This is a genomic window from Selenomonas sp. oral taxon 920, from assembly GCF_001717585.1.
Classification (GTDB): Bacteria; Bacillota; Negativicutes; order Selenomonadales; family Selenomonadaceae; genus Centipeda.
In genome coordinates this window covers 519,277-749,962 of the sequence record NZ_CP017042.1, presented here as the reverse complement: position 1 = coordinate 749,962, position 230,686 = coordinate 519,277, and the positions used below count along the sequence as shown (strand labels likewise).

Sequence of the window (230,686 nt, the reverse complement as noted above, 5' to 3'; positions counted from 1 at the left end):
CGAGGATTTCAAGGCAAAGGGTCTTTCGGTACATGCGCTGCGCGGCAATCTTCTCGATCAGAATGCGGTGCCCTCCATCTACACGCGCGCACGCGATATGCTCAACGGTCGTGTCGATATCCTCGTCAACAACGCAGGTATGCAGCGACGTCATCCGTGCGAGGAGTTTCCATTATCCGACTGGACGGACGTGCTCAATCTCAACCTCAATACCGTTTTTCAGCTGTGTCAGCTTGCGGGGCGCGATATGATTGAAATTGGCTACGGAAAGATCATCAATATGGCATCGATGCTGAGCTTCTTCGGCGGTTACACCGTACCGGCATATGCTGCCAGCAAAGGCGGCGTCGCTCAGCTGACCAAAGCACTCGCGAATGAGTGGGCAGGCAAAGGGATCAATGTCAACGCGATCGCTCCCGGTTATATGGAAACAGAAATGAATACGAATCTGATCAATGATGAAACGCGCAGCACCGAAATCATCGCGCGCATTCCCGCAAAGCGTTGGGGGACACCGGAGGATATGAAGGGGGTTGCCGTCTTCCTTGCCGGCTCCGCTTCCGACTATATCAACGGTGCGGTCATTCCTGTAGACGGAGCATATCTCGTTCGATAACATCATAAATTCAAAAAGTGGAGTTGCTGCACGTTTTCCATGTAGCAACTCCACTTTTTTCAAGATGCAATTGTTATACTCGCCCTTCCCACCAGTGCGGAAAGTCGGCGGGATGCTCGATGTCCACCACCTCACCGATTAGCGGCGTCACCATACGATAAGGACGTCGTGCGCTCTCCTTGAGAAGGCCCTCGTAGGGCGCCTGCCATGTGTGCAGAGCGAGTGCGAATTTTCCGCCGTGCGCGGGGAGCAGGATGCGTGCGCCGACATCTTCCGCCGCCTGTGCCGTTTCGTTCGGCAGCATATGGATCGCATGCCACTGCATATTGTACTGCCCGTTTTCCATCATCGCGAGGTCAAAGCCGTCAAAGCGGCGTCCGATGTCCTTGAAGTGCTTCCCATAGCCGCCGTCCCCGCTGATATAGACGCGGCGATGCGGCGTTATGACGGCAAAGCCGCACCACTGGGTATTGTTGCGCGTGAGGAAGCGCCCCGAGAAATGCTGCGACGGCAGAACATGAATGTGGAAATCGTCGGCGAGTGCGATGTCCGTATCCCAGTCCTCCTCATGCAGATGTGCAAGATCAAATCCCCACTGCTCAAAGAACTCACCCACGCCGAGCGGACAGACGACATCCTTCACCTTTGGTTTCAGTGCCATCACGGTCGCATAGTCGAGATGATCCCAGTGATCGTGCGTCATCAGAAGCACATCCAGCTCCGGAATGTCCTCCGCGGTATAGACGTTGCTCCCGCGAAATGCGCGGTTGATGAAGAAGATCGGCGAACCGTAGTCGGAGAATACGGGATCGACGAGCATGCGCCGCCCGCCAACCTGCAAGTAGAAGGTCGAGTGCCCCATCCAGATCGCGACATCCTGCTCGCGCGGTATCACATGAAGATCGGTCTTGTGACTCGGAATAAGCGCCTTCGGCACGCGTCCGTCATCGCCGCCGAAGAGCACGCGATAAAGGGTTTCGATGCGGTTCGGCTTCTCCTCATCGGGCAGATCATCCATCATCACCTCGACCGACTCGAGGCAGACGAACTGGCCGTTTACGTAGTGCGGCGATGCCTGAATGCGTTTCAGGCGTTCCCCCGATGGTGCGCGCCCGAATTTCTCCTGCCGCACAAAGAGTCCCGCGCCGCCCACGAGCGCTCCAAGCCCCGCCAGCGCGCCAAAAATGAAATTCCGTCGTTTCATAAAGTCCCCACCATAAAATCAGCATTGCTATTGGAGTATCATTGTATCATAAATTCCTTTGCATTCAAGTATTGAGTGAACTTCATGCAAAAAGCCTGTCCGAAGACAGGCTTTGCAAACATAGCATCGTTTAGAGTGCTGCGACCTCTGCAGCGACACGAAGGAACTGTGTGATCTCTGCAGGTGTGTTGACATGCAGCGGTGAGAGACGCACAACGCCCTCCGAATCGAACTCGCGCACCATGCGGTTGGAGTAGCTGCTCTCTGCCGAGCGTTCAAAGGCAACAATGCCGCGTTTCTCGAGCTCTTTTGCAGCGGTCTTGACATCCATTCGGTCAAACTCCGCACCGACGATGAGGTCGCGCTGTACGAGATCCGGATCGTCCATCTTGACCGTAATGCCCTTGATGTGCCGAAGTCCGGGAGCCTCGCCCGTCCCCTCGAGCATCAGCTCGAGCAGAGCACGCTCATGCGCCGCAATGCGCTCCATGCCCGCGACAAAGGAGGAGCGGCGATCCGTGGATGCGCCGCCAAGACCGCATACATAGTCGACGACAGCGGACACGGAGGCAAACTGTCCCGTTGCGGGGCTGCCGATCTCCCAGTCATCCGCAGCCCTTCCGATGAGTTTATGATGCGGGTACTCCTTGATGCGCGCAGAGAGATACATGAGGACGAATCCACGGCACCCGAAGAATTTATACGGCGCAATATTCATCGCGTCGACGCCGATCTCCTCCGGATTGAGGACGCCGTGCGGAGCGTGCTACACCGCATCGCTGATGATATACATATCCGGATTGATGTGCCGTGCCTCCTTCGCAATGGTTGCGATATCCATGATATGTCCAGAGATATTCGATGCAGCCATGACGCTCAGGATCGCCGTGTTCTTATCCACGAGCGCGAGAATTTTTTCCACATCGGCACCGCCCGTCGCCGGATTTGCTCGCGCAACGCGCAGCTCTCGTCCGTACTTTTCGGCGTACATGGTCATGGCGTCAAAGGACGATGGATGCTCTAGGATTGTGGTCACACAGTTCGTTCCCTCAGCATGCTCGCTCAAGAGGCGTACAATATACATCATGAGCTGAGATGCTGTATATCCCGTTGCAACCTCTCCATCACGGCAGTTGAAGATCATGCGGATATCCGCACGCGCCCGGTTCTCGAGCTCCGCAAGTTCAAGCGCGAGACGGTTGGAATGCTCCGAGGCATCCGGCATCAGATCCGCGTCATAGAAGGCTTTCTCCGCCGCCGTAAGCCGCAGAGAACCTCCGGCATTATCGAAGAACAGGCGTGCATCCTCGTTCCGATCGCGATCCACATACGCAAATTGCTTCCGAATTTCTGCAAGCTCTGCCTCTGTAAACAGCTGTCCAAACTTTGTTTCCATGTCAGCATCTCCTTTTCCCGCGTCAAATAACTAGGGAAGCACTGATAGATTCAGCACCATCATCTTGGCGATCTTTTTTCCCGCTTTTCGCCCTCGATCCTCCACAGAGCACCACTCTGCGTCCGGTTTACCTCTTCAATCGGACGAAAAAATCTACGCCAATCGGAAGGTCTATTTTGTCAGTGATTCCCTCTATGATTTTCTCTAATTATATAGCAGTTCCTAGGAAATAGAAAATTGATTATCTGACTATTAAATATAGAATTCACTTATATTGTGCATGACAACAGAAAAGACCGTATCGCAGAAACTTCCGCAATACGGTCATTTTTATTGATGTTTCTCAGATGCCGAGCGCTGCGATCCATGAGTTGATCGCCATCGGTGTCTCACCCATCTCGAAGCGGCGGCCTTCCTTCACCAGAGCCCCCTCTGCCGAGGGGCGCAGATACACCGTCGTCTGCCCCATCGAACTGCCGCCCGAGGTCGCAAACGGAACAATCGTCTTGCCCGTCCAGTCATAGCTCTCAAGAAAGGTATTGATGATATGCGGCGCAACATACCACCAGATGGGGAAGCCGACAAAGATGATATCATACGCCGCAACATCCAGAGGTTCTCCCGCGATGGCGGGACGACTGTTCGGATCGCGCATCTCCACACTCGAACGGCTTGCACTGTCATTCCAGTTGAGATCATCCTGCGTATAGGGCACATCAGGCACGATCTCATAGAGATCGGCACCGATCACATCGGCAATCTTATGCGCCACCGTCGCTGTCCGCCGTGAAGGGGATGCAGAGAAGTAGGCAATCAGCGATTTCCCGTGCATATATTATCTCCTCCTCGCGAGATACTCATTGGCGAACCCCGTATCCTCCGAGAGAATATCCGACTCAAACATCCGATTCCACGGGAACGTGACCGTAACGGTATTGACCTCCGCAATCGGCGGCAGATTCTCCTCAATGAAGCGGTTCATCATGCGTGACGAGCGCATGGAGACCGCATCCATCTTCGTCCCGAGACTCCCGTAGAACCCATCGCCGCGCAGCCATGTCAGCTGGCGCGCAATCGTATTGCGGACGTTCGCCTGATATGCCCAGTCGTCGAGATAACGCGTGGTCAGCAGATGATCCACCGAGTCCCCGTCCATATGGCGGACGAGCATGCCCTCGCCGAGCGCAAAGCCGGAGCTGTTCGTCGGCGTATTCCACCCTGCATACGCCTGAATCTTATAGAGGAGCCCGCGGCGCTGCAGCTCCGCCATCAGCGCATTGTCTGCGCCGTTTGCAAACGCAATATCGGCAATGGCGACCGGATAGCCCTTTGCCACATAATCCGCGACAAGATCCGCAAAATACATCGTTCCCTCGCGCGGCGTGCCGTCGTTCAGCACCGCATTTGCCTCGTAGGTGCGCCCATCCGGATTCGTATTCACCGTGAGCACGACATCCGCCTTCTCCGGTGCGCGGACCACCATGCCGCCCGCCGCGAGAACTGCATCCGAGATCGAGGTGCTGATCTTTTCATCCGAATACGCCGGTACGGTCTCCGCACCGCGTCCCCAGTTATAGCGCGGATAGACAAACGGAATCTCGTGCCGCTGTTCATTCACCGCACGCGTCAGCATGAGCAGGGCAATCTCGTCGATGCCCGCCATCGTCTGGAAGCGCGTCTTGCCGAGATCTGCGCCCGCTTCCGTGAGGTGGCGGCTCTCCATATGCGTCTGCGAGAACGGCGCGTTGTCATCGCGCCCGAGCGTGAGGTAGCGGAACGTGCCGCGCCGCCGCATCAGATCGATCAGGTACTCGTTGACCGCATAGTTCTTCTCACGCCGTCCCATCCAGTCAGCAAGAGCTTCCTTCGGAATCAGCCGCCCGAGGAAATCGTACTCCTTGCGCTCGCGGCGTGTCAGCCCCTCGACCTCCTCCTTGTCCCGCAGCAGCGTGTAGCGGAAGATGTCCGCACCGTAGCGGCGGTAGTACTCGGGCTCCTCATGCCCCGAGGCTTCGCCCGAGCGCGGGGTTCGCATGATGGAGCCGAACACGTAGAGCGGCATCTTCGGATAGGACTTCTGCAGTGCATCGAAGCGTGCTGCACGTTCAAGCACCTGTGCACGCGTAAAGGAATGCTTGCGTGAGCCGACAAGGCTGCCGTAGATCACCGCATCCGAGGAGATGACTGCCGCCTTGACCCCCGGCCGTGCGAGACTCTCCTCCAGCCACGTCCAGAGCTCGTCCGGATGCCCCCAGTCCTCACGATTGCCGAGCAGCTCCATCGGAGGAGCGACGACCTCATAGCCGACGCGCTGCACCACATCCGCCGTCTGCTTGTTCGAGATCGGTCGGCTGTCGTGCGGGATAAAGACAATCTTCTCCGTAATCGGCTCCCGCTTCCCCGCATCTGCCGCCTGCGGCAGGAGTGAAATTGCGAGCACCGCAATACAAAGTATACGAATCAAACGGAATCCGGTCACGTTTTCTCTCCTTCTTCAGAACTCTCCTCAGCGGCAGACGGGCGATGTTCACGCAGGACTTCCCGGAGCGTCTCCTTCACATCATCAGGTACATTCAGGTTCATATCGAACTGAATACCGCCCTCACGCACCTCGGCGCCCTCAATCTCAATCATATCCATCAGCTTGTGTCCGCGGAACTGCGTCTGTCCGAGCTTTGAGGCGGCGAGCACCTCGTGGAAGTCCACATAGACCTTGTTCCCACGGATATCCACGGGCAGACGGTCGGACACATCGAGATGCCCCATCATGCGTTCCACCATCGAGAGCGAGATGCGCGAGAATATCCACGAGACGAGCCCGTGATTGGGGATATTCTTTTCCCGCACGCGATAGACGGCGTAGGACTTATCCCCGACATGAACGAACTCCTCGATCGTACCCGAGAGTTCGATCGTCTTGTACTTTTTCGACGTGGTACAGGTGAGATCCAGACGCCCGTTTCCATGCGAACGGAGTACAATCTTGCGGATCGTTCCGTCCGTCCCGATATTCTTTGCAATCGCCTCGTTCAGCACGGAATCGCGCACGAAGAGATGCCCCTCAGCAATCTGTGCCAGCGTCTCGCGGTCCCATGTATCGCGCAGAACTGTGAGCGCGGGCTGATAATCTTTGACCGCCTCACGCACACTGCCCCAGTCGATATTCTGCACCTGCTCGATGACCTGCGCCGGAATCTCAATAACCATTAGCTGTTCGCCTTCTCTGCTTCCGCCTTCTTCTCACGCAGATCGAGCCAGAGATTCTGCGTGCGCTCGAAGAGTTTTACGTCGTTCTTGCGCACCTCCTGATCGCTCATGATCTGCGAGAGCATCTGTGTTGCCTTCTCGTAGTCGCCTAGTCGGTAGTACGCCGCACCTGCAATGTAGAGCGCCATACTGTCGCTCATCCCGTTGATCGGATAGTGCTCCGTCATCACCGATTTCTCATAGAGCTCGGCGGCGCGGCGCAGCATATCCTCCTCTTTCTCATGTTCCTCCGTATCGCGGTAGACCCACGCCATGCCCATGCAGTAGCCCGCCTGCTTCTGGAGCGGCCATCCAAGACGCTCGGCAAAGTAAATGCCAAGCTTGTAGGCGCGGATCGCGTCCTCAACCGTCCGTTCCTCCGTGTACGGCAGATTGATCTTGTGCCCTTCGAGGAGTTCCTTGATCTTTTCCTTGTCGCGCGGACTCAGCGGTTCCTCCGTGAACTGCTTCTCGTCGGCGGCAAAGCCGCAGTGCTCACACAGCCAAACGCGGTAGCGATAGGGATTCACCCCCTCGTAGTGCACGCAGAAATCCTCATCCGTCCCAAGCGTGATGAGCCGCGCCTTCAGCTTCGTCGCATGCGTCTTTTCCCCACAGACCGGACACGGCTTCTCAACCGTATATGTATACTCTGCCATCGTTCTTCCTCCCTATCTAAAAAACTACTTTATCATAACATAAATCGCAAAAAAAAGAAAGAATGCCGGCCTGCTCCGCAGAGGAACACTGTAGGATTACAATAGATATGTTACACAAGTAAATAAAAAGAGAAAGCCAAATTGTGTTATGCTCTATCTACCCAAACAAACCACACACAAAGGAGGCTTTCTCATGAAAAGCATAACACAGGACATCAAGTATTATCAAGCGATTCTTTCCTATGCCGATCAGCACGGCCTCACAAAGGCAGCCATTAAATGTCAAAGTCGTTCCCTCTGTCTGTATTGTTGGACAAGCAAAGGAACAGGGAGAGAAGATGTACCAGTATACGGCAATTGACGAATGTACGCGTTTTCGCTTGATCGCTGCATTCAAGGAACAATCCACCTACTCGTCTATGTGCTTTCTGCAGCAACTTATCCGCCGTTTCCCGTTCAAGATACATATATATGTACAGCTTAGTTTTACAATCTGCGCCTTAAAATTTTTTCAATTTTTCATAAAACCTGTTATTTATGACAGTACGCTTTTCTTCTTACTATGTTAGAATATAGATGAGTTTTACGGAGGAAAGGAGGACATCCCCTCAGATTTCGTGTATTTCATACTATAAGGAGGAAACGTTATGCGAATCCATGCACTCAGCAAAATCCTGTTCGCCCTCTGCTTCGCACTCTTTATGAGCGTCGCCCTCGCGGGCTGCGGCGGCAATGAGCCGAATGTCGATGTCCAGGCACTCGCGGAGGGAATCGGTCACGGTGATACCGCTGCGATGAAGGACTTCAAGCTGACGGGAGACGGTGCCAAGCCCATCAGTGAGGTCTTCATCAAAGAGCTCGGGAAGAGTCTCAGCGCAACGCAGGAAGGAATGGACAGCGCCCAGAAGATCATGGGTGACAAGCTCAAAGAACTGAAGATCAAGACAGAGACCGTATCCAAGAGCGATAATTCCGCTAAGGTCAAAATCACGACCGACTACATTGAGTTCACTGCCGTCATGATGGGTTCAATGCAAAAGATGGACAAAGAGATCGAGAAGATGGATCCAGATGATATGTCCGTGTTTGACAAGCTCGGTGATATATACCTGAAGCTGTTCTCCGACGATATGAAGAATGCAAAAGCCGCAGGACAGCAGTCCTTCGAGGTCGAGGTCAAGAAGGATAAGGACACGGGCAAATGGATGCCCGCCGATGTCGGCAAGTTCCAGGAAGACCTCGCACGCTACATGCTCTTCAAGGGCGGCGACGACTCCATTATGAATGAGATGAAATAACCCACATATGGGATCACTGATAAATCCAATGGGTTTCATTTGATCAGCGATTCCCTATCTTATACAAAACGGGTTCGCCAATGAGTGCTCAGCCACTCATTGGCGAACCCGTTTCTATGTATCAGAAGCATGAACAGCGGCTGCACGGCACAGCACGGACAGACTTCATTCAGCAATGCCTATGTCTCTGTCACGGTGCTGCGCGATAGCTCTCATCCATCAACGAGAAAAGTTTTGGGTAATTTCCCTGCGTATGAACGTAGGACTCGGACGCGGCGGCTTTCTTCTCCGCAAAGTACGCCAGCTTCTTCGCGCGATCCAGATTCTCTGCCGGCATTCTTGTCGGCGGACACATCTCCGGTGCAAGCGCAATCTCCTCCTCTGTCCCATCCGTATGCCTGACGCGGAAAACGACGGTCCCCTGCTTTTGCAGGAGTACAAGTCGCAGCTCGTTCGGCTTGTACCACGCAGCAGAGGCACCATCAACGGCGATAATCTCATCGCCTGCGGCAAGGCGCGCGGTGCGCGGCTCCGTGACAAAGAAGCGATTCCCCTCGCCCTTTTCATTCTTGTGGCTGATCTCAAAGGGGAATTCTGCGTGCGGGCTCATCTCTCGATACAGGTTGTTGAGGAATCCATCCCACCGATCGGCAGTGCCGCGCCAGACCGACGTCAGATCGATAACAAACCCGTCGGCGGTCATCATGCCGATCGTGAAGAACTGCTTGGCATATTTGTCATAATACTCCTGATCCTTCATCATCGCGAGCAGTGTCCCGCCCTGATAGGGAATCGTCTCGAACGTGACAAGCGGGATGCTGTCCCCGATTGATTCCCCCAACACAGCCAGAATACACTCATTCGTATGAACGTAGGGCGTGAACCCCTGCCAGTCAGCCTTGGTCTCCTTATCCTTCTTCAGTTCCTCCAGATAGTCATAGATCCGCACTTGAACAGTCTCCGGTGAGACATTGGGCAGGAATACGCGCGGTCTGGAATCCGCACGCACAGACTCTGCCGCAGCCTCTGCCCGTATCTTCCCCTCGCGCAGATAGTCCTTTGGCTCTGCCTTTGCAATTTTCTGCATTGCCTCCGCCGTCTTGAGCTTGCCCTTTTGCGTCCAGAGCACCTTATCTCCTGCGCCTACGAGCTGAAAGGAGAACTCCGCCGCGCTGCCCATGGCGGAAACATCATCCGCAGACAGGCAATACCACCCTGCAAACCATTTGGAAGAGTGCATACGCACTTCATCCCCGACCGGCTCGAGTGCAATCTCTTTTCCGTCGGCAAGCACACGCGCGTGAATTGCCGTCTCCTTCTGGAACGCCCCCTTCTTCGCCTCGAAGCGGATGTAGTAGTCTGGTGCTGCTCCCTCCGTACGGAACACCTTCAGTACGGGCAGATCCGGTCCCGCAACAAAGCCGATACTCCCATCGGGCGCACGATGTGCGAGCACCGCATTCTTATACGGAAACTCTCCCGACGCCTCTGCGTTCGCGCCCATAAAGAGCAGTCCGCACAGCAAAAGCCCCGCGATTTTCTTTCCCTTCATCATACCTCATCCTTTCATTTTAGCGAGTTTCATTCATCATATGCAGTTTATATTAAAACCGCGTTCAAAAAGCCGCCGCACACATTCGATGCATACGGCGGCTTCATTTTATCTCATAAAGGTGTAGACTGCAATATTCGTGAAGATCGAAAGCGGCTCTGCCCAGACGCCGATGATGAGGGTAAATGCGACTGCGATGACCCCCATCGCGCTTGCGGGAAGCGGCAGATGAAGATGCTCCTCCGTCCACTTCTCCCCCTCCTCGACATCGCGGAACATCTCCTTGATGACGAGCAGGTAGTAGTAGACGGACATCATCGACATGACGAAGCCGACGCCCGCGAGCCAGAGATAGCCTGCGTCAATCGCGGCGGAGAAGATGTAGATCTTCCCGACGAAGCCCGCCGTTGGGGGGATGCCCGCCATCGTGAGCAGCGCGACCATCAGGATGCCCGCCGGAAGGAGCGAGTCCTTCGCAAGTCCGCGCACACTCTCAAAGTCCGCACCGCCGCGCTTCATCTCAAGATAGGAAACGGTGACAAACGCACCGACATTTGCAAAGACGTAGATCATCGCATAGAAGAGGACTGCCTTGATGCCCGCCGCATTCGTTGCGACCATCGCGGTCATCATGTAGCCCGCCTGCGCAATCGACGAGTATGCAAGCATGCGCTTGATGTTCGTCTGACGGAACGCCATGAGGTTCCCGCCCACCATCGAGATGCCCGCAAGCACGGCGAGCAGATGTGCCCAGTATGCCGCGAGGAACGGGAATGCAACGAAGAGGACACGCAGGAGAATCGCAATGCCCGCCGCCTTCGAGCACATGGCGAGCAGTGCCGTCACGGGTGCGGGTGCCCCCTCGTACACATCCGGCGCCCAGAGATGGAACGGAATGATCGAGAGCTTGAAGAAGAAGCCCGCGAGGATGAATACCACGCCGATCAGCCCGAGCGAGAACACGAGCCCGAGTCCCTGTGCAATATTCTGGAACACCATCGTCCCCGTCATGCCGTAGACGAGGCTCATGCCGTAGAGCAGCACTGCTGTCGAGCCGGAGCCGAAGACAAGGTACTTGATGCCAGCCTCCGCAGAGAGCGGCGCATCCGTACGGAGCGCGACGAGCGCGTAGAACGAGATCGTCATCAGCTCAAGCCCGACAAATGCCGTCATGAGGTCGTTCGCCGAGGCAAGGACACACATGCCGAGCAGCGCCGAGAGCAGGAGCAGATAGAACTCTCCCTTGTGCCGCAGCGTCTGCTCCACGTAGTCCGCCGCAAAGATCACGGTCGAGAGAATCCCGATGATGAAGAGGATCTTGAAGAACACGGAGTAGCCGTCAACAATGTAAAGTCCTGCGTAGAATGCGGTCGCACCGCCATCGGGCGGGTACATGCCCACGGCAAGCGCGAGCACACCGAGAAGCCCTGCAGCGGTCAGCCAGACCACGGGGCAGCGCGGCGCGTCCTTTTTGAGCACAAGGTCGAGGACGAGCACCACCGCCATCAAGACGGCAATCGCAATCTCAACGGAGATGGCAGAAAAATTCATAGCGTTCAGCATCAGCGACCACCTCCCAGAATCGTCGGTGCATCCTGAATCAACTCAAAGAGCGGCGCAAGCGGGGCAACGCCCGTATCCACCACATCCATGAGGAGCCCCGGGAATACGCCGAAGCCGACGAGGAACACGCCGAGTACGACGAGCGGCACAATGTCGATCCTGCGCTCATCGGGGAATTTCGCAAATCGCTCCACACGCGGTCCGAAGAGAACGCGCGCGAGCATGCGCAGGACGTAGAACGCCGTGAAGATGATGCCCGAGACGGCAATGACGGCAATCGCGGGATAGACCTCGATGATGCCGACGAAGATCGTAAACTCCGGGATAAAGCCGATCAGTCCCGGCAGCCCGAGTGAGCAGAGCCCCGCGAGCATAAAGCCGACCGTGATGTGCGGCATGTGATGTGCGAGACCCCAGAGATCGCCGACGCTGCGCAGCTCCGTTTTCTCGTAGACATAGCCGACCTGCGAGAAGAAGAGCGCAAGCATGATGCCGTGCGCCACCATGTAGGCGACCGCACCGCTCACACTCACGACGTTCAGTGCCGCAAAGCCGAGCAGGACGTAGCCCATGTGGGAAACCGAGGAATACGCGATCATGTACTTGATATCGCGCTGTGCGAGTGCAATGTAGGACGCGTAGATGACGTTGATCATCGCGAGCACGGCGATTACGGGAGCCCAGAACTTTGCACCGAGCGGCAGGATGAAGAAGCCGATGCGGATGAGCGCGTAGCCGCCGATCTTTTTCAGCACACCCGCGTTAATCATGGAGATTGCCGTCGGTGCACCCGCATAGCCGTCGGGCGACCAGATATGGAACGGGAACATCGACAGATGCGATCCAAAACCGACGAGCAGGAGGAAGAATGCCGTCACCTGAATCTCCCATGAGATATTGCCCATAAGAGCAGCGGCGGCAAGCGCCTCAAAATCAAACGTACGCATCCCCGACTCGTACGCGCTCACATACAGGAGGAGCACGCCGAGCAGCATAAATGCAGAGCCGACGAGCAGGAAAATGGTCATCTTCATCGCTGCATGTTCCTTCGTGACACGCTCCGACGAGCCCCAGATGAGCACCATAAGATACGCCGGAATGACGACCATCTCACAGAGCACGAGGAAGAAGAAGAGGTCGCGCGCAAGAAATGCACCCGACACACCCGCGATCACGATGAGGAGCAGTACGAAATACTCCTTGACCCGCTTCTCGATGTTCCACGAGCTGAACACGGCGGCAAGCCCCACAACGCTTGAGAGGAGCAGCATGGGCAGCGAGATCCCGTCAACACCGAGCGAATATGCAACGCCGAGATCCGTGATCCACGGGATGTACTCCGTGTACTGCATCCCGCCGCGCGCCATGTCGTAGTCTGCGTAGACAAAGAGCGTGAGAATGGTCGCCACCATCATCGCAAACGCCGAGAGCTGACGGATTGTATCGTGCAGCCGCCCCGGCAGCAGCGCGATGATGAGTGCCGCCACGAGGGGGGTCAGGAGGATGACCGAGAGAATTGGAAATGTCATCATCGCAGGCCACCTCCCCAGTAAGCGATGATCTGCACTGCCCAGTAGAGGGCATAGCACAGGAGAATGAGTACGCCCGTGTAGAATACAACGACGTAGCGCTGCGCCTGTCCGTTTGCAGACTCCGTGAGGAGATCGCTCGTCGCGAGCGCGTACGCACCCAGGCCAATCATAATGTTGTCAAAGATCTTTTCATCGACCCATTTCAGGATCAGCGCCGTGCCGTAAACGAGCCGCTCACGGAAGTAGCCGTAGAGTTCGTCGATGTAGAACTTGTGGTAGATGACGCGGTACAGGAAGCCGAAGCTGCGCGCACGCATTGCCGAGCGCAGGCTGTGACGCCCGTAGATCTGGTACGCCGCAGCGAATGCGACGAGAGCGAGTGCCGTGCTTGTCCCTGCAACCGTCCAGTCAATCGTCTCGTGGTGCGGAACACCTGCATTGATCCAGACGGAGAAACCGCCGAAGTAGCCCCACGCACCGCTCACAATCGTGAGCAGCATGAGCATGATCATCGGCCAGCGCATGAATGCGTCTGCCTCGTGTGCCTCGTGCGGGCTGCGGCTCTCACCGAGGAATGCCACGATGAGGAGCCGCGCCATGTAGAATGCCGTGAGAAAGGACGTAAACGTCGCTATCACGTAGAGCGGCGTGCTTGCATGCATGACTGCCGCGAGGATCTCATCCTTTGAGAAGAAGCCCGAGAATGGCGGAATGCCCGAAATGGCAAGCACGCCGACAAGCATCGCGGCGAACGTCAGCGGCATCTTCCGCCAGAGCCCCCCCATTTTCGTAATGTCCGTCTCATCGTGCAGCGCGTGCATGACAGCGCCCGCACAGAGGAAGAGCATTGCCTTGAAGAAGGCATGCGTCATGAGGTGGAACATCGAGGCAGAGAACGCACCCACGCCGACCGCAAGCATCATGTAGCCGAGCTGACTGATCGTCGAGTACGCAAGCACCGACTTGAACTTCCGCTGCGTCACGGCGATAATCGCCGCAAAAAGCGCCGTAAAGGCTCCCAAGCCCGCAATAAAGTCCATGACAAACGGCGATTCGCTGAAGATAAAGAATGCGCGCGCGACGAGATAGACACCCGCAGCGACCATCGTCGCCGCATGGATGAGCGCCGACGTGGGCGTCGGCCCTTCCATTGCGTCGAGCAGCCAGACATGGAGCGGGAACTGCCCCGATTTGCCGATCGGTCCCATAAAGAGCAGGAGACCAATGATGGTCAAAAAGCCCGTGCCCGCAACAACAACGTACGGCGGAACGAGCATGCGCAGCTCGATGAAGTCCATCGTCCCGAATACCATCTGCACGAGCAGGATGCCGACAAGCATCCCAAAATCACCGATGCGCGTTGTGATAAACGCCTTCTTTGCCGCCTCACGCGCCGATACCTTGTGGTAGTAGAAGCCGATCAGCAGGTAAGAACAGAGGCCGACCCCTTCCCAGAACACGTAGAGCTGGAGGAAGTTGACCGAGACGACGAGTCCGAGCATCGACGCCGAGAACAGAGAGATGAACGCAAAGAAGCGCCCCATCCCCTCGTCGTGCTCCATGTAGCTGACGGAGTAGATATAGACGAGCAGTGAAACGAGCGTCACAATGACGAGCATCATCGCCGTCAGAGGGTCGATGAGCACGCCCATCGTCAGTTTCACATCGCCGATCTGCGCCCAGAGCGCCTTCATCACATAGGGGTCATTCATCGTGATCTGATAGTTCACGGTGGCGAGCGCAACAAAGATGGAGAACGCAAACGCGAGCGACATCATCGTAATCGCGATCGCTGCGGAGAGATTCTTCTCCTGCCGCGTGAACGGTCCGATGATGAGGAACGCAATTGCGGGGAAGAGGGGGATCAGATAGGCATGCGTGAGTGCAAATGTAAACATATCGCTCTCCTCCCCTAATCTCTGAGCGTGTCCAGTTCATCGACATTCGTCGTGAAGCGGATCTGATACAGACGGAATGCGAGGGCAAGCCCGACGGCGATCTCGGATGCGGCAACTGCGATCGAGAAGAGCGCCATGAGCTGTCCCTCCATGTTGTGCGCATAGAAACGGTCAAACGCGATGAGGTTGATGTTCACCGCGTTCAGCATCAGCTCCACGCACATGAGGATCGGGATAATGCCGCGCCGCGTGAGGAGTCCGTAAAGACCGATGCAGAACAGTACGGCGGCGACAAAGAGGAGATCAGGAAGTCCGATCATGCCGTGTCCCCTCCCCTCGCAAGGACAAGCGCCCCGACCATGGCAACAAGCAGGAGCACCGCCACGATTTCAAACGGCAGAACGTAGGTGCCGAGCATCAGCTGCGCAATCTCCTGTGCACCCGCAGATGTGCCGAGCTCCCCATCCGGCAGCGGCGAAAGCACAATGCCGAGCCCGATGAGGAAGAAGAATCCGCCTGCAAGCAGCCCCGTCACCACGCGGCGAAAGAGCTTCTGCGAGGGATTCGACTGCGCCATCGAGTCCCGCCGCGTCAGCATGATCGCCATGACGACAAGGACGGCGACCGCTCCGCTGTAGACCATGAGCTGCACCGCACCAAGGAACTCCGCGCCGATATAGAAGTAGATCGCCGCCACTCCGATAAAGGAGAGGACGAGAAAGAGTGCGCTGTGCACGACATTCGGGGACAGCACGACACCGAGTGCGCCGATGATCGTCACCGCCGCCAGAAAATAGAATACAATGCTCATGCCGACCCTCCTTCCTGCTCTGCGTCCTTCGTTTCGACAGGTTTCTCCTCTGCCGCCGGAGACTTTGCTGCGGCGTCTTTCGCTGCTGCCACTTTTTCTGCCGCATCGGCAGTCGCAGCGGGTTTTTCTGCTGCCGTCGGCTTTTCTGCCTCGGGATTCTCCGACGCAGCTTTCTCCGCCTCGGCTTTCGCCTTCGCGGCGGCCTCTGCCTTTGCCTTGGCGGCGGCTTCCTTCTGTGCCTTTTCCTCCGCCGCTTCCACCTCGACCTGTGCAAGGAATTCCTCGAGATCCGTGCGATCCTGGTCGGTCATCGCATCGTGTGTCATCGTCTCCTTGCTCCACGTCGAAATCGCATAGTCCTTGTCCCAGACGAGGGTCTTGACGGGGCAGACCTCCACGCAGAGATTGCAGTAGAGACAGCGTCCCGACTTGTGCACATAGGACTTCATGTGGCGCTTCTTCTTCGCGTCCTGCACGATCGTCAGATCGAGTGCCTTGTTCGGGCACGCATTCGCACACATCGAGCAGCCGATGCAGACACGCCAGTCCATCGCGAGGTTCCCCCCGCGGAAATTGTCCGTCATCGGAAGTTTCTCTTCAGGATAGCAGAAGGTCTCCTTCTTGCCCCAGAAGTGCTTCCATGTGACGCTCATGCCTGTGAGCAAACCTTTTCCAAACATGTAGGCACCCCCTTAGACAATGCCGACGAGATACATCCCGATGCCCGTCAAAAAGACGTTGAGAATCGAGAGCGGCACGAGCACCTTCCAGCCAAAGGTGAGGATCTGATCGACGCGCGTGCGCGGGAACGTCCAACGGAACCACATGATGAGCAGCACCATGAGCACCGCCTTCAGTCCGAACCAGACGAAGCCCGGCAGGAACTCGGGGCCGCTGTAACCGCCGAGGAAGAACGTCGTCGCGAGAATCGCCGCCGTCAAGAGGTTCGCGTACTCCGCAAGGAAGAACAGCGCCCAGCGCATCCCCGAGTACTCCGTAAAGGGGCCCGCGATGATCTCGGACTCACCCTCGACGAGATCGAACGGGGTGCGGTTCGTCTCCGCGACCGCCGCGATCAGAAAAATGATGAACGCGAGCGGCTGCATGAAGATGAACCAGCTTGTCTGCGCCTGCATCTGCACGATATCATCAAGCCGCAGTGAGCCTGTCAGCATGACGACGCCGAGCAGCGAAAAGAGCAGCGGTGCCTCGTAGCTGAGCATCTGTCCGACGATACGCATGCCGCCGATAAAGGAATACTTGTTATTCGACGCGTAGCCTCCCATCAGGAACGGCAGCACTGCCTGCCCCGAGACGGCGAACAGCAGGAATACGCCCACATTCACATCCGCGAGCACCGCACCTGCGTCAAACGGAAAGAACGCATAGACAAGCGCCGCAGGAACAAAGAGCAGCGCGGGCGAGAGTGCCCAGACCACCTTGTCCGCCCCTTGGGGCATGATGTCCTCCTTGCTCATGAGTTTCAGCATATCCGCAATCGGCTGGAGAAGTCCAAAGCGTCCGCCGACGCGGTTCGGGCCGATGCGCACCTGAATGAACGCGCAGATCTTGCGCTCCGCATACGTAAAGACAATCGCCGCCATCGAGATGATCCCGAGCAGGATCGCGATGCCGACCATCGTCAGCACGAGATCCACGACGAACGGAATCGGCACAAGACCGTAGACGAGTGCGCGCAGTTCAAGCGCGAGCTTTGCCAAGAGAGAAAGTTCCATCATTTTCCTCCTCCCCTCAGCAGTCCACTTCGCCCATGATCGGGTCGATGGACGAATATGCGGCGACCGAGTCGCCGATGAACATTCCGCGGCACATCGCGTTCAGTCCCTGCATATTGACGAACGATGGGCGGCGGATGTGAATGCGGTACGGCTTTGTCGTACCATCGCTGACGATGTAGAAGCCGAGCTCGCCGCGCGTGCCCTCCGTGCGGCTGAACACCTCACCCTTCGGCGGCTTGATAACCTTCGGCACCTTCTTGCCCATGTAGTCGCCCTCAGGCAGTCCGTCGATCGCCTGACGGATGATCTTCGCGCTCTCGGCAATCTCGTTCAGCTTTACCATATAGCGATCCCAGTTGTCGCCATTCTTGCCGACGGGGATGTCGAAGTCGAAATCATCGTAGGCGCTGTAGCCGTCCACCTTGCGCAGGTCAAAGGCAAGCCCTGTCGCACGCAGGTTCGGTCCCGTCATATTGTAGGACAGGGCCTCCTCCGTCGTCATCGGCGAGACGCCCACAATACGGCGGATGAAGATCTCGTTGCCCGTCAGGAGTTTATTGTACTCCTCGAGGAAGATCGGCACCTCGTCGAGGAATGCACGGATCAGAGCCTCTGCCTCGGAGGTGAGGTCTTCCTTTACCCCGCCGATGCGGATGTAGTGGAAGGTCTGGCGCGCACCGCAGACGAGATTGAAGATGTCGAGAATCTTCTCGCGGTCGCGGAAGCAGTAGAGCATCCCCGTCGACGCGCCGAGGTCGTTCGCAAGTGTCCCGATAAAGATCAAATGACTGTTGATGCGGTTCAGCTCCGCCATAATAACGCGGATGTACTCCGCACGCGGCGTTGTCTCAATGCCCGCAAGCTCCTCCACGGCAAGCGCATAGCCGAAGTTGTTGTTCATCGAGGAGATATAGTCGAGACGATCCGTATAGGGCAGCCCCTGCGGATACGTCCGATCCTCAAGCAGCTTTTCAATACCGCGATGAAGGTAGCCCATGATCGGCGTCGCCTTGACGATGCGCTCGCCGTCGAGCTCGAGCTGTACCTGCAGCACGCCGTGCGTCGACGGGTGCTGCGGCCCCATGTTGAGGGTATAGGTCTCGGTTCTCGGCATCAGAAGCCCTCCTTCCGTATGCGCGGGATGTTCGGGGGCGGCGGGGGAACAAAGTCCTTGCGCAGCGGGTGCCCGACAAAGCTGTCCACGTGGAACACGCGCCGGAGATCGGGATGCCCCGTAAAGACAATCCCCATAAGGTCATAGACCTCGCGCTCCTCGAATTCCACGCCCGGGAACACCGCCGTCGCCGACGGAATGACGGGAGCATCGTGATCCAGTGCCACCTTCACCGTCAGCCAATGCAGGGGAACGGGGGCGAAGAGGTGGTAGACCATCTCGAAGTGATCCTTCCAGTCGACTGCCGTCACATTCTCCGCGCGCGTCAGCTGCAGGTTGCTGTCGTCACGCAGAAACGTCAGCAGTGCGATCAGCTCATCCGCAGCGATAAAGACGGCAGGACGCTCGGTCTCCGCGTCGTACTCTGCATTTGGAAAGGCGAGTTTGATGCCGGCGAGCGCATCCGGAGATACATAGTTTTTCCTCATGCGTTCACCGCCTTCTTTTCCGCCTGCTCCGCCCAGAATGCACGCTCGGCACGCACGCGCTCCGGATGGAGGATCTTCTCACGCAGCTTCAGCATGCCGTCGATCAATGCCTCGGGGCGCGGCGGGCAGCCGGGGATATAGACATCCACGGGCAGGATCTCATCCACGCCCGGCACAACTGCATAGGAGTCCGCAAAGGGCCCTCCCGCAATCGTACACGCGCCCATCGCAATCACATATTTCGGCTCAGGCATCTCCTCGTAGAGGCGCACGATCGGATCCGCCATCTTCCACGTCAGCGTGCCTGCGACGATGAGGAGATCCGCCTGCCGCGGACAGGGGCGAAACACCTCGTAGCCGAACCGCGCGAGATCGAACCGCGCCGTCGCCGTGCTCATCATCTCGATCGCACAGCAGGCAAGCCCCGAGGACAACGGCCAAATCGAGCTTGCATGTGCCCAGCGCAGGAGTTCATCGAGTTTGAGCACGAGTACATTCTGCCGCAAACTCTCGGGAACGCGCTCCGCTATCTCCATGTCAGATCCCCCTTTCGCCACGCATAGCCGAGCCCCAGTGCAAGGATGCCGACAAAGACAAACATCTCGAGCAGTGCGAACAGCCCGAGCATCTGGAACTCCACCGCCCACGGATAGAGAAACACCGTCTCGATGTCAAAGACGATGAACAGCAGCGCGTAGAGGAAATATCCCGCTCGGAACTGCACATACGGCGAACCGATCGGATCGACACCGCACTCGTAGGGAATGTACTTCTGCGGCGACGGCTGCTTCGGCTGCAAGAGGAACGCAGGTCCGAGCGCCATGACGGGGAACAGCAGTGCCACCAGCAAAAAGATTCCCAGACTTCCAAACTCTCCCATACACAGGCCTCCTTATTATATGATTGAATAAATACATAGGAAAAATAAATAATCAAAAACAATAATTGACTGCTAAAAAAATTATGGCGATTTCAGCGCATCCTATATGAAATTTATGTCTTCTATTGTGTATAATAAACTCTATGTATAATATAACCGAAAAGTACTTCTTTTACAAGGAGAGCGGAGAAAAAACTTCCTTTTATATTCATTCTTTTTTGCTATTTTGACATCATTTGAAAGAAATGTTTTTTCCTGTTATAATCATAGACGATACAGGAGAATGCTTCGTTGACTGAAGCAACAATTTCTCCGGCCAGAAGGAGTTATTTTCACAATGCTGTTACACCGAAAATCCGTCGAACTGCTTGCCCCTGCGGGGACGTGGGATGCCATGACCGCAGCGATTGCAGCAGGTGCGGATGCTGTCTATCTCGGCGGCAAACATTTTAATATGCGGCTGCACGAAGGCAACTTCAACTTTGACGACGAGCGCCTGAAGGCGGCTGTCGACTACGCGCACGCGCACAACGTCGAGCTCTATGTCACGCTCAACAACCTCATCAGCAACGAGGAACTGCCAGCTCTGCGCGACTATCTTTCCTATCTCAATGAGATCCGTCCGGACGCGATCCTTGTGCAGGACTTTGCTGTGCTCGAGCTCGTACACGAGATGGGCATTTCCGTTCCCCTGCATACCTCCGTCATGATGAATACGCACAACGAGCACGCGATCGAGAAGCTCAAGGAGTACGGCATTACGCGTATTGTGGTCGGACGTGAGATGACGCTCTCCGAGCTCGCGCTCTTCCGCGCACGCACAGGCATCGAGGTCGAATACTTCATGCACGGTGATATGTGCATCTCCGAGAGCGGGCAGTGCATCCACTCGGGCGTGCTCTTCGGACAGAGCGGCAACCGCGGCCGCTGCATGAAGATCTGCCGCTGGCCGTTTGCCCTCATCAACGAGGAGACGGGCGCAGTGCTCGATGCGGACAGCCCCGGTCCGTACAAGCTTGCACTGAAGGACATGTGCATGTATCGCTCCATCCCCGCGCTGATCCAGGCGGGGGTCTACTCGTTCAAGATCGAAGGCCGCATGCGCTCGCCCGAGTTCATCGCACGTCTTGTCTCCACGTACCGCAGGGCGATTGACGCGTATATCGCCGATCCGAACGGCTACACGACGGATGAGGAGGGTTGGCGCACGCTCTACGACAACCGCGTGCGCGACTACACGACGACGTTCGCATTCGGGCAGCCGACTGCCGTCGACATTGGCATGACAGGCGAGCGAGAGCCGCGCTTCTTCAGCCAGGCGGTTGAGGAGGCGGGCTTTGCGGACGAGGTGCTGCGCGCTGAGCGCCCGATCGAAAAGGAAAATGCACCGAGCCGTCATCTGAGCGTACGCGTCGGCACCGTCGATGCTGCGCGGGCAGCAATTGACGCGGGCGCAGATACGGTCTACGTCGGCGGTGAGACGTTCCGCCCCCACCGCCCGTGGAAACTCGCGGACTATGAGGATCTCGTCCGTTATGCAGCAGGCCGTGCGCGCGTCGTCGTAAACACGCCGCGCACGACCATGCGGCGCGAATGCGGCGAACTCGAACAGTTCTTCACTTCACTGAACGACATCGCTGTTGACGGCATCATGGTCGGCAACCTCGGCACACTGAAGCTTGCGCGCACGCTCACGAAGCTGCCCGTACAGGCAGATCACTCGTTCAACCTATTCAACCATCTCGCCGTCACCTTCCTCGCAGAGAACGGTCTCACGATGGCGGCAGCCTCCTATGAGCTGTCCTTTCAGCAGCTGCGTGAAATCGTTGAGAATGCTGTACTGCCGATCGAGGCGGTCGTCCACGGAGCCTACGAGTCCATGATCTGTGACTACAACTTCCCCGCGATGTCGCTCAGGGACTACAGTGATCTTTCCGCACCGGAACTGATGGACACACACTATGCGTTCCGCGACGAGGCGGGCGGCGTACACTCCATCCGCGTTGACCAGTACGGGCGCAATCACATCTACTTTGCAAAGGATCTCTGCCTCTATCCCTACCTCGATAAATTCAACGGACTCGGTTCCTACCGCATTGAGGCGCAGGACTACACGGCGGAGGCAACCGAAGGGATCGTCCGCATCTACCGCGCTGCACTCGACCGTCTCGCTGCGGGCAGCGACGGCTATCGGGCGGCGGATTTCGACCATCTGACAGAGATCACGCCGCGCCCCCTCGGCATCGGCACCTACCGTTTCCGTCAGAGCCGCAATTCCATCTGAACTAGAAAGCATACGCATGGATACAGTTTCCCCAAACGAGAACAGCTACATCGGCGCTGCCGCCATCCTTGAAAAGAAGCAGAAATACATTATGCCCTGTCTCGGGCATTTCTACAGTGAACCGCGCCAGATCGTGCGCGGCGAGATGCAGTACCTCTATGACAGTGCGGGCAGGAAGTATCTCGACTGCTTCGCAGGGGTCTCCGTCATCAACTGCGGGCACTGCAACCCCGCGATCAACAATGCAGTCACAGAGCAGCTGAACACGCTCCAACATGTCTGCAACATCTACCTCACGGAGAACTTCGTCAATCTCGCCGAGCAGCTGGCACGCATTACGCCGGGAAAACTCCAAAAGAGCTTTTTCTGCTCCACGGGCACGGAGGCAAACGAGGGCGCGGCACTGCTCGCCGAGATCGCCACGGGCAGCAGTGAGTTCATTGCCCTGCGCGGGGGGCTCCACGGACGCACGAAGCTCACGATGAGCCTCACGGGCATCTCCATGTGGCGCACCGACCCAAATCCCGTCGGCGGCATCCACTTTGTCAAAAATCCCTACTGCTACCGCTGCCCGCACAGGCACTCTCCCGAGGAGTGCGGGATCGACTGCACGTACGAGCTCGAGGAGACGATCAAGAGCGTCACCTCGGGGCGCCCCGCAGCCTTCATCGCCGAGACGATTCAGGGCAATGCGGGCATCATCGTGCCGCCGAAGAACTACTTTAAGCGCGTCAAGGAGATTCTCGACCACTACGGCGTGCTCTTCATCGCGGACGAGGTGCAGACGGGCTTTGCACGCACGGGCAGGATGTTCGCCATCGAGCATTTCGGTGTCACGCCCGACATTATGACCATGGCGAAGGCACTCGGCAACGGTGCACCCATCAGCGCATTCATCGCCACGCCTGAGGTCGCAGATACCTACACGAAGCCCGGTGCATCGACCCTCGGCGGCAACCCCGTCTCCACAACAGCAGGACTGCAGGTCATCCGCTATATCGAGGAGCACGATCTCATGGGGAATGCCGAGCGACGCGGAAAGCAGCTTCGTGCGGGGCTGCGTGAGATCCAGAAGTGGCATCCCATCATCGGCGATGTGCGCGGACTGGGGCTGATGGTCGGCGCCGAGTTCGTCCATGCAGACAAATCCCCTGCCGCCGCCGAACTGGATCTCGTGCTCGAAGAGCTCAAGAACAGGGGCTTTATCGTCGGCAAGAACGGCATCGGACGCAATGTCATGGCGTTCCAGCCACCGCTCATCATCACTGAGGAGAACGTGAACGACGCACTCAATGCTGTGGAACTCGTACTGACCGAGAAAGGATTCTGAATATGGCAAAACGCTTCTACGATCTCACCGTCGCAGGCTGCAAACGCAGGCTCTCCATTCTCAACCTCAACGAGAACCTCGCGATTGCGGGCTTTATCATGCTCGGCGATGTCGAACTCTGCGAAAACTGCGCGCGCGAACTCGCCAAAAAAATTCCTGCCGAGACCGAGATCATCATGACTGCCGAGACGAAGGGCATCCCCCTCGCGGCGGAGCTTGCACGCCAGCTCGGAATGCCCTACTACATCACGGCGCGCAAATCCGTCAAGGCATACATGGAGGATCCCATCTGGGTTGAGGACGAGTCCATCACGACACTGGGAAAGCAGCGTCTCTACCTGATGAATACGGACATTGAGCGCATCGAGGGGCGCAAGGTGCTCCTCCTCGACGATGTCATCAGCACAGGAGGCTCCATGACGGCACTCGGAAATCTCGCGAAGAAGGCGGGTGCGCATGTCATTGGACAGGCCGCCGTGCTTGCCGAGGGTGACGCTGCAAAGCGGACAGACATCATCTTCCTCGAGGCTCTGCCGCTCTTTGAAGCAGAATAGATTGGAAGGACGCCTTGCATCAGTATCTCTTTTACATCGGCGACTTCCCCATCCGCTCCTACGGTGTTGTCATCTCCCTCTCAATTCTTCTCGCAACAGGCGTCGGCTACTTCCTTGCAAAGGCGGACGGACGCGGCTGCGAAAAGCACATCCCCGATCTCGGCATCTACTGCGGCATTGCGGGGCTCCTCGGTGCGCGGCTCTGGGATGTCTTCTTCTTTGACTGGGACTACTACCAACACCACCTGACCGAGATCCTGAACGTCTGGCAGGGCGGCATGGCGATCCAGGGCGGAGTCTTCCTCGGCGTGCTCGTCGGCATCCTCTACAGCCGGAAGCACGGGCTCGACACCATTCACTTTATGGACGTTGCCGCGCCCGCGATTGTCCTTGGGCAGGCACTCGGCCGCTGTGCGAACCTCCTCAACGGAGATGCCTTCGGTGCACCGACAGGCAGCAGCTTCGGCATTCTCTACCCCGAGACCACCCTCGCCCACCATACCTACGGCGCGCAGCCGCTTTGGCCGGCGGAAGTCTGGGAGGGACAGCTCGACATCGTCATCTTTGCCCTGCTGCTCATCTTCCGTGCACGAGGGCACGCACGCGGACAGTGCTTCGCCCTCTACGTCATGCTCTACAGTCTCGTGCGCTTCGCACTCGAATATCTGCGCGGCGACTACACGGAGAAGTACCTCGGGCTCTTCACCAGCGCACAGATGACCAGCCTCGGCTTCGGATTCGTTGCGCTTGCGGTTTTTCTCTGGCTGGGACTGCGGAAAGAGCCTGCGGCAGAGAAGGAAAACATCTCCTCACAGGAACACAATCGGCACAAAAAGGGAAGACGGGGAAAATAACAGCTCAAACCATTGGAAGTTTCCTAAGGATACAGTACAAATGATCATCGAGATAACGGAATCAATCGCGGGAAATCTGACGCAAACAGAAAAAGCCATTGTCAAATATATCAACCAAAATGAGACAAAGCTCTCCCGTATGTCGATCGTTGACATTGCCTTTGAAACCTTTAGTTCACCCTCCACCGTTTCCCGTGCGATCCGCAAATGTGGAATCAACGGATTCAACGAGCTGCGCTACAAACTGATGCGTCCGAACACAGATCGGGCAATCGTCAGCATCAACGAGATCATGAACAAGTCCCTGATCGAAGCGGAGGTCCTGCTTGAGCGCATCTCCCTGCAAAATCTGCTTGAGATTGTCCGACGTATCGAACAGGCAAAGGGCTCTCGTGTGTACGTTTTGGCAAGAGGGCTGACTTCATACGTCGCAAAGGAATTCAGTCTGAAACTACAGCTGCTCGACTACGATGTGATGGAGACGGATGATCCGAACATCATGAAGAGCATCACGAACCACCTGTCCTCCACTGCGCTTGTCATTATCTTCTCCCTCAATGGACAAACAGAGGAGCTCGTCGAATCCGCACGCAATGCATACTCTCTGGGTGCGGATGTCATCACTTGCTGCTGTGCAGAGGACAGTCCGCTTCTGCCGTACTCTGCAAAGTCTCTGATTGGATTCAAGCACAAGCATGTATCCATTCGGGAGTATGAAGTCACCAGCCGCGTTGCTCTCAGTATTATGGCTCGCATGATTCTCGATTACCTCGTACAGCAGAACGAAAACAAAATCTCATACGATTATTGACATCTTCTGATGAAAATCTATTTTCCAAAATCGAAAAGATTTTCATCAGATTTTCTTTTACCATGATGTATATCCCGAATCAGCGGAATATATAGAAAGGTGGAGGAGACAGATGAAAAAGCTATTAGGCGTCACAGGTTGTCCGACAGGCATCGCACATACCTTTATGGCTGCGGAAGCCCTGCGTCGCGCAGCAGAAGCGGCGGGCGCAGAAATAAAGGTGGAGACAAACGGTGCCATCGGCGTTGAGAATGCACTGACAGCGGAAGAGATCGCCGAAGCAGACTGCATTATTGTAGCCTGTGACAAAAAGGTGGAAATGGATCGTTTCCGCGGAAAACCCGTACTGGAGGTTTCTGTCGGACACGGCATTCAGCATGCTGCGGAACTCGTAGAGAATGCCCTGTCCGGAAAAGTCCCCGTATACGGAGGAACAGCGCCGGCAGATGCAACCGATGAAATGTTCCGTCTCGAAGGAAAATCGGGAGCTGCACATGAGATATACAAGCATCTCATGAACGGCGTCTCGCACATGATCCCGTTTGTTGTCGCGGGCGGCGTACTGATTGCGGTCTCATTCCTCTGGGGCATCTTTTCCTTTGATCCGAACTCGGATCAGTACAACCCCACTGCAGCACTTTTAAAACAGATTGGCGGCTACGCGATGGGGCTCATGGTTCCCGTCCTCGCGGCCTATATCGCCGAATCCATCGCCAATCGCCCGGGTCTTGTTGCCGGTTTTGTTGCAGGCGTCATTGCGGCGGGGACAGGCTCCGGATTCATTGGAGGTATTCTCGGGGGCTTCCTTGCCGGCTACCTCTGCAAATACCTCGTGCGTTCCCTGTCGGGTCTGCCCAAAGAATTTGAAGGTCTGAAATCCATCTTCCTCGTCCCGCTCGTCAGTGTCGCAGTGATTGGTGCGATCATGTGTCTCACTGCCGATCCTATTGCGGCAATCAATGCGTCAATGATGGACTTCCTCTCCAATCTGCAGAATTCCAATCCCATCATCCTCGGTATCGTCATCGGCTGTATGTCAGCGTTCGATATGGGGGGCCCCGTCAACAAGGCGGCCTATGTAACAGGAACGCTGCTTCTCGGACAGGGCAACTACTACTTTATGGCCGGTGTTTCGGCGGCCTGCATCACGCCCCCTATCCTCATCGCGCTGGCTACAACGATTTTCCGCAATAAGTTCACGAAGAACGAACGCGCCGCGGGTCTTGTCAACTATATTCTAGGCTGTACGCATATCACGGAGGGAGCAATTCCATTTGCGGCAAAGTCGCCGCTGACAGTTCTCCCGATTCTCATGCTGGGCTCGTCCATCTCGGCGGTTCTGACCTATATGATGAAGATCCAGGTTCCTGCCCCGCACGGCGGTTTCCTGATTCTCGCACTCGTAGATCAGCCAATCGCATGGGTGCTCTGCATTTTTATCGGCTCTTTGGTCGGAGCTGTGATTTATGGTCTCACAAGGAAAAAACCGGAACAGGAGTAAGCATGATTTGCGCTAACATTCGAGAGATGGAAGGAGCGCGCTCATGATCTATACATTGACAACGAACCCTGCCATTGACATGAATATTTGCACAAACGGCTTGGAGCCGCGCAAGGTGAACCGCACCTTCGATGCAGTCTACACTCCGAATGGAAAGGGGCTCAATGTCAGCTTCGTTCTGCATCATTTCGGCATAGCGTCAAAGATCATGGGATTCTTCGGTGGATTCTCCGGCAGCTATATTGTAGAGGAGTCCCGCAGACGAGGGTTTGAGGTAATTCCCGTCATAGTCGACGACATTACACGCATCAATATTTTTCTGAACGACGGCACAACGGAGTATAAGCTCGTAAACGACGGTGCCCTCGTACCGCGGGAAAAACAGCAGGAAATGTTGGAGTGTATTCGAGCCGCGACGGATATGACACACCTCTCAATCAGCGGAAGTCTTCCACAGGGAATCGAGCCATCCTACTACGATGAAATTTTTGACATCTGCCGCGAACGGGGTATCCGCATCATACTGGATATCAGCTCCGCAAAGCTGCGCGATCTCCTGCACTGGAATCCGCTTCTGATCAAGCCAAATGACGAAGAGTTGGAAAAAATCTTCGGCATCCGAGTCAAGACAGAACAAGACATAACAGAGGCGCTTTCCTTTCTTCATGCCGAAGGAGCACAAAACGTACTGCTCACACTTGGTGAGCACGGTGCATATTTCTCTAACGGCAATGCAGTCTATTTCGCCTCGGCACGCCCCATTCAGCTGCTCAGTTCTGCCTGTGCAGGAGATGCGGCACTCGCCGCATTCCTGAGCATATGGCTGGAGCATCCGGAGAACGTAGCAGATGCGTTGAAAAACATGGCGGCTGTCGGTGCAAACGTCGCCGAGAGCAATGCTCTCGGAACCCTGTCAAGGGTGGACGAATACAAAAAAGATATTCAGGTAAGGAGGGTAAAATAAATGCCACTCGTAACAAGTAAGGAGCTTCTGCTCGATGCGCAGAAAGGCGGCTACGCGGTCGGTGCATTCAACGTGGAGAATATGGAAATGGTCATGGCGGTACTCGCCGCCGCAGAGGAGACATCCTCCCCTGTCATTATGCAGACGACACCAGGTACCATCCGTTTTGCGGGGCTGGATTACTATCTTGCAAATGTACGTGCAGCTGCCGAACGGACAAAAATTCCTGTCGTGATGCATTTAGATCATGGCGACAGCCTCAATATGGCAATGCAGGCCTATCGCGCCGGCTACACCTCCATCATGATCGACGGCTCAAAGCTCCCCTTTGCTGACAATATTGCACTTACAAAAACTGTAACGGATGCCTGCCACCCCGGAAATATTCCCGTAGAGGGAGAACTTGGAAAGGTTGGCGGAAAAGAGGACGATCTCGAAAATGAGGACGGCAGTCCATACACAGATCCTGACGAAGCCGCAGAGTTCGTCAAACGCACAAACGTAGATTTTCTTGCCGTCGGTATCGGCACCTCACACGGCGTCTACAAGGGAACGCCCTGCGTCAATGTGGATTGCCTGAGCGCCATTCGTTCCGTTGTTGATATCCCTCTCGTCATGCACGGAACTTCCGGCGTTCCCGATGAGCAGGTTCGTGACTGCATTAGCCGCGGCATCTGCAAGGTCAACTACGCAACGGACCTGCGCATCGCCTTCACGCGTGGCATCAAGGCATATATGCAGGAACATCCGGACGCCTTTGACCCAAAGAAATATGCTGCACAAGGCATGAAAGAGGTTCAGGCGTACGTCATGCAGAAAATGGATGTCCTCGGCAGTACGGGAAAAGCATAACATCTCAAACATATGAAAAACCGCGGCAGCTGCCGCGGTTTTTATTTATCGATAGTCACATTTCTGACACTGCGTCATCCCATCCATAAATTCGGTCAGCACCCCTTCACCTTGCTGAGCGCCGTGCACACAAGCTGCGCCAGATAGTCCGCTGTCGGCGCAAGTGCACGCGGGTCGACGCGAAAGCCCGGATTGTGGAGAGCAGGTGCAAGCCCTGTACCGACGAGAACGAACACCCCCGGTACTCTCTCCTGATAGAAGGCGAAGTCCTCACCGGTCAAAGACTTGGGCGCGGGAACAACGTGCAGTGCACACCCCTTTGCCGTCTCCTCGGCAAAGGATGCCCAAAAGCCATCGTTGACCGTTGCCGGAGGCCCTTCATACCATTCCGTCTCCACGGCAGCACCGTATGCTGCTGCCAACTGCTCCGCCAATGCACAGACACGCGTACGGATCAGCGCACGATCCTGTACATCCATGCTGCGCGTTGTGCCCTCGACAAGTGCCTCAGCAGGAATGACATTCCATGTATTCCCCGCCGTGATGTGTGTGACGCTCACAAGCCCTGCCGAAAACGGACTGAGGTTGCGTGCAATGACCGTCTGTACCGATTGCACAAACGCCGCCGTGAGCGGGATCGGATCCACACCTGCCTCGGGATGAGCGGCATGTGCCCCCCTGCCGCGGAAGCGGAACACGAAGCGATCCACTGCCGCCATGACTGCCCCCTCTGAAATCCCGACCGTACCGACCTCAAGGAGAGGAGATGCGTGCAGCCCAAAGATTGCCGCGACATCCTGCAATGCTCCCGCTTCAATGAGTACCTTCGCGCCGCCCGGTGCCTCCTCTGCCGGCTGAAAGAAGAGCCGCACACGCCCTGTGAGCTCCGCCTCACGCTGTTTAAGCAAAAGTGCCGCTCCGAGCACCGAGGAGATGTGAAAGTCGTGACCGCAGGCGTGCATCCGACCCGCGTTCTCCGAACGATACGGCAGATTGGTCTGTTCCTCGATGGGCAGCGCGTCAATATCACTGCGCAGCGCAACAACTGTCTCCCCCGCGCCCACCTCCGCGACAAGCCCCGTCTTCAGAGAAAGATCCAGAATACGAATCCCCGCGCGCTCCAAAGATGTCCGAATGCGCTTCGTCGTCTCCACTTCTTCATAGGAAAGTTCCGGATGACGATGAAACCATTGAAATTCTGCTGCAATGTACTCTTTGATCTGTTCGACACTTTCCATAGTTCCACGCTTTCAATTTCATATATATCTGCTATGCAATATCTGCATTATATGGTTTACAAGATCTCTTGTCAATCAAAATTTTATATATGTCTTTTATCGGCCGCAGCGCAGAAGTATGCTCCCTCCGCGTTTTTCGTTTCAAAAATATTCCTTGACAGAATCTCTATCCATTGTTATAATTCATTTTGTCGTTTGGACATGAACGGCAGCAAATGGGGTTATAGCTCAGTTGGTTAGAGTGTCTCGTTGACATCGAGGAGGTCACAAGTTCGAATCTTGTTAACCCCACCATTTGTTCTCTCATCCGCAGTCGTGCGGATTTTTTCATCTCAGGCTCACTTAGCTCAGTTGGTAGAGCATCTCCGTCACATGGAGGGGGTCGGGGGTTCGAATCCCTCAGTGAGCACCATGTATATCACGCCGTCCCGCGGGGGCGGTTTTTTGGTATATATAGGAGCATTCACATGATAAACGAAAAGGAAACTGCTGCCCAGATCCTCGCACAGACCTCCCTTGCGCAGGGGATGAATGAGGAAGATGTGGCGGAACTGCTCGCCTCAAGCGATGTAGCACTGCGAACGTATCCAAAGGGCGCAGTCATCTTCCACGACGGGGAGATGCCGCACTCGCTCTACATTCTGCTCGAGGGGGAGGTGCACATCCTCAAGGACACGTATTCGGGACGGCAGATCTTCATCTCGGAGATTGACCGTCCGGGCGATATGTTCGGCGAAGTCTACGAGGTGCTGCGCCGTCCGTACGATATGTATGTCCGCGCCGTGACAAAGGTCAAGCTGCTCGAAGTTTCGAGCCATCTCTTCACGCTGGATGTAGGAGAAGCGCCGCGCCGCAGTGCGCTCATCGTGCAGCGAAACCTCATGAAGATCTTTGCCGGCAAGGCGTATGGGATGCATACGAAGCTCAAGATTCTCGCGAGCGGAACGCTGCGTGAGAAAATTGTCCGCTATCTCTTCCCCCACATCGACGAAAAGGGGCGGGTCACGCTCACGGCAAGCCGTGAGTTTATCGCTGCCTATCTCGCCGTCAGCCGCCCCTCCCTCTCGCGCGAACTGAGCGCGATGCAGCGCGAGGGCATCATCGAGGCAACGGGACGAAGCATACAGATTCTCGATATGGAGAGGTTTGAGGAGTATCTGTAAGGACGAAGCATTCCTTCCATCACAAGCAGTGGTGAGGACGAAAGAGAAACAGCTCTGCGAAGCAAAACTTCGCAGAGCTGTTTCTCTTTTATATGAATGTTGTAGGAATCAATATCAACGTGCGCCGCACGCACCCGATGACACGCGGCAATCCTCATCACGGTTGGTGAACCCCATCTCTCGGATGAGCTCCATATCCTCGGCGATGGTCGTGCCCGATGTCGTGAGCATATTTCCCGTGATAGACGCGGATGCACCGGCGCGGAACGCCGTCGCCCCATTCTCGGGAAGAAGCTTGCGCCCCGCGCCAAGGCGAATATTCGCGGTCGGATTGATGAAGCGGAAGATCGCAATCGTCCTGAGGATATCCTCACCCGAGAGCGGCGCGAGATGTTCGAGCGGCGTCCCCGGGATCGCCATCAGAGAGTTGAGCGGGATGGACTCGATGCCGAGTTCCTGCAGAGCAAACGCCATGTCGAAGCGATCCTCCCACGTCTCCCCCATGCCGATGATGCCGCCTGAGCAGACGCAGAGCCCCTCTGCCTGTGCCGCCTTGATCGTGCGAATGCGGTCGGCGTAGCTGTGCGTCGTGCAGATCTCGGGAAAGTAGCGCTCCGATGTCTCGATGTTATGGTGATAACTCGTCACACCTGCCTCGTGCAGGCGGCGAAACTGACTGCGCGTGAGGAGCCCGTGCGAGGCACAGAGATCGATGGAAAGCGTGCGACGCATCTCCTTGTACGCCTCAAGTGCCTGCTCAAACTCCATGCCCGAGAGCGCACCGCCCGATGTGACGATGGAGAAACGGTTTGCACCCGCGTCCTGGTTTGCCTTTGCGTGCGCGATCAGATCCGCCTGTGCCATAAAGTTATAGGTATCAACACCTGTCTTATGCCGCCCCGCCTGTGCACAGTATTTGCAGTCCTCCCCACAGCGTCCGCTGCGCCCGTTGACGATCGTGCACAGGTCGATATGATTGCCGCAGAAATGCTTTTGGAGGCGATATGCTCCCTCGCCGAGTTCCTCAACCGGCGTATCCATAAAGACGGAACGGTCGTCCGTGCGGCTGACACGATAGCCCGCGATGATCTTCTTCGTCAGCTCATTTACACGATTTTCGCGCATAAAAAAATACCTGCCTTGTCATAGATTATGTTTATGCTCTCTATTATAAGGCAGGTTTTTTATTGCGTCAACTAAATATTTAGTTATGGTTTACTCTTAAATTTCATCGAGTAAATCTTTTAGCTCTGTCCGAACCTTCTCCTCGTGCACGCAGACCTCTGTGATAAAATCCGCAAGGTAGTCGCGGAAGATTCCCTCACGCGCACAGAGTTCGCGCAGCTCCGCGACAGCCTCCTCCGCCGCAGTATCGTACTCGATGCGATGCAGCAAACGGGCGATCGTACGGCGTGTTCTGTCCGAAAAGAGCAGCTTGAGATTCACTGCTGCTGCCGTGCTCCGATCGGCGCGAATGAGCCACGTGCGCGTTGCGAGATCATCGCTGAAATTCGCAAATCCCGCCTCTGCCCATCCCTCTGCCGCAGCGGAATCATCGTCGCGCTCTCCCGCAAAGAAGTGGATTTCCTTGTAGAGCGTATCATTGAGGAGCCGGACAATCTCAGGCTTTGCGTAGAGATGACGATCACCGCGCACAGGGAACTCACCGCCCTGCAGAGCGGTGAGCACGCGATGATAGCGCACATTTGTATAGCAGGTGTAAAGCGTCCCCGTCTCTTTCAGCGCACGGTTCAGTGCCATAAGTGTATCGTACGGCTCGTAGGCGTACTCAATTGCAAACTCTGCAACGATACGGTCGAATGTCTCCTCCGCAAACGGCAGCGGCTCGCGCCGCCAATCGAGAACGTGTGCGTGCACGCCAAGCGCAGCAACGTGTGTATCCTCTGCAATCTCATGGTATGGCGTAATCGCGTGAATCTCCGCGTTCGGACAGAGCTCCCTGAGCCGTTCAAGATATTCCGAACCGTCGACGACGAGGAGGCGGAGGCGTTCTGCACTCGGCGCAAGGAGATCCATGATCTCCGTCTTCACCGTACAAAGTCTCCGCGCTCTGCCCACAATCGTTCGATCTCGTCCGTAAACGCCACAAGATAGGTCTCTCCATCCATCAGCGCGGATGATTCCATCTCCGCACGCAGAGATGTACGATTCAGACGCACAGAACCAATGTCCTCTGCCATCCGAATGGCAAGGCGCTCGTATGTATGCACATCATCAGCGATCCATTCCGTATGCCCTGCCGCCGTGAGCATTGTCGCACCGAGACGTGCGCCGTGATGCGTCTCTCCACGCAGCGTGATGACGGGAACGCCCATATAGAGTGCCGTTGCCGTCGATGCGCCGCCCGCATAGGGGAAGGTGTCGAGCGCGATGTCGATGTCACCGTAGTCCTTCAGATAGTCACGTTTTCCCGTCCGTACGAAGATGCGCTTTGCAGGCAGTTTCAGCCCCTCGATCATCTCGAGGATCGTCGTCACGCGCAGAGGGCTGTCCAGAACGGCATCCTGCAAAACGAGCTGTGCCTTCGGCAGTTTTTTCAAGATTCTGCCCCAGACTTTGAGACACTCCTCGTTGATCTTCATAAAGTTCTGGAACACGCCAAAGGTCACGGGCGCATCGGCAGGACGCTCCGCTGCTTCGCTCACACGCATCGCCGCATCCGGTGTAAAGTGGAACGCGTGCGGCAGACGCAGAAGTTGCTCGCTGTAAAATTCCTCCGTGCCCGCAGGCGAGAGCACTTCATCGGTCAAAAAGCCGTCGACAAAGGGAACGCCCGTCGTCGCAAACCAACCGATGCCCGAGATCTGGACGGGCGCGGGACGATACGCGAGCACCATGAGCGTCATCCCTCCGTCCGTATGTCCGCCGAGGTCAACGAGCACGTCGATCTCATCCGCACGAATCCGCTCCGCCTGTTCCTCGATGGAGACATTCGCGAGTGCATGGTAGTTCACTATGCCGCGCAGGCTCTCAGTAAATGCATCTGCGCGATCGTCAAGCGCATACGCGCAGACATCGTACTGCTCCGTCAACCCACGCAGAAGCCCCTCATAGAAGAGCGAAGAGGACGAGCTGAGGAAATGCCCCGCGAGAAAGCCGATCTGCAGGCGCTCATGCTGCACGGCCGCACGCGCGGGCAGCGGTTCCGCATGGCGGTACAGCGTCGCATACATATCGAACTGCGCCTTCAGCTCCTTCGGCGTGAGATTCGGAACGGCGTGACAGAGGTAGAGATAGTTGGAGAAATGCTGCCGTTGGCTGCGGAGAAATTTATCCTCCGTCGCCGCCTCGAAATACGCGGCAATCGCCCCCTCTGTATCGGCAAGCGCCCCGCAGCACGCCCCCATCATCTCTGAGAAGCGCCACTGCTCGTCCGTAGGGATCTCCTCATGCGCACGCAGATAAAGAATCCCCTCGATCGCCTCGTAGATATAGCCCTGATGAATGTCCTCGCGAAGGGCAGTGTAGTCGTCCATCCAACTCATTGTGCTGTCCTCTCCAATCTAAAATATGCAATCTCGGGCGGACATCCGATCCGCAGCGGGAACCAGCTGCCGTTGCCCGTATGCACGTAGCCATAGCTGTCCCCGATGTGCACCATGCCGCGCGTGTACTTGAACACTGGGAACAGCGGCTGCCCAAGGATGCCGAACTGACTGCCGTGCGTATGCCCCGTCAGCGTCAGTGGGATCCCGCCATATGCCGCCGCATCGTCGATAAACTCGGGATGATGAGCGAGCAGAACAGTCACAGCATCGACGGGTACATCTGCCATCGCAGCGGCAAAGTACGCCGTCTTCTCTGCATAGAACGCCTCCCCGCGTGCGAACGGATAGTCCACGCCCGCGATATAGAGTGCGCCGCGCCGCGCGACACGCTCTGCAGAGTTCAGTACAACGTGCACACGCCCTTCTCCTGCCATGCAGTCAACAATCGGGCGGCCGGCGTGATAGTATTCGTGATTGCCGATGCAGTACCAGATTCCGTCACGAAAGTTTGCGGCGTGCGCCGCGAGAACCTCAGCGGCACGCGCGTTCAGCCGCTCATCGTCGAACACATCACCCGTCACGGCGAGCACATCCGCGCCCCCCGCAGCGACCTCCGTGAGGAGTGTGTCGAAGTCCTCCACGGAGAAGAATGTACCGAGGTGCACGTCGCTGATCTGCGCGATCACCATACCTGCCGCCTCGGGCGGCAGATGCGGAACGGGGATCACATAGTCATGCCGCACGGTTTGATGTCGTTCAATAAATGCGCCGTAACTACTGAGCAGCAGGCCCGCTGCCGGATAGAGTGCCGTATTTTTCAGCATGCGCCGCCGCTCCGCATCGTACGGCATACGGCACGTCTTTCGCCAGATGAACCGCACCGTCACGGCAAGCATGACAAACGCAAGTGTAATCAGCTGTGCAACGAGCAGGAGAATGATCGGCAGGGTAATCATGCCTGCCCAGCCATCCGTCCGATGGGTACTGAACAGGAAGAACAGTCCGCCGATGCTGCCGAGCTCAAAGAGCGTAACGCCGATGCGCGCCGCGCGGAGACACCGCCCCTCCGCAAGATAGCGCAGGAAATAGAGGCTGAGCGCGAGCAGTATGAGGACAATGAGCAGGAATATCACCAAAAAGACAAGCAAAGATACCTCCTAATCTGTCAAAGTCCCGTAATCATTGAGACGAACGGGATCGTCGCCACTGAGATCAGTGTCGAGAGCGCGATGATCTCCGTCATCAGAGGATAGGCGACCTTATTGTAGAGCAGTGCCACCATCGCAACCATACCGCCCGTCGGCGCTGCGACAATGACGAGACTGCACCCGAGGATATAGGGATTCGTCACGAAGAGTTTCATGATGAACAGGATCGGAATCGGCAGTACGACGGCTTTGAGAAACGTATAGAGCAGCAGCTTGCGGTCCGTCAGCATGTGGCGTACATGGATATCCTTGAGCGACGCACCGATCATCATCATCGCCAGTGGTGCGGTCATCGCCCCGAGCATGGCGAACGTCTGCGAGAGCAGCGGATGCGTCGGAATCTCTGCGAAGTAGATCACGCACGCGATCAGCGATGCAATGATGCCGGGATTCAGCAGCATGCGGAACATCTCGAGCCCGCGCCGCTTGTGAAGGCTGATGGAGGAAACACCGTAGACAAAGAAGAGCAGATTCACAGGGATGAAGAAAAGCGTCATATAGACGACCGCCTGATCACCGTATACGCCCTGCACGAGCGGCAGTCCCATAAAGAGCGAGTTGTTGAACCAGAACGAGAGATTGACCGCTCCGCGCAGCCGTCCGCGAAAGCGCAGCAGCAGCGGCAGCAGAAAGCCGACGAGACACATCATTGCGAGCAGGACAGCGTATGCGGTGTAGGTCTCAATGACCTGTGTCAGCCCCATATGCTCCTCGGCACGCATCGCCGCCGAGATGATGAGACACGGACACGCGATGTTTACAATCAGGGAGGAAAACTGCTCCTGATTGTTCGGAATGATGATAGAGTAGCGCCGGGCAAGCGCTCCTGCAAAGATCATCAGGAAAAATACGATCATCTGACCTAGGATCAGCATTGCATTACCTTCTTTTCAGTTCGTAAAAATCTATTTGTGTTTCTCCTCAAGCAGAGGCTTCAAAAATCTCCCCGTATAGGACTCAGGAACTTGAACGATCTGCTCGGGCGTACCCTGCGCGACAATCGTCCCGCCGCGCACACCGCCTTCGGGGCCGAGGTCGATCACATGGTCCGCCGCCTTGATTACATCGAGGTTGTGCTCGATGACGACGACGGTATCGCCGCCGTCCACGAGGCGCTGGAGGATGACGAGCAGCTTGTGAATGTCCGCCGCGTGCAGTCCCGTCGTCGGCTCGTCGAGGATGTAGAGCGTCTTGCCCGTGCTGCGCTTCGACAGCTCCGTCGCGAGCTTCACGCGCTGTGCCTCACCGCCCGAGAGCGTCGTCGCAGGCTGTCCGAGACGGATATAGCCCAGTCCCACGTCACGGATGATCTCGAGTTTGCGTGCAATGCGCGGCACATTCTGAAAAAATGTCACCGCCTCGTCAATCGTCATGTCGAGCACCTCGGCGATGGTCTTTCCCTTGTAGTGTACCTCGAGCGTCTCGCGGTTGTACCGCGCACCCTTGCAGACCTCGCACGGGACATAGACATCGGGGAGAAACTGCATTTCGATTTTGAGGATGCCGTCCCCACGACACGCCTCACAGCGTCCGCCCTTCACGTTAAAGCTGAACCGCCCCGCCTTGTACCCGCGCATACGCGACTCTGATACTTGGCTAAAGAGATCGCGGATCGCATCGAACACACCCGTGTACGTTGCGGGATTCGAGCGCGGCGTGCGCCCGATGGGCTGCTGGTCGATGTTGATGACCTTGTCAATATGCTCAAGCCCCTTGATCTTCTTATGCTTTCCCGGCTTCCCCTTCGCGCGGTAGAGGCGCGAGGCGACCCCGCGATAGAGGATCTCGTTGACGAGCGTGGACTTGCCGGAACCGGAGACCCCCGTGACGAGTGTGAGCGTCCCAAGCGGGAACTTCACATTGATTTCCTTGAGATTGTTCTCTGACGCACCCACGATTTCGAGGACGTTGCCATTCCCCTTGCGCCGCTCGGAGGGCACGGGGATGAATTTTTTTCGTGCGAGATATTGCCCCGTGATGGAGGCGGGATTTTTCATAATCTCCGCCGCCGTTCCCTCTGCGACCACCTCGCCGCCGTGCTCGCCTGCACCCGGACCGATGTCGATGATGTGATCGGCGGCGTGCATCGTGTCCTCGTCGTGTTCCACGACGATCAGCGTATTGCCGAGGTCGCGCAGATGGCGCAGCGTCGCGAGCAGGCGGTTGTTGTCGCGTTGGTGCAGACCGATGCTTGGCTCGTCGAGGATGTAGAGCACCCCCATCAGCCCCGAGCCGATCTGCGTCGCAAGACGGATACGCTGTGCCTCGCCGCCCGAGAGTGTCCCCGCCGCACGCGAGAGGGTCAGGTAGTCAAGCCCCACATCGAGAAGGAAATGCAGACGCGCGTGGATTTCCTTTAGAATCTCCACGGCGATCTTTGCCTCACGCGGGCTGAAGCTCTTCTCCGCCTCCGTGAGGAACGCATCCGCCTCGCGGATCGTCAGTGCCGTGAGCTCGGCGATGCTCTTCCCGCCGACCGTAACGGCGAGCGTCTCGGGCTTCAGGCGTGCACCGTGACACGCCGTACACGGCGTATCCGTCATATAGTCCTCGTAGCTTTCACGCATCTCCTCCGAGTCCGTCTCCCGATAGCGGCGCGCAAGCGCGGGCAGAACGCCCTCATAGGGGACATTGTATTCCTTTTCCTCGCCGAACATATTCGTATATTGGAAAGAAACGTACTCATCCGAACCATAGAGCAGCATCTTCTGCATCTTCTTGTCCATGCGGTTCCACTGTGTATGTTCGTCGTAGTCGTGCGCACGGAGGAGCGCCGAAATCGCACGCATCCCGTAGGAGTTCGGATTCTTCGAGAGCGGCGCAAAGACACCGTCTGCCACGCTGAGCGTCTTGTCCGGCACAACAAGCTCCTCGTCAAACTCCTTGTGACTGCCGAGTCCCGTACAGACGGGACACGCACCAAACGGACTGTTGAACGAGAACATGCGCGGCGCGATCTCGGGGAGCGAGATGCCGCAGTCAATACAGGCAAAATTCTCGCTGAACATGAGCGTATCCCCGTCCACCACCTGTACATAGACCACCCCGCCGCCCGCACGCAGAGCCGTTTCAAGCGAGTCCGTCAGGCGGCTCTCCGTACCCGCACGCACAACGAGACGATCCACTACAATCTCAATCGTATGCTTCTTCTGCTTTTCGAGAGCGATCTCCTCCCCAAGGTCGCGCAGCTCTCCGTCGATACGCACGCGCACATAGCCGTCGCGGCGGATCTGATCGAGGACCTTGCGGTGCTCGCCCTTTTTCCCGCGCACGAGCTGCGCCATGATGAGCAGCTTTGTGCTCTCGGGCTGCGTCATAATGGCATCCACCATCTGATCGACACTCTGCTGCGCGATGGGCTTGCCGCAGTTCGGGCAGTGCGGACGGCCCGCCCGCGCATAGAGCAGACGCAGATAGTCATAGACCTCCGTCACCGTCCCCACCGTCGAGCGCGGGTTGTGGCTCGTCGTCTTTTGGTCAATCGAGATCGCGGGCGAGAGTCCCTCGATGTTGTCCACATCAGGCTTGTCCATCTGCCCGAGGAACTGCCGTGCATATGCGGACAGCGACTCCACATAGCGACGCTGCCCCTCGGCATAGATCGTGTCAAATGCGAGCGAGGATTTCCCCGAGCCCGAGAGCCCCGTCACGACAACGAGCTTGTCGCGCGGAATCTCCACGTTGATATTCTTTAGGTTGTGGGCGCGTGCGCCCTCGATTTTGATACTTTCGTTCATAGTTTCCCCTATTTTTTCTTCTTCGGCAGTTCACCCTCGAGCTCCACAATCATATCGCGCAGCTCCGCCGCACGCTCGAATTCGAGGGCGCGTGATGCCTGCTGCATTTCGCGCAGGAGGCTCTTGACGAGGTTTTCGCGCTCCTTCTTGCCGAGCTTTTTCTTCGCCTTGCCGTCCTTTTTCCCATACGGTGCCCTGTCCTCAGCGGCAACGAGTGTCATCTCGATGAGCGGCACGATGGGCTTCTCGATGGTCTTGGGCACGATTCCGTGCACCTCGTTGTACGCATTCTGGATCGTGCGGCGGCGCTCCGTCTCATCCATCGCACGCTGCATCGATCCTGTGATGACATCGCCGTACATGATGACGTGTCCGCCCGCGTTGCGTGCGGCGCGGCCGATGGTCTGAATGAGTGCTGTATCCGAGCGCAGAAACCCCTCCTTGTCCGCGTCGAGGATGGCGATGAGCGAGACCTCGGGCATGTCCAGTCCCTCGCGCAGGAGGTTGATGCCGACGAGCACGTCAAACTCACCCGCACGCAGGTCGTGGATGATCTCCGCACGCTCGATGGTCGCAATGTCCGAGTGGAGATAGCGAACCTTGACTCCCGCTTCGCGCAGATAGTCTGTGAGATGTTCTGCCATCCGCTTTGTCAGGGTCGTAACGAGCACACGTTCATTTTTCTCAATTCGTATGCGGATCTCTGAGAGCAGATCGTCGATCTGTCCGTCGAGCGGCCGCACCTCCACCACAGGGTCGAGCAGTCCCGTCGGGCGGATGATCTGCTGCGCAACCTGCTGTGCCTGCTGCATCTCGTATTTGCCGGGGGTCGCAGAGACGTAGACGATCTGATTGACGCGTGCGGCAAACTCCTCGAATGTGAGCGGACGGTTGTCGAACGCAGACGGCAGACGGAAACCGTTGTCTACAAGCGAGACCTTGCGGCTGCGATCACCGCCGTACATCGCATGAATCTGAGGCAGTGTCACATGGGATTCGTCGATCATGATGAGGAAGTCGGAGGGGAAGTAGTCGAGGAGCGTGTACGGCGTATCGCCCGCATTCCGATGCGTGAGGTGCCGCGAGTAGTTCTCGATGCCGGAGCAGTACCCCATCTCCTCCATCATCTCGAGGTCGTAGTTCGTGCGCTGTTCGAGCCGCTGCGCCTCGAGGAGTTTGCCCGCGCCCTTGAGTTCATCCAGACGCTCTGCAAGCTCCGTGCGGATATCCGCCATTGCGATTTTCATATCCTCATCGTCCGTGACGTAGTGGGAGGCAGGAAAGACCATCGAATGCAGACGCTCGCCGTAGACTTCGCCCGAGGTCACGTCAAACTCGATGATGCGTTCGACCTCGTCGCCGAACATTTCGATGCGCACGCCGCGGTTGTTGTAACCCGCAGGGAATATCTCGACCACATCGCCGCGCACGCGAAACCGTCCGCGCTCGAAGGCAATATCGTTGCGCTCGTAGCGGATGGAAACGAGTTTTTGCAGAATCGCCTCGCGCGGAATCGTCTGCCCCTTGTGCACGGAGAGCACCATCTCATGATAGCTCTCGGGCGAGCCGAGACCATAGATGCAGGACACGCTCGCGACAATAATGACATCGCGCCGCTCGAACAGTGAACAGGTCGCAGAGTGGCGCAGTTCGTCGATCTCGTCGTTGATGGATGCGTCCTTCTCAATGTAGGTGTCGGTCTGCGCAATGTACGCCTCGGGCTGGTAATAGTCGTAGTAGCTGACAAAGTAGCCGACGTAGTTGTCGGGAAAGAAGGACTTGAACTCACTTGCAAGCTGTGCCGCGAGCGTCTTGTTGTGTGCGATGACGAGTGTCGGACGCTGCACTCGCTCGATGACCTTTGCCATCGTATAGGTCTTGCCCGTGCCCGTTGCACCGAGGAGTACCTGCGCCGTCATCCCGTTCTCGATGCCGCCTGCAAGGTCTGCAATCGCCTGCGGCTGATCGCCCATCGGCGCAAACGGCGCGACGACCTTGAAAGGAGTCTCTTTCTCGAAGATCGTCGTATTGAGTTTTGGAACCATCGCCATTGTGCACCCTCCCCATCACTGCCGAAAAGTCATTCTGTCATTATAGCGCATTCAATGAGCGATGGAAATAGCCGCACACAAAAAAGCACCCCGCAGGGTGCTTTGATCTCTATGATTAAAGTTTGCTGACATCCGCCGCTGTCATGATCTCAACGACGGTAATGTCCTTCACCGTATTGAGGTCGATAAAGCCGCCGTCCACGAGCTGCACAACAGGCATTGCCGTCACGCGCGACTCGTCAATGTAGACAATGCGCCCTGCCGTTCCGTCCGAGAGGCGCAGCCAGCAGCCATTGAGCGCAGCGTTGAGCTTGCGCATAAAGAGTACCGCGTACTCGGAATCCAGCTTGCCGTCCAGCACGTCTGCGTAGAGAATCTTGAATACCTCGAACGGCGAACGCTTCTCTGCATACGTGCGACTGGACGCCATCGCATCATAGCTGTCGAGCACAGCGAGTACCTTGCCGAACGTCGAGATCTGATCGCCCTCGAGTCCGGACGGATAGCCCGAACCATCGTTGCGCTCGTGATGCTGAATCACACCGTTCATGAGGTCGGCACGCCCCGAGAGATCGCTGCTCTCCAGGAGCTTGAAGCTGTCAACCACATGATTCTTGAGAATATCGAACTCCTCCTCCGTGAGGCGCCCCTTCTTCTCAAGCAGATCCTTCTCGATGAACTGCTTGCCGATGTCGAGGAAGAGCCCTGCAAGCACGAGGTTCTGACGGTCGATGCCGTTCAGCCCCATCCACTTCGCCATGAGTCCGCCGAGGATAGCAAGATGAACGCAGTGATGAAGGTTGTAGTCTCCATCCTGATTCATGCTGTAGATCATGGAAACCGCCGTTGCGCCCTCTTTGTAGAGGTCGCGCAGACGCCCGCTTGCCATGACGGGCTGCAGGATCTCCATGTCGAGCTTGCCGGTGACCGCTGCCTGCTGAAAGAGTTTTTCCATCTCGCCGTATACGTAGCGATAATTCTCTGCGTACTTGTCATCCAGCTTCACATCCCGCTCCGGAGTCACGCTGCCCTCAAAGTCCGGCTCTGCTGCCGCCTTTGCCGCCTTCTCCTTCTGCACGGCAGTGAGGATACTGTCCTCATCAACGTAGACGGACGCGATCTCCTTCTCTTTGAGCAGGTTGATCGTCTCGCGGTCCAGAACCGTGCCGCCCTCAACGAGTACAATCTCAGTCTCCCCATCATAGACCGTACGTCCGATGAGCATCTCCGGCAGCAGGCTCCGAACAGCAAACGCTTTTAACATAATGTATTCTCTCCCTTTTCTCTTCCTTGAACAGAGTTTCTCTCTTATCCTTTGACAACAATATTGACCAGTTTACCGGGAACGCAGATGACCTTTACGATCTGCCTGCCCTCCGTGAGCTCCTTGGCGCGCGGCAGTTCAGTGACCAATCGCTCCATCGCCTCCCTGTCCAGATCGGCAGCGATCTTCACGCGGTCGCGTACCTTGCCATTGACCTGAAGCACCACTTCGATCTCGTTCTGTGTGAGGGCAGACGCATCGTATGTCGGCCACTTCTCAGCATGCACGCTGCCCGTAAAGAGTCGTGCCCAAAGCTCCTCCGTGATGTGCGGTGCAAACGGTGCGAGCAGCCGCAGGAGCACGCTCCCTGTCTCACGCGCAAGCGCTGGGCTAAGGGGTTTGTCCTGAAATGCGTAGAACGCATTGACCAGCTCCATAATGGCCGAGATCGCCGTATTGAACATAAAGCGGTCGCGCACATCCTCTGTGACCTTCTTAATGGTCGTGTGGAGGACACGGCGCAGCTCGGTCTCCTCCGCCGTAAGTGCAGCGGAATCGCGAGTCTCCGCTGCACTCTTGATCACATCCTCGAACTGGAGCAGGATACGCCAAACGCGGTTCAGGAAGCGGAATGCCCCCTCGACCCCCTGGTCGCTCCAGTCCAGATCGCGCTCCACGGGTGCGGCAAAGAGGATGAAGAGACGCGCTGTGTCCGCACCGTACTTCTCAATGATCTCCTCGGGTGAAACGACGTTGCCGAGCGACTTCGACATCTTCGCGCCATCCTTGATAACCATCCCCTGTGTGAGCAGATTCGTGAACGGTTCGTCGAAGTCGAGCAGCCCCGCGTCGCGCAGCACCTTCGTGAAGAAGCGCGCATAGAGCAGATGCAGAATCGCGTGCTCGATGCCACCGATATACTGATCGACTGGGGCCCAGTAGTTCACCTTGTCCCGATCAAAGGGGCGCTCTGTATTGTGCGGGTCTGCATATCGATAGTAGTACCACGAGGAGCAGATGAACGTATCCATCGTATCCGTCTCGCGCGTTGCCGTGCCGCCGCATTTCGGACATTTGCAGTGGAGGAAGTGCTCGCTCGAAGAGAGCGGTGATACCGCCCCCTGTGCGAAGGACACATCCTCGGGCAGACGCACGGGAAGCTCCTCCTCGGGTACCAGGACCTCACCGCATTTCTCACAGTTAATGATGGGAATGGGCGCACCCCAGTAGCGCTGGCGTGAGATGAGCCAGTCCCGCAGACGGTAGTTGACGCGGCGCTTGCCGAAGCCCTGCGCCTCGGCCTCGTCAATGATCGCGCCCATTGCCGCGTGCATCTCCATCCCCGTGAACTTGCCGGAGTTGATCAGGAAGCCCTCTTTTTCAACGTAGGCAGCCGTCATGTCCTCGAGACACAGCTCACCCTTGGGCGGACGGATCGTGAGGATCTTGCGGATGCCGTACTTCGTTGCGAACATCCAGTCGCGCTGATCCTCTGACGGCACCGCCATGACGGCGCCCGTTCCATACTCGAAGAGGACGTAATTCGTGATCCAGATCTCGACCTGCTCCCCATTGAACGGATTCGTACAGTAGAGCCCGGTGAAAATGCCCTCTTTCTCCGACTCGCTTGAAGCGCGTTCAATGTCGGACTGCTTCTTCACGCGCGTACAGAATGCGCGTATCTCATCTGCCTTGTCGCTGATTGCACAGATCTGCTCCACGAGCGGGTGCTCGGGGGCAAGTGCGAGGAAGGTGATGCCGAACACGGTATCGGGACGCGTCGTGTAGACGGGGATCTCCGTATCGAGCGTGGGTGCGGGAAGACGGAACTCAAGCCCCTCACTGCGTCCGATCCAGTTCTCCTGCATGGTCTTGACGCGCTCGGGCCATCCCGGGAGCTTATCCAGATCAGCAAGGAGTTCGTCGGCATAGTCCGTAATCCTCAAAAACCACTGTGCAAGGTTCTTCTTGTGTACCTCGGACTTGCAGCGCCAGCATTTGCCGTCCTCGACCTGCTCATTTGCGAGTACCGTACCGCAGGTGTCACACCAGTTGACGGATGCCGCCTTCTTATACGCAAGGCCCTTCTTGTAGAAGAGTTCAAAGAGCCACTGTGTCCAGCGGTAGTAGTCCTCACGGCAGGTGATGACCTCGCGTGACCAGTCATACGCGAGCCCGAGTGCCTTCTGCTGACGCTCCATGTTCTCAATGTTCGCATATGTCCACTTCGCGGGGTGCACCTTGTTTTGAATCGCCGCATTTTCTGCGGGCATGCCAAAGGAATCGAATCCCATCGGGTGCAGGACATTGTAGCCTTCCATCGTCCGAAAACGCGCGACAACATCGCCAATCGAGTAGTTGCGGACATGCCCCATGTGGAGTTTTCCCGACGGATAGGGGAACATCTCAAGCACGTAGTACTTCGGCTTCTCGTTGTCCATCTCCGTATGGCAGCTGTTCTCACTCTCCCAGCGCTTCTGCCACTTCGCTTCAATCTCCTGCGGGCAATACCTCTCCACTATGCTCTTGCTCCTCCCAGTATTTAAGGAAACACTGATAAACGCAGCTTATCAACAATTCCTTAACCATCGTGACAGCGGCATTGCCGCTCGTTTTTACTTAATAATAGTTTCGATATATTATACATGAAATAGGAGGAAGGCGTCAATCATTATTCATATTTTAGCATAAATATTTTTAGGACTTTCTTCCTGTTTTCCCATGTGTGTCTGAATACCATGTCAAAAAGTGTACGTTCGTACATCTTTCATGATACAATAAACACAAACTCATTCTCTGCACTGGGAGGTGTTTGTTTGGAGCACTATTTTGCCGGGGTCGCTGCGCACATTGGGCCGACACTCGCTATCTTCTTTGCCGCCTTCATCCAGTCGATCACAGGCTTCGGTCTCGTCATCATCGCCGCACCTCTGCTTATGTTCTTCTACGAACCGAAACTCACCGTCCCGATCATGCTGCTCCTCGCATGCAGCGGCAACGCCGTACAGGGATTCCTCATGCGAAAGCAGGCGAATCTCCCGCTCGTGCGCTGGATGTATCTCGGCATGCTTGCGGGACAGCCTATCGGCTTCTTTTTCTTTACCACCATCTCGAACGACGCGCTGAAGGTCTTCATCAACGTCGTTGTCCTCCTGAGCCTGCTCCTCATGCAGATCTCGCACCGGCTTATTCCGGAGTGTCGGCGCAACACGATCATAACGGGCATGCTCTCCGGCTTCACTGCGATTACAACGGGCATGGGCGGACTGCCGTTCCTGATCTACCTTGCGTATACCTCAATGCTACCAAATGTGTTTCGTGCGACCTGCTTTGTCTACTTCTTCCTCGGCAATGCGACCTCACTCGTCAGCTATCTCATCGGCGGTTTCCCGCTCACAGCCGCATTCAACGAGTTCATCTATCTCTTGCCCGCGCTCGCCATCGGCATTGTCGCAGGACGTGAGAGCATGTGTTTGATGCCCGCCGCCCTTTTCCGCAAACTCGTCTTCGTCATCCTCTACGTTGCCTCCACCTATACCATCATCTCGATCTTGATGAAATCATTTTGATATAGGGATTCCATAAAAAAACGCGGCTCTCCCACCGCGCTTTTTCTATGCTCGTTTTTACCGTATGGAGTGGAGCACCGCATCGAGTTCGTCGAAGCGGCGGTTCAGCTGCGTGCTCCGTTCTGCGACACGGTCGATGGATGTGGTCGAGCGACGGATTGCGCTGAGACCATCGTCCAGATTCTTCTTCAGATCATGAATCCGATCGTCAAATCCATGCTCAAATGTCTCAATCTGATCCTCGAATGCCTGATTGGTCGCAAGCATCTGATCGATCTCCTGCACGTCGCGCAGCAGCTCACTGATCGCCTCATCGGATGCCTCGAGACGCTCACGCGTGTTCTCGGAAAGCTTGCGCACTTCACCTGCGACGACAGCAAAGCCGCGCCCCATCTCGCCCGCGCGCGCCGCCTCGATCGCAGCGTTGAGCGCGAGAAGGTTGATCTGCGCCGAAATCTCCGTGATCATGTTCATGACCTGCTCGATCTTCTTCGTGCTCTCCGTGAGCCGTTCGAGCTTCGGTGTAATCTCTGCGTTGCGCCCCAGCAGCTCCTTGGTCATATCGCCCTGTCCGCCGAGACCACCGCTCAGCTTGTCGATCAGCACCGAAACACTCTCTGCGCTCTTGCCGATCTGTGCCATCATCTTCGTCATCCCCGATATCTCGCTGCGGTAGGCATTGAACTCGCCCATGATGCCATCCTTGAGCCTGTCGACGATCTGCAAACGTGCAATGTCATGTTCAAGGAAAGATTTCTGGCAAAGTGCATAGACCGAGGGGAATCGGTCCATATAACCATCGTAGAATGAGCCGCCGGAGATCTGATAGAAAAAGATTGCCGTCAGCGTCTCATTGATGTGCATGCCCGCAATCTCGCCGAGTGCTGAGTAGCCGGCGATGGGCATGCCGTCAAAGAGATCAGCACCCGCAAGTTCCCCCGCAAAGGTCAGACGGCGCAGGATGCAGTCGTTCATCACAACGCCGATCGGTGCCGGCTTCCCCTTCGCAAAGCCGGCGTAGTCCGACTTCAACGTTTCGAGGAATTTCGCGCGGCGCATGAGATACAGTTCCTCGCCCGCCGTGATGTCACAGAAAAAATGCATGCGCTTCGCGGCTTCGTCGATGCGCTGCAGCGAACGGATATAGAACTGGTTGCCGACGTGCGTGGCAAAGGTATAGTCCGCCAGCGCGTCCGTGAGCGCTGCAATATCCGATACGTGCAGATAGTCCATCAGGACGTCTGTGAGAGGAACAGGGCGCCCCTCTGCATTCGCAACGGTTTCCACTGTGCGGAACGTCGTATCCGAGCCGATGACCGTCCATTTCTCACCCGTCTCCTCCGCCGCCTGTGTCTTAAACACGGAGTAGCGGTAGTCGCCCGCAAGTTTTACGACGAGCACGACGGCATGATTCTCGAGCACCTCTCTGCCATTGTAGATATAGGTGTGGGAGAAGTCGAGTGCGCCGCCTGCACTGCCGCCGATGTACGGACAGGGCAGACTCTCTGCGTCGTAGAGTGCCCGCAGAACAAAGGACTCGCACGCGCTCACGCCGTCCACATAGACGAATGCAAAGGTATCATCGAAGCGCACGGGGAACGGAATGCGTTCGGCACGCACATCGGCAGCGATCCTCGCCACGCGCTCAGCGGGGGTGAGCGTCACCTCACCGCGCTTCATATCTTCGTTGTGCAGCGGCAGCGTCATCATGTAGGTCTGTGCGATCATGCGCTTGCTGAACACCTGCAGGAGCACCCTTGCTCGCCCGTCTCCTGCCTCCATATAGTAAGAGCGCGTGTCTGCCGTATGCGTCAGCTCACCGCAGGTCGTCATGAGCAAGAATTTCACATCCGGCGGAGAAACGGACTGCACGGCACGTGCAACATCATCCATCGAGAGATCTGCCGAGATAAAGCCGAGGACGATGGCAGGACCACCCGGCACGTCATAAAGCTCGCGCAGGCGCTCTGCCGTAAGTTCACTGCGCGAGAGGTAGACGGACTTCATATCGCTGCCCCCCACCGTTCCCAGACCCGCAAACGGGGCGCGCGCCTTCACGCTCTCCTCACGCTGCTGCGGATCTGCCGCAAGAGGCTTCGCCTTAATCCGATCCGCAAGTGAGACCTCTTCCTTTTTCTTATTCCCAAACAGTCCAAACATAATTTACCTCCCTATCCGCAAAGGCACTTTAATGCAATTATAACACGCCTTTATTCACACCGCAAGAATCTATAGAGAATCATCGGGACAACGAGCATCGGAACGCCGAGGTAGAGCGCCGACCGCAGTTCCGGTGTGAAGATCATGAATGCGAGGCAGAGTACCTGCGCCCAGATCCCAAAGAGCGTCACATAGGGAAAGAGCGGCATACGATAGCGCAGCAGGGATACCGCATTCTCCGCCTCAAGCCTGCGGCGGCGGCGATACTGGCTCCAACAGATCGATATCCACGCCATCGCGCCCGAGAAACCCGAAAGTGCGAGCAGATAGGTATAGAGTTGTCCGTGTGGATTCATCGCATAGACCGCAATAACCCCCCAGCAGAAGACGATGGAGGCGTAGATCGCACGTGAGGGTACGCCCTTGCTGCTGAGTCCCTCCAGCATGTGCGGCGCCATCCCCATCGTCGCGAGTGCGTGCACCGTACGAGCCGCGCCGTAGAGCCCCGAGTTTGAGCAGGAGATCGCCGCCGTCAGTACAACGAAGGAGAAGAGCGCGGCAAGCTCCGTGAAGCCGTGCTCGGCGAGCGCCGCTGCAAAGACGCTCTCCGTGAGCGAGGCGTGATCCCACGGCAGGATCGAAATGAGCAGCGTAATCGGAATGATGTAGAGGGCAATGATCCGCCACGTCACGTTGCGCACCGCCGTCGGGATGCTGCGCGCAGGATCGGCAGTCTCCCCTGCCGCAAGCCCGATGATCTCCGTCCCCTGAAAGTTGACGAGGATAATGACCATCGTGAGGGCAATGCTCGCATAACCGTTGGGCGCAAAGCCGCCGCTGCCGAGAAGAATACGCGAACCGATGTAGCCCTCTCCGCCGATCAGCCCGAGGCAGATGAGGAGGGCGACCGCGCTGAACGCCACGAGCGCAGTGACCTTGATGAGCGAGAGCCAGAACTCGCTCTCGCCGAATTTATCGACACGAAACAGATTGAGGATAGTGACGATGCCGCCGAAAAACACCGCCCACCAGACCGTCCCGATCTCGGGGAAGAAGCCGTTCATAATGATGCCGGCGGCGATCATCTCCGAGGGCACATAGGAGACCCATGTCACCCAGTACGACCAGCCGACGCCACATGCCCACGTCGCAGAAATGTTCTCGCGCGCGTAGACGACAAAGGAACCGGAGAGCGGTTTTTCGACCGCGAGCTCCGCGAGGCAGAGCATGACTGCGAGGACGATCAGTCCTCCAAGGAGATAGGCGATCATGGCGGCAGGTCCTGCCTGCTCGAGCACATAGCCCGTTCCGAGGAAGTAACCGCTCCCAATGACGCCGCCGAGAGAGATAAACTGAAGATGCCTGTGCTTCAGCTTTCGTTTCATTGTCGATTCGCCCATGGGCTTTCTAACACAACCTTCCTGCCCGATTTTCATTACATAAAAATGCATTCTCATCATACTACAAGAACGCACGAATTACTACGATTTATTTGACAAAGCCGCAAATTTTTATTATCATCTTACCAACGTATACAAAGGAGGAGCTTTTATTATGAAATTCAGAGCCTTGCTGCTCGCCCTCACCCTCGTCATCACAGTCTCGGGTACCGCGGCGGCAGCCGTCACCGAACATCGGGAGTCAACAACGAACCTCTCCATCGCCTACCCTGTTCTCACGGCGGCGGACGGTGTCGTCGCAGATCCCATCAACGCCGACATCGCAGCGCTTGCCGGGAGTGTTCGCGCGGCATACGAGAGCGGTGCATTCTATCGCGGAGAACTCGGCTACCGCGTGCATCTCGACGACGAGAACTTCCTCTCCGTGACGTTCACGGATCTGCGCTACGATCTGCGTGCGAACCAGCCGACGCGCCGCGACTACGGATATGTTTACTATAAGAAGACCGGGCAGCGTCTGCCGCTTGCCTTCTTCGTCCACATTACGCCGACCGATCTTGACGCTGAGGCGGTGAACGGACATCTCTACAACGAGCAGGGGCGCAACACCCCGATCCAGCCGGAGAAATCTGTGCACGAAGTGCCGACGAACTACTTCCTCGGCGGACGCGGCTACGTCTGCCCCATCTTTCAGGCGGGCGAACTGACGGCGAGCACGGGACCGACCTATGTCCTGCTCGATGCAAGCGTCATCGACTACTTCAACCGCAAGAACAAATGACGATGGAACCCTATACAACCATCACAGGGGAGATACCGGAGGGCGGTGTCTCCCCTGTTTCGTACGAGATTCAGCGTTCACGCTTCCTTGCCTACGCCATTCATGCGGAGGATGAGGAGGAGGTGCGCCCATGGCTGCAAACGATAAAAAAGACGCACTACGAAGCACGCCACATTCCCTACGCCATGGTATTCGGCGAGCGTGCCGACCGCCAGCGCTCAAGCGACGATGGAGAGCCGGGCGGCACGGCGGGCAGCCCCATCCTCGAGGCGGTCAAGGCGCGCGGCGTGACGAATGCCGCTGTCGCCGTCGTCCGTTACTTCGGCGGCATCAAACTCGGAGCGGGCGGGCTCATCCGTGCCTATGCGCACGCGGCAGGGCTCGGCATTGATGCAGCGGCAAAGGTGCGCATGACACCGCTGCATACGATGTACGTGCAGATCGACTACGACCTCCTCGCCGCTGTCGAGCGCTGTGTACGTGACGCAGCCTTGCAGACGGAAGAAGCAGACTATGTGGACAAAGTGACGCTTGCCCTGCTCATTCCGACAGGCGATATTGAGCTGTATCAGCGCGCGCTGACCGATCTTACGGCGGGACGCGCGCGGTACCGATTGGGTGAGCAAAAGTACGTTGCTGTCCCCCTTGCATAGAAAAAGCGCCCTGTGTGGGCGCTTTTTCTATTCGATATTGCAGATCTCCCTGCCGCAGTTCTCGCAGTGAATCTCTTCCTTTAGGAAGTCAATATCCTTGATGAGGATGAGGTGTCCGCGCATCTCGATCACACCGCGCTTTTTGAGATCGGCAAGCATGCGGTTGAGGCTCTCACGTGCCGACGCGGAATAGTTCGCCAGCTCCTGATTCGTCAGAGGCACGGAGATCAGGATCCCCTCTTCCGTCTCCATCCCATAGCTGTTTGCGAGGCGGATGAGTGTTGAGTAGAGCGCCCCCTTCTTGCCGTAGAGCACGAGATCACGGAACTTCAGATGCTGCTTGCGCATATGCATGCCGAGGAGTTTTAGCAGTGTGATGGACAGATGCGGATGTTTCTCCAAGTACGCCTGCAGGACGGGGAACTCGATCGCGTAGACCTCGGCTGCACTGCGCGCAACCGCGCTGAAGATGTACGTCGGCTCCTCCTCGTAGAGCGGCAGCTCTCCGATGAGACTCCCGCGCGTCGCCAGCCGCAGCGAGAGTACGCGCCCCGAGGCTCCGTATTTTACAATAAAGATATGCCCCGAACGCACGATGTAGAAATAACGTGCCGTCGTCCCCTCGCGAAAGAGATACGCGCCGTCGTGCAGTGAGATCATCTTGCCCGGAATCGATACCATCTCCGCAATAAGGGCCTCCTGGTCCATTGTGTTCCACCTCCATCCTCCACATCATTTTTTCATTATTTCTAATCCTACACGAAAACGCTTAGAAAATTATGTGACATCGGTCACAGCCAAAGCAAAATTTTTTCACTATAATGCACATATAAAAAAACTATCATTCACTATGGGGAGAGATGTACATGGCAAGTCAGGACACGCTCGCCGTACTCGGCGAGAACCCGTCACGGCGCGATATCCTCGCGCATTGGGATCCGGAGAACGAAACCTTCTGGAAACGTTGGGGCGAGCGCATCGCCAAGCAGAACCTCTACACTTCGACGTGGGCGCTGACCCTCGCTTTCGTGGCGTGGACGATGTGGGCAACGATCGCCGCACAGCTCAACCAGATCGGCTTTCACTTTACGGACAACGAGATCTTCACGCTGGCGGCACTGCCGGGACTCGTCGGTGCGACGGGACGCCTCATCTACACCTACCTCCCCGCCATCCTCGGCGGGCGCAACTGGACGTTCATCTCGACCGCCCTGCTCCTCATCCCCCTGCTCGGACTCGGGAGTGCTCTCACCGACACCACGACGACCTATGACACCTTTGTCGTACTCGTCGCAGGCATCGGAATTGCGGGCGCAAACTTCTCGTCCTCGATGGCGAATATCGGCTTCTTCTTTCCAAAGTCGCAGAAGGGACTTGCCCTCGGCATCAACGCCGGCATCGGCAACCTCGGCGTTTCACTCATCTATCTGACTGCCCCCATGCTCCTCGGTGCGAGCTTCGGCGGACTCTTCGGCGATCCGCTGATCAATGCGGCAGGCAAGGAGGTCTACATTCAAAACGTCTGCTACTTCTGGGCGATTCCGACGGCACTGACCCTCGTTCTCGTATGGATGTTCATGGATAACCTTCCCATTCCGAAGCAGAGTCCGCGCAGCATGATGTCGATCTTCGGCAACAAGCACACATGGCTGATCACGGTCATCTACACCTGCGGCTTCGGCTCATTCATCGGCTACTCCGCTGCTCTCGCGCTCCTCGTCAACCGCGAGTTCCCCGAGGTCTCGTTTGCCTATGCGGCGTTCCTCGGACCGTTCATCGGCGCGGGCGTACGCCCCATCGGCGGCTGGGTCTCGGACAAGGTCAACAGCGGCTCGAAGGTCACGTTTTACTCGCTGCTTCTCATGCTTGTCGCGTGCATTGTTACGGTCACGGGCATTCAGACACACAACTTCGGTCTCTTCTTCGGCGCGTTCCTTGTTCTCTTCTTCTCGACCGGCTTCATCAACGCCGCGTCCTTCCGCATGATTCCGTTTGTCTTTGACAATCCCGTCCACGCCTCGCTCGTCACGGGCTTCACAGCGGCAATCGCGGCATACGGTGCGTTCTTCATCCCGAAGCTCTTCGGTTGGTCGTACGCATCACAGGGCAGCGTTATTCCCGCATTCTACTTCCTCATCGGCTTCACCGTGCTGACCATCGTTATTACATGGTTCTTCTACGCACGCAAGGGTTCAGGCATCAAGTGCTGAGGAAGATTTTCCGCAAGGCCGCCGCACGGCGGTCTTTTTCATTGAGAAAAACTACGGATAACAGTCTGTCGGCATTTCCCCCTGACCCACGCTGTGCTATAATGAGAAAAATTTTAGAAAAACTGAAAGGCAGATCGTGATCCCCATGGAAAATGAACTCATACAAAGTGCGGCAAAAGACAGCAACAAAATGCTGAACCGCAAGATGAAGATCCTGCTCGACATTGGGCAGACACTGATGGAGAACGGCGCAGACTGTGCACGCATCGTGCGCGACATGACGCGCACCGCCGTTCACCTGCGCATTCCCACCGAGCAGATCCAGTCGCACGTCACCTATACAACGCTCATGCTCTGCGTCAGCGACGGCGAGCGCTCCTTCACCCAGTTCCGCAAATGTGTACGGCATGGCGTCAACCTCGCGGTCATTGCCGCCGTCAGCAAGCTCACATGGCGTGTTCTGCGCGGCAACACCCCCATACAGCCCATCGAGAACGCTATCGCGCGCATCCGTCAACGCCCACTCTGCTATCCGAGCTGGGTCATTGCACTCGGTGCTGCCGTCGGCTCAGGCGGCTCATGCAAGCTCTTCGGCGGCAGCTGGTTCGAGGCACTCATTGCCACCATCGCCGCGCTCGCAGGATTTATCGCACACCGTACGAGCACGCGCTACGCGTTCAATCCATACGCCTGCGCCATGATTACAGGCTTCGTCGCCACGCTCTGCGCATGGGTGATCCCGATGGTGCTCGGACTCGGCACCATGTGGTACGCGCTCGTCGCGTGCACCATTTTCCTCATGCCGGGTTTCCCGTCCGTCAACGCCGCGAGCGATATGCTCAATCGCTTCACCACCTCCGGCATGACGCGCGGGATGGACACCATGCTCATCATCGGCGGCATGACCTTCGGCATTGCCTTCGCGATCCTGGTCGCGGGCGTGCACAACATCTCCGACGTACACATTCAGCCAACGGACACCTACCTCAATCAGGCGATTGCGGCGGCACTCGCTGCGGGCGGCTTCTCCATCATGTTCAATACCCCAAAAAAGCTGCTTGCCATTGTCGCCGTCGAGGGAATCATCACCATGCTGATCCGCAACGTCCTCATGCTCGAGTTTGGTCTGCCGCAGGCCATCGGTTCATTTGCCGCCGCTGCCGTCGTCGGCATCGCCGCCCTCAAGGTCATCCACATCGTCCACACGCCGAACACCCTGCTCATCATTCCGCCCGTCATTCCACTCGTCCCCTGCGTTCTCCTCTATCGCCTCCTCTTTGCCGTCCTGCACATCCAGACCATCTCCGTCGAAGAACTCCTGGAGGCTCTCCGCTTCGGCGTCAACGGACTCACCATCATCCTCGCCATCGTCGTCGGCGTCTCCATCCCGAACATCTTCATCCAAAAGAGAATCGAGATGCAGCAGCAGCGCGAGATCGACGCCATCATCGCACGCCGTGAGACGGAGGAATAATATAATACAAGCAGAAAGCCATCTGATATTTTTTCGTGCAGATGGCTTTTTCGTCGTATTTTCATAAAATAATATAGGGTATGCCAATGAGAGCATAATTTTTATAAATTTAAGGAATGCTTGTATTTGCTTGTTCTATCTGGTGTTACGGGGATGAACGAGCACTTCGGCTTAAAAAAATTACTTTTACTACTTGACAAAAGTGTCTGAATTATATTAAAATCCCAAATAGGGTATACCTTTAGAAATTCTCCCTAGCCGTTTCAAACCTTCTGTATTTTTTATCTATCTGTAGTAGGAGGAAAAAACATGATTGTTGGCGTTTCGAAGGAAATCAAGAACAATGAGTTCCGCGTCGGTATGACCCCTTCGGGTGTCGAGGCGATGCGCCGTGCTGGTCACACGGTTCTCATCGAAGAGGGCGCCGGTGTTGGCAGCGGCTTCACGGATGCCGATTACAAGGCTGTCGGCGCTGAGGTCGTCTCGGACAAGAAGGCTCTGTTTGATCGCTCTGAAATGATTGTTAAGGTAAAGGAGCCGCTTGAATCCGAGTATGACCTCTTCCATGAGGGACAGATCCTCTTCACCTACCTCCATCTCGCAGCTGAGCCCCATCTCACCCAGGCTCTCCTCAAGAAGAAGGTTGTCGGCATTGCCTACGAGACGGTTCTCGGCAAGAATGGCCGCGGACTCCCCCTGCTTGCTCCGATGAGTGAGATTGCAGGCCGTATGTCCGTTCAGATCGGTGCACAGTTCCTTGAGAGCCGTTACGGCGGCAGCGGCGTTCTGCTCGGTGGTATCGCAGGTGTCTCGGCTGGTCAGGTTGTCATCATCGGCGGCGGCAACGTCGGCACGAATGCGGCGAAGATCGCTGTCGGTCTCGGCGCACGCGTCACGGTGATCGATCTCTCAATCGAGCGTCTCCGTGAGCTCGATGACATCTTCGGCGGACGTATCGTCACCGAGTACTCCTCGAGCTACAACATCGCTAAGTGGGTCAAGGAAGCAGACCTCCTCGTCGGCTCCGTTCTCATCCCGGGCGCTCGTACCCCGATCCTCGTCACCGAAGAGATGATCAAGACGATGAAGAAGGGCTCTGTTGTCGTCGACGTTGCAATCGACCAGGGCGGCTCCATCGAAACCTGCGATCACTGCACGACGCATGAGAACCCGACGTTCGAGAAGCACGGCGTTGTCCACTACTCCGTTGCAAACATCCCGGGCGCTGTTTCCCGCACGTCCACGCTCGGTATCACGAACGCGACGATTTCCTATGCGGTTGACATCGCAACGAAGGGCTATAAGGCTGCTCTCCAGCAGGTGCCCGGACTCAAGTATGGTCTCAACACCATCGATGGTCACCTCACGAACGAGGCGGTCGCAAAGGCTCTGAACCTTCCCTTCAAGCCTATCGATGAGTTCCTTAAGTAATTCTTTTCTCTGACTGCTGAGGGGCTGTTTCACTCCCATATGCTTCCATATGCGCTGTGAAACAGCCCCTTTTCTTAAAAGAATTCGAAAAGAAAGGCTTGGAGGTCTTTGTATGTTTTTTGCGAAGAAAACACTGGAGGACTTCAGTGCACAGCGCGAAGGCAGCGGAATGAAACGCACGCTGAGCACCGTTGACCTTACCTTCCTTGGAATCGGCGGCATCATCGGCTCGGGCGTGTTCGTCCTGACCGGTATCGGCGCCGCTCGCTACGCAGGTCCCGGTATTGTACTATCTTTCGTTGCCGCAGGTCTCCTCTGTATGCTCGTCGGACTTGCCTACGCCGAGCTTGCATCGCTGATCCCTGCTGCGGGCAGCGCGTACGCCTACACGTTTGCCTCCCTCGGTGAGGGCATGGCGTTCCTGTGCGGATGGTCGCTGATCATCGGCTACATCGTTACCGCGAGTGCGGTCGCCGTCGGTTTCTCCGCGTACTTCTCAGGGATGATGGCGTCCCTCGGGATGGAGATACCGAAGGCGCTCCTTACAACGGCGCCGGAGGGCGGCATCATCAACCTCCCCGCTGTCATTATCACCCTCCTCATCGGCGGCATTCTTGCCCACGGTACAAAGGAGAGCTCGCGCCTCAATGCGATCCTCATCTCGCTCACGCTGTGCGCGATTGTCGGGTACATCGTCGTAACAACGCCCCATATGGACATCGCAAAGAATATGGATCCGTTCCTCCCGTTCGGTGCTGCCGGCATCATGACCGGCGCAGCGGTCGTGTTCTTCTCCTTCATGGGATTCGATACGGTCGCAACCTCCGCCGAGGAGTGCAAGACGCCGGAGAAGAGTCTCCCGATCGGCATCATCGCCTCGGTCTTTGTCTGCCTCTGCATTTACTCCGTCGTGGCGTTCGTCCTCACAGGCACGGTCAACTACACGGATCTCGACCGTGCCGACCCGGTGGCATACTGCCTCCGCCTCATTGGCTACCCGGGATTTGCAAACCTCGTTACGGTCGGTATCCTCTTCGGTATGATCACGACCCTCATCGTTTACATCTTCGGTCAGGCACGCGTCTTCTATGCAATGTCGCGTGACGGCTTCCTTCCGAAGGCAATGGCGAACATCCATCCGAAATACGGCACACCGTACTTCATCACTCTCGTGGGCTCCGTCATCATTGCCTTCATCGCAGGCTGCGTCCCGATGCTCTACATCGTCGAGCTTGCGAACACCGGTGTTCTCGCGGCATTCTTCATCGTCTTTGTCGGTCTGATTGCGCTCCGCCGCAACTCCCCCGATCTGCCGCGTACGTTCACGTTCCCGATGCTCTACGTGCTCGCTCCGATCGGTATGGCTGTCTGCCTCTATCTGATCTGGGCACTCTCCCTCGTAACGAACATCACGTTCATCGTCCTGATGGTTCTCGGGTATTTCTTCTACAGCAGCTATGCACCTTCGCATCGCTGCTGGCAAAGAAAATAACTCGCTTGCACAACCATTGCTTTGCAGCCCGTCCGTCGGACGGGCTGTTTTCTATTGGGAATTACACACTCGCCTTTGTCGAAGAAAGACGGTTGCATAAATGTACTGCATACGCTAAAATGGGAACGCTAAATAAATTAGGATGTAGAATGATTCGAAAGGAAGTGCCCGATGCCCAGTCGTGCGGCGTGGGTCGAGATTGACCTTGGGGCGATTGCCCACAACTATAGAGAAATTCGCAGACATACGCGCCCCGATGCAAAGCTCTGCGCCGTGGTCAAGGCAGATGCCTACGGACACGGCGCAATTGCCGTTGCGCGCAAGGCGATCGCGGCGGGTGCGGAGTATCTCGCGGTCGCGACGATCTCCGAGGCGATGAAGCTGCGTGAGGCAGGCTTTACAACGCCGCTGCTCATCCTCGGTCTCACGAAGCCGGACAGCTCCTTCGACATCGTAGATGCAGACCTCACACAGACGGTCTGCCGTCTCGATCTCGTGCAGGCACTCTCAGCGGAGGCGGTCGCACAGGGCAAGCGGGTCAAGGTCCATCTCGCTGTCGATACGGGACTCGGGCGCATCGGCGTTCACCCTGCAGAAGCCGCCGCCTTTGCGCGTGCGGTCACGGCACTGCCGGGGATTGAGCTTGAGGGGATTTTCTCTCATTTTGCACTCGCAGATATCACGGACAAAACCTATACGATGGAGCAGATCCGCCGTTTTCAGGAGGCGTGCGATGCGGTTGCGGCAGCAGGGATTGCGATTCCAATTCGCCACATCGCAGAGTCCGCAGCGATCCTCGATCTGCCGGATGTACACTTCGACATGGTGCGTGCGGGCATCCTGCAGTACGGGCTCTGGCCGTCGGACGAAGTGACGCGCCCGCTTCATCTGCGTCCAGCGATGAAGTTCTGCGCGCGCATTGTTTACATCAAGACGATTCCTCCCGGCACGTCCATCGGATACGGACGGAATTTTATCGCACAGCGCGAGAGCCGAATCGCGACGATCTCAGTCGGCTATGCAGACGGCTATCTGCGCGCATATGCGGGCGGCTGCGTGGAGGTCCGCGGCAAACGCGCGCCGATCGCGGGACGCATCTGCATGGATCAGTGCATGATCGACATTACGGACATCCCCGAGGCGAAGCTCGGCGACCGCGTAACACTCTTTGGTTCGGAGACGCTGACGGCGGACGATCTCGCCCGCCTCGCGAATACGATCAGCTATGAGGTGCTCTGCCTCGTCTCAAAGCACGTCTCACGCATCTATGTGGAGTGACCGCGAACATCTTATCCCCGCAAATCTGCGGGGATTTTTCTTTGGATGCGATCATTCTTATTTGTGAAATCCGTCTCTTTGTGATAGAATGCCCCCTCGTGCAAGGAGACGATATAGCAAGCAAAACAACAAACTTGCACCCCCCCCACAATAGCAACGCCTCACAGGAATAACACCGATATTTTTACACAAAGACGAAATAGCTATTCAGAAAGGCGAATCATGGTATTTTGTAGGCAAATTGTAGACAAAGAAAAATAGAGGGGGCGGCGTACGATACGCTGTCCCCTCTATCTTACTAATCAAACTGCCGAAAAAATGTGTCCAAAAGTTCTTGTAGTCGTCGTCGTTCCTCCTCGTTTAGTTTATACGTTTTCCCTCTAAAGATCACTCCGTCCATTTCGATATCACTGGCGATATCATGCACTAGATTGATTCCTTTTGCAGGTGGGTCTTTTCGTATGAGCTTATCAACAGGGATATCGAAGAAGTAGGCGAGCCTCTCGATTCTCCCCACATCTTTAAGCTGCCCGAGTTCATAGTTTTGGTATGCTGACCGGGAAACACCAAGCTGATCGGCTACCTCTTTTTGCGTCAGTTTCTTTCCACGCCTTAATTCTCGCAGGAGTTTCCCGTCTATCCTGGTAAGCGGTACAACTTTCACAGGGGTAATCTCGTGTACGGGGCTTGTGGTAATCCCATATCTCTCCATCCACTCGTCCCATTCGGGAGGCGTTTGCACTCTGCGCCCACGATAAGACGACGCTGACGATTGGTAAGCTTTCGCGATGTTGCTACATCGGAGAGAGCAATATTTTCTTCGTGCACTCCCTGCAGGGATTACGCCACCACACACTCTGCACGGCTCAGGTATTTTTTCGTTCTCCGCCCTTTTCTTGGCTTTATGCTTTCGGACAGATTCTCTCCTACGCTCTATTTTACAATCTGGGCAAAACAAGGCATGCGGCGCCCCAATAAATGAGGCTCCACACGCCATACAGCGATGTTCTATTTTTTTCATTGTCCCAATGTCTCAATCAATTTGAGGCGCTGCCCCACGGTCATTTCCTCGACCTTCCTGCTCAGGGCATTGCGCTCCTCCTTTGTTCCTATTGCCGTGTCCAAAACATCGAGATGTAGTCCGCGAATCTTGCGGCGGTCGATTACGCTGCCGCAGATTGCCTCTCCAAGAATCAACAACTCATTCTCCGAAAACTCTGGCAGGGTTTCGAGGTCGAGCATCATTTGATACCGCTCGACGATCTCGCCGAGACGGGCGGAAAAGCTTCCGCCATTTTCCTTCATCGTGGATTCAAGTGCAATGAGCGGTTCGTTCATATACACCTGTTTTGTTTTTGCCATTTTGATCTCCTCCTTATGCTTGCAATCCTCTTTCTTTGAGTCGGAGTTCTGCGCTCTTGCGCATCAGCGTTACATATCGCTCCTGCTCAGGTGATTCATACTTCCCTGCGAAACTGTCCGCCCACGCGATGGTATCACGGCAGTTCTGCGGCTCTTCCCGTTCCAGCTCAGCAAGGAGACGGCGATTCTCCTGCGCGAAAACCACATCAACAGCCTCGCTCGGAACTTTATTCCAGTCAACCATGTTTGATATCCTCCTTTAGGTAACGGGAGGGGCTTGTGCCCCTCCCTCTTCTTTACGCCACTTCAAGAATGCAAGCACTGCGGAAACCGTGGTGCCCCGCCAATGTAATCCTTGTAGTCCTCCTTGCACTCCTCGTGCAAGGAGTTACATACTCGGTAGTCTGCGACTATTCCCCAATCGCAAGCCCCGTCCTCTTCACACCACTCAGGGTCGTAGTCGTCGAGGATATCCCAGAATACTTCGTATACGGGGATAAACCCGTCCTCATCTGCCTCATCATCGGGGCAGAACGCGTCGGCGACGTAATACCCGCGAGAGTCTGCGGGTCCATCGATGTAGGCCTCCTGCATAAGGACGAAGCGCTTTCCGTTCTCATGTGCGCAGTCATGCTCGAATTTCATTTTGATTTCCTCCTCTTTCTTTTGGCTTTCGCCCTTGACCTTTATCTTGATTATATTATAGCAGGTATATACATACTTGTCAATAGTATATATACATATTTTTTCATTTTTATGGTTATATTTTGGAGGCATAAAAAAATAAGCCCCAGAGCCGTAGCCCCGGGGCGATGAATTACCACTCTATGATATTGTATGTTACCGTCGCGCCCTTGTAGCGGGAGCCGTCGAAGTGAGCAAGAGCCTCAAAGCGTCCCTGCTCGTAACCGATCGACATGAGTGCCTTGCCGTCAATGACGGATGCCCCCGCCTTGATTCGATGATCTTTTCGGAGGTTGATCTTGTATACGTCGACTTTCTGCTCCTCCGCGGGGAGGTCTTTGCCGTCCTTATCCTTTGTGATCGGCGTAACGACCGTACGATCGGATTTCTCCCTCGCCGCCTTTGGCAGCGTCGGGTCGTCCGTCCTGATCTGCCGCTCTACCACCTGCGCAGCACGCTCGACGGTAGGTGCGCTGACATGGTACGTCACCGTAGGTGCACGCTGTCCCGCCTGTGCCTCTGCGAGGCGCTTTTGGAGTGCCTGTGCGTTGGCGCGTGAGATGTCGAGCTGCGCCCGCAGTGCTGCGGTATCCTGCGTCTGCTCCTGCGTCATGACGGCGGGCTTTTCCGCCGCCGTCTGATCTGCAGAGTTCCGACCAATGGCGTACGCAATGCCGACAAGCAGGAGACACAGGATCACCAGCAGGGCTGTTTTGTGCTCCCTCACCTTCTGTTTGACCCGGTCAAGCATGGTTTACACCTCCCCTCCGTGTTATGCGTAATCGGTCACCCCGCGTGCAATGGCGCGTGCGAAATCATCCTGTCTGTCTCTCAGCAACGCTTCATCCTCCTCGTTGCTGATAAAGGCAAGCTCCACGAGGACGGCGGGCATGTCCGTCGCACGCAGTACGGTAAGCCCGGGACGCTCTTTCAGACCGCGATCCACTGTGCCGAGACTATCAACGATCTGCCGCTGGATGCAGTCGGCGAGACGTTCGGCGCGGCCGCCGAGGTTGTGCACGAGCGTCTCCGTGCCCTGTGCGCTTGTATTCCCCGCGCTGTTGCAGTGGATGGACACAAAGATATCCGCTGTCCACTGATTGGCGCAGTCACACACGGAGCAGTCCTGCCGATCTGCATAGTCGCTGTCCCAGTTGAGGTTATCGCTCTGCCACATGCGCACCTCATAGCCGACGGCTTCGAGGTAGCCTTTTACGAGTTCTCCGACCGCCGCCGCCACGTCACACTCACGCAGGCCTGTGATGGGGCTCACTGCACCGCTGTCATGCACAAGGTCATGCCCGGGATTCAAAAATACTTTCATTTGTCATTCCCTCCTTTTCCAATGCCGCCTTTGCGGCGTGCCATTTCGACAAGTGCCCCCGCCTCGTCAATCCCCGAACTCTGCATATTTTCGAGGATGGATATGAACTCGGTGAGCGAGAGATACCCAATGACAAGTGTCGCGGCAAACGCGGGCGCGTGTGCCTTCACCAGAATAAAGTCAAGCATCAACGCCGCAGAGACGACGCCGATGTAGGTGAGGATCTTCGGCACAAAACGCTTGCGCATGATGTCACTCTTGATATAGCCCGCACGACGGGCTTTTCTCACGTTCCGAAAGGCTTGCCACAAGGACGGCTGATCTGCACCCGTATCAACGAGATGTTGCCGCGAGAGCGATAACCACTTTGTCGCGAGGTCAAGACAGACCAGTGCAACAAATGCCACGAAAATCTGTGCATGATCTTCGTAGGCGATGGTGATGGCGATGGACAGTCCCACCTTTGTGCCCCATCCCTCCGTAAGACGCTGAATAACCGGCATAAAATCCATATGTTATCTCCTTTCTACACATACAAAAAGCCGCCATACGTTATGACGGCTGCTGTGCACGCTGTCTTATCCTGCGGTGTGTGTGACAACCCATTCCGCGACCTTTTCGCGGTAAGGCTCAGGTACAACGGGCAGGTTCTTCGTATTGTCCTCAGGCGCGAGTGCATACTTCCCGCCCTTCACGAGTATGCCGTATGCGACGACCATCCAGCTGTAGATGACTGCTGCCATGTTACTCACCTCCTTTCAGCTTTGCTTCGAGCGCGGCGAGGCGCGTCTGTATATTGACCATCCCCTCCATGACGGCAAGCTCCGTTTCGGGAATGGGCTGCACGTCCATTTCCTGTGGCTCTGTGTCCTCGGGCGGTGTCGGTGCCGGCTCTGGTTTTGGTCGCTCGACCTGCTCCCACTTGCTGCCGCGCCAGTAGAGGTCATAGCCCTCCTTTGCAGCAGGCGGCTTGGCCTCCGTCATGTAAGCGGGTATCTGCCACGCCCCAGAGATCGGCGATCTGTCGGTGTCGTCAAGCGTGCGCTCACCGATGTACTTGCCATCGGCAGCGTAGGCGTAGACTGTTTTTGTCATGTCGTACCTCCTCAATATTTGATCTGTGCGATCATCGTGAGCGCAGGCGGTTGGACGGTATCAGCCGCGCCGTAAATTGGGTTGGATTTCGAGGCGTCAAACCCAATAGCAATCGGTGCATTTTGATGTATCGTAGGATAGTCAGGTATTCCGTTCCTCTCTCCCTTTTCAGCTACGTATAATGCACCGCGCTCGTCAATCTCAAGCTCAGCGAGTAACTGCACACCTGCAACTGTTTTATGCTCTTTCTTCACGGACCACTCGCCCGTGATATTCGGTAGTCCCGCCTCCACGCTCTTGACGTTCTCCCCGCCCTGCAAGACGCGCCCTGTCATATTGGGCAGGGTCAGCTTGTCCTGTGCGCTGTCATATACGTACTTAGAGCAATCCTGCGCGTACTGCTCCGCTGTGACGATCATGCCCGCCTCCTGCACCCACGCAAGGAGGCGGGGGTACTCCGATGCTTTGACAGTCGCACCATTTGCCTTGATATATCCATCGCGCAGTGTCGGGCGCAGGATGATGTCGCCCACACGCGCGCCGTCGCGCACGTCGTCCACAATCCAGACGGCATTGCCGTCTTGTATGAGTTGTCCCGCTTTTGTCGTCATGTATTACGCTCCTTTCGCCTGCGCAAAGGAGCGCAGGACTTAATATCTAATGATCGGCATGAGTTTGATTGCGGCGGGTTGTACTGTTTCTGACGCGCCGTAGACGGGGCTAGAACGCGAAGCGTCAAATATGGTTTTATGTATTTGTGACGATTTTTCCGTTACATAATATGGCACGTAATTTCTCCCTTCGTGGTCGAAACACCCGGCCCATTCGTTCAGATCGTGGTATCTTGCGACAAATGCACCCGTAATATTCGGCAGCCCCGCCGCGATGCTCGCCCCTGCGCCATCCCCCGCAAACTGCACCATCCGATCTGTCCAGTTCGGCAGCACCATTGTCACCGCGCCATCGCCGCGCCCGAACAGTCCCGCATTGGCGGTCACGTCGTCCGTCCATAGGTCATGCTTGTCTGCCAGTGCTACAAGGCGCGGATAGTCCGCACGCTGCACTGTTGCGCCATTGCACTTGACGTAACCTGCAGGGAGATATAGAGACCCGCGCACCACTCCGACGGGCGTGCCGTCGCGCAGATCGTCAACAATCCAGACGGCCGTACCGTCATGGATAATTACCCCCCATTTTCGATTGTTTGTTTGATTTTATCCGGCAGCTCTGCACCCGTTGTACCCGCCTTGACGCATTCGAGCCGCGCCCACGATGGCAGGTGCTTGCTGTACGCAATGTCGCCGACAGTGTAGGCGCGGCTGCGCTGGAGGATTGCGATGCTTGCGTTTGAGATTTCCGTGCGCATTTCGGCACCTTGCGTCTGCGGGACGTATTCAGCGGAGAGTTTCTGTTTGATCTCATCCGCCGCCGACGCAAGCACGGTGTTCATTCGTTCCGCCATCTCCCGTGCCGCCGCCTCGCTACCCTTTGCAGCTGATTCAGCCCCCGCCGCCGCAGATGCGCTTTGTTGTGCGGCAAGGAGCTGCGCAGATACATCGACACCCGTCTGGAATATTTTTGCAATCAGATCGGCGGGGTCAACGTCAGAGCTGATCGCGACACGCACGGTGCGCTCAACAATCTCCGCGAGTTGCTGTATCTGCATCTCCTGTCGATCAAGCTGCGCCTCTATGTCCTCTGCAAAAAACGGCCCTTGGCTTGTCAAATTGAGTGGCTGCGTGTATGGGATTTGCCTCTGAATTGTAATCTTCCATCCGTGCGGCAAAGGCTGCACTCCACTCTTTGGATAACGGACAACCTTATCATTCAGAGACAGCGTAAAATCTGTCGTTGCATTTTCTTGCCCGTGTTCATTTGTCAGGGTGACTACGACATTATTCACATCCTCTGCATTGAGCAGAAATGTAAAAGGGAAAACGGTTGTAACACCGTTTCCCCCATACGTATTCTTTACGTTCGGATTTTCAACAGTCATGTTGATGCCTCCTATTTCTGTTTTAGTTTCTTGTCCAGAATCGTCTTTGCGATAAACTCCCGCAGGTCATCCGGATTGTTCAGACGGTAGTTATCGGTCATAAAGCGTGCTGTATTCCAGAAACCATCCGTCAGCGTGTCGGGAACTGCATACATTGTGCCTGCAACTCCTTTTGTCAGCGCACGTCCAAAATCAATTGCGTCAATCTTGGACTTGTCGCTTTGCAAAGAATGTGCCATCTGGATCGGGTCGGTGAGTCGTCCAACAGCTGCGAATACAACGCCGCTATTGCGCCCCTGCTGCAGCTTCCCCGTAATCATCCCCTGCACAATCTCACCAGCCATGTTGATCACAGGGAATCCGCTTGCAACGCTGCCGATAGAGTTCGCCGCCCATTGTTTCAAGAACTTCCGGTACCACTCATCTTTATCTTTCTTATCACCACTCCCCGCTGAAATCGCCTCAAGGCTCTGCCTGATCACCGTCTCAATTGCGGCCATCGCAACAAAACGGAACAGATAGGAGCGCACGAACGCAGAATAACGCTCGACAAAGTTGGTCTTGTGTTTGTCATAACGCCCCGCATAATACTTCTCCCACACCGCATTCATCTGTGCGTTGAAGAAGCTAAAGAATGGCGTAAACGCCTTGACAAGTCCACTCTGCGAACGCTGTACCGCAGATCGGTCAATCGAATCCGCAGAACCAAAGATCGAACGTACTGCCTCGTGGGCTTCTCTGTGCGCACGCTCACGGGCAATAATCTCATCTGCACCGTCGATCAGCTCTTTGTTATACCGCTCCTGATATGTCCAGTAATAAGTCGGTATGCTGCAAAGCATATCCGTCTCCTCCATGAGCCATGTCCCATACTTGACAAGAAATTTACGGACAGAATATTTCCCGCCGAAAACGTCTTTCCCTTTGGTATTAAGATCACGGTCCATGTTGTGCGCACGGTTCCGCATAAACGCCGAATCATTGAGCACGAATTGACGTATCCTCTGCGGATGACGAAGGTACTGCAGCATTGCCAGAATCGCATTAGCGGTTCCGAGTCGGTCTGCCATCGGCATAATATTGGATGCGTTGAGAAGTGCAGTCGATACACGGAACGCCATAATCGCCGTCACCGTGTTCGCGCGCCACTCCTCCGCTTTAGTCTCAATGTAAAGATTGTTATTCATTGGCTCTTGCCACACGCTTTCAACCCATCGTTTCAGGCTGTCATACGCGTCTTTACCGAGCGACTGTAATATCGGCTCTTTGACCGCCGAATGACTCATCAGCTTATAGACATCACGACAGGCAAGACGCATCGTCGCAATATGGATTTGCTGATCAATGTGGCGATACATGACATCCAAAGAGAGGTCAAGTGGCCGCCCCAGCGGAGCCCCGTTTGCACGGTTCTTCGTTGAGCCCATTCCAGACCCAAACGCCATAGCGCCGCCAACCGATTCGGCGACAGTTGCAAGCTCCTGATCTGCTGCACGCTCAGAACGCTTCGGGTCATACCGAATCGGATAGTACCCGCCGCGAATGGTCAGCGGCTCTCCCGTCGACGCCTCGATCGTAAATTCATCCGGTGCAACACGCTTCATCGGCGTGCCGGTGGTCTTTTCGACGACCTCATTGACCGCATCGCCGTGCTCATTGAGATAATCCCAAATCTCCTGCACAAATGCCCAGTCTTTCTTGGTCATCGTCTTTGCAAAAATCTCCTCAACGTCATTCTCCGTGTATGGAGTTTTTGTCGAGAGACCTGCGACAAGACGGGAACGGTTGCCCTTATTTCCCCAGTTGAGCGCCATCGAAAGCACGTTTTCCTTCGTCAGTTCTGTGCCATCCGTGAGGTTTATCCCGAGTTTCTTGCTCCACGCTTTGCGCCTCTCTTTCTGCGTGTAGTATTGTCCGATGATCACCTCCAATCGCTTGGCGTTCTTTTCAAGCGCCTCTGTTTTTTTCTCCTGTGCGTCAAAGAGTGTGTTGTAGAGATAATCCACAATCGCACCGCTCTTGCCGCCGATGACCTTGAGCATTGTTTCCGGCTTCAAAAGCTGCACCATATAGGCGTGAGCTTCTTTTCCGCCGTCCTGCTCACCGATATGCTCCTCATAGTTCTGATACATACGAGCCGCGACCTCATCGATATTCTCACCCGATATGAGGAGCGTATTCTTGTTGCGCCCTGTCACATAGAGAAATTCGATGAGCATACGAAGATCACGGAGTTCCTGCATGGAGAGCTGTGTGTATTTACGCTGTTTGTCCCGCGCAGTTGCGGCAGAGGAAAGCCAATCGGGAATCTCCACGCCGTCAAGCCCATCATTGGAATTCTTGAGTTCCTCCATGAGTGCCGGCCAACTCCGCACACCATCTCCCATAAGAGGCATCCCATCGGAGCGGCGCAGGTCAAACACATACATCAGATGATGAATGAAATAACGGTGATTTCCGTCGATCTTGGCGGTCTTGTCATTGGCAAGATTCTTTTCCCGACGGGCAAAGTATTTCACAAGACGATCAAGCTCACGTTTCAGCTTGACACTCTCATGCGTCATTGCCTCCATTGCAAGCTGTCGGGTCTTTGCCGCTCGTGCCGCCGCAAGGTCTTTGTCTCCTGTATCCTCCTTCTCAATGCCGTTATTCTTGCGGAGCATATTTGTGAGATGACGTTCCGCCTCCTTTGCGGCGCTCTGTACCTGCCGCATCCAATGGCGCGTATTTGTTGCCTCATGGATGGGCGCATCTTCAAGATGCTGCTGTGCATATGCACGCATCGCAGCAACCCTGCCGGCCGCCGAATCGCGGAGACTGCGTACGGCTTCGAGGTTCTGCGCCGCAGAGAGTTTGAGTCGGTTAAATGCCTCCCCGAACTTCTCACGCATCTTTGCGCGATCTTCCTCTCCTGATTCTTTTGCGGAAGAGAGGAGTGCCCGCAGATCATCAATTTCCTTTGCTTGCTTCTCCTGCCAGCGGAACGCGTATTTGAGAGCCGTCACCGCCTTTTCAAGCGGCGCATCCTCCTCACGTTCGAGCGCACGGACGACACCGATCATTGCGTCCTTGAGCCGCTGCGGTGCGTTGTCATACGCCTTGATATACTCGTTTAGGAGCTCTCCTTCAAGAGCTGTCTGACGCGCAGTATATTCCTCGCTTGCAAGCAGTTCTTCCGCACGCTGCGCAATCGTCTCGGCGTTGGGCATCTCCGCTTTGTAGCGTTCCCGCTCCTCGCGCATCTGACGATTGTATGCTGCATCGAATCCGCCGCCCGCGTCCTTGAGTGCCTTTTCATACGCCTCCACCGTCGGATAATAGCCGCTTGCGATAACCTGACCAACGCCGAAGGTCTCCGCCACCGCCTCCGCCTGCCAAACGGGATTCTCCCGCATCTCGACTTTCAGCTGCGCTTCGTAGTCCTTCATGTGCGCGTCAACGTCGCGTCCCTGCATCTCACGGATGAGCTCTTTGAGCAGCGTTTCCTTTGCGCGCTCCTTCGCCTCCGTTTCCCACTGAATCATGGTCTCCGCAGAGTCCGCAGTCAGCAGTTCGGGGTCAATCTTTTGGAGTCGCTGCGCACGTTTGACAACAGCAGCCGCCTCGATCTCCTCATCTGTTGCGATCATCCGCGCCATGATTGCCTCAACCTCCGCAGAGGCACGCACACCCGCACCCGTGACATCCTTATAAATACGTGTCAGCCACGCTTTGAAACGACGGAACACGGCACGCAATCCCTGTGCAGGGGCTTCCCCGCTGCGCAAATACTCCTCGAATCCACGGGCGAAACGCTCTTGCATCCATTCACGTTTGAGACGTTCGACTTCTGCCGCGTCACCCTTCTTCTCTGCCGCAAGAATCTTCTCCTCACGGTTACGAAACTCTGCCGCAGAAGCTGTCCCCACGTACTCGTCCGCCGCACCTTTCGTCCACGTCGCCCATTTCTGGATTGCGGCAAGGTCTTTGGCATAGCGGCTCTCTGGTGCAACTTCTGCGATATGTTCCAAATCAAACAGGAAGTTATGCGCCATCTCGTGCATAAACGTCGACTGATCTGCCGCCTGCATGAGAGAAATCAGACGTTGCGTACCGCCAAGCGTCGCCGTGATATTGCCCTTCGCTCCATGCGCCTGCTCTTGGTTGAACTTCTCAATGATCTGAATTGCCTTATCGTCGAAGATAACATAGCAACGACCATCACGTTGTCCATCGTACGTGATACCCTTGATTCCGACCTCGTTCAGCGCAAGAGAAGCTTCTTTGTCTCCGCGAAGCTGTGAAAACACATCAGAGATTGATTGATATATCTCTCGTCCCGACTTAAACCTCCGCAAATATACTTGCGGAAGCGTTGCACCATCAAGGAGGTCTACAAGATTCTTCTCATACGTCCGTCGAAGTTCCTCTGCCTCCTCTTTCTGCCATTCATAGACTTCATCCGATCTGGATAGAGTATCTTCCATGCTCAACAGATCATCATAATCCCCACTGAGATCGTCAAATCGAGTGTCCGTCTTTCCAAGCCTACTGAGAAGGGTGTACGTATCAGCACGGGAAAACATCTCTTCCAGCTTTTCCTGTACGAACTTGGTCTGCTCGTCAAAGGACTTCTGCTCGTCAAGCAGCACATCATCGTCGGGGATTTCGACGTGGTAGAGCTTTCCGACAGGTCTTTTCACATCCAGATGAACCTTCTCAGGATCCACCGAATCAAGTGCGTGAATCGCCACCTCCTCCTTGCGCGCATACCCGACAAACATCACACGGTACATATTGAGAGCGCGTACTACATCCGCCGCCGTGCGACGTCCCCCTTTCTCGGATGGCTTCGCGGCATCGATCGTCATCCCTGCATTGCTGTGCTTTGGCACAGAGGCGCGCAACTCCCGCATAGACACCTTCGGATTCTCCTCATAGAGCGCAAGCGGGCGGTCGAACTCCGCCACAATCCCATCCCAGTTTTCCTTTTCCCGTACATGCCACTTGCGCTCCCTAGCAATCACAGCAGCAGCGCCCATGCGCTCCACATCGTGTGCATTATCCTCAAGTGCCTGCAGTGCCTGTTGTACCTCAGGCGGCGCATCTGCAATCGGCTTACCGTCGTACAGCATCGTATAGAGCGTCTTGTGATTCTCTTTCAGGTGCTCCTTATATTCCTCCGAGACTGCACGATCCTGCGCCGTATACAGCCCCCAGCCGTGCGCCTGTGCGCCCTCACCTGTGTCGATCATCTCAAGCAGGAACTCACGGAAGTCATACGGAGAACCGTGCCATGCACTCTGCTCAAACGTCTCTGTTTCAGGTTCTTTCCACCGCAACTTATCGGGGTCAATCTTCTTCAGTACATCCACACGATGCTGAGACATATCGATTGACTTTTGTATCCCTTCTTTCTCGTACACCAAGTCTGCTGCAAGGCCATCGCTTGAAGGATAGTTAATCGTCGACATAATGTAGCTATCTGGATGAAATTCCTTTGCGAAATCTTCCTTTGTGGTATTCGGATTCTTTTCCAGCATAGCAAGTGCTTTATTTACATGCGCAAGGTATTTCTTATCGCTCTCTACCGTGCGCTCACCACTTGCTAAAAGATCGTTATACTTTTCCCGCAGGCTCTCAGTGTCATGAACATTTTTCCATCCATCGAGCCACTCCAATCCTTCAAGAACATCTCCAGACAGATCGCCTGCGTCTTTTCCATCATAGGTAAACTGGAGCCCGGTGTTTTGCTCCGTACTTACTTCATCAGACGTCTCCTCCTGTCGCTGCCTATATTGTTCTTGCTCCTCCTCACTAAGTTCATCCCAACGCACCAATTTGAGGATTCCGATTACCTCCGGATTGCGAAGAATGACTTCGTTCGGGTCATTCCCATACTCATAGGATGTCCCTGAAATAAGATATACGTTTTCATTCAGATATTCATTGCTGTCGTTCAGTTGCTCGATTGCATGTTCCTTGAGTTCATCAAGGTCTTGATAGTCACCGCCGAAATTCATTACATCCACAGCACAAGCCCCATCGAGCTCAGTTTCCGTCCAATTCCCCTCCGGCCAGTCATGAGAGTTTTCAAGTTCATCGCCGATCTGATACACATTGTCATCATAGCGAATACCAATAAACGCAGATTTCAGTGCTTGTTTCTCATCCACCTCAACGAATTGAATGTCAACAACTCTATGGTTAAATTTTTCCAGAGCCATCTTCTCCCAATAGGACATCTGATAGAACTTCGAATTTGCCACAGCATCCATCTGCATCATACGTTCCTTGATATTCTCAAGCGTATGGATATAGCCGTTCAGCTCGTCCAGCTGCGCCCTTGCCTCCTGCATCGCATCGACAGCTTCCTGCGAACTCGGCATCCACCCCTCCACCTGTGGGGCAGAGGAATCCCCCACTGTAAGGAGATAGGCAAGATCAATGAGTTCGCCCTTGCGCGGTGCACGACCATGTTCCTTGTAAAAGTCCCGATACCACGGCTCATTATTGGACACACGGATGCCGCGCCCGTCGTCGTCAATCGGGACGATGTCAACACCGTTGCCCATGCCACGGTCGAGAGCATCCAAAGCAGGGCGCAGCAGCTCATCACGCTCTGATACAATGTCTTTGTAGAGGGTACGCCACCCCTTCGCAGGGCTCACAGCATCCTGCAAGGTTGCCGCAACAGCCATCTCACGTTCATTAGCATCAGGGAAATTCTCGTCGATGAATCCTTTGACGATTTCAGCCTTTTTCTTCGCAGCCTCTTTCTTCTGATCGTCTGCATACGCATCCACGCGCAGATGATCACGGATATAGTCCGCAGCGGTATACGGTTCTCCCTTCACTTCGCTATAAATTGCCGCCATACGATCTGCATAACGCGCCGCAAGGAGTGCAGATGCTCGCGCAGCCGTGCGGGCTTTTTTGCTTTTTGCTCCTCCGAGCTGACCCGCAAGCTCATGATAGACGCTTCTCGCCTCAGGAGACAGTTCCGCCGTTGCGACAACATCCCCGGGTTGGAGGCCTTTTATTGCGCCTGCAACCGCTTCGAGAGCGTCTTTCTGTGCATTGATTTTCTCAATCTCAGGCTGTATCTGTGCAAGATACTCTGCCGCTTCCGCACTGCCGTCATTCTGTACGGCTGTCAGTTCTGCGAGATCGGAATCCAGACGGTTCATGCGACGCTTAATTTCTGCCGCAGGATGATTCACATCTGCAAGCAAAATATCCCGTGCAAGGGCGCGGTGCTCATGTTCTGCAAATGCACTCTCCACGTAACGGTCAACGGAATCGCCAACTTCCTCTTCTGTTTTCGACTGGAACGCACTAAGCACTTCCTTGACAATTTTCGCCTCATGTTGCGCCTGCTTATCCGTGAATAGGTCAGAGGACTTCGTGATATTCTGGAAGAGTGCCTTGCGTTTTCCATCATCGAGATTCGCAGTCATCTGTTGGAGAGTAGACGTTTTGACAGGCAGCATCCCAGTCCCATCCGCGCACGCCTGCAGCTCCTCTGCGCTGATGTTATTTGCGGCAGCAATCTCCTGCACAAGCTCCGCGCCGCCCTCTTCCTGATTGAGTGATACAATATCTACGGCCGTTGTCTCTATCCCATAGCGGCGGTTCTGCGAATCAAGCATCTCATTCACAAGATCAGGTGCTTTGCCTTGGAGTTCCTGTACGTTCTTCAGGTTATCCCCTACCGCCTCAACAGTATTCATGAGGTGCTGATTCTCATTGACGCTCCGATAGAGACGGTCTTTGATCAGATTCTCCATATGAGCGCGTGCCCCGAGCATTGTATTCGTATGTGCGCCAACATGACCGCCGAAACCGATGAGACCAAACCCCATGATAGAAGGAGCGGCCTCAATTGCCGCAGCCGTGGATTTCTGCAGAATTTGCCGGACAGATGAAATCTCAGCATCATCGCCCTTGAGTGCCATCTGCGCCATATTCTCGATGACCATGTCCGAGACCTGCTGTGCAAACTCCTCCTGCAGCTCTGTATTAAACGTAATTGCGCCCGCTTTTGCCGCGCCAAGAATCCGTTCTTTGATGAGCGTACGCGCCGCCTCGTTCGCAGTTGCCCCTTCTGCGGCCAGTGCCAAATCTTTTGCTCCTGCACCTGCATAGAGGTCGCGCAGGCTTTTTGCCTCACCCCGCCCAAAAATCGTGCGTGCAATCTTCTGCAAAGCAAGCTGCTCGATCACGCCCTCGGCAAGCCCTTGTGTCGCCGACAGTGCCGCCGCCTGTGTCGGCGTATACATCGCGCGTCCCTTCGCATCGAGCTTGTTCAGATTCTCTTCGTATTGACTGCCGCCGATCTCAAGCCCCATAACGACAATAGCGGCAGCTCTTCCGACATTTGCCGCCGCACCAGGGTTCTTTGTCACGGCAAGAGTGATACCTCCTGCAACCGCTCCAATCCCCTGTGCAGATGCAATCATCGGGATATTCTCTGCAGCACCGCCGATCATTGCGCCAACGGTCTGCCCAACGCCCCCATAGGAATATTCCGGCAGTTCGTCTTTCTTTTTGTCGAGTGCAGTAATCCAATTCTGCTCATCTTCGGTGAGTTTGCGTCTGCCAATCATCGCATTCGCATAGGTCATCTGCTTGCGAATGTTGTAGTAGCCGCGCTCTACGCCTGTTGCGACACTTCCCGCGAAGCGCATAAACTCGTTGCTGTATGCATCATTGACCGTCTGCAGCCCCTCGGCATTGTTGAGCATCATGACGGCCTCATTCGTGCCACGCTTTTCGACAATCTCTTTGAGGTATGGCATCGCTTCATAGACGCGTCGCATATTGAGGTCGCCGTTCGCATCGAGCATACCGGGCACCTTCTTGAGTTTTTCCGCACGCTGGACAATCTTCATGACCTTTTCCCACACATCGGGGTCATTGGCAATCGTCTCCGCGCGAATCCCTGTGAGGTCATGCGCTTTCTTGATCTGCTCGCGCTTCTCATCCTCGCCGTAGAAGTAATCCGCATAGAGTTTGGACGCCTGAAAACTATCGGGCATAACCCCCTTGATGAGGTCTTTCCCTGTGATCGGTTCCGGCGGCGCAGTCATTCCCTGTGTATAATACGGATTGTCAAAATCGACGGGCTGAACACTGCCATCATAGAAGTTTTCCCGCAGCTTTGTATAGACGGCATCCACAATATTAGAGACAGACCAATCCGATTCTTTCTGCGGCTCATAGGACTTTGTCATCATCAAATCCATCACGTCGCTGCTCATGATCGGATTGCCCGCGTCATCACGCCTGCCTGTCTCGTAGGTCGTGTACTCGCTCGTCGGCGCATAGTTTACTATATCGTTCAGCTCGTCGCTGTTGTTCTCTCCAGGCATCTTGATTTTGACGCCGATATTTCCGCTCGCCACATCACGACGCATCATCTGCTCAATCGTTTCTCTTTTTTGCGGATCCATGTTTACCCCCGTTATTTACCGTATACGATCTCTTTTCCGCTCTTTCCGCTTTGCATACCATTGATGAGGTCATCTGTCTTTATGTGATATGCACCGCCACCATTAATCAGAGTGACAATGGAATTGCCGCCTCCTGCATCTACAACACTTGCAATACCTATGTTAAAGAGCTGCGCTTCATTCGTATCGATCTTGTTTCCACCAAAACCGAAGAACCCACCGCTCCCAGAGATTGTCATAGGAGCCATCTCTCCCGCCATCTTCTCAATAATCCACTGCTGAGACGGCATTTCCCCGTTATGGTCTTTTTGATACTCACGAATAAGATAGCCTGTCGAATCCTGTGCAACAGCAAAATTCGAATCAAACATCCCGTTTTCATATCCGCCAAGCCCCGTCTTGACTGCCTGTTTGATGCTTCCCCAGTCATACTTAAATGCGCCTTTGCCGGTCTTGTAATCATCAATGACATCCAGCAGTTCTTTTCGCATACTATTTTCCATATGCGGATTTCCGATGATCGTATCATAAGCATCGTTGATGCTGATCTTTCCTGTTTGCAGGGCGTTGATCAACTGATATTTATACTCCGGCCCCGATATTTTAAGGGCGGCCGCTTCTGCTGCTGCGCGTCGATTTGCCGCTGCCTCTGCTCGTGCTTGATCTGCCTGTCCGGCTTTCATGGCACTGTTCATCAGTTTTACCGAGACGCGCGGATTATCGCCGGCAATGCTTGTAATGACCGACTGATATTCAGCTACCGAATGATACTGTCCATCATTTTGGAGCTGCATAATTGCCATCTGCCCCTGTTCAAGCAGGCGATTATCTTCTCGGTCACGCACAGCAAGCTGTTTCTGCAATGTGCCGAAAATCTTATCTGTTCGCTCCTCGATCTCCATTTCAGAGGGCGGAGTCTCCATCACACCGCGCCCGAAACCAACTACGGGATAAAGGTTCAAATCAATCTCAGCGACACCATGATTGCCAGACTGCATAACCTTTCCTGTCTTTGCGTTGTAGATGCCAACGTGCGAAATGCCATATTGGCCTTCCTCGCCACCTGTTTTCGTCCAGAAAACAAGATCGCCGTCGTGTAAATCTTGCGGGTCGCTGAACGCTCTCCCCATTCCTTTTAATTCAACATATTGATCATCCGCGCAACGACTGGAAAGGTTCAGTCCATAGAGCGCAGCGGCTTGTAGAACCCACGAGCCACAGTCATATGTTCCATCTGCTCCGTTGAGTGGTGCGTTCAGCTGATACGTTGCGCCTTTTGTCTGTTCATAGAACGCATGCAGTCCATCTGTGCTCTGAGTGTTCCCGTGTATATTTTTCTGAACCCACGCCTTAACTGTATCTCTTGACGCCTCAATACCAAGTTCATTCATGGCCTGTTGAGATTCAGCAAACTCCATCTCCTGCTGTGCGTGTTTGCGCACCGCACCGAGCGCCGCTGTCCGCTGATTCGGGTCCATGTATTTTCCGTACTTATTGCTGATTTCATCCATGCGCTTAAAATCCGCCGTCTGCATCGCAAGGGACATTGCCTGCCCGACAGCCTGCCGCGCGATCACATCCACCTCATGTTTAACCCGTTCTTCCCCGTAAGCGCTGTACATTCCGCGTGCAAGGGCCTCACCCCGATTGATTGCCATATCAACAGCCGCATCATTGCCCCCATATTCAAGCACGTTGTCAAGGCAAACATCCACGGCATTTTTGTACTGCGTGTTCTTATACGCCTCAAGCTGTTCCTGCTGATACCGCATGACATTCGTGCGCCGCGTTACATTGTCGCGCTCCGTGAACTCATAGAACGCTCTTGCGCCCGCCCCATAACGCAGAACGCCTTTGTATTTTGCAGATACGGCATCCATTGTTTTTTTCTGGAGCTTGTCATAGTCCTCGGTGATGTTGAGTGCGCCCTCCTCTTTCTTCTGCATAAGCTCAAACGTGCCCTCACTCATGAGCTTGTTATACATGTTGTTGGCCGCAAGCGCCTGTGTCTGCTCCACCTGATCTTTCAACGTCATAGCACCCTTAGCAAGCACATTTCCGGTTTCTCCCTGTGCCTGCGCAAGCGCCTGTGCGCCTTGATTGCTGTATTGTACGCGGGTGATCTGCGCCGCAGGAGTGCCGACGCCCTCTTTGTTCTGAAACGGTGAAAAATCCATGAAGCAAACCTCCTCTTATCTCATGGAGAAAAATGTACTTTGGCGTGGCATCCCGTATCCCCGCGCATTATAATTTCCAATGTGACTGCCAAAACTTGTGCCTTTACCGCCCCATCCGTGCAGTCCAACGCTCCAATCCCGACCGCCGAACGAACCGACCTGCATTCCCGTCGCCTCTGCGGTCTTTTGTGATGCAGAGCTGACGCCCGTATAGAGATTGCTTGCCAGTGAAAATGCGCCTGTGAGCATACTGTTCATCATGGCGCGGCGTCCCGCTGCGCGATAATCACTTGCGTTGGCACTGTGGAAGTTCGACTGATTCTGGAAATCTGTCGACTGCTGCAGCATGTTATCAACCTGCTGACGCCCATTGTAGAGACTCATGCCTGTCTGCTCATTGATTGCATAGCCCGTATCTGCAAGGGCCGCCGCAGCACTTCCGGATGCCGTGACACCGCTCGCACCGATTGCCGCACGCTGCTGACCCATCCGAAGGAGCGCCCTGCGTCGCTCATTCTCTGCATTGATCTTGTTATTCTCGTCCTGCCGTTCGGCGGTCTCCTGCGCCTTGTCCGCGTTCATCTGCGCGATCTGCGCATTCTGTTCCGACTGCCGCGCCGCCGCTTCTGCCTGCGCCTGTTGTGCCCTCCCCTGCATCCACGAGGAAAAGAGCGTTCCCACCACCATTGCCGCTACGCCCATAACTACTCACTCCAATTCTTTGAAAAACTCAAACAGATGATAGGGAAGCCCATACAAGCCCATCGGCTGCGGCTCATGAACAACCGCGCCAAGCCACCTGAGCCATGCAATCGTCGCATCATTCCCCTTGTCGACATAGTTATAGAGATATTCCCAGTCATGCAAAAACGCGCGGATTCCTTCGCGCGTCTTCTTGCCCGTATAGATTTTATGCTTCGCCGTCTCCGCAGTCGCAAGCATCCAGATGATACCGTGCCGGAGAATAGGATTCGTCTCAATAACGCCAAACGCTGAAATAATAACGCCGTCGCAGTAACATGCATATGCCGCTTTGCTGTTACGCCAACAACGCATCACCTCAGCTTCGACGTTCGGCCCCGTCATACCGATCAGCTCGCGCCGATCTTCGGGACGCAGATGTGCGGCAAGATAGGAGAGATCATCATCGGTTGGGGTGCGATAAGTAAACTCAGCCACCTGCTTCCACCTCCGGCACAATGGATAGAATCGTCAGCGGAAGAGGGTCAACCTGCTTGATCGTCAAATACACCGTGTCTTCATAGCTTGCGCCCGGAATTACAACATGACGCTTGCCACTGTAAAGTTCAATCGGGTTGTCATATTTTTCTGTAGAACGCCACTTGATCGCATCAAGGCGCTTTTCGCCAACGCCATAAAACCCGCCGCGCGTATCACGGAAAAGTATTGTCATGCGTGAGACACGTTTCTTGCGTCCCATATAAGAGCCGTCCTGTGCGCTGAACTCAATCGGCATTGTTTGGACTACACTCTCATACGGCAAGCCCACAGTGATCTTGCTAAATTTTTTCGGCAGCTTAAGAACGCCGTCACTATCTACTCGCAGCTCCTGTAAAACATTTCCGTCAACAAGAACAGAAACGTCCTTGCCAGAGAGCCACACAAGCCCTGTGAGGTTGTCTTTTGCCCCTCCCTGATAAACATATCCACTGTCTACATAAAACTGCTCCTGCGGCGCCGTGTTGCGTATCTGCGAGCCCATCTGCTCGACGTAATGTGTGCCATCCCTCTCAACGACCGCCCAAAGTTCTTCCTCACGATTGCCGGAGATTGTGCACACGTCCGCGAACTTCCCTGCCGTTGTGTGCTTGTGCCATGCGTAGACATCTTGCTCCTTGATATAGGTCATACCGAGAAGCATCCCATCTTCACGCACGCACCAAACAATCGTATTCGGCGTCTGCTGGTAGGCAAGCGCGACAATCGTCTGCCCCTCAAAGAGATGCGCAGCAAGGAGAGATACGTCATCTCCCGTGTACTTATCCACGTCATAGCTATATGTGAGATCACGGATAACACTGCCTTGATGCTGCACATAGACAATGCGACCGCCAATAACGACAGGTGTCAGATTGTTGATGCCGCGATACTCCTGCGGCTCCGCCTTCTGATTCGTCGGTGTGAACACCTCATTCCCACCGCCGACTTTGTACTCTCCGCCGGAGGTGAGCATGAGCATTTCGCCGAACGGGATAATCGCGCGAATACCATTCATTTGACCGCCCGAAAGCGTGCCTGTGATTGCGTCACTGTCCTGCTGCGGGGTATTGACCCAGAAATTGTAATAGTCCCCCGACTGCGATGCCCAATAGGTCTGCGGCTTCGCTCTGCTCCCTGCAAAGACAAGGCGGTCTTCAAAGAAGCTCACCGCTTGCGGATAGCCTTTTTTCGCGCTCCACGCCGAGAGAGAGAAATCATTCGTCGCCTCCGTGTCTGCAAGTTCTCTCGTTACTGTTGCCGCAGCGCTTGTTGCGGAGTTGACTGCCGTAATCCGCGCAACACCATAATAGTCCTGCGCAAACGTCTGGATGGTCACATAGCCACGCTGCCGCTCGTTTTCGTTTGCCCATACAGAGGTATCAAATTCATTGCTGCGCACACGATATTCGATAATATCATCACTCTTGTTCGTGTAGTTCAGCGTATAGTTCTGCGTGCGGTTCGCGTGCTGTTCTTGGAGTGCAATCCACTTATCCGTCGACTTATCGTGCTTCTCCACGATAAAATGGCCGTTCCAGAATCCAAAGGACTCCACATAAACCGTCCCACCAGGAATACAGCGGACAACAAGCGGAGTTATTGGATTACCTGCCTTTAATTGCCCGCCCATTGTATGACCAAGACGAATGAGACTGCCAACCATATCCTCTGTAAAATAATTGACACTTGCCACAAGCGTCACATCTCCACGCACGGCAGAAGCGCCGATCTTTACATCTTCTTTTTTGTTAGGGTCGTCAAACGGGCCTCCTGCAATATCCATCCGCTCAAGCTTCCACTCTGTCACGCCATAGCGCGTGAGCGTCATCGGCGGATGATTAACATGCACAAGAAAGAGTACGTCCGCAGATTGCGTGTACTTGATATCCGGAAGATCGTCCTCTTTGTATTCCGTCGGAATCGTGAGCGGATTCCCGTCTTTAACGACAATCCCGCCTTGTGTGAATATCCGTACGAATCCTTCCGTAAACTCAAGCACATAACTCTGTTCCGTTGAATACTGAAACGGAATCAGCCGCGCTTTTCGCCCGCCCTGTGTCTTTGCCACATAACGAAAGCCGGGGCGGCGCGTTGCTCCTCCATAACGCAGGACAATCATGTTCTCAAGCCTTGATGCGCCCACATCATATTTCTGCAGATCTGTGCGTCCATAGAGCGCAGGGGTCAGTTCACCTCCTGCAAAACTAGGCTTGAGTGGATACATCTGCCCTCCTGCCATCAGAAGTCACCCCCAAACCGCGCAGCAATGAGTGTATATGGTTCTTTGTCTCTCATGTTTTGCTCATCCTCGTTGTTCGCCGCGGCATCCAAGAAGAGCGCCATATACTGCTCATCACAGTATCCGGGAAGTTGTGCATTCCCCGTCAGCTTAAACGCGATAGCGCCCGCAAGTTTCCAACTCAAAGCCTCGATAAATTGCTCATCAAAGAGTCCTGTGTCATCGATGTCCGCCGTATACTCTGCCGATACATTCGCCACATTGGTGTAGATAGCGCGTCCTTCTTTGTCGCTGACAATCTGATACCCCGTATACGCGGGAATATTATCGAAATAAGCATTATAAAGCTTTCGCAGTGCAACACATGACGCGGGATAACGATAGGCATAGGAAAAGCCCTGTGGCTTATCCGTAAGCTCTGCAAGCTTCACACGCCTTGTCGCCCACGTCCACGGATATTTTCGAAGTACAACACGGCGGCAGTGGTCATAAAATTGACTGCATGCACGCGCAGGCTCGCTCGGCTCTGTGAGTGCCTCAATGTTGTCAATCCCAATACGCGAAAGAGCCATATTGCAGACATCAATCTTATCCATTATTCCACCTCCTTAAAGAGAAAAAGGGCTGACGCATGACGAAAACACCTGCACACATCAGCCCACTCCTTATTTCTTACGCCCTTTCTTTCCCGCGACCGCCTCGTTCGTTACAGGTTCATCAACGGATTCCACCGTTTCAGGCTGCGTATTGTCTGCATCAGGCACTGTCTCTTCCAGTACATCAAAATACGGAGGCACCTCCACCTCCGCAGGAAGATCGACCATCTCGCCCTTCTCGTACAGTCTGTTTCGGAACTGACAGGTTGTATTAACGCAATACCTCATCAGAGATTCACCGCCGTTCCGGAACTCATGTACGCCGTAAGTTTACCGCCCGTCGGTGCATTGCCAGCAATCACAAGGCGAACATAACGATTGCCCGCACGAATCGGCGCATAGAACTGTGCAAGCGTCGCAGCCTTCTTGGTCTGGTTGACCGATGCCCCAACCGTAACGCTCATCTCCGTCACGGGTGCGGCGAATGCAGCTGTTGCCGAGGACTGCACGGTGATCGTCTCCACTTTGCCAGACGTGACAGGCGCAGTCAGCTTGACATCGATAAAGAGCGGATGCACGAATGCGCCGCCAAGACCAATGTCGAGCACCTCGCTCGTAACAGACGCCGCCGTTGCGACGTCATTGCAAAAAATCAGTTCGTTGTCGATATAAGCCATAACCTATACTCCTTCCTTTAGGCAATCTTGCTCTCAGTACCGAGAATCGCATCGCAGCGCAGAATCGGGACGCCCCAGAAGTGCGTAATCTTCTTTCCGCCGAACTCGTCAATTGAGAGACGCACATTCGTCTTTTTCGAGGCGAGAATGTCAAGATACGTCTGCACCGCACGATTGCCAAAGAATGCCATCGTGCACTTGTCGGGATTCTCAATCTGGTTGTATGCGCGGATAAGGTTGTCGACAAACGCATCTGCCGCAGCACCCGTAAACTGCGTCGTGTCAATGTTGGCAACGCGCACAACATAGCGCGGGTCACGCACGCAAAGCCCCATATCCCAGTTGTACTGCGACTGATAGCCCCAATACTTTCCGCCGTCCTTGTCGACCATCTGGACACGGCCATTGTCGCGGTACTTAAAGCCTGCACTCGTTCCTTCGGGAAAAATGCCATAGACGGTATCCTGCCCGTAGCCGACAAGCCAGAGAGAGGTCAGTGCATTGCCCGTACCGCCTGCATCGATGATCTGATCTGCCCAGATCTTATCCTGCGCCGTCTTGCTATAGTAGTACGCAGAGAGCCCCGTAAAGCCCGCAGGGTTGATCTTCTCGTCGCCATAGAAGAAGGTCGTCGCCATCTTCTGGTTCATTGCCTCCTGATAGGCAACATTCTCCGAGAGCCGCCACGCGTTGCTGTTGCCGTTGATCTGCATCAGCTTCTCGTCGATCTCCGCAAGCGCCTCCATGCCGCCGCAGGTAAAGGACTCCGTCTTGCTCTTGGACTTGCCGGGCTTCGTCCCCTTGTTGATGATACGCCATGCCACATCCGGTAGTTCCGCACGGACAAGCGCCGTCTCCATCGTCTTTTCGTTGCACTGCTTAAACGGCATCACGTCAAGAATACGGTTCGTCTTGCTCTGCAGCTCGATAATCTTCTGCTGCGCGAGCTGTCCCTGCGCACCGAAACGCGCTGCCCAATCCTGCAAAGTTACGCAATCACTCATGTTTTATTCCTCCAGTTCTTAATACTTACTGTTTCCAAAAAGCAAATCTGCCGCCGTCTGCTGTGCCGCGGCCTTTCCGTCCGGCGCATTGTCCTCTTTCAGGAGATGACCGATGCGCTGCAAAAACGCCTGTACCGCCGGATGATACGCCGCACCAGATTCGATCAATGCGTTCATGGCATCGGCACCGCCGAATGTGTCCACGGCGATCTTTGCCGCCGCAAGGTTTTCAGGCGTATTGAGTCCCTGCTTAGCGCACTCATTCATCCACTGGTTCTTGATCTCTTCCGCCTGCCGCTGCTGCTCCATCACAATGTCCGCATGCATCTTGAGCAAGCTGTTTGCCTGCTCCTGCGTCATCCTTGCTTCCTTTGCGACGGCCGTAAACGCTTCTTTCTGCTCATCCGAGACCGTCAAACCTTCGGGAAGGTTAAACTCATACACATCAGGAATAACAGGCTCCTGCTGCTGAAAGCCGAACGGATTCTCCGGCGGTGTCGTAGGTGGCGGCTCTTGCTGTCCACCCGGTGGATTGCTCGGCGATGCAGGAGACACCTCCTGCGGCGGTGTGGGTGGTGTGCCCTCCCCCCCCTGCGGTTCAGTCGTCGTCATCGTTTCGTCCATCTTCTAATTCCTCCATTCTTCTTTGATGCTCGCGGCGCATGGCATATTCCAACGCAAGACCATCCGTTGATTCGTTGCCGGATTTAATGCGGCGGATGCAGCGCAGAATCTCTTCGCCAACAGAGCGCCGCCCGTTGGCGAATATGTCCTCACGCCCGTTCCCCGTTGTGTAGTGTTGATTTACGCAACAGAGGTCAAGCACTTCCAAAACAAAACGACGCCCTTCCGGACGCCGCATAATGTTTTCGAGTGTATCTAAATCCATACATCAACCTCCCCCCAGAATGCTGCCAATCGTGTTTTCATTGACTGGCGTTTCAGAAAGGAGTCTTGCCGCTTCTACGCTGTCTCTCAGCGGCTTTGCCATTGCTGCCGCCTGCTGCATCTGCTGTTCCTGCTGCATCTGCTGCGCACGCTGCTGTCGCATCTTCTGCACATCCTGCTCATCACGCATGATCGTTTCAGGCGTGCCGGACATCTGCGCGTGCTCACGAATCGCCGCGTCAAGATCAAGGTTGTCCATGACATCGGGCGATGCGCCCATGAGATTCCCTGCAATCGCAAGGGTTTTCTCCATCGCGTTTGTTCCGACCGCTTTCTGTGCCTGTGCAAGCAACGAGATAAACTCCGCCTTGATACTCCCCTCCTGTCCTTTGAGCTCTTCCGGTAACGGCGGCAAAAGCCCGTTGCGGTAACAAATTTCAAACGCTCGCCGTGTGAGTGGTGCAAGAACCTCGTTGTGCATCTGCTCCAATACAGGAGAGAGCATCAAAAGTTTCTCCTCGTGCCGTTCCGCAACTTCGCGGGCGGTCATTTGCGGATTGTCCTGCTGTGCAAGCATCACAAAGAGATCGTTGTAAAATGCCGCGCCGATCTGCTGCTGTTTGTACTGGATTGTCTGCATGACCTCTCCGCGATCCCCTGTCGCCTCATAGAGCGGTCGGATTCCGTTGATGATATTGTCCGGCACAAGTGTTTCCTTGCCCGGCAGACGGTTGACCTTGCCAACTGAGGCCGGAACAATAAGCGCAGGGTCAGAGCGATGCTCCAAAAGGCGCATATTGATCTTCTCGATCTTCTGCAGCTGCATACAGTTCCCAAGCGCATTGTGCCCGGGTCCGACACCATAGATACCATTGGCAATCACCGTCCAACGCGGCATGAGAAACGGTACTTCGTGATAACCACTGACCTTCAGGAACACATCAGTCTGCGCATCCTCAAAGTAATAGGATTTATACTTGAAGTTGAGCAGAGCGTTTGAATCCGGCTTATAGTCAGCATTCTTCTCAATGAGCATTGTCACGGGGAAATAGTCTTTGAGGTTCTTTGCACGGTACGCGTTACGCACCGCATCGCTTACAACATCCTCGCCGAACTCGTCAACCATCTGCCACGCATTGAACTTGAACTTACGTGCAAACTGTACGACACGCCCCCGCGCATCCACATTGCCCGCGTACTCGCCGCAGGTATAGGGACGCGCCCAAACGCCTGTATTAAAATCCTCTAGGAGAAGTGCTGCACCTGTGCCAAACTGCGTAAGCTCCGCCTCGATGTTGAGCAGCATGTTATAGATATTGCTTTTGGCATAAATGCCCATCAGGACGTCTTGACACTCCTCAAGCCACAGCTTGACTGTGTGATACTCTGCAAGTTCTTTGTCTTGGAGCCCAAGTGCAAACCACGGGCGCGACGGAGATGTAAGCCCGGAGTGCAGCCCAGCGGCACACTTGCCACTCGCCTCCATCGGGTATGGGTCAAGCAGGCAGTAATCGCGGCGTCTGCCGTCCTGCGTCTTGTCCTCGTCAAATCGTCCACGCGTCGGGTTGATATACCTGCTGAGCTGCTTCCATGTGCCCTCAAACTGCGTGCGCTCCGTCATCATCTGTGCGACGATATTTTTCTTGCGGCGTATTGCATCACCGTCGCGCAACATCTCCTGTATTGCTTTTGGCATCTGCGCCATAGCGATCACTCACCCAGCAGAGCTTTTTTGATGCTCCCCATCATATCCGACATATTTCCGGACGCCCCGCTCGTCTTATCTGTCGAGGCGCGCCCCTTTGCCTTTGCAAGCTTGTCATGAATCGACTGCCGCTCACCCGCCGTCGCGCTGTCAATCGTTGCCGCAGCGGCAGAGCCCGGTGCGCTCGTCTTAACAGGCGGTGCAGAGCCACCTCCCCCACCACCGCCGAATCGCTGCAGATCAAACTGCATATCCATTCCTCCTTTCAGATTGTTACATGTCCGCGAACGGATCGTATTCTGCTCCTGCGGCATTGTCTTCAATACCCCCTGCAGACGGATTTATATATACCGGCCGAGCGAACGTCAAGACAAACCCATCGGCAAGATCAGGGCTTTTGCCCGTCCGCTCCTTGAGTTTGTCCTTAGGCTCCAGAATGATGCGCCCAGTCGGATTGAATTTGTACTCTACCGTGGATAACTCTGTCTTGAGCTCTGCATTCTGCGGGATTGCACCGCCCGCCTCAAGCCATGCGCGGCACTTGAAATACATCTCCGCGCGGATATTGGCATAGCGCTGTGCATCCATTGCTATCTCGCCGAAGTTGACCTCCGACACCTGATAGCGCAGCTGACGCAGACGGTCAATCACACCTGCACCCATTGCCCCCGCATCGATAAATGTCGCATGCGGATGATGCTGATTGATACAGTCAATCACACGGCTTGCAGTCTCCATCGTGGAGAGCCCCGCAAATGTGCGTATGTCCTTGAGCCACAGCCCCTGACGGATGCAGAGCACCGTGCGATCATCACCAAACCGCGCCACATCCACGCCGAGGATCACGGGCTGTCCGAGCACATCATCATCTTTGAGCAGTCTGTTTGCGGCGGCCGTGACAAGATCAATCGGGATAACAACGTCAGAGGCCGACGCCGTGAAGTCACATAGGAGCTCTTGGCGAATCTCCATCTCTGTCATCTGCGCCTGCATGTCTTTGAGCTCTTCCGGTGGCAGCACGCCCGTCTCATCTGCTCTGTAAATGCAAGAGTACCAACCCGCCGATTTCTCCGCGTGTTGGTACATCTCGTAAAACTGATTCTGTCCTTTTGGGGTCCCGATGAACACCGCCCATCCTTCGCGGTCTGCAAGCGCAGGGCGAATAACACCGCCCCAGAGCTCCGGCTTGATATCTGCATACTCGTCAAGGATTACCCCGTCAAGATAGATACCGCGCAGCGCATCGGGGTGATCTGCACCAATGATATAGAGACGTGCCCCAGGCGAGCCGTTATGACGCGTGGGAAGCTCCACATAGAGCTCCGACTCATTCACCGTGCGGCCGGGGATAGGATTCGTGTAGTATTTCAGATACTCCCACGATACGCGTTTTGCCTGATTGCGGTATGGCGCAACATAGGCATAGACAGGTGCCTTGCGCTCGTTGAGCACCGCCTTTTTAATCATCTCATTCACCGTACCGACCGTCTTGCCGAAACGACGGTGACAGACAAGCACCGCAAATCGGTTGACAGTGAGCGCAGGATGTATTGTGTCTCTCCAGATCGGGCGCGGCGTGTATGGTATTACAATCTCAGCCATCCTTGCCCTCCCATCGGAAGGTCAGCGGGCCGCCGTCTGTACCACTCACCTGCGTCTTGTTGATGTATACCCCGTCCATCTTGTTGAGGAGATCCATCGCCTTGAGTCGGTCAGGCTTTGCTGTCTCCTCATCGCGGGCAAATTGCGTGAGTAGTTCGCGCCGTTCAGCGGCATCCATAATCTTGTGCGAATCTAGTTCGCGCCGCAGCTCCTCAATACGTTTTTGAATACCAACATTTCCCAACAATCTTGCAGCTGCCGTCCCCGCAACCTTATCTGACCGAGGCTTGTATCCCGCGTTTTTGTAAGCTTCGGTGGCATTGCCACACCGTACAAATTCCACACAAAAATTTTCCTGTAACCGCTGCATCATGCCACCTCCTCTCAAAAACAAAAATCCAAAAACTGAAAACTGAAATGTAAAACTGAAACGAATTTTATGTTTCGCACAAACGAAATATAAAAAACCGCAGAAATTTATATCTCACTCATTGCGATTCCAGATTCTCCACACGACGTTGAAACACAACAAGAGTTTTCGCCATCCGTTCAATCGTCTGCTCCCAGAGATCATGCCGTAGAGAGTCATCCTCTGGCTCAAACGGTGCAAAAGACAGATGCAGGAGCTCATGAACAAGGACTTTTTCTACGTCGTACTGAAACGTGAAGTCATACGGTATTTTAGGGTCAAGCAAACGAATAAGTGCTTCACCTTTCGGAAGATTGATAAAGCACTCACCTTCTCGGTCAGGCTCGCTTAATTCGTCAGGTCTCCCGAGCTTAACAACAACCTCCCAGTTATTGAGTTTTAGAATCTCCTGCCATTTGCGGCAAAGGTCATCTATGCAACCACCATGTGTCATAAAGCACCTCGTTTCTCTCCCAACAGAAAAGCCGCCTCGATTGAGACGGCCATACGTAAGGAATAGGAGGAGAGATCAGTGGTTGGGGTTATCCCCAAACTACCCACAATAGCATTTTAGCACCGAAAAACAGCTTTATTGGACGCGTCTATTTAATTTATTTTGTTCCAGTTTTAGATATGCCTCAACGGTACGATCAACGATGTACCTCCACATATCCTTTAGTACTCGCTCAGATGTGAAGAACTCCGTATTGAGAAACCGCTCCCGCATCGCCTCGCAGTACATCATCTGCGTGCGTACAAGCCACGCCCTGCGCCCTCTCCCTGCCTTGTCGCGCGATGCCTTACGACGCGCATCCAGAAATATCCGCTTGCGCTCTGACAATCCGCGCTCGACAAACTCCACCGCCCGCAGCCACGTATAGGCAGGATAGGCATCATCAAACTTGACACCGCGTAGAGCCTCTGCCTCTGTTGGATGCCCCGGCAGATTCCCGCCGCCGCCCTGTACGTTGTTCCCCCGTACATACTCCTCGCGCTGCAATCGGTAGGTTCTTAGCTCCTCCGCATAGTTCAGCAGCATGAATTCTGCCTGTTTGCGATCCTGCCGAATCTCATCTGCCATCTGCAAGGCTATCTCGTTCTCTAACAAGACGGTCCCTCCTATATCTCATTCGCTCTTTGCACGCCGCCCGGTAAGTTCATCCATCAGCTTTTGCCGAAAGCTCCTCTTCACGTCCACATCAACAGATGTGATATCCACCCGCCCTTTTAAGTTTTCCTCAACATCTTCAATCATGTCCTGTAATCGCCATTCCTCAAACTCATCCATGTGCATTAACACAAGGTAGGCGACAAGCACAAAGGCACTAGCCTCCTGGGAGAGCACAAAGCGAAACGCAAAATAGTGTAACGTCTTTTCGTCAGGTGTGAGTTTTGCCATACGGTCTCCTCCTATACCTGCCACCCTGTTTCAAGGTCGTATTTTTTGACATCCGTGATGTACTCAACAAACTTCGCACATCCGTGCTTATCCGCCCATGCACGAAATGTTTGTGTGAGCATTTCGGACAGATCGTCGATGTCCTCTTTCGGAAGATCCATGCTCCAGAAAAAGTTGACCTCTATCCCTTCTGCATCCACATCATCGTCAATCTGATCGAGTACAGATTGACCATCTACGCGAAATTCGAGTATCTCCCCACGTCCGATATTCACCGTATCATATTCGTCGGTATTCTTCCGCGCATGCTCCAGTGCTTCTTCGATGCTCGAAAAGTACCCTTCTCCGCGTTCGTCATCTTCGCCAAAGCCATAAAAGTACAATCCTTCCCACACTTGTACCGCCTCCTCAAAACGGAATATCATCATCGGGTACGGGCGTCCCTGCATATGCTCCTCCGTTTGTAGTGCTTGCCCCGCCGCCCTTGCTGTCGCAGAACTCCATGCTATTGACAACGACCTCTGTCACATAGCGTTTCGTCCCATCATTCGCCTCATAGCTGCGTGTCTGGATGCGCCCTTCGACAGCGATCTTCTGTCCCTTCGAGACATACTGACTGATGATCTCCGCCGTCTTTTCCCATGCAACGCACGAGATAAAATCCGCCTGCGGATTACCATCCCCACTCTTACGCCTGTCAATCGCAAGTGTGAATTTCGCACACGCCTTGCCGCTCTGCGTGTATCTTACCTCTGGGTCGCGCGTGAGCCGTCCGATTCCTACGAAGTGATTCATTTGGATTCCTCCTCTACTGGCTTGCCCGTTCGCAAATCATATAGCACATCCTTTTTCGCAACGGGGATATCCACACGGTACTTAATACCGTGCTCCTGTGCCCAACGTATAAATGTCGCAGTGAGCATCTCACCCAGAACCTCTTTATCTGCCTCCGGCACATCGTCAAGATAGCCCTCATAACACCCGGCGCACTCATCATCGACTGCCTCTTGCAGATTGTCGATCACGCTGTCGTACCAAACGTGCGGCACAAACTCCTCCGTCTCGGTGATATAGACGGTCTCAGCATCAAGGTCTCGCTCTCTCGCTGCCGCAAGCGCCGCCTCAACAGTTTCAAAGCCCGTCCAATATCCCGTGTGCAGGGGATGATAGATGTATGCGTATTTCTTACCCATATGCTCTCCTCCTTCATTGCGTTTTTCGCGTAGATAGTTGTCATATTTTCCGCTTTTTGGTTGATATTCAGCAACTTCAAGCCGATTTTTGCGGTTGTAGTCGCTATTCCTTACGCTTCTCCCAAGAAAAAAACCTCCTCCGGCGCAAGATAACGGACGCGACGCCGTCCTGTTGCGGGGACAACACCATCATCAACAAAATATCTGTAATCTGCTGTTTCCGTCTCAGGGTCATACACCTCGTCGAAAAGGACAATGTTCTCGCTTCGCTCGGTGAGGTCATACCAATTCCCATGTTGCTCCAGAAGGTACTTGGACTCAACCACCTTTGCCCCTGCCATTTGTGCGATTTCCTGTACTTGCCGCAGGAACTCCTGCACATCCACAAGCGCATCGCTCTGAAGCCAAAAGCGGCTGTTGTCAAACTTTGCAATGCAGGTGCACATGTTGCCGCGTGGACAAACAACATTGTTCATCTTCCACTGGAGATTCATATTCTCTCCTCCTCTGGAAATTTCATGAACACCATCCAGATTGTCTTACCCCTCCGGTTCCCGAACAACGGTCGCACGGGGAGAAGTTTCAGAATGTCCGCCGTAGAAATCTGATCTTCTGACCATTTGAAAATCAACACGCCGTAGGGATGCAGAACACGCATACACTCCTCGAATCCTCGGCGCAGATCATTCTGCCATGTGCTTTCGAGCACGCCGTACTTGATGCCGAGCCACGAAGTCTTTCCTGCACTGCACAGGTGCGGCGGGTCAAATACGACAAGCCTGAAACTCTCGTCAGGAAATGGTATCTCTCTGAAGTCAGCGATCAGATCGGGCTTGACCTCGAATCGTCGGCCATCGCACAACGTTTTAGCAAAGCTGCGGTTATCCATGAACACGGTCGCCGAATGCGCCTTGTCGAACCAGAACATCCGAGATCCGCAACATGCGTCAAGTATGTGTTTCATGCAACCGCCTCCTATTTATCTTTTTTTGTCGCTTCAATGATTTGCTTTGACACGTCTAGAATATAGTTCAAGTTATTTTCAGTTGTGTATTGTGCAACGATCATGGTAATCATCGTATCTTTCCCCGGAATAGCGATAAGCAACAGGATGTTTACCATTATCAGCACAACAAATGTTTTTATTTTCTTGTAGTATTTTCCTACAAACGCCTCATAACCGTCGTCAAATTCAACCAAAACATGCACCGCAACGATGATGCAAAAACAGATAAAAGCCGTCATAGTGCCGAGCAGAACCCACCTCAATCCAGAAACTACATCCACCCAATAAAATATCCAGGGGCTAACTATCGGTTCCATTGCGTTCACTCCTCCTCTAACTCCGAGACAAACTCCTCGATGCACGCGATCAGCCCCACCTCCGTCAAGGGAACATGGTCTTTCGTGTAGAGCTCATCAAACCCGTTCTCGGGACATATCGTGCATCCCGTTCCACCGCCCAGCGGAATCTTGTCCACCTGCGCGGAATACCTGTGCCCCTTGTGCTCGAATTGGCAGGCAAGCGTCCCTGCGACGCCCAGCCGCTCTATCTTGTACTCCACTACCGTACCTCCCTAAAATAACGATATCCCGACATCGCTCACAACAGGCTTTTCCTTCTTTGGTCGATATCTACGCCCCGTGTCCACATCACCCGTGAAGGACAAGTGAAATTCATGGCAAGTCGTTGGACGGCGTATCTGCTCGGATGAAAGTGTTATTTCCCGTGCCTCGCAGTAATAACAGTCTTCGCAGGTGATACAGTTGGAGCAGTATCTGCAATATTTCATTACCGCACCTCCCGAAACACAATATCCGTGTCCCTCATCATGTGGAGAAACAGCTTCTTGCGCAGCAGGTAGTCCCGCGTACGCACGCCTTTCACCTCGATCACCTCAGAATGTCCGTCCGCAAACGTCACGAAGAAATCCGCCGTGTAGGTGATCGGCTTCTGATTCTTCCCCATGTTGTCCTTGAACCCCTCAAGAAGCGTGTAGGACGGCTGGAAGCCGATGCGCACGATCTCGCCCGCCTGTTTCTGTGCAAGCAGTTCCAGATACACCTCCGCTTCTCGCTTGCTGTCAAACGTATGCCCGCACACCGTTGTTTTCCGCGCATTGTACTTGTTCGGCTTTTTCCGCTGCGTGCGCAGGATACGCATCACATTCCCGATTGCCTCCCGCGCCGTCGGGTCGGGCTTCTTGCAGGGATGATACTCGTCCATGTCGTAACCGCCTCTCAAACGCTGCTCTCATCCATCCGTAGACCGAATAGCGTAATCTGATCATCATTCTCTTGGATGCGGTTGTCCTCGCCAATCCACCAACGCATGACCTCTGCGCCCGTCTCCCATTGCGTCGGTAAGCCGTCCGCGCGACGCTTGTCAACCATGCGCTGAAATGCCGCCTCGTAGGCTTTCGCATACTGCGGCCAGCGGGCAGCTTCCTGCTTCATCCCTTCGGCTCCCTGATATGGGCACATGATGCACCCAAGACGTTTCTTCCCCTCATCGTAGAGGGAACAGTATGGGATGTTGTAGGTCTTGATATATTCCCATACGTCTTCGTCTGTCCAATCAATGATGGGGTGTATGTATTGCTTTGCACTGTTGCGACTGCACACCTCAACCATCTGCCGATTTGCGCGTTTAGACGATTCGGCGTGACGCACGCCCGTCACGAGAAACCGCCCTTTTCCTCCGCCCTCCTTGAGGTATTGGCAACAGTAACGCACTCTGCGTGTCGGCGGCATACGCTTCTCGACGATCAAGTCCCACATCGTCTTTTGCGGCACGTTGCGGCCTTCCCACGCTTCTGGATAGCATCGGCGAATGAACTGTACCAATTCCGGCGGGTCAACCGTCGTGACGTTGTAGTGTACGTCGTAATCGACGCACGCCCGCTTGCACAGGTCAAGCACGACGCATGAATCCTTCCCGCCCGAGAATGCGACATAGTACCCTTCCTCCGGCTCGTTAAGCCGTAACCGCCTCATCGCGATCTTGACCTTGTCCACCTCGCCAAAGAGTGTTGATTCTTTTAGCATGACCGCTCCTCAGAAATACCCGCGTGCCTTGTTTTTCTCGTTCACGCGCTTCTGCACCTCGCCGCGCAAATACTCGTCGTAGCCGAGCGCATGAAGCCATGAGACACAAACCGTGATAACGTCCGTGAGTTCTTCGGCGAGGAGGACTTCCTCATCTCCAATGCATCCCGCATATTCAACGCCATCCTCATCCGCTTTTTCAAGCGCATAAACTTTTTTCGCCTCCTGTATTGCCTCGTTCGTCTCCTCCATGAGTTTGGCAATCCACTCCACTGTACCCGCATTCCAAAATCTTGTGCACGGCTGCGGCTTTGTTGTGTCAATCTCCCGTTCTATCTCCGTATGGCGTTCTTTTCCCCAACTCTCACGCAAGCCGTCATACAGAGCCAAAACTTCCTCTTTGCTCATATCGTGAAACCTGTAATTTTCAGTGTTACATCCAAAATCAGACAAAATCTGCTTAAGGCGCACAATATCTCCTATCTTTGGCCTTTCCATCTCAGCACGCTCCTTTCATGCGCCAGTCTGCGCCCCGTATCTCTACCCGCTCACACATCTCGTAGATGCGCGACATAATCCGCTGCCCCTGCATATCGTCAATCACGTTGCCACGCCTGTCTACGGTCGCCATGTGACCGATGATCTCCGTCGGGCTGTAGTTGCTCGTCACAACCGTCTGCAAGCGCTCGTTATAGCGGTGGTTGACGATGCAAAAGAGCTGCTCCCCGACCCACTCACTCATTTTCTCTGCACCGAGGTCATCGAGCACCAGAAACGGTGTTTCCTTCACCGCCCGCACTGTCTCCGCCGTCTTGCCGTCCGCGAACGACGCGCGGATGTCTGCCATCAGGTCAGGCACGGACGCAAAGAGCACAGGCTTTCCGGCTCTCGCCCGCTCATTGGCGATGATTGCCGCGAGCTTAGTCTTGCCGGTCCCACGCACGCCATAGACAAACAGCCCGCCGATCTCACCGTCGACCATCATGCGCGCTGCATCTACCGCTCCTTTGTTTCCGCCCGTCACCTCGTAATCTGCGAACGTGTCCGCCTCATAGGCGCGGGGAATATGCGCCGAGGCAAAGAGACGTGCAATCCGCAGGCGCTCCCGCCTGTTGCGCTCGTGCTTGCAAGGGCTGAGAACGTGGTAGAACCGACCACAGGACGTATCCACCACAGGAATCATCCCCCGTGATGTCTGCTTGCAGCTCTCCCCCGTGCATCCGCGACAGAGGTCTTGCAGGCGCTCAATATGCGCAATCTCATCCCGATGCCGCTCGATCTCCTCCGCCAGCAGGTCGTACTTCCCACGGAGGGACGTAGTTTCGGTTTGCCTCTGCGAAATCTGGATACCTCTCGTCGAGAGCACCTTTGCTATGACTGATATGTGCTCCACCCTGTCTCACCTCCTGTTTTTTCAGCGGGTAGAATGTCTTCCACTCCCCGATCACAGCCTCCTCGATAATGGCAATCTTCTCCTCATCGGTACGCGCCAGCTTGTCGAGCTTTGAAAGACTAAGTTGGACTGACCGCTCCGTCGGTATACTCCACTTCGCCTTGCGCATCTCAACATACCCCTTGAGTGCTTCAAGAACTTTGGGGTTCTCTGTATAGCTCTCCAAAAGAAGAGCGACAGCTTTTTCTTTTGGATTTCTTTTTGTCTTAGTCTTAGTCATTGTCTCTTGTCTATATATGTGTGCAGTTTGCGGTGCAGTATTCAGTGCAGTATTTGATGCACTTTCTAGTGCAGTTTGCGGTGCAGTATTCAGTGCATTTAATGCACCCTTTTCTTCACACATATCATTCAGACGATAGAGCGTCGGTTGACCTTTTTTCCCCTGTTTGAAGTCGATGAACCCTAGTCTTTTCAGGAGGTTTCTGTTCTCGATGAGAGTATGGGCACTACTTAGTCCGACTTCTAACATTAGTCTCTGATTTGTCGCCCCGAACCATTCCGTCCAGCCGGCGCGGTTGTTTATGAGAAACAGCCTGAAATAAAGCGCTTGGGCTACGGGCGGGACTAATCCCACGCTAGAATCATAGTAAGATTTTAGAAGTGTCATATACTGCCGCATACATTCACCTCCTTAATTTTTATATGAATGGAGGTGCTACTCCGTCAGCTCTACAGCAGATGGTTCATACGGGCTGCGTCTGATACGCCCAGATGACCAGTCCTGCTCGAATTGAATGCCTTCATCGAACTTTTTGCCGCCATAGGCATAGAACGAATAATCCAATCCGTAGAGAATCTGCCACACTTCATTAACGCAAGCCGCTGCATCAACGAACACCTCACTCGCTGCGAAGCGAATAACCAGCATTCTTTTCGCCATAAGGAAGCGTTCCCTAGCGTAGTCATTAAAGCGTTGCGCCTTCGTCTTATGCGATTCGTGACCGTCGATTTCTATGGCGACCTTAATCGTATCTATCTGGAAACGGTAGTCGACCACAAAGTCGATGATGTATCCACCGCATGGAACTTGCGGGCGTATTCGCGTAGGACGAATCCCCCGCTTTTTTTCTTCTTCACCGCGTTCAATCCATGCGTTATAGAACATGGTTTCAATGTTATTCACAATACTCACCTCTCTCTATGGTCTCGGGAGCTTGCTCCACACAATCACATCATCATGCAACATCTCAGAAAGCTCGTCGAATGCCCACATCACGGTCTGCACGCCATCATCGGTATCACTAAACTCAGGCTCACAACACGCGATGATTTCATTTTCTCGTGTCCCTTCTGTATTCACGAGTAGTGTGAGATACGCCGTGGCGCAACCAATTGTCGATACGCCAACCTCCTTCCAGTAAACTTTTCTTCCTCTGCTGTTTTTGCTCCCTGTTTCGGTAAAGCCATACTCCTTCAGCCGTTCCAGATCTTTAACAACAAACAAATCTCTCACCTCCTATCTCTTACATAATCAACCTCTTCCCCATTGCTCATCTGGATAGTGATGTTTTCCGGATAGTTGTTTGCGTAATTACATTCAGGATCCCCAATCGCGTTTGAAGAAACGTATTTTGCTGACTTAATCTCCTTCGGAATCATATGTGAACTTTCACAAAGGTGTGCTTTCTCTTTACTATCAAAATCTACGCCGCAAAATTCACAGGCATATCGACAAATCTCTTTCATAACGACACCTCCTTCCTGCTCTTCCCCCGCAGGCCGTACACATCCGCGATCCGCTCATCAATCTTGACCGGTTCGAGGATATACCTCTTTAGAAAACCCTCCTGCCCTACCGCGTGAATCTCCGTGTGGTGCTCCCTACACAGGGGGAGCGCACGCATCCCGATGTGACAAATCTCCGTACGGTCACGCCCCATCCCCACGACATCGACATGATGCAGGTCTGCGTGTCGCCCGCATACCGCGCACTTCTTGCTCATGAGACAGGCGTACACATACGCGGCGATATCCTCGCAGTTCTCGATCAGCGGTGCACGCGTCGGGATGTCGTTCTCGATGATGAACTCCACGAGGAAGTTGATGAACTCCCGCGCTGTGGTCACATCGCAGGTTGCAAGAGAGAACAGTCTGCGCTCCATCCCCTCCATGCGGGAGAGCATGAACTCCATCTTGAGCGTCCGCTTCGCACTCTCGACCGTCCCCGCGTTTCGGATGCCGTCGACGTACTCTGCAACCTCACCGATGAGAGCGTACACCTTGCGCCGCTGTTCAGGAGAGATGCGCCGTCCATCGGGCAGAATGATCTCAACATCCTTGTAGTCCCGCAGCATAGCACGGAGAGGGTCGGGCAGGGCTGCGTGTATGACCGCTGTCCCATCCTCCGTGATATCCCTCACCGTGCCAGTCACGCGCTCCTGTATCACGCCACACCTGCCATGATCTCTGCCGCAAGATTCGCCGTGAGCTTGCGCAGCTGCTCCGCCGTGAGTTCGCGCGAGGAGGCTTTGCCGAACAGCTTCCTGCAAATCCCCGCGACTTCTTCCTTCGTGGCATTGATACGCTGCATTTCAGCCGCGAGTTCCTTCATCGCTGCGTGTGCGTCATTGACCGCAGTTGCCTGCGCCTGTGTAGGCGGCTGTGTCTGTTTCTTCGCTTGCTCTTGATTCGCCCCAGAACGCCCTGTACGCGTGTATTCGTCCGTGTCCGCATCCTTGGTGTCATCAATTCCGAAAAGCGCGTTCAGGGCATATTTGCGGGCGTAGGAGGACGTTGCCCCCGTCACCTGCGCTGCGTCCATCCCCTTTTTTTCTGTCTGCTCACGCGCATATGCCGTCGCACTTTCCGCGTCCCCTGTTGCAATGTCCACGGCCGTGACCGTTGCCTTGACGTAGTAACGGTCGCCGATCAGCTCCACTGTGTCTGAGATACGCAGGTACAAACCGTTTTCCTTGAGCAGTGGCTTTACCGCCTCCAGAATGTCCTCCGCGCTGCGATAACGGTACTTGCCGAAGGTGTTCTCCTGCCCCTTCGGTGCTTTCAGTTCGCTCTGCACTGCCATGAGTGCGGCGTAGATTGCCTTTCCTGCCATCGGTATCACCTCACTTGATCTGGATGTTCTTCCGCTCGATCAGCTGCGCCCCCGGAATGACAGCACCGCCCTTGAGCGCCTTGAGCAGTCCATCCTTGTCGATCTTGTCCGGCTGCGAAACGAGGTACTCCGGAGGGATTGCTTCCTCATCCGTGATCTCCGTCGCCTGTGACGCACGGAAGGAGATTTGATATTCCGTCCCCTTGGCTTCTTTCCCGCCGAGATAGGAGGAGAGATATGCTTTCAGTCCCTCCGCCTTGTTCTTTGCCGCCTTCTCACGAGCAGCGAACGCATCTTTCTGCTTCTTCAGGGCTTCCGCCTCTGCGTTCAGTTCCTTCACCCAGCACGCAATGTTGCGGATTTTCTGTTCCTTCTCCATCTTCAGCTCGTCGAGTTTTTCCGCGTCGATGATCTCCCCCGTCTCCATGTCCACGCAGGAGAGGATTGCATTGTCGATGTCATAGAGGTTCATGATGCCAGCACCGCCTTCCTAAATACGTTGATATTGCGTCGGTGTGCCTGTGCGTGCTCATTGACCTTGCGCTCGTACTTGTTGTAACTGAGTGCAGAATCAATTGTCACAAGCGCATCGCCGGAAAAACTATCCTTGTCAATGTAGGTCAGCTCGATGTGCGCCGTCCCCTGATAGCGACGCATTTCCGCCGAGAGGAGTGTCAGCCTCCCAAACGCTTCCTCAAGTTCCACGAGGGCTTTCAGTCCCTCGGGAAGCCGCTTCGGAATCCTCATCTCTACTCCCCCTCATCTATCTCATACGCTGCCGCCGAAAATTCCTGTTCGTCGAAATCAAACGCCTTGAACAGATCGCCACGCTCCATATCCTCGACGATCTCCTCAGCCTCCTCCTCAGATGAGGCTGTTACCTCGACAGCCCCCTCAATACGGAAATTTACCCTGTATCTCATGTTTGCTATTCCTCCTACTTCGTGATATAATCACGCTAGATTGTTATCCTTCTGCGCCTTGAGCGGTTGCCGCCGCTTTGGGCGCTTTTTCTTTTGCGATTCGTGCCGCATTCAAGAACATCATACGGGTTCTGATCTGCGTGATCTGTTCTTCGACTGTTTCAAGTTCATCAATCATTGACAACAGTGTGTTATATGCAACGTCAACCAACTTGTATGAATCACCGTAGGACGCTTCCCACGAGCGATTTCCTTTGAGTGCTACGCAGATGAACAAGTCGCTCATCGCAAGTCTGTCCGCAAGCTCATTCGCCTGTTCCCTTGTCATTCCTCTTCCCCCTTCACCCAGTATGTCATCTGCAACTCGTCGCCCGGACGAATCAGCCCTTTGCGATCTACGAGCCACGGGTTGTTCTCGTAGATGCCCTCTTTATATTCCAAGATGTACCGGCGGGTGCCGGTGTTCTTGGCAAGGTACTCCTCCGCGATATCCCAGAGGGTATCACCGGGCTTGACGACATATGTTTCCTCAACGAGAATCGCATTCTTGCCGTCGTCCCACGGATTCACCGCCCCCGAGAAGAGCGATGCTGCCGCGATGAACGCCCCGCCAACGAGAGCCGCCTTTAAGAACTCACGCATGACCCTTGACCTCCTTTTTCTCCCTCACTTTGCCCACATAACGTGGAAGGCTGTGAATGTACTCCATCACCCACGAATATGGTACTTTTCGCTGATTACTGCTCGGGTCAAGAAGCACATAGACCAGTTCGCCCTTATCCATCCGCGTCTGTACTGTACGCGGCGAACAGCCGAGCAGATCGGCGATCTCGCCGACACTGAGCAGCCGATCGGGCGGATACTCCGCAGGTTTCGGCGGCAGAGCGACCACCTGCGGCAGACGCTCGATAATCCGCTGCTCCAACGCATCAACCTTCTCCGTCAGCTTCTCGTCCGCGATCCTGTCAAAACCCACCATGAGCCCCGCGACGAAAGCATCTGCCGCCGCATCCGTCGCCGTCTTTCCCATAACCTCGCCTCCTATCTATGAGGAAACGTCCCGCCATTCTTGCTATCTACCATGATTCGCCTCGTATCGGCGGAACGTGACCTGCCATCATCAGCGCAGGGCGGTCACTCCCTGCGGACGGGCTTGCGCCCGTTTCGGCTGTGTTGTTGCTCGCCTCACCACCGTGGTATAATCAGGACAGAAAGGAGGTGTTACCATGAGCAATGTCCGAATCACATTGACACCAAACCCCGGACTGTCAAAAGACGAGATATTGAAAATCCTCGCATCCTATGACACCATTACCCCAGAGGCAATCGCAGACGTCATTTTGGCGAATAACGAGCGGATTGCCTTGCGCGTCAACACCTGCATGCAAAGCATCAATCCCTAAGCCTTACAGGTAACAACAAATGTGTGGGCTGTCTTGCCCGTCTGAGCATCCTGAACCTCAATCAGGATGCTCATATTCTTTTCCGCATCCAGTGTGCGTCTCATATTGAGACCTACACCGAGCGTAAAGACCTCCTCGATTGCACCATCCACAAGGATTGCAGCCGAGCCTTTCAGCTCGTTCCCCCCGTGGCTATCCGACTGGAAAATTGTTTTCATCCCCTCACCTCCTTTGCCTCTCGTTGAGAGGTGTTTTATTTGAACGGTAACTTATAAAGCTACTTCTTTGGCAAAAAAAATGGACATAGGATCTTCAATCTCAAGTTCCTCAATCATGATTTCGATTTCATCAGAACCAAAGCGCCCCTTTTTTAACTTGAGTGCGAATGTTTTCGCCGTTATACCAAGCCTTTTTGCCATTTCTCTCTGTGAGATTCGATGTTTTGCCATCAGACCAATAAGATCATCCGTTTTTATCATCTATACATCCCCCTTTCAAAAGTAACTTTTCAAGATACCACGAGTATACACCTCAAAAAGTAACCTGTCAAGACATTTTATTCTGCGAAAGTAACTTTTTTGTTGCTTTTTATGTCATTTATGTTAATATATAAATAGCATATTATTTGAGAAAGGAGGGGCTTGTATATGCCCAATGGTTCTATCGGGGCGCGTCTAAAAGCCCTTCGCTTAGACCGAGGGTTGACCCAAGACGAAGTAGGCAAGCGTGTACTCGTATCAAAGCAGACGCTATATAAGTACGAGAACGATATTGTCACAAATATCCCTGTGGACAAGATAGAACTACTTGCCGAGGTATATCATGTCACACCTGCCTACATCATGGGATGGGAGCAACCAGAAGAGGATGTTGATGATTCCCCATCCTACTACGACGACCCAGAGGTAGCAGCCATCGCAAACGAAATGAAAGAGAACCCCAACATCAGAGTTCTTTTTGATGCGTCGCGCGGTCTCAGCAAGGAATCGATCGAGGAAGTGCGACGCTTTGTTGAATATCAGAAAGCGAAGGAGCGCGGAGACTATGATTACTGATGTGAGAACAGTCTTACAAGACTTGCCCGTTGCGGTCAAAGGATTCGTTGTAACGGATGAGAACGGCGATCCAACCATTGTGCTGAACGCACGCCACAACAGGGAAACAAACATAGAGACGTATCAACACGAGCTTGCACATATTTTAGGGAACGATCTCTACCGCACCGAATCAGCGGACGAGATTGAAGCATGGTCACATTAAAGGAGGTAATCGCCATGAAAAAGCAAGTGCTCTCACTGTTGATCACTGCGTTTGTTGTTCTATCGACGAGTGTAGGGTATGCTGAAAACTGGCAATGGATTAGCTCAAATAATGAGTGTGCATATTTCTTTGATAAATTATTTATTCACTATAACATAAAGCACGACCCGCTAGACTATTCAAAAACTACAATTGACACTACAAAAATTTCCTTTTGGGAAAAAACATTTTATACGGAAAGAGGAGCAAAGATAGCTGCAGAAGACTTTAAAGATTTTCATTTTTTTACTCTACATCACAGCATTTCCTATAAGACTTATTCTATTCCAGATCGAAGCGAAACGACTCATATAATATCCTTCTATGACAAGGACGGAAACAAAATACAGGAATACCATAACGATTTCGTATATAAAATTCAACCCAATACATGGGGTGATATGATGTTCAAAACAATTTGCAATTACGCATCTGAGCATCATGATGAATTAGAAAAAAATGCCTACGATTATTCTTTTTAATTTAATGACTAACATACAGAAGATCACAGGAAGGAAGACAAAATGAACCTATTACGTATCCCTATTCTATTGTTGCTCATCCTGCTGAATTTCAATGCCACATCAGCTGAGCAGTCACAACAAAAAGAGCAAGTTGAGTATTCCTTCATAACTCTCAAAGAATACTTAAACGCCCCGGATGCCGTGCAGGTAATTGATGTTCGTTCCGAGCAAAGCAGAGAGCGGAACAAGAAGGAGGTCGCCGGTGAAATATGGATTAACCCATATAAGAAGAAACCTCTTGATGATTTTATTGCCCAGCAAGATAAATCAAAAGCTTACATGATCTTTTGCTCATGTCCTGACGACGGTTATTCTATTCGTGCAGCGCAGATTCTATTTCAAAATGGATTTACAAACGTCAAAGTCTTAAAAGACGCCGCAAAACATATTGAGAAAGGTCGCCTGCCGATGGTAGATATGAAGGGAGAGAAAGCATAATGAAACGCATCTCTATTCTCACAACATTGCTTGTGGCGCTGTTGTCCCCCACAGTATTTGCTGCAACACCGCAAGCGGAAGAAGGTTCTATTGCGAACTTTGTCCTTGCCTCTGAAGCGGCACCACCGGAGCTTGGCTCCATTGTCGGCACCTATAACCATCACATGATATACCTTAGACGTGGTTGTTGTAGTCATCACAAAGGTGTATGCGGATGTGTGAACGGGCGGACAAAATGCTGCGACGGGTCTTTCAGCCCCACTTGCGGATGTTAACTAGGAAAAATCGGCTCTTTTTTCCCATTTGGACACCCAAGTAGGAAAATATCACGTTTTCTTCCCACATAAAAACCGCCCTCCCTGCGCCAACAGAGAGAGCGGCAGACATGACGCGAATCATGCCAAGTTGCAAATAAATTCTACCATGATTCGCCTCCTATTTCAAGGAGGTTTTATTTATGTCCAAGATACGCATACGAAAGCGTGGAAAAACGTACTCGTACAGCTTCGACATTTCGAAGAATCCGCGCCGCATGAAAGAGAAAGGAGGATTTGCCACCGAGGATGAAGCATTTGACGCGGGCGTAAAGGCATACGCCGACTGGAAGTCCGGCAACATCGGTATCACATCTGAGAAGGTGAAGCTGCGGGACTACCTCGCCTCATGGCTTGAGAATGTCGTGCGCCCGAACGTGAAGCGGACGACATATCAAAACTATTCCTGCGCAATAAAACTCCGTGTTCTTCCCCGTTTGGGAGGTATCTTTTTACAAGACCTTCGCCCGCGCGATGTTGCTGCGTGGGTGCAGGAACTTGCAAGTAAAGGTTTTGCTGCCGGAACGATCATGCAGGCGAAGTCTGTGTTGTCTGCTGCACTGAAGTATGCCGTTTATCCGGCAGAGCTCATTGCTGTCAATCCGGCGACGAATATCCCTATTCCCCGCTGTGCGCCGCGCAAGGTGATAAAACGCGTGATCATAACACCGGAGCAGTTTGCCGCCATCCCCAAAGCTACAACCTGCTACCCCGCCATCAAGATCATGTATCACACGGGAATGCGCATCAGCGAAACACTAGGACTGACATGGGAGGATATCGACCTGAACACAGGTAAGATTTGTGTCTCACGTCAGCGATTCGAGGCGGGCTATTTTGATACGCCGAAAACAGAGAGCAGCGCGCGTGTATTCTATGTAGACGCATCTTTTATTTCCTACCTCCGCGCGCTTCGCGCTGAGCAAGCAGAGCATCAGATGCGTTTCGGGCAAGCCTATCAACTGGCCTACGAGGATTCACGCGATGATCGGGCTCTGGTTCTTCTCCCGAAGAAACTTCCTGCGCCGGATTACCTCCTGCGCCGTTCGCTCGTCTGTATCCGTCCGAATGGTGTCCCACTCCATCACACGTCCGTCACGCTTGTTTTGCGAAAGTCAGGGCTCAATCCGCACAGTTTTCGTCATACCCACGCAACGAAGCTGATTGAGGCGGGGGCAAAGCCGGTTGATGTCGCAGCTCGCCTTGGACATGCCAATGCGAACATCACGCAAAACCTCTATGCACACGACACAGAGGATATGATGCAGGAGACTGCTCGCATCTTTGGGGATATTGTAGGCAAGTAATTTTGTAGACAAGTTGTAGACAAATACACTTTATCTTTCTCTAAAGCCTTGAAATAAAAGGACCTCTTTATCAATTACTTGTTTTGTGATAAAATAAAAATGTTTTGGGATGTTGCGGGAGGGAACTATGTACGGCAAAGAGAGAGGGCTGCGCACGGCTCTCAGCACGGCGTTCGTCCTCGCTGCCGTCGCTGCCCTGACGCTCGTGCTGACGGCGGCACTGCTTGCACGCACAGGCATGCCGTTCACAGCGGCGTATACGGTCAGCATTCTCGCAGCGGTCGTCGGGACGCTTGCCGTCTCGCGCGGCGGAAGGACGCTGCTCGCACTCCCCTCCCCTGCCGTCACTGCATGGCTCGTCTATGAGGAGATCATCGCACGCGGACTTTCGTGGCAGGAGATGCTCGGCATTGCGGCTGTCACATCCTGCGTTGGTATGCTGCTCACACGCACGAAGTATGCCGACGCATGGACGCGCGCGCTTCCTCCGATTGTCCGCACGGGTCTGGTCTTAGGCCTGGGGTGCGGTATGCTGACAGCAGCGGCACTCTATGCACGCATACTCCTGCCGTCGCCGTGGGCGCTCTCGATGGGCGGTACACTCAGTGATCCCCTCACCTACTTTACGCTCACGGGCATTCTGCTCGTTCTCGTGCTCCATGCGCGAAACGTACGCACAGCCCTGCCGCTCGGGATGGTTCTCATCGGCGCGCTCACTTGGGCAGAGGGCTTCTGGGAGATTCCCCCCGCACCGTTTCTCATGCCCGACCTTGGAGGGGCGGCAGGTGCCCTGACGCTCGCACAGTCCGATCCATTTGCGGCTGCAGGGCTCGGGCTGACACTGCTGCTCGCTCTCCTAATTGAGAGTATGGCAGTACTTGCTGCGGAGGCGGAGCCCATAACGCGGCAGCAGCCTCTTGCCCCCCTCTTTGGTGTGAGCGGCTGCATGAGTCTTCTCGGCGCGTTCCCTCTGACGATCGCGCCGATCTCAGCCGCGCTGCCGGAGGCGTCGGAGGATCGCCGTATTGCAGGCATTCCGCTGACGGCGTGTCTCACGGCACTCCTGCTGCTGCTCCTCCTGCCCTGTGCAGTACTCATGCAGGCACTCGCAGACTTTCCCGCCGTACCTGCAATCGCACTTGCTGTGCTGGGGCTGATGCTCCTCGTGCGCGCCTTGCAGATGCTGCCCCGTGCCGCACATTTCACGCTGCGCGAGGGCGCTGTCATCGCTGCGTTCATCCTCGCGGCGTACGATGTGCGGACAGGGCTGACGCTTGCGCTCTTTCTGTTTACGCTGCTCACGGCGGCGCGCGGGGAAAGAGCCACGCACGCGACATGGGGGCTCACGGTGCTTTTCAGCTTGTTTTTTCTGGTTCAATGGATTCGATAGAGGCATGGTTCCTCAAAATATAATTTGGGAGGTTCATCACTTGCGAAAGGATACTGTTCTGCGCGGCTCTCTTGCCGCCGCCCTCATGGGGTTCTGCATTCTGACTGTGACGAGCGGTGAGGCACGCCGCGTACACGATCCGGATACGACAACGAAGGTCCGCACAGAGCGCGGCGCAGAGGTCGAGGAAAAGCCCGATTTTCGCATGCGCATTGACGCACTCATCAAGGAAGCAGAGAAGGCAAATGCCGTTGCTGCGGAAAAGCCGCTCTTCAGTGTTCCTCAAACACTCTCGGAATACGATACCGCCATCATCGGCACGCCGCTCGCAAGTCAGGAGCAGTGCGTGGACTATCTCCTGAGTGTGAATCCATATCCTGCCATCTCCGTCACGCCGCGCGAACTTGTCGCCTACTACTACGAGGAGGGTGCCCGCGAGGGCATCCGCCCCGATGTTGCCTTTGCCCAAGCGCTGAAGGAGACCGGCTTCTTCCGCTACGGCGGCACGGTGACCCCGGATCAGAACAACTACTGTGGGCTCGGCACGACGAGTGCAACTGTGAAGGGCGCCTATTTCGCCACCTCGCAGATCGGGGTGCGCGCACACATTCAGCACCTGCTCGCCTATGCATCGACACGTGAGCCCATGCAGCCCGTTGTTGATCCAAGATATAGTCTTGTACGCAACGTCTACGGCACAAACACACTCGGTCATTGGCAGGATCTCAACGGACGCTGGGCGGTTCCCGGTGACTCCTACGGGCAGAGCATTCTGTCGATGTTCCGCGCGATCCTGCACAAGTAGGAAAGGAGAACGGAAAGATGATCACCGTCAACAATCTGAGCCTGCAGTTCGGCAAGCGCGTCCTCTACAAGGATGTCAATCTGAAATTCACCCCCGGCAACTGCTACGGCATCATCGGCGCAAACGGCGCGGGCAAGTCCACCTTTCTAAAGCTCCTCTCGGGCGACATCGAGCCGACGGGCGGCATCGTGGATATCACGCCGGGCGAACGCCTCGCTGTTCTGAAGCAGGATCACTATGCCTACGATGAGGTCGAGGTGCTGCGCACGGTCATCATGGGGCACGCACGTCTCGTAGAGATCATGGACGAGAAGGACGCGCTCTACGAGAAGCCCGACTTCTCCGATGAGGACGGCATGCGCGCCTCGGAGCTCGAAGCAGAGTTCGCCGAGCTCGACGGCTGGAACGCAGAGACGGAGGCGGCACAGCTGCTCAATGGACTTGGCGTGCCCGATGCGAAGCATACGCTCAAGATGAACGAGCTCTCCCCTGCAGAGAAGGTGCGCGTTCTGCTCGCGCAGGCGCTCTTCGGCTCGCCCGACATCCTGCTCCTCGACGAGCCGACGAACCACCTCGACGTGACCTCAATCAACTGGCTCGAGAACTTCCTTGTAGACTTCCCAAACACGGTTATTGTCGTCTCACATGACCGCCACTTCCTCAATCAGGTCTGCACCTATATCTGCGACGTAGACTTCGGCAAGATTTCGCTCTTTGCCGGCAACTACGACTTCTGGTATCAGTCGAGTCAGCTTGCCCTGCAGATGGCAAAGGACGCAAACAAGAAGAAAGAGGAGAAGATCAAGGAGCTCCAGACGTTCATTCAACGGTTCTCGGCAAATGCCTCGAAGTCCCGTCAGGCGACCTCGCGCAAGAAGCTTCTCGACCGCATCACACTCGACGACATCAAGCCCTCCACACGCCGCTACCCCTACATCGCCTTTACCCCCGACCGCGAAGCGGGCGATCAGCTGCTGACCGTCGAAGGGCTTTCAAAGGAAGTGGACGGCCGTCAGCTCCTCAAAAATGTCAGCTTCACGCTCAAAAAGGGCGACAAGGTCGCCTTTGTCGGCCCGAACGGCGCGGCAAAGACGATGCTCTTCAAGATCCTCATGGGCGAGGAGGAGGCGGACGAGGGTACGTTCAAATGGGGCGTGACGACCACGCAGACCTACCTTCCCTCGGACAACAGTGCCTACTTCGACGATGTCAAGCTGAACCTTGTCGACTGGCTGCGCCAGTACTCGAAGGATCCGGACGAGACGTTCGTGCGCGGCTTCCTCGGACGTATGCTCTTCTCGGGCGAAGAGAGCCAGAAGCGCGCCGAGGTGCTCTCAGGCGGTGAGCGCGTGCGCTGTATGCTCTCACGCATGATGCTCTCCGGCGCGAACGTGCTGATCTTCGACGAGCCGACCGACCACCTCGACCTCGAATCCATTACGGCACTCAACAACGGGCTGATGTCATTCAGCGGCACGATTCTCTTCGCCTCGCGCGACCACGAGTTCACGCAAACGGTTGCGAACCGCATTATCGAGATCACGCCCGTCGGCGTTGTTGACCGCATCTCGACCTACGATGAATTCCTCAGCAACGAGACCGTAAAGCAGCAGCTTGCAGAGAAGTATAAAGCCGCGGAATAACTTCTGGAGGCAGTAAGCGGAGCACATCGGATAGATGCTGAGCCGGGAGGTGAGATCATGCTGGGTACATTGCTGCAGAGCACGGAGAACAAGAACGCCGCTCTGCGTCTGCGCGAGATGGTCACCGTTCTGCGCCGTCATGACATCGTGCACGGTCTGACCCCTGCAAAGCTGCGCGCCATCTTCGAGGATCTCGGTCCCACCTTTGTCAAGTTCGGGCAGATCATGAGTATGCGCCCAGACTTCCTCCCGACGGAGTACTGCGACGAGCTCATGAAACTGCAGACAGGCGCGCGCCCCCTTCCCTTCCCCGTCATCCTCTCCATCGTGGAGCAGGAGTACAACCGCGAGTGGAACAAGGTCTTTCGCACGATCGACAGTACGCCGCTCGGTTCTGCGAGCATCGCGCAGGCGCACCGCGCGCAGCTGACAAACGGCGAACAGGTCGTCATCAAGGTGCAGCGTCCCGGTATCCATGAGATCATGCGCATGGATCTCACGCTCATGAAGCGCGCCGCCACCATCATCCGTCTCGTCAGTCGTGATGATGTCGTCGATTTTCGCACCCTCATGGACGAGATGTGGAACATCGCCAAGCAGGAGATGGATTTTCTGATTGAGGCGGGACATATCGAGGAGTTCTCCCATCTCAACCGCGACAATCCTTTCATCTCCTGTCCGCGCGTCCTGCGCGATCTCTCCACCCAGTACATCCTCGTCATGGAGTACATCGACGGCATCCCGCTTGACCAGACCGATGCCCTGCACGCAGCAGGCATCAATGTCACCCAGATCGGACGGCGCCTCGGAGAGAACTACGCAAAGCAGATCATCGAGGACGGCTTCTTCCATGGTGACCCGCACCCCGGCAACATTCGCGTGCGAAACGGCACCATCGTCTGGCTCGATCTCGGCATGATGGGACGCCTCAGCAACCGTGACCGTACGGCACTGCGCCGCGCGATCCTCGCGCTTGCGACCCACGACACCTTTGAGATGAAGGCCGCCGTCCTCGCGCTCGGCATTGTCAGGGGACGCATCAATCACGCCCAACTCTACCAAGATATTGACGTGATGATGGAGCAGTACGGCTCCCTCGATTTCACCGACGTCCACATGGGTGTGCTGACGAATCAGATCCTGGGTATCCTGCGTATGCACCACATCGGCTGCCCAAGCGGGCTTGCGATGTTTGCGCGCGGCGTTATGACTGTGGAGATCGTCATGCGGCGCTGTGCCCCCGAGGTCAGCTTCCTCGAGATCTTTGCGCGCAGCCTCTCACTCGGCATCGTGCAGGGCATGACATGGCGCGAGGGACTCACCAAGGCACGGCAGGAGGGCATCATGCTCCTGCGCAAGTCCGTCCAGATCCCCGAGCAGCTTGCCGACCTCCTGAAGATGACCATGAGCGGACAGGCGAAGCTCAACATTGACCTCACCGGCTCGGAGGAACCCGTACAGCGCTTTGACAAGATGATCAACAAACTCATCATTGCCCTCCTGTGCGCGGCGCTTCTCATCGCCTCGAGCACCATCTGTACGACGGATATGAAGCCGCAGCTCGGCGGCATCCCCGTGCTCGGCATTCTCGGCTATCTCATTGCATTCATCCTGAGTATTCGGCTGATCTGGAACATCCACAAGGGAGTGTAGAGTATGCGCGGTATACGCGGCGCCATCACCGTCGGGCGCAATGACAAAGACGCGATCTGGCAGGCGGCACAGGAACTAATGACGGAGATTCTGCACACCAATAACGTTGCTCCTGTTGACATCGGGGCGGCAATCTTCAGCGTGACCGAGGATCTGACAGCGGCATTTCCAACGGCGGGTGTGCGCCGCATTGCAGGCTTTGACCTCGTTCCACTCTTTGACGCACGTCAATGTGCCATCGACGACAGCCTCCCGCGCTGTATCCGCGTTCTCCTCCTCGTCAATACGGATGCTGCACAGTCTGACATCCATCACGTCTACCTGCGCGAAGCAGCACATCTGCGTCCCGATTTGGAGGGATAGATAATATAATATGACACAAAAAAGATGTTATTGCACAGTATATGCAATAACATCTTTTTTGTGCCTTGAAGCAGGAGGAACGCCGCCCACGGTCAGAAGAAATCGCGTAGAGCAGCCGGGTTTGGAAAGGTATTATGAGTCCATTAAGATTTTAGATCCGTGTTTTCTCGTAGTCCATCATCTTCGTCACACGCTTCGCATACTTCCCGCCAAGCGGCTCTGATGCCAGCCAAACCTTTGTAATTTCCCATGCCATCTGGTTTGCAATGACACGCGCGCCCATACAAAGGACATTTGCCGCATTATGCTCCCGCGTCATTTGCGCAGAGAAGAGATCAGAAACCAAGGAAGCACGAATGCCGTTGACCTTATTGGCCGACATCGACATTCCAATGCCGGTACCGCAGATCAGGATGCCCAGCTTATCCTGTGCCGCAGCGACTTCCTCCCCCACTGCAACCGCATAGTCATGAGAGTCTGCAGAAACCTCACTGTCCGTTCCCTTGTCTGCAACCGTATACCCTTCTTCTTGAAGCTTTTCTTTGAGGAACTCTTTCATACGCCAACCGGCATGATCTGCTCCCATGACAATAATCGGCTTCAACCGCAGTCCCTCCTCGCGCAGTTTCTCTTTTCAGCGCTGACGCATCCACGCGGGGATGTCGATGATATCCGTGCCGCCGGAGCCCGTGTTCGGCTCAACGACATTCATGCGGCGGTTGTTCGCCGCGGTACCCGTATTCGGAGGCACGATGGCTGCAGCAGGGCGCGCCTGTGCCTGCGGCTGCGCAGAGGGCGCGGATGCCGGCGTTTTCTGGACAGAAGCGCCTCCAATGCCCGGCATGGAGATCCAGTCTGCACTGAGCCCGGTGTCCGATTCCGCAGGAGCGGCGACGCCGCTCTCGGTCATTCCGAAGCCCGTCGCAACGACGGTGACGCGCACACTGTCCTCGAGTGTCTCATCGACGCCGATGCCCCAGATGATATTTGCCTGACGGCCGTTTGTCGCGTTCATAATCACGCTGTTCAGCCACTCGGATGCCTCGTTGACCTCGAACATGCTGAGTGTCTTGGAACCTGTGAAGTTCATGATGACGGAGGTCGCGCCCTCGATGCTCGTCTCGAGCAGCGGCGACTCGATTGCCGCCTTTGCCGCCGCTACGGATGCGCCCTCGCCGCGCGCCTCGCCAATGCCCATGATCGCCGCGCCGCCGTTTGCCATCGTCGTCTGCACATCTGCAAAATCGAGGTTGACAACGCCCTGATTCGTGATGAGATCGGTGATGCCCTTAACGCCCTGCCAGAGTACATTATCCACCTTGCTGAATGCCTCGGTGACAGGCGTGCTCTTGTCGATGATCTTCATGAGGCGGTCGTTCGGAATCGTAATGATGGTATCGACGTGCTGCTGCAGGTTTGTGATGCCGGAGTCTGCGTTGCGCGCACGCGTCATGCCCTCATAGGAGAAGGGACGCGTCACGACGGCAACGGTCAGTGCGCCAAGCTCGCGTGCACACTCAGCGACCACGGGTGCTGCACCCGTGCCCGTGCCGCCGCCCATACCGGCCGTGATGAACACCATGTCCGCACCGCGCAGAGCTTCGACGATCTTCTCACGGCTCTCCGTCGCAGCTGCCTCGCCGATCTCGGGACGCGCACCGGCACCGAGTCCGCGCGTGCGCTTCTCACCGATCTGAATGCGTACAGCTGCCTTCGACTGCAGGAGAGCCTGTGCATCCGTATTGATCGCAACGAACTCAACGCCCTGCAGACCGGAGTCGATCATGTTATTTACCGCATTGCCGCCGCCGCCGCCTACACCGACAACGATGATCTTTGCAAGTTCTTCAAAGTTATCATCCATTTCGAACACAGCTTCAGCCTCCATATCGTATGTGAATCATTTCTTCGATCAATAAATAAGAATTTCCTCGCCCATTTTACCATGAAAATCAATATATTTCCATAGCATGAGGAATTTTTTAGATGATTTTATTGTGCGCCGTCCCGATAGTCTTTGAGCAGGTAGCGGCGCAGGATGGCAAGATTCTTGAAGATACGGAAGCCGAATGCGAGCAGGGCGACGTAGTAGAGGTCAATGCCGAGGCGGTCGCCGATAAAGACGAGCGCCGCAGCAAGCAGTGTGTTCGAGAAAAAGCCCGTGACAAAGACATGCTTGTCAAAGCGCTCCGCAACAGCCGCCCTGAGTCCGCCGAAGGCAGCATCGAGTGCAGCGACAAGTGCGACGGAGAAGAGTTTCGAGTAGGCGAGCGGTATGACGATCGGACTGTTGTAGCCAATCAGGAGTCCGATGGCGAGGCTGACGATGACGATGTAGATCATTTGCTTCCCTCCTCGCGCTCCTCGGTCTCATGCGCATAGCTCTGGCGGATACTCCCGCGATAGGGCGGGATGTAGACGTCATCGCTGACCTTAATGTCGAGCTGGATGCCCCAGACACTCAGCGTCTCGACAACACCGCCGCGCATACGCAGCGAGTTCTCGAGGGATTTCTTGTCGCCGATGGCGCGCACTTCGAAGGGTGCAGACGAACGCACATTGTTTACGGAGAGTGTCGGTCCCGCGCAGCGAATCTCGGAGATGCCCGTCAGGCGCTGTCCGTTGACGGAGATTGCCTCCGCACCCGCCGCGCGCAGTTCATTGATGACGCGCAGGAGATCGTCGTCGTGGATGACGTAGAGGTTTGGATTCTCACCCGCCTTGACGGGCTTTGCACTGTCATCCATGCGCACGATAACCCCCTCACCCACAAGGGGGACGAGCGCAGCGCGGTAGCGCAGCATCTCTTGGTCTTCTTTATTCTCCGCATTGGCTGCTGCCGCCTGCATCTTACGCAGTTCCTCGCCGAGTTCGTCGCGTTCATGTTCAGTCTGGAGCAGACGATCTGAGATTTCCTCAATGCGCTGCTGGGACAGGCTCCCTTTCCCGTCCTGTGCCGTGCGGAACTGCACGGCGATCATGAAGCCGATCAAGACGCAGACGAGTGCGATCAGCCACCCGCCTTTCCAAAATTGTTTCATTTACTTCCCCTCTGTGGTTTTATCTGCGAGTTTGATGAATGGTGCATCATAGCTGAAATCAACATACTCCACCGTGTGCCGCGTGGTTTTCTGATCCTGCAGAAAATCCTGCGTCAGCCCCGCCTTTTCCGGAATACGTTCCAGCTCTCCGAGCCGGATGGGCAGTGCGGTCTTGGTATAGGCGACGACCGCAGACGGCACGGTGATATTGACCTCGGAGATCTGCCCGATGTCCGCCGGGTCGATTTTGCCGAGGAACAGGAGCACTTTCGCAACCTGCGCGTTGTTGTTGTCGTCCCCAATGTAGAGATCGCGCAGCTTCACCCCCGTGACAATGGGAATATCCGCCCCTTTGAGCGAACGGTAGCTGGCGATGACCTTGCCCTGCCGGTCAAAGTCCAGATAGCCGTAATCACACGCAACCGTTGCAACGGGGATGCGCTCAACAATGTCCATCTCGATCTTATTTGGCAGCTGCCGCCGCACAACGGCGGACTCGATGCGCAGGTCGCGGAGCAGGTTCGCCGTCATGGCGTCCGTCTTGAGCTCGAACAGGCGCGCACCGTATTGGATGCGGGCAATCTCGCAGAGCTCTGCCTCGTCCAGATGGATGTTGCCGTGCACAACGAGCTGCTGAAAGGTGAAGAGCGGTGAGTAGATGAGCCCGGCGATGACGGCGGCAATCCCGAGGAGGTAGAACGCCCCCTTGAGTACGCGTCGTGAGCTCATCGATGATACCCTGCCATCGCGAGGATTTTCTCGCAGAGCTCAGGGAACTCAATGCCGACGGCACGTGCGGCATCGGGGACGAGTGAGGTCTCCGTCATGCCCGGTACTGCGTTGACTTCGATCGCGTAGGGCTCGCCCGCATCACTCAGCATGACATCGAGGCGCGCAACTCCCGCACAGCCGCATGCGGTGAAGGCACGCACGGCGAGATCCTGTACCGCCGCCGTACAGTCTTCGGATATTTCTGCAGGAACGATATGTGCCGATGCGCCCGGCGTGTACTTGCTCTCGTAGTCGTAGCGTCCCGAGGTGGTCGTAATCTCAATGACGGGCAGCGCCTCCGCATGCGTGGGTGTGCCCCAGACGACAACGGTGAGCTCGCGCCCATGGATGAACTCCTCGACGAGCACCTCATCTCCATAGGTGAACGCCTCGTCGATCGCCTTCCGGAGTTCATCTGCGCGCGTCACGATGTAAACGCCGATGCTCGATCCCTGCTCGGGTGCCTTGACAACGACGGGCAGGTCAAATGCTGCCCGCACACGTTCTGCCGTGTGTTCGTCCCGCTCTCCCGCATGGAGGCATAGGAAGCGCGGCGTTGCAATCCCCTCCGCGCGGAAGATGCGCTTTGCCGTCAGCTTGTCCATTGTAAGCGCTGCGGCGCGAACGCCCGAGCCTGTGTAAGGAATGCCGAGCATATCGAGCGTTCCCTGCAGGATGCCGTCCTCGCCGTACTTGCCATGCAGGGCGTTAAAGACGATTGCGGGACGGAGTTTTCGAATCTCCTCGGCAAATGCAGGCGGATCCAGTTCCATACCGACGGCGGGATAGCCTTTCTCACGCAGCGCCGCAAGGATTGCCCCGCCCGAGCGGCGCGATACCTCAGCCTCACTCGATGGGCCGCCCATGACGACGACGATGGGTGCCTCCCCCTGGCCTGCCGTACCATTCTTCAGCTGCTCGACCAGTGCCTCCCCAACCTCGAGAATGTTTCCTGCCCCCATTGTGATAACAAGGTCGCCCGCGCGCACATGCTGGGCAAGATAGCGTTCGAGGTCAGCATGCTCCGGCAGGTAGACGGCATCCTGCCCCGTCTGCCGCGCGACCTCCTCCATCAGCGTCTCTCCGCTGATGCCCGGAATCGGCGTCTCCCCTGCCGCGTAGACATCGGTGAGGAGCAGCAGATCGGCAGATGCAAAGCACGCACCGAACTCCTCGCGCAGGAGCTGCGTCCGCGTGTAGCGATGCGGCTGAAAAACGCAGATGAGGCGTGCGGGGTTCGTCGCACGCGCTGCCGTCAGCGTCACGGCGATCTCCGTCGGATGGTGCGCGTAGTCGTCCACCACCCAGACACCGCACTCCTTGCCCTTCGTCTGGAAGCGGCGCTTTGCCCCGTGGAAGCCCGCAAGTGCGTCCTGAATCTGTGCAAATCCAACATCCGCGAGCCGTGCGACGGCAATACAGGCGAGCGCGTTGAGCACGTTGTGCCGCCCGGGGATGTTGAGCGAAATGCGCCCAAGTTTTTCCCCGCGCTCGTACACCGTAAAGGAGATGACGGAGCCGTGCGTCTCGATGTCCGCCGCACGGTAGTCCGCCTCCCGATCAATGGCATAGGAGATGACGCGCCGTTTTGTCTCCGCCGCAATCTCACGCAAAATATCATTTTCAAAGCAAAGGACAGCCGTGCCGTCCTCGTCCGCCTGATCGACAAATGTGCGGAACGCCTCGATGATCTTCTCCATCGTGCCGTAGTGATCCATGTGGTCGTCCTCGACGTTCGTCACAACGGCAATGTGCGGGCGCAGCTTCAGGAAGGACCCGTCACTCTCGTCCGCCTCGGAGACGAGGTAGCGGCTCGTACCGAGCTTTGCATTCGTACCAAGATCCGGCACCTCGCCGCCGACGATGATGGTCGGCGATATGCCCACACGGTCAAGTGTCACGCCGATCATAGAGGTGGTCGTCGTCTTGCCGTGCGAGCCCGCGACGGCGATGCCGTCGTACTCGTTGACCAGTGCCGCGTTGATATCCGAGCGGTGCAGCTTTGGGATGCGCAGATCCCACGCTGCAATCACCTCAGGGTTGTCGTAGGGAATCGCCGTGGAGACCACGATGGCATCCGCACCGCGCACATTCTCCGCACGCTGACCATCCGTCCATATACGAGCGCCGAGACGTACGAGCTCCTCGATGATGGGCGATGAACCCTGATCGGAGCCGGACACCTTGTAGCCGAGCAGTAGGAGAATCTTCGCGAGCGGGCTCATCCCTGCACCGCCGATACCGACAAAATGTATGTTTTGAATCCCCTTCAAATCCTTAAGCACGATTCTCACCCTTCTCTATGACAAATCCGCAGCGCGAGTGCCGCAATCTCCTCCGCCGCCTCCGGTTTTCCAAGTTGTTTCATCGCTGCCGCCATTGCCGCGCGGCGTACATCGTCTGTGAGCAGTGCATGGAGCGCTCTCTCCAGTGCAGCGGAGCTGACATCTCGGTTGAGGATGACCTCTGCCGCCCCCGCCGCCTCCATCGCACGCGCATTCTTCTCCTGATGGTTTTCCGCTGCGTACGGATACGGAATGAGGATCGCGGGCACCCCCCGTGCCGCGAGCTCCGCAAGCCCCGTTGCGCCCGCGCGAAAGACGGCAACATCTGCCATCGCCATCGCCTCCGGCATATTGTAGAGATACGGCAGGACGCGCAGATGCGGATGCTCCTCGAGACGGATACCCGCATTCCGAATGCGTGCGAGCGTGTCCCCATGCTCATCCGCACCCGTCACATGGAGATACTGCACCTCTGTCTGCTCCGCCGCGTGCGCGATCACCTCAACCATCGCACGGTTGATCGAGCGCGCCCCACGGCTGCCGCCCGAGACGAGCACAGTCTTCTTCGCGGGGTCAAAGCCGAATGCCCGCGCACCATCAGCACGCGTCGCCGTGAGCACCTCAGGGCGGATCGGGTTGCCCGTCACATAGGTCTTTTCCTGCGGGAAGACGCGTCGTGCGTCCTCCATGCCAACAGCGATTGCCGTCGCAAACCTCGCGAGAATGCGATTCGTCACACCCGCAAAGACATTCTGCTCCTGCACGAGTGTCGGCACGCCCGCCAGACTCGCCGCAAGCAAGATCGGTCCCGCAACATAGCCGCCCGTCCCGATGGCAACATCGGGACGAAATCCATGCACAATGCCGCGTGCACGCGCAACCGCACGCAAAGCACGCCATGCACGGCTGATGTTCTCAATGGAAATGCTGCGTTGAAAGCCCGCGAGATCCATTGCGATGAAGTCAATGCCCTCGCGTGGGACGATGTCCGCCTCAAGCCCGTTGCGTCCGCCGACATAGAGAATGCGTGCGGACGGCTCACGCCGCTGAATTGCGTGAATGATCGTGAGTGCAGGATAGATGTGTCCGCCCGTCCCGCCGCCGGATACGATGATGTTCATAACTCGTTCACGATCCTCTTAAAGTCACGCCCGCGCTCCTCATAGCCGCCGTACATATCAAAGCTGGCACAAGCGGGTGAGAGCAGCACTGTCTGAGGAGGAGCGGCAAGCTCCCGCGCAGTCTGCACAGCCTTCTCCATAAGATACCCCGCGCGATGGATGTGCTCCGGCGCAATTCCCGCATCCAGTGCCGCTGCACCAAAGCGCTCCGCAGCATCGCCGACGAGAATCAACTCATCGACGCGCGCATGTACGAGCTCCATAAATTCCGTAAGGTCGGTCAGCTTGTCATCGCCGCCCGCAATCAGGATCATGTGTCCGTCGAATGCCTCGAGCGCCTTGATCGCCGAATCCGTATTCGTCGCCTTCGAATCGTTGTAGTAGCTGACGCCGTCCAAGGTCCGCACGAACTCAATGCGGTGCTCCACCCCCTTGAACGCACGCAGGACGGGGCGCATTTCGGCGGGCGTCACCCCCGCGAAGAATGCCACTGCCGCTGCGGCAAGCGCGTTCTCAACGTTGTGCCCGCCCGGAATGCCGAGTTCCCGTGCAGAAATCAGTACATGCTCCTCCCCGTCCCAACGAATGACGATCATGCCGTCCGCACGCACGGCTGCTCCCTCCGCCAGCTCCTCGCGGCGGCTGAAGAAGCATACCTTTCCCCTCGCACGCTCTGCCATGCCGCGCGTATGCGGATCATCGCAGTTCAGCACGAGAAAGTCCTCCGCCGTCTGCGCGGCGAAGAGCTTCTCCTTCATCGCCTGATAGACCTCCATCGAGCCGTGGCGGACAATGTGGTCGGGGGTCACGTTCAGCTCAGCCGCGACCGCAGGGTGAAAATGCGTGGTCGCCTCCATCTGATAGCTGGAGATCTCCGCAGCGATCGCACCGTCTGCGGGAATCTCCTGTGCCACGTCGATGAGCGGAACACCGATGTTGCCCCCGATGCCGACTGCAGGGAAATGTGCGCACAAGAGCTCTCCGAGCAGGGTTGTCGTCGTCGTCTTTCCATTCGTTCCCGTAACGGCATAGATAGGTGCATGCGCAATTTCCCCTGCAAGCTCCACCTCTGTCGTCACGCGGATGCCGCGCGCACGCGCCGCCTGAACGAGCGGAATGCGCTCCGGCACTGCCGGAGACAAGACGATGAGATCCGTTCCCTCGATCAGTTCTTCCCTTTGTGCACCAAAGACGCAGGAGATTCCCTGCGTCCGTAAAGCCTCAATATGTTTCTGCGTTACCGCATCTTTTTCTGCGTCCGCCTCTTCCTTTGCATCCGAGAGCGTCACGCGTGCGCCCGCCGCCGCGAGATACTTCGCCGCCGCAAAGCCGCTGATGCCCGCCCCGATGACGAGTGCAGACTGATTCTGATAGGACAATTCCCCGTGTCCCCCTTATATTGTTGATGTAGGAAAGAAGCTCCATGCGCTCTCCCAACAGGCTCCAGTGAAGCACACGCCCGCTCGCGCAGTGAGGCGTTTGCATGAAGTACGCAGGCAGCTCTCTCACGAAAGCAGCACAATGATCCCCGCAAGGAGTGCGCCCGCCGCGCCAACTGCCCAGAATGTATAGACCACGCGCGTCTCGCTCCACCCGCCAAGCTCGAAGTGATGATGAATCGGACTCATGCGGAAAATGCGCTTGCCGCGTGTCTGAAACGAGACGACCTGCAGGATCACAGACAGTGCCTCACAGACAAAGACAAAGCCCACAATGGGCAGGAGTGCCTCCGTATGCGAGAGGATCGCGATGCCTGCAAGAGCCCCGCCGAGTGCAAGTGAGCCCGTGTCCCCCATGAAGACTCTCGCTGGATGATGATTATACCACAAAAAACCTGCGCATGCACCAATTATTGCCGCAGAGAATACCATCAGCCCGCTGTCTGCATGATACAGGAGTGCTGCATAAAAGAGCGCCGCCACGGCGACCGTCCCGGAGGCAAGCCCGTCGAGCCCGTCCGTCAGATTAACGGCATTCGACGTGCCGACGAGGACGAATACGACGAGCACATAGTAGAGCGCGCCAATATCCCACATTTCACCCAGAACAGGGACCCATACGCTTGTGTCATGTCCGAGCAGCGCACGTCCGATCAGAATCGTGACAAGGGAGATGAAGAGCTGACCGAGCAGCTTCTGATAGGCGCGCAGTCCGAGATTGCGCTTCTTGACCACCTTGATATAGTCATCCGCAAAGCCGAGCAGGAAATGTCCGAGAAAGATGAAGAGTGCGAGCAGCGTCGTCACCGTAAGCGGCGCAAAGAGCAGTGTCGCCGCCGTTACGGCGAGCACAATCATCACGCCGCCCATCGTGGGCGTTCCGCTCTTCTGCTGATGGCTTGCGGGTCCCTCCTCACGGATGCTCTGCCCATATTTCAAACGGTGCAGAAGCGGGAGGAAGCAGACGCCGCTGAAGAGCACAATGGCGAGCGATGTCACGACGCTCAGGAGAATACTCAGCCACGGTGCGAGGAGATCCGTGATATGTCCCATCAGTGCCCCGCTTCCTCTCCCGTCAGGAGCGTGATGATCTGCTCCATCTTCATCCCGCGCGATCCCTTGAAGAGCACGGTATCCCCGTCTGCACTCAGGGTGCGGAGAAACGCTGCCGCTGCCGCATGACTCTCCGCATGGTGACAGACCGGACAGCCCGCCGCCTCCGCCACTTCGTGCATCCAGCGTGCCTGCGCGCCATAGGTCACGAGCGCCGCAAAGCCCAGTTCCGCGACACACATTCCAATCTCCCTGTGCGCCTCCTCGGCCGCTGCACCGAGTTCGAGCATGTCGCCAAGCACAGCGATCTTGCGTCCATGATAGAGTGCTGCCGTCGTTTCGAGCGCAGCACGCATGGATGAGGGGCTTGCATTGTAGGCATCGTTGATGAAGCACTGCGTGCCGACCTCGTGCACCTCGTAGCGCATCTTGGTCGGCGTGAGCGTGCGCAGCCCCGCCTGCATCTCCTGCGGCGTGAGCCCGAGGGCAAATCCCGCCGCAAGCGCTGCGAGAGCATTGCTGACATTGTGCCGTCCCGCGAGCGGAATGCTGTAGTCATGGCGCTCATTTGCCCACGTCACCATGAACTGCGCTCCATCCGCCGCAAAGCGCAGTGCCTCGGCACGGACATCCGCATTCTCCTTGATGCCATAGGTGAGAACGCGTACGCCGTCTGCGGCCAGCGCACGCATTGACGCAACGCGTGCATCGTCTGCGTTGAGGATCACCGTACCGCCCGCAGGGATCGCCTGCACAAGCTCTGCCTTCGCCTTTGCGATGTTCTCGATAGAGCCGAGCAGCTCCATATGCACCGCGCAGACATTCGTCACGATGCCGATTGTCGGCGCGGCGACAGGCGCGAGTGCCGCGATCTGCCCTCGCCCGCGCATGCCGATCTCCACGACTGCGGCGGTATCCTCCGCCTTGATGCCGAGCAGGGTCAGCGGCAGACCGACCTCGTTGTTGTAGTTTGCCGCCGTGCGGCAGACCGTACCACGTCCCGAGAGGACGGCTGCCGTCAGATCTTTCGTCGTCGTCTTGCCGTTCGAGCCTGTGATCGCGACGACGGGGATATCGAACTTCATCCGCCACGCATGTGCGATTGCCTGATATGCCGCAAGCGTATCCTTCACCGTGAGCACAGCCCCCTGCGCCTTCTTCAGCTCCTTCCGCACGGCGGCAGACAGCGGTTCACTGACAAGAACAGCCGCGGCGCTCTTGTGGAGTGCATCCGCTGCAAAATCCGCACCGTCGAAATTTTCTCCGCGCAGCGCAACGAAGAGATCTCCTGCCGCGATTTTGCGCGTGTCTGTCGTGATCCGGGGGACTGCATCACTCCCGCGAAGTTGTCCGCTGTGCAGAACAGCACCCGTCACCGCAGTCACTTCGTCCCATGTCATCACCATATCACAGCCCCCCGATTGCTTCACGTGCCGTCTCGCGGTCGTCGAAATGAATGGTTTGATCGTTCAATATCTGGTAGTTCTCATGCCCCTTGCCGAGGATGACGACCGTGTCGCCCTTCCGTGCCGTCTGAACGGCATGAAAGATCGCCGTGCGGCGATCGACGAGCTTTTCATACGGCTTTGTACCAATCACCGGCAGAACGCCCGTCTCCACCTCGTCCAAGATTGCTGCAGGATTCTCTGTCCGCGGATTGTCCGAGGTCAGCACGACAATATCCGCAAGCTCTGCCGCCATGCGCCCCATGATGGGACGTTTCGTCCGATCGCGGTCCCCGCCGCAGCCGAACACGGCGATGATCCGCCCCGCCGTCACGGCACGCGCCGTACGCAGGACATTCTCCATGCCGTCCGGCGTGTGCGCATAGTCCACAATGACGGAGAAGTCCTGCCCCGCACGCACAAGCTCGAAACGCCCCGGTACGCCCGTAAACGCACTGAGCGCTGCCACGATATCCTCTGCGGGTATCTTTTCTGCAAGTGCTGCGCCCGTCGCAGCGAGCACATTGGACACGTTGAACAGCCCCGTGATGCCAATATGAATGCGTACAGGCCGTGCACCCCTGTGCACAAGGGTCAGTTCCATCCCGTCCTGTGCGAGACGCACATCCTGTGCCGCCAGGTCTGCAGGCTGCTCCACCCCGTAGGAAATGACGGGGCAGCGTGTATGCGCACGCATTGTTGCAGATGCTCCGTCATCCGCATTGAGCACTGCTGTCTTGCCCGACTTCGACCCCTGCTCCGACACGAGATCAAAGAGACGTGCCTTTGCCCGTGCGTAGTTCTCCATCGTCTTGTGGTAGTCGAGGTGATCCTGCGTCAAATTCGTGAATACCGCCGTATCGAACTCAATGCCAGCCACACGTCCCTGGTCGAGAGCGTGGGAGGAGACCTCCATGACCACGACATCCATTCCGCGCGTACGCATCTCAGCGAGCAGCTGCTGCATGACGATAACATCGGGGGTCGTGTTCGCCGTGGGGAATACCTCGTCTTCCATCATCACCTGAATCGTGCCGACAAGCCCGACGCGTTTTCCCGCATGGCGCAGAATCGCGCGCAGGAGATAGCTTGTCGTCGTCTTGCCGTTCGTCCCCGTAATGCCGATCACGCGCATGCTGTGCGCGGGATAGTCATAGAAATAGGGTGCGATCACATCCAGTGCCTCTTGGATGTTCGGCACGTGGAGGACGGAGAGACCTGCGGGCACATTGACATTTTCCCGTTCCGTCAAAATAGCGCGAGCTCCCGCCCGCGCCACATTTGGTATAAAGCTGTGTGCATCCACATGAGCGCCTGTAATGCAGGCAAACAGCGCTCCCTTCCGAACGCAGCGCGAGTCCCGTTCGATGCTTGTGATTTCGGCATCGTCTCCCAAGAGCCGTGCATCCGGCAGAAGGGCAGCCAGTTCTGTCAATCTCTTTATCATCTGCCCATCATTCCCCTTCATGTGAAAAATACATGTTCTGCGGCACCTGCATATGCAGCTGCTCCACGGCAATCGACTCGATGCGTGCCGGCGATTTCAGCTGCGCGATCTCGATCTTGAGCCGCTCATTCTCCTGCTCAAGTTGGTCTGCAGTCTGCTGCGTGTCGAGCAGGGTATATCCATTCTTTGCCCCGATGCCGCCGAGCAGCGTCACGACCATTGCACCGAACGCAATGAGGAAGAAGATCGCACGCAGGCAGTTCCTGAGATTCGTATTCACTTCCCGCCGGATCAGCGGTTCCTTCGGCGGCTCCGCCTGTGGTGCGGGCAGTGCCTCTTCCTCGTATTCGTACGTATATATTTTGCGTGCCGGCATGTGCCCTCACCTCCTTTATCTGTAGATGATTCCTCTTTATAACTTCTCTGCAACACGCAGCTTTGCGCTCTTCGCCCGCGCATTCGACGCGCATTCACGTGCACTTGCCGCACGCGCTTTGCCAATGAGCCGCACCTCCGGCACGTGTCCGCAGACGCAGACAGGCGTCCTTGGCGGGCAGGTGCACCCCCGCGCGAGATCTTTCAGCGTTTTCTTTACAATCCGATCTTCAAGTGAGTGGAACGTAATGACTGCGAGCCGCCCGCCCTCTCTGAGGGCATGCACAGCACCCGACACTGCGTCCGCAAGAATCGTCAGTTCTTCATTGACCTCGATGCGAATTGCCTGAAAGACACGCTTGGCGGGGTGCCCTCCCTTCGCGCGCACCTGCTTCGGTACGGCGCGGTCAATGACGGCAACGAGCTGCCCCGTCGTCTCGATGGGATGGGTCTTTCGGGCCTCTTCGATGAATGCGGCAATGCGCTTTGCCCAACGCTCCTCGCCGTAACGGTAGAAGATCTCTGTCAGCTCATCCGCTGTGTACTCGTTGACGACTGTGCGTGCGCTCCGTGGGCTGCGCTGATCCATGCGCATATCGAGCGGTGCATCCTGCATATAGGAAAAGCCGCGCTCAGCCGTATCAATCTGTGGCGATGAGATGCCGAGGTCGAAAAGGATACCGTCCACAGACAAAATCCCCTCCGCCGCAAGAATGTCCCGCAAATGACGAAAATTATCGCGTACAAGCGTCACCCTGCATTTCGCATCTGCAAGGCGTTCACGCGCCGCTGCAATTGCCAGCTCGTCCTGATCAATGCCGATCAGCCGCCCCGCAGCACCCAGTCTCTCCGCAATGCGTCCCGCATGCCCCGCACCGCCGAGGGTGCAGTCCACATAGATGCCGTCCGAGCGAATCGCAAGTGCTTCGATCGTCTCCTCGGGCAGGACACTCACATGATGAAATGCGCTCATATCGTAATCCCATAGCCCGCGAGCTGCGTCGAGATCTCCGTGATGTTCGGATCGACCTCACCCGCATAGCGCAGCCACTTCTCCTTGTCCCAGACCTCAATGCGCGCATCCGCACCCGTGAGGATGACATCCTGCTTCAGTCCGATGTTCGCATAGGCACGCAGATTTGCGGGGACAAGGAAGCGCCCCTGTTTGTCGCATTCGAGCGTGCGCGCGCCCGCAATAAAAAAGCGTGCAAAGGCGCGTGCATTCGGATCCGCAATTGAGAGTGTGCGCAGCTTTGCCGCAAACTCGTCCCATGCTGTCTGTGGAAAGAGAAAAAGACTGCCGTCGAGCCCCTTCGTGATGATGAAGGAGACGCCGAGTTCCTGACGAAAGTCGGCGGGCAGGATGATGCGGCCCTTGGCATCTATGCTGTGGGCGTATTCCCCCATGAACATTCGACCGCACCACCCTTCTGGATTTATTCACCACTTTGTGGCACATATCACCACAATTCACCACTTTTACTAACAGTTATAACAAAAACACCTATTTTTTTCAAGAAAATAGGTGTTCTTTTTTTGTTGCCATGCCTGTCAAAAATCCCTCTCACTCCTTGAAATAAAAGGAGCAGAGGGATTTCACCCAATATGTCTGATTATATAAAAAAGGACTTATCTCCCATGTGGAAATAAGTCCCTAAGATGTTCTGTTCAGATGAGTTCGTGGGAGATCATGTGCTCTGCGATCTGAAGTGCGTTGAGGGCCGCACCCTTGCGGATCTGATCGCCGCAGATCCAGAAGTTCAGCGCATTCTCCGTCGACTCATCACGGCGCAGGCGCCCGATCTCAACATCGGTCTTGCCCGAGGTGAAGAGCGGCATGGGATACTCCTGCTCCGTCGGATTGTCGCGCAGGATGACACCGGGGAATGCCGCAATCGCCTTGCGCGCATCCGCAAGTGAGATTTCGCTCTCAAACTCGACGTTGACGGACTCGGCGTGGCTGCGGTAAACGGGCACACGCACGGTGGTCGCAGTGATGCGAAGGCTCTCGTCCTCCATGATCTTCTTCGTCTCGTCGATCATCTTCATCTCCTCTTTCGTGTAGAGGTTGTCCATGAAGACATCAATCTGCGGGATGAGATTGAATGCGATCTGGTAGTGCTTCGGCAGCTTTCCGACGGGCAGGATGTTCGCCGTCGGCTCTTTTCCGGACGAGAGCGCCGCGACCTGCTCCTCCAGCTCCGCCATGCCCTCCTTGCCTGCGCCGGAGACCGCCTGATAGGTCGAGACGACGATGCGGCGAATCTTTGCGAGATCGTAGAGCGGCTTCAGCCCCATGACCATGATGATAGTCGAGCAGTTCGGGTTCGCGATGATACCCTTGTGCTTCTTGATCGCCTCTGGGTTGACCTCGGGTACGACGAGCGGCACCTCCGGATCCATGCGGAATGCGCTCGAGTTGTCAATGACAACAGCGCCCGCCTTGACCGCGCAGGGAGCAAACTCCTTGCTCGCTGCGCCGCCCGCAAAGAGAGCGATATCAATACCCTCGAACGAATCGGGAGTCGTCTCCTGAACGGTATACTCCTTGCCCATAAAGGCGATCTTCTTGCCCGCCGAGCGGCTGGACGCGAGGAGACGCAGCTCCGAGAACGGGAACTTCCTCTCCTCGATGAGGTTTAGGAACTCCTGACCAACGGCGCCCGTTGCGCCAAGGATGGCAACACGATACTTCTTCATAACATTCTCCCCTTACAGCAATTTATCCAGTCCGACCGTGAGCGATGTGAGCCCGCGCACCTTCTTTGCGGCGAGCACGACGCCCGGCATAAAGGACTCGCGATTCAGTGAGTCGTGGCGGATCGAGAGTGTCTGCCCCAGCCCGCCGAAGATAACCTCCTGATGTGCGACGTATCCCGGCAGACGTACGCTGTGGATGCGCATCCCCTCGTACTCTGCGCCGCGCGCACCCGCGATCTTTTCTTCCTCATCGGGATGTCCCTGCGTGTGCGCGGCGCGCACCTCGGCGATCATCGCCGCCGTCTGCACCGCCGTCCCCGAGGGCGCATCCAGCTTGTTGTCGTGGTGCAGCTCGATGATCTCCACATCAGGCATATATTTTGCTGCCATGCGGCTCATCAGCATCATGAGCACCGCACCGATGGCAAAGTTCGGCGCAATAAATGCGGGCGTGTCGTTCTCGTCCGCCGCTGCCTTGATCGCCGCCTTCTGCTCCTCGGTCAGCCCCGTCGTGCCAACCACGGGTGAGACTTTGTGTGCGAGTGCCGTGAGGACATTCCCATAGACGACATCGGGACGCGTGAAGTCGATCATCACATCTGGATGCAGCCGCTCGAGTGCCGCCGCGAGATCCGTCTCCACGAGCACGCCGTTCTTCGCCGTCCCCGCAAGCTCTCCCGCGTCCGCACCGCCTGTGATATCCACCGCACCGACGAGTTCCAACTCTGCATCGTCGATCACAGCTTTCAGCACCGCGCGTCCCATGCGACCCGCCGCGCCATTTACCAAAACCTTTGTCAAGGCAATCTCCTCCCAAATACAGTATGACCTATTCTAGCCCAGGGAATCCCCGTATGTCAAGGAATACAACGCCCGTATCCTGCTCACTTCGCCAATTCCAGTTTCTGCAAGATTGCGTTCTGGAGAGTCTGTGAAAAGTTGAGTCCGATACGCTCCGCCTCGACATTCATCCAATAGGGTACAGAGAGCGTTTTCTTGACAAAGCGCTTGCTCTGTTTCTCTCGAAATGTAGGCATAAATGCCTCCACCAGCAGAAAAACCTCATTTTTTTGCAAAGCCTCCCGCTCTGCCAGAGTCATCATCGAAGACGGTGGGGGAATCGCCTCCTCGTCCTGTTCCATTCCATAAAGGTGAAGTGTAAGAGCCTCACGTGCTGCACGTACTGCATCCCCCTCGTCTTTCCCAAATGTGATGCATCCCGGCAAATCCGGAAACACAATGTGTACCCCATCTTCCTCATAGCTAAAAATCGCAGGATAGCGATAAACGTCCGGAAACATATTTGCCTCCCTAAAATTTAAGTCCCGATTGTTTCTCAATGCTTTTCAGATCACGAACCCCCATATCCTTAACAGGATGACGGACGGTCACTCTCCCCGGCTTCGTCGGATGCTTGAACTGATGATGATCGCCCACACAATTCACCTCAAACCAACCATCCGCCAGAAGCATACGGAGTACATCTCTCGAAGAATAGCTTTTCATCTCCCACCTTTCTATTTATAATGTCACGTATTTTGTTACGTGTCAAGATAAATTCTTATCAACTTCTCAAATCTCCCGCATGTGTTCAAACTGCTCGCGGTACTGATGCATGAGCGTCGGCAGGACAAAGGAGAGCGCGGCGGGATCGTCAAGCGTTGCGAGAGCGGCGCGGCGAGCGAGCAGAAGGAGGTCCATATCGGCGAGCACATCCGCGATCTTGAGGTCGCCGAGCCCGTGCTGCATTGCGCCGAAGAACTGCCCGGGACCTCTGAGGCGCAGATCCTCCTCGGCGAGACGAAAGCCGTCGCTCGTCCGCTCGATGACCTGAAGCCGCTCCTGTGAAGCGGCACTGCGCCCTGCAATGAGGATGCAGTAGGAGGCGTAGGAGCCGCGCCCGACACGCCCGCGCAGCTGGTGCAGCTGGGAGAGTCCGAACCGCTCCGCGTGCTCGACAACGAGGATACTCGCATTCGGCACGTTCACACCGACCTCGATGACCGTGGTCGAGACAAGCAGCTTGATGCGGCCGGCATAGAACCCCTCCATCACCGCTTCCTTCTCGGCAGACTTCATGCGCCCGTGGAGCAGCCCACAGGGAATCCCACGAAAAATGCCGTGGGACAGTTCCTCATAGACCTCCTCCGCCGAGGGCAGATCACTCTCCTCACTCGCCTCGATCAGCGGGCAGACAACGTATGCCTGCCGTCCGCTCTCAATCTCCTTGCGTACGAACGCATAGATTTTCCCGCGCGCCGTCTCATCCCGCAAAAAGGTGCGAATGGGCTGCCGTCCCGGCGGCAGATGCTCGATGCGCGAGACATCGAGGTCGCCATAGACCGTCAGCGTCATTGTACGCGGGATCGGCGTCGCCGTCATGACAAGCACGTCTGGGATTGCGGCGCTCTTCTTCTCAAGTGCCGAACGCTGTGCCACACCAAAGCGGTGTTGCTCGTCCGTCACCACAAGTCCCAACGAATCGAATGATACACCGTCCTGAATCAGCGCGTGTGTCCCGACGGCGATGTCAATCTCATGCGCGGCAAGTGCCGCCGCAGCTGCCGTGCGCTCCTTCTTTGTGAGCCGTCCCGAGAGGAAGCCCACGCGCACACCGAGCGGTGCAAGCAGTTCACGCAGCGTATCATAATGCTGATGTGCAAGAATCTCCGTCGGTGCCATCAGAGCCCCCTGACAGCCGTTCTCCACCGTCTTGACGAGCGCAAGCAACGCAATTGCCGTCTTGCCCGAGCCGACATCGCCCTGCACGAGGCGGCGCATGGGCAGCGGAGACTCCATATCACGCGAGATCTCCGCCCACACCCGTGCCTGATCCGCCGTCAGTTCGAACGGCAGCGCCGCCAGAACGCGCGCGACGAGCGTGCCGTCTGTCCTGTGCGCAATGCCCTCCTGCTGCTCTGCCGTGCGCTTTTTAAGCGCAAGCAGTCCGCATTGAATGAGATAAAGTTCCTCAAATGCGAGCCGCCGCCGCGCCGCACGCAGTTCCTCTTCCCGTTTCGGAAAGTGAATGCGCCGAAAGGCTTCCGTGCGCCCGATAAGATGGTACTCCTCACGTATGCGCTGCGGCAGTGTCTCAGAGAGTTCTCCCTCCGTCTGTGCAAGGGCATACGCCACCATCTGCCTCAGCTGCTTCTGCGTCAGCCCCTCCGTCGCCGCATACACGGGCAGAATCCCGAGGTGTTCCGCAGCCGCCTCCTGCGCATCGAGTATTTCAAAGGAGGTGATCGGAGATAGGGCAAGCTGACCGCCGCTGTTGTAGGCGTACTCCGCCTTGCCCGTGAGGAGGATGCGCCGCCCCTCGCGCAGTTTGGGTTTCAAAAAGCGCTGGTTGAACCAGACTGCCTGTGCATAGCCCGTACCGTCGCCGATAAGTGCCGTAAGCACGGTAAAACCGCGCCGCCGCGTCTGCTTCTCCGTCACCGTCTGAATCACACCGAGCACCGTCGCGCGCTCTCCCACACGCAGCTCCGCAATGGGCGTAATCCGGCTCTGATCCTCGTATGCGCGCGGATAGTAGGTCAGGAGATCATAGACCGTCTGGATGCCGAGGCGCGCGCATGCCGCTGCCTTTTTTACACCGACACCACGCACTTTGTTGATGCTGTCCGTGAGATGCATGGCATCCCTTCCCTTTCCCAAAAAAGAAGCTGCCGCAAATGCGGCAGCTTCCTCCATGTACAGATACGGTTTAGAGCTGCGGACCCGCAGGAACGAGCGCCTTGCCCTCCTCGTTGCCTTCATACTTCTTGAAGTTCTTGATGAAGCGTGCAGCGAGATCCTTTGCCTTCTCATCCCATTCCGCACGGCTCGCATACGTGTCGCGCGGATCGAGGATCTTCGGATCGACACCCGGCAGTTCCGTCGGAACCTCGAAGTCGAAATACGGGATCTTTTTCGTCGGTGCGCCGTCGATCGAGCCGTCCTGAATCGCATGGATGATGCCGCGCGTATCCTGAATCGAGATGCGCTTGCCCGTGCCGTTCCATCCCGTGTTCACGAGATAGGCACGCGAGCCGTGCTCCTCCATCTTGCGGACGAGTTCCTCTGCATACTTCGTCGGATGCAGTTCGAGGAACGCCTGACCGAAGCACGCCGAGAACGTCGGCGTCGGCTCCGTGATGCCGCGCTCTGTGCCCGCGAGTTTCGAGGTAAAGCCCGAGAGGAAGTAGTACTTCGTCTGCTCCGGCGTCAGAATCGATACCGGCGGCAGAACGCCGAATGCATCTGCCGAGAGGAAGATAACGTGCTTTGCATGAGGTCCTGCGGACTTGTCCGCAACATGACCGAGCACGATGTTCTGAATGTGGTTGATCGGATAGGAGACGCGCGTATTCTCCGTCACGCTCTTATCTGCAAAGTCCACACGGCCCGCAAGGTCGACCGTGACGTTCTCAAGCAGCGCGTTGCGGCGGATCGCCTGATAGATGTCCGGCTCTGCATCGGGATCGAGATTGATGACCTTTGCATAGCAGCCGCCCTCGTAGTTGAATACGCCCTCATCGTCCCAACCGTGCTCATCGTCGCCGATAAGGAGGCGCTCATTGTCCGTTGAGAGCGTTGTCTTGCCCGTGCCCGAGAGGCCGAAGAAGAGCGTGGTGTTCTGCCCCTGCTTGTCCGTGTTCGCAGAGCAGTGCATCGAGGAGATGCCCTTCAGCGGGAGGTAGTAGTTCATCATCGAGAACATACCCTTTTTCATCTCGCCGCCGTACCACGTGTTGACGATGATCTGCTCACGGCTCGTGAGGTTAAACATGACCGCCGTCTCGGAGTTGAGACCGAGATCGCCGAAGTGCATGACGCGTGCCTTTGCCGCATTGTAGACCACAAAGTCAGGCTTAAAATTCTCGAGCTCCTGCTCCGTCGGACGAATGAACATATTCGTGACGAAATGCGCCTGCCACGGCACCTCCATGATGAAGCGGACGGACATGCGCGTATTGACGTTCGCGCCGCAGAATGCATCCACGACGAAAAGGCGCTTGTTGCAGAGCTCGCGGATCGCGATCTCACGCACGGCGTTCCACGCCTTCTGCGTCGCGCGGTGGTTGTCGTTCTTGTACTCGTCCGAGGTCCACCAGACGGTATCGTGCGAGGTCTCATCATCGACGATGTACTTGTCCTTCGGGGAGCGTCCCGTGTAGATGCCCGTCATAACATTGACGGCATCCTTCATCTCCGTCACCTGTCCGCGCTCATATCCCTCGAGATCGGGGCGCAGCTCCTCGCGGAACAGCTGATCGTAGCTTGGATTGTGAACAATCTCCGTTGTCCCCGTAATACCGTACTGTGTCAGATCAATCGTTGCCATGGTATGACCTCTTTCCCCAAAAAGATTGATTAAATTGATACGAGGCAAAATACTGCCTTGGTATCATCTTACTGAACTAACATACTTTGTGAGAATTCTTCACATAGTATGGAAATCCTTCTTTATCGCGAAAATTTTATTGTTTTTTCTTATGCCCGGCAAAAGACAGGACCGCCGTACGCATGCCGTCGCATTCGCAGATTCCGTCATGGAGCACCTTTGCCTCACGCAGGGCGGCAAGACGCGCGGGGATCTCCATGCCGCTCCGCATGTGCAGACGTTCCATCAGCGTGAACTCATCCAGCCCGTCCGTATCCTTGCCCAGTGCATGAAGCACACTTGCGCCGAATTTGTATGGACTTGCCGTCGAAAGCACGATCATCGGGCGCATATCCCCCGTCTCGCGTCGATAGTCTTCCGCGACACGATAGGCAACCGCCGTATGCGTGTCGAGGGTATAGCTTGTCCGCTCGCAGACGATACGGATTTCCTCCTCCGTCATCATATCGCTTGTGAATGCCGCCCAGAAATTCTCACGGAGGACGGGCAGGAGACCGCTCGCGTCATAGGTTCCGTTCTCTGCAAGTTCCCTCATCCACGCAGCAACCTGTGCCGTGTCCTCCGTCAGATGATAGAGCAGACGCTCAAGATTGCTCGAAACGAGGATGTCCATCGACGGCGAAATCGTCTGACAGAACTCACGCTTTCGGTCATAGATGCCCGTCTGCAAAAAGTCCGTGAGCACATTGTTTGCGTTCGACGCGCAGACAAGTTTTCCGACGGGCAGCCCCATGCGCTTCGCATAGTACCCCGCGAGAATGTTGCCGAAATTCCCCGTCGGCACGGTGAAGTTCACCGCATCGCCCGCCGTAATTTTGCGCTCTCGGAGAAGGTCGGCATAGGCACTGAAGTAGTAGACGATCTGCGGGACGAGCCGCCCCCAGTTGATCGAGTTCGCCGAGGAGAGTTTCGTGCGGAGCGCGGCAAGTTCCTCCGCCATCGCCGCATCTCCGAAGATCTCCTTGACCCCGCGCTGTGCATCGTCGAAGTTGCCGCGCACCGCCACGACGGAGACATTCGCCCCCGTCTGCGTCACCATCTGGAGACGCTGCACGGGACTGACACCGCCGTCGGGATAGAACACCATGATGCGGATGCCCTCGGCATCGGTGAAGCCCTCGAGCGCCGCCTTGCCCGTATCGCCCGATGTCGCAACAAGGATGAGGATTGTATCCCGCTCCCCCTCCTTCACGCGTGCCGTACTCATGAGCTGCGGCAGAAGCTGCAGCGCCATATCCTTGAACGCGCTCGTCGGACCGTGCCACAGTTCAAGCACCTCAAGATCTCCGACCGCACGCACGGGCGCACGTCGCACGTCGTCAAACGTACGCCCATAGGCACGCTCCACACAGCCGCGCAGTTCCTCCTCCGTATAGTCCGTCAGGAAAAGGCGAAGGATGCGCACGGCACGCTCCTCATAGGAAAGAGGAACCAACGCCTCGATCTCGGAGAGTGTCATCTGCGGGAACGAATCCGGCACAAAAAGCCCGCCATCCGAGGCAAGCCCCTTTAGAATTGCCGCAGCGGAGGAAACGCGTTCCTTCGCACCGCGCGTGCTGAAATAATCCATTGTATACATCCTTTCTCTTGGGCAGGAAGATTCATCTGTGCTATACTATGGCATGGGTTTCTCAAAGATCAGCGCACAAGTTTTGCCGTGGTCGCGTTCGCAGCACGAACGAGCTCACACGGAGCGAGGGCAAGCTGCTCACCGCGCCGTCCGGCACTCACGCAGATACTGTCATGCTGCAGGATGCTCTCATCGCAGCAGACGGGATACGGCTTCTTTGCCCCCAGCGGCGAACATCCGCCGCGCACATAGCCTGTGAGGTCAAAGACCTCCTTGAGATGAACCATCTCCGCGCGCTTGTTGCCGCTTGTGGCGGCTGCTGCCTTGAGATCGAGCTCGCACGCACCCGGGATGACCGCCATGAACACACCCGTCCGGTCGCCGCGCACAACGAGCGTCTTGTAGATGCGCTCCAACGGGATGCCGGTCACCTCTGCCACATGCGCCGCCGAAAGATCGCTCTCATCGACGGGATAGGTCAGAAGCTCGTAGGAAATGCCAAGGCGATCCAAGATACGTGCCGCATTGGTCTTTGGAATTTTCTTCTTCGCCATATTACTCACCACTCCGGATTATACCATTGAGCCGGAATAAAAATCAAACGCTATCGCGTTTGGAAGGGAGCATCACTATGAAAATTGCACTCATCTCCATGGAAGTCGTCCCCGGTCGTCCCGATCGGAACGCTGCAACAATACGCGGAAAGATTGCAGAGGCAAAGGCGGCGGGTGCCGACCTCGCCCTTTTCCCCGCACTCAGTCTCTCGGGGCTCTTCCTCGGCGGCGTGTGGAAACAGCCCGCATTCCTGCGCGACTGCGCGGCATACGCCGAGGAGATTGCCGCTGCGGCAGATGGGATCACCGTCGTCTTTGGAAACGCAGCAGAGGCAGAGATCTGCACGGGCGTGCGCCGCACACTCATGGAGGCGCGGGACGGCGTACTGCGTGAGGTCGCACATTCACCGCTGCACGGTGCGGGAAATCAGTTTGCTCCACTCCTCTATGAGATGCCGAACGAGAACATCATCCTCGCCGCAGATGCGAGTCCCTTCCCCATTTGCTTTGGTGCAAAGTACCTCGCCCGCACGGCAATGCAGCAACATAAAATAATCTGCTACATCAACACGCTTGGCCTTCAGGACAAAGGCAAGACCGTCTACGCCTTCCCGGGCAGGGCATACGCCTTCAACGAAAAGGGCGAGCGCATTCTGATGTCTCCCGCCTACACGGAGAATGTGACCATCCTTGACACGGATCATCTGCCCACAAAGCTGGATTTCGTGGCAGAACCGATCATCGCCCCCATCCATCGCATGCTGCGCTACGCCGTGCAGAAATTTCTCGCACGCATCCATATGGAGCGCGTTGTCATCGGTATCTCGGGCGGCATTGACTCCGCCGTCGCCGCCGCCCTCTACGTCGATGCCATCGGCGCGGAAAACGTCCTGCTCGTCAATATGCCGAGCCGTTTCAACTCTGCAACAACGAAAGGGCTTGCGGCACAGCTCGCGGACAATCTCGGCTGCCGCCACATGATCGTCCCCATCGAGGAGAGTGTCACGCGCACGGTCGATCAGCTCACGACTGTTCCCATCATGGGGAAATGTGCGGCAGAGGGCGAACATCTCGCGATCTCCTCGTTCGTGCGCGAGAATATGCAGGCGCGTGACCGCAGCGGACGTGTCCTCTCCGCCGTCGCCGCCGCATGGGGCGCAGGATTTACCTGCAACGCAAACAAGGCGGAGTCCACCGTCGGCTATGCAACTCTCTACGGCGATCAGGCAGGCTTCCTCTCAGCACTCGCTGACCTCTGGAAATATCAGGTCTACGACCTCGCACGCTATCTGAACGACAGCGTCTATGGGCGCGAGGTTGTCCCACAGGGTATCATCGACATCGTACCGAGTGCCGAACTCTCCGATGCGCAAAACGTCGACGAGGGCAAGGGCGACCCCATTCGCTACCCCTATCACGACTACCTCTTCCGCGCCTTTGCAGAGAACAATGAAACGCCTGAGGAAATTCTGGAATACTATGCCAAAAACGCGCTCGAAGCACATATCGGCTGTAAGAAAGGGCTTGTCGCAGACTATTTCCCGACGGCGGCAGACTTTATCGCCGACCTCGAACGCTGGTGGGGGCTCTATACGGGCATGGCAGTCGCCAAGCGCATCCAGTCGCCGCCGCTGCTGTCCGTCAGCGGTCGTGCCTACGGCAGCGACCATCCCGAATCGCAGATCGGTTCCTATGAAACGATCCGCTATCGCGCATTGAAAGAGAAGCTGCTCCAGAAATAAAACAGAATGGACCTTGTCGCCCCTGTGGATTTTCACGGGGGCGTTTTCATTTTTCATAAATCAATTTCTATATTGAGAAATTTTCTCATTTACAAGATGGAATTTTTGTGTTATTCTCAATACAAATGAAAGGATGGTGCTGTCATGCACGCAAAAAAATTTTCCCTGCATCTCTTACTCACCCTCGCTCTTGCCCTTACGGCACTGATCGCCGTCGGCTGCGGCGGAGGAGGCACAGGCGGCGACAAGGCAGCCGACACGAAGAAAACCGTAACGGTCACGACCTCATTTTTACAGGATATGACAAAGCAGCTCGCGGGCGATTATGTGAACATCGAACTGATTATCCCCGCAGGCGAGGATCCGCATCTCTACGTCGCACAGCCGGCCGACCTCGAGAAGATCAAGAAGGCGGATCTCCTCCTCTACCACGGTCTGCACTTCGAGGGCAAGATGGCAGAGGTGCTTGAGAAAAAGGGCGTCGCCGTGACAAAGAACTTCGCGGATGCAAACATCAACTATATGGAGGAGGACGGCAAAAAGATCGTCGACCCGCATTTCTGGTTCGATGTCGCACTCTACAAACAGGCGACCGAGGAGGCGGCAGCCGAGCTTGTAAAACTTATTCCCGAACACGAAAAGGAGATTCAGGAGAATCTGAAAACGTATCTTGCGGAACTCGACGCACTTGATGCGGAGATCACGCAGAAGATCGCGCAGATCCCCGAAGGGCAGCGCAATCTCGTCACGCCGCACGATGCATTCAACTACTTCTCCCACCGCTACCATGTTAATGTCATTGCACCGCAGGGTGTCAGCACAGACTCCGAGGTTGCGAATGCCGACATCGAGAAGACGGCAAACTACATTGTCGAGCACAAGGTCAAGGCGGTATTCGCCGAGAGCACGACGAACCCCGAGCGCATGAAGAAGCTGCAGGAGGTCTGCAGGACGAAGGGCTTCGATGTCGAGATTGTTGGCGGTGAAGGCAATGAGCTCTTCTCGGATTCTCTTGCACCCGAGGGACAGAAGGGCGACACCTATATCACGATGTACCGCAGCAACATCGATCTGATTGTTTCGCACCTGAAATAAACATCGCTGGAAGGGACGCAGAATGGAAGGAACGAACAGCGTCATACATATCGAAGATCTCACAATGGCATACCGCGATACCCCCGTGCTCTGGGACATCGACCTCGATGTGCCGGAGTGCGTGCGCTGTGCGATCGTAGGGCCGAACGGCGCGGGCAAATCCACCCTGCTGAAGGGGATCCTCGGGCTGCTGAAGCCCGTCTCAGGTGCAGTGCTCCTCTGGGGCAAGGCACTCTCCGCCGTGCACAAGCAGATCGCCTATGTGCCGCAGCGCGGCTCGGTACACTGGGATTTCCCGACGACGGTCTTCGATGTCGTGCTCATGGGGCGCTATACCCATCTGGGACTTGTGCGCCGTCCCGGCAAGGAGGATCGCACACTTGCGATGAATGCCCTCGAAAAGATGAAGATGGCAGACTTCGCCGACCGTCAAATTTCTGAACTCTCTGGCGGACAGAAGCAGCGCGTCTTCATCGCACGCGCACTCGCGCAGGACGCGCAGCTCTACATCATGGACGAGCCGCTTGCGGGTGTTGACGAGACAACGGAACGCATCATCATGGACAAGTTTATGGATTTACAGAAGGAAAAGCGCACCGTCATCGCCGTCCACCACGATCTCAGCACACTCGATGCCTATTTCGACTATCTCGTCGTACTGAACCGCACGGTAAAGGCATCGGACTATCTCGCAGATATTGACAAGGAGGCGGCACTCGCGCGCGCCTATCGCGTGAAGGAGTGAGCGATGGACATTCTGACGAACTACACCTTTCAGATCGTCGCGCTCGGCAGCGTCATCCTCGCCGTCGCCGCCGCTCCCGTCGGCGCACTCAGTGTCTACAAGGGGCAGAGCCTCATCGGCGATGCAATCGGGCACTCGACCTTTCCCGGCATCATCCTTGCCTACATGGCGTTCGCGACGCGCAGCCCCGTCATCCTCCTCGCGGGAGCAATTCTGGCAGGTGCGGCAAGCTACGCGCTCATTCAGCTCGCGCACAGGGACAAGCGTCTGGGGCTCGATGCAAATCTTGCAATCTTCCTCTCGGGCTTCTTCGGGCTTGGTATGGCGCTCAAGAGTTTTATCCAAGGAAATCCCGACTACGCGGGCGCGTCACAGGCGGGGCTCGGGACGTACATCTTCGGACAGGCGGCGTACATGCTTGAGGCGGATGTCCTGCTGATCGCCGTCGTTTCTGCCCTCGTGCTCACGCTCCTGCTGCTCTTTTACAAGGAGCTGAAGCTCTTCGTCTTTGACGCGGAGTATGCGGAGGTGGTCGGACTGCCCTGCCGTTTGCTGAACCTTCTCCTGCTCGTCATGACGATTGCCGTCATCGGCATCGGGATCAAGGCGGTCGGCGCAATCCTCATCAGTTCCTTCCTCATCATTCCCTGCGTTGCGGCAAATCAGTGGTCGAACAACTTTGTACGCGTGCTCCTGCTGAGCAGTCTCATCGGTGCGGTCTCCGCGCTCGTCGGAACGTACATCAGCACGCTCGAACAGGGCATGTCGACGGGGCCCTCCATCATCCTCGTTGCCTCGCTGATCGCCTTTTTTTCCATTGTTTTCGGGACAAAGGGCATCCTCGGCAGCGTGTTGAAACGGAGGCACTCACATGGATGACGCACTGCTCGTACTCCTGCTGACGGCGGCAGCGTGCGCACCGCTCGGCGTATTCCTCATCCTGCGCCGTCTCTCCATGATGGCGGACGCAATCAGTCACACCGTTCTGCTCGGCATCGTGCTCGCTTTCTTCGTAACGCATGACCTCGGCTCGCCGTGGCTGCTCTTCGGTGCGGCACTCATGGGCGTTGTCACGGTGTCTCTCGTCGAGCTGCTCGGCAAGACACGCCTTGTCAAATACGACGATGCAATCGGTGTCATCTTTCCCCTGCTCTTTGCACTCGCCGTCATCCTCATCAGTAAATATGCGGGGAATGCCCACCTCGATACCGATATGGTACTCATGGGCGAAGTCATCTACGCTGGGCTGAACACGGTCGAGATCGGCGGCGTGGAGATTCCTGCAGCGGCGCTCAAGATGGGCGGGCTCGCCCTCCTGATTGCAGTGTTTATCACCGTGTTCTACAAGGAGCTCAAGGTCTCCACATTTGACGGCGAATACGCACGGCTCATCGGCGTACCGACGGGCATCCTCTTCTACGCCTTTATGTCTCTGACCTCACTGACCACGGTCGCAGCATTCGATGCGGTCGGTGCGATTCTCGTCATCTCATTCTTCATCGCACCGGGAGCTACGGCACTGCTCTTTACAAAACACCTGTCGCACACGCTCCTCCTCGCCCTCCTCGTCAGCATGGTGAACTCCGCTCTCGGCTACGTGCTCGCCGTCCATATGAACGCCTCGATTGCGGGACTCTGCGCCGTCATAAATATGCTTGTCTACCTGCTTGCCCTGCTCATGGGGCCAAAGGGGGCTGTCACGGCATACATCCGCCGCAAAAGAAGTATGCGGCAAATGCAGCGCGACCTCTTTCTCCTCCACATCGGCAGGCATACGGCAGAACACGCAGAGAGCGCAGAGAATCACAGGGATGAGATCGGCGGCCACCTGAAATGGGACGACCGCAAGATACAGCGCGTGAGCCGCGAGCTGATCGAGCGTCACCTCCTCCATCGCGCGGGCAGCTACTACCTGCTCACGGATGCAGGTGCATCAGCATATGCGGCACTCTGCAAGAGGTACTTCCTATAGATACAAAAATCGTCCGACCGCCGCAAAAGCGATGGTCGGACGATTTTTCTGATCACATTATCGAATAAAGTAGGAAACACCGGACTCAAAGATCATCTGATTCATTTCACCGGGCACGTTCTTGGAGATGTTCTCACCGATGCGCTCCGCGTGCGCCATGCGCCCATAAATGCGCCCGTCGGGACTCGTGATGCCCTCGATGGCATTCACCGAGCCGTTCGGATTGTACGGCTGTTCGAGCGTCGGCTCTCCCTTTTCATTGACGTACTGTGTCGCAATCTGCCCGCGGATGCGCATATTCGCCACCGTCTTGGCATCCGTATAGAAGCGTCCCTCGCCGTGCGAAACTGCGATTGTATGCGTATCCCCGACGTTCACACCGGACAGCCACGGCGAGAGATTCGACGCAACACGCACGCGTACGGTCTGCGAGACATGCCGCCCGATGTTGTTGTAGGTCAGCGTCGGCGAGTTCTCATCTAGGTCGACAATCTTGCCGTATGGCAGCAGGCCGAGTTTCAGGAGTGCCTGGAACCCGTTGCAAATGCCGAGGATAAGACCGTCCTGATCGCGCAGGAGGCGCTGCACCGCCTCTGTGAGTGCGGGTGCACGGAACATTGCCGCGATGAATTTGCCTGTCCCGTCCGGCTCGTCGCCGCCGCTGAAGCCGCCCGGCAGCATGAGGATCTGCGCACGGCGGATGGACGCTGCAAGCTCGGCAACGGTCTCCTCGACCGCCTTCGGCGTGAGGTTGCGAACGACAAAGATCTCGGGGATCGCACCTGAGCGCTCCCACGCACGCGCCGAATCGTACTCGCAGTTCGTTCCCGGAAATACGGGGATGCAGACGCGCGGCTTTGCAATCTTCACGGAACTGCCCACAATTTTCCCCTGTTTGTAGGGTGCATACGTCGGGCGGTCGATCTGCCGCACGACCTGCGGCACCGTTGTTGGGAAGATCTTCTCAAGCGGTGCTGTATACGCCTCCTTGACATCGGCGAGAACAATGGTGTCAAGCTCCGTGATGATGCTCGGCACGTCGCGCGTCTTGCCGATCTCAACCGCGCCCGTTCCCGCAAGGTTTGCTGCGATATCGAACGAGGGCGAGACCTCAAGCAGCAGCGTTCCGTAGAGCGGCTTGAAGAGATCGTCCTGCTGAATAAACGAGGTGAACTTAAAGCCCAGATTGTTGCCGAGACACATCTTCGAGATCGCCGCCGCGATGCCGCCGCGACCGACACTGATCGCAGAGAACGCCTTCTTGTCCGCGATCAGCTGATGAACTTTTTCAAAATTCGTGTTGAGGCGTGCAAAGACGGGCAGATCCTGCGCGTCATGCGGAACGGGAACCATGACGACGGTATTGCCCGGATATTTGAACTCGGGCGAGAGTGCCTCATTGGCGCGCATGGTCGCTACAGCGAAGGCGACGAGCGTCGGCGGCACGTTCAGGTTCTCAAACGTACCGGACATGGAGTCCTTGCCGCCAATCGCAGGAATCCCCAGCTCATGCTGCGCGCGCAGTGCGCCGAGGAGTGCGGCAAAGGGCTTGCCCCATTTCTTCGGATCCGTGCCGAGCCGCTCGAAATACTCCTGCAGGGTGAGACGTACCCGACGCGCCTCGCCGCCCGTGGCGACGATTTTCGCCACAGCCTCAACGACGGCGTAGACCGCTCCGTGGAACGGGCTCCACGTCGAGAGATCGGGATCGAATCCAAACGCCATCGCGGATGCCGTGTTCGTCTCCCCATGTCGGACGGGAAGCTTCGCCACCATTGCCTCCGACGGCGTGAGCTGGTACTTGCCGCCAAACGGCATGAGAACGGATGCCGCGCCGACGGTCGCGTCGAACCGCTCTCCCAGTCCCTTCTGACTGCATACGTTGAGATCGGAGAGATTCGCGAGCCACATATCCTCCAGCTCTCGTCCCACCTGCTTCACCTGCTGAGGAACCTGCTGGAGGTAGGGCGTCTTTTCATTCGGCGGCTCGACAATGACACGGACACGCTGGCGCACGCCGTTCGTTGCAAGGAAGCTGCGCGCGATCCGCACGATTTCCTTATCGCGCCACTTCATGACGAGAATCGGCTCTGCCGTTACGCGAGCGACCTCAGTCGCCTCGAGATTCTCCACGTCCGCATGACGCAGGAATGCAGGGACATCCTTTGGAGAGAGCACAACTGCCATGCGTTCCTGCGACTCGGAGATCGCAAGCTCCGTGCCGTCGAGTCCCTCGTACTTCTTTGGCACGGCATCGAGGTTGATCGTCAGCCCGTCCGCAAGTTCTCCGATTGCAACGGCAACGCCGCCTGCGCCGAAATCATTGCAGCGCTTGATCATGCGGCTGACCTCCGGATTTCGGAAGAGTCGCTGAATCTTGCGCTCGGTCGGCGGATTTCCCTTCTGCACCTCCGCACCCGAGGTCGTAAGCGAGCTCTCCGTATGCTGCTTGGAGGAACCCGTCGCCCCGCCGATGCCGTCACGCCCGGTGCGTCCGCCGAGCAGGACGATGACATCGCCCGGTGCGGGACGCTTGCGCACAACCTGTGCAGCGGGCGCGGCGCCGATGACCGCGCCGATCTCCATGCGCTTGGCAAGATAGCCCTTGTGGTAGATCTCACGCACCTGACCCGTTGCAAGTCCGATCTGGTTGCCGTAGGAGCTGTATCCCTCCGCCGCACCGAGCGTGATCTTCTTCTGCGGCAGCTTCCCGGGGAGGGTATCCTCAATCGGCATGCGCGGATCAAATGCCCCCGTCACACGCATCGCCTGATAGACGTAAGAACGCCCCGAGAGCGGATCGCGAATCGCTCCGCCGAGACACGTCGCGGCACCGCCGAATGGCTCAATCTCCGTCGGATGATTGTGCGTCTCATTCTTGAACATGAGGAGCCAGTCCTCATCCTTGCCGTCCACATCGACTGTGATGCGAATGCTGCATGCGTTGATCTCCTCGGATTCATCGAGGTCGTCGAGCTTCCCCTCTGCGCGCAGCGCCTTCATCCCAATGACGGCAATGTCCATCAGAGTCACATCGCGCTGCTTCCCGTCCATATACAGCATCTTGCGGTCATCCATGTAGCGCTGATAGGTTTCAAAGATCGGCAGAGAAAAGGGGCCGTTCTCGATGTTCACCGCATCGATCGCCGTCGTAAAGGTCGTGTGTCGGCAGTGATCCGACCAGTAGGTATCGATGACGCGCAGCTCCGTAATCGTCGGAACACGACGCTCCGTGTCACGGAAATACTGCTGCACAAATGCAAGATCCTCCACGCTCATCGCAAAGCCATGCTCCCTGTGGAACTGCTCCAGCTCAGCATGCGAGAGATGATTGAACTCCTTTAGGATTTCCACGTCTGCCGGCAGTACGATGCGGCTCTCCAGTGTCGCAGGTGTCGCAAGCGAAGCCTCGCGGCTCTCTACCTTGTTGATGAGGTATGCCTTGATCTGCTCGTAGACGCGATCATCCATCTTGCCGACGAGAACAACAACACGCGCACTGCGCACATCGGGGCGCTCCCCCTGCGTCACGAGCTGCACACACTCCGCCGCCGCCGCTGCCGTCGGGTCGAACTGCCCCGGCAGCGGCTCGATGGCAAAGACACGCGCATCGGAAAAGAGCGGCAATGTGTCCTCATAGACCGTATCGACCGGCGGATCGGCAAAAACGATGCTGCGCACCTGCGCAAATTCCTCGTCATTGAGCCCCTCTATGTCATAACGTGTGATGAGGCGCACGGCGCGCAGATCCGTCAGGCGGAACGTCTCCACCAGATCGCTGCAAAGCCGCTGTGCAGGAATATCAAAAAAACCCTGACGCTTCTCCACAAAGATTCGTTTGACAGCCATAGGAATCCTCCTCCTCAAACCTTGGGAAGCACTGATACACTCTGCGCCCATCTGACAGACTTCATTGCATCAGCGATTTCCTTGTTTTCCCACGCTCTATTTTATCGAAACTTAATCAAATATGCAACGATTGATTCTTCGCAGATGACACAAAAAAACGGGCATCCGCACAGATACCCGTTCCAGCTGAAAAATTATTTGACAGCCTTCAGCACATAGATACGCGACTCGAAATCCGTGGAGAGCCCATTCTCTGCAATCGGTTCCCCCGTCGTGCCGTCCGTCGTGATCAGCCCATAGTTCATCAGCTCATCGCCGTAGCAGCGAACAGCACTGCGGCTGTTCTCGTAAAGAGCATCGGGCAGGAGTCCCGCGAGCCGCACACGCTCGAAACGGTAGTTCACGCGGTTCAGCGTACGATACCAGCCGACAATCGCTGTCTTTTTATCGGCGCTCACGCTCATCCATGCCATAACATTGTTCTCAAACGGGCTTTGCAAACGGTAGAACGTCCCGTACTGAAAGATTTCACGGTATTCCTTCATAAAGGCGACCTGTTCCTTGACCTCGGCAATCTCCGCCTCGCCCAGCTTGTTTAGGTCGAGTTCATATCCAAATGTTCCAAAGTACGCTGTGTTCGCGCGTGTGTGCAGCGGCGTCATACGGTTCATCTGATGATTCGGGACGACGGAGACATGGCTGCCCATACTGCTCACGGGATAGCACATCGACGTGCCGTACTGGATCTTCTGCCGCTCGGAGGCATCTGAGTTGTCGCTCGTCCACGTCTGCGGCGCATAGTAGAGCATGCCGGGGTCGAAGCGGCTGCCGCCCGAGGCGCAGGACTCAAAGAGCACATGGGGGAAGTTCGATGTCAACCGCTCGTACAGATCATAAAGTCCGAGGATGTAGCGATGGAACACCTCGCCCTGCTGGTCGGCGGGAAGCGCGTGCGACCAGCACTCCGTGATGCTGCGGTTCATATCCCATTTCACGTAGGAAACCTTTCCGCTCGCTAGGATTGCCTCCATCTGTCCGTAAATATTGTCAACGACCTCCCTGCGCGAGAAGTCAAGCACGCACTGCGAACGTCCGAGCGACTTGCGCCGCCCCGGCACGGAGAGCACCCAGTCGGGATGTGCGCGGTAGAGGTCGGAGTCCTCGTTGACCATCTCCAGCTCAACCCAGATACCGAACTTCATGCCGCGCGCCTCGATCTTCTCCGCGAGCCCGTCGATGCCGTTCGGCAGACGGTCGCGGTTGACTGTCCAGTCTCCAAGCCCCGCATAGTCGGATGTGCGTGCACCGAACCAACCGTCGTCGAGCACGAATAGTTCAATGCCGCACTCCGCCGCCTTGTCTGCGATCGTAAGCAGCTTCTCCTCCGTAAAGTCGAAATACGTCGCTTCCCAGTTGTTGATGAGGATGGGACGAACCTTCTCACGCCACTGCCCGCGCACAAGACGCTTTTGATAAAGACGATGATAGGTCTGACTCATGCCGTTCAGCCCCTCGTCCGACCAGACGAGCACCGCCTCTGGTGTCTGGAACTCCGCTCCAGGCGCAAGTTTCCAGTCGAAATCCGTACTGTGGATGCCCGCCTGCAGCCGCGTCACACCGTGGTTGTCGACCTCTGCAAGCATCTCGAAATTGCCGCTGTATACGAGGCTCATGGCGAGCACCTCGCCCTGCGTTTCCGTCGTTCCGCGTCGCAGGAGTGCCGCGAACGGATTGTACTGCCCCGAGGAGTGCCCGCGGCGGCTGCCGATTGCCGTGATGCCCGTTGCAAGCGGACGGATCTCGATGTGACGCTCGCGCGACCATGCACCCGTCAGCTCCATCCAGTCGTACTCCGTATCGGGCAGGTCAATCGACATGCTCATGACCTTCTGCAGGTGCAGGACTTCCTTGCCGTCGTTGATATAGCGCACGCTGCGTGCAACCGCGCCGCCCTCGACGAAGATCGTATAGAGAAGCTCCGCGCGCAGTCCCGTCAGTGCGTCCTTCACCTCAACGATGAGCGTCTTTGCCTCATCGTCCGACTCCACGTAGGTCGCAGGCAGACCTGCAAGCTTCGGCTTGCCGTCCATGATGCGGTAGCCTGTATACTGCATATCAAGAATGCGGCTGCCGTTTTCCTGCAATACGTTCAGCGCGGGACGACGAAAATCCGACGAGCCGTAGGTTGGCAGCTCCTGCCGAATCGCATCCAGCGAGTAGTCGCGGCTGTCGGCAAAGACACACGCGGACATCCCGCGATGCACGCGCTCAAAGATGTGTTCGAATCCCTCGCGGTCGCGCAGCGCCTTGCCGTAGTAGAGCGAACCGAGCCCGCCGTGGGGCAGTACCATGAAGATGTAACTGATGGAATCGTTGAAGAGATGAAAGACCTTGCCCCGCTCATGATAGATAATATTCATTTATATCCCCCTTCGATTGGTTGTTCGTTTTACTCCACGCGAAAGCCCGTCGTCTCACGTTCAACCACGGTATTTGCAAGCACGACATTCTCCGTCACGTCCTCCTCGATCTGCTTCAGCATGAGGCGTGCCGCCTCCCGCCCGAGATCGCCCATATGCTGATCGATGGTCGTGAGCTGCGGTGCGGTATATTGGCTGAGTGCCGTGTTGTCGTAGCCGATCACCGAGATGTCCTGCGGCACGCGCCGCCCCATGCGCTGACAGGCGTTGACCGCCCCCATCGCCATGAGATCGTTGCAGCAGAAGATCGCCGTCGGTTCTAGGTCGAGCATCATGTCCATGAGGATGAACATGGTGTTTTCTACCGTCTCGATGCGGTTGCCCTCGCCGACGTTTACAATGTCCTCCGGATGGAACGCCCCGCGCTCCCGCATGATCTCGCGGTAGACCTTCTCCTTGATGCGGTAGGAATCACTGTTCTCGCCCTGCACAAAGAGGATACGCTCGTGCCCGTAGTGAAAGAGGTGCTCGAGCGCCGCACGCACCCCGCCGCGCTGATCGCTCGTCACATACGAGATGCCCGCGCGTTCGCGTTCGCTGTTGACAAAGACCAGCGGCAGACGCGCCGCCGTATTCTCATAGAACTCTGAGACTCCCGTCTCCGTATTCGGACTGACGACGATAACGCCCGAAACATTGCGTGTGATGAAGTCCCGCACACACTCCTCCTCGCGTGCCGCATCGTTCTGCGCACACGCGAGGAGCAGAGAGTACGAGCTCTGCCGCAGATACTCCTCGATGCCGTCGAGAACCTGGGCAAAGAACATATTGTCAAAACTCGGTACGACGACCCCGATGCTCGAGGAACGCTGCGTGTTCAGCTCGCGTGCCTGCAGATTCGGTACATACTCCAGTTTCTTGATGGCGTTCTCCACCTTGAACCGCGTCTTTTCACGCACGGGATAGTTCCCGTTCACGACGCGCGAAACCGTCGCGACAGACACGCCCGACTCCTTCGCCACATCAACGATCGTCGCCTTCATTCTCTCTTCCCCCTGTATCATTGTCATGCGATACTCCTAAGCAAACCCTAGTGAAGCAAACGGGGGAAGTACACGTTCTGCCCCCTGCGGATTTCTTTCGTTCAAGCGAAGCGCGTTTAAGAAGTCCGCAGGTATTTAGGCAGATAAGTGTACGACCGTTTGCGTAACGAGGTGTTTGCGAGGAGTACGCAGACATCTACACGCCCGCTATGCTTTCAATCCAGCGGTCGAACGCCGCCATTCCTGCCGCGTCACGCTTGAACACACCTGCGTGCGTGAGCACCTCCAGGAACACCTTTCCAATCTCGTCGCGCAGAATCCCATCGACATTTCCCTCCGTGACCGTCGTATGCGCCGCACGTACCGAGCGATACCAGTCCGCATGCTTTTCGATGTCCGCGATTCCCGCGATGTCCGCCGCTCCCCGCAGCAGCTCCGCACGGATCTGCTCCATCTCCGATTTGAGACGCGCGGGCAGGATCGCCAGCCCCAGCACTTCGATCAGGCCGATGTTCTCCTTCTTGATGTGGTGCACCTCCGCGTGCGGGTGGAACAGCCCAAGTGGATGCTCCGCCGTCGTGCGGTTGTTGCGGAACACGAGATCGAACTCATAGTCCGCGCCGCGCCGCCGTGCAATCGGCGTGATCGTATTGTGCGGCGCATCTGTCTCCGCAAGAATGTCTGCGGAGGCATCGCTGTATGTGCGCCATGCCGCGAGAATCGCCGTCGCGAGATCGATGAGTGCCCCCTTGTCGGAGGACGTGAGCCGCAGCGTCGACATCGGCCACTTCACACGCCCCGCACGCACCTGCGGATAGTTCGCAAAGCGATATTCCTGCTCCACCGCCGCGCGCTCCATCGCAAATGTATAACGCCCGCCCTGATAGTGGTCATGCGAGAGGATCGAGCCACCGACAATCGGAAGGTCTGCATTTGACCCCGCGAAATAGTGCGGGAAAATCTCAAGAAATGCCGTAAGATTCTCGAACGTCTCACGCGAAATCACCATCGGCACATGATCGTTGTTCAGCACGATGCAGTGCTCGTTGTAGTAGGTATAGGGGGAATACTGCAAAAACCACGGATGGCCCGCAAGATCCAGAGGAATAAGACGATGCGTCTCGCGTGCGGGGTGGTTCACACGCCCCGCATAGCCCTCGTTCTCGCGGCAAAGAAGACACTTCGGGTAACCTGCCGCTTTCGCGAGTTTCGCCTTGGCAATATCGCGCGGATCCTTCTCCGGCTTCGAGAGGTTGATCGTCACGTCGAGATCCCCGAACTCCGTCGCCGTTTTCCACGCGATATTCTTGTCGATGCGCACCTTGCGGATGTAGTTCGAGGCGATGCTCAGCGCATAGTAGTAGTCCGTTGCCTCGCGCGGCGATTCTTCATAGTATGCGCGGAACGCACGCACGACCTCGGATGGGCGCGGCATCACACAGTCCATGATGCGCGTATCAAAGAGGTCGCGCTCGTCCGTCGTGCCCTCGATCAGCCCCTTCTCTGCAGCGTAGTCGAGCATGCACTCCAGAATCGGTGTTGCCGTTTCAAGCGTTTCATCCACCTCTTTGGGCACATAGTCCTCGACGTGCAGCACATCAAGGAGGCGATTCGCCGCATAGACCTCGTCCTCGGACGCAATCAGCCCCTTCTGACGGGCAAAGTGCAGGAGGCGGCTGATTTCATGCTGAATGTCACACATGACGCATCCTCCCTAGTCCTCATACCCGTGCGGATGGCTCTCGTGCCACTTCCAGGCCGTCCCGATCACCTGCTCCACATCCGTGAACTGCGGCTTCCACCCGAGCACGGTACGCGCTTTCTCGCTCGACGCGATGAGCTGTGCAGGATCGCCCGCGCGGCGTGCGCCGATCTCCACCTTGATGGAGCGTCCCGTTGCCTTTTCCGCCGCCGCAATCATCTCCTTCACCGAGAACCCCTGCCCGTTGCCGAGGTTGAAGATGTCGCTCGCACCGCCCTTTCTGAGATATTCGAGCGCAAGCACATGAGCATCCGCGAGATCGACCACATGGATGTAGTCGCGCAGACACGTCCCGTCCGGCGTCGGATAGTCGTCGCCGAACACCGTGATATGGTCGCGCCTCCCCGTCGGTACTTGCAGGATAAGCGGGATCAGATGCGTCTCCGTCTTGTGATCCTCGCCGATCGAGCCATCGGGCAATGCCCCCGCCGCGTTGAAATAGCGCAGGGAGACATAGCGCACGCCGTTCGCGCGGCTCACCCACTTCATCATCTTCTCCATCGTGAGCTTCGTCTCGCCGTAGGTATTCGTCGGGCACGTCTCGTCGTCCTCATGAATCGGCACGCGCTTTGGCTCGCCGTAGGTCGCCGCCGTCGAGGAGAAGACAATCTTGTCCACGCCGTGCCGCACCATCCCTTCAAGGAGCACCTGCATCCCGTAGACATTGTTGTTGAAGTAGAGCAGCGGCTTTTCCATGCTCTCGCCGACAAGCGAATTTGCCGCGAAGTGGATGACCGCCTCGACCTTATTCTCCGTAAAAATACTATCGAGCACGGAGGCATCGCGAATATCGCCCTCGTAAAATTTCGCCGCAGGGTTCAGCGCGCCGCGATGCCCCGTCTGCAGGTTGTCGACAATGACGACCTCTTCGCCCTTTTCGACGAGCGCATGCACGGCATGAGAGCCGATGTAGCCCGCACCGCCGCAAACCAAGATAGCCATGAGTATGCTCCTTTCACCTTACAGGCGGCGTGCGCCGTCCGCAATATTTGCCACGTAGAAGCTCGGTGCATAGCCGATCTTCGCCGTATACGCCTCCGCCACATTCTTCTCGAATGCGGGGATTGCCTCATCGCGCACAATGCTGACCGTGCAGCCCGCAAAACCGCCGCCCGTCATGCGCGAGCCGAGCACGCCCTCCTGCTGCCACGCAAGTTCCGCGAGCGTGTCCAGCTCCGGCCCCGTCACCTCGTAGTCGTCGCGCAGGGAGACGTGGGAATCGTTCATCAGCTCACCGAAGCGCTTCACATCATTTTTCTCAAGCGCCTCCACTGCCTCAAGCGTGCGGCGGTTCTCATAGACCGCGTGGCGTGCGCGTCTGCGCTCAACCTCATCCTCGATTACGGCGGCGTTCTCATCAAACTCCGCGTTTGTCAGTTCGCCGAGGGACTTGATCGCCTTGACCTTTTGCAGAGCCTTGAGTGCCGCCTCGCTCTGCATCCGACGCTCGTTATACGCGGACGTGACGAGGCTGTGCGCCTTGTTCGTGTTCGTGATGACAATGCTGCACCCCTTGAGGTCGAGCTTGCTGTAGCGGTACGCAAGCGTATTGCAGTCGAGCAGGATTGCACAGTCCTTCTTCCCCATCCCGACCGCGAACTGATCCATGATGCCGCAGTTCATTCCGACGAACTGATTCTCCGCCTTCTGCGCGAGCTTCACGAGCTCCACGCGGTCGATGCCAAGCCCAAGTTCGTCGTTCAGGATAACTGCCATCAGCACCTCGATGGATGCCGAGGAGGAGAGTCCCGCACCGTTCGGCAGATTGCCGTAGAAAAGGATGTCAAAGCCGTGTGCCGCCGCGTGTCCCGCATCCTCCATCATGCGCACGACGCCGATCGGATAGTTCGCCCAACCGTAAGCCTCGCTCTTGACCGCGCCGTGCATCGGGAACTCCACAATGCCCTGTTCCGGCAGATTCATCGAGTAGAGGCGCGATACATTGTCCGTGCGCGGCGCGACGAGCGCATACGTCCCGAGCGAAATCGCGCACGGAAAAACGTGTCCGCCGTTGTAGTCCGTGTGTTCGCCGATGAGATTCACGCGCCCCGGTGAGAAATATGCATGTGTGTCCGCCGCGCCGAACTTCTCGCGAAACACTTCGTTCATCTCGTCCAATATCGCCATCGTCTGCATCCTCCGTTCATCTTTGGATAAGCATCAAAATTGTAGTTAATCGAAAGTAAACGTTTTCTTTTCCGTTTTCCATTCTATCTCTTTTTGCAAAAAAACGCAAGAGCTTTTTGAAAACTCCTGCGTTTTTTTGTTTTTCCTCAAATCCCCTTCAGCGTAAACGCCAGATGCCGCGTTTCGTTTTTCTGCACATACTCCGCAAGCACGGGTGCGCCCCAGCTGTCGTCTCCGCCCACGCCGCACATCCCTGCCGACGCACGCAGATACGTGTGCTGCGGACGCGGCAGATCGTATGCATGACGCGCATTCTCAAGCTCATGCAGGCTGTACGGAAGTGCCGACGCCTCGAACGGCACATCGCCTGCAAGGCGAATACCGTGCCCGCTGCGATCCGTGACCTCAACCCAGCGCACACCACGATGATTGCCCGTCTCCTGCGGACGCAGATACGGCTCAACCTCGTCTGCCGCCGTACTCTCATAGATACCGAGCCGAGCACCCTCGCAGCGGTCAATGTAGTTCTCCTTTGGCCCGTACCCGTAGAAGCGAATGCGGTCATAGTCCGCAGAGAGCGTAAAGAGCATCGCAAAGTCCGGCATCTCCGGCAACCCCTCTGCCGCTTCATAGTCGAGTGCAACGCGGAGTACCCCCGTTGCATCCACTGTATAGGTGACGCTGCAGGTTGCTGCGGGCGACGCTGTGAGCGCATAGGTAAAGCGTACCGTAACGCTCTGTGCACGGCGTTCCTCCTGTCTGCCAAAGAAGCCATCCACCACCGTAAACGCTGCGCCGTCCACGCTGTACTCGATGCGCGTGCAGCGGTGATAGAGGCTCGCGAGCTTCCACTGCGCACAATCCGCCATGCGGCCGCTGCCGTAGTCGTTGTCGATCGGCGCGCGCCAGAAGCTCGGCTGCGGCAGTTCCTCGATCAGCTCCCGCCCGCCATAGCGATAGGAAACGAGATTGCCCTGCGCACTCGAGAACATAAGGGAGAAGCCCGCCCCCTGTACGCCGAGATTGATGTCCCCCTGCACCACGCGCAGGTTGCCCGCCGCTTCAATCGGTGCATAGGCGGGAGCAGCAACGCCGCGTCCGAGAATATCAAAGAGACGTATCCCTTCCTCCTTGGAGGGAGTAACAACTGCCTGTCCGAAGGCGATCTCGTAGCCGGCAGGTGCCCATGGCTCCTCATTCTTCAGGCAGAGCGATGCCGTCAGCACGTACTCACCCTCGCCAAGATACGGCATTTTGTAGATCACCGCATCAATGAATTTAGTTTCCCCCGGCTCCACATGATGTCCCTGCTGCCAAGTCTCCCAGATTTTTCGCCCGTCAAGGAGGAGCGTCAGCCGCAATTCATAGTCATCCGCATCGGAGAAAAGACTCTTGTTCTCGATCTCCACCCCATTCCACGCGGGGCGCAGGGTGAAGTTCTGATAGTTGTACTTCACGTCCTGCAGCTTTGCCGTCGGACGACGATCGGCAAAGAAAATGCCGTTGCCGCTGAAGTTGTAGTCCGACGGGCGGTCGCCGAAGTCGCCGCCATAGAGAAATACGTCCTCACCATACCGCCCTCGCCGACGAATTGCCTGATCGCCGAAATCCCAGATAAAGCCGCCCTGATAGAGCGGCTCGCGCTCCGTCAGCTCCGTGTACTTGTGCATGCCGCCGCAGCTATTGCCCATCGCATGCGTATACTCACAGCAGATAAAGGGCTTGTCCCTGTGCTCCTTGAGGAACGCCTCGATGTCCGCCGCCTTCGTATACATCTGACTTTCCATATCGCTCGTCGCGGGATAGCTGCGATCCCAGAAAATTCCCTCGTAGTGCACGAGGCGCGTCGGATCGACGCGGCGGAAGTATTCGCTCATTTCGTAGATGTCACGCCCGCCACAGGACTCGTTGCCGCACGACCAGATGAGAATGCTCGGATGGTTCTTGTCGCGCTCGTACATCGACTGTGCGCGGTCGAGCACGGCGGGCAGCCACGCCTCGTGATCGCCGGGCACGGTATGCGCATCCTTCGCATACGCGCCGTTCTTCATCCACGAGCCGTGCGTCTCGAGATTCGTCTCATCGATCACATAGAGTCCGTAGATATCGCACAGCTCGTAGAGCCGGCTGCTGTTCGGATAGTGCGATGTACGGATCGCGTTGACATTCGCACGTTTGAGTGCAATGAGATCCTGCTCAAAGAGCGCGGGATCCATCGCCCGCCCGTGATCGCAGTCGAACTCGTGACGGTTCACTCCCTTGAACACAATGCGCTTGCCGTTGATCTGCATCAGTCCATCCCTGAGACAGAACTCACGGAAGCCAACGCGTACGCGCACGACCTCCTGCAAAACATCCGCCGCATCGCGCACACGAATCAGAAGATGATAGAGCCACGGACATTCAGCGCTCCACAGGAGCACACAGGCAGCCTCCCCCGAAAACGTATGTGTCTTTGCGAGTATGCTCGCCTCATCCTCCCATATACAATCTCCGTCCTCATCGCAGAGCAGGATCTCGACATGCTTCTCAGACGCATCGCCGAACGTAAGGTGCACATCAAGCTGCCCATCCGTATATCCATCCCGTTCAAGCGGCACGGCACGAACAGCGATATCCTCGATGTGGTGCTGCGGCTTTGTGTAGAGCAGAACATCCCGATATATCCCCGAGAACCGCCAGAAATCCTGATCCTCAAGCCAGCTCGCACTCGCATAGCGGAATACCATCGCCGCCAACTTGTTCTCGCCCGCTGTGAGATACGGCGTCAGATCGAAATCCGCAGGTGTGCAGCTGTCCTCACTGTAGCCGACGAAATGTCCGTTGAGAAAGAGCGCGAGTGCCTCATCCACACCGCCAAAGGAGATGAAAACATTTTCCCAGTCCTCCGGCACGTTGAAATACTTCACATAACAGCCGACGGGATTGCTGCGCGTTGGAATCTCCCCCGGCGCGATGCTCTCGTGCCCGTCCCACGGATACGTCGTATTCGTATAATGCGGTACGCCGTGCCCCTCTATCTGGATGTGCGCCGGCACACGGATCGTCTCCCAGTCGTGACAGTCGTAGTCCGCCGCCTCGAAGCCCTGCGGGATGCGTGCCGTATTCCGCGCATAAGCAAAATGCCAAATACCGCCGAGCGTGCGGTAGAACGAGGATATGCCGCGTGCCAGTTCCGCCTCGTCGCGGTAGAAGATATGATCGCTGTGCGCAGGCAGGCGGTTCTCCGCAAAGTACTGCGGGTCTTTCAGTTTCTCAAAATCGAAGCCGCTCATGTCAAGACCTCCGTTTCTGCAAAGAAAGCGGTCGCTAGCGACCGCTTCCACAAATGTTACCACAGGATTACTTATTCATTTCATCCCATTTCTCCTCGAGTTCCTCCACGATGCGCGCGTGCTCTGCTTCCGTCAGTGTCACCTTCGCACGGTAGATAATCGCACCGAGCAGAATGAGAACGAACGGAAGCGCAAACATGACGAGCTTGAAGTTGAAGAGGTTCTCCGGCGTAATCGTCGCCGCCGTTGCGCCCGTCGTCATGCCGACCCAGATCGCCGTAATGCCGATCATGCCGCTTGTGATCGCACCCGCGAGCTTGTCCACCAGCGGACGCACGCAGAGGACAAGCGCCTCATCACGATGGCCGAGCTTCAGCTGCCCATACTCGACCGTATCCGTGATCGTCATGAGCACGACGAGAAAGATCAGCGGCTGCGGCAGGGCAAAGAGTCCTGCGGCAAAGAGCGTCATAAGAACGCTCGTACCCGCCATGGAATAAAGCACGATCCCGAGGAGCATCACAGCAACCGAGGCAAAGAAGAGCTTTCGACGGCTGAACTTCATCGTCAGCGTCGGGAAGAGCGCCACGGCGAGCAAGCCGATGATGACGTTGATGATGCCGAGGAACGAGAACTGCTTCGCGTCGCCGAGCACATAGATAAAGTAATAGAGGTTGAAATTATTGATGACATTCTGCCCAAGACCAAAAACAAGATACGCAATCGCCACCCAGAGCAGCTGATCATTCTTGATGAGGATCGAGAACACGTCCTTGAACGAGGTCTCCGTCTTATTCTCGCGCAGCGCAGAGTCCTCCTCCTTTGTCCCAAGGCCGAGGATAATCGCGCCAAGCGTTGCGATGCCGCCGCCGATGACCGCAAACGCAAACCACCCCGCAGAGTCGCCCGCGCCGCCGTTCTCGTTCAGTGAAAAGTAGAGCACGACAGGCATGACGATCGCCGTGACCAGCTGACCGCCGAACACCGAGCCGATACGCGCGTAGGTCGCCGTCACCTCGCGCTCACGCGAGTCGAACGAGAGCGCGGGAATCATCGACCAGATCGCAACATCCTTTGCAGAGTAAAAAATATCCATAATGAGATAGAGCAGTGCGAAGAGGACGAGATAGAGCATCGGATTCGATACCGTCAGCCCGCCCATATCCGTGAAGAGAATCGCCAGCGCGATTGCCGCAACGAATGCACCTACGATAACCCACGGCTTGAACTTGCCCCAACGCGTCTTCGTCTTGTCAATCGTATTGCCGATAAAGGGATCAAGAAAGAGTTCTCCGATGCGCAGTACAAGGATAATCGTCGTCACAATGCCGATCATATAGGCATCGTGCTCGTGATTGTCAGAGTGGAACAGATTGCTCGTGACAAAGATCATGAAGTATGTACCGAGCATTGCATAGAACACATCGTGTCCAAACGTGCCGCAGGAATAAGCGATGCGCGGCCAGAACTTGCTCTTTTTGTCCGACATGGGAAGCCCTCCTCAGCCTTTGACCGTGCGGATGTAGGCAATGATACCGTCCGCAATCTGCGCGAGCGGCGCACGCCCCGCATTCACAACGAGATCGTAGTGTGCGCCGTCGCCCCACTTGCGCCCCGTATAGTAGTCATAGTAGCGCGCGCGTTTCTCGTCCTCGCGATCCATCTCCTTGAGCGTCTTGCCCTCGTAGACCGTGCGTCCGCGCTCCTCACGGTAGTCGTCGTCCGCACAGACGAAGATGGAAAACACATCGTCGCGCTTCCGGAGCGCATAGTCCGCGCAGCGCCCGAGGAAGATGCACGGACCGTCATCGGCAAGTTTGCGGATGACATTCGACTCCGCCATGAACATCCCCTGGCTGGACTCCCCCATCGCCATGCCGAACGAATGGAACGGAATGAAGCGCGATGCAAGCGGCTTCACCGTGTTCTCAAGCTCGAGCAGTTCCTTCTCATGCAAATCGTTGATGCCGAGCTTTGCCGCCGCGAGATGGACAATCTGGCGATCGTAGAGATGAACGCCCAGTTTCTCGGCGAGAATGTTCGCGAGTTCCCGTCCGCCGCAGCCGTACCGACGGCTGATTGTGAGGATGAATTTCTTCTCCTCCATGTGACTCCCTCCTTCATCATGGGAAACGGATGAACGTTTCCCACAAACAACTCTTGAAAATGATAAAAAGGAAAAGGTTTTTTGGAAAAGTAAACGTTTTCTTTCTTACGGTTTTCATTATACTCCATCATTTTCCAAAAAGCAAACGTTTTCTTTTAAACTTTTGATGATAATTACGTGAGTACCATTCAAAATCATCCATATAAAAAGATTGCTGCATGCGTCCCTTACGAGATCCACGCAGCAATCCTTGATATCTGTGTGTGGTATGCGTTCAGCCAATCGCTGTCTCAAGTGCGATCTTGATCATATCGTTGAACGTCGTCTGTCGCTCCTCTGCCGTGCAGTGTTCGTCTCGCAGCAGATGATCGCTGACGGTAAAGAGCGCGAGTGCCTGCCGTCCATACTTCGCCGAGAGCGTATAGAGTGCCGCCGCCTCCATCTCGACCGCGAGCACACCGTACTGACGCAGCTTCGCATTGTCGATCTCCTCATCGTAGAAACGGTCGACGGAGATGACATTGCCGACGCGCACGGGGAGGTTCAGCTTCTTTGCATTCTCCACAGCGGCGGAGAGCAGCTCGTAGTCCGCGAGCGGTGCATAGTTGATCGAGCCGCCAAAGATGCTCCGAATCATGCCCGAGTCCGTCGTTGCGCCCTGCGCGATGAATACGTCGCGCAGCTTTACCTTCTCGTGCATGCCGCCGCAGGTGCCGACGCGAATGAGCTTCTGAACGCCGTAGCAGTCCATCAGCTCATTCACATAGATGGAGATCGACGGCATGCCCATGCCCGTGCCCTGCACTGAGACTGGAACGCCCTTGTACGTGCCTGTATAGCCGAGGATGTTGCGGATGGAGGTGTACTCCTTCGCCCCCTCCAGGAAATTCTCCGCGATAAACTTTGCACGCAGGGGATCACCCGGCAGCAGGATACGCTCGGCGATCTCGCCCTTTTCGGCAGCAATGTGCAGTGAACTCATAGATTTTCCTCCTAAAATTATGATTGCCATGACAATTAGATCATATGCGACATATAACATATCGTGACAATATGGACTTGCTTGAGCTCTTTCAGAACACGATAAATGATAACGTAGTTTTTCACAAAGAGCTGACGATATCCCCTATTTGCATATGCACCCGTGCGGCGAAGAGCACCGCGTTCAGACTGCTGCTCCAAGCTGCATATCGCTGCATCCAATGCGTCGATGAGCTGCGTTGCAGCAGATGGATTTAACAGATGACCCGCAATGTAGGCATAGATCTCATCCAAGTCCTGATAGGCACGCGCATAGAGCTTTACATCATACCGCTCCAAAATGCTTCCTCCGCAGAGAGGAAAGAGCTTCCCGTGCATCCATCAGGACGCCGTCCGCCTCATACTCCTCCTCCGCCGCATGGATCGCGGCATCCACCCGCGCCGCATCGAGCATTTCCTCGTACATCTCGATGCTCATGACAACCAAATCGCCATAGCCGTTCTTCGTGATGAACAGCGGTTCACGCTTTGCATGGCAGAGCGCAGAAATCTCCGTTGTGTTTCTGAGATCGGTAATTGGTCGAATCTGTGGCATAACACCCCCTCCTCTCTGTATGCTAATATAGCATAATTATGTGCAAAACTCAAGATTCACACATCACTGCAGGCAACAAAAAAGCCTATCTCACAGGCTTTCCGTGTGATAGGCTTCCCATGTTTACGCACTCTCCGCATTGAAATCAAGCACCGCACCGAGCAATTCTTTTGCGTAGGGCACGTCGAGTTTCGACAGCTCGCTGACGGGCGAATCCGCAACGACGCTGCCGTCCTTGAGGAAGATGACGCGGCTGCAGAAGTAGGTGATCGAAGTGAGGTCGTGCGTGATGAAAATATAGGTCAGACCGAGTTTTTCCTTGAGGTCGAGCAGGAGATCCATGTTCTGTACCTGCGTATGCGCGTCGAGGGAAGACACCGCCTCGTCAAAGAGGATCAGCTCGCTCCGACACGCAATCGCCCGCGCAATGCAGAGGCTCTTGCCGCTGCCCGACTCACCGAGAATGCCGAGGCATTCGCCCTCACGAACGACGAAACTGCTGTCATGGAGCAGGGTGATGTCCTGCCCCTCCTCATGCACGACAGCCCGCAGGTTCTTGACCTCAATGACGTTTTTTCCTTCACTCATGAGCGCACCTCCTTCGGGTCGAGCACGTCGCGGATGGCATCGCCGAGCAGATTGAACGCCGTGACGACGGAGACAATGGCGATACCGGGCGCAAGCATCTGGATGGGGTTCGTCGTGAGGACGTTCTTCGCCTCGTTGAGCATCGCGCCCCATTCGGGAATCGGTGCCTGCACGCCGAGACCGAGGAAGGACATCGTCGAGATGTTGATGATCGCCCAGCCGATGTCAAGGCTCGCGAGGACGGCGAGATCCGCCGCTATCGAGGGCAGCAGATGGCGCATGAGGATGAAGCTGTTGCTCGTACCGACCACGCGGCTGAACGAGATAAAGTTTTTGTCGCGGTGCTGAATGACACCCGTTCGGATCATGCGTGCATACCACGCCCACTTGATGAACACCTGCGCGAGGATGATGTTGCGGACATCCACGCCGAGGAGTGCGACAATGGCAAACACCATGATCTGGCTTGGGAACGAGAGCATGACATCGACGATGCGCATGATGACCTCGTCCACCGCCCCGCGGAAGTAGCCGGCACACAGCCCCATAAACGCACCAAGGCCGATCGTGCCGAGCATCGTGAGCGCGGCAAGCCCGAGCGTCGGGCGGATGCCGTCGAGCATGCGCGGGAGAATGCAGCGGCCGAGCTGATCCGTGCCGAGCGGATACTCCCAGCTAAAGCCGGCAAATTTGTTCGCAATGTTGTTCGCGTAGGGATCGTGCGGGCTGATCCACGGTGCGAGGATGCCCAGAAGCACAATGATACCGAGGAAGATCGTCGTCCCCATCGCCGTGCGGTTGTGCAGAAATCTGTCGAGCACGTTACTCCCCCTCTCTCACACGCGGATCGGCGAGTGTCTGCAAAATGTCGAAAATCAGATTGAACATGACAAACAGCACGCCAATGAACAGCACGTACATCTGAATGATGGGATAGTCCCGATTGAAAATCGACTTGATGCAGAGCGTTCCGAGCCCCGGCCACGCAAAGACATTCTCAACGACAATCGTCCCCGCGATGAACTGCGGAATGCTCATGCCGATTGCGACAAAACACGTATGCAGCGAGTTCCGCAGGATGTGCTTCACAAGGATCACACGCTGACGGATGCCGCGCACGCGCGCGTATTTCACATAGTCCTGCTTCATATTTTCGAGCATATTGTTGCGGATCAGGCGGATGTACGTCGAAATGTACGTCAGTGCCACGGTAAAGGCGGGCAGGATGAACGAGTCAAAGCCCTTGTTCCCGCTCGTCGGCAGGAGGTTCATCTCGATGGCGACCAGCCACATGAGGAGAAGTCCGATCCAGTATGCGGGCATCGCCGTCGTCATAAAGACAAAGAGACGCACAGCCTTGTCGATCAGCGTGTTCTTGTAGACCGCACAGAGGAATCCGACCGGCAGCGAAATCAGGATGACGAGAACGAGCGACGCCCCCGCCAGCTCGAGCGTCGCCGGCAGACAGCGCAGCAGCTCATCCGCGACGCTGCGCAGTGGGTTGACATAGCTGAAGCCAAAATCCCCGTGCAGCACATTCCACACCCATGTGAGATAGCGAATGAGATACGGCTTGTCCAGCCCCAGCTCCGCCCGTGTCTCGGCGATCATCTCGTCGCTGATGACGGGGATCTGGCGCACGCGCAGTGCCACCTCGGCGGAATCGGAGGGGATGAGACTGATGAGCGCGAAGCAGACAAACGAAATCGCAACGAGCAGCGGAATCGTCAGCAGAACGCGCCGAATGATATACTGTTTCATAGTCACACCATTTCTATTGCGCATAGAACGCAGGAAAAGGACTGCCGCGCTTGCCGCGACAGTTCTCCTCATCCAAAAATAATTACTTCCAGCTCATGAGCCAGAAAGGCACCTCATACTGCGAGGATGTGAACTGAACGCCCTCAAGCCCCTCACGATAGATTGCCTTGTTGACCTCGTACGTAATGGGAATGTAGGCAGCCTGCTCCGCGAACTGCTTCAGCACATAGCTGTAGTGCTCCTGACGCGCGGCATCGGTCGTATCCTTGTTTGCCATGAGGATATTGCGGTCAATCTCCGCCTTCGTCGGAATGCCCTGCTGTGCAGCAAAGTCACCGTAGACGGGCTCGGTCATGCCCGCAAGCGAGGACATCGGGTCGTACGGCATACCCCAGACGATGTTGAAGATGATGTCGAAGTTGCCCGCCTTCATATTGTCACGGTAGGACTGCTCTTCCTGTCCTGCGATATTGAGCTTGACACCGAACTTCGCATACTCTGCCTGCAGATACTCCGAGATGGTCTTTTCCATGACCGAATCGACGTTGTAGAGGAGGTTGAGACTGAGCTTCTGCCCGTTCTTCTCGCGCACACCGTCCGCGCCCATCGTCCAGCCCGCCTGCTCGAGGAGCTGTCCGGCAGTATCGGCATTGTACTTATACTCCATCACGTCGATGTTTGCATACGGCACATTCTTTGCAAAGAGCGTCTCTGCGGGCGGCTCAAAGCCATAGAAGATATTCTCCGAGATTGCCTGACGGTTCGTCGCGTAGTTGAGCGCACGACGGACATTCAGATCGTTCAGGATGGGGTTCGTCGTGTTGAGCACGAGCTCTCGCGTCGAAGCGGGCGAGGAGAGTGCCGTCTTATACCCCTTCATATTCGAGAACTTCTTGACCGCATCGCCGTCGATCATATTCTTGCCGAAAATGAGGTCGATCTCTCCCTTTTCAAGCGCAAGCAGACGCGTCTGGTTGTCGGGAATGACCTTGACTGTGATCTTGCGGATCGCGGGCTTCTCGCCCCAGTAGTCTTCGTTGCGCTCAAAGACCGCATACTCGTCCGTGACGTGCTCGACGAGCTTATACGGACCCGTGCCGATGTACTCCGTCACGCCGTCCTTCGTCAAGCCGTTCTTCATGACCTTCGGCGAGCACATCGCAAACGGACACAGAACGCCGAGCTCCGTCATCATCGCACCGCGCGGCTCCTTCAGCTTGATGACGAACGTATTGCGGGCACCTCGAAGTGATCGAGCACCTGCAGGAACGTCCACTTATAACGCTCCTTGAAGCCGTTCAGCGCATTGAAGTTCGCAAGGATTGCCTGCGCATCGCAGACCTCGCCGTCCGTGAATTTAACGCCCTCACGGATCTTGAACGTATACGTCAGCCCATCGGGGCTGATCTCCCAGCTTGTCGCAAGTGAGGGCGCATAGGTGCCATCCGGATTGATGGTGATGAGCGTATCGTAGAGCAGCTTCTGTGCGTACATCTCACCCGCGAACAGATGCGGGTTGAGGTCACGCGTATCGCGGAAGTTGACATAGACGATCTCGTCCTTCGGACGCTCCGCCGTGTTCGATCCTCCGCAGCCGCCGACAATCAACGATGCGCCGAGCGCAAGCGTCGCCGCCAAAACCTTCCAAGCACTTTTTTCATAAAGCCTCCTTAAAATCTCCTTAAATTCATCCCATAGCCGGCGGCAGCGGACGATCCCTTCGCCCGGCTGCCGCCATCCACCCGTACATCTCTTATTCGGTCAAGCCCCTCCCCCCCAAAGAGACCTCCCATCAACATAAGTCGATTATGGTTTTCAATATCCATTGTATACAATTTCTGTAAAGCAACACAAAAAGCCCCTTCGACGAATTTGCTGCGCCGAAGGGGCTTCTGGTGTTGTATTCGGTATTATATTCAGCGAATGTTCATCCGCTGCGCTTGCTCACGCAGACGCGCGATGCGCTCCTGCGTATCGGGATGGGTCGAGAACAGGCTCTTGAACGAGATGTCACGCCCCGTCAGCGGGTTGATGATGCACATATGCGCCGTGGCGGGCGTTGCCTCGGGCAGCGGTGCGCCGTGCACGGCGTAGTACTCGATCTTCTCAAGTGCTGATGCGAGGTAGTTCGGGTTGCCGCAGATCTCTGCGCCGCCCTCGTCCGCGCTGTACTCGCGTGAGCGCGAGATTGCCATCTGGATGAGTGCCGCCGCAATCGGTGCGATGATTGCCGTTGCGATGAGCCCGATGATGCCGCCGCGGTCATCGTCACTCGAACGCCCGCCGCCGAAGATCGCCGCCCACTGGGCGATGCTCGCCGCGTAGGAGATGACTGTCGCCATCGTCGCCGCGATGGTCGAAATGAGAATGTCACGGTGCTTGACGTGCGCGAGCTCATGTCCGAGCACGCCCGAGATTTCATTGTAGTCGAGCGCACGCATCAGTCCCGTTGTCACAGCAACCGCCGCGTTCGACGGGTTGCGTCCCGTTGCAAATGCGTTCGGTGCATCCTCGTTGATGATGTAGACGCGCGGCATGGGAAGTCCCGCACGCCCCGCGAGCTTTTCGACGAGTCCATAGAGCTCCGGCGCACTCGAACGATCGACCTCCTGCGCGTTGTACATGCTGAGCACCATGCGGTCGGAGAACCAATACGAGAAGAAGTTCATCCCGAGTGCGATGATCAGCATGACAGTCATGCCTGTATGTCCTGCAAAAATTCCGCCAAGAGCAACCATGAGTGCCATCAGGAGCGCCATCAGCATCGTTGTCTTGATTGAGTTCATAGGCTTCTGCCTCCTTGTTGCGATAGATTCTTTGTCCTTTTGACTATATCATATAGGTCAATTATGGAAAAAGGCTGAAACCCTCTCAAATCGTTTCGAAATTGACCAGTTTCGCATCAAAGATGCCGTCGATGGCGAGCAGGCGTGCGAGCGTACCATCGGGGATGTCGTGATCAATTGTGAGTGCCATGATGCTCATCCCCTCGCGCTTGGACTTGCCCACCTGCATGGACGAGATGTTGATGCCCGCCTCGCCCATGATGGAGCCAACCGTGCCGATGACGCCGGGACGGTTGATGTGCGGACAGATGAGGAGACGTGCGTGCGGGTCAATATCCACACGGAATCCGTTGATCCGCACAATACGCCCCTCCGTACCGAAGAGTGTGCCCTGCACCTCTGCCGTGCCTGCTTCTGCCGTACCCGCCGCCGTCGTAACGCGCACGGTGATGAGCGTCGAATAGTGCGAGGTTTCCTTCTCCTTGATCTCCGTTACCTTGATGCCGCGCGACTTCGCAACACTCGGGGCATTGACGTAGTTGATCTCGCTCTCGAGGATCGGATTGAGCATTCCCTTGAGGAGTGCCGTCGTGAGAAAACTCGTATTGACCTCGGTAATCTCTCCATTGTAGATGACCTCCACATGGGAGATGGGACCTTCAGCGAGCGAGCAAACGGTGCAGCCGAGCTGCTCTGCGAGCGTGATGTAGGGACGAATGACACGCATGACTTCCTTTGATACCGGTGCCATATTGACTGCCGCCGTCACGGGCTCGCCGCGCAGTGCCGCGCGAATGCCCTCCGCTACGTCGACGGACACGCCGATCTGCGCCTCCACCGTGGACGCGCCGAGATGCGGCGTGAGCACAATGCCCGGAACGCCGCGCAGCGGATGATCCTCCGCGAGCGGCTCGCTTTCGAACACGTCGATTGCCGCCCCCGCGACGATCCCATCCTTGACCGCCGCCGCCAAATCACTTTCGTTGATAATGCCGCCGCGCGCACAGTTGACGAGACGCACGCCCTTCTTCATCTTACGCAGCTCCGGCATCGAGATCATACCGCGCGTCTCCTTCGTGAGCGGCATATGTACCGTGACAAAGTCCGCCGCCGCAAAGATATCGTCGAGCGTCCCTACAGTCACGCCAAGCGCCTTTGCACGTTCCTCATTGATGTACGGATCATACGCAATGATATTCATATCAAAGGCAAGTGCACGCTTTGCAACGCCGCTGCCGATGCGCCCCATGCCGATGATACCGAGCGTCTTGCCGCGCAGTTCCACGCCGACGAATGCCTTGCGATCCCACGCGCCCGCGTGCATCGTTGCATCCGCCGCAGGGATGTTGCGTGCGAGCGAGAGCATCATCGCCATCGTGTGCTCCGTCGCAGCAATCGTATTGCCGCCCGGCGAGTTGATGACAATGATGCCGCGCTCCGTCGCCGCCTTCACATCGATGTTGTCTACACCGACGCCTGCGCGTCCGATGATCTTAAGTTTATCGGCGCGCGCCAGTACATCCGCCGACACCTTCGAGGCCGAACGCACCATGAGCGCATCATAATCGCCGATGATCTCCAGAAGCTCCTCGTGCGCGATCTTGTCACGCACATCGACCTCATACTCTGCCAGTAGTCCGATTCCCTCGGGTGAAATACCGTCCGCAGCCAAAATCTTCATCCGCCAGCCCTCCAGTGCGGCATAATGCCGCGGTCTATATACACAATACAATACGTTTCATTATAGACAAAAGGGGCGAGGTGTGTCAAATACTTAAGAAACCGCCGATAAATTCACACATATTCATATTTTTACGCTTCGGTTGACAATCTTCTTCCATGGGCGATATACTAAAAATTATTGTCTGACAGATAAATGAAAAAAGAACTCACTTCAAAACATACAATATAATGGAGTACCTATGACATACAAGACGCTTCTCGGTCGCTGTCTGCAATTCATCCCTGTATTTTTCGGCATCACACTTCTCTCCTTCGGTCTTATCTACATCGCTCCCGGCGATCCCGTCGGCATCCGTCTCTCAGCGGGCGGTGTCGCCGCCGATCCGCAGCTCGTGGAGCGGATGCGTTCGGAAATGGGGCTCGATCAGCCCTTTCTCGTGCAGTACGGACGCTGGCTCGTGCATTTCCTCCAAGGCGATATGGGCACATCCTACATCACCGATCTTCCTGTCGCTGTGACGTTTTGGAAGGCACTCCCCTACACGCTCCGTATGGCAGGTACGGCGATGGGGCTCACCCTCCTCATCTCCCTGCCGCTCGGCATCGCCATCGCCGCATGCCGCAACGGCCGCGTGGACTATGTCATTCGCTTTCTGACCTTCATCGGCAACGCAACGCCCGGCTTTATCATCGGGATTGTCCTTATGTTTATCTTTTCTTATCGGCTCGGCTGGATTCCGGTCCTTGCGACCACGAAACCGATCGGCATGGTACTGCCCGCGCTCTCGCTCGCGCTCGTCATGTCCTCGCGCTACATTCGCCAGATTCGCGCGGCAGCCCTCGACGAGCTGGCTAAGGACTATGTCATAGGGCTTCGTGCACGCGGCATTCCGGAGCGCGTGATCCTATTCCGCAACGTCCTCAAGAACATCATGGTCATTGTCATCACGCTCACGGGTATTTCCATTGGCTCGCTGCTCGGCGGAACAGTCATTATTGAGACGATCTTTAACTGGCCGGGCATTGGCAGTCTCATCATGACGGCGATCACGAGCCGTGACTATCCCGTCATTCAGGCGGTGGTGGTCTGGATGGCACTGGCATTTTTCCTTGTGAACCTGCTCGCCGACCTCTCGTATCGCTATTTCAATCCGAGAATCAAGGATCTTTAAATGATGAACTTCTTTCTGCATACACCGCTGCTCTTTCGATTGCTCACGCTTTTGGCAGCATTCATTCTCATCGCAAGTCTCTTCTCCGCGCAGCTTGCGCCCTACGATCCATATGCGACCGATCCGCAGCTGATTCTAAAAGCACCGTCTGCAGAGCATCTCCTCGGCACGGACAACTACGGCAGAGACATTCTCTCGCGCATTCTCGCGGGCGGGAAAACTTCAATTTTCGCCGCCCTCTTCATCATTCTCATCGCCGGCTCGCTGGGAAGTCTCATTGGACTGCTCTCGGGCTACTATCGCGGACGCATGGACGCAGTGCTTATGCGCATCACCGATGTATTTCAGGCATTTCCCGATATCGTGCTTGCAATCGCAGTGGCGGGCGTTCTCGGCGGCGGTCTTGTCAATGCCATGCTTGCACTCATCGTTACGACGTGGACGCAGTACGCACGCATTGCGCGCAGTGCTGCCGTCGCGGTAAAGGAGGAGACCTACATACAGGCGGCACGCCTCTCGGGTTGTACAGACGCGCGCATCCTCTTCGGGCACATCCTGCCAAACATCGCAGGACCGCTCATCGTCACCGCCGTTCTCCACGTCAGCACGATGATGATGGGCCTCGCGGGGCTGTCCTACCTCGGCATCGGCGTTCAGATCCCCGCCGCCGAGTGGGGCGCAATGATCAGCGAGGGACAGAAGTATCTGCAGCAGGCACCGTGGGCGGCACTCGCGCCGAGCGCGGTGATGGTCACCGTCATGATGGTGTTCAATATGTTTGGCGATCAGCTGCGGGATCTGCTCGATCCCAAGACGCGGGAAAAACGAGTGTAAAGGCAGTTTTATGATGCAAGTCCTACGCAAACACCTCGTTACGCAAACGGGCGCGTGCTCGTCCACCTAAATACCTGCGGACTTCTTAAACGCGCTTCGCTTGAACGAAAGAAATCCGCAGGGGGCGGGTCGCACGCTTTTCTCCGTTTGCTCCACTAGGGTTCGCTTTAGGACATGGCATCATATTACCACATATTATCATTCCTTGCATTTCTAATAGGAGGAACCATGAACAAAACACTGAAATGTCTCTGTGCCGCACTGCTGCTCGCCGTTCCGCTCACGATGAGCGGCTGCGGCGGCTCGGATCAGGCGGCAGACAGCAAGAAAATCGTGCGCGTCGGCGGCACAGTTGCCGTGACGAGTACGATGGATCCCGCGAAGGAGTGGATGGGCTGGTACGCCGTACGCTACGGCGTGGGCGAAACACTCTTCCGCCTCGACGATGAGATGGCGCCGCAGCCGTGGCTCGCTGAAAAGGCGGAGAATGTCGAACCGACCGTCTGGCGCATCACACTAAAAGATAATGTCACGTTCTCCAACGGGGAGAAGATGACGGCGGACAAGGTCATCGCCTCGCTCAAACGCACGGCGGAGACGAATGACCGCGCCGCATGGCTGAAGGATGCAGAGTACACGGCAGAGGGAAATGTCCTCACGATCCGTACGAAAGCGCCGTATGCGACCCTCGTCAACGATCTGTGCGATCCGTACGCTGTCATCGTCGACGTTGCGGGCACAAAGGACTTTGACAATGCCCCCGTATGCACAGGTCCGTTTGTCATGAGCAGCTTTGAAGCAGACAAGCACGCCGTTATGACGAAGAACACGAAGTATTGGGGCGGCGACGTGAAGGTCGACGAGGTCGAGTACACGAAGATCGCAGACTTCAACACGCTTGCAATGGCACTGCAGGGTGATGAGATCGATGTAGCACTGGACCTCAGCCCCGAGACGGCAGAGACGATTGCAGCGAATGACAAGTTTACGGTGGTCAAAACACCGCAGACGCGTACCTATCAGCTCTACATGAACCTCGATAAGCTCACCGATCCCGCAGTTCGTCAGGCGATCATGTACGGCGTGGACAAAAAGACCATCGGCGACCAGTACCTGAAGGGCGCAATGACCGCATCGAACAGTGCGTTCCTCGCCTCCACGCCCTATGGCGATCCCGCACTCAAGGCGCGTTCCTACGATCCCGAGAAGGCAAAGCAGGTGCTTGCGGCAGCAGGCTATACGGACACAGACGGCGACGGCATCGTCGAGAAAAACGGCAAGCCGCTCACCGTCGAGATGGGTGTCTACAAGCGGCTCTTCAACGAGAACATCACAACGGAGATGCAGGCACAGCTCAAGAAAATCGGCATCAACATCAATATCGTCTCACATGAAAAGTCAACGTATCTCAAGCCCGGCGAGTTTGAGCTCTCCCTCTACTCCGTCATCACCATGCCGACGGGCGACCCGTACGCATTCCTGCGCGACAGCCTCAGTGCAAAGGGCATATCGAATTTCGGGCACTATGACAATCCCGTCGTGGAGCAGCTGCTGTCCGACCTGCCGAATACATTTGACCCGACAAAGCGCATCGCACTCGTCAACCACATTCAGCAGCAGGTGATCGACGATGCGGCGATGGACTTCATTGGCTTCAACAACATGCAGATCGGCATCTCGAAAAAGGTCACGGGGTTCCTCTCCACGCCGAGCGATTACTACCATGTAACAAAGGATCTGGATAAGAAGTGAGCGCACACACAGCGTACAGCGGAGCAGCGTCATGCAGGAACTCTTACGAATTGACCATTTGACTGCGGGGTACGGCGGCGATGCCGTGATCGAGGACATCAGCATCAGCCTTCACACGGGCGAGGTGCTTGGTATCGTCGGTGAGAGCGGCAGCGGGAAGTCTACCCTGCTCAAGGCAATCGTGCAGATCCGCGGACTCTCCACCGAGATTCACGCGGGTACGGTCTCCTTTGACACGAAGAACCTAGCCGTACTCTCCGAGGGAGAGCGGCGCAGGCTGCGCGGCGAGGAGATCGCGATGGTGTTTCAGTACGCGGGTGCATCGCTGAACCCTGCGCGGCGGATTGGCACGCAGCTCGTTGAGACGATGCGTGCACACACCGATCTGTCGCGTGAGGAAATCTACGCACGCGCGGCAGAGGTATTCGGCGGCATGGGTTTTGCCGATGCACACCGTATCCTCTCTGCCTATCCGTTCGAGCTGTCGGGCGGCATGGCACAGCGTGCAGCCATCGCACTCGCCGTCATCCTGCGCCCGCAGCTCCTCCTCGCCGATGAGCCGACCTCGGCACTCGATGCGACGATCCAGCTGCAGGTACTGGACGAGCTGCACGCACTCAAGGAGCGCACGGGTACGGCAATTCTCCTCATCACGCACAACATCGGCGTCGTACGGCACATCGCCGACCGCGTCGCCGTCATGTGCAAAGGAAAGATCGTCGAGCAGGGCAGTGTCACGGAGGTGCTCGAAAATCCGCAGCATCCATACACACAAAGCCTGATTGCAGCAGTACCGAAAATGTATGCAGCGGCACATGATGGCTGCGACCGCCGCCATCACATAGAGGACAGCTTTGCTCCCCGTCAGGAAGAAAAGAAATCCAATGGCAGGGACACATTCCTGCGCTTTGAAAATGTCTCCATGCATTTTGACGATACGGCGGGGCGCGTTCAGGCAGTCGACAGCATCTCCTTTTCCCTCGCGCGGCGCGAACTGCTCGGCATCGTCGGCGAGAGCGGCAGCGGCAAATCCACCGTTGCAAAGCTCCTCACGGGGCTGCATCTGCCGACGGGCGGGAATATTCTCCTCGACGGCAAGGACATCACGCACACACGCGGAAAGGAACGCCGCGCCCTCTACACCCGCATCCAGATGGTGTTTCAGGATGCCCCCGGCTCGTTCAACCCGCGCCGCACCGTCGGCGCGATGATTGGCGAAACCATCTGCCGCCTGTGTACGCCTGATGAACGCGACACCAAACGGCGCGTCGCCGAACTCCTCGCCGAGGTCGGACTGCCCGCCGCATACGCGGATCGCTATCCGCACGAGATGAGCGGCGGCGAGTGCCAGCGGGCGGCGATTGCACGCGCGATGGCGGTTCATCCCGAAATCCTCGTCTGCGATGAGGCGACCTCGGCACTCGACGTATCCGTACAGGCAAAGATCATCGCCCTGCTCCTGCATCTGCAGCGGGAGCACGGCATGAGTCTCCTCTTCATCTCGCACGATCTTCCGCTCGTCAGCTCCATCGCCGACCGCGTCCTCATCATGCAGAATGGACGCATCGTCGAGCAGGGCGCAACACCGCGCGTTCTCCAAGAGCCGTGTGATGGATATACAAAGAACCTCCTGCGTGCTGCACTCTAAAGACGATAAATATAAAAGGCTGGGATCTGTAGTGCCCCCAAAAAGTTAGACCTGAAAGCGCTTTCCTGCGCTTTCAGGTCTAACTTTTTAGTCACTGCACATTTGTCCCGTGCGACAGCTCCTTGGTCACGATTTCTCTCACCGACGGTACCGCACGCAGAGAGCCTTCAGTTTCTTTGAGTCGAGCTCTAGGAGGTAGTCCTTCTTGAGGCTCCACCGCCAGTTGATGCCGACGGTACCGGGCGTATTCATGCGGGCGCGCTCGTCGAGTCCGAGGAAATCCTGCATGGGGATGATCGCCATGCGTGCACGCGAGGCATACGCCGCCTTGATGAGGCGCTTACAGATGGTCTTAGGACGGTCGGAGGTCGTCCCCATGAGGTTTGCAAGGGTCTCGCGCAGCACCTCGTCAATGTCGTGTGTGAACCAGCCGACGGTCGTGTTGTTGTCGTGCGTCCCCGTATAGACGATGCTGTTCTCTGGCGTGACGAAACCGACGCGCCCCGACTCATTCGGTTCGAGCATGAAGTGGACGATCTTCATGCCGGGGAAGCCGCAGTCATCGCGCAGGCGCTCAACCTCGCTCGTAATGATGCCGAGATCCTCAGCGACGATATTCATCTCACCGAGTTCCCGCTCGATCTCATCGAAGAAGGGCTTGCCGGGCCCCTTGATCCAGTGTCCGTTGATTGCGGTCTCCGCCTTGCCGTCCACCGACCAATAGGACTCAAAAGCGCGGAAGTGGTCGATGCGGATGATGTCCACCTGCTCACGCAGTTTTCGGAAGCGCCGCTTCCACCATGCGTAGTTCTCCGCCTTCATCGCGTCCCAATTGTACTGCGGATTGCCCCAGAGTTGCCCATTGGCGGCAAAGTAGTCAGGCGGTACGCCCGCCACCGTGCGCGGCGTACCATCCTCATTGAGATCGAAGAGCTGCTGGTTTGCCCATGCGTCTGCACTGTCCTGTGCGATGAAGATCGGCATATCGCCGAGAATTTCGATCCCCTTTTTCTTCGCATAGTCATGCAGGCGATTCCATTGCAGATGAAAGACGTACTGCTTGAAGCGGTCGAGTTCGACCTCATCGCGCTGCCGCTCGGCAAGCTCTTTGAGTGCGGCAGGGTCGCGGCGGCGAATCTCCTCCGGCCATTCCGTCCACGGTGCGCGCTCATACGCCTTCTTCCCCGCGTGGAAAAGTGCATAGTCGTCGAGCCAGTACGCTTCCCTCTTACAGAAATCTTGGAAGGCCTTATCCTGTGCACTCGTCTTACGGAATGCCCGGAACGCCTTTTCGAGCATATCCTTCTTGAACTGCTTGACGCGCTCAAAGTCGATGAACGCCGTGTTCGCCTCGTACGGCAGAAAGAGATCCTTCTCCGTCAGCCATCCGCGCGCGGCAAGCTCGTCGAGGTCGATGAGCATGATGTTGCCCGCAAAGGCGGAGATGGACTGATAAGGCGAGTAGCCATAGCCGACGGGGCTGAGCGGCAGGATCTGCCAGATCTTCTGCCCCGCCTCTGCGAGGAAGTCGAGAAAGCGATATGCCTCCTCGCCAAAGTCACCCACACCGTATTTCGACGGCAGAGAAGTTGGATGCAGGAGGACACCCGCCTTGCGTTCCCAGCGCTGCGGCTCCTTACGCTGACGCAGGAGGAGACCGAAGAGCGGCGGAATCTTGATCCGCAGGTGTCCGCGCTCCACCTCATAGGTGCGCGAGGGCTTGAATGCGTCCTCGAACACGCCGCAGGCGAAGTCACTCACATCCACCTCGATGGTCAGTGTCTCCGTGAGATTGCGGTTGAATGCGGCAATAAAGACACCGTCTTCCTTCTCCTGGTTGAACACATCGTAGCCCGAACGGATGGTGCGCGCATAGGCAATGACATCGCCCGCACCGTAGAGCGGCAGGATATCGCCTGTGCGCAGAGCATCATTTTCATTACGAATGGCGATAAAGCGCTCGAACCAGCTGCGAATGTCCTTGTTGCCGTGCTCCCAATCGTAGGGACGGCGGTTGAACGGATCCTTGAACCCCTGCATCCCGATCTCGTCGCCGTAGTAGACACTCGGCACGCCGGGATAGGTCATCTGCCAGAGCGTTGCCATGAGAAGGCGCCGAGACCCGAGGTCAAACTGCTCGTCCGTCATGCGGACGCGTGACTGCTCGATTGCCGGCATTCCCTCATAGTAGGGTACGCCGGCGAGTACAGTGATGGCACGCTGCACGTCATGACTGCCGATAAGGTTCATCATCGCATAGAGATTTTCCTTCGGGTAGTTCTCGATCTGACTCGCAAGCCGCCGCGCCGTCTGACGTCCGTCGATCGCACCCGTGAGAAAGTCGAGCATCATCGTGCGCAGCGGATAGTTCATCGCCGAGTCCATCTCGTTGCCCGAGAGGTATTCACGCGGCGTCCCATAGGCGACCTTGTTCGAGGCATCTTCCCAAACCTCGCCGATCATGACGGCATCAGGGTTGCGCTTCTTCAGCTCTGCGAAAAACGTCTTGGAGAACGTCGGCGGGAGTTCGTCGATCACATCGAGCCGCCAGCCCGCAATGCCCTCGTTCATCCAGTGATGAAGCACACTGTCCTTGCCTGTGATGACAAAGTCCATGTAGTCGGGGTCCGTCTCGTTGACGTTCGGCAGCGTGTCGAAGTTCCACCAGCAGTCGTACTCATTCGGGTAGCTGCGGAAATGGTACCACGAGTAGTACGGCGATTCCTTCGACTGATAGGCGCCGAGCGAGCTGTACTGATGCTGGCGGTTGAAATAGATACTGTTGCTGCCCGTGTGGCTGAATACGCCGTCGAGGATGATACGGATGCCGCGCTCCTCGGCTGCCGTGACAAGGGCGCGAAAGTCCTCAATATCGCCGAGCACGGGGTCGATCTTGTGGTAGTCTCCCGTGTCGTAGTGGTGGTTGCTCTCAGACTCAAAGACGGGGTTGAAGTAGATGCAGGAGATACCGAGCTTCTTCAGATAGTCCAGCTTCTCCATGACCCCGCGCAGGTTTCCGCCGAAGAAATCATAGGCGATGATCTCCTTTGTGTCAGGATCTTTGAGATACATGGGGTCATCCGTCCAATCCGTACGAATGACAGCGCCCTTCTTCTTCACAATCGTATCTCCCGAACGCGCAAAGCGGTCGGGAAAGATCTGATACATGACAGAGTTCTTAAACCAGTCCGGCGTGCGTGCACCCTTGTTGTATATCGTGATCTGATAAGACGCGGGGGCCTCTGTGCTGAGTGTACCGACACCGCCAAGCATCTCCGGATTGTTCCCATAGAAATAGGTACCGCTCTCCGCTGTGATGATGAAGTAGTACCAGACGAGGCAGCCGTAATCCGGCAGATCAATCCACGCCGTATAGAATTTCTGCTCCCCCTGCCCTTCCTTCGTCTCGAGCGCAACCAGACGCTCCCCCGCCTTGTCCTGCCACAGGCGCACGAGCACTTGATGAATCGGCTCGAATGTCCGAATGCGGATGCCGAGACGCAGCCGGCTCCCCGCTTCGGCTGCCCCGACAATGGAGCGGAAATAGATGTCCTGTGAGTTGTGCTCCACCTGATACGATTCCAGCATAGCACCCTCTCCCTTCCTAAAATTAAACGCACAGAAACCACTGGGGAATCAAATGTTCTTATTTGAACTAATTCACCAGCGGTTTCATAAGAGATGCGTCGTATATGACTTAAACGCGTCCAATCAACGCACGAATCGGATATGCGCAGCTACGTGCCTCAGCTCTCAAGCAGGAGGCGCTCATAGAGGGTTTCATATTCCTTCGCCGAGCGTTTCCAACTGAAATCACTGTGCATTGCCGTGAATACGAGCTGACGCCACTCACGCAGATTGCCGTAGGCAGCAAGCGCACGCTTCAGAGCATACATCATCTCATGTGCGTTGTATTCGTAGAACAGGAAGCCGTTGCCCTTGTCCACATCCGAACGGTCGAACTGCACAACTGTGTCCTTCAGCCCGCCCGTCTCGCGCACAACGGGAATCGTCCCGTAGCGCATGGCGATGAGCTGTCCGAGGCCGCACGGCTCGAACATGGACGGCATGAGGAAGATATCCGATGCTGCATAGATCCGCTGTGCCAGTTCGTTCGAGAAGCGGATGTTGATCGACACCTTGTTCGGATAGCGCCATGCGAGTTCCTTGAACCAGTCCTCATAGCCGCGGTCACCCGTACCGAGCAGAACAAACTGGACGTTCTCGTGCTGAAGGATCTCATCCAGGACACGCACCACGAGATCGAGCCCTTTGTTGGCGACAAGGCGTGTAATCATCGCTACCATCGGCGTGCGTCGGTTCTCAGGGAGTCCGAGATCGTGCTGCAGGCGTACCTTGTTGTCGCTCTTGCCCTCGACCGCCTTCTTAATGTCGTAGTTGACATAGAGATTCTTGTCCGTCTCGGGGTTGTAGACATCATAGTCGATGCCGTTGACAATGCCGAAGAGCTCCTCGCGGCGCTTGCGCAGAAGCCCCTCCAGATGCTCACCGTAGTAGTCGTACTGAATCTCCTCGGCATAGGTCTTGCTGACGGTCGATACGTAGTCGGCATAGATGATGCCGGCCTTCATAAAGTTGACTGCATCGAAGAACTCGAAATCGCCGTTGTTGAAATACTGCCAGTCAAGCCCGAGCACATCCGTCATGACATCCTTGGGGAAGACCCCCTGATATTTCAGATTGTGAATCGTAAACAGCGTCTTGATCCCTGCATAGCGCGGATCATCCATATGCTCCAGTTTTAGGAACACGGGGACGAGTGCGGAATGCCAATCGTTCGCGTGGATGATGTCCGGCCAGAAATCAAGCGCCGGCAGGAGATTGAGGACGGCGCGGCTGAAGAACGAGAAGCGCTCGGCATCGTCCGGGTACCCGTAGAATCCCTCGCGATTGAAATACTCCTCATTATCCACAAAGTAGTAGGTCACGCCATCGAGCACATACCTGTCAATGCCGACGAACTTATCCCGCCATGCGACATTCAGAACTCCGTCATAGATATGGTCCATCGCGCTGCGGATCTCATCGGCAATCGCCCCGTACTTCGGCAGAATGACGCGGCAGTCCACGCCATCCTTGACGAGTGCCGCGGGCAGAGAGCCTGCCACATCCGCAAGACCGCCGGTCTTTACAAATGGAACTGCCTCCGATGCTACATATAGTACCTTCATCCCAATATCCTCCTTTTCCTCGTGAGCGATGCCGTAATCATCTGCGACACGAGCTGTTCATCCTGTACTCGCTGCCTTCGTCATTCTCCTATCAATGCGCGCGGGCAGCCTATGACTTTGCCGCACGCGTTTTCTTTGGTTGTTCCTCCGCATCCGCAGTGCTCTTGCGGGCGGGCTTCTTCTTCGTCGCCGTCATCGCGGCGGACTTCGCCGCCTTCGCATCAGTCGCTGCAGCAGTTGGCTTTGCTGCCTTTGAAGTCACGGACGCGGATGCTTTTGCCGTGGATTTCGCAGACGTTCTCGAGGTCTTCGCCTTCGCTGCCGGTTTCTCGGCCGTGCTCTTTGCTGCAGTTTTCTTGGGGGCCGCCGTCTTTGCGGACGCCGTATCCGCCTTTTTCGCGGTGCTTGTCCGCCTCGTCTTCTTCGCGGCTGGTTTTGCCTCTGTCGTGCGCTTCTTTGGTGCAGCCTTCTTCGGAGTCTCGGTCGCTGCTTCCTGCTTCTTTGCAGCGGCGGCGGTCGACTTAGACGTTACTGATTTTTTTTTTGCAACGGCATCAACCGGCTCGGAGACCTCACTGACGGGGGTACCCGCGCCGCTCTGCCGCTTCAGGCGGTAGAACGTCGAGGCGAGCGGCGGCACCGTGATGACGATGGACTGCTCGCGTCCGTGGAACGCATAGTCCTCGCTCACGATATCACCTGTGTTCAGCACACCGCTGCCGCCGTATGCCTCCTCGTCGGAATTAAACACCTCGACATAGGTCCCCTTCGTCGGCACGCCGATGCGGTAGCCGTGACGCACCTCAGGCGTGAAGTTGTGCACGCAGATAATGAAGTCACTCCGATCCTCAGCGCGGCGGACGAGCGCAATGATGCTGTTCTCGCTGTCGTTGCAGTCGATCCACTGGAAGCCGTTCCAGTCAAAGTCGACCTGCCAGAGCGCCTTGTTGTCGACGTAGAACTTGTTGAGCGCCTTCGAGTACGCGAGCATCTTCGTGTGCATCGGGTACTGCTCGACAAGGTGCCAGTCCATGCTGTCGTCAAAGTTCCACTCAATGAAATGTCCGAACTCACCGCCCATGAAAAGCAGCTTCTTGCCCGGATGCGCCATCCAGTAGCCGAAGAATCCGCGCAGCCCCGCAAATTTCTGCCAGTAGTCGCCCGGCATCTTGCTGATGAGGGAGCACTTGCCATGCACCACCTCGTCGTGCGACAGCGGGAGCACAAAGTTCTCGGAAAACGCATACATGAGGGAGAACGTGATCTTGTCCTGATTCCACTTGCGGTAGATCGGGTCAAGGCTCACATAGGAAAGCATGTCGTTCATCCAGCCCATGTTCCACTTGTAGTTGAACCCCATGCCGCCCATATAGACGGGCTTTGAGATGAGCGGCCACGAGGTCGACTCCTCTGCGATCATCAGTGCGTGCGGGTGATACTTGAAGATCGTCTCGTTGAGCTTCTTCAGGAAATCCATCGCTTCGAGGTTGCCCGTGTCGCCGTATTTGTTCGGCTGCCACTCGCCGTCCTTGCGCCCGTAATTGAGGTAGAGCATATTGGCGACCGCGTCGATGCGCAGGCCGTCGATGTGGAACTCCTCGAACCAGAACAGCGCGTTCGAGATGAGGAAGCTCTGGACCTCCGTGCGCCCGTAGTCAAAGTTTGTGGTGCCCCACTCCCAGTTCTCCGCGCGCGTTTCGTTGTCGGACTCGTAGAGGTTCTTTCCGTCGAAATGACGAAGCCCCTGCTCGTCCTTGCAGAAGTGCCCCGGCACCCAGTCCATGATGATGCCGATGCCGTTCTGGTGGGCGGTATCCACAAGATAACGGAAATCGTCGGGTGTGCCGTAACGGCTTGTTACCGCGAAGTAGCCTGTCGCCTGATAGCCCCACGAGCCGTCATAGGGGTGCTCACACAGAGGCATGAACTCGATGTGGGTGTAGTTCATGTCCTTTACATAGCTGATCAGCTGGTCCGCAAGCTCCCGATAAGAGAGGTACTCCCCCTCGAGCGTACGGCGCCACGACCCTGCGTGTACCTCATATGTGAGCATGGGGCGCTCGTAGGAGGACTCCTCCTCTTTGCGCTTCTGCCATGCGGCATCGCCCCACACGTAGTGGTTCATATCGTAGGTACGCGATGCCGTCAGAGGCTTCTTCTCAGCATAGAACCCGTACGGGTCTGCCTTCATAATACGGGGACCGCCCCATTGCGGCTCGATCGCGTACTTGTAGATCTCGCCCTCGCCGAGTCCCTCGACAAAGACCTCCCAGATCTCTCCATCATCAATGCGGCTCATCGGATGGATGAATACGTTCCAATCGTTGAACTCTCCCACAACGCTGACCGCTTTTGCATTCGGCGCCCACACCGTAAATCGGACGCCCTTTTTTCCATCCTGCTCCACAAAATGCGCTCCGAGCATTTCCTGGGCATGGTAGTTCGTGCCCTGATGAAAGAGGTACAGATCAAACTCACTGAGTGTCGATGTTTTCATACGATCCCCTCCTGTATTTTCCTAAGGACGTGTGTTTCCTATGCGCACGCCCCCGCATCTCTACGAGATGATGACGGGGCGGATGTTCCAGATGTCCCGTGCATACTCGTCAATTGTACGATCAGACGAGAATCCGCCGGAGTGTGCGACATTCATTGCCGCCGTGTGTGCCCAGCCCTCCTTGTCTTTGAACCTCCGCATGACCTCGATGCGTGCGTTGTCGTACGCATTGAAATCCTTTAGGATAAAGAATTCATCGTTCGCATGCAGGAGATAGTCATACAGCGAACGGAAATCCCCATAGGTGCCGTCGACGAGCTGATTCATCACCGTGCGCACCTTCTCATTCGTGTTATATTCATCCCACGCAGAGTACGCGCCCGTCGCGTAGTAGTTCATAACCTCCTCGGCCTTGAGGCCGAAGATGACGCAGTGCTCGCTCCCGACCGCATCGCGGATCTCGACGTTGGCACCGTCAAGGGTGCCGAGCGTGATTGCACCGTTCATCATGAACTTCATGTTGCCCGTGCCCGAAGCTTCCTTCGATGCCGTCGAGATCTGCTCGCTGACATCCGCCGCAGGATAGACAAGCTCGCCGATGGAGACGCCGAAATTCTCGATGAAGATGACCTTCATGAACTTGTTCACACGCGGATCTTTGTTGATGCGGTCCGCGACCACGTTGATGAGACGGATTGTCTCCTTCGCGATATAGTAGCCCGGTGCTGCCTTGCCGCCGAAGAAGTAGGTCACCGGCTGCGTGAGGAAGGACGGCTCACTCTGCGCACGATGGTAGCGGTACATGATGTGCAGAATGTTCATCAGCTGGCGCTTGTACGAGTGAATGCGCTTGACCTGAATGTCGAACATCGAATCCGGATCGATCTTTACCCCGTTGTGCTGCTCGATGTAACGGGCAAGGCCCTCGCGGCGCAGGTGTTTGATCTTCATCAGCTGTTCGAGGAAGTTCTTGTCCTCAACGCGCGCATACAGTCCGTCCATCTGCTCCGGATGGCGATGCCACTTGCGGCTGCCCAGCATCTCGTCAATCAGTGCCGCAAGCTCGGGGTTCGCCCCCATCAGCCAGCGGCGATGTGTAATGCCGTTGGTCTTGTTGTTGAACTTGCGCGGCGTGTAGTCATAGAAATCTTTGAGCGTTGTCGACTTCAGGATGCCCGTGTGGATCTTCGCCACACCGTTGACACTGTGGCCGCCGACAATGGAGAGGCGCGCCATATGGATCACGCCGTCCTGAATGATGGAGAGAGCGCGCACCTTGTCCTCATTGTTTGGATAGCGGCGGCGCACCTCCTCGAGGTGGCGGCGGTTGATCTCGTCAATGATCATGTATATGCGCGGCAGGAGCGGCCGGAACATGTCAATCCCCCACGTCTCGAGCGCCTCGGGCATGATCGTGTGATTTGTGTACGCGATCGTGTCACGCGTAATCGCCCACGCATCCTCCCACGTCAGCGCCTCGTCATCGACGAGGATGCGCATGAGCTCTGCGACGCAGAGTGCAGGGTGGGTGTCGTTGATGTGGATGCCGATCTTCTTGCCGAGGTCATAGATGCTCATGCCCGTCTTCTTGTAGTGACGGACAATGCTCTGCACCCCTGCCGAGACGAAGAAGTACTCCTGAATAAGGCGCATGCGGCGCCCCTCGAATGTACTGTCATCCGGATAAAGATAGCGCGTGATGGACTCGACAAAGCTGCGGTAATCGTTCCGCTGTTGGATCTGCTCCTGTGTCAGCATGCCGTAATCCGAGAAATCGCGGTTGACCTCCGCGTTCCACATGCGCAGGGTGTTGACCGTCGTATTGTGGTAGCCGACGATCGGCATATCGTATGGGACTGCCATAACGATCATCGGATCCTCGTGGACAAGTTCAAGCTTTCCATTCCCCACATCACGCATATAGGCATTGCCGCCGAACTTCACATCCACGGACTTATCCGGCTTGCGGTACTCCCACGCAAAGCCGTCACGCAGCCAGTTGTCCGGAATCTCGACCTGGTTGCCGCCGACGATCTTCTGCTCGAAGAGCCCGTACTGATAGCGAATTGTACAGCCATGCCCCGGAAGGCTGTGTGCCGCGAGCGAGTCGATGAAGCACGCCGCAAGACGACCGAGACCGCCGTTGCCGAGCCCCGCGTCCGGCTCTGCTTCGTAGGCATCCGAGAGGTTCAGCTTGAAGTCACTCAGAACCTCCCTGAGTGCCTCCTCGATGCCGAGGTTGATGAGGTTGGATTTCAGCAGGCGGCCGAGCAGGAACTCGATGGAGAAGTAGTAGATCTGCTTCTCCTTGCGCTCCCCGTACTGCTTGTTCGTCTTGATCCAATTATCCGAGATGGACTGCTTGGCGGTCGCCGCGATCGTCTTGTAGATTTCGATCTCCGTCAGTTCCTCTACTTCGCGGCCAAACATAACATGTGCGGTCGTGATAAAGCGGCTCTTCAAGATTTTCTTCATCGTGTCAAGGGTTTTCCCTGTCGGCTTATTGACCTGATCCTTCTGTGCCAAATCGTCCACTCCTTTTCCTATTCTCTTGCTTTCCCCGACATTCTTTCCCTGCCTGCGGCAGGAACCCCCATAAGAAGTATCAGAAACAAGAAGCCGTTATAGTCTCTCCCGCTCCGATTTTCGGAGCGGGAGAGAACCGCTAACGGCAAAACAAACAAACTTTAGATGGTGATGTTCTTCTTGATCACAAGCGGGTACTCGGCGGCTCCCTTCAGCCACTTCTCCGCCGTGATCACGACATTCTTGTCGCAAATGACATTTTCGACAAGCGCGCCGTCTTGAATATCACATTTCTGCATGATGATCGAATTGCGGATCTTCACATCCTTGCCCACCTTTACTCCGCGGAAGAGGATGCTGTTCTCCACCGCACCGCGCACGATGCAGCCGTTCGCAATGAGAGAATTCGTGACCTTTGCAGTCTCCTTGTACTGCACGGGCACGCCGTCCTTGATCTTCGTGTAGATGGGACGCTCACCCATGAAGAGACTCTGCCAGACCTCGGGATCGAGGATCTCCATGTTCGCCCGATAGTAGGTTGACATGGAGTCCACATGTGCCATATAGCCGTCGTGCTCGTAGGCGAACATGGTATAGTCCGCCGCACGTCGGATGATGCCGTCGAGTACGAAGTCCTGCCCGCCGCGCTCGTAGGCATAGCGGACAGTCTCAACGAATGCGCGCTTATCCATGAGATAGATCCCCATGGAGACCTTCATGCCCTGATAGGCAACAGGTTTCTCCGCGATATCGAGGACGAGCCCCGTCTCTGCCGTATCGAGCACGATGTTGTTGCCCGTATTCTCGTCGATCGTGGTGTGCGAAACCATGGTGATGTCCGCATCCGTGTTTTGATGAAAGCGCAGCACCTTGCCGAAATCCACATTGTAGACAAAGCTGCCGTTTGCCAGCAGGATGTAGCGCGCAGAGGCATGCTCAATAAAGTCCAGATTGTGGTAGAAATTCTTGAGGTCGCCCTTACGGCGCTGCGCATCGTCGTGCGCGGCCGGCAGATAGAAGAGTCCGTCGTGGCGGCGCGCCAGATCCCAGTCCTTGCCCGAGCGCAGATGGTCGAGTACCGAGCGCGGTTCATCGGGGAGCATGACACCCACCTGGTGAACCCCGGAGTTGACCATGCTCGAAAGGGCAAAATCAATCAGTCGGTAACGTCCGGCGAAGGGAATGGATTCAACAGCACGTCGGTCAGCAAGTTCACGGATGAGACTTCCGTCCTCCTGCAGGTTGATGAGCCCCATTACGCTATTCATGTTATGTTCACTCCATTCTCTGTGTGCGGATCAGCCGACGCGCTGCTCACTCTCGGCAGCCGTCACCGTCTCCCCCTCTGGAATGACCGTGATCTGCGATTCCTCGCCGATGACCTGCGCGCCCGCCTCGATGACGGCATGCTGCGCGAGAATCGCATAGTCCACTGCGGCACCGTCCGCAACCACCGCAGACGGAAGCAGAACAGAGTTGCGCACAACAGCACCCTTGCCGACGCGCACACCCGGGAAGATCACAGAGTTCTCGACCGTACCGAGGATCATGGTCCCCTCGCTGATCATCGAGCGCGTAATCTTCGCATCCTTGCCGACAAACTGCGGCGGCATGGACGGATTGAACGAATAGATCCTCCATTTGCCCGAGAGCTCGAACGGCGGCTCATCCTGCAGGAGATCCATATTCGCCTGCCAGAGGCTCTCGATCGTACCGACATCCTTCCAGTAGCCGTTGAATGCGTAAGAGTAGAGGCGCCCCTCGTCCGCGAGCATCTTTGGAATAATGTCCTTGCCGAAGTCATGGCTCGAGGTCTCGCTCTTCGCATCTGCCGTGAGATACTCCGCGAGATAGTCCCGATTGAAAATATAGATGCCCATGGAAGCGAGATTGCTCTTCGGCTTCGCCGGCTTTTCCTCAAACTCGACAATGCGGCCGCTCTCGTCCGTATTCATGATGCCGAAGCGCGGCGCCTCGTCCCACGGCACCTCGAACACGCCGATCGTCGCCTGCGCCTTGTTCTTCTTATGTGACTCAAGCATCCACGCATAGTCCATCGTATAGATGTGGTCACCCGAGAGGATGAGCACATAGTCCGGATCCGTCATGTCGATGAAGTTCAGGTTCTGGTAGATCGCATCTGCCGTTCCGCGATACCACTCTGCGCCCTTCTCCCGTGCGTAGGGCGGCAGGACAAAGAGTCCGCCGTCGCGCTTGTCGAGATCCCACGCGCTGCCCGAACCGAGATACTGGTTCAGCTCGAGCGGACGATACTGCGTCAGAACACCGACCTTTTCGATGCCGGAGTTGACGCAGTTGCTCAGGGGAAAGTCAATGATGCGGTATTTCCCCCCAAACGGAACCGCCGGCTTTGCGACGCGCTTCGTGAGCGCACCGAGGCGGCTTCCTTGTCCGCCTGCCAGAATCATTGCCAAGCACTCTGTTTTTCTCATAGGTATTTCTCCCCTCACGGATACCGGGTGGTATCCCCAACATATATGCAACGGCAAATCGGTCGGGCTCGCCGTACACCCATCCGCGTCGCCGTATTCCTGCCTGTTTCAATGAGATGGCACTCATTTTGTCGTGTTCTTCCTCTTTTAGTCGCTTCATGATACATACCTAATTCGATAAACGAGCCGAATTTCCTGCATGTTTTCGCTGTATTTTCAGGCTTTTTTCAAATTTATCAAAAAATGAGGAAGGACCTTTGTACTTTCCATTTTTTATATTTATCGTATCATTATTGTACTCTATGTTTTTGTCCAAATCAAGAAGCAATATAAAGAAAAATTATTCTGAAGGGTGTGCAACATTCCTTTTAAAGGCTGCCGCCGCCCACGCAAAAGATCGGCGCGATGAGCGCTGCATACATCTCCGCCATCTCCTCGGGAGTACGAACGCAGCCGCCCTGCATCCACCACTCCACCATCAGCATAAAGCTGCCCGTGATGTGATTGATGAGGAAATCATCGGGAAGCACATGTCCGCGCAGCAGTGCATGCCCGCGCGCGGTCAGAGTCTCGCTCAGCTTCTCGCGAAAATAGCGGAGAAATATATCCCGACTCTCACAGGTCAGGAGGCTTCGAATGTTCTTCTGCTGATCCTGCATATGATAGAGCATATGTGAAATAATTACTGCGGGATTGTCGCGGTCGTACGAAAAGTCATGGCTTCCCTCATCCGCAACGTTTTCGAGTACATGCGCAAACATATCCTCGCACATTGCGCGCAGGAGCATATCCTTTGTTTCGAAATGCGCGTAAAATGTGCTGCGCCCGACATCCGCGGCTTCAATAATGTCCTGGACAATGATATTTTCATATCGTTTCTGCGCGAGCAGCTCCTGAAATGCGGCAAGAATTGCCTGTCGTGTCTTTTTGCGGCGTCGCTCCATACAGTTTCCTTTCCTATATGAACATATTGTTTATTTTGTCCGATAACAGACATTTCCATCGAATTGTTTCTTACGGTTTTTCTGCGTTTATTGTACTATATGTTCAAAACTGAAACAAGTTCATTTTTCATTGGAGGGGCTCTTATGGCACAGATATGGCAGGCAGGCAGGGTACGCCTGATCCCGATTTATACACTTTTTCTCTCTCTTGCGGCACTCGTCTGCTGGTATTTGGACGATTCTATGCGCGTGATCACAGCACTCATCGCGTTCTGTCCCTGCGTCTTCGTCTTCACCGGTGCAGCAGTCGATACGAGCGCACGATCCAGCCTTGCGCGCCGCGGCATGCTCGTCCGTGCGGACAGCGCCCTCGAGGCACTCGGGCGGACGGAGACCATCGTATTCGACGTGGATGCTCTAAGCCGCACGAACAGTCTGGGCGCAGATTTCCCGCACATTGCTGCGTCCCTGCGCCACATGGGGCTGCATCCTGTCCTGTGCACGGGCTCCGATGCGGACGCGGCGACACGCATCTCGGCGGCAGCAGGCATCACGGATATCCGCTCTATGGAAGAGTGCGAAATGCCTTACGAAAAACACACCGCCCTCGTCGGCTCCCCCACTTCCGCACTGCATGCGGAACATCCAGACCTCATGCGCATCGACCTAAGCCCCGCCTCCCCTGCCAATGCAGATGCGGAAGCCGTCCTCATCGGCGAGGATCTGCGTCATCTCCCCGCACTTATCCGCATGGCACGGCGTACACGCACAAAGATCGAACAGAACGCCATCTTCGGACATACGCTCAATTTCATCGCTCTGGGGCTGGCGGCGGCAGGTGTACTGACCCCCGTCACTGGCGCACTCTGGCACGCAGCATCGGCTCTCATCCTGCTGCTCAACGCCGCGAGCCTTCGCTTCGTCGGTACACGCGAAAAAAAATTTGCATTTTAGAGAGCCGTGTGATAGAATGACGCAGTACATTTTTCGTTGAGGGGGTGAATGATTTGCCAAACATCAAGGCATCCATTTTGAGTGTGAAGTCTGACGCCAAGCGCCGTGCACGCAATGTTGCAGAGAAGACGCGCGTCCGCCGTGCCATCCGCAGCGTCAACGACGCTGTTGCCGCCGGCAACGCAGACGAGGCGAAAACCCTCCTCGTTGCGGCATACAAGTCCATCGATCAGGCAGCTGCAAACAACGTCTACCACAAGAACGCTGCAGCACGCAAGAAGTCGCGTCTTGCGAAGAAGGTCAACGCGCTGGCACAGTAAGCTATAGAAAACGCCATTCCCTGCGGAATGGCGTTTTTTGATGTGCAAAATAAAATCCCTCAGACCATCTTCTTGAACACGTAGAATCCGACGGCTGCCTGCGCAATGCTGAGTGCGGCGAGCATGCCGAACGCGGTCTGCAAATTCGTCGCCGAGGAGACGAAGCCAATCGCAGCGGGTCCCGCAAGGATGCCAAGGTAGCCCATTGTACTGACGGCGGAGACCGCCGTTCCGATGGGCATGACGTTCTGCCGTCCCATGAGGGAGAAGAATACGGGCACAATGTTGGCGCTGCCGATGCCGATCGCAAAGAAGCCTCCATAGAGTAGTGCGTCCACAGGGGCGAACATAACAAGCAGGATTCCAAGGAAGGTGAGCAGTGCACCGCCGACGGCAACGGGACGCTGACCGATGCGCTGGACGACGCGGTCGCCGAGGAACCGCATCGTGAGCATTGCCGCAGAGAAGACAGAGAATCCGACGCCCGCGAGTGCGAGATCCATCCCGCGCACCGCCGTGAGATAGACACCGCTCCAATCCATCACCGCCCCCTCGCTGAGGAACGCGATGAACGCCGTAATCCCGACAAAGACGACAATGCCGCGCGGAAGCGCGACGAGCGAACCGCCGCCCCCGCCGTAGGGGATGAGATTCCGGCCGAAGCCCACTGTCAGTGCGAGCACGATACTTGCCGCAATTGCCGTGGACTGAAATGCCGTCAGCCCGAGTACGCCGACCCACACGCCGTAGAGTCCCGCGCCGACGAATCCGCCGAGGCTCCAGAACGCATGCATGCCGCTCATGATACGCCGTCCGATTCCCTTCTCCACAATGACCGCCGCAATATTGATCACGACATCAATGCAGCCCATCAATGCGCCGAACGCGAGGATGATGGGCACGGCGATCCAGAGCGAATCCACAAGCGTGACCGCAAGCAGAGCACAGGCAAACAGCATCCCCGTCACCATGAGCACGCGGCGGCAGCCGAGCCGTGCTGCGAGTGCGCCCGAGAGCGGCATCGTTGCGAGTGAGCCGATGCCGATGCACAGCAGCAGGAGTCCCAAAACATCATCTCCGATGGCGAGCCGTGCGCGCAGAAGCGGTACAAGCGGAGCCCACGATGCTGAGCCAAATCCCCCGATAAAGAAGAACGCGCGCGTCGCGTGCGCCTCGCGCTCCCCGATCTGTTTTTTGTCCATGCCTCAATGCTCCTTTCCCATATGCGCTCCCCCACGCTCTGAAAGACTCCTGCCATTCTATCACAGGCGATAAAAAAAGCAAGCGAGATTGCCTTTACACAACGCTTCCTCCGTAGTATATTGGGAGTCACCAGCACACAGATCGAAAAGGGGGTTCCATGGACAAAGACAAACACAGCACGCCGCTCTGGACGCGCGAATTTCTGGGCATGAGTCTGGGCAATTTTCTCATCTATATCGCGCAGTATGCCATGATTGCAGCGCTGCCGATCGTCATTATGACGGAGTATGGGGGCGGAGATGTTGAGGCGGGACTTGCCATGACCTTCTTCCAGGTCGGCACAGTCGCTGCGCGCCCCTGCGCAGGCATTTTGATCGACAGCCTCAACAAGCGGCGGCTCATGCTCGCCATCACGACGGCATTCTTCCTCGTCATGACAGCATTTGCCTTTGCCTCAGCACTCTCCGTGCTCTATGGGCTGCGCCTTCTGCACGGCATCATCTTTGCCGTTGCGACCACGACGGCGGCGGCGATTGCCGCGCTCATCCTCCCGCCTGCACGCAAGGGGGAAGGCATCGGCTACTTTGCCCTCTCGACGAATCTCGCCATGGTGGTCGGTCCCATGATCGGGCTGCTGCTCATGGAACATTTCTCCGCGAGCGCACTGTTCTGCCTGCTGAGTGTCCTCGCCGCCGTCTCCATCGCTGCGGGCGGCGGACAGAAACTCCCCGATGCAGTCATTCTGCCGGAAAAACGGTCTGCACGAACGCTCTCCGTCAGCACATTCATCGAGCGCAAGGCACTCCCGCCCGCCCTCATTGCAGGGATCCTCTTCTTTGCCTACGGCAGTGTCCTCACCTTCATCCCGCTCTACACGCGCGGCCTCGGGCTGTCCTCTGAGACAAGCCTCTTCTACGCGTGCTACGCGGGTGCCATCCTCGTCACACGCCCCTTCATCGGGCGCATCTTTGACCGAAAGGGTCCCGATTACACCGTCTATCCGGGCCTCTGTCTCTTCGCGGCAGGAATGTTCCTCCTGGGCAGAATCGACGGGCTCAGCGGGCTGATCACGGCAGCGCTGCTCCTCGGTGCAGGTTTCGGTGCGGTCACTCCCGCCCTCCAGACGCTCGCTGTCCGCAGCGCGCCCGCCGCACGTGCAGGTGTCGCCACTGCGACCTATTTCTGGTCACTCGACATCAGCGTCGGCCTCGCCGCCGCAGGCCTCGGTGTCGTTGCCGTCTCCTATGGCTATGCATTCACCTACAGTATCGTCGATGTCGCTGTCATCGCACTCGGCACAGTCTGCTATACGCTGTGGAGAAAGCACAGCAAAAAGTAAAGGCGCAGTAAAACCGCGCCCTCATCAATCCGTATTGCCGTCCGCAGGACGGCTTTTTTCCTGCAGCTTCTCGCGTATTTCCTTCTCACGCACCTCACGTGCACGCTCTTTGTCCTTCATGCGCTTTGCATAGGCACGCTTGTCCACGGCTTCGAGATATTCGTCGGGGATGCGCTCAAGAGCTTTCGGCTCGACGGCATAGAGTTTCCTATAATACTCCTGCGCCTCTGCCGCATTTTCCATCTCGTCACATAGCTCTGCGGCGATCAGATAGCCGTAAGGATTTTTTGCATCTATTTCGATCGCCTTCAGCGCATCGGCAAGTGCACCCTCGCGGTCGCCGCTCATACGGCGCACATCCGCGCGGTTCAGCCACGTGAGCACATCCTTCGGAGCGTCTGCAACACCCCTGTCCGCGTCCGCCTGAGCTTTTGCCCAATCCCCCTGTACGGCATAGGCCCGCGCACGGATAACGAAACTCTGCGCACGGCTCTCATCATTTGGCGCAGCAAAGATGCGATCCATCAGCATGAGTGCACGCGTACTGTCGCCGTAATCACTGTACGCGTCACTGTTCTCGCGCATCTTCCGGATTGCCTTTGCGTCGGCATTTTCCACCGCGGCACGCTCTGCTGCGTGAGCCTCCGCGCGTGATTTCTCAGCAGCACGCAGCTTCTCCCGTGCGCCGCTGACGGCTTCGCCCGCATAGGCATCACGAACAAGCGTGATGAGACGCTCCCCTGCCCGCTCCTTCGCGAGAAAATACACGAGCAGCTCGTTCACACGCGGATCGCCGCCGAGTGTCGCACCGCCGTCCCTCTTCAAGCTAAGCCCCCAGTCCTCCGCACGGTCGCAGTCATGAAAGGCACGGGCGAGCGCACCTGCGACGAGGTACGCATTCTCAGGGCTGTTGTCGTAGTCCTCAGCCGTCCATGTCACCGTGAGAAGCGGTGTCCCGTCGATGCAGACCGTCTTGCGGTCGCGCACCGTCACATGACCCGCACTGTAGTCCGTCATAAATTCCGCAAGCTTTGCCTCACGCCGCTCCGTCGCAGGATGATCAGAGAAATCATCCTGCGGCAGATCCTTCTCTTTGGGGTCTTGATACTCCGCGAGATCCTGCGTCACATACGTCAAATAGTATCCCATACGCGCCATTGCCGCTGCCCCGCCGCCGGGATTGAACCCCGCGCTCGTCATGATGCGGAAGCCCCCCTCGTCCGCCTCGTACTCTGTGGGGAGCGTGACATTCTTCGCCACAGAGTAACCTACGAGCGCATTGAGTTTGTTCCAATCCATGAGCCCAAAGTTCATGTTGAGAAAGCTCAGCCCATAGAACTGCGCTGCCGCCTTCGCGTAGTTGTGCGCGCTGTGCTGGCGGATGCCGTGCGTCATCTCGTGCCCGAGCACGGCGGCAAGCTCGTCCACATTTCCGCCGAGACCGCGGATAAGCCCTCGGTTGATGCTCACATAGTCCGTCGGGTAACAGGCGGCATTGAAGACGGAGCTGTCAGTCACCGCCCATGTAAAGGGCAGCGAGTTCACGCGGAGCACGTAGTCGCCGTCCCGCACGAGCCGCTCCATAATACTGTCCACCAAAAGGACATCATTCGCATTGTGTGCACGCCCGTTCTCGGCAATATCCTGTCGTTTGCTCTGTACCTGCGCATGGACATCGTTGCCGAGCGCAAGCACCGCACCGAGTGCCGAGTGGTACGCGCCGAGCACACCGAGCGCCTGCGCTGCAAGCCCCCACGCGTCAATCGCCTCTGCGCGCGCAGGCGGGAAAACGATACCTGCCGTTATCGTGAGTGCGGCAAATACCGCACATAATTTCTTTCGCATCATCCGCCTCATCCTCCGTTATTTTGTTTGTTATCATAGCATACCTTTCTTATTTTATGCTGAAAGATTTTTCTGTGTGCTGTGTGATATAATAAGCATATCAGCATAAAGGAGGCAATGTTATGGAATTCAACGAACTCATTCGCGAGCGTTCCTCCTGTCGCTCCCTCTCGGACAGGGATATCCCGCACGAAGCCTTGGACCGCATCTTCGAGGCAGCGCGCCTTGCGCCGACCGCCGTCAACAAGCAGCCGTTCAAGATCTGGGCGGTCGAGAGCCCTGGAGCACGGACAAAGCTCGCGGAGACGACGAGCTATACCTTCGGCGCGGGTGTCTTTCTTGTCGTCGGCGGAAAGAACGAGGACGCGTGGGTGCGGCAGTACGACGGGCGCAGCTTCGCCGACGTGGATGCCGCCATTGTCGCGACTCACATCATGCTCGCCATTCACAACGAGGGTCTGCGCTCAACATGGGTCGGGCATTTCGACGCGCCCAAACTCAAAGAGACATTCCCTCAGATGGCAGACTACGACCTCATCGCCATCTTCCCCATCGGCTACCCGACCGAAAAGGGCATCCCCTCCCCGCGCCATCCGCAGCGCAAAGCTGCAGTGGAAATCGTGGAGGTATTGTAAGTGAGTGGCTGACGGAAACAAGGGACTGCTGCACGAAGCTATCCGTGCGACAGTCCCTTTTCTATGCACAAAATGCGGCGCTTATATAACTTCATTGCTCATATTATTTGTATCATCAGTACCCTGTTTCCAAACAAAAATCATTGATGAACACTTGAAATACAATTGCATAAATAAAATCATCGCCATTTCGCTGTAAAAAATGTCGAATGTACGCAACGGCTTTTTCTTCACCCACTCGTATGTTCTCCCGTGCGCTTTTCGTTGTGATCGGATCATAATGCCAACCAGCGTAGGCTGTCCCGATCTGATTGCCCATTATTTTATAAACATCACCGCCCAATATAACGGCGTTCTGTTCCGATAAATATGAGATCACCGCAAGTGCATCCCGTGCACGCCATGCACACCCATCAATACCAAACGATTTCAGCGAGATCGCTATTTTCATCATATCGCTAGGAATTTCGATTTTTTTCATACGCAGACACTTCCTTTTCATCAAAGAATACAAAAGGAACCCACCGCAGTGCAGTGGATTCCTCCCATATGTGATTGATGCTTACTTCGTGAAGCCAAACGCGCGCTTGCCCGGATAGACCGCGCTGCCGCCGAGCTGCTCCTCGATGCGGAGAAGCTGGTTGTACTTCGCAACACGCTCGGAGCGGGACGGTGCGCCCGTCTTGATCTGCGCCGTATTAAGCGCAACCGCGAGATCGGCAATCGTCGTGTCTTCGGTCTCGCCCGAGCGATGCGACGTGACCGCCGTATAGCCCGCCTTGTGCGCCATCTTGATCGCCTCGAGCGTCTCGGAGACGGAGCCGATCTGGTTGAGCTTGATGAGGATGGAGTTGCCTGCACCGAGTTCGATGCCCTTCTTCAGGCGCTCCGTGTTCGTGACAAAGAGATCATCGCCGACAAGCTGAACCTTGTGTCCGAGCGCTTTCGTCATCGCCTTCCAGCCATCCCAGTCCTCCTCATCGAGACCATCCTCGATCGAGTAGATCGGGTATTTGTCAACGAGGGACTCCCAATGCTTGATGAGCTCGTCGGACGTGAACTTCTTGCCGGACTTCGGCTGATGATAGAAGCCCTTGCCCTTCTCGCGGTCCTTCCACTCGGACGACGCCGCATCCATCGCGAGAACGAAATCCGTACCGGGCTTGTAGCCGGCGTTCTCAATCGCCTTGAGAATGTGCTCAATCGTGTCCTCATCAGAGTCGAGGTCAGGCGCAAAGCCGCCCTCATCGCCGACCGCCGTCGTCTTTCCTGCCTTCTTGAGGAGCGACTGAAGGGCGTGGAACACCTCGGTCGACCAGCGCAGTGCCTCGCGGAACGTCGGTGCACCGGCGGGCATAATCATGAACTCCTGCGTGTCAACAGAGTTCGATGCGTGTGCGCCGCCGTTGAGGATGTTCATCATCGGTACAGGCAGGACGTTTGCCTGCAGACCGCCGAAGAAACGATAGAGCGGAATATCCTCGGACTTTGCCGCCGCATCCGATGCTGCAATCGAAACCGCGAGAATCGCATTTGCGCCGAGTTTGGACTTGTCTTTCGTGCCGTCCACATCGAACATCGCCTGATCAACTGCGTAGATATCGCATGCCTCGATACCTGTGAGCGCAGATGCAATCTTCGTGTTCACGTTCTCAACAGCCTTGGAGACCCCCTTGCCGCCGAACTTCGACTTGTCGCCGTCGCGCAGTTCCAACGCCTCAAACTCACCCGTCGATGCGCCCGAAGGAGCCGCACCGCGGCCGATCGTGCCGTCCTCGAGGACGACCTCTGCCTCAACCGTCGGATTGCCGCGCGAGTCGATGATCTCACGGCCGATAACCTGAGCGATTCTTAAGTAATCACGCATGAATTTTCCTCCTCATCACCAAACAAAGGGAGCATCCCCTCCGAATACGCAAATCACACCTGCGTATTCTCCTTCTCAATCATTATACGTTTTTTCTCAGGAAAAAGCAATGCGCGAGCTGTGAGCAACGTCAATTATCATTGACTTTATTAAGAATTTTTTCAGAGGTCTGTCACTCTCCCGGATGCACGAAAAAAATCGGCAAAAATTTATTATTAGTATATCTTTTTCTATATTGTGTGACTTGGGTTACAAAATTTTCAAAAAAAATATGATACAATACAGATGTCAACAGGGAACCACGAAACGTCCTCCCCGACATTTTCCCCTGTTGATCATCCCTCTATAGGAACGTTTCCCTGCGTTCCTCATTGTAAGGCAAATAATCCTTACATCCCATTTCTCAAGCCGCAGGTTTTTCCCGACCTGCGCGCATCCCTTTCCAGGAAAAAGAGCCGTGCGGCAATGCCAACGGCTCTTTTTCTGTATTTCTTTATCCGAGTGCAACATCGAGCATCATCATCAGAGAAAAACCTGCGGCGAATGAGATAACTCCGACATCCGAATGCTCCCCCTCGCTCATCTCCGGAATCAGCTCCTCCACTACGACGTAGAGCATCGCTCCTGCCGCAAATGAGAGTGCGTAGGGCAGAACCGGAACGACAAGTGCCGTTGCGAGAATTGTAAGAGCTCCGCCGATCGGCTCGACGGCACCCGAGAGCACGCCGCCGCCGAATGCGCGCCACTTCCCCATCCCTGCCGCACGCAGCGGCATGGAGATGATCGCTCCCTCAGGAAAGTTCTGAATCGCTATGCCAAGCGAAAGTGCGAGCGCCGCGCCGAGCGTAATGCTCTCGCTGCCGCTGAGCCAGCCCGCATAGATCGCCCCGACCGCCATGCCCTCGGGGATGTTGTGGAGCGTTACCGCGAGCACGAGCATCGTCGTCCGTGAGAGACGGCTGTGTGGTCCCTCTGCCTTCTGCGCGTTCATATGGAGGTGTGGAATGATATGGTCGAGTGCGAGCAGAAAAAGTGTCCCCGCCCAGAAGCCGACCACCGCAGGGACAAAGGCGTACTGCCCCATGTCTGCTGATCCCTCCATCGCCGGGATCAGCAGACTCCAGATCGACGCCGCCACCATCACACCTGCGGCAAAGCCCGTCAGGCCGCGCTGCACATTGCGGTTCAGCGCCCCCTTCAAAAAGAACACACAGCCCGCACCAAGCGCCGTGCCGATGAACGGTATCATGAGCCCTTGGAAAACTTCCAGCATATATTTCACCTCATGCCGGATTATAGCACGTTATTTTCTCAACTACAAATGATAGTTTTTTTCATATTTCTTGGCTCATCGTTCTGCCGATGAATATCCCCCACGCCTCCGGCAATGCAGAAAAGTCCGATCCTTTGGGCAGCGCATGTGCATCCATCATCGCACTGTCATATTATGCAGCAAAAAATATTGCCAATACTGAAACCCACAAGGTCTGCCTTTGAATTGCGGCAAAAGAAAAGGCCCGCACCATCATTGCATGCGGGCCGCTTTGCATTCGTTACTCCAACGTAACAATCTTGTTTTTGAGCACGTAGACAAGCGCCTGTGTGCGGTCATTGACCTTGAGCTTGTGAAAAATGCTGGTGAGGTGATTCTTGACCGTCTTTTCGCTCAGCCCGAGCGCTTTTCCAATGTCCTGATTCGACAGCCCTTTCGCTATGCAGCCGAGTACATCCATCTCGCGCGGGGTGAGGCGTTCGCCGCGGCTCTCGTCCCATATCTCCTTTGCCATGCGGCTCACGTCGCCGTAGACCGCCGTACTGCCGAAGAGGCGTTCCGCGAGCTTCGGATAGACGAACGGATTGCCCTCATTGACCATGTGGATCGCCTTGATGAGAACATTCGGCTCCACATCCTTCAGCAGGTAGCCAAGCGCGCCATTTTTGAGGAGTTCGAGAACATAGTTGTCGCTGTCGTGAATCGTGAGCGCAATGATCTTCGTACGCGACCGTGCCTGTTTGAGCTGTTTTGTGACATCGAGTCCCGTGAGGCCCGGCATATTGATGTCGAGAAGGAGGATGTCCGGCTTCAGCATGAGTGTGCGCGCGAGGGCTTCCTGCCCGTCCTCCGCCTCACCGACCACCTCGAGATCGTCCTCAAAGTTCAGCACGCGCTTGATCCCCTGCCTGAGCAGTGCGTGATCGTCTGCAAGTAATATCCTGATTGCCACTGACATCTCCTCTTTTCCATTGCATCCTGCAATTTTAGGACTCACTGACGAGCATTCACTGATCAGTGATTTCCTTATTATCCTTCATCCAGCACATGTGCTGTGAGAAAAATCATGAGTTCGGTCTCGGTCTTGCTCGTCCGCACGGAGCGGAAGAATGCGCCGAGCACGGGCAGATCACCAAGAAATGGAATCTTCGCAAGAGAACGCGACTCGTCGCTGTCGATGAGTCCTCCGATCACCATGGTCTCGCCGTTTCGGAGGCGCACGGTGGTGTCCGCGCTCCGCTTCTGAAAGCGGTACGCCTTCAGCTCATCGACGTAGACGGGCGTGCTGACCTCGGTGTGTACACGCGCGACGATATTGCCGTCCTCGGTAATGCGCGGCGTGTAGCGCAGGATAATGCCCGCCTCGCGGTACTCGATGCCGGTCGTCGTGACATTGTTCGAGGTCGCCGTACGCGGTACGGGCACCTCTGCACCGATGTTGATGAGTGCCTCGTGCCCCTGCACGGTCGTAATGTTCGGACGGGCAAGCATCTTCGCTCTGCCGTCCGTAATGAGCGCCCGAATCGCAGCAGAGTAATAGAACTCGTACGGAAGTCCCTCCGATCCCCTGCCGAAGCGGATGATGCCCGGCGCACTCGTCCCGCCCGTACCCGCATTGCGCTCACTGACCTGCCAACCTCCCGCAGAGTTTCGCTGCACACGCGGGTACTGCGGCAGAGACGACCACGACCAATCAATGCCGAGTTCCTTTGCCGCCTGCTTGGAGACTGCCACAACGCGCGCCTCGAGCGATACCTGCTTGGGCGCATGATCCAGTGCAGAGATAATTTCGCGCACGGAAAGAGCCTCAGATTCTGTCCCGTAGAAGAGAAGCGTATTCGTTGCCCGGTCGACGAGCACACGCCTCTGAGTATCAGAATCTGAGCCCTCATTCCCTTTCTCTTCGTTATTTTTCGACACGATTGCCCGTTTTCCTTCACCTGTGAGGGATAAATTTGCTGCGTGCGCGAGTTCCTCGGGGTCGCCATAGCGTACGTGATAGGTATGTACGCGCCGATTCTCCGCGCGTGTGTCCGCAGCGAGCGCAACAAAGACCGCGCCGTGCCGCTCGATGTGAATGCCGCGCGCAGCGGCAACGAGACGCAGCACCTCCTCGCCCTCGCCCGTCAGATGCGCAGTCACGGTCCCCGTCACGCTGTCATCGACAATGAGCGGAAGGCTGCCCATACGTGCGACAGCGAGCAGGACGGCGCGCACATCGCCGCCCGTCACGTCGATCGTCACGGGTGCAGCGACGGCAGAGCCGGGCAGGAACAGGCTCCCTGCGAGCACCGCCATCATCATCCATCGTTTCATACCGTTCTACTCCCTTGTCAGCGTGATCATGCCGGATGCCGTATCCAATGTCGCGGATCGGTCTGCCACGGAACGAAGTGTATGCCCCTTCCACGTCTCCCCCACGGTCAGCGCCGCTCCTTCTTCACCCTGCGCCAGAATGGCAATGCGCGTGCCGTCCGCAGCCGTCACCACGCCGCTGAGTGTGAGCGGCGGCGAAGACGGTGCAGGCGGCGGAATATGCGCTGCAGACGGGATTTGCGTGGAGACAGGCAAGGGCGGAGGCGATGCTTTTTCTGTTTTCTCTCCCATCGGTGCGGCAGGAGGAATCTCGCCGCGCCGCTCGTGTCTGGAAGAGAATGGATTCCGCAGAGCCGTGCGCTTCGCCGCTGCCGAGAGACCCGCGATCTCCGTCGAGGACGGTGCCGTTTCCACGTTCTGCACAATCACGACAGATTCTTCCGCATCCGACCACAGGAGATACGCGCTGCCCAGCGCACACAGCAGGACGGCTCCGATGATCGCCCATTGCCGCACGGACAGCGCTGTCAGATATTCCCTCCATGCTCCTCTCACAATTTCCCTCCAAAATATAGGAAGGGGACTGCCGCAGCAGCCCCCTCCCCTCATGAAGGCAGATGCCTTCTGCAAACTCATCCCTTCAGCGCCTGAAGTTTCGGTCCCATGATCCGCTTGTACGCCTCCACGCCCGGCTGATCAAACGCATCCACATCCGCGAGTTCGCCCTCATAGGCAACGGACATCGCGAGCAGGTAGAGCAGCTCGCCGAGATGGTACGGTGTCAGCTCCGGCAGCGCAAAGACTGCGCTGTAGCGCTTGTTCGACGCGAGCGCATCCGCATTCGACTGACGCGCCACTTCGAGCGCAGCGCCCATCGTCACACCCGCGATATCTGCAAGCTTCTGAACCTCGGGGAACACGTTCGGGATCACGAGGTCATTTTTCCACTTGTCGATACGGATAAACTGCACGACCTTGTTGAGTTTGCCCTCCTGGTGCTGCTGTGTCTGTGCGTGCATATCGGTCGTGCCGACGGCGACAACCGGCGTGCGCCCGTAGCAGACCTCCTTGCCCTCCTTGTTGAACTGCTTTCCGAGGGATTCGGCAAGCAGCTGGATGTACCACTCGGAGACGGATTTCAGATAGTCTCCATACGGCATCATGACCTCAATGTCACGCCCGTGCTTCTCCGACGCGGCAAACTTCAGCGCCGCATTGAGCATTGCAGGGTTCTGCCAGAGATCGTCATTCTGACATGCCTTGTCCATATCGCGTGCGCCCGCAAGGAAGCTCTCGATGTCAAAGCCGATGCACGCGGCAAGCGTCAGTCCGACCTCGGTGAACACCGTAAAGCGCCCGCCTACGCCGTCCGGCACGGCAAACTGCTTCCACCCCTTGTCCATCGCGAGTTTTTTCAGCAGCGTCGGCTTCGCCTCGTTCGGGTCGGTGACCGCAACCACCTCGACCTCGACATTGTCCGCCTTCATGAATTCGTCATACATGACCATGAAGTTCGACATCGTATCGAGCGTGCCGCCCGACTTCGAGATGACGAGGAGCATGATGCGCAGCGGCTGCCCGCCATGCGTTTTCTTGATCTGGGCAACGTCTTTCAGATGATTGATGATGTCGCCTGTGCGGCGCGGGTCGATATTGTTGCCGCTGAAGTAGATGCGCGGGTAGTTATTGCGCTGCTCATTCGAGAGCGAGTTCCAGAGCTCGCCGCAGTGCACGTCAAAGAGCACCTTGTTCCCGAGGAACGAGCCGCCGATGCCGAGCGAGATAAGGACATCCGTATGCTCCTGCGCGTGCTTCCCGAGTTCCTTCAGACGTGCAATCGACGCAGGTGAGTTGATATGCCCGTCCTCTATGTAGGGTGTCTGCGAGAAGAGCACCTTCTCAGGCTCGCCGTCCTTCGAGAGATGCGCGCGGATGAAGCCCTTCTCACGCATGACCTTCATCGCCTCATGCGCCTTCTTGAGATCATCCGCATAGAACGCGAGGTCGGCGTCCGTCACCTTACCCTCGCCGTAGAGATTGTCATAGTCGAATGTAAATCCGGATTTCAGTACAAGGCTCATCAAAAAACTCCTTCCTGTACCAGTACGCAATCAGGCACGAATCTCTGCGAGCAGTTCGTCCGTCTTCTCCTTCAGCAGCGCCTTGTCCTGACGCGTCTCGACATTCAGACGAATGACCGGCTCCGTATTGGACATACGCAGGTTGAACCGCCAGTTGTCAAACTCGATGGACACGCCGTCCACCTTCGTCACCTTGCCGCTCGCGCCGTACTTCGCTTCGATGCGGTCCATGATCGCCTTTGCATCCGTGACCTTGCTGTTGATCTCACCCGAGGTCGGATAGCGATCCATGCGTGCCTTCATCAGCTCGGAGAGGGTCTTGCCGCCCGACGCACTCATCAGCTCCGCTACGAGCAGCCACGGAATCTGACCGCTGTCGCAGTAGGAGAAGTCACGGAAATAGTGATGTGCACTCATCTCGCCGCCATAGATGGCATTGACCTCACGCATCTTGTCCTTGATGAATGCGTGGCCGCTCTTGCACATGACCGGCTTGCCGCCGAGCTGCTCGGCAATCTCGATCGTGTTCCAGACGAGGCGCGGATCGTAAATGACGCTTGCGCCCTTGTTCTTCTTGAGGAACGCCTCCGAGAGGAAACCGACCATGTAGTACCCCTCAATGAATCCGCCCTTCTCGTCAAAGAGGAAGCAACGGTCGAAGTCGCCGTCCCACGCCACGCCAAAGTCCGCTCCCGTCTCGCGCACGACCTTCGCCGTCGCCTCGCGGTTCTCCTGCAGGATCGGGTTCGGCACGCCGTTCGGGAAGTTGCCGTCCGGCTCATTGTAGACCTTGACCAGCTCGAACGGCAGGAATTTCTCCATTGCGTTGATGATGGGACCCGCCGCCCCATTGCCCGTGTTGACGACGATCTTGTAGTGCTTGAGCTTGCTCACATCGACATAGGTGAGAATGTGCTTGATGTATTCGTCGAGCACGTCCACCTTCTCGATCTTGCCGGGCACTGCCGCAGGCGCGGGATAGGTCTCGCCGACCGCCATTGCCGCAATATCTTTCAGCCCCGTATCGCTCGAGATCGGGCGCGACTCCTCGCGCACGAACTTCATGCCGTTGTACTGCTTCGGGTTGTGGCTCGCCGTGATCATGATGCCGCCGCCGAGCTTCAAATGCGCCGTTGCGAAGTAGATCATCTCCGTGCCGCACTGTCCGATGTCCACAACATCACAGCCCGCCTCCGTGAGCCCCTTCGCGAGCGCATCACGGATCGCAGGTCCCGACAGACGGATATCATGTCCGACGGCAACCTTCTTCGCGCCGAACAGCGTGGGGAAACTGCGTCCGACACGATAAGCGAGCTCCTCGTTCACCTCATCGGGATAGATACCGCGTACATCGTATGCGCCAAAACCTTTGTCTGTCACTGCCATGTAACGTCCCCTCCTCCTTGGGAAACGCCTTCGGCGATCCCCATAATCCCCTTATGCTCCATCGACGAAGCCATCGGGTCATAACAAAACACTATACAACATAGGGTAAATATTCGCCGCCCTTTCCGCCTTTTCCTCTCTCCCATCTCAAAATCTTACGAACTTTTCCCATTCCTCTGCACACGGGCAAAATATTTACAATGCCCGTGACTTGTGCTAGGATGAACGCACCATCTCTGTTGCGCAATGTTTGGGGGATTTATATGGATGACATCAACGCGCGGCTCATCTATCTCTTTACCGATCTGATCCTGCCGCTCATCGTCGGCTATCTGCTCTATCAGCGACACTTGCTCTCGGATGCGACGCTCAACCGCCTCATTCGCATCAACGTCGTCGTCTTCTTTACCCTGCTCTCACTCTTCAGCTTCTGGGCACTGCCGCTCACGCGTGACCTTCTCGTACTGCCCGCATTCTTCGCCTTCATCATCCTCTTTCCGGGCTTCCTCAGCTGGCGTTTTCTCGGACAGCGCTTCCACAGCCCCATCGACCGCGGCACGCACCTCGTCTCCGCTCTGCTCTCAAACATCGGCACGCTCGGCGGTGTCTGCGCTTACATTCTCTATGGGGAGCGCGGCTTTGCCTACGCGCAGATCGGCGGTGCCTGTCAGAACCTCGTGCTCGTTCTGCTCGCGTTTCCGGCGGCGCAGTACTACTACCTGCTGTACAAGAACCACGGCCGCAGCGCACGTCTCGAGGGACGCAGCTTCCTTGGCCTGCTCGTCTCATGGAATCAACTCAGCCTCCTCGGCATGGCGGCAGGTCTGCTGCTGAATGCCGCGGACATCACACGGCCGCCGCTGCTCTCGGAGGTATTCTCCTACATCATTCACATCGCAGCATGGTTCGGCATGCTGCCCGTCGGCTCCCTCATCAACTTTCGACGTGCGCGCCGCTTCTTCTACCTGACGCTCGACATGATCCTCCTGCGTTTCCTCATCGTCCCGCTCGCCGCCTTCCTTGCCGCGCGCATCTTCATCAGCGACCCGATCGTGCAGAACGCCCTCGTCATCTTCGCGAGCGTTCCCGCAGCGATCAACGCCACACTCACCGCGCGCCTCTATCAGCTGAACGTCGATTATACCATTGCCGTTTTTCTTGTGACGACGGTACTGTATCTAACCATACTATTCCCCGTGACATTTTTCATGTTTCGATAGAAAGAAGGGCTTCTCTTGGATAATTCCGATTTCCGCATCATCTACCTCTTCACCGACCTACTCGCGCCGCTCATCGTCGGCTATCTCCTCTATCGGTACGGGAAGATCTCCGACGCACTCATCAGCCGTATCCTGCGCCTGAACGTCATCATCATCTACACCGTGCTCGCCCTCATGAGCTGCTGGACACTGCCGATCTCGTGGGATCTTGCCCTCATCCCGGTCTACGGCATCCTCATCGTCCTTGTTCCGGGGCTTGTCGGCTGGGCATTCTTCATCCGTAAATATCATAATCCCCTCGACCGCGGCGCATACCTCGCGAATGCGATGATGTCCAACATTACCACCCTCGGCGGTGTCTGCGCCTACATCCTCTACGGCGAGCAGGGCTTTGCCTACGCGCAGATCATGGGCATCTTTCAGACACTTATGCTCGTGCTCGCCGTATTTCCAATGGCGCAGTACTACTATCTGCAGCACAAAAATCACGGACGCGGCGGCAAGATCCACATGCGGTTCCTCGATATCTTCCTCTCGTGGAACCAGCTCAGCATCCTCGGCATGGCTGCGGGGCTTGCGCTCAACGCCGCGGGCATCGAACGCCCGCCCGCAGTCGGCACTGCGTTTGAGGGACTGATCCACTTCGGCGCGTGGTTCGGCATGCTGCCCGTCGGCGCACTTGTCAACCTGCACCGTGCGCGCCGCTACGCACCGTACACCCTCGACCTCTTCGCCCTGCGCTTTCTCATCCTGCCCGCTTTCATGATGGCAATTTCCTATCCATTCGTCAGTGATCCCGTCCTTCTCGGTGCGATCCTCGTCTTCTCCGTTACTCCCGGGGCGATCAACTCCGTCACGGCGGCAAAACTCTACCGTCTCAACGTGGACTATACCATCTCCGGCTTTCTCACCACGAGCATCGCCTTCTTCTTCCTCGTCTATCCCGCACTGTTCTTCCTGCTGCGGTAAGACTGTACATAGGCAAAAGCCCTGCCACATTCCTGCGGCAGGGCTTTTCAATGTCAATATACTGGTAACCGACGATCAAACGCGGAAACGCTCGATCTCGTTCTGCAGATCCGTTGCGATCTGGGCAAGGCTCTCGCTCGCCTCGGCGATGTCCGCGAGTGCCTGCGTCTGCGTGTCGACGGCGGCTTCTGCCTCATCCGTCGTTACGTCATTCTCTTTCGCCATATCCATGAGCTTGTTGCTGACGGCAGCGATTGCCTTATTCTTCTCCGTCAACTTCTCAGCGGATTCGTTCAGCTTCGTAACGACACTGTTCGCGCCTTCGACCGCCTCGGCAATCATCTCAAAGCGGCGCTGTGTGCGTCCGAGGTTGACGTTGCTCTCCTCGACCAGCTTCTTGGAGACCTCCATCGTATCAACCGCCTGCTGCGACTTCATCTTCAGCTCGCCGATGATGCCGTTGATCTCATCCGTAAAGCCGCGCGACTGCTCGGCAAGCTTGCGGATCTCCTCGGCGACGACCGCGAATCCGCGTCCCGCCTCGCCCGCACGCGCCGCCTCGATGGCAGCGTTGAGCGCGAGGAGGTTCGTCTGCTCGGAGATGGACTGAATCATCGCGCTCGCCTCTTCGATGCGCTCCGCACGCTCATTCGTCTCCTCGACCACGCGCGAGACTTCCTGTGTGGCATCGGCGGTTTCGGTGGACTTCTTCATGAGGTCGGAGAGGATCTCCGCGCCCTCGGACTGGCGTTTCTGGATGTTCGCCGTCGCCGCGTTCATCTCCTCCATGACCTTGCGGTTGTCATCAAGCAGCCCGAGAATCTGCTCTGTATGATCGACCGCATCCTGCGTATCCTTCACCTGTACACGCGCACTCTCGGCAATGTCGTGAATGCCCTTGCGCACGGTCTCCGCCGAGTGCGCCGTGTTCTGTGCCGTCGCCGTCAGTTCCTCGCTCGTCGCCGCAACCGACTGGGAGGCACCGTTGATCTTGCCGATAATCTCGCGCAGGCTGTTCGCCATGCGCCCGAGCGAACGAACCATCGCGCCGATCTCATCGGCACGATCCAGATAGATCGCAGCATGCTTTCCCTTCTCGTGATCCAGATCGAGATCGGAAAAACGCGTCAAAATCCCCGTCACATCTCCAATCGGTACAATCAAACGACGCTGGATGAACATTGCGAGTGCGATGACGAGCACCACGGTACAGATCACTGCCAGCACAACGGAGAAGATGACCATATGGCGTGCTGCGCCGGTAAACTTATCCTTGTCCGTAATGGAGAAGACCACCCACGACGTATCCATCCCGTTGTACTGAACCGCATGGTAGACATAGACCGAGTCCTTACCCGTGGTCGGGGAGACCTGCGTTTTTCTGTACGATCCGTCTGAGAAGATTTCCTTCTGCTCTGCCGCATCCAGATGCATGAGTTGGAACGCGTCCTTCATAACCATATCCCGGTTCGTGCCGTGTGCGATGACCTGTCCCTTGCTATCGAGCATGAGGTAGATGTTGTCGGGCGTACTGAGCTTCTCGAACATCTCCTGAACCTTGTCCATGTCGAAGTCGAGCGTGATCGCACCGACAAAACGGCCGTCGACAAGGATCGGCAGACCGATGGAGGCCATGAGTGTTTTCTTGCCGCCGACTTCATCATAGTATGCCGGCGTGAGCGTCGGCTTCGAGGTCTTTGCCGGCTCCGTGTACCACGAGTCCGTATCGTAGCCGGTCGTCGGCTCGAACTCAAGCACACCGCCCTCGCGTCCCACAAACGGAATCACACGCCCCGTCCCGTCGGAGAGCGGGTCGGCCACATGCGCCGCATCCTGCCCGTCGAACGCATTCGGCTCGAATACCACGCCCACCCCGACGAGGTTCGGATTGGACTCCATGACATCCTCAAGCAGTGCGTTCAGTGCCTCACGGCTGCGTGCCTCGGGGGGAGCCTTCATGAGCTCGTAGATGTGCTGACGCAGATCCAGTCCCGACTGCTTGACCGCGTCGTAGCTACCGACTACGGGGCGCACCTTGTCGCCCAGCTCATTGTACTTCGCCTGCGATCCAACGGCGAGGAGTTCATCGTAGGCACGATAGCCAACGAACGAGACAAGGATCGTCACCATCACAACAATCCCGATGAGCGTGATCGCGTTCAGCTGAAAGCCGATACCCCTTCCCTTCTTTAGCCCTTGTTCCTGCAAAATATTCTCTCCTTTCCCCTGCGCCCGGTCATTTCAACGCAGAACGAGGCACTCCTTGCCATAACCGCGCGCAAAGACAGCAGCGCATGCTGCCATCAAAAATAACTTTCGTGTACGATTTTCTAATTCGCCGCATAAACATTTTTTCCTGCCTCGGCAAAATATATTTATACATGCCCTCTGTCAAAGAAATTTAGTGCTGCAATTTTTCATCCGAACCTTTTGCCAAATTCCGTTTTTTTGCTATAATGGTAAGCGGTTTTGTAAAATAATATCTTAGGGAGTGTATCTAACTCATGACAGCAACCGCATGGTCGATTCTGCCGCCGATCATCACCATCGTACTCGCGCTTTGGACGAAGGAAGTCTATATGTCCCTTATCATCGGCATCTTCTCGGGGGCAATGCTCTTTGCGGGCGGGAATTTCCTGCAGGCAACGCTCACGATGTTTCAGGTGATGGCGGACAAGGTCGGCAGCAATGTCAACATCCTCGTCTTTCTCGTCATCCTCGGCATCCTCGTCGCCGCCATCACGCGCTCGGGTGCAATGAACGCCTACGGCGAATGGGCGACGCGCACGATCAAGGGGAAGCGCAGTGCCTCCCTCGTCACCGTACTGCTCGGCATCGTCATCTTCATCGACGACTATTTCAACTGCCTCACCGTCGGTACGGTCATGCGCCCCGTTACGGACAAGTTCCAGATTGCACGCACGAAGCTCGCCTACATCATCGATGCGACCGCCGCGCCGATCTGTATCATCGCCCCCGTCTCGAGCTGGGCGGCGGCGGTTGGCTCCTCGCTCCCCGAGGATGCGCAGATCGACGGCTTTATGCTCTTTTTGCAGACGATCCCGTTCAATCTCTATGCGTGGCTCACGCTCCTCTTCATGCTCTTCATCATCTGGACGGGGCGCGACTTCGGCGCGATGCGGAAAAGCGTTGAGAAATCCAATGCGCATTTCGAGATCCCGAAGGAGTATCAGGATACGGCAGAGGCATCCGCAAGCGCGGCGAGCGAAGGACGCGGCAAGATGATCGACCTCATGCTGCCCCTCCTCGTTCTCATCGGCGCGTGCATCTACGGAATGCTCTACACGGGCGGCATCCACGAGGGCAACAGCATTGCGGAGGCGTTTGCAAACTGCGACTCGTCGAAGTCACTTGTGCTCGGCTCGTTCATCGCCTTTGTCTTTACGGGACTGCTCTACCTGCCGCGCCGCGTCGTTTCGTTCAATGTGTTCTGCGACAGCTTTGGCTGGGGGTTCAAGGCGATGACCCCTGCGATCTTTATTCTCTGCCTCGCGTGGACACTCTCAGGCATCTGCAGCAAGGAGTATCTCGACCTCGGCGGCTTCGTCGGCTCCGTTGTACAGGCGAACGCTGGCGTTGTCATGTTCCTGCCGCCGCTCTTCTTCCTCGTCGCGGCGGGGCTTGCCTTTGCGACGGGCACAAGTTGGGGCACGTTCGGTATCCTCATCCCGATCGCGATCGCCGTCCTCGGTCAGACCGCACCCGATATCCTCGTCGTCTCCGTCGCCGCCATCCTCTCGGGCGCAGTCTGCGGTGACCACGCCTCCCCCATCTCTGACACCACAATTCTCGCCTCGGCAGGCGCACAGTGCCACCATCTCGACCACGTCTCAACACAGCTGCCCTACGTCGCTGTCGTTGCCTCATGCTCCCTCCTCGGATACATCACCGATGGGCTCACTGGGAACGGCTACATCGGTCTCGGCATCGGCATCGCCGCCCTCGCCGTCTTCATGGCAGTTCTCTCCTCGCGCGTGAGTTCGGCAGAAAAGTAATTTTGCTGCAGCATGCATAAGAGCCGTCAACGGAGCATTGCTCCATTGACGGCTCTTTCGTATATGTCTTCACTTATCCATCATCGCATGCATCCAGTCGCGCAGAACAAGCGCCTGGTTGATCTTTGGATCCTTTGCCCCGTAAAGCAGCGTGACATTCTCCCCGGCTGTAAGGTGTTCGTTCACCGTCACCATATGCGTCGGTGCGGCTGTACCGGTCGAGAGCTCCGCACGGTATTTTTCGGCAAACTCCGCAAAACGCTCCTCCTTGTGCCCGAACCACGTGCGCAGCTCCGGCGACGGAGCGATGTCCTTCCACCAGTCGTCGAGCGCCGCACGCTCCTTGGATATGCCCCGCGGCCAGAGGCGGTCGACCAGCACGCGGAATCCGTCATCCGCAGCTGCCGCCTCATAGATACGCTTGATCTGAATCTTTGCCGTCATCATCCTGCCTCCCGTTCCATATACTCGCGCACGGAGTCGGTCTCTCCCGAGCGCAGGGCATCGAGCATGCGTATGATCTGCGGCGGCGGTGTCCAGGCGAGCGGCAGAAAACAGTCCGCGCAGTCGTTGTACATCGCACGCAGGTCGTTCTCCGCATCGCGGCGCAGGAGCGCGTACTCCGCCTTACGGCGTTCGTAGCGGCGGCCGGCACGCAGATAGCCGACAGTGGTGACCGCGCCCCAGAGCACGAAGTAGTATGCCCAGATGAAATCCGGCAGGAATGGGGAGAGAGGGAAGTAGACGAGTGCTGCAACCAGTCCGCCGGCGAGCAGCCAGAGCACAAAGGACGGACGGTGCAGGCCGCTCTCGATGTAGTCCAGATCCTCAACAATCTTGTAGAGGTTGCTGTGCTGAACGAAGTAGTCCTTCAGGCGCTCCAGTCCGTCGATCTGCGCCGTGCGTTCGTCGGGGATCGGCACGGGTTCGTTCAGCGGGATCTCGGCGGGCATTTCCCGCTTGTGCTTTGCCGCTGTATCCGCAATGAAGCTCCACGTCTCAAGCTCGTCATCGATCAGTGCCCGCTCTCCGCAATGCGGACAAATACGCGTGAGTTTTTCAATTTTCGCTCCACATTCCTTACAGATCATATTATTCCTCCTTACTATTAAATTTTTATTACATATTTTAACATATTTTTTTCTTTTTGTCTAATGGAAAAGCCGGTATACATGAAAAAGACACTCACGTCTGTGTGAGTGTCTCTATTGTTCTCTCAGCGCTTGTTTGCTCTCTTTTGTTTCGAGCGATAACCGAGCCAGAGCACGAGCAGCCATGCGGGCAGAATGGGCACGGCGAGCTGCATGCCCGGGATCTGCGCCATCATGACAACAACGCCGATGAGGAATATGATACAGATGTAGTTGATCCACGGATACAGCGGCGCGCGAAATTTGATGTGCTTTCCCTCACGCTCCGCCTTTCGACGGAATTTCAAATGCGTCACGACGATCGTCACCCAGCTGATCACAGCGGCACAGGTTGCAATCGAGATGAGATAGAGGAACGCGTCACCCGGAAAGAAGTAGTTCAGAAAGACGACAATCAACGTAATTCCCGAGGAGATCAAAATGCCGAGCACAGGGACGCCGCGCGCGGAGAGGCTTTTCAGCACCTGCGGCGCATCCCCGCGCTGCGCGAGTCCGTAGAGCATGCGGCTGTTGCTGTAGATCGCAGAGTTATAGACGGAGATCGCGGCAGTGAGAACGACGAAGTTCAGGATGTGCGCGGCAGCTGGAATGCCGACGTTGCGGAAGATCTGCACGAAGGGGCTCGCCTCCATGCCGACCTCGTTCCACGGCCAGAGCGCCATGAGCACCGCCATCGTCCCGACGTAGAAGATCAGAATGCGCCAGATGACCTGATTGATCGCCTGTGGAATCGTACGGTCTGGATCCTCCGCCTCGCCCGCCGTAATACCGATCAGTTCGATGCCGCCGAACGAGAACATGACGACGGCCGTGCCGAGCAGGAAGCCCCACCATCCGTTCGGCAGGAATCCTCCGTATTCCCAGAGATTGCTGACGTTCTCCGGAAACGGTGCGCCCGTGACGAGCAGCCAGCCGCCGAGTCCGATCATGAGGACAATCGCCGTGATCTTGACGAGTGCCATCCAAAACTCCATCTCGCCGTATGCGCGCACATTGATGAGGTTGAGCGCGGTAATGACGGCAAGACAGATGAGTGCGGAGAGCCACTGCGGGAGATCGGGCAGCCAGAAATTCATGTAGATGCCGACCGCCGCAAGCTCTGCCATGGAAACAATGATGTAGTTGAACCAGTAGTTCCAGCCGGAGAGGAAGCCCGGAAAGTCGCCCCAGTATTTGCCCGCATAGTGACTGAACGAGCCGGAGACCGGTTCATCGACCGCCATCTCGCCGAGCATCCGCATGATGAAGAAGATCATGATGCCGCCGAGAAGGTAGGCGAGCATGACCGCAGGTCCCGCGAGTGCAATCGTGGATGCCGATCCGTAGAAAAGCCCCGTCCCGATTGCCCCTCCGAGTGCGATCATCTGGAGATGTCTGTTCTTCAGCCCGCGCCGAAGTGCGGGCGATGCTTCCTTTTCCTGCATAAATCCTCCGATCTATCCACGCTGCCGTGCCTTTAACGCCTGTTCAACCTCACGTTTGGCATCCTTTGCACGCAAACTTTGCCGCTTATCGTAGTTGTGTTTGCCGCTCGCAAGGGCGAGTTCGAGCTTTGCCCGTCCGCGTTTGAAGTAGACCTTCAGCGGGACGAGTGTCATGCCCTTCTCGCGCGTCTTGCCGAAGAGTTTCAGGATCTCCGCCTTGTGCATGAGGAGACGCCGCACGCGCAGCGGGTCGTGGTTGAACTGATTGCCCTGTTCATAGGGGCTGATGTGCATATGGTCGAGGAATATCTCCCCATTCTTGATATAGGCGTAGCTGTCGCGCAGATTTGCCTTGCCCGCACGCAGGGACTTGACCTCCGTTCCGACGAGTTCCAGCCCTGCCTCGTATGTCTCGTGGATGAAATAATCATGACGCGCCTTGCGGTTCTCACAGGCGATCTTGACGCTCTCGTTCTTCTTTCCCATCGAAATTCCTCACTCGGCGTTCCCCGTTCCGCCCTCGGTTCTGCGGTTCATGCGGCGCGCGGGGCGCGGCGCACGCCGCGGCTTCTCTGCGGTGTCCGCATCGGGCTTCTGTGTGCGATAGCCCGGCGGATCCGGCCAGACAGCACTGTTCAGCCCCGTCACCTTGACGCGGTGGTAGTCGCGCTCACCGCGATCCTCACCATAGTCGGCGGTTCTGCCGCGTCCACGCGCACGGTCACGGCGGTCGCCGCCCCCCTGCGCAGCACGTGCGGGACGCTCACCGCGCCCACCGTTCGTCTTCGGCTTCGCGGGCACGCTCGCCGCAGCCTTGTGCGCCGCGCGTTCGCCCTCCTGCGCACGTCTGCCCTGTGTACCGTGTGCGCCGCGCGTTTTCTTGCGGCGCTCTGCGGGCGTTGCCGTGACATCGGCGATGATCGGTTCGTTTCTGCGTCCACCCTTCTTTTTACGGGAGCGACGGCTGCGTCCGACAGAGGAGGCAGATTTTTCATCGAAGGTCTTTGGCTTTGCGGACGTTTTGGCAGATTTTGCTGTGTTTGGCTCGTAGACACCGTTGTCCTTCAGCACGAAGTCGAGCGTCCGAGCCTGTACATCGGCACGCGTGATGATGATGGTCACGGCATCGCCGAGGCGGTAGCGCATGCCTGTGCGCTCGCCGACCATCGCATACTGCTCCTCGACATAGCTGTAGTAGTCGTTCACCATCGTTGAGACGTGCACGAGCCCCTCAACGCCATTCTCAAGCTCGACGAAAACACCGAACGCCGTGACGCCGCTGATGACACCCTCAAAGGTCTCGCCGACGAACTGTGCCATGTACTCGATCTTCTTCATGTCCGTGGTCTCACGCTCCGCCTCAATGGCGATACGCTCGCGCGCAGAGGAGTGCTCCGCCGCATCGGGCAGCGTGGCACGCAGCCGCTCGCGCTTCTCTGCGGGAATGTGCCCCGTGGCAAAGGTCTCGCGCAGGAGACGATGCACAAGGAGATCGGGATAGCGTCGGATGGGCGAGGTGAAATGCGTATAGTAGCGTGCGGCAAGTCCGAAATGTCCAAGGCTCTGCGTCGAGTAGCGTGCCTGCTGCATGGAGCGCAGCGCGACTGTGCCGATGATCCGCTCCTCGGGTGCCCCCTTCACACGGTCGAGCACCGCCTGGATGTCGCGCGGCTGCACCTTTCCGTCCTCGCCCACGTTCAGGCGCAGACCAAGTGCGGCGAGGAGGCTTTGGAAACGCTCGATCTTCTCACTGTTCGGTGTTTCGTGCACGCGGTAGACGAACGGCTCTTCTTTCAGCTCCATGTGACGTGCGACGGTCTCGTTCGCGATGAGCATGCACTCCTCGATGATGGACTCACCGATTGAACCCGTGCGTTTCACGAGAGCAACGGGATGCCCCTCCGCATCGAGCTTCACCTTGATCTCGGGCAGCTCGAAGTCGATCGCCCCACGGCGGTGCCGCTTTGCACGCAGTGCCTCACGCAGGCGGCGCAGGGTCTCAAGCATCGGACGGATGTCCTCATTGTCCGAGACAAACGGTTCCTCGCCCGCGAGCACCTTATTCACGAGTGTATATGTGAGACGGCGTGCCACGTGAATGACGCACGGAACGATCTCGTAGCTCCGCACCTCGCCGTCCGCGCCGATCTCCATCTCGCACGCCATCGAGAGGCGGTCAACGCCCTCGTTCAGACTGCAAATGCCGTTCGAGAGTTCACGCGGCAGCATCGGAATCACACGGTCGACGAGGTAGACGCTCGTCCCGCGCTGCGCCGCCTCCACATCGAGCGGCTCGCCCGCACGGACATAGTGGCTGACATCGGCGATGTAGACACCGAGGAAGAATCCACCGTCCTTCTCATACGCATAGATGCCGTCGTCGATGTCCTTCGTATCCTCGCCGTCAATCGTGACAATGGGGAAGTCGCGGCGGTCACGCCGTCCCTCATACTCTTCGGGCAGCGGATTCTCGGGGCAGCGCGCAGCTGCTTCCGCCACGGCGGGCGGAAAATGCTCGTCCAGGTTGTACGCACGCATGACAGCGAGCACATCCACGCCGGGATCCCCCGTCTTGCCGAGCACCTCGACAACGCGCCCTTCCGCACTGCGGCGTTCCTCGGGCCACTTTGTAATCTCCACGACGACCTTGCTGCCCGTCTTTGCGCCGCCGAAGTCCTTTTTCAAAATGAAGATATCGCGCCCGATCTTCGCGCTGTCGGGCGTGACGAAGCCAAAAGCCTTGCTGCGCTCGAACGTGCCGACAATATGCGTATTCGCACGGTCGAGGATGCGGATGATCTCGCCCTCACGCGCACGTCCTGCCTGTTCAGACGGCGCAACTCGCGCGACCACGCGGTCGCCGTGCATGGCTGTCGCAAGCATCGGGCCGGGCACGAAGACATCCGACTCGTCCTCCGTCGCACGCACGTCGGGGATGATGAAGCCAAACCCCTTCGGCGACATGGAGAGTCGCCCTACAACAAGGTTCATGCGGCTCGGCAGACCATAGAGACCGCTGCGGTTGCGGATGATCACGCCCTCCGCTTCGAGTGCTGCGAGCGCAGACGAAAGAAGGGGTCCTTCCTCCTCTGCCATGCCAAGCCCCGTGCGTACCTCTGCCTCCGGCAGCGGGCGATAGGCGTCCTCCCGCATAAAGGCGTGTACGCGTTCTTTCAGCGTATCCAGTTGTTCCTGTTCCATAATCTCCTCTTTTTCCCGTTCCTATTCTTCTCGTTCCGCTCCGTCCAGCAGGAATTCCGCTGTACGCGCAAAAACGAGCTCCCGAATTCCCATATCAAGCGGCAGCAGATGTCCCGCATTGGGCAGGATGAATTTCTCGCGCCGCACGCTGCGGACGTTCTCATAGAGATAGTCCGCACTCTTCGGGTCTGCTGTATGATCGTGCATCCCATGCACGATCAGAATGGGTGCCGTCACCCGTGCGATCTCTCTGCAGAGGATGGCAATGACATCCATCATCTCATGGATGGAGACGAGCGGCATACGCCGATAAGTATTGTTCGCCCCCTGCGGCACGTTCTGCAGCTTGCGGCGCGCCTTGGGCACATAGCGATCGACGCACGCTTCACGCGTCGGCAGATGCTCGATCCCCTGCTCGGGCGCGATCATGATCGGTGCACCGAGACTGACGACGTGGGCTGCGTCCGCCTCAACAGAGAGCAGCATGGCAAAGACCGCACCCATCGAGTGCCCGACGACGGAGATCACATCGCATGCGCCGCTGAGGATGGCGTAGCCGTCGCGCACAGAGTCCATCCAGTCCTCATGCTCCATACGGCTCAAATCCTCGGCCGTCGTCCCATGCCCCGCGAGCCGTATCGCGAGCACGGTGAAGCCGCGCTCATTCAGATACTCTCCCATGAGGCGCAGCTCCGCCGGCAGCCCTGTGAAGCCGTGAATGAGGAGCACGCCATGCCGCCCGCCCGGCAGCAAAAACGGCTCCGCGCCCTCTAGGTGCATGACATTTCCGCCCTTTCCCCCGACATCCTAAAAAATCCCTGCGCCGCCGCAGCGGCAGCAGGGACATTCCCTAATTCGATCGATCAGCTCGACATCCGCGCAATCACGATCGTGATTACGCCGAACAGAATCGCAAACACGACGGTCACGCGCGCAAGCAGCGCGTCCATCCCGCGTGCCTTGCCCGAGAATACCGTATCCCCGCCGCCGTCGAGACCGCCCATGCCGGCGGATTTTGCCTCCTGCCCGAGGACAGACGCGATGAGAATGATTGCAACGATTGCATCAAGTACCATTAAAAGCGTGAGCAAGAAAAAGCCCCTTCCTTCTCCAATATTTGTATTTTGTTATCATAGCACAGAGGACGCAGCAGTGGCAAGAAATTTTCACCCGTGCTCCGTCATCGCTGCCGCGAGTGCCGCGCCGAGTCCCGAGCCGCCGCACGCAAGGATGGTATCAACCTGCGCTGCATCCTCGCCGAGGAGTTCGGAGAATGCGTGCAGCATCGTTTCCTTGACGAGCGGCATCTTCTCGTAGACCGAGCCGTCCACGGCGATGTGCTGCGGGCGCACCTCACCGCCCGCTGTGATCTGCCACAGCGTCCCGACAAACGTCGCCGCGATAAGGCGCACGGAGCGCACGACAATCGCACGCGCGAGATCGCGCACGCGGACGGCATCCTCCGACAAAAGCACCGCGCCTGCCATCTCTTCGACGATCTTCGCCGTCACTTCTGCCCCCTCACTCACATCCTCCAGCATACGGCCGAGATCGACGCTCGTAAAGCCGTATGTGCGCCCCGTCGCGCCGAGCAGTTCAGCAAGTGCCATCGCGAAGAGTTCGCCCATGTAGCGCCCCGCCACCATCTTTTCGAGACGCTGTTCTCCCTTTTTCTCCGATGCGGCATCGAGTGCAATATCAAATCGGTTCGGAACAAGCTTCGAGAAACCGCCCGACTCCATGTTGAGGATCATCGGCGGCTGTGCCGTGCCCGTATACGGCTCGAGGTAACAGGTGTTGTGCCCCGTCGCATAGATCGCACCGATCTTCGTATCCCCGTTGATATAGGCGGCTGCAAGAAGTACCGCGACGGTGTCGTTGATGACAGAGTTCGGCGTAACGTTCGAGAGCCCCTGCCGCACGAGCGCCGCACGCAGGAGATCGTTGACAACCTCGCCTTCGACCCCCTTTGCCGCGAACTCCTTTGTCCAGATGATCAGGCGCGCATCATTGATATTCGTCTGACTGGACGGGAAGGAGAATGTGTGCCCAAGGAGGTACGGCGTTGCGTGATCTCCGCTGACCGCCTCATCAACAAGCGCTGCGATGAAGTCAAACATCTCCTCGCCCGTCGCCTCCGCGCCGACGAAATCATACACGCCGTCGACCTTGAGCGGCTTTGCGACGTGGGAGAGCACTTCATATTTTCCATTGCCCTCCAGACGATAGAGCAGGACGCGCACGTTCGTCCCGCCGAAGTCGAGCGCGAGATAGTCGCCGCGCTCTGTGCCCGTCGGAAGGCCAAGATAGGACGGCAGCATGCGCAGGGAGGAGTCGGGCGAGCCTGCAAGTCCGAGGCGCATATCCTGACGAAAATCCGCTGCTGCCTCGCGCAGGTGCTCCGTATCGACTGTGAACGCATCGATGATGTCATCGTAGAGTGCGGAGTTGAGTGCCATATTTATTCCTCCTCATTGGATGCAGGCTCATCCTGTTCCTCCAATACCGTATGCGGCAGATGAAGGAGCACACGTGTGATGCGTACGCCGTCCACCTCCTCGACGTAGAGCAGCGTTCCTGCGTGCGCCGCCATCTGCCCGATCTGCGGCACCACGCCGAGCTGATCGTAGAGCCAGCCGCCGATGCTGTCCACGTCCTCATCCTCGATGCGGACGCCGAGCAGATCGTCCACCTCCTCGAGGAGGAGTTTCGCATCGACGGAGCAGATGTCTCCCGCGCGCCACTCCACGCTCTCGCGTTCCTCATCGAACTCGTCGCGGATATCGCCGACGATCTGCTCGATGATGTCCTCGACCGTCACCATGCCCGCCGTGCCGCCGTACTCGTCGACCACAATCGCGAGCTGTGAGCCCTCCTCCTGCATCGTGCGCAGAAGTACGCTGCCGTCCATGCTCTCAGGTACGACGAGTGCCTTGCGGATGTAACGGCGCAGATTCAGCCGCTCGCCGCGAATCAGCGGCGGGAGCAGGTCTTTCACATGAATAAAGCCGATGATGTGATCCTTGTCCTCGTAGCATACGGGATAGCGCGTCTGCTGCTCCTCGAGGATGGTCTTGATGCGCTCGGCAGGCGTATCGTCGAGGTAGAGGCAGATCATATCCGTGCGCGGCACCATGATCTCGCGTGCGTTCAGCTCTGTAAATGAAAAAACATTGTCGACAAAGTCCGCCTCCGTACTGTTGATCAACCCCTGCCGATAGCTCTCCTTCATCAGGAGACGAATCTCCTCCTCCGTGTGCGCGTCCTCGTTCTCGCCCTTCACGTCGTAACCGAATTTACGGCTGATCGCATTCGCAACGGTGTTCAGAATCCAGACAAAGGGGCGCATGACGCGGCCGAAGAGCACCATAGGGAACGCAATCGCAAGCATGATGTCCTCGACGTTCGCAATCGCCATCGACTTTGGTGTGAGTTCGCCGAGCACGATGTGCAGCGAGGTGATGATCGTAAAGGCTATCGCAAGCGCAATCGTGTGCCCGACCTCGTCGGGCAGCCCGAACACATGCGTCACGGGCAGAATGAGCGTCGCAATCGCGGGCTCACCCACCCAGCCGAGACCAAGCGAGGCGAGCGTGATGCCGAACTGCGTCACCGAGAGCGAGTAGTCGAGATGCTCGGTGAGCTGCTTCGCATATCCGGCGCGGCTGCTCCCCTCCGCAATCAGCGTCTCGAGACGCGAGGTGCGGATCTTGACGCAGCAGAACTCCGCCGCGACGAAGAAACCGTTCATGAAGATCAAAAAGGCAACAAGCAGTATGTCGAGCAATGTGGGCAATATGTCCACGTATGATATCCCCCTTTGGAAATGGATGAACGCCGTGCCAAACCGTCAGGCATACGGCAGCCGCGTGATTTCGATCTCCATGCGTGCGGCGAGAACCCTCAGTTTGTCGAGTTCCTTCGCATCCACGAGTGAGATGACTGCGCCCGCCTTGCCCGCACGCGCCGTGCGTCCCGCACGGTGACGGTAGGTGCGCACGTCCTCGGGCAGGTCGAGGTGGATCACATAGTCCACATCCTCAATGTCGAGCCCGCGCGCAGCGAGGTCGGTGGAGATGAGGAGCTCGGCACGTCCCGCACGAATGGCATCGAGTGCCGCACGACGTTGGTCGCGCCGCTCCTGCCCGAGCAGGGCAACGGCCTTGATCCCCTCAAAGCGCAGTTTTTCGAGGGCGTGTGCCGCATCGAAGCTGCGCCCGACAAAGACAAGCCCCCGCCTGATCGGCAGACGCCGCGTCAGTTTTTGAACAGCCTTTATTTTATCACGAAACGGTACAATATGATAGTAGTTTTCATGCGTATCGCTCGCCCCCTCCACGCGGATGAGGCGCGGCGCGAACAGCTCCTGTGCCATCCGCACGGCTGCCGTGCCCGCTGTCGCCGAGAGCAGGAGCACCTGACGGTCGGCGGGCAGGAGGCGGATCACGGTGCGCACCTCGTCCAGATGCTGCTTGCCGAGGAGTCGGTCGAACTCATCCAGAACGAGCAGACGTGTGCCCGCGAGTTTCAGCTTGCCGAGGCGGTGGAGCTCCTGCACACGCGGCGCAGAGCCGACGATGAGCGCGGGCTTCTTCTTCAGCGCTTCGATCTGCCGCTTGATGTTCGCTCCGCCGATCAGTGCCTGCACGCCGATCGGCAGCCCTGCCGCCTGTGCCAGCTCGCGCGCGACCGTCGCAATCTGCATCGCGAGCTCGTGCGTCGGTGCGAGGACGAGTGCCTGTGCTGCGCGGACGGCGGGGTCGATGCGCTCCATGACGGGCAGGAGGTAGGCGAACGTCTTACCCGTCCCCGTCGGTGCCTCACCGATGAGATTCTCCCCCGCCTGCGCCGCGGGAATGAACGCAGCCTGTATCTCCGTCGGCGCAGCGATGCCGCGCCCTGCGAGTGCCTCTCTGAGATGCTTGGGCACGCCAAGCGATGCAAAGTCCATCGTTTCCTCCTGCGGAATCAATCCAAAAACAGCGCGTCCATCTCCGCCTGTTCGTTCGCCGTCGGCGTGTAGCTGCCGCGCGGAGCGTATGCGGGCGCAGGGTGCGTGGAGGGACGCGCTCCCGATGTCTCCGCTGCGCTGCGCGGAATGCTCTTTCCCGTAAAGTCGGGCTTTCCGTCCGCATCGTTCGCTGTCATGCGGCACTGCGGGAACGCGGAGCAGCCCCAGAAGGCGCCGTGCTTCCCCTTACGCTTCTGCATGACCCCGCGCCCGCACGCAGGACAGGGAATCCCCCCGCCGCCCGTGATCGTAGCGGTCTGCGCCGCCGCACAGAGGTCGCGCGCAAACGCCGCCTGTCCCGCAAGGAACTCCTCAGGCGTTCCCTCTCCCTGTGCCATCGAGTGCAGACGATCCTCCCAGACCGCCGTCGCATCGGGATACGTCATCGTATCAGGGAGCGCATCAATGAGGAGGTACGCCTCCGCCGTCGGCGTGAGCACCTTCTTCTTCCCCGCCGCGTTCAGGAATCTGCGCCGTATCAGATCTTCGATAATGCTCGCACGCGTCGCCTCCGTGCCGATGCCGGAGACATCGCGCAGCATCTTCTTCGCCGCCTCGTCCTTGACGTATTTGTGAATCTCCTTCATCCCCTGCAGGAGAGTCGCGGGGGTAAAGCGCGAGGGCGGCTTCGTCTGGCGCGTGCCGAGCTCTGCGGACACATAGTCCGCCACGTCGCCCTTTTTCATCGGCGGCAGGACGGCACTTTCTTCGTCCTCTTTCTCCACATCTTCCTCATTTTTCGCCGTACGGTACATCGCACGCCACCCCGCCGCACGCTCCGTACGTCCGCTCGCAGCAAACAGCTCACCGTGGTAAGTGACCTCGACCTTCGTCTGATCGTAGACGCAGTTCGGGTGAAACTGTGCGATGTAGGCGCGTGCAATCAATTCGTAGATATTGCGCTCGACCGCGCTGAGCCGCGTAAGATTTACGGGCACGGTCGTCGGGATGATCGCGTGGTGCGCCGTGATCTTCGCGTCGTTCCACGCACGGGATTTTTTCTTTGCATCCGCCTCCCGCGCCCATGTGCCGAGCTCCGAGCCGTCCAGTGCGGCGAGATTGGAGAGAATCTTCGCCGCGTCTTTATGCTGACTCACGGGCAGATACTCCGCGTCCGAGCGCGGATAGCTCGTCAGCTTCTCCTCGTACAGCTTCTGTGCCGTGTCGAGCACCTGCTGCGGCTCGTAGCCGTACCGTTTGCCCGCGAGCACCTGCAGCGCGGACAGCGAGAACGGGAGCGGCGGCGGCTCCTCCTTCTTCTTGCGCTCGTAGCGCGTCACCTTCGCGTCCTGCGGCTCCGCGCCAAACGAGGCAAGTGCCGCCTGCGCCGCCTTTTCGTCTACAAGCCGCCCCTCGGAATCGAGCGGTGTGTGCTCCTCCGACGGCTTCCAGCGCGCATGGAAATTGTCGCCTGTCTTTTCGTGGCAGAATACTGCGTCGAGAAGGTAATAGGTCGCGGGTTTAAAGTTCTCAATCTCGCGCTCCCGCCGCACGACAAGCGCGAGCGTCGGTGTCTTGACGCGCCCGATCGGAAGCACGAGCCGATCATGCCCCGCGCGCCGTGCCGCAAGTGTATAGGCGCGCGAAAGATTCATCCCAATGAGCCAGTCCGCACGTGCCCGTGCGAGTGCCGACAATTTCAGCGGGAGGAAATCCCGATTGTCCCGCAGGTCATTCAGTGCATCATGAATACTTTTATCATCCAATGCATTGATCAGGATGCGTCGTACGGGTTTCTCGTTCTTGAGGTAGTCCAGCACCTCGTCCACGAGCAGCTGCCCCTCGCGGTCGGGGTCTCCGCCGTGCACAATCTCATCCGCGCGCTCGATCAGCCCCTTCACGACAGCAAACTGCTGCGCCGCACTCTCATTTACGACGAGCTGCCACACCTCGGGCAGGATCGGCAGATCCTCTGCGCGCCAGCGCTTCAGCTTCGGATCGTATTCCTCCGGCTCCGCCTGCCTGAGGACATGACCAAAGAGCCATGTCACCACTCCGTCGCCCGTCTCAATCCACCCCGAACCTTTGCGGTGCGGCTGCGGCAGGCACGCGGCAAGTGCACGCCCGACACTCGGCTTCTCCGCGATATAGAGCCTCATGCAAACACCTTCGAGAGCGCCCAGATAAGAAGCACGAACCAAAGAAGCACGACAAGAGATGCCGCGACGAGTATGAACGTCCCATAGCGTGCCACACGTGCCTCGCCCTCTGCGCGCGCCGCATGGGGCAGCATGCGCACAAGCAGCTCCGTAGCCGCCGGCAGGATCACCATATCGTCCACCGCACCGAGCAGCGGAATCGTATCGGGCACAATGTCAATCGGACTCACGAGATAGAGCAGCGCGAGCGGAAACAGGAACTTTACCGCACGCGGCGTATCGCGCCGCACCATCGCAAAGAGCAGCACGGCAATATCGCGCCGCAAAGCACGCAGCAGCACCAAAAATCGCAGCATAGAAACCTCCGATCATTTCTTTCATTATGCTCAGTATACCATTCTGCTCACGCTCTTTCAAATGCAAATGGAAAAGGACAGCCGCACAATGGCAGCTGTCCTCCGATGCAGAAAAACGTTACGCGAGCGTGATGAGCGGCTTTCCCGTCATCTCCTTCGGGATCGGAATGCCCGCGAGCGTGAGGAGCGTCGGCGCGATGTCGCAGAGCGCGCCTGTATGCACTTCCTTCACGCGGTCAGAGACGACAATGAACGGCACGGGGTTCGTCGTGTGCTTCGTGAACGGCTGGTTCGTCTCGTAGTCCCACATCTTATCTGCGTTGCCGTGATCCGCCGTAATGCAGACCTCGCCGCCGACCTCACGGATGGCATCGACAAAGCGCCCGACGCAGGTATCGACCGTCTCGACCGCCTTCACAACGGCGGGAACAACACCCGTATGACCGACCATGTCGCAGTTCGCATAGTTGAGGATGATAAAGTCATACTTGCCCGACTTGATCGCCTCGACTACCTTGTCCGTGACCTCGATCGCGCTCATCTCGGGCTGCAGGTCATAGGTCGCAACCTTCGGCGAGTGCACGAGGATGCGATCCTCGCCCTTGTATGGTTCCTCAACGCCGCCGTTGAAAAAGAAGGTGACGTGTGCGTACTTCTCCGTCTCGGCGATGCGCAGCTGCGTATAGCCGAGATCCTGCACATACTGGCCGAACGTGTTGTCGATCTCCTCGGGCGGGAACGCCACGAGCGCGTTCATCCCCGCCTCATACTGCGAGAACGTCGCAAATGGAATCTTCAGCGACTCATCACGCGCGAAGTCGTCGAATTTCTCATCGACAAATGCGTGTGTGAGCTGACGCGCACGGTCGGGGCGGAAATTGTAGAAGATCGCGCCGTCGCCGTTCTTCATGCCGGGATAGCCCGCGACCACGAACGGCACAACGAACTCATCCGTCACGCCCTCGGGCTTCTCACTCGTATCGGCATAGGAAGCAAGTACGCCGTCGACCGCCGTCTTTGCCGTCGACTTCGCCTTGGCGTGCGCGATCGCCTCGTAGGCGAGCTGCTCGCGCTCCCAGCGGTGGTCGCGGTCCATGGCATAATAGCGTCCGCTGACCGTCGCGATCCTGCCGACACCGATCTCCGCCGCCTTCTTCTCCACTGCCGCAAGATATTCCGTCGCACTCTTAGGCGGCACGTCGCGTCCGTCGAGAAATGCGTGAATCCAGACCTCGGTCAGTCCCTCGCGCTTGGCAAGCTCGAGCACGCCGAAGAGATGGTCGTCATGACTGTGTACGCCGCCCGGCGAGACCAGTCCCATGACGTGCAGTGCACCGCCGCGCTCCTTCACGCCGCGTACAATGGTGAGCAAGGCCTTGTTCTTGAAGAAGTCGCCGTTCTTGATGTCGCGCGTGATGCGCGTGAGCTGCTGATAGACGATGCGTCCCGCGCCGATGTTCGTGTGACCGACCTCGGAGTTGCCCATCTGTCCGTCCGGCAGTCCGACGTACTCACCGGATGCATTGATCTGATTGTATTTGTATTTTTTCTTCAGCCCATCGATGACCGGTGTATTTGCCATGGCAATCGCATTGTACTTCAGGTCGTTCGGATCGCCGTTGCCAAAGCCGTCCATGATGATAAGGGCGACGGGCGCATTCTTAAGTTTTGCCATAATATTTGATTCTTTCTAAGAGCTTTTGCTCAATACTCAGGAGGCGCAGATTCTTCGTCTCTGCAAAGAATCCGCGCCACCCTAAGTGTGTTTTGAGATTTTTAGATATCAGAAGTTGACAATCGCAGCAAAGTCCTTCGCTTTGAGCGCTGCGCCGCCGACGAGTGCACCGTCCACATTCGGCTTCTCCATGAGCCCCGCAATCGTCTCGGGCTTTACGCTGCCGCCGTACTGAATGCGGACGCCCTCTGCTGCTGGCGCGCCGTACTTCGCCTCGATGGTCTTGCGGATGTGCGCACAGACCTCCTCCGCCTGATCGAACGTCGCCGTCTTGCCCGTGCCGATCGCCCAGATCGGCTCATAGGCGATGACGAGCTTCGCCACGTCTGCCGCCGCAAAGCCCGCAAGTGCCGCCTCGATCTGATATGCGACATAGGCGAGGTAGGTGCCCGCCTCGCGGATCTCAAGCGACTCGCCGCAGCAGATGATCGGCGTGATGCCTGCTGCGTACGCCGCATGGGCGCGCTTGTTCACGCCCTCGTTCGTCTCGCCGAAGTAGTCGCGGCGCTCGCTGTGACCGAGTACACAGTAGGAAACACCGAGCTCCGTGAGCATATCCGTCGAGATCTCGCCCGTGTATGCGCCGCTCTTCTCCCAGTGCACATTCTGTGCGCCGACTGCGATGTTCGATCCCTTGACCGCCTCGGTCACCCCCGCGAGTGCCGTCGCCGTCGGGCAGACCACGACCGTTGCCTTCGCATCCTTGACGAGCGGGGCGAGCTCCTTAACGAGCGCGACACCCGCCGCGACCGTATTGTTCATTTTCCAGTTGCCAGCAATAATCGGTGTTCTTGCCATAAATATGTTCTCCTCTACTCTACACGCTTACTCGTCCGCAAGTGCCGCGATGCCCGGCAGCACCTTGCCCTCGAGCAGCTCGAGCGTTGCTCCGCCGCCCGTCGAGATGTGCGAGATCTTCTCGGACAGCCCCGTCTTCTTCAGCGCCGCGATGGAGTCGCCGCCGCCGACAATGGAGATCGCGCCTTCCTTCGTCGCCTGCGCAACCGCACGCGCGACTGCCTCCGTGCCCTTTGCAAACGCATCGAACTCGAACACGCCCATCGGACCGTTCCAGATGACCGTTTTTGCACCCTTCAGTGCGTTGACGTACTCCTCGGAGGTCTTTGCGCCGCTGTCGAGCGCCTGCCAGCCGTCGGGCACCTTGTCCACGTCGACCGTCTTTGTATTCGCGTCCGCCGCAAACTTGTCCGCGATGACGACATCCACGGGCAGAACGACCTTCACGCCCTTCTTCTCCGCCTTTTCGAGGAGCTGCTTCGCGAGGTCGATCTTGTCGCGCTCCACGAGGGAATCGCCGACGGGATAGCCCTTCGATGCATCAAAGGTGTGCGCCATGCCGCCGCCAATGATGATCGTATCCACCTTATCGATCATGTTCTCAATGACGCCGATCTTGTCCGAGACCTTCGCGCCGCCGATGATGGCAACGAACGGGCGCTTCGGGGCCTCGAGCGTCTTGCCGATGTAGTTGATCTCCTTTTCCATGAGGAAGCCCGCCACCGTCTCGAGATATTTTGTAATCCCGACGTTCGAGGCGTGTGCGCGGTGTGCCACACCAAACGCATCGTCTACCGCGATGTCCGCCAGTGACGCGAGCTGCCTTGCGAACTCCGGATCGTTCTTCTTCTCCGCCTTATGGTAACGCAGGTTCTCAAGGAGCAGCACTTCGCCCGGCTTCAGGTCGGCAGCAGCCTTCTCCGCCTCGGGACCGACGCAGTCCGATGCCCATTTCACGGGCTGTCCGAGACACTCCTCGAGACGCGCCACAATCGGACGCGTCGAAAACTGCGGCTCACGCGCCTCCGTCGGACGGCCGACGTGACAGGCGAGAATGACCGCCGCACCCGCGTTCAGAAGGTGCTGGATCGTCGGGAGGGTCGCACGGATGCGCGTATCGTTCGTGATGTGCTGATGCTCGTCCATCGGCACATTGAAGTCCACGCGGACGAATACCTTTTTCCCGTGTGGATCAATGTGCATCATTGTCTTTTTATTCATATTATCCCCTCCAGAATGAAACCGCTGAATGTATCAGAGTTTCCTAAATAAAAACGAGGTTCGGCCCAAACGACGGCCGGACCTCGTGAAAGATCGTATGCTTACGGTAACCGGATCAAAGCGCTAGCAACTCCGACCCATGTCCCGTATGTCTCTGTTTACTTGTCTCAGCCGAGCTCCGCAAAGTACTTGATCGTACGAACCATCTGGCTCGTGTAGCTGTTCTCGTTGTCGTACCAGGAAACCACCTGAACGAGCGTGTTGCCGTCGCCCGTGTCGCTGACCATCGTCTGTGTCGCATCGAAGATCGAGCCATACGTCGTGCCGATGATATCACTGGAGACGATCTCGTCCGTGTTGTATGCGAACGACTCCGTTGCTTCCTTCTTCATCTGCGCGTTGACCTGATCGACCGTGACCTTGCCCTCAACCACAGCGTAGAGGAGTGTCGTCGAGCCCGTCGGGGTCGGAACGCGCTGTGCCGAGCCGATCAGCTTGCCGTTGAGCTCTGGGATAACGAGGCCGATCGCCTTCGCCGCGCCCGTCGAATTCGGAACGATATTGAGTGCTGCTGCACGGCTGCGGCGCAGGTCACCCTTGCGCTGCGGACCGTCGAGCGGCATCTGGTCGCCCGTATAGGCATGGATCGTCGCCATGATTCCGCTCTTGATCGGAGCGAGATCATTCAGAGCCTTCGCCATCGGAGCAAGGCAGTTCGTCGTGCAGGATGCCGCCGAAATGACCTTGTCGTCCTTCGTCAGCTTCTTGTGGTTGACGTTGTAGACAATCGTCGGGAGGTCATTGCCCGCAGGAGCAGAGATGACAACCTTCTTCGCACCTGCCTTCAGATGTGCCTCAGCCTTTGCCTTTGCCGTATAGAAGCCCGTGCACTCGAGCACAACATCGACATCATGCTTGCCCCAGGGAATCTGGGAGGCGTCCGCCTGTGCATAGATGTTGATCTTCTTGCCGTTGACCGTAATGGAATCGTCCCCCGCCGTGACCGAATCCGCATACTTATAACGCCCCTGCGTGGAGTCATACTTCAGGAGATGAGCGAGCATCGTCGGGCTCGTCAGATCGTTGATCGCGACGACCTCATAGCCGGGAGCATCGAACATCTGACGGAACGCGAGACGACCGATACGGCCAAAACCATTGATAGCAACTTTTACTGCCATTAAAATACCCCCTGTTGAGTCCCTAGTTTCTGCGCCGCGATCCTTTTGCCGCCGCGCTCTTCATACGATTTATATTATAAACCATTCCCAATAAAAGTCAAACCTTTTATCTTGCATCTGCACGTGATTTATCGAATTTTATACATATGGAAAAATACTTGCAAAATCCCTTGAATCTTCGTTAAAATAGACCTGTAAATGGAGGAGGATCGTTATGCTCGAACAAATCAAAGAGGACGTGCTCCGCTGTGCACTCGAAGCGGATCATGCGGGCCTGTGTCGGCACCGTTCGGGAAATTTCAGCATCCGCGACGCAGCGAGCGGACACATCTGCATCACGCCGACGGGCATGGATCGCGAAGAGATGACCGCAGACGACATCGTAGTCATTGATATGGACGGACGCGCAGTCGAGTCACTGAATGACCGAAAGCCCACGAGCGAACTGATGATGCACACGGCAATCTATCGGAGCCGCAGCGATGTCCTCGCTGTCGCGCACACCCATTCGCGCGCAGCGACCGCATTCGCCGTCATGAACAAGCCGATTCCCGCCATCGTCTACGAGCTCTCCATCCTCGGCTGCAAGGAGGGTTATGTTCCCGTCGCCCCGTACGGACGCCCCGGTACGCGCGCAGCGGCGGAAAACGTACTTGCGCCGCTCACCATCTCCGACGTTGCTCTCATGCAGGCGCACGGTGTTGTCGCCGTCGCCGGAAGTCTCAAGGAAGCCCTGCTCAAGGCAAGCTACGTCGAAGAACTCGCCGACATCTACCACCGCTGCCTCACCGTCCTCGGGCACGAGCCAGATACCATCTCTGCGGATGAACTGGCAAAGTGGAAGTATCCGACAGTTTAGGAGGCATACAATGAGCACCAACATCCTCGACATGGAAACCCTCGCCCTCGACGAAGAGGAACGCGCCCTCGTCATCATTGACCAAACAAAACTCCCAAACAAAGCCGAATACCTCCGCCTCAAAACACAGGGCGAAATCTGGACGGCGATTCGAGAGCTGCAGGTACGCGGTGCGCCCGCCATCGGCGATGCTGCCGCCATCGGCATCTACCTCGCCGCCCTTGAAATCGACGCCGACGACTACGCCGAATTTGCACGGCGCTTCCACGAAGCCGCCGACTACCTCAACTCCTCCCGCCCTACCGCCGTCAACCTTTCATGGGCGCTGAACCGCATGGAGGGGATCGTCAAAAAGAGCGAAGGAAAATCCATCTCCGAGATCCGTGCACTCCTGCGCGATGAAGCCCTCCGCATCAAACAGGAGGACATCGATATCTGCAAAAAAATAGGAGAGCATGCGCTCACCCTCGTAAAGCCCGGTGCAGGTCTGCTCACCCACTGCAACGCAGGACAGCTCGCCACCGCCAAATACGGCACCGCAACCGCCGTCATGTACCTCGGTCACCAAAAAGGCTATAACTTCAAAATCTACGCCGACGAAACGCGTCCTCTCCTCCAAGGCGGACGCCTCACCGCATACGAACTCAGTGCCGCCGGCATGGACGTCACCCTCATCTGCGACAACATGGCAGCCACCGTCATGAAGAATGGTTGGATCGACGCCGTCTTCGTCGGCTGTGACCGCGTCGCCGCCAACGGCGACGTTGCCAACAAGATCGGTACATCAGGGGTCGCCATCCTTGCCAAACATTACGGCATCCCCTTCTACGTCTGCGCCCCCACCTCCACCATCGACCTCTCCACCCCCACCGGAGCTGACATCCACATCGAACAGCGCCCCCCCGAGGAAGTCACCGACATGTGGTACAAAGAACGCATGGCACCAAAAGGCATAAACGTGTACAATCCCGCATTCGATGTCACGAATCACGAACTCATTACGGCGATTGTGACGGAGGAGGGAATCTTTAGCGATTTCACAAAGCTTCATGAAGAGCCATAAATATACCTTTGCCCTTCTAAATTTGCCAAGGAAATGAAGAGATTTCCCGCCTCTTAAAGTTTCAATTCTCTAACTCAAACTTAGGAGCAAATTTTTCATAAGCCTTAATTCTCTTTATGATCTTGCCTAGACGCACTATTCACGTCAAAACCTCCTATTCTATTGGCTAGCTCTTTTATGTTTTCATCTACACCACTGAGTTTCTGAATTTTATCATCAAAATCCTCATGCTCATCAGCACTCGCTTGTCTGTATATTTTAACAACCTTCGTGAAATTATGAAGAAGAATCTTGACGCATTCTTCATCATCTAGCAATTCTGGTGGGATGAGCCGCCTCATTGTCTTGTCATCAAGCTCCACCTTATTGTATTTAAAAAGCCATTCTCCCCAAAATTTAAATTCTTCTACAGAGATTGCTTCTGTTTTGAGACTATCATAGAAGACTCCTAAAATACGCCCTATTTGCTTTCGTTTTTTTAGAAATTCTTCTATATATTTTTTCCATGTATCAATATCCTCAGGAAGACTTCTATCATTAACCAACCCCTGTAGATAGTCCTTTATTTTAGTCCAAACGAGATCTGGCCAATCATAGGCAATAATCCGCCCCGCAGAAATTCCATATGAATCAATTCCCTGCTCAATATAGTGAGCCCATTGCTCCTCAGATCGTGTATCAAGATAGTCTTTCACGCGAGTACGACAATTTTCCGAAAAATCATCCTCCACCTCATCAATAAGCGATAGAAAATCTACCGGCAAGTATTTTTCCACTTCATTGTCGGAGATTTTTACAAACTTCCACCGTGATAGTTGAGCAGAAAGGTCTTCCTTAGAAACCTTTGAACACACTATAACCATTTCAAATTGCAATAACAACTCCTTAGGATTTGCCCTTAATGGTCTTTCTATATCGCCAGTAACAATCTTACATATTGCACAATACAACGAAGAAGTTTTGTACTGTGTTGATCGGAACATAAGATCAGAATAACTCATATATAAAGAAATTTTATCTGAAATCTCCTCAGCCTTATCTTCTTGGTTGAGATAAGACGTAATTTCTGAGTAATTTTCGACTGTATTGAAATCAAATTTTGAAAATATGTAGCATAATAAATCCGACTCAATATCGGAATGCTGGTGCTCTTTCGCTTCACGAATATACTGATCAAGATATTCTATGTCCAAGTTAATTTCGATTTTATCCGAAATAACTTCCCGATAATTACGCCATAAAGTGCAAAACTCATTATATGAATTAGTTTGTTCCGCACCTTCTTTCGCCCTCTCTTTAAATTGTTCCAATTTATATCCACTTTTATGCAGCTCGCCAATATAGCTAACCTTTGCTAACTGTTCAACAGTTAAATCTGTCAGAAATTTATCAACCTCCTCTTCTTTACTCCGAAGCCTATACTGGCTAGGAGTTCCTTTAGAATCAGTAATTATCTTTTCCAGTTGTTCCCATGGAACAACAATTTCCCCAAGGAGATCAAGAACTTGAATGTCTTTGGGAGCGACAATCTCTTCAACTTCCTTGATGCAATCAATATACCTAGCTGCATTAATTCCTTCTAGTTGATTAAATTGTGGAATTAGTTTTGCTAGTATAGCTTCAATTTGTTCCTTGCTTCCATGTTTTATCAGGACTTTTTGATATTGGAATAAATACCCGTCTTTAGATGTATCCAGTTCAAGGTCTATATCCAAAACCCCCTGAAATATCATATTCCAACGATTAGCATAGATTTCCTCCCCACCATAGTCTTCTGGAGATAAACCATCCAAGGCACAAATAGGCATTTGAAGACTATCCACTGTGTTGAACTCTCTTAGCAAAGTCTCTAGAATCGATGGGAAAGTCCGTATTTTTGAAATTTCTTTTACTTTATCAGCATCACCATTCTCAAGAGCCAATCGCAACACTCTATGAATTGCAATCTCCTGACCTCGCTCTAATGTCACCTGATGTGAAAGTGCCGGAATTGTTTGAAAGAACTCTTCGTCTTGCTCAAACACTCGCTTCAATCCCTTTAAGTAGGCTAAATCACTTAACGCCTCAATAATATTCTTTAGAATGTGCTCTTTATGGGAGATAAACACAGCATAGTAGCGATATTTTATACCATGACCTTTATGCAATAAAGAAAGTATAAGGCATTGATTAATAAAAGCATGAATTTTTCTTGGTGTAATCGTTTCTGTATAGCAATCATAAATGCGTTTTACATAGTCTAATTCTTGCCTATCCCCATTCACCTCATCTTGACCGAAAGCCTTTTCCCACTGACGATCAAAATATTCTTCCCAATCATTCAAGACAGGTAAGGCAACTCGGAAAACGGCATCAAAAGTTTTATCTGTATAATCATGTATATTATTCCCTGCACTATCTTGTTCATCATTCACACACAAATGTGTTCGATCAAAGGGTATAACAATTTTTATTTTTGGGAACTCTACAACACCATCACTGAAACATGATTGTATTATTGTCCACACTTCTTGAACATTAGCTCGCGGCAGCCTATCTAGATTATCAAGAACAATGATTAACACATGTTTCTCAGGTATACTCTCATCAACATCATGAAAAAATTGTCGAAATACTACTGTAGAAGGTCTCTTTGTATCCGTATATTCTCGTTTGGTAGACTTTGTATTACCTTGTTTATACGCACCTATCAGCTGGTTTTTGATGTGTTCCAAATGACCCATACTAAAAAAATCTTTACGTTGTTTTCTCATTGAAATGAAAACAGCAAATAAAATACATCCTATTGGCATCAAAGATATCACATAGTTTATCCATTCAAACTTCAACGTCGTACTCAGTTGTATTGCTGCTGGTGTAAGGATAATACTGCAAACCAAGAAAAAACTTGCCCATGTAAAGGATGACTGAAGCTCTGTTTCTGTTTCAACGACTGTACCTAATGCTTTTATTTTAACGTAATTCAATTTATCTTTTGTTACTAAGAGACCATCCTCCCTATCAATAAATTCTACAATTTCCTCTATAATCGCACGACGTTGGAAATCCATCTGATGTGCCCAAGCATCGTAAATAAAGAAGAAATATTTTTTGTCTTTATTACTCAATTTCTGCTGTAGAATTTTTACTAGATTGCTCTTTCCAGAGCCCCACTCCCCCTCCAAACCAATCACATGGAGGCGCTCTATATTATCACATATTGTCTCTGCAACATGCTCTTGGGCACGTCCTGAAAACAAATCTTCTCCAATCGGTTCATTCTTTAAAAATTCAGCCAATCTTCTCACATCCTTACAGAGTAAACGCCAGCAGCATCTTGAACTATTCCATATCCATCAACCACATATTCACTCTTTGATCTAAAGCCTCTAGTAGAGTAATATATTGCTCTTTAACCTCATGATAAATATCCCGCGCCACATTTTCATCATAGGTATGCGATGATAGATTACGCTTCTCCATCATATCCAGCCACGCTTCAGCATCCGAAATCAGCCCCTGTTTCCATCCCTCTCGGATGCCGCTGCGCGGACTGTTTGCCTCGATACCTTCATACTCTAAAACGGCCTTCATCAACTTCCACGCAAGCTCAAAACAAAATTCAAAGCGCTGAATCGTCGCATCCAAATACATGTCATCCAGATCAGCTTCTTTTTCCAACGCTGTCTGCAAGCGCAATAATGCCCGATGATAATCTTCCGCTTTCAGGCGAATCTGCTCCGCTGTCATAACACTTCTCCCTGCCTCCACACAAAAAAGGAGTTTTTCCTCTCGATCAATTGCATCTCGCAGCTTTTCATTCGTTTGGTGATCGTAAAGCACAATATCGAATGTATAGGGTAAATTGCTCTGCTCAAATTCCTCCAACAAGGTGCTTCTTATGTCTTGATCGGTTTCTATCGCTAAATCGACATCGGATGTCACATGGTAATCCCCGCGTGCCCTTGAACCAAAAAGCCTAACCCGGTGGATCTGATCGCGATGCCGATCTAAGATATGATAGATTTGTTTCCATTGTGCACTCGTTAATCCATACACATCTTATCACTCCAATCGGACAATTTCAGTATTGTATATATTCTCTCTGTAAAACAAATCACCTTCTCCACAGAAGCACGCCAAGCAAAAACGGCAGTACCGTATTCTCGTGTGAGGTAGAATACGGTACTGCCGTTTAGTTTACAAATTCTCTTTATACCACTGGATTGCTTCGTTGATCCCCTTCTCGAAATCATACTCAGGCGCATAGCCGAGGTTCTTGCAGATCTTCGAAATGTCCGCTCCACTGTGGCGAATATCGCCCTTGCGCTCAGGGCCAAACACAGGCTTCAAGTCCTTCTCGAACAGTGCACTCAGCACCGCATACATCTCATTGAGGCTCGAACGCTTGCCCGCAGCGACATTGTACGCCGTCCCCGCCATCTCATGCGAGGCAGCACACGCAAGAAGATTCGCCTGCACGACATCCTCGACATAGACAAAATCCCGCGACTGCTCCCCATCGCCGTTGATCGTCGGCGGCTCATCGCGGAGCAGACACTCGATGAACTTCGGGATCACCGCCGCATACGCACCGTTCGGATCCTGACGGCGACCGTAGACATTGAAGTAGCGCATCCCGTAGCAGTCCACCCCATAGTGCATCGTATACTGATGAGCATACTCCTCCGCAGCAAACTTCGTCACCGCATACGTCGAGAGGCGATTCCCGACAATCTCCTCTCGCTTCGGCATCGTCTCGTCATCACCATAGACCGCAGCACTCGATGCGTAGGTGAATTTCTTCACCCCTTTTTTCGCCGCAGCTTCCATCATATTGACGGTCCCGACAATATTCGTCAGCGTATACTCCACAGGCTGCTCGATGCTCTCTGGCACGCTCACCGCCGCTGCCTGATGCAGCACATAGTCCACGCCCTCACAGACGCGATAACAGAGCGCCGCATCTCGGATATCCCCCTCGACAAACTCGAACTTCGGATTGTCTCGAAATCCCGCGATATTCTTCACATATCCCGTCGACAGATTATCCAACACGCGAACCCTGTGTCCCATCGACAGTATCGCCTCGCACAGATTCGATCCTATAAACCCTGCACCGCCCGTGACGAGGAACAGACTGTTATTTGGAAATGTAATCGTATGGTAGTTCATGTTTCCCAACTCCCATAGTTAATACCAATGTCATCAGACACATCGAACTCAAAAGACTTTCTTTCTCAGAGCCCACATAGTATGCTTGCACTATTCATATAAACAATTTCAGTTTCAAGAACATACACTCCCAAACGAGAATACAATCGATATTCTACTGATGCCTCATTTATACGGCCTAAAGTCAAAGTATTTCGTCAAAAGATCGTGCCTAACATGTCGTGCATCATAAAAATCTTCATCTGACATTCTCAAACAATAGGGATTATATGTTCCTGTAATTCTCAAATTGTACTCTTGAGCCATTTCATGAGCAAACATCTCTAATTCTGGTATCGAAGGATAATCATCAGAGTTAATCCGCTCCCACAAAGACGGCGCAACAGGGCACAAAAACAATTCAACGCTAATATTTTTTTTCAATAGATACTGAATAAGTTTCTCAAAAATCTCCTTACTGTAGGGATCGATATGCCCTCCCTTCGAAAATTGATATTCTATATTATAGTTTTCAGCATCTTTTGTCACATAGTCGCCCGTTCTATTCTGCGCCTCAACTGCATAGACGATACTGCCATCCGGCATATAATATATCCCCTCATAGTTTTCATTAACAATTCCCCAGCGTGCACCAATAAGGGAATGTCCTCCTTCTTTTTTCAGGGCTGCAATTGATGCTTGAAAATAAGACGGAGATAGCAATGATTTCACAGGTTCTTTCCACGAGTTTGCGGGGCCGTGCGGTCGGATTGGATCTTTTTGCTCCAATGTATCAATCATATATTGTGCATAGGGCTTTAACCCTTGACTTCTCGTAAGCGTACGATACAGCTTCTCATCAAAGAAATAAGAATCCACGCAAAATATAACGCGATGATATGTAATC

Annotated in this window: 214 protein-coding genes, 2 tRNA genes and 1 other RNA gene (2 of these 217 running past the window's edge); 50 read left to right on the top strand and 167 right to left on the bottom strand. The window is 56.1% G+C overall.

The genetic code is table 11. The features are described 5' to 3' along the window. Positions 1 to 616, top strand: the 3' portion of a protein-coding gene (locus tag BCS37_RS03455) for an SDR family NAD(P)-dependent oxidoreductase (protein ID WP_069180175.1). 152 nt of this gene lie to the left of the window's left edge; only the last 616 of its 768 coding nucleotides appear in the window; its start codon lies beyond the left edge, outside the window; it ends in the stop codon at positions 614 to 616. A 73-nt stretch (positions 617 to 689) separates the two neighbouring features. Here the strand turns inward: BCS37_RS03455 and BCS37_RS03450 are convergent, their stop codons facing one another. From BCS37_RS03450 to BCS37_RS03425, 7 genes are all read right to left on the bottom strand, one after another. Next, positions 690 to 1,820, bottom strand: coding sequence for an MBL fold metallo-hydrolase (locus BCS37_RS03450; RefSeq protein WP_069180174.1), 1,131 nt, complete (start codon positions 1,818 to 1,820; stop codon positions 690 to 692). A gap of 130 nt (positions 1,821 to 1,950) precedes the next feature. Next, complete coding sequence (locus BCS37_RS12135) at positions 1,951 to 2,538, bottom strand: hypothetical protein (protein ID WP_216818857.1); 588 nt, start codon at positions 2,536 to 2,538, stop codon at positions 1,951 to 1,953. Positions 2,539 to 2,586: 48 nt separating this feature from the next. Then, positions 2,587 to 3,216, bottom strand: coding sequence for an aminotransferase class V-fold PLP-dependent enzyme (locus BCS37_RS12130; protein ID WP_216818855.1), 630 nt, complete (start codon positions 3,214 to 3,216; stop codon positions 2,587 to 2,589). Between the two features lie 343 nt (positions 3,217 to 3,559). Beyond that, positions 3,560 to 4,048, bottom strand: coding sequence for a flavodoxin (locus BCS37_RS03440; RefSeq protein ID WP_069180173.1), 489 nt, complete (start codon positions 4,046 to 4,048; stop codon positions 3,560 to 3,562). Between the two features lie 3 nt (positions 4,049 to 4,051). Beyond that, positions 4,052 to 5,695 (bottom strand): DUF4127 family protein, encoded by a 1,644-nt coding sequence (locus tag BCS37_RS03435; RefSeq protein WP_069180172.1) that lies wholly within the window; start codon positions 5,693 to 5,695, stop codon positions 4,052 to 4,054. Next, a complete protein-coding gene (locus BCS37_RS03430; RefSeq protein ID WP_069180171.1) occupies positions 5,692 to 6,423 on the bottom strand; it encodes a hypothetical protein in 732 nt (243 codons plus the stop codon). Before BCS37_RS03430 ends, BCS37_RS03435 begins: the two co-directional genes overlap by 4 nt. Beyond that, positions 6,423 to 7,121 (bottom strand): DUF2225 domain-containing protein, encoded by a 699-nt coding sequence (locus BCS37_RS03425; RefSeq protein ID WP_069180170.1) that lies wholly within the window; start codon positions 7,119 to 7,121, stop codon positions 6,423 to 6,425. The genes BCS37_RS03430 and BCS37_RS03425 overlap by 1 nt, the downstream gene beginning before the upstream one ends. A 647-nt stretch (positions 7,122 to 7,768) precedes the next feature. Here BCS37_RS03425 and BCS37_RS03415 point away from each other — a divergent pair. Then, positions 7,769 to 8,419 carry a hypothetical protein gene (locus BCS37_RS03415; RefSeq protein ID WP_069180168.1) on the top strand — a complete coding sequence of 217 codons (651 nt, stop codon included), beginning with the start codon at positions 7,769 to 7,771 and terminating at the stop codon, positions 8,417 to 8,419. 190 nt (positions 8,420 to 8,609) lie between these two features. Here BCS37_RS03415 and BCS37_RS03410 read toward each other — a convergent pair whose 3' ends face one another. The 12 genes from BCS37_RS03410 to BCS37_RS03355 all read right to left on the bottom strand — a co-directional run bounded on the left by BCS37_RS03410 (position 8,610) and on the right by BCS37_RS03355 (position 19,996). Next, entirely contained in the window at positions 8,610 to 9,974 is a 1,365-nt protein-coding gene (locus tag BCS37_RS03410; RefSeq protein ID WP_237142732.1) for a hypothetical protein, read from the bottom strand. A gap of 105 nt (positions 9,975 to 10,079) precedes the next feature. Further along, positions 10,080 to 11,534: an NADH-quinone oxidoreductase subunit N gene (locus BCS37_RS03405; RefSeq protein WP_069180166.1), complete on the bottom strand. Its 1,455-nt coding sequence runs from the start codon at positions 11,532 to 11,534 to the stop codon at positions 10,080 to 10,082. After that, the gene (locus BCS37_RS03400; protein WP_069180165.1) at positions 11,534 to 13,066 is read right to left on the bottom strand and encodes a complex I subunit 4 family protein; all 1,533 of its coding nucleotides are present in this window, start codon (positions 13,064 to 13,066) and stop codon (positions 11,534 to 11,536) included. The genes BCS37_RS03405 and BCS37_RS03400 overlap by 1 nt, the downstream gene beginning before the upstream one ends. Beyond that, positions 13,063 to 14,964, bottom strand: a complete 1,902-nt coding sequence (gene nuoL, locus BCS37_RS03395; RefSeq protein WP_069180164.1) for an NADH-quinone oxidoreductase subunit L — start codon at positions 14,962 to 14,964, stop codon at positions 13,063 to 13,065. Before nuoL ends, BCS37_RS03400 begins: the two co-directional genes overlap by 4 nt. Positions 14,965 to 14,978: 14 nt before the next feature. Continuing rightward, entirely contained in the window at positions 14,979 to 15,284 is a 306-nt protein-coding gene (gene nuoK, locus BCS37_RS03390; protein WP_006305959.1) for an NADH-quinone oxidoreductase subunit NuoK, read from the bottom strand. After that, positions 15,281 to 15,775 (bottom strand): NADH-quinone oxidoreductase subunit J family protein, encoded by a 495-nt coding sequence (locus BCS37_RS03385; protein ID WP_069180163.1) that lies wholly within the window; start codon positions 15,773 to 15,775, stop codon positions 15,281 to 15,283. The genes nuoK and BCS37_RS03385 overlap by 4 nt, the downstream gene beginning before the upstream one ends. Further along, positions 15,772 to 16,455: a 4Fe-4S dicluster domain-containing protein gene (locus tag BCS37_RS03380; protein WP_069180162.1), complete on the bottom strand. Its 684-nt coding sequence runs from the start codon at positions 16,453 to 16,455 to the stop codon at positions 15,772 to 15,774. The genes BCS37_RS03385 and BCS37_RS03380 overlap by 4 nt, the downstream gene beginning before the upstream one ends. Before the next feature lie 12 nt (positions 16,456 to 16,467). Further along, complete coding sequence (nuoH, locus tag BCS37_RS03375; RefSeq protein WP_069180161.1) at positions 16,468 to 17,514, bottom strand: NADH-quinone oxidoreductase subunit NuoH; 1,047 nt, start codon at positions 17,512 to 17,514, stop codon at positions 16,468 to 16,470. A gap of 13 nt (positions 17,515 to 17,527) precedes the next feature. Further along, positions 17,528 to 18,628 (bottom strand): NADH-quinone oxidoreductase subunit D, encoded by a 1,101-nt coding sequence (locus BCS37_RS03370; protein WP_069180160.1) that lies wholly within the window; start codon positions 18,626 to 18,628, stop codon positions 17,528 to 17,530. Next, on the bottom strand, positions 18,628 to 19,116 hold the full coding sequence (locus tag BCS37_RS03365; protein WP_069180159.1) for an NADH-quinone oxidoreductase subunit C: 489 nt from the start codon (positions 19,114 to 19,116) through the stop codon (positions 18,628 to 18,630). The genes BCS37_RS03370 and BCS37_RS03365 overlap by 1 nt, the downstream gene beginning before the upstream one ends. Next, positions 19,113 to 19,652 (bottom strand): NADH-quinone oxidoreductase subunit B, encoded by a 540-nt coding sequence (locus tag BCS37_RS03360; protein WP_069180158.1) that lies wholly within the window; start codon positions 19,650 to 19,652, stop codon positions 19,113 to 19,115. The genes BCS37_RS03365 and BCS37_RS03360 overlap by 4 nt, the downstream gene beginning before the upstream one ends. After that, complete coding sequence (locus BCS37_RS03355; RefSeq protein WP_069180157.1) at positions 19,643 to 19,996, bottom strand: NADH-quinone oxidoreductase subunit A; 354 nt, start codon at positions 19,994 to 19,996, stop codon at positions 19,643 to 19,645. The genes BCS37_RS03360 and BCS37_RS03355 overlap by 10 nt, the downstream gene beginning before the upstream one ends. Before the next feature lie 337 nt (positions 19,997 to 20,333). Between BCS37_RS03355 and BCS37_RS03350 the strand changes: the two genes are divergently transcribed. From BCS37_RS03350 to BCS37_RS03315, 8 genes are all read left to right on the top strand, one after another. Beyond that, positions 20,334 to 22,280 (top strand): peptidase U32 family protein, encoded by a 1,947-nt coding sequence (locus BCS37_RS03350; protein ID WP_069180156.1) that lies wholly within the window; start codon positions 20,334 to 20,336, stop codon positions 22,278 to 22,280. Positions 22,281 to 22,296: 16 nt separating this feature from the next. Then, a complete protein-coding gene (locus BCS37_RS03345; protein WP_069180155.1) occupies positions 22,297 to 23,610 on the top strand; it encodes an aspartate aminotransferase family protein in 1,314 nt (437 codons plus the stop codon). 2 nt (positions 23,611 to 23,612) lie between these two features. Beyond that, entirely contained in the window at positions 23,613 to 24,164 is a 552-nt protein-coding gene (locus tag BCS37_RS03340; protein ID WP_069180154.1) for a phosphoribosyltransferase family protein, read from the top strand. Between the two features lie 14 nt (positions 24,165 to 24,178). Then, complete coding sequence (gene lgt / locus BCS37_RS03335) at positions 24,179 to 25,018, top strand: prolipoprotein diacylglyceryl transferase (RefSeq protein WP_069180153.1); 840 nt, start codon at positions 24,179 to 24,181, stop codon at positions 25,016 to 25,018. Between the two features lie 40 nt (positions 25,019 to 25,058). Next, on the top strand, positions 25,059 to 25,829 hold the full coding sequence (locus tag BCS37_RS03330) for a MurR/RpiR family transcriptional regulator (RefSeq protein ID WP_069180152.1): 771 nt from the start codon (positions 25,059 to 25,061) through the stop codon (positions 25,827 to 25,829). A 112-nt stretch (positions 25,830 to 25,941) separates the two neighbouring features. Continuing rightward, positions 25,942 to 27,330, top strand: a complete 1,389-nt coding sequence (locus BCS37_RS03325; protein WP_069180151.1) for a PTS fructose transporter subunit IIC — start codon at positions 25,942 to 25,944, stop codon at positions 27,328 to 27,330. Positions 27,331 to 27,373: 43 nt separating this feature from the next. Beyond that, entirely contained in the window at positions 27,374 to 28,294 is a 921-nt protein-coding gene (locus BCS37_RS03320; RefSeq protein ID WP_069180150.1) for a 1-phosphofructokinase, read from the top strand. Next, a complete protein-coding gene (locus BCS37_RS03315) occupies positions 28,295 to 29,146 on the top strand; it encodes a class II fructose-bisphosphate aldolase (protein WP_006689911.1) in 852 nt (283 codons plus the stop codon). A 95-nt stretch (positions 29,147 to 29,241) separates the two neighbouring features. On the opposite strand, the gene BCS37_RS03310 is transcribed toward BCS37_RS03315, so the two are convergent. Beyond that, a complete protein-coding gene (locus tag BCS37_RS03310) occupies positions 29,242 to 30,384 on the bottom strand; it encodes an amidohydrolase (protein WP_069180149.1) in 1,143 nt (380 codons plus the stop codon). A 217-nt stretch (positions 30,385 to 30,601) separates the two neighbouring features. Here BCS37_RS03310 and BCS37_RS03305 point away from each other — a divergent pair. The 3 genes from BCS37_RS03305 to BCS37_RS03295 all read left to right on the top strand — a co-directional run bounded on the left by BCS37_RS03305 (position 30,602) and on the right by BCS37_RS03295 (position 31,547). Beyond that, positions 30,602 to 30,678: transfer RNA gene (locus BCS37_RS03305), tRNA-Val, on the top strand. Between the two features lie 42 nt (positions 30,679 to 30,720). Further along, positions 30,721 to 30,796, top strand: a tRNA-Val gene (locus BCS37_RS03300). Between the two features lie 55 nt (positions 30,797 to 30,851). Continuing rightward, positions 30,852 to 31,547, top strand: a complete 696-nt coding sequence (locus tag BCS37_RS03295; RefSeq protein WP_069180148.1) for a Crp/Fnr family transcriptional regulator — start codon at positions 30,852 to 30,854, stop codon at positions 31,545 to 31,547. Positions 31,548 to 31,661: 114 nt separating this feature from the next. On the opposite strand, the gene bioB is transcribed toward BCS37_RS03295, so the two are convergent. The 9 genes from bioB to leuS all read right to left on the bottom strand — a co-directional run bounded on the left by bioB (position 31,662) and on the right by leuS (position 45,835). After that, on the bottom strand, positions 31,662 to 32,672 hold the full coding sequence (gene bioB / locus BCS37_RS03290) for a biotin synthase BioB (protein WP_069180147.1): 1,011 nt from the start codon (positions 32,670 to 32,672) through the stop codon (positions 31,662 to 31,664). 96 nt (positions 32,673 to 32,768) lie between these two features. Beyond that, positions 32,769 to 33,599, bottom strand: a complete 831-nt coding sequence (locus BCS37_RS03285) for a methyltransferase domain-containing protein (RefSeq protein WP_069180146.1) — start codon at positions 33,597 to 33,599, stop codon at positions 32,769 to 32,771. Next, positions 33,596 to 35,053, bottom strand: a complete 1,458-nt coding sequence (locus BCS37_RS03280; RefSeq protein WP_069180145.1) for an O-linked N-acetylglucosamine transferase, SPINDLY family protein — start codon at positions 35,051 to 35,053, stop codon at positions 33,596 to 33,598. The genes BCS37_RS03285 and BCS37_RS03280 overlap by 4 nt, the downstream gene beginning before the upstream one ends. Beyond that, positions 35,050 to 36,204, bottom strand: coding sequence for a metallophosphoesterase (locus tag BCS37_RS03275; protein ID WP_069180144.1), 1,155 nt, complete (start codon positions 36,202 to 36,204; stop codon positions 35,050 to 35,052). Before BCS37_RS03275 ends, BCS37_RS03280 begins: the two co-directional genes overlap by 4 nt. A gap of 17 nt (positions 36,205 to 36,221) precedes the next feature. Then, positions 36,222 to 37,139, bottom strand: coding sequence for an AEC family transporter (locus BCS37_RS03270; protein ID WP_069180143.1), 918 nt, complete (start codon positions 37,137 to 37,139; stop codon positions 36,222 to 36,224). 30 nt (positions 37,140 to 37,169) lie between these two features. Next, positions 37,170 to 40,001, bottom strand: a complete 2,832-nt coding sequence (uvrA, locus tag BCS37_RS03265) for an excinuclease ABC subunit UvrA (RefSeq protein WP_069180142.1) — start codon at positions 39,999 to 40,001, stop codon at positions 37,170 to 37,172. Between the two features lie 8 nt (positions 40,002 to 40,009). After that, positions 40,010 to 42,052, bottom strand: coding sequence for an excinuclease ABC subunit UvrB (gene uvrB, locus BCS37_RS03260; protein WP_069180141.1), 2,043 nt, complete (start codon positions 42,050 to 42,052; stop codon positions 40,010 to 40,012). 115 nt (positions 42,053 to 42,167) lie between these two features. Further along, on the bottom strand, positions 42,168 to 43,316 hold the full coding sequence (locus BCS37_RS03255; protein ID WP_069180140.1) for an HD-GYP domain-containing protein: 1,149 nt from the start codon (positions 43,314 to 43,316) through the stop codon (positions 42,168 to 42,170). Positions 43,317 to 43,360: 44 nt separating this feature from the next. Next, complete coding sequence (gene leuS, locus BCS37_RS03250) at positions 43,361 to 45,835, bottom strand: leucine--tRNA ligase (protein WP_069180139.1); 2,475 nt, start codon at positions 45,833 to 45,835, stop codon at positions 43,361 to 43,363. Between the two features lie 297 nt (positions 45,836 to 46,132). Here leuS and BCS37_RS03245 point away from each other — a divergent pair, with 297 nt between their 5' ends. Continuing rightward, positions 46,133 to 46,885: a sulfite exporter TauE/SafE family protein gene (locus BCS37_RS03245; RefSeq protein ID WP_069180138.1), complete on the top strand. Its 753-nt coding sequence runs from the start codon at positions 46,133 to 46,135 to the stop codon at positions 46,883 to 46,885. A 57-nt stretch (positions 46,886 to 46,942) separates the two neighbouring features. Here the strand turns inward: BCS37_RS03245 and BCS37_RS03240 are convergent, their stop codons facing one another. Together BCS37_RS03240 and BCS37_RS03235 are read right to left on the bottom strand one after the other, a co-directional pair. Then, the gene (locus BCS37_RS03240) at positions 46,943 to 49,045 is read right to left on the bottom strand and encodes a methyl-accepting chemotaxis protein (RefSeq protein ID WP_069180137.1); all 2,103 of its coding nucleotides are present in this window, start codon (positions 49,043 to 49,045) and stop codon (positions 46,943 to 46,945) included. Positions 49,046 to 49,095: 50 nt separating this feature from the next. Beyond that, positions 49,096 to 50,445, bottom strand: coding sequence for an amino acid permease (locus BCS37_RS03235; protein ID WP_069180136.1), 1,350 nt, complete (start codon positions 50,443 to 50,445; stop codon positions 49,096 to 49,098). A gap of 154 nt (positions 50,446 to 50,599) precedes the next feature. On the opposite strand from BCS37_RS03235, the gene BCS37_RS03230 reads away from it, so the two are divergent. After that, positions 50,600 to 51,226, top strand: a complete 627-nt coding sequence (locus tag BCS37_RS03230; RefSeq protein WP_069180135.1) for a hypothetical protein — start codon at positions 50,600 to 50,602, stop codon at positions 51,224 to 51,226. After that, positions 51,223 to 51,879, top strand: a complete 657-nt coding sequence (locus tag BCS37_RS03225; RefSeq protein WP_069180134.1) for an IMPACT family protein — start codon at positions 51,223 to 51,225, stop codon at positions 51,877 to 51,879. Before BCS37_RS03230 ends, BCS37_RS03225 begins: the two co-directional genes overlap by 4 nt. A 27-nt stretch (positions 51,880 to 51,906) precedes the next feature. Here the strand turns inward: BCS37_RS03225 and BCS37_RS03220 are convergent, their stop codons facing one another. Then, positions 51,907 to 52,587 carry a Crp/Fnr family transcriptional regulator gene (locus BCS37_RS03220; protein WP_069180133.1) on the bottom strand — a complete coding sequence of 227 codons (681 nt, stop codon included), beginning with the start codon at positions 52,585 to 52,587 and terminating at the stop codon, positions 51,907 to 51,909. Positions 52,588 to 52,745: 158 nt separating this feature from the next. Here BCS37_RS03220 and BCS37_RS03215 point away from each other — a divergent pair, with 158 nt between their 5' ends. From BCS37_RS03215 to alr, 5 genes are all read left to right on the top strand, one after another. Next, complete coding sequence (locus tag BCS37_RS03215; protein WP_442984005.1) at positions 52,746 to 54,089, top strand: MFS transporter; 1,344 nt, start codon at positions 52,746 to 52,748, stop codon at positions 54,087 to 54,089. Between the two features lie 145 nt (positions 54,090 to 54,234). Further along, positions 54,235 to 55,563 carry a threonine/serine ThrE exporter family protein gene (locus BCS37_RS03210; protein ID WP_069180131.1) on the top strand — a complete coding sequence of 443 codons (1,329 nt, stop codon included), beginning with the start codon at positions 54,235 to 54,237 and terminating at the stop codon, positions 55,561 to 55,563. 309 nt (positions 55,564 to 55,872) lie between these two features. Then, positions 55,873 to 56,994 carry an alanine dehydrogenase gene (gene ald / locus BCS37_RS03205; RefSeq protein WP_069180130.1) on the top strand — a complete coding sequence of 374 codons (1,122 nt, stop codon included), beginning with the start codon at positions 55,873 to 55,875 and terminating at the stop codon, positions 56,992 to 56,994. Between the two features lie 112 nt (positions 56,995 to 57,106). Beyond that, positions 57,107 to 58,486: an amino acid permease gene (locus tag BCS37_RS03200; protein ID WP_069180129.1), complete on the top strand. Its 1,380-nt coding sequence runs from the start codon at positions 57,107 to 57,109 to the stop codon at positions 58,484 to 58,486. A 171-nt stretch (positions 58,487 to 58,657) separates the two neighbouring features. Next, positions 58,658 to 59,764 carry an alanine racemase gene (gene alr, locus BCS37_RS03195; protein ID WP_069180128.1) on the top strand — a complete coding sequence of 369 codons (1,107 nt, stop codon included), beginning with the start codon at positions 58,658 to 58,660 and terminating at the stop codon, positions 59,762 to 59,764. Between the two features lie 298 nt (positions 59,765 to 60,062). Here alr and BCS37_RS12050 read toward each other — a convergent pair whose 3' ends face one another. From BCS37_RS12050 to BCS37_RS02935, 54 genes are all read right to left on the bottom strand, one after another. Next, positions 60,063 to 60,476 (bottom strand): helix-turn-helix domain-containing protein, encoded by a 414-nt coding sequence (locus BCS37_RS12050; RefSeq protein WP_069180127.1) that lies wholly within the window; start codon positions 60,474 to 60,476, stop codon positions 60,063 to 60,065. 305 nt (positions 60,477 to 60,781) lie between these two features. Further along, positions 60,782 to 61,126, bottom strand: a complete 345-nt coding sequence (locus BCS37_RS03185) for a hypothetical protein (RefSeq protein ID WP_069180126.1) — start codon at positions 61,124 to 61,126, stop codon at positions 60,782 to 60,784. Between the two features lie 13 nt (positions 61,127 to 61,139). Continuing rightward, positions 61,140 to 61,370: a hypothetical protein gene (locus tag BCS37_RS03180; protein WP_069180125.1), complete on the bottom strand. Its 231-nt coding sequence runs from the start codon at positions 61,368 to 61,370 to the stop codon at positions 61,140 to 61,142. Positions 61,371 to 61,432: 62 nt separating this feature from the next. Further along, the gene (locus BCS37_RS03175) at positions 61,433 to 61,771 is read right to left on the bottom strand and encodes a hypothetical protein (RefSeq protein ID WP_069180124.1); all 339 of its coding nucleotides are present in this window, start codon (positions 61,769 to 61,771) and stop codon (positions 61,433 to 61,435) included. A gap of 172 nt (positions 61,772 to 61,943) precedes the next feature. Then, positions 61,944 to 62,561, bottom strand: a complete 618-nt coding sequence (locus BCS37_RS03165) for a glycoprotease (RefSeq protein WP_069180122.1) — start codon at positions 62,559 to 62,561, stop codon at positions 61,944 to 61,946. Between the two features lie 21 nt (positions 62,562 to 62,582). After that, on the bottom strand, positions 62,583 to 63,134 hold the full coding sequence (locus BCS37_RS03160; protein WP_069180121.1) for an N-acetylmuramoyl-L-alanine amidase family protein: 552 nt from the start codon (positions 63,132 to 63,134) through the stop codon (positions 62,583 to 62,585). Further along, positions 63,131 to 63,646: a phage holin family protein gene (locus BCS37_RS03155; RefSeq protein WP_069180120.1), complete on the bottom strand. Its 516-nt coding sequence runs from the start codon at positions 63,644 to 63,646 to the stop codon at positions 63,131 to 63,133. The genes BCS37_RS03160 and BCS37_RS03155 overlap by 4 nt, the downstream gene beginning before the upstream one ends. Before the next feature lie 66 nt (positions 63,647 to 63,712). Next, positions 63,713 to 63,877 carry a CD1375 family protein gene (locus BCS37_RS11980; RefSeq protein WP_107528583.1) on the bottom strand — a complete coding sequence of 55 codons (165 nt, stop codon included), beginning with the start codon at positions 63,875 to 63,877 and terminating at the stop codon, positions 63,713 to 63,715. A 1-nt stretch (position 63,878) separates the two neighbouring features. After that, on the bottom strand, positions 63,879 to 64,229 hold the full coding sequence (locus tag BCS37_RS03150; RefSeq protein WP_069180119.1) for a hypothetical protein: 351 nt from the start codon (positions 64,227 to 64,229) through the stop codon (positions 63,879 to 63,881). An 11-nt stretch (positions 64,230 to 64,240) separates the two neighbouring features. Further along, positions 64,241 to 64,840, bottom strand: a complete 600-nt coding sequence (locus BCS37_RS03145; RefSeq protein WP_069180118.1) for a hypothetical protein — start codon at positions 64,838 to 64,840, stop codon at positions 64,241 to 64,243. 39 nt (positions 64,841 to 64,879) lie between these two features. Then, positions 64,880 to 65,347, bottom strand: coding sequence for a phage tail protein (locus BCS37_RS03140; protein ID WP_159057712.1), 468 nt, complete (start codon positions 65,345 to 65,347; stop codon positions 64,880 to 64,882). A gap of 65 nt (positions 65,348 to 65,412) precedes the next feature. Beyond that, the gene (locus tag BCS37_RS03135) at positions 65,413 to 66,225 is read right to left on the bottom strand and encodes a hypothetical protein (RefSeq protein WP_069180116.1); all 813 of its coding nucleotides are present in this window, start codon (positions 66,223 to 66,225) and stop codon (positions 65,413 to 65,415) included. Positions 66,226 to 66,236: 11 nt separating this feature from the next. Then, a complete protein-coding gene (locus BCS37_RS03130; protein ID WP_069180115.1) occupies positions 66,237 to 75,659 on the bottom strand; it encodes a hypothetical protein in 9,423 nt (3,140 codons plus the stop codon). 11 nt (positions 75,660 to 75,670) lie between these two features. Further along, positions 75,671 to 77,836: an NlpC/P60 family protein gene (locus BCS37_RS03125; protein WP_069180114.1), complete on the bottom strand. Its 2,166-nt coding sequence runs from the start codon at positions 77,834 to 77,836 to the stop codon at positions 75,671 to 75,673. 15 nt (positions 77,837 to 77,851) lie between these two features. Then, a complete protein-coding gene (locus BCS37_RS03120) occupies positions 77,852 to 78,538 on the bottom strand; it encodes a virion core protein, T7 gp14 family (protein WP_069180113.1) in 687 nt (228 codons plus the stop codon). Positions 78,539 to 78,544: 6 nt separating this feature from the next. Next, positions 78,545 to 79,015 carry a hypothetical protein gene (locus tag BCS37_RS03115; protein WP_069180112.1) on the bottom strand — a complete coding sequence of 157 codons (471 nt, stop codon included), beginning with the start codon at positions 79,013 to 79,015 and terminating at the stop codon, positions 78,545 to 78,547. Next, positions 79,008 to 81,281: a hypothetical protein gene (locus BCS37_RS03110; protein WP_069180111.1), complete on the bottom strand. Its 2,274-nt coding sequence runs from the start codon at positions 81,279 to 81,281 to the stop codon at positions 79,008 to 79,010. Before BCS37_RS03110 ends, BCS37_RS03115 begins: the two co-directional genes overlap by 8 nt. A 14-nt stretch (positions 81,282 to 81,295) precedes the next feature. Further along, positions 81,296 to 81,892 (bottom strand): hypothetical protein, encoded by a 597-nt coding sequence (locus tag BCS37_RS03105; protein WP_069180110.1) that lies wholly within the window; start codon positions 81,890 to 81,892, stop codon positions 81,296 to 81,298. A 69-nt stretch (positions 81,893 to 81,961) separates the two neighbouring features. Further along, the gene (locus tag BCS37_RS12045; RefSeq protein ID WP_159057711.1) at positions 81,962 to 82,180 is read right to left on the bottom strand and encodes a hypothetical protein; all 219 of its coding nucleotides are present in this window, start codon (positions 82,178 to 82,180) and stop codon (positions 81,962 to 81,964) included. Continuing rightward, on the bottom strand, positions 82,180 to 82,569 hold the full coding sequence (locus tag BCS37_RS03100) for a hypothetical protein (protein ID WP_069180109.1): 390 nt from the start codon (positions 82,567 to 82,569) through the stop codon (positions 82,180 to 82,182). Before BCS37_RS03100 ends, BCS37_RS12045 begins: the two co-directional genes overlap by 1 nt. 17 nt (positions 82,570 to 82,586) lie before the next feature. Then, positions 82,587 to 83,573, bottom strand: a complete 987-nt coding sequence (locus BCS37_RS03095) for a major capsid protein (RefSeq protein ID WP_069180108.1) — start codon at positions 83,571 to 83,573, stop codon at positions 82,587 to 82,589. An 18-nt stretch (positions 83,574 to 83,591) separates the two neighbouring features. Further along, positions 83,592 to 84,197 carry a hypothetical protein gene (locus BCS37_RS03090; protein WP_069180107.1) on the bottom strand — a complete coding sequence of 202 codons (606 nt, stop codon included), beginning with the start codon at positions 84,195 to 84,197 and terminating at the stop codon, positions 83,592 to 83,594. Next, the gene (locus BCS37_RS03085; protein ID WP_069180106.1) at positions 84,172 to 84,462 is read right to left on the bottom strand and encodes a Bbp19 family protein; all 291 of its coding nucleotides are present in this window, start codon (positions 84,460 to 84,462) and stop codon (positions 84,172 to 84,174) included. Before BCS37_RS03085 ends, BCS37_RS03090 begins: the two co-directional genes overlap by 26 nt. Positions 84,463 to 84,465: 3 nt before the next feature. After that, positions 84,466 to 86,166, bottom strand: a complete 1,701-nt coding sequence (locus BCS37_RS03080; RefSeq protein WP_069180105.1) for a portal protein — start codon at positions 86,164 to 86,166, stop codon at positions 84,466 to 84,468. 5 nt (positions 86,167 to 86,171) lie between these two features. Further along, on the bottom strand, positions 86,172 to 86,417 hold the full coding sequence (locus BCS37_RS03075; protein ID WP_069180104.1) for a hypothetical protein: 246 nt from the start codon (positions 86,415 to 86,417) through the stop codon (positions 86,172 to 86,174). A 22-nt stretch (positions 86,418 to 86,439) separates the two neighbouring features. Next, positions 86,440 to 87,768: a terminase large subunit domain-containing protein gene (locus BCS37_RS03070; RefSeq protein ID WP_069180103.1), complete on the bottom strand. Its 1,329-nt coding sequence runs from the start codon at positions 87,766 to 87,768 to the stop codon at positions 86,440 to 86,442. Beyond that, entirely contained in the window at positions 87,761 to 88,138 is a 378-nt protein-coding gene (locus tag BCS37_RS03065; RefSeq protein ID WP_069180102.1) for a terminase small subunit, read from the bottom strand. Before BCS37_RS03065 ends, BCS37_RS03070 begins: the two co-directional genes overlap by 8 nt. A 118-nt stretch (positions 88,139 to 88,256) precedes the next feature. Continuing rightward, on the bottom strand, positions 88,257 to 88,631 hold the full coding sequence (locus tag BCS37_RS03060; RefSeq protein WP_069180101.1) for a hypothetical protein: 375 nt from the start codon (positions 88,629 to 88,631) through the stop codon (positions 88,257 to 88,259). A 135-nt stretch (positions 88,632 to 88,766) separates the two neighbouring features. After that, on the bottom strand, positions 88,767 to 89,285 hold the full coding sequence (locus BCS37_RS03055) for a hypothetical protein (RefSeq protein ID WP_069180100.1): 519 nt from the start codon (positions 89,283 to 89,285) through the stop codon (positions 88,767 to 88,769). Positions 89,286 to 89,303: 18 nt separating this feature from the next. Beyond that, positions 89,304 to 89,576 carry a hypothetical protein gene (locus BCS37_RS03050; protein WP_069180099.1) on the bottom strand — a complete coding sequence of 91 codons (273 nt, stop codon included), beginning with the start codon at positions 89,574 to 89,576 and terminating at the stop codon, positions 89,304 to 89,306. Positions 89,577 to 89,587: 11 nt separating this feature from the next. Next, positions 89,588 to 89,971, bottom strand: coding sequence for a hypothetical protein (locus BCS37_RS03045; RefSeq protein WP_069180098.1), 384 nt, complete (start codon positions 89,969 to 89,971; stop codon positions 89,588 to 89,590). A gap of 13 nt (positions 89,972 to 89,984) precedes the next feature. Beyond that, positions 89,985 to 90,371 carry a single-stranded DNA-binding protein gene (locus BCS37_RS03040; protein WP_069180097.1) on the bottom strand — a complete coding sequence of 129 codons (387 nt, stop codon included), beginning with the start codon at positions 90,369 to 90,371 and terminating at the stop codon, positions 89,985 to 89,987. Continuing rightward, positions 90,368 to 90,769: a hypothetical protein gene (locus tag BCS37_RS03035; protein WP_069180096.1), complete on the bottom strand. Its 402-nt coding sequence runs from the start codon at positions 90,767 to 90,769 to the stop codon at positions 90,368 to 90,370. The genes BCS37_RS03040 and BCS37_RS03035 overlap by 4 nt, the downstream gene beginning before the upstream one ends. Before the next feature lie 110 nt (positions 90,770 to 90,879). Further along, positions 90,880 to 91,263 (bottom strand): hypothetical protein, encoded by a 384-nt coding sequence (locus BCS37_RS03030; protein ID WP_069180095.1) that lies wholly within the window; start codon positions 91,261 to 91,263, stop codon positions 90,880 to 90,882. After that, positions 91,260 to 91,733: a class I SAM-dependent methyltransferase gene (locus BCS37_RS03025; protein WP_069180094.1), complete on the bottom strand. Its 474-nt coding sequence runs from the start codon at positions 91,731 to 91,733 to the stop codon at positions 91,260 to 91,262. The genes BCS37_RS03030 and BCS37_RS03025 overlap by 4 nt, the downstream gene beginning before the upstream one ends. A gap of 11 nt (positions 91,734 to 91,744) precedes the next feature. After that, a complete protein-coding gene (locus BCS37_RS03020) occupies positions 91,745 to 92,092 on the bottom strand; it encodes a hypothetical protein (protein ID WP_069180093.1) in 348 nt (115 codons plus the stop codon). A 5-nt stretch (positions 92,093 to 92,097) separates the two neighbouring features. Beyond that, positions 92,098 to 92,334, bottom strand: coding sequence for a hypothetical protein (locus BCS37_RS03015; RefSeq protein ID WP_069180092.1), 237 nt, complete (start codon positions 92,332 to 92,334; stop codon positions 92,098 to 92,100). Positions 92,335 to 92,561: 227 nt separating this feature from the next. Further along, complete coding sequence (locus tag BCS37_RS03010; RefSeq protein ID WP_069180091.1) at positions 92,562 to 92,996, bottom strand: DUF1064 domain-containing protein; 435 nt, start codon at positions 92,994 to 92,996, stop codon at positions 92,562 to 92,564. A gap of 14 nt (positions 92,997 to 93,010) precedes the next feature. Continuing rightward, positions 93,011 to 93,817 carry a phosphoadenosine phosphosulfate reductase family protein gene (locus BCS37_RS03005; protein ID WP_069180090.1) on the bottom strand — a complete coding sequence of 269 codons (807 nt, stop codon included), beginning with the start codon at positions 93,815 to 93,817 and terminating at the stop codon, positions 93,011 to 93,013. Positions 93,818 to 93,826: 9 nt separating this feature from the next. Then, on the bottom strand, positions 93,827 to 94,207 hold the full coding sequence (locus BCS37_RS03000) for a hypothetical protein (RefSeq protein WP_107528581.1): 381 nt from the start codon (positions 94,205 to 94,207) through the stop codon (positions 93,827 to 93,829). Between the two features lie 109 nt (positions 94,208 to 94,316). Then, on the bottom strand, positions 94,317 to 95,183 hold the full coding sequence (locus tag BCS37_RS02995) for an ATP-binding protein (RefSeq protein WP_237142742.1): 867 nt from the start codon (positions 95,181 to 95,183) through the stop codon (positions 94,317 to 94,319). After that, positions 95,077 to 95,889, bottom strand: coding sequence for a hypothetical protein (locus BCS37_RS02990; RefSeq protein WP_069180089.1), 813 nt, complete (start codon positions 95,887 to 95,889; stop codon positions 95,077 to 95,079). The genes BCS37_RS02995 and BCS37_RS02990 overlap by 107 nt, the downstream gene beginning before the upstream one ends. Before the next feature lie 36 nt (positions 95,890 to 95,925). Further along, on the bottom strand, positions 95,926 to 96,393 hold the full coding sequence (locus tag BCS37_RS02985) for an endonuclease domain-containing protein (RefSeq protein ID WP_069180088.1): 468 nt from the start codon (positions 96,391 to 96,393) through the stop codon (positions 95,926 to 95,928). Positions 96,394 to 96,408: 15 nt separating this feature from the next. Continuing rightward, a complete protein-coding gene (locus tag BCS37_RS02980; protein ID WP_069180087.1) occupies positions 96,409 to 96,714 on the bottom strand; it encodes a hypothetical protein in 306 nt (101 codons plus the stop codon). 5 nt (positions 96,715 to 96,719) lie between these two features. Beyond that, positions 96,720 to 96,956, bottom strand: coding sequence for a hypothetical protein (locus tag BCS37_RS02975; protein WP_069180086.1), 237 nt, complete (start codon positions 96,954 to 96,956; stop codon positions 96,720 to 96,722). Beyond that, positions 96,953 to 97,657 (bottom strand): putative HNHc nuclease, encoded by a 705-nt coding sequence (locus BCS37_RS02970; protein ID WP_237142731.1) that lies wholly within the window; start codon positions 97,655 to 97,657, stop codon positions 96,953 to 96,955. The genes BCS37_RS02975 and BCS37_RS02970 overlap by 4 nt, the downstream gene beginning before the upstream one ends. Continuing rightward, positions 97,654 to 98,322 carry an ERF family protein gene (locus tag BCS37_RS11715; protein ID WP_083205762.1) on the bottom strand — a complete coding sequence of 223 codons (669 nt, stop codon included), beginning with the start codon at positions 98,320 to 98,322 and terminating at the stop codon, positions 97,654 to 97,656. Before BCS37_RS11715 ends, BCS37_RS02970 begins: the two co-directional genes overlap by 4 nt. 10 nt (positions 98,323 to 98,332) lie before the next feature. Then, complete coding sequence (locus tag BCS37_RS02960) at positions 98,333 to 98,794, bottom strand: siphovirus Gp157 family protein (RefSeq protein WP_069180085.1); 462 nt, start codon at positions 98,792 to 98,794, stop codon at positions 98,333 to 98,335. After that, complete coding sequence (locus BCS37_RS02955; protein ID WP_069180084.1) at positions 98,791 to 99,069, bottom strand: hypothetical protein; 279 nt, start codon at positions 99,067 to 99,069, stop codon at positions 98,791 to 98,793. The genes BCS37_RS02960 and BCS37_RS02955 overlap by 4 nt, the downstream gene beginning before the upstream one ends. A gap of 2 nt (positions 99,070 to 99,071) precedes the next feature. Further along, positions 99,072 to 99,245: a hypothetical protein gene (locus BCS37_RS12040; protein ID WP_159057709.1), complete on the bottom strand. Its 174-nt coding sequence runs from the start codon at positions 99,243 to 99,245 to the stop codon at positions 99,072 to 99,074. Positions 99,246 to 99,288: 43 nt separating this feature from the next. Next, a complete protein-coding gene (locus tag BCS37_RS02950) occupies positions 99,289 to 99,573 on the bottom strand; it encodes a hypothetical protein (RefSeq protein WP_069180083.1) in 285 nt (94 codons plus the stop codon). Then, positions 99,570 to 99,887 carry a LysM peptidoglycan-binding domain-containing protein gene (locus BCS37_RS02945; protein ID WP_069180082.1) on the bottom strand — a complete coding sequence of 106 codons (318 nt, stop codon included), beginning with the start codon at positions 99,885 to 99,887 and terminating at the stop codon, positions 99,570 to 99,572. Before BCS37_RS02945 ends, BCS37_RS02950 begins: the two co-directional genes overlap by 4 nt. Beyond that, positions 99,880 to 100,275: a helix-turn-helix domain-containing protein gene (locus BCS37_RS02940; protein WP_069180081.1), complete on the bottom strand. Its 396-nt coding sequence runs from the start codon at positions 100,273 to 100,275 to the stop codon at positions 99,880 to 99,882. The genes BCS37_RS02945 and BCS37_RS02940 overlap by 8 nt, the downstream gene beginning before the upstream one ends. 75 nt (positions 100,276 to 100,350) lie before the next feature. Then, positions 100,351 to 100,415: hammerhead ribozyme type II (locus BCS37_RS02935), an RNA gene on the bottom strand. Between the two features lie 56 nt (positions 100,416 to 100,471). Between BCS37_RS02935 and BCS37_RS12035 the strand changes: the two genes are divergently transcribed. Then, positions 100,472 to 100,648 carry a hypothetical protein gene (locus BCS37_RS12035; protein WP_159057708.1) on the top strand — a complete coding sequence of 59 codons (177 nt, stop codon included), beginning with the start codon at positions 100,472 to 100,474 and terminating at the stop codon, positions 100,646 to 100,648. Here BCS37_RS12035 and BCS37_RS02930 read toward each other — a convergent pair. Beyond that, positions 100,645 to 100,866 carry a hypothetical protein gene (locus tag BCS37_RS02930; RefSeq protein ID WP_069180080.1) on the bottom strand — a complete coding sequence of 74 codons (222 nt, stop codon included), beginning with the start codon at positions 100,864 to 100,866 and terminating at the stop codon, positions 100,645 to 100,647. The two genes, BCS37_RS12035 and BCS37_RS02930, sit on opposite strands and share 4 nt — an antisense overlap. Before the next feature lie 51 nt (positions 100,867 to 100,917). After that, positions 100,918 to 101,127: a DUF739 domain-containing protein gene (locus tag BCS37_RS02925; RefSeq protein WP_069180079.1), complete on the bottom strand. Its 210-nt coding sequence runs from the start codon at positions 101,125 to 101,127 to the stop codon at positions 100,918 to 100,920. 168 nt (positions 101,128 to 101,295) lie between these two features. Between BCS37_RS02925 and BCS37_RS02920 the strand changes: the two genes are divergently transcribed. From BCS37_RS02920 to aroH, 10 genes are all read left to right on the top strand, one after another. After that, the gene (locus tag BCS37_RS02920; RefSeq protein WP_069180078.1) at positions 101,296 to 101,703 is read left to right on the top strand and encodes a helix-turn-helix domain-containing protein; all 408 of its coding nucleotides are present in this window, start codon (positions 101,296 to 101,298) and stop codon (positions 101,701 to 101,703) included. Next, positions 101,693 to 101,908, top strand: coding sequence for an ImmA/IrrE family metallo-endopeptidase (locus BCS37_RS02915; RefSeq protein WP_069180077.1), 216 nt, complete (start codon positions 101,693 to 101,695; stop codon positions 101,906 to 101,908). Before BCS37_RS02920 ends, BCS37_RS02915 begins: the two co-directional genes overlap by 11 nt. 14 nt (positions 101,909 to 101,922) lie before the next feature. Then, complete coding sequence (locus tag BCS37_RS02910; protein WP_069180076.1) at positions 101,923 to 102,429, top strand: hypothetical protein; 507 nt, start codon at positions 101,923 to 101,925, stop codon at positions 102,427 to 102,429. A gap of 42 nt (positions 102,430 to 102,471) precedes the next feature. After that, entirely contained in the window at positions 102,472 to 102,909 is a 438-nt protein-coding gene (locus BCS37_RS02905) for a rhodanese-like domain-containing protein (RefSeq protein WP_069180075.1), read from the top strand. Between the two features lie 457 nt (positions 102,910 to 103,366). Then, complete coding sequence (locus BCS37_RS02900; RefSeq protein ID WP_069180074.1) at positions 103,367 to 104,530, top strand: tyrosine-type recombinase/integrase; 1,164 nt, start codon at positions 103,367 to 103,369, stop codon at positions 104,528 to 104,530. Positions 104,531 to 104,657: 127 nt separating this feature from the next. Then, positions 104,658 to 105,920 carry a nitrate reductase gene (locus BCS37_RS02895; protein WP_069180073.1) on the top strand — a complete coding sequence of 421 codons (1,263 nt, stop codon included), beginning with the start codon at positions 104,658 to 104,660 and terminating at the stop codon, positions 105,918 to 105,920. 40 nt (positions 105,921 to 105,960) lie between these two features. Continuing rightward, entirely contained in the window at positions 105,961 to 106,725 is a 765-nt protein-coding gene (locus tag BCS37_RS02890) for a glucosaminidase domain-containing protein (RefSeq protein ID WP_069180072.1), read from the top strand. 17 nt (positions 106,726 to 106,742) lie between these two features. Next, positions 106,743 to 108,368, top strand: coding sequence for an ABC-F family ATP-binding cassette domain-containing protein (locus BCS37_RS02885; protein WP_069180071.1), 1,626 nt, complete (start codon positions 106,743 to 106,745; stop codon positions 108,366 to 108,368). Between the two features lie 57 nt (positions 108,369 to 108,425). Continuing rightward, positions 108,426 to 110,021, top strand: coding sequence for an ABC1 kinase family protein (locus BCS37_RS02880; protein WP_069180070.1), 1,596 nt, complete (start codon positions 108,426 to 108,428; stop codon positions 110,019 to 110,021). A gap of 3 nt (positions 110,022 to 110,024) precedes the next feature. Then, positions 110,025 to 110,384 (top strand): chorismate mutase, encoded by a 360-nt coding sequence (gene aroH, locus BCS37_RS02875; protein ID WP_069180069.1) that lies wholly within the window; start codon positions 110,025 to 110,027, stop codon positions 110,382 to 110,384. Positions 110,385 to 110,535: 151 nt separating this feature from the next. Here aroH and rpiB read toward each other — a convergent pair whose 3' ends face one another. The 22 genes from rpiB to ybaK all read right to left on the bottom strand — a co-directional run bounded on the left by rpiB (position 110,536) and on the right by ybaK (position 133,574). Next, positions 110,536 to 110,988: a ribose 5-phosphate isomerase B gene (gene rpiB, locus BCS37_RS02870; RefSeq protein WP_069180068.1), complete on the bottom strand. Its 453-nt coding sequence runs from the start codon at positions 110,986 to 110,988 to the stop codon at positions 110,536 to 110,538. A 30-nt stretch (positions 110,989 to 111,018) separates the two neighbouring features. Beyond that, entirely contained in the window at positions 111,019 to 112,272 is a 1,254-nt protein-coding gene (gene ftsZ / locus BCS37_RS02865; protein WP_173862585.1) for a cell division protein FtsZ, read from the bottom strand. Positions 112,273 to 112,376: 104 nt separating this feature from the next. Next, positions 112,377 to 112,727, bottom strand: coding sequence for a small basic family protein (locus BCS37_RS02860; protein WP_069180066.1), 351 nt, complete (start codon positions 112,725 to 112,727; stop codon positions 112,377 to 112,379). Next, on the bottom strand, positions 112,724 to 113,425 hold the full coding sequence (locus tag BCS37_RS02855; protein ID WP_069180065.1) for a DUF881 domain-containing protein: 702 nt from the start codon (positions 113,423 to 113,425) through the stop codon (positions 112,724 to 112,726). Before BCS37_RS02855 ends, BCS37_RS02860 begins: the two co-directional genes overlap by 4 nt. Then, the gene (locus BCS37_RS02850) at positions 113,426 to 114,154 is read right to left on the bottom strand and encodes a cell division protein FtsQ/DivIB (RefSeq protein ID WP_069180064.1); all 729 of its coding nucleotides are present in this window, start codon (positions 114,152 to 114,154) and stop codon (positions 113,426 to 113,428) included. It abuts the gene before it with no gap. Further along, positions 114,151 to 116,481, bottom strand: a complete 2,331-nt coding sequence (gene murC / locus BCS37_RS02845; protein ID WP_069180063.1) for a UDP-N-acetylmuramate--L-alanine ligase — start codon at positions 116,479 to 116,481, stop codon at positions 114,151 to 114,153. Before murC ends, BCS37_RS02850 begins: the two co-directional genes overlap by 4 nt. Before the next feature lie 5 nt (positions 116,482 to 116,486). Then, on the bottom strand, positions 116,487 to 117,602 hold the full coding sequence (gene murG, locus BCS37_RS02840; protein WP_069180062.1) for an undecaprenyldiphospho-muramoylpentapeptide beta-N-acetylglucosaminyltransferase: 1,116 nt from the start codon (positions 117,600 to 117,602) through the stop codon (positions 116,487 to 116,489). Next, entirely contained in the window at positions 117,599 to 118,981 is a 1,383-nt protein-coding gene (gene murD, locus BCS37_RS02835; protein WP_069180061.1) for a UDP-N-acetylmuramoyl-L-alanine--D-glutamate ligase, read from the bottom strand. Before murD ends, murG begins: the two co-directional genes overlap by 4 nt. 126 nt (positions 118,982 to 119,107) lie before the next feature. Then, positions 119,108 to 120,094 carry a phospho-N-acetylmuramoyl-pentapeptide-transferase gene (gene mraY / locus BCS37_RS02830; protein WP_069180060.1) on the bottom strand — a complete coding sequence of 329 codons (987 nt, stop codon included), beginning with the start codon at positions 120,092 to 120,094 and terminating at the stop codon, positions 119,108 to 119,110. Beyond that, positions 120,094 to 121,500: a UDP-N-acetylmuramoyl-tripeptide--D-alanyl-D-alanine ligase gene (locus tag BCS37_RS02825; protein ID WP_069180059.1), complete on the bottom strand. Its 1,407-nt coding sequence runs from the start codon at positions 121,498 to 121,500 to the stop codon at positions 120,094 to 120,096. Before BCS37_RS02825 ends, mraY begins: the two co-directional genes overlap by 1 nt. 1 nt (position 121,501) lies before the next feature. Then, a complete protein-coding gene (locus BCS37_RS02820) occupies positions 121,502 to 122,986 on the bottom strand; it encodes a UDP-N-acetylmuramoyl-L-alanyl-D-glutamate--2,6-diaminopimelate ligase (protein ID WP_069180058.1) in 1,485 nt (494 codons plus the stop codon). Between the two features lie 7 nt (positions 122,987 to 122,993). Further along, a complete protein-coding gene (locus BCS37_RS02815; protein ID WP_069180057.1) occupies positions 122,994 to 123,362 on the bottom strand; it encodes a cell division protein FtsL in 369 nt (122 codons plus the stop codon). Positions 123,363 to 123,398: 36 nt separating this feature from the next. Next, positions 123,399 to 124,334, bottom strand: coding sequence for a 16S rRNA (cytosine(1402)-N(4))-methyltransferase RsmH (gene rsmH / locus BCS37_RS02810; protein WP_069180056.1), 936 nt, complete (start codon positions 124,332 to 124,334; stop codon positions 123,399 to 123,401). Further along, on the bottom strand, positions 124,331 to 124,774 hold the full coding sequence (gene mraZ / locus BCS37_RS02805; RefSeq protein WP_069180055.1) for a division/cell wall cluster transcriptional repressor MraZ: 444 nt from the start codon (positions 124,772 to 124,774) through the stop codon (positions 124,331 to 124,333). The genes rsmH and mraZ overlap by 4 nt, the downstream gene beginning before the upstream one ends. A 255-nt stretch (positions 124,775 to 125,029) precedes the next feature. Beyond that, positions 125,030 to 126,061, bottom strand: a complete 1,032-nt coding sequence (locus BCS37_RS02800) for an aspartate-semialdehyde dehydrogenase (RefSeq protein ID WP_069180054.1) — start codon at positions 126,059 to 126,061, stop codon at positions 125,030 to 125,032. 12 nt (positions 126,062 to 126,073) lie between these two features. Further along, on the bottom strand, positions 126,074 to 126,862 hold the full coding sequence (gene dapB / locus BCS37_RS02795) for a 4-hydroxy-tetrahydrodipicolinate reductase (protein WP_069180053.1): 789 nt from the start codon (positions 126,860 to 126,862) through the stop codon (positions 126,074 to 126,076). Between the two features lie 83 nt (positions 126,863 to 126,945). Then, positions 126,946 to 127,362, bottom strand: a complete 417-nt coding sequence (locus BCS37_RS02790; RefSeq protein WP_069180052.1) for a type II toxin-antitoxin system HicB family antitoxin — start codon at positions 127,360 to 127,362, stop codon at positions 126,946 to 126,948. Between the two features lie 10 nt (positions 127,363 to 127,372). Next, complete coding sequence (locus BCS37_RS02785; protein ID WP_237142741.1) at positions 127,373 to 127,534, bottom strand: type II toxin-antitoxin system HicA family toxin; 162 nt, start codon at positions 127,532 to 127,534, stop codon at positions 127,373 to 127,375. A gap of 99 nt (positions 127,535 to 127,633) precedes the next feature. Beyond that, positions 127,634 to 129,823: an ATP-dependent DNA helicase RecG gene (recG, locus tag BCS37_RS02780; RefSeq protein ID WP_083205761.1), complete on the bottom strand. Its 2,190-nt coding sequence runs from the start codon at positions 129,821 to 129,823 to the stop codon at positions 127,634 to 127,636. Continuing rightward, complete coding sequence (pckA, locus tag BCS37_RS02775; RefSeq protein ID WP_069180049.1) at positions 129,771 to 131,390, bottom strand: phosphoenolpyruvate carboxykinase (ATP); 1,620 nt, start codon at positions 131,388 to 131,390, stop codon at positions 129,771 to 129,773. The genes recG and pckA overlap by 53 nt, the downstream gene beginning before the upstream one ends. A 136-nt stretch (positions 131,391 to 131,526) precedes the next feature. Next, positions 131,527 to 133,029, bottom strand: coding sequence for a threonine synthase (gene thrC, locus BCS37_RS02770; RefSeq protein WP_173862584.1), 1,503 nt, complete (start codon positions 133,027 to 133,029; stop codon positions 131,527 to 131,529). Positions 133,030 to 133,088: 59 nt separating this feature from the next. Then, positions 133,089 to 133,574, bottom strand: a complete 486-nt coding sequence (ybaK, locus tag BCS37_RS02765; protein WP_006305854.1) for a Cys-tRNA(Pro) deacylase — start codon at positions 133,572 to 133,574, stop codon at positions 133,089 to 133,091. A gap of 77 nt (positions 133,575 to 133,651) precedes the next feature. Here ybaK and nadE point away from each other — a divergent pair, with 77 nt between their 5' ends. The 5 genes from nadE (at position 133,652) to BCS37_RS02740 (ending at position 139,128) form a co-directional block, all read left to right on the top strand. After that, entirely contained in the window at positions 133,652 to 135,316 is a 1,665-nt protein-coding gene (gene nadE / locus BCS37_RS02760) for an NAD(+) synthase (RefSeq protein ID WP_069180047.1), read from the top strand. Between the two features lie 144 nt (positions 135,317 to 135,460). Then, positions 135,461 to 136,411 (top strand): metal ABC transporter solute-binding protein, Zn/Mn family, encoded by a 951-nt coding sequence (locus BCS37_RS02755; protein WP_069180046.1) that lies wholly within the window; start codon positions 135,461 to 135,463, stop codon positions 136,409 to 136,411. A gap of 22 nt (positions 136,412 to 136,433) precedes the next feature. Continuing rightward, positions 136,434 to 137,156, top strand: a complete 723-nt coding sequence (locus BCS37_RS02750; protein WP_069180045.1) for a metal ABC transporter ATP-binding protein — start codon at positions 136,434 to 136,436, stop codon at positions 137,154 to 137,156. Positions 137,157 to 137,159: 3 nt separating this feature from the next. After that, on the top strand, positions 137,160 to 138,035 hold the full coding sequence (locus BCS37_RS02745) for a metal ABC transporter permease (RefSeq protein WP_006689975.1): 876 nt from the start codon (positions 137,160 to 137,162) through the stop codon (positions 138,033 to 138,035). Beyond that, positions 138,028 to 139,128, top strand: a complete 1,101-nt coding sequence (locus tag BCS37_RS02740) for a metal ABC transporter permease (protein ID WP_069180044.1) — start codon at positions 138,028 to 138,030, stop codon at positions 139,126 to 139,128. Before BCS37_RS02745 ends, BCS37_RS02740 begins: the two co-directional genes overlap by 8 nt. A 57-nt stretch (positions 139,129 to 139,185) precedes the next feature. Here BCS37_RS02740 and BCS37_RS02735 read toward each other — a convergent pair whose 3' ends face one another. The 19 genes from BCS37_RS02735 to serA all read right to left on the bottom strand — a co-directional run bounded on the left by BCS37_RS02735 (position 139,186) and on the right by serA (position 164,103). Next, the gene (locus BCS37_RS02735) at positions 139,186 to 142,977 is read right to left on the bottom strand and encodes a phosphoribosylformylglycinamidine synthase (RefSeq protein ID WP_069180043.1); all 3,792 of its coding nucleotides are present in this window, start codon (positions 142,975 to 142,977) and stop codon (positions 139,186 to 139,188) included. A gap of 194 nt (positions 142,978 to 143,171) precedes the next feature. Further along, entirely contained in the window at positions 143,172 to 145,397 is a 2,226-nt protein-coding gene (locus BCS37_RS02730; RefSeq protein ID WP_069180042.1) for an alpha-galactosidase, read from the bottom strand. 29 nt (positions 145,398 to 145,426) lie between these two features. Then, a complete protein-coding gene (locus BCS37_RS02725) occupies positions 145,427 to 146,440 on the bottom strand; it encodes a LacI family DNA-binding transcriptional regulator (protein ID WP_069180041.1) in 1,014 nt (337 codons plus the stop codon). A gap of 196 nt (positions 146,441 to 146,636) precedes the next feature. Beyond that, entirely contained in the window at positions 146,637 to 148,142 is a 1,506-nt protein-coding gene (locus BCS37_RS02720) for a UDP-glucose--hexose-1-phosphate uridylyltransferase (RefSeq protein ID WP_069180040.1), read from the bottom strand. Between the two features lie 12 nt (positions 148,143 to 148,154). Then, positions 148,155 to 149,144, bottom strand: coding sequence for a UDP-glucose 4-epimerase GalE (galE, locus tag BCS37_RS02715; protein ID WP_069180039.1), 990 nt, complete (start codon positions 149,142 to 149,144; stop codon positions 148,155 to 148,157). Positions 149,145 to 149,162: 18 nt separating this feature from the next. Further along, positions 149,163 to 150,329 (bottom strand): galactokinase, encoded by a 1,167-nt coding sequence (locus BCS37_RS02710; protein WP_069180038.1) that lies wholly within the window; start codon positions 150,327 to 150,329, stop codon positions 149,163 to 149,165. Between the two features lie 146 nt (positions 150,330 to 150,475). Next, positions 150,476 to 153,604: a glycoside hydrolase family 2 TIM barrel-domain containing protein gene (locus BCS37_RS02705; RefSeq protein WP_069180037.1), complete on the bottom strand. Its 3,129-nt coding sequence runs from the start codon at positions 153,602 to 153,604 to the stop codon at positions 150,476 to 150,478. A 67-nt stretch (positions 153,605 to 153,671) separates the two neighbouring features. Continuing rightward, positions 153,672 to 155,093, bottom strand: a complete 1,422-nt coding sequence (locus tag BCS37_RS02700) for a glycoside-pentoside-hexuronide (GPH):cation symporter (protein ID WP_069180036.1) — start codon at positions 155,091 to 155,093, stop codon at positions 153,672 to 153,674. Positions 155,094 to 155,105: 12 nt separating this feature from the next. Beyond that, positions 155,106 to 155,711, bottom strand: a complete 606-nt coding sequence (locus tag BCS37_RS02695; protein WP_006305822.1) for a cytidylate kinase-like family protein — start codon at positions 155,709 to 155,711, stop codon at positions 155,106 to 155,108. Between the two features lie 274 nt (positions 155,712 to 155,985). Beyond that, on the bottom strand, positions 155,986 to 156,693 hold the full coding sequence (gene deoD / locus BCS37_RS02690) for a purine-nucleoside phosphorylase (RefSeq protein WP_069180035.1): 708 nt from the start codon (positions 156,691 to 156,693) through the stop codon (positions 155,986 to 155,988). Between the two features lie 35 nt (positions 156,694 to 156,728). Then, positions 156,729 to 157,031 carry a type II toxin-antitoxin system RelE/ParE family toxin gene (locus tag BCS37_RS02685; protein WP_107528579.1) on the bottom strand — a complete coding sequence of 101 codons (303 nt, stop codon included), beginning with the start codon at positions 157,029 to 157,031 and terminating at the stop codon, positions 156,729 to 156,731. Continuing rightward, positions 157,018 to 157,287, bottom strand: coding sequence for a type II toxin-antitoxin system prevent-host-death family antitoxin (locus BCS37_RS02680; protein ID WP_069180033.1), 270 nt, complete (start codon positions 157,285 to 157,287; stop codon positions 157,018 to 157,020). Before BCS37_RS02680 ends, BCS37_RS02685 begins: the two co-directional genes overlap by 14 nt. 123 nt (positions 157,288 to 157,410) lie before the next feature. Then, the gene (locus tag BCS37_RS02675; protein ID WP_069180032.1) at positions 157,411 to 157,875 is read right to left on the bottom strand and encodes a hypothetical protein; all 465 of its coding nucleotides are present in this window, start codon (positions 157,873 to 157,875) and stop codon (positions 157,411 to 157,413) included. Then, positions 157,872 to 158,696, bottom strand: coding sequence for a nickel/cobalt ABC transporter permease (gene opp1C / locus BCS37_RS02670; RefSeq protein ID WP_069180031.1), 825 nt, complete (start codon positions 158,694 to 158,696; stop codon positions 157,872 to 157,874). Before opp1C ends, BCS37_RS02675 begins: the two co-directional genes overlap by 4 nt. A gap of 1 nt (position 158,697) precedes the next feature. Next, complete coding sequence (gene opp1B, locus BCS37_RS02665; RefSeq protein WP_069180030.1) at positions 158,698 to 159,636, bottom strand: nickel/cobalt ABC transporter permease; 939 nt, start codon at positions 159,634 to 159,636, stop codon at positions 158,698 to 158,700. An 82-nt stretch (positions 159,637 to 159,718) separates the two neighbouring features. Then, positions 159,719 to 160,912, bottom strand: a complete 1,194-nt coding sequence (gene nikA / locus BCS37_RS02660; RefSeq protein WP_216818853.1) for a nickel ABC transporter substrate-binding protein — start codon at positions 160,910 to 160,912, stop codon at positions 159,719 to 159,721. Further along, entirely contained in the window at positions 160,849 to 161,274 is a 426-nt protein-coding gene (locus BCS37_RS12125; protein WP_216818851.1) for an ABC transporter substrate-binding protein, read from the bottom strand. The genes nikA and BCS37_RS12125 overlap by 64 nt, the downstream gene beginning before the upstream one ends. Positions 161,275 to 161,552: 278 nt before the next feature. Next, the gene (gene htpX / locus BCS37_RS02655) at positions 161,553 to 162,422 is read right to left on the bottom strand and encodes a zinc metalloprotease HtpX (protein WP_069180029.1); all 870 of its coding nucleotides are present in this window, start codon (positions 162,420 to 162,422) and stop codon (positions 161,553 to 161,555) included. An 85-nt stretch (positions 162,423 to 162,507) separates the two neighbouring features. Further along, positions 162,508 to 164,103 carry a phosphoglycerate dehydrogenase gene (gene serA, locus BCS37_RS02650; protein ID WP_069180028.1) on the bottom strand — a complete coding sequence of 532 codons (1,596 nt, stop codon included), beginning with the start codon at positions 164,101 to 164,103 and terminating at the stop codon, positions 162,508 to 162,510. 241 nt (positions 164,104 to 164,344) lie between these two features. Between serA and BCS37_RS02645 the strand changes: the two genes are divergently transcribed. The 4 genes from BCS37_RS02645 (at position 164,345) to BCS37_RS02630 (ending at position 169,511) form a co-directional block, all read left to right on the top strand. Beyond that, entirely contained in the window at positions 164,345 to 165,277 is a 933-nt protein-coding gene (locus tag BCS37_RS02645; RefSeq protein WP_069180027.1) for an ABC transporter permease, read from the top strand. Further along, positions 165,278 to 166,111, top strand: a complete 834-nt coding sequence (locus BCS37_RS02640) for an ABC transporter permease (RefSeq protein ID WP_107528578.1) — start codon at positions 165,278 to 165,280, stop codon at positions 166,109 to 166,111. A 228-nt stretch (positions 166,112 to 166,339) separates the two neighbouring features. Then, positions 166,340 to 167,863 (top strand): ABC transporter substrate-binding protein, encoded by a 1,524-nt coding sequence (locus BCS37_RS02635; protein ID WP_069180026.1) that lies wholly within the window; start codon positions 166,340 to 166,342, stop codon positions 167,861 to 167,863. Positions 167,864 to 167,894: 31 nt separating this feature from the next. Further along, positions 167,895 to 169,511: a dipeptide ABC transporter ATP-binding protein gene (locus tag BCS37_RS02630; RefSeq protein WP_069180025.1), complete on the top strand. Its 1,617-nt coding sequence runs from the start codon at positions 167,895 to 167,897 to the stop codon at positions 169,509 to 169,511. Positions 169,512 to 169,649: 138 nt separating this feature from the next. Here BCS37_RS02630 and malQ read toward each other — a convergent pair whose 3' ends face one another. The 7 genes from malQ to BCS37_RS02595 all read right to left on the bottom strand — a co-directional run bounded on the left by malQ (position 169,650) and on the right by BCS37_RS02595 (position 183,123). Continuing rightward, the gene (malQ, locus tag BCS37_RS02625; protein ID WP_069180024.1) at positions 169,650 to 173,099 is read right to left on the bottom strand and encodes a 4-alpha-glucanotransferase; all 3,450 of its coding nucleotides are present in this window, start codon (positions 173,097 to 173,099) and stop codon (positions 169,650 to 169,652) included. Positions 173,100 to 173,257: 158 nt separating this feature from the next. Next, positions 173,258 to 174,703, bottom strand: a complete 1,446-nt coding sequence (glgA, locus tag BCS37_RS02620; protein WP_069180023.1) for a glycogen synthase GlgA — start codon at positions 174,701 to 174,703, stop codon at positions 173,258 to 173,260. Between the two features lie 109 nt (positions 174,704 to 174,812). Beyond that, the gene (gene glgB / locus BCS37_RS02615; RefSeq protein WP_069180022.1) at positions 174,813 to 177,200 is read right to left on the bottom strand and encodes a 1,4-alpha-glucan branching protein GlgB; all 2,388 of its coding nucleotides are present in this window, start codon (positions 177,198 to 177,200) and stop codon (positions 174,813 to 174,815) included. A 60-nt stretch (positions 177,201 to 177,260) separates the two neighbouring features. Further along, positions 177,261 to 179,726, bottom strand: a complete 2,466-nt coding sequence (locus BCS37_RS02610) for a glycogen/starch/alpha-glucan phosphorylase (protein ID WP_069180021.1) — start codon at positions 179,724 to 179,726, stop codon at positions 177,261 to 177,263. A 161-nt stretch (positions 179,727 to 179,887) separates the two neighbouring features. After that, the gene (glgD, locus tag BCS37_RS02605) at positions 179,888 to 180,994 is read right to left on the bottom strand and encodes a glucose-1-phosphate adenylyltransferase subunit GlgD (RefSeq protein ID WP_069180020.1); all 1,107 of its coding nucleotides are present in this window, start codon (positions 180,992 to 180,994) and stop codon (positions 179,888 to 179,890) included. A gap of 30 nt (positions 180,995 to 181,024) precedes the next feature. Next, on the bottom strand, positions 181,025 to 182,179 hold the full coding sequence (locus BCS37_RS02600; protein ID WP_069180019.1) for a glucose-1-phosphate adenylyltransferase: 1,155 nt from the start codon (positions 182,177 to 182,179) through the stop codon (positions 181,025 to 181,027). Positions 182,180 to 182,547: 368 nt separating this feature from the next. Beyond that, entirely contained in the window at positions 182,548 to 183,123 is a 576-nt protein-coding gene (locus BCS37_RS02595) for a TetR/AcrR family transcriptional regulator (RefSeq protein ID WP_069180018.1), read from the bottom strand. A gap of 144 nt (positions 183,124 to 183,267) precedes the next feature. Between BCS37_RS02595 and BCS37_RS02590 the strand changes: the two genes are divergently transcribed. Next, on the top strand, positions 183,268 to 184,077 hold the full coding sequence (locus BCS37_RS02590; protein WP_069180017.1) for a hypothetical protein: 810 nt from the start codon (positions 183,268 to 183,270) through the stop codon (positions 184,075 to 184,077). Positions 184,078 to 184,130: 53 nt separating this feature from the next. Further along, the gene (gene rpsT, locus BCS37_RS02585; RefSeq protein ID WP_006693343.1) at positions 184,131 to 184,397 is read left to right on the top strand and encodes a 30S ribosomal protein S20; all 267 of its coding nucleotides are present in this window, start codon (positions 184,131 to 184,133) and stop codon (positions 184,395 to 184,397) included. A gap of 59 nt (positions 184,398 to 184,456) precedes the next feature. On the opposite strand, the gene BCS37_RS02580 is transcribed toward rpsT, so the two are convergent. Beyond that, complete coding sequence (locus BCS37_RS02580; protein ID WP_069180016.1) at positions 184,457 to 185,599, bottom strand: MFS transporter; 1,143 nt, start codon at positions 185,597 to 185,599, stop codon at positions 184,457 to 184,459. A 158-nt stretch (positions 185,600 to 185,757) separates the two neighbouring features. On the opposite strand from BCS37_RS02580, the gene BCS37_RS02575 reads away from it, so the two are divergent. Continuing rightward, positions 185,758 to 186,939: an MFS transporter gene (locus BCS37_RS02575; RefSeq protein WP_069180015.1), complete on the top strand. Its 1,182-nt coding sequence runs from the start codon at positions 185,758 to 185,760 to the stop codon at positions 186,937 to 186,939. Between the two features lie 24 nt (positions 186,940 to 186,963). Here the strand turns inward: BCS37_RS02575 and BCS37_RS02570 are convergent, their stop codons facing one another. Continuing rightward, on the bottom strand, positions 186,964 to 188,784 hold the full coding sequence (locus BCS37_RS02570; RefSeq protein ID WP_069181527.1) for a M48 family metallopeptidase: 1,821 nt from the start codon (positions 188,782 to 188,784) through the stop codon (positions 186,964 to 186,966). 122 nt (positions 188,785 to 188,906) lie between these two features. Here BCS37_RS02570 and BCS37_RS02565 point away from each other — a divergent pair, with 122 nt between their 5' ends. Further along, a complete protein-coding gene (locus tag BCS37_RS02565) occupies positions 188,907 to 189,419 on the top strand; it encodes a nitroreductase family protein (RefSeq protein ID WP_069180014.1) in 513 nt (170 codons plus the stop codon). A 115-nt stretch (positions 189,420 to 189,534) separates the two neighbouring features. On the opposite strand, the gene imm40 is transcribed toward BCS37_RS02565, so the two are convergent. The 8 genes from imm40 to BCS37_RS02525 form a co-directional block, all read right to left on the bottom strand. Beyond that, positions 189,535 to 189,900 (bottom strand): Imm40 family immunity protein, encoded by a 366-nt coding sequence (gene imm40 / locus BCS37_RS02560; RefSeq protein ID WP_069180013.1) that lies wholly within the window; start codon positions 189,898 to 189,900, stop codon positions 189,535 to 189,537. An 81-nt stretch (positions 189,901 to 189,981) separates the two neighbouring features. Next, a complete protein-coding gene (gene eno / locus BCS37_RS02555) occupies positions 189,982 to 191,286 on the bottom strand; it encodes a phosphopyruvate hydratase (protein ID WP_069180012.1) in 1,305 nt (434 codons plus the stop codon). Positions 191,287 to 191,779: 493 nt separating this feature from the next. Continuing rightward, positions 191,780 to 192,559, bottom strand: a complete 780-nt coding sequence (locus BCS37_RS02550; protein ID WP_069180011.1) for a ZIP family metal transporter — start codon at positions 192,557 to 192,559, stop codon at positions 191,780 to 191,782. Positions 192,560 to 192,839: 280 nt separating this feature from the next. Further along, complete coding sequence (locus BCS37_RS02545; RefSeq protein WP_009656547.1) at positions 192,840 to 193,511, bottom strand: response regulator; 672 nt, start codon at positions 193,509 to 193,511, stop codon at positions 192,840 to 192,842. A gap of 77 nt (positions 193,512 to 193,588) precedes the next feature. Further along, positions 193,589 to 194,875 carry a secretin N-terminal domain-containing protein gene (locus BCS37_RS02540; protein WP_069180010.1) on the bottom strand — a complete coding sequence of 429 codons (1,287 nt, stop codon included), beginning with the start codon at positions 194,873 to 194,875 and terminating at the stop codon, positions 193,589 to 193,591. 6 nt (positions 194,876 to 194,881) lie between these two features. Beyond that, positions 194,882 to 195,430: a hypothetical protein gene (locus BCS37_RS02535; RefSeq protein WP_069180009.1), complete on the bottom strand. Its 549-nt coding sequence runs from the start codon at positions 195,428 to 195,430 to the stop codon at positions 194,882 to 194,884. Positions 195,431 to 195,507: 77 nt separating this feature from the next. Continuing rightward, entirely contained in the window at positions 195,508 to 196,956 is a 1,449-nt protein-coding gene (locus BCS37_RS02530; RefSeq protein ID WP_069181526.1) for a glucose-6-phosphate isomerase, read from the bottom strand. Positions 196,957 to 196,986: 30 nt separating this feature from the next. Continuing rightward, complete coding sequence (locus tag BCS37_RS02525; RefSeq protein ID WP_069180008.1) at positions 196,987 to 198,342, bottom strand: phosphomannomutase/phosphoglucomutase; 1,356 nt, start codon at positions 198,340 to 198,342, stop codon at positions 196,987 to 196,989. A 263-nt stretch (positions 198,343 to 198,605) separates the two neighbouring features. Here BCS37_RS02525 and BCS37_RS02520 point away from each other — a divergent pair, with 263 nt between their 5' ends. Then, complete coding sequence (locus BCS37_RS02520; protein WP_069180007.1) at positions 198,606 to 199,562, top strand: AEC family transporter; 957 nt, start codon at positions 198,606 to 198,608, stop codon at positions 199,560 to 199,562. A gap of 15 nt (positions 199,563 to 199,577) precedes the next feature. Next, complete coding sequence (locus BCS37_RS02515; RefSeq protein WP_069180006.1) at positions 199,578 to 200,531, top strand: AEC family transporter; 954 nt, start codon at positions 199,578 to 199,580, stop codon at positions 200,529 to 200,531. Positions 200,532 to 200,606: 75 nt separating this feature from the next. On the opposite strand, the gene BCS37_RS02510 is transcribed toward BCS37_RS02515, so the two are convergent. Then, positions 200,607 to 202,739: a methyl-accepting chemotaxis protein gene (locus BCS37_RS02510; RefSeq protein ID WP_069180005.1), complete on the bottom strand. Its 2,133-nt coding sequence runs from the start codon at positions 202,737 to 202,739 to the stop codon at positions 200,607 to 200,609. Between the two features lie 296 nt (positions 202,740 to 203,035). Here BCS37_RS02510 and BCS37_RS02505 point away from each other — a divergent pair, with 296 nt between their 5' ends. Beyond that, complete coding sequence (locus BCS37_RS02505) at positions 203,036 to 204,547, top strand: Na+/H+ antiporter NhaC family protein (RefSeq protein WP_069180004.1); 1,512 nt, start codon at positions 203,036 to 203,038, stop codon at positions 204,545 to 204,547. Positions 204,548 to 204,616: 69 nt separating this feature from the next. Here the strand turns inward: BCS37_RS02505 and BCS37_RS02500 are convergent, their stop codons facing one another. The 16 genes from BCS37_RS02500 to gap form a co-directional block, all read right to left on the bottom strand. After that, entirely contained in the window at positions 204,617 to 204,991 is a 375-nt protein-coding gene (locus BCS37_RS02500; RefSeq protein ID WP_069180003.1) for a DUF488 domain-containing protein, read from the bottom strand. Continuing rightward, positions 204,991 to 205,638, bottom strand: coding sequence for a zinc ribbon domain-containing protein (locus tag BCS37_RS02495; RefSeq protein ID WP_069180002.1), 648 nt, complete (start codon positions 205,636 to 205,638; stop codon positions 204,991 to 204,993). The genes BCS37_RS02500 and BCS37_RS02495 overlap by 1 nt, the downstream gene beginning before the upstream one ends. A 125-nt stretch (positions 205,639 to 205,763) precedes the next feature. Next, entirely contained in the window at positions 205,764 to 207,122 is a 1,359-nt protein-coding gene (locus BCS37_RS02490) for an amino acid permease (RefSeq protein ID WP_069180001.1), read from the bottom strand. Positions 207,123 to 207,134: 12 nt separating this feature from the next. Further along, on the bottom strand, positions 207,135 to 207,608 hold the full coding sequence (smpB, locus tag BCS37_RS02485) for an SsrA-binding protein SmpB (protein WP_069180000.1): 474 nt from the start codon (positions 207,606 to 207,608) through the stop codon (positions 207,135 to 207,137). Positions 207,609 to 207,617: 9 nt separating this feature from the next. Then, positions 207,618 to 210,323: a ribonuclease R gene (gene rnr, locus BCS37_RS02480; RefSeq protein WP_069179999.1), complete on the bottom strand. Its 2,706-nt coding sequence runs from the start codon at positions 210,321 to 210,323 to the stop codon at positions 207,618 to 207,620. A 21-nt stretch (positions 210,324 to 210,344) separates the two neighbouring features. Beyond that, positions 210,345 to 211,103, bottom strand: coding sequence for an alpha/beta hydrolase (locus BCS37_RS02475; protein ID WP_069179998.1), 759 nt, complete (start codon positions 211,101 to 211,103; stop codon positions 210,345 to 210,347). An 83-nt stretch (positions 211,104 to 211,186) separates the two neighbouring features. Beyond that, positions 211,187 to 211,399 carry a preprotein translocase subunit SecG gene (secG, locus tag BCS37_RS02470; RefSeq protein ID WP_069179997.1) on the bottom strand — a complete coding sequence of 71 codons (213 nt, stop codon included), beginning with the start codon at positions 211,397 to 211,399 and terminating at the stop codon, positions 211,187 to 211,189. A 90-nt stretch (positions 211,400 to 211,489) separates the two neighbouring features. Further along, complete coding sequence (locus tag BCS37_RS02465) at positions 211,490 to 212,782, bottom strand: hexokinase (protein WP_069179996.1); 1,293 nt, start codon at positions 212,780 to 212,782, stop codon at positions 211,490 to 211,492. Between the two features lie 2 nt (positions 212,783 to 212,784). After that, on the bottom strand, positions 212,785 to 214,128 hold the full coding sequence (locus BCS37_RS02460; protein WP_069179995.1) for a hemolysin family protein: 1,344 nt from the start codon (positions 214,126 to 214,128) through the stop codon (positions 212,785 to 212,787). A 45-nt stretch (positions 214,129 to 214,173) separates the two neighbouring features. Continuing rightward, positions 214,174 to 215,274 carry a DEAD/DEAH box helicase gene (locus BCS37_RS02455; protein ID WP_069179994.1) on the bottom strand — a complete coding sequence of 367 codons (1,101 nt, stop codon included), beginning with the start codon at positions 215,272 to 215,274 and terminating at the stop codon, positions 214,174 to 214,176. 17 nt (positions 215,275 to 215,291) lie between these two features. Continuing rightward, positions 215,292 to 217,433 (bottom strand): DNA topoisomerase III, encoded by a 2,142-nt coding sequence (locus tag BCS37_RS02450; RefSeq protein ID WP_069179993.1) that lies wholly within the window; start codon positions 217,431 to 217,433, stop codon positions 215,292 to 215,294. Next, positions 217,430 to 217,789, bottom strand: a complete 360-nt coding sequence (locus BCS37_RS02445; RefSeq protein WP_069179992.1) for a YkvA family protein — start codon at positions 217,787 to 217,789, stop codon at positions 217,430 to 217,432. The genes BCS37_RS02450 and BCS37_RS02445 overlap by 4 nt, the downstream gene beginning before the upstream one ends. 118 nt (positions 217,790 to 217,907) lie before the next feature. Beyond that, positions 217,908 to 219,464, bottom strand: a complete 1,557-nt coding sequence (gene gpmI / locus BCS37_RS02440; protein WP_069179991.1) for a 2,3-bisphosphoglycerate-independent phosphoglycerate mutase — start codon at positions 219,462 to 219,464, stop codon at positions 217,908 to 217,910. 108 nt (positions 219,465 to 219,572) lie between these two features. Beyond that, positions 219,573 to 220,322, bottom strand: a complete 750-nt coding sequence (tpiA, locus tag BCS37_RS02435; RefSeq protein WP_069179990.1) for a triose-phosphate isomerase — start codon at positions 220,320 to 220,322, stop codon at positions 219,573 to 219,575. 27 nt (positions 220,323 to 220,349) lie between these two features. Next, positions 220,350 to 221,543: a phosphoglycerate kinase gene (locus BCS37_RS02430; RefSeq protein ID WP_069179989.1), complete on the bottom strand. Its 1,194-nt coding sequence runs from the start codon at positions 221,541 to 221,543 to the stop codon at positions 220,350 to 220,352. A gap of 167 nt (positions 221,544 to 221,710) precedes the next feature. After that, positions 221,711 to 222,724 carry a type I glyceraldehyde-3-phosphate dehydrogenase gene (gap, locus tag BCS37_RS02425; protein WP_069179988.1) on the bottom strand — a complete coding sequence of 338 codons (1,014 nt, stop codon included), beginning with the start codon at positions 222,722 to 222,724 and terminating at the stop codon, positions 221,711 to 221,713. A 214-nt stretch (positions 222,725 to 222,938) separates the two neighbouring features. Between gap and BCS37_RS02420 the strand changes: the two genes are divergently transcribed. Both BCS37_RS02420 and mtnA read left to right on the top strand, forming a co-directional pair. After that, positions 222,939 to 223,583, top strand: coding sequence for a class II aldolase/adducin family protein (locus BCS37_RS02420; RefSeq protein ID WP_069179987.1), 645 nt, complete (start codon positions 222,939 to 222,941; stop codon positions 223,581 to 223,583). A gap of 10 nt (positions 223,584 to 223,593) precedes the next feature. Beyond that, positions 223,594 to 224,646: an S-methyl-5-thioribose-1-phosphate isomerase gene (mtnA, locus tag BCS37_RS02415; RefSeq protein WP_069179986.1), complete on the top strand. Its 1,053-nt coding sequence runs from the start codon at positions 223,594 to 223,596 to the stop codon at positions 224,644 to 224,646. A gap of 104 nt (positions 224,647 to 224,750) precedes the next feature. Here the strand turns inward: mtnA and BCS37_RS02410 are convergent, their stop codons facing one another. The 4 genes from BCS37_RS02410 to BCS37_RS02395 all read right to left on the bottom strand — a co-directional run. After that, the gene (locus tag BCS37_RS02410) at positions 224,751 to 227,924 is read right to left on the bottom strand and encodes an ATP/GTP-binding protein (RefSeq protein WP_006691051.1); all 3,174 of its coding nucleotides are present in this window, start codon (positions 227,922 to 227,924) and stop codon (positions 224,751 to 224,753) included. A 43-nt stretch (positions 227,925 to 227,967) separates the two neighbouring features. Beyond that, on the bottom strand, positions 227,968 to 228,684 hold the full coding sequence (locus tag BCS37_RS02405) for an HI0074 family nucleotidyltransferase substrate-binding subunit (RefSeq protein WP_069179985.1): 717 nt from the start codon (positions 228,682 to 228,684) through the stop codon (positions 227,968 to 227,970). A gap of 141 nt (positions 228,685 to 228,825) precedes the next feature. Further along, the gene (locus BCS37_RS02400; protein ID WP_069179984.1) at positions 228,826 to 229,800 is read right to left on the bottom strand and encodes an SDR family oxidoreductase; all 975 of its coding nucleotides are present in this window, start codon (positions 229,798 to 229,800) and stop codon (positions 228,826 to 228,828) included. A 165-nt stretch (positions 229,801 to 229,965) separates the two neighbouring features. Then, positions 229,966 to 230,686 carry the 3' portion of a hypothetical protein gene (locus BCS37_RS02395; RefSeq protein ID WP_159057707.1) on the bottom strand. 365 nt of this gene lie beyond the right edge of the window, so 721 of the gene's 1,086 nt are visible here — the last part of the coding sequence; the start codon falls outside the window, past its right edge; it ends in the stop codon at positions 229,966 to 229,968.

Bases quoted from the DNA above. Each gene is read 5' to 3' on its own strand.
- BCS37_RS03450 (WP_069180174.1), bottom strand. From the start codon at position 1,820: ATGAAACGACGGAATTTCATTTTTGGCGCGCTGGCGGGGCTTGGAGCG.
- BCS37_RS12135 (WP_216818857.1), bottom strand. From the start codon at position 2,538: ATGAATATTGCGCCGTATAAATTCTTCGGGTGCCGTGGATTCGTCCTC.
- BCS37_RS12130 (WP_216818855.1), bottom strand. From the start codon at position 3,216: ATGGAAACAAAGTTTGGACAGCTGTTTACAGAGGCAGAGCTTGCAGAA.
- BCS37_RS03440 (WP_069180173.1), bottom strand. From the start codon at position 4,048: ATGCACGGGAAATCGCTGATTGCCTACTTCTCTGCATCCCCTTCACGG.
- BCS37_RS03430 (WP_069180171.1), bottom strand. From the start codon at position 6,423: ATGGTTATTGAGATTCCGGCGCAGGTCATCGAGCAGGTGCAGAATATC.
- BCS37_RS03425 (WP_069180170.1), bottom strand. From the start codon at position 7,121: ATGGCAGAGTATACATATACGGTTGAGAAGCCGTGTCCGGTCTGTGGG.
- BCS37_RS03415 (WP_069180168.1), top strand. From the start codon at position 7,769: ATGCGAATCCATGCACTCAGCAAAATCCTGTTCGCCCTCTGCTTCGCA.
- BCS37_RS03410 (WP_237142732.1), bottom strand. From the start codon at position 9,974: ATGATGAAGGGAAAGAAAATCGCGGGGCTTTTGCTGTGCGGACTGCTC.
- BCS37_RS03405 (WP_069180166.1), bottom strand. From the start codon at position 11,534: ATGCTGAACGCTATGAATTTTTCTGCCATCTCCGTTGAGATTGCGATT.
- BCS37_RS03400 (WP_069180165.1), bottom strand. From the start codon at position 13,066: ATGATGACATTTCCAATTCTCTCGGTCATCCTCCTGACCCCCCTCGTG.
- nuoL (WP_069180164.1), bottom strand. From the start codon at position 14,964: ATGTTTACATTTGCACTCACGCATGCCTATCTGATCCCCCTCTTCCCC.
- nuoK (WP_006305959.1), bottom strand. From the start codon at position 15,284: ATGATCGGACTTCCTGATCTCCTCTTTGTCGCCGCCGTACTGTTCTGC.
- BCS37_RS03385 (WP_069180163.1), bottom strand. From the start codon at position 15,775: ATGAGCATTGTATTCTATTTTCTGGCGGCGGTGACGATCATCGGCGCA.
- BCS37_RS03380 (WP_069180162.1), bottom strand. From the start codon at position 16,455: ATGTTTGGAAAAGGTTTGCTCACAGGCATGAGCGTCACATGGAAGCAC.
- nuoH (WP_069180161.1), bottom strand. From the start codon at position 17,514: ATGATGGAACTTTCTCTCTTGGCAAAGCTCGCGCTTGAACTGCGCGCA.
- BCS37_RS03370 (WP_069180160.1), bottom strand. From the start codon at position 18,628: ATGCCGAGAACCGAGACCTATACCCTCAACATGGGGCCGCAGCACCCG.
- BCS37_RS03365 (WP_069180159.1), bottom strand. From the start codon at position 19,116: ATGAGGAAAAACTATGTATCTCCGGATGCGCTCGCCGGCATCAAACTC.
- BCS37_RS03360 (WP_069180158.1), bottom strand. From the start codon at position 19,652: ATGGAGATAGCGGAGCGCGTTCCCGAGAGTTTGCGGCAGAATGTACTC.
- BCS37_RS03355 (WP_069180157.1), bottom strand. From the start codon at position 19,996: ATGGGAGAGTTTGGAAGTCTGGGAATCTTTTTGCTGGTGGCACTGCTG.
- BCS37_RS03350 (WP_069180156.1), top strand. From the start codon at position 20,334: ATGCTGTTACACCGAAAATCCGTCGAACTGCTTGCCCCTGCGGGGACG.
- BCS37_RS03345 (WP_069180155.1), top strand. From the start codon at position 22,297: ATGGATACAGTTTCCCCAAACGAGAACAGCTACATCGGCGCTGCCGCC.
- BCS37_RS03340 (WP_069180154.1), top strand. From the start codon at position 23,613: ATGGCAAAACGCTTCTACGATCTCACCGTCGCAGGCTGCAAACGCAGG.
- BCS37_RS03330 (WP_069180152.1), top strand. From the start codon at position 25,059: ATGATCATCGAGATAACGGAATCAATCGCGGGAAATCTGACGCAAACA.
- BCS37_RS03325 (WP_069180151.1), top strand. From the start codon at position 25,942: ATGAAAAAGCTATTAGGCGTCACAGGTTGTCCGACAGGCATCGCACAT.
- BCS37_RS03320 (WP_069180150.1), top strand. From the start codon at position 27,374: ATGATCTATACATTGACAACGAACCCTGCCATTGACATGAATATTTGC.
- BCS37_RS03315 (WP_006689911.1), top strand. From the start codon at position 28,295: ATGCCACTCGTAACAAGTAAGGAGCTTCTGCTCGATGCGCAGAAAGGC.
- BCS37_RS03310 (WP_069180149.1), bottom strand. From the start codon at position 30,384: ATGGAAAGTGTCGAACAGATCAAAGAGTACATTGCAGCAGAATTTCAA.
- BCS37_RS03295 (WP_069180148.1), top strand. From the start codon at position 30,852: ATGATAAACGAAAAGGAAACTGCTGCCCAGATCCTCGCACAGACCTCC.
- bioB (WP_069180147.1), bottom strand. From the start codon at position 32,672: ATGCGCGAAAATCGTGTAAATGAGCTGACGAAGAAGATCATCGCGGGC.
- BCS37_RS03280 (WP_069180145.1), bottom strand. From the start codon at position 35,053: ATGAGTTGGATGGACGACTACACTGCCCTTCGCGAGGACATTCATCAG.
- BCS37_RS03270 (WP_069180143.1), bottom strand. From the start codon at position 37,139: ATGCTGATCCTAGGTCAGATGATCGTATTTTTCCTGATGATCTTTGCA.
- uvrA (WP_069180142.1), bottom strand. From the start codon at position 40,001: ATGAACGAAAGTATCAAAATCGAGGGCGCACGCGCCCACAACCTAAAG.
- uvrB (WP_069180141.1), bottom strand. From the start codon at position 42,052: ATGGCGATGGTTCCAAAACTCAATACGACGATCTTCGAGAAAGAGACT.
- BCS37_RS03255 (WP_069180140.1), bottom strand. From the start codon at position 43,316: ATGTTAAAAGCGTTTGCTGTTCGGAGCCTGCTGCCGGAGATGCTCATC.
- BCS37_RS03240 (WP_069180137.1), bottom strand. From the start codon at position 49,045: ATGTTTGGACTGTTTGGGAATAAGAAAAAGGAAGAGGTCTCACTTGCG.
- BCS37_RS03235 (WP_069180136.1), bottom strand. From the start codon at position 50,445: ATGGGCGAATCGACAATGAAACGAAAGCTGAAGCACAGGCATCTTCAG.
- BCS37_RS03230 (WP_069180135.1), top strand. From the start codon at position 50,600: ATGAAATTCAGAGCCTTGCTGCTCGCCCTCACCCTCGTCATCACAGTC.
- BCS37_RS03225 (WP_069180134.1), top strand. From the start codon at position 51,223: ATGACGATGGAACCCTATACAACCATCACAGGGGAGATACCGGAGGGC.
- BCS37_RS03220 (WP_069180133.1), bottom strand. From the start codon at position 52,587: ATGGACCAGGAGGCCCTTATTGCGGAGATGGTATCGATTCCGGGCAAG.
- BCS37_RS03215 (WP_442984005.1), top strand. From the start codon at position 52,746: ATGGCAAGTCAGGACACGCTCGCCGTACTCGGCGAGAACCCGTCACGG.
- BCS37_RS03210 (WP_069180131.1), top strand. From the start codon at position 54,235: ATGGAAAATGAACTCATACAAAGTGCGGCAAAAGACAGCAACAAAATG.
- ald (WP_069180130.1), top strand. From the start codon at position 55,873: ATGATTGTTGGCGTTTCGAAGGAAATCAAGAACAATGAGTTCCGCGTC.
- BCS37_RS03200 (WP_069180129.1), top strand. From the start codon at position 57,107: ATGTTTTTTGCGAAGAAAACACTGGAGGACTTCAGTGCACAGCGCGAA.
- alr (WP_069180128.1), top strand. From the start codon at position 58,658: ATGCCCAGTCGTGCGGCGTGGGTCGAGATTGACCTTGGGGCGATTGCC.
- BCS37_RS12050 (WP_069180127.1), bottom strand. From the start codon at position 60,476: ATGGAGAGATATGGGATTACCACAAGCCCCGTACACGAGATTACCCCT.
- BCS37_RS03185 (WP_069180126.1), bottom strand. From the start codon at position 61,126: ATGGCAAAAACAAAACAGGTGTATATGAACGAACCGCTCATTGCACTT.
- BCS37_RS03180 (WP_069180125.1), bottom strand. From the start codon at position 61,370: ATGGTTGACTGGAATAAAGTTCCGAGCGAGGCTGTTGATGTGGTTTTC.
- BCS37_RS03175 (WP_069180124.1), bottom strand. From the start codon at position 61,771: ATGAAATTCGAGCATGACTGCGCACATGAGAACGGAAAGCGCTTCGTC.
- BCS37_RS03165 (WP_069180122.1), bottom strand. From the start codon at position 62,561: ATGCTTGACCGGGTCAAACAGAAGGTGAGGGAGCACAAAACAGCCCTG.
- BCS37_RS03160 (WP_069180121.1), bottom strand. From the start codon at position 63,134: ATGAAAGTATTTTTGAATCCCGGGCATGACCTTGTGCATGACAGCGGT.
- BCS37_RS03155 (WP_069180120.1), bottom strand. From the start codon at position 63,646: ATGGATTTTATGCCGGTTATTCAGCGTCTTACGGAGGGATGGGGCACA.
- BCS37_RS11980 (WP_107528583.1), bottom strand. From the start codon at position 63,877: ATGGCAGCAGTCATCTACAGCTGGATGGTCGTCGCATACGGCATACTC.
- BCS37_RS03150 (WP_069180119.1), bottom strand. From the start codon at position 64,229: ATGACAAAAACAGTCTACGCCTACGCTGCCGATGGCAAGTACATCGGT.
- BCS37_RS03145 (WP_069180118.1), bottom strand. From the start codon at position 64,840: ATGACGACAAAAGCGGGACAACTCATACAAGACGGCAATGCCGTCTGG.
- BCS37_RS03135 (WP_069180116.1), bottom strand. From the start codon at position 66,225: ATGACTGTTGAAAATCCGAACGTAAAGAATACGTATGGGGGAAACGGT.
- BCS37_RS03130 (WP_069180115.1), bottom strand. From the start codon at position 75,659: ATGGATCCGCAAAAAAGAGAAACGATTGAGCAGATGATGCGTCGTGAT.
- BCS37_RS03125 (WP_069180114.1), bottom strand. From the start codon at position 77,836: ATGGATTTTTCACCGTTTCAGAACAAAGAGGGCGTCGGCACTCCTGCG.
- BCS37_RS03120 (WP_069180113.1), bottom strand. From the start codon at position 78,538: ATGGGCGTAGCGGCAATGGTGGTGGGAACGCTCTTTTCCTCGTGGATG.
- BCS37_RS03110 (WP_069180111.1), bottom strand. From the start codon at position 81,281: ATGTATCCACTCAAGCCTAGTTTTGCAGGAGGTGAACTGACCCCTGCG.
- BCS37_RS03105 (WP_069180110.1), bottom strand. From the start codon at position 81,892: ATGGATAAGATTGATGTCTGCAATATGGCTCTTTCGCGTATTGGGATT.
- BCS37_RS12045 (WP_159057711.1), bottom strand. From the start codon at position 82,180: ATGAGGTATTGCGTTAATACAACCTGTCAGTTCCGAAACAGACTGTAC.
- BCS37_RS03100 (WP_069180109.1), bottom strand. From the start codon at position 82,569: ATGGCTTATATCGACAACGAACTGATTTTTTGCAATGACGTCGCAACG.
- BCS37_RS03095 (WP_069180108.1), bottom strand. From the start codon at position 83,573: ATGAGTGATTGCGTAACTTTGCAGGATTGGGCAGCGCGTTTCGGTGCG.
- BCS37_RS03090 (WP_069180107.1), bottom strand. From the start codon at position 84,197: ATGGACGAAACGATGACGACGACTGAACCGCAGGGGGGGGAGGGCACA.
- BCS37_RS03085 (WP_069180106.1), bottom strand. From the start codon at position 84,462: ATGGATTTAGATACACTCGAAAACATTATGCGGCGTCCGGAAGGGCGT.
- BCS37_RS03080 (WP_069180105.1), bottom strand. From the start codon at position 86,166: ATGGCGCAGATGCCAAAAGCAATACAGGAGATGTTGCGCGACGGTGAT.
- BCS37_RS03075 (WP_069180104.1), bottom strand. From the start codon at position 86,417: ATGCAGTTTGATCTGCAGCGATTCGGCGGTGGTGGGGGAGGTGGCTCT.
- BCS37_RS03070 (WP_069180103.1), bottom strand. From the start codon at position 87,768: ATGGCTGAGATTGTAATACCATACACGCCGCGCCCGATCTGGAGAGAC.
- BCS37_RS03065 (WP_069180102.1), bottom strand. From the start codon at position 88,138: ATGCAGCGGTTACAGGAAAATTTTTGTGTGGAATTTGTACGGTGTGGC.
- BCS37_RS03060 (WP_069180101.1), bottom strand. From the start codon at position 88,631: ATGACACATGGTGGTTGCATAGATGACCTTTGCCGCAAATGGCAGGAG.
- BCS37_RS03050 (WP_069180099.1), bottom strand. From the start codon at position 89,576: ATGGCAAAACTCACACCTGACGAAAAGACGTTACACTATTTTGCGTTT.
- BCS37_RS03040 (WP_069180097.1), bottom strand. From the start codon at position 90,371: ATGAATCACTTCGTAGGAATCGGACGGCTCACGCGCGACCCAGAGGTA.
- BCS37_RS03035 (WP_069180096.1), bottom strand. From the start codon at position 90,769: ATGGGTAAGAAATACGCATACATCTATCATCCCCTGCACACGGGATAT.
- BCS37_RS03030 (WP_069180095.1), bottom strand. From the start codon at position 91,263: ATGAATCTCCAGTGGAAGATGAACAATGTTGTTTGTCCACGCGGCAAC.
- BCS37_RS03025 (WP_069180094.1), bottom strand. From the start codon at position 91,733: ATGAAACACATACTTGACGCATGTTGCGGATCTCGGATGTTCTGGTTC.
- BCS37_RS03020 (WP_069180093.1), bottom strand. From the start codon at position 92,092: ATGGAACCGATAGTTAGCCCCTGGATATTTTATTGGGTGGATGTAGTT.
- BCS37_RS03010 (WP_069180091.1), bottom strand. From the start codon at position 92,996: ATGGACGAGTATCATCCCTGCAAGAAGCCCGACCCGACGGCGCGGGAG.
- BCS37_RS03005 (WP_069180090.1), bottom strand. From the start codon at position 93,817: ATGCTAAAAGAATCAACACTCTTTGGCGAGGTGGACAAGGTCAAGATC.
- BCS37_RS02990 (WP_069180089.1), bottom strand. From the start codon at position 95,889: ATGCGGCAGTATATGACACTTCTAAAATCTTACTATGATTCTAGCGTG.
- BCS37_RS02975 (WP_069180086.1), bottom strand. From the start codon at position 96,956: ATGAAAGAGATTTGTCGATATGCCTGTGAATTTTGCGGCGTAGATTTT.
- BCS37_RS11715 (WP_083205762.1), bottom strand. From the start codon at position 98,322: ATGGCAGGAAAGGCAATCTACGCCGCACTCATGGCAGTGCAGAGCGAA.
- BCS37_RS02960 (WP_069180085.1), bottom strand. From the start codon at position 98,794: ATGAACCTCTATGACATCGACAATGCAATCCTCTCCTGCGTGGACATG.
- BCS37_RS02955 (WP_069180084.1), bottom strand. From the start codon at position 99,069: ATGAGGATTCCGAAGCGGCTTCCCGAGGGACTGAAAGCCCTCGTGGAA.
- BCS37_RS12040 (WP_159057709.1), bottom strand. From the start codon at position 99,245: ATGAGATACAGGGTAAATTTCCGTATTGAGGGGGCTGTCGAGGTAACA.
- BCS37_RS02950 (WP_069180083.1), bottom strand. From the start codon at position 99,573: ATGACAAGGGAACAGGCGAATGAGCTTGCGGACAGACTTGCGATGAGC.
- BCS37_RS02945 (WP_069180082.1), bottom strand. From the start codon at position 99,887: ATGCGTGAGTTCTTAAAGGCGGCTCTCGTTGGCGGGGCGTTCATCGCG.
- BCS37_RS02940 (WP_069180081.1), bottom strand. From the start codon at position 100,275: ATGGGAAAGACGGCGACGGATGCGGCGGCAGATGCTTTCGTCGCGGGG.
- BCS37_RS12035 (WP_159057708.1), top strand. From the start codon at position 100,472: ATGAGCAATGTCCGAATCACATTGACACCAAACCCCGGACTGTCAAAA.
- BCS37_RS02930 (WP_069180080.1), bottom strand. From the start codon at position 100,866: ATGAAAACAATTTTCCAGTCGGATAGCCACGGGGGGAACGAGCTGAAA.
- BCS37_RS02925 (WP_069180079.1), bottom strand. From the start codon at position 101,127: ATGATAAAAACGGATGATCTTATTGGTCTGATGGCAAAACATCGAATC.
- BCS37_RS02920 (WP_069180078.1), top strand. From the start codon at position 101,296: ATGCCCAATGGTTCTATCGGGGCGCGTCTAAAAGCCCTTCGCTTAGAC.
- BCS37_RS02915 (WP_069180077.1), top strand. From the start codon at position 101,693: ATGATTACTGATGTGAGAACAGTCTTACAAGACTTGCCCGTTGCGGTC.
- BCS37_RS02910 (WP_069180076.1), top strand. From the start codon at position 101,923: ATGAAAAAGCAAGTGCTCTCACTGTTGATCACTGCGTTTGTTGTTCTA.
- BCS37_RS02905 (WP_069180075.1), top strand. From the start codon at position 102,472: ATGAACCTATTACGTATCCCTATTCTATTGTTGCTCATCCTGCTGAAT.
- BCS37_RS02900 (WP_069180074.1), top strand. From the start codon at position 103,367: ATGTCCAAGATACGCATACGAAAGCGTGGAAAAACGTACTCGTACAGC.
- BCS37_RS02895 (WP_069180073.1), top strand. From the start codon at position 104,658: ATGTACGGCAAAGAGAGAGGGCTGCGCACGGCTCTCAGCACGGCGTTC.
- BCS37_RS02885 (WP_069180071.1), top strand. From the start codon at position 106,743: ATGATCACCGTCAACAATCTGAGCCTGCAGTTCGGCAAGCGCGTCCTC.
- BCS37_RS02880 (WP_069180070.1), top strand. From the start codon at position 108,426: ATGCTGGGTACATTGCTGCAGAGCACGGAGAACAAGAACGCCGCTCTG.
- aroH (WP_069180069.1), top strand. From the start codon at position 110,025: ATGCGCGGTATACGCGGCGCCATCACCGTCGGGCGCAATGACAAAGAC.
- ftsZ (WP_173862585.1), bottom strand. From the start codon at position 112,272: ATGGAGGCTGAAGCTGTGTTCGAAATGGATGATAACTTTGAAGAACTT.
- BCS37_RS02860 (WP_069180066.1), bottom strand. From the start codon at position 112,727: ATGATCTACATCGTCATCGTCAGCCTCGCCATCGGACTCCTGATTGGC.
- BCS37_RS02855 (WP_069180065.1), bottom strand. From the start codon at position 113,425: ATGAAACAATTTTGGAAAGGCGGGTGGCTGATCGCACTCGTCTGCGTC.
- BCS37_RS02850 (WP_069180064.1), bottom strand. From the start codon at position 114,154: ATGAGCTCACGACGCGTACTCAAGGGGGCGTTCTACCTCCTCGGGATT.
- murG (WP_069180062.1), bottom strand. From the start codon at position 117,602: ATGAACATCATCGTATCCGGCGGCGGGACGGGCGGACACATCTATCCT.
- mraY (WP_069180060.1), bottom strand. From the start codon at position 120,094: ATGGGACATATCACGGATCTCCTCGCACCGTGGCTGAGTATTCTCCTG.
- BCS37_RS02825 (WP_069180059.1), bottom strand. From the start codon at position 121,500: ATGGTGATGACATGGGACGAAGTGACTGCGGTGACGGGTGCTGTTCTG.
- BCS37_RS02820 (WP_069180058.1), bottom strand. From the start codon at position 122,986: ATGATAAAGAGATTGACAGAACTGGCTGCCCTTCTGCCGGATGCACGG.
- BCS37_RS02815 (WP_069180057.1), bottom strand. From the start codon at position 123,362: ATGCCGGCACGCAAAATATATACGTACGAATACGAGGAAGAGGCACTG.
- rsmH (WP_069180056.1), bottom strand. From the start codon at position 124,334: ATGAGCGCATTTCATCATGTGAGTGTCCTGCCCGAGGAGACGATCGAA.
- mraZ (WP_069180055.1), bottom strand. From the start codon at position 124,774: ATGTTCATGGGGGAATACGCCCACAGCATAGATGCCAAGGGCCGCATC.
- BCS37_RS02800 (WP_069180054.1), bottom strand. From the start codon at position 126,061: ATGAAGAAGTATCGTGTTGCCATCCTTGGCGCAACGGGCGCCGTTGGT.
- BCS37_RS02790 (WP_069180052.1), bottom strand. From the start codon at position 127,362: ATGTTTCCGGACGTTTATCGCTATCCTGCGATTTTTAGCTATGAGGAA.
- BCS37_RS02785 (WP_237142741.1), bottom strand. From the start codon at position 127,534: ATGCTTCTGGCGGATGGTTGGTTTGAGGTGAATTGTGTGGGCGATCAT.
- recG (WP_083205761.1), bottom strand. From the start codon at position 129,823: ATGAAGGCAACGAGGAGGGCAAGGCGCTCGTTCCTGCGGGTCCGCAGC.
- pckA (WP_069180049.1), bottom strand. From the start codon at position 131,390: ATGGCAACGATTGATCTGACACAGTACGGTATTACGGGGACAACGGAG.
- thrC (WP_173862584.1), bottom strand. From the start codon at position 133,029: ATGTATACAATGGATTATTTCAGCACGCGCGGTGCGAAGGAACGCGTT.
- ybaK (WP_006305854.1), bottom strand. From the start codon at position 133,574: ATGGCGAAGAAGAAAATTCCAAAGACCAATGCGGCACGTATCTTGGAT.
- nadE (WP_069180047.1), top strand. From the start codon at position 133,652: ATGAAAATTGCACTCATCTCCATGGAAGTCGTCCCCGGTCGTCCCGAT.
- BCS37_RS02755 (WP_069180046.1), top strand. From the start codon at position 135,461: ATGCACGCAAAAAAATTTTCCCTGCATCTCTTACTCACCCTCGCTCTT.
- BCS37_RS02750 (WP_069180045.1), top strand. From the start codon at position 136,434: ATGGAAGGAACGAACAGCGTCATACATATCGAAGATCTCACAATGGCA.
- BCS37_RS02745 (WP_006689975.1), top strand. From the start codon at position 137,160: ATGGACATTCTGACGAACTACACCTTTCAGATCGTCGCGCTCGGCAGC.
- BCS37_RS02740 (WP_069180044.1), top strand. From the start codon at position 138,028: ATGGATGACGCACTGCTCGTACTCCTGCTGACGGCGGCAGCGTGCGCA.
- BCS37_RS02735 (WP_069180043.1), bottom strand. From the start codon at position 142,977: ATGGCTGTCAAACGAATCTTTGTGGAGAAGCGTCAGGGTTTTTTTGAT.
- BCS37_RS02730 (WP_069180042.1), bottom strand. From the start codon at position 145,397: ATGAATATTATCTATCATGAGCGGGGCAAGGTCTTTCATCTCTTCAAC.
- BCS37_RS02725 (WP_069180041.1), bottom strand. From the start codon at position 146,440: ATGAAGGCGACGATCGTTGATGTGGCGAAGGAGTCGGGCGTGTCTGTC.
- BCS37_RS02720 (WP_069180040.1), bottom strand. From the start codon at position 148,142: ATGTGTGACATTCAGCATGAAATCAGCCGCCTCCTGCACTTTGCCCGT.
- galE (WP_069180039.1), bottom strand. From the start codon at position 149,144: ATGGCTATCTTGGTTTGCGGCGGTGCGGGCTACATCGGCTCTCATGCC.
- BCS37_RS02710 (WP_069180038.1), bottom strand. From the start codon at position 150,329: ATGGCGATATTGGACGAGATGAACGAAGTGTTTCGCGAGAAGTTCGGC.
- BCS37_RS02705 (WP_069180037.1), bottom strand. From the start codon at position 153,604: ATGAGCGGCTTCGATTTTGAGAAACTGAAAGACCCGCAGTACTTTGCG.
- BCS37_RS02700 (WP_069180036.1), bottom strand. From the start codon at position 155,093: ATGTCGGACAAAAAGAGCAAGTTCTGGCCGCGCATCGCTTATTCCTGC.
- BCS37_RS02695 (WP_006305822.1), bottom strand. From the start codon at position 155,711: ATGGAGGAGAAGAAATTCATCCTCACAATCAGCCGTCGGTACGGCTGC.
- deoD (WP_069180035.1), bottom strand. From the start codon at position 156,693: ATGAGTTCACTGCACATTGCTGCCGAAAAGGGCGAGATCGCCGAGCGT.
- BCS37_RS02680 (WP_069180033.1), bottom strand. From the start codon at position 157,287: ATGCCACAGATTCGACCAATTACCGATCTCAGAAACACAACGGAGATT.
- BCS37_RS02675 (WP_069180032.1), bottom strand. From the start codon at position 157,875: ATGAGTGAAGGAAAAAACGTCATTGAGGTCAAGAACCTGCGGGCTGTC.
- opp1B (WP_069180030.1), bottom strand. From the start codon at position 159,636: ATGAAACAGTATATCATTCGGCGCGTTCTGCTGACGATTCCGCTGCTC.
- htpX (WP_069180029.1), bottom strand. From the start codon at position 162,422: ATGAACTCAATCAAGACAACGATGCTGATGGCGCTCCTGATGGCACTC.
- serA (WP_069180028.1), bottom strand. From the start codon at position 164,103: ATGAAGATTTTGGCTGCGGACGGTATTTCACCCGAGGGAATCGGACTA.
- BCS37_RS02645 (WP_069180027.1), top strand. From the start codon at position 164,345: ATGACATACAAGACGCTTCTCGGTCGCTGTCTGCAATTCATCCCTGTA.
- BCS37_RS02640 (WP_107528578.1), top strand. From the start codon at position 165,278: ATGATGAACTTCTTTCTGCATACACCGCTGCTCTTTCGATTGCTCACG.
- BCS37_RS02635 (WP_069180026.1), top strand. From the start codon at position 166,340: ATGAACAAAACACTGAAATGTCTCTGTGCCGCACTGCTGCTCGCCGTT.
- BCS37_RS02630 (WP_069180025.1), top strand. From the start codon at position 167,895: ATGCAGGAACTCTTACGAATTGACCATTTGACTGCGGGGTACGGCGGC.
- malQ (WP_069180024.1), bottom strand. From the start codon at position 173,099: ATGCTGGAATCGTATCAGGTGGAGCACAACTCACAGGACATCTATTTC.
- glgA (WP_069180023.1), bottom strand. From the start codon at position 174,703: ATGAAGGTACTATATGTAGCATCGGAGGCAGTTCCATTTGTAAAGACC.
- glgB (WP_069180022.1), bottom strand. From the start codon at position 177,200: ATGAAAACATCGACACTCAGTGAGTTTGATCTGTACCTCTTTCATCAG.
- glgD (WP_069180020.1), bottom strand. From the start codon at position 180,994: ATGAATAGCGTAATGGGGCTCATCAACCTGCAGGAGGACGGAAGTCTC.
- BCS37_RS02600 (WP_069180019.1), bottom strand. From the start codon at position 182,179: ATGAGAAAAACAGAGTGCTTGGCAATGATTCTGGCAGGCGGACAAGGA.
- BCS37_RS02595 (WP_069180018.1), bottom strand. From the start codon at position 183,123: ATGGAGCGACGCCGCAAAAAGACACGACAGGCAATTCTTGCCGCATTT.
- BCS37_RS02590 (WP_069180017.1), top strand. From the start codon at position 183,268: ATGGCACAGATATGGCAGGCAGGCAGGGTACGCCTGATCCCGATTTAT.
- BCS37_RS02580 (WP_069180016.1), bottom strand. From the start codon at position 185,599: ATGGACAAAAAACAGATCGGGGAGCGCGAGGCGCACGCGACGCGCGCG.
- BCS37_RS02575 (WP_069180015.1), top strand. From the start codon at position 185,758: ATGGACAAAGACAAACACAGCACGCCGCTCTGGACGCGCGAATTTCTG.
- BCS37_RS02570 (WP_069181527.1), bottom strand. From the start codon at position 188,784: ATGCGAAAGAAATTATGTGCGGTATTTGCCGCACTCACGATAACGGCA.
- BCS37_RS02565 (WP_069180014.1), top strand. From the start codon at position 188,907: ATGGAATTCAACGAACTCATTCGCGAGCGTTCCTCCTGTCGCTCCCTC.
- imm40 (WP_069180013.1), bottom strand. From the start codon at position 189,900: ATGAAAAAAATCGAAATTCCTAGCGATATGATGAAAATAGCGATCTCG.
- eno (WP_069180012.1), bottom strand. From the start codon at position 191,286: ATGCGTGATTACTTAAGAATCGCTCAGGTTATCGGCCGTGAGATCATC.
- BCS37_RS02550 (WP_069180011.1), bottom strand. From the start codon at position 192,559: ATGCTGGAAGTTTTCCAAGGGCTCATGATACCGTTCATCGGCACGGCG.
- BCS37_RS02540 (WP_069180010.1), bottom strand. From the start codon at position 194,875: ATGAAACGATGGATGATGATGGCGGTGCTCGCAGGGAGCCTGTTCCTG.
- BCS37_RS02530 (WP_069181526.1), bottom strand. From the start codon at position 196,956: ATGAGCCTTGTACTGAAATCCGGATTTACATTCGACTATGACAATCTC.
- BCS37_RS02525 (WP_069180008.1), bottom strand. From the start codon at position 198,342: ATGGCAGTGACAGACAAAGGTTTTGGCGCATACGATGTACGCGGTATC.
- BCS37_RS02520 (WP_069180007.1), top strand. From the start codon at position 198,606: ATGGATGACATCAACGCGCGGCTCATCTATCTCTTTACCGATCTGATC.
- BCS37_RS02505 (WP_069180004.1), top strand. From the start codon at position 203,036: ATGACAGCAACCGCATGGTCGATTCTGCCGCCGATCATCACCATCGTA.
- BCS37_RS02500 (WP_069180003.1), bottom strand. From the start codon at position 204,991: ATGACGGCAAAGATTCAGATCAAGCGTATCTATGAGGCGGCAGCTGCG.
- BCS37_RS02495 (WP_069180002.1), bottom strand. From the start codon at position 205,638: ATGATCTGTAAGGAATGTGGAGCGAAAATTGAAAAACTCACGCGTATT.
- BCS37_RS02490 (WP_069180001.1), bottom strand. From the start codon at position 207,122: ATGCAGGAAAAGGAAGCATCGCCCGCACTTCGGCGCGGGCTGAAGAAC.
- smpB (WP_069180000.1), bottom strand. From the start codon at position 207,608: ATGGGAAAGAAGAACGAGAGCGTCAAGATCGCCTGTGAGAACCGCAAG.
- rnr (WP_069179999.1), bottom strand. From the start codon at position 210,323: ATGGAACAGGAACAACTGGATACGCTGAAAGAACGCGTACACGCCTTT.
- BCS37_RS02475 (WP_069179998.1), bottom strand. From the start codon at position 211,103: ATGCACCTAGAGGGCGCGGAGCCGTTTTTGCTGCCGGGCGGGCGGCAT.
- secG (WP_069179997.1), bottom strand. From the start codon at position 211,399: ATGGTACTTGATGCAATCGTTGCAATCATTCTCATCGCGTCTGTCCTC.
- BCS37_RS02465 (WP_069179996.1), bottom strand. From the start codon at position 212,782: ATGGCACTCAACTCCGCACTCTACGATGACATCATCGATGCGTTCACA.
- BCS37_RS02455 (WP_069179994.1), bottom strand. From the start codon at position 215,274: ATGGACTTTGCATCGCTTGGCGTGCCCAAGCATCTCAGAGAGGCACTC.
- BCS37_RS02450 (WP_069179993.1), bottom strand. From the start codon at position 217,433: ATGAGGCTCTATATCGCGGAGAAGCCGAGTGTCGGGCGTGCACTTGCC.
- BCS37_RS02445 (WP_069179992.1), bottom strand. From the start codon at position 217,789: ATGCTGCGATTTTTGGTGCTGCTGCGTGCTTTGCGGCGCGATATTGCC.
- gpmI (WP_069179991.1), bottom strand. From the start codon at position 219,464: ATGGCAAAACTTAAGAATGCGCCCGTCGCCCTTATCATCATGGACGGC.
- tpiA (WP_069179990.1), bottom strand. From the start codon at position 220,322: ATGGCAAGAACACCGATTATTGCTGGCAACTGGAAAATGAACAATACG.
- BCS37_RS02430 (WP_069179989.1), bottom strand. From the start codon at position 221,543: ATGAATAAAAAGACAATGATGCACATTGATCCACACGGGAAAAAGGTA.
- gap (WP_069179988.1), bottom strand. From the start codon at position 222,724: ATGGCAGTAAAAGTTGCTATCAATGGTTTTGGCCGTATCGGTCGTCTC.
- BCS37_RS02420 (WP_069179987.1), top strand. From the start codon at position 222,939: ATGCTCGAACAAATCAAAGAGGACGTGCTCCGCTGTGCACTCGAAGCG.
- mtnA (WP_069179986.1), top strand. From the start codon at position 223,594: ATGAGCACCAACATCCTCGACATGGAAACCCTCGCCCTCGACGAAGAG.
- BCS37_RS02400 (WP_069179984.1), bottom strand. From the start codon at position 229,800: ATGAACTACCATACGATTACATTTCCAAATAACAGTCTGTTCCTCGTC.